The sequence below is a fragment of the Kitasatospora sp. NPDC004745 genome, from assembly GCF_042873275.1.
In the GTDB taxonomy this organism is placed as follows: Bacteria; Actinomycetota; Actinomycetes; order Streptomycetales; family Streptomycetaceae; genus Kitasatospora.
In genome coordinates, this window is the sequence record NZ_JBIALK010000004.1 from 57,672 (window position 1) to 288,357 (window position 230,686).

181 protein-coding genes and 1 riboswitch (1 of these 182 running past the window's edge) are annotated in these 230,686 nt (G+C 74.7%); of the genes, 92 read left to right on the forward strand and 89 right to left on the reverse strand.

The window, feature by feature from the left end; translation table 11 throughout:
• A protein-coding gene (locus ACFYUY_RS09405) for a hypothetical protein (protein ID WP_360211019.1) crosses the window boundary here: on the reverse strand, positions 1-920 show its 5' portion. 154 nt of this gene lie to the left of the window's left edge; only the first 920 of its 1,074 coding nucleotides appear in the window; the start codon lies at positions 918-920; its stop codon lies off the left edge, out of view.
• Positions 921-1,180: 260 nt separating this feature from the next.
• On the opposite strand from ACFYUY_RS09405, the gene ACFYUY_RS09410 reads away from it, so the two are divergent.
• Positions 1,181-4,462: a BTAD domain-containing putative transcriptional regulator gene (locus ACFYUY_RS09410; RefSeq protein ID WP_387899635.1), complete on the forward strand. Its 3,282-nt coding sequence runs from the start codon at positions 1,181-1,183 to the stop codon at positions 4,460-4,462.
• 176 nt (positions 4,463-4,638) lie between these two features.
• Here the strand turns inward: ACFYUY_RS09410 and ACFYUY_RS09415 are convergent, their stop codons facing one another.
• The 20 genes from ACFYUY_RS09415 to ACFYUY_RS09510 all read right to left on the reverse strand — a co-directional run bounded on the left by ACFYUY_RS09415 (position 4,639) and on the right by ACFYUY_RS09510 (position 44,530).
• Positions 4,639-4,878 carry a hypothetical protein gene (locus ACFYUY_RS09415; RefSeq protein ID WP_360211023.1) on the reverse strand — a complete coding sequence of 80 codons (240 nt, stop codon included), beginning with the start codon at positions 4,876-4,878 and terminating at the stop codon, positions 4,639-4,641.
• Between the two features lie 123 nt (positions 4,879-5,001).
• Positions 5,002-5,814 (reverse strand): dimethylargininase, encoded by an 813-nt coding sequence (gene ddaH / locus ACFYUY_RS09420; RefSeq protein WP_360211025.1) that lies wholly within the window; start codon positions 5,812-5,814, stop codon positions 5,002-5,004.
• Positions 5,815-5,908: 94 nt separating this feature from the next.
• The gene (locus tag ACFYUY_RS09425) at positions 5,909-7,204 is read right to left on the reverse strand and encodes an MFS transporter (RefSeq protein WP_387899639.1); all 1,296 of its coding nucleotides are present in this window, start codon (positions 7,202-7,204) and stop codon (positions 5,909-5,911) included.
• A gap of 6 nt (positions 7,205-7,210) precedes the next feature.
• On the reverse strand, positions 7,211-20,590 hold the full coding sequence (locus tag ACFYUY_RS09430; RefSeq protein WP_387899642.1) for an amino acid adenylation domain-containing protein: 13,380 nt from the start codon (positions 20,588-20,590) through the stop codon (positions 7,211-7,213).
• A gap of 44 nt (positions 20,591-20,634) precedes the next feature.
• Entirely contained in the window at positions 20,635-21,630 is a 996-nt protein-coding gene (locus ACFYUY_RS09435) for a TauD/TfdA family dioxygenase (protein WP_360211031.1), read from the reverse strand.
• A gap of 8 nt (positions 21,631-21,638) precedes the next feature.
• Entirely contained in the window at positions 21,639-21,851 is a 213-nt protein-coding gene (locus ACFYUY_RS09440) for an MbtH family protein (RefSeq protein ID WP_360211033.1), read from the reverse strand.
• Positions 21,852-22,006: 155 nt separating this feature from the next.
• Positions 22,007-23,191 (reverse strand): cytochrome P450, encoded by a 1,185-nt coding sequence (locus tag ACFYUY_RS09445; protein ID WP_387899644.1) that lies wholly within the window; start codon positions 23,189-23,191, stop codon positions 22,007-22,009.
• Positions 23,185-23,970 carry a thioesterase II family protein gene (locus ACFYUY_RS09450; protein ID WP_387899646.1) on the reverse strand — a complete coding sequence of 262 codons (786 nt, stop codon included), beginning with the start codon at positions 23,968-23,970 and terminating at the stop codon, positions 23,185-23,187. Before ACFYUY_RS09450 ends, ACFYUY_RS09445 begins: the two co-directional genes overlap by 7 nt.
• A 7-nt stretch (positions 23,971-23,977) precedes the next feature.
• A complete protein-coding gene (locus ACFYUY_RS09455; protein ID WP_387899648.1) occupies positions 23,978-25,774 on the reverse strand; it encodes a non-ribosomal peptide synthetase in 1,797 nt (598 codons plus the stop codon).
• A gap of 9 nt (positions 25,775-25,783) precedes the next feature.
• Positions 25,784-30,232 carry an amino acid adenylation domain-containing protein gene (locus ACFYUY_RS09460; protein WP_387899649.1) on the reverse strand — a complete coding sequence of 1,483 codons (4,449 nt, stop codon included), beginning with the start codon at positions 30,230-30,232 and terminating at the stop codon, positions 25,784-25,786.
• Positions 30,233-30,264: 32 nt separating this feature from the next.
• A complete protein-coding gene (locus ACFYUY_RS09465; protein WP_387899651.1) occupies positions 30,265-35,121 on the reverse strand; it encodes an amino acid adenylation domain-containing protein in 4,857 nt (1,618 codons plus the stop codon).
• Positions 35,122-35,258: 137 nt separating this feature from the next.
• On the reverse strand, positions 35,259-36,542 hold the full coding sequence (locus ACFYUY_RS09470; protein WP_387900013.1) for a glutamate synthase-related protein: 1,284 nt from the start codon (positions 36,540-36,542) through the stop codon (positions 35,259-35,261).
• An 83-nt stretch (positions 36,543-36,625) separates the two neighbouring features.
• Positions 36,626-37,618, reverse strand: a complete 993-nt coding sequence (locus tag ACFYUY_RS09475) for an asparagine synthetase A (protein WP_387899653.1) — start codon at positions 37,616-37,618, stop codon at positions 36,626-36,628.
• Positions 37,619-37,755: 137 nt separating this feature from the next.
• Entirely contained in the window at positions 37,756-39,048 is a 1,293-nt protein-coding gene (locus tag ACFYUY_RS09480; protein WP_387899655.1) for a methylaspartate mutase, read from the reverse strand.
• Complete coding sequence (locus tag ACFYUY_RS09485; protein WP_387900015.1) at positions 39,045-39,437, reverse strand: cobalamin B12-binding domain-containing protein; 393 nt, start codon at positions 39,435-39,437, stop codon at positions 39,045-39,047. The genes ACFYUY_RS09480 and ACFYUY_RS09485 overlap by 4 nt, the downstream gene beginning before the upstream one ends.
• Before the next feature lie 325 nt (positions 39,438-39,762).
• Positions 39,763-41,028 carry a helix-turn-helix domain-containing protein gene (locus ACFYUY_RS09490; RefSeq protein ID WP_387899657.1) on the reverse strand — a complete coding sequence of 422 codons (1,266 nt, stop codon included), beginning with the start codon at positions 41,026-41,028 and terminating at the stop codon, positions 39,763-39,765.
• Between the two features lie 402 nt (positions 41,029-41,430).
• On the reverse strand, positions 41,431-42,126 hold the full coding sequence (locus ACFYUY_RS09495) for a hypothetical protein (protein WP_387899659.1): 696 nt from the start codon (positions 42,124-42,126) through the stop codon (positions 41,431-41,433).
• A gap of 224 nt (positions 42,127-42,350) precedes the next feature.
• Positions 42,351-42,743 carry a nuclear transport factor 2 family protein gene (locus tag ACFYUY_RS09500; protein ID WP_360211055.1) on the reverse strand — a complete coding sequence of 131 codons (393 nt, stop codon included), beginning with the start codon at positions 42,741-42,743 and terminating at the stop codon, positions 42,351-42,353.
• Positions 42,744-42,879: 136 nt separating this feature from the next.
• Positions 42,880-43,266, reverse strand: coding sequence for an ArsR/SmtB family transcription factor (locus ACFYUY_RS09505; protein WP_387899662.1), 387 nt, complete (start codon positions 43,264-43,266; stop codon positions 42,880-42,882).
• Between the two features lie 34 nt (positions 43,267-43,300).
• Complete coding sequence (locus tag ACFYUY_RS09510) at positions 43,301-44,530, reverse strand: MFS transporter (protein WP_360211059.1); 1,230 nt, start codon at positions 44,528-44,530, stop codon at positions 43,301-43,303.
• Positions 44,531-44,798: 268 nt separating this feature from the next.
• Here ACFYUY_RS09510 and ACFYUY_RS09515 point away from each other — a divergent pair, with 268 nt between their 5' ends.
• The 15 genes from ACFYUY_RS09515 to ACFYUY_RS09585 all read left to right on the forward strand — a co-directional run bounded on the left by ACFYUY_RS09515 (position 44,799) and on the right by ACFYUY_RS09585 (position 60,810).
• Positions 44,799-45,392 carry a TetR/AcrR family transcriptional regulator gene (locus ACFYUY_RS09515; protein ID WP_387899666.1) on the forward strand — a complete coding sequence of 198 codons (594 nt, stop codon included), beginning with the start codon at positions 44,799-44,801 and terminating at the stop codon, positions 45,390-45,392.
• Between the two features lie 411 nt (positions 45,393-45,803).
• Positions 45,804-46,364 (forward strand): nuclear transport factor 2 family protein, encoded by a 561-nt coding sequence (locus ACFYUY_RS09520; protein WP_360211063.1) that lies wholly within the window; start codon positions 45,804-45,806, stop codon positions 46,362-46,364.
• A 300-nt stretch (positions 46,365-46,664) separates the two neighbouring features.
• Positions 46,665-47,639: a dTDP-glucose 4,6-dehydratase gene (rfbB, locus tag ACFYUY_RS09525; RefSeq protein WP_387899669.1), complete on the forward strand. Its 975-nt coding sequence runs from the start codon at positions 46,665-46,667 to the stop codon at positions 47,637-47,639.
• Positions 47,640-47,690: 51 nt separating this feature from the next.
• The gene (rfbA, locus tag ACFYUY_RS09530) at positions 47,691-48,560 is read left to right on the forward strand and encodes a glucose-1-phosphate thymidylyltransferase RfbA (RefSeq protein WP_360211067.1); all 870 of its coding nucleotides are present in this window, start codon (positions 47,691-47,693) and stop codon (positions 48,558-48,560) included.
• Positions 48,557-49,492: an acyltransferase gene (locus ACFYUY_RS09535; RefSeq protein ID WP_387899672.1), complete on the forward strand. Its 936-nt coding sequence runs from the start codon at positions 48,557-48,559 to the stop codon at positions 49,490-49,492. Before rfbA ends, ACFYUY_RS09535 begins: the two co-directional genes overlap by 4 nt.
• Complete coding sequence (locus tag ACFYUY_RS09540) at positions 49,489-50,721, forward strand: hypothetical protein (protein WP_360211071.1); 1,233 nt, start codon at positions 49,489-49,491, stop codon at positions 50,719-50,721. The genes ACFYUY_RS09535 and ACFYUY_RS09540 overlap by 4 nt, the downstream gene beginning before the upstream one ends.
• Positions 50,721-51,224 carry a hypothetical protein gene (locus ACFYUY_RS09545; protein WP_360211073.1) on the forward strand — a complete coding sequence of 168 codons (504 nt, stop codon included), beginning with the start codon at positions 50,721-50,723 and terminating at the stop codon, positions 51,222-51,224. The genes ACFYUY_RS09540 and ACFYUY_RS09545 overlap by 1 nt, the downstream gene beginning before the upstream one ends.
• 19 nt (positions 51,225-51,243) lie before the next feature.
• Complete coding sequence (locus ACFYUY_RS09550) at positions 51,244-53,445, forward strand: prenyltransferase/squalene oxidase repeat-containing protein (protein ID WP_360211075.1); 2,202 nt, start codon at positions 51,244-51,246, stop codon at positions 53,443-53,445.
• Between the two features lie 139 nt (positions 53,446-53,584).
• On the forward strand, positions 53,585-54,379 hold the full coding sequence (locus ACFYUY_RS09555; RefSeq protein ID WP_387899676.1) for an amidohydrolase family protein: 795 nt from the start codon (positions 53,585-53,587) through the stop codon (positions 54,377-54,379).
• A gap of 221 nt (positions 54,380-54,600) precedes the next feature.
• Positions 54,601-55,452 (forward strand): aldo/keto reductase, encoded by an 852-nt coding sequence (locus ACFYUY_RS09560; protein ID WP_360211079.1) that lies wholly within the window; start codon positions 54,601-54,603, stop codon positions 55,450-55,452.
• Positions 55,453-55,491: 39 nt separating this feature from the next.
• Complete coding sequence (locus tag ACFYUY_RS09565) at positions 55,492-56,877, forward strand: BTAD domain-containing putative transcriptional regulator (RefSeq protein WP_360211081.1); 1,386 nt, start codon at positions 55,492-55,494, stop codon at positions 56,875-56,877.
• Positions 56,878-57,272: 395 nt separating this feature from the next.
• Positions 57,273-58,133, forward strand: a complete 861-nt coding sequence (locus ACFYUY_RS09570; RefSeq protein ID WP_360211083.1) for an alpha/beta hydrolase — start codon at positions 57,273-57,275, stop codon at positions 58,131-58,133.
• Between the two features lie 181 nt (positions 58,134-58,314).
• Entirely contained in the window at positions 58,315-58,743 is a 429-nt protein-coding gene (locus ACFYUY_RS09575) for a hypothetical protein (protein WP_360211091.1), read from the forward strand.
• Positions 58,744-58,997: 254 nt separating this feature from the next.
• A complete protein-coding gene (locus ACFYUY_RS09580) occupies positions 58,998-59,465 on the forward strand; it encodes an SsgA family sporulation/cell division regulator (protein ID WP_387899678.1) in 468 nt (155 codons plus the stop codon).
• 106 nt (positions 59,466-59,571) lie between these two features.
• A complete protein-coding gene (locus ACFYUY_RS09585; protein ID WP_387899680.1) occupies positions 59,572-60,810 on the forward strand; it encodes a cytochrome P450 in 1,239 nt (412 codons plus the stop codon).
• A 165-nt stretch (positions 60,811-60,975) separates the two neighbouring features.
• Here ACFYUY_RS09585 and ACFYUY_RS09590 read toward each other — a convergent pair whose 3' ends face one another.
• Positions 60,976-62,595: a tannase/feruloyl esterase family alpha/beta hydrolase gene (locus ACFYUY_RS09590; RefSeq protein ID WP_387899682.1), complete on the reverse strand. Its 1,620-nt coding sequence runs from the start codon at positions 62,593-62,595 to the stop codon at positions 60,976-60,978.
• A 610-nt stretch (positions 62,596-63,205) separates the two neighbouring features.
• Between ACFYUY_RS09590 and ACFYUY_RS09595 the strand changes: the two genes are divergently transcribed.
• The 9 genes from ACFYUY_RS09595 (at position 63,206) to ACFYUY_RS09635 (ending at position 74,405) form a co-directional block, all read left to right on the forward strand.
• Complete coding sequence (locus tag ACFYUY_RS09595) at positions 63,206-64,927, forward strand: ABC-F family ATP-binding cassette domain-containing protein (RefSeq protein ID WP_387899684.1); 1,722 nt, start codon at positions 63,206-63,208, stop codon at positions 64,925-64,927.
• A gap of 138 nt (positions 64,928-65,065) precedes the next feature.
• On the forward strand, positions 65,066-65,629 hold the full coding sequence (locus ACFYUY_RS09600) for a CGNR zinc finger domain-containing protein (RefSeq protein ID WP_360211101.1): 564 nt from the start codon (positions 65,066-65,068) through the stop codon (positions 65,627-65,629).
• Between the two features lie 186 nt (positions 65,630-65,815).
• A complete protein-coding gene (locus ACFYUY_RS09605; RefSeq protein WP_387899686.1) occupies positions 65,816-66,289 on the forward strand; it encodes a MarR family transcriptional regulator in 474 nt (157 codons plus the stop codon).
• 203 nt (positions 66,290-66,492) lie between these two features.
• Complete coding sequence (locus tag ACFYUY_RS09610; protein WP_360211105.1) at positions 66,493-67,296, forward strand: glycerophosphodiester phosphodiesterase; 804 nt, start codon at positions 66,493-66,495, stop codon at positions 67,294-67,296.
• Positions 67,293-68,672 carry an MFS transporter gene (locus ACFYUY_RS09615; protein WP_360211107.1) on the forward strand — a complete coding sequence of 460 codons (1,380 nt, stop codon included), beginning with the start codon at positions 67,293-67,295 and terminating at the stop codon, positions 68,670-68,672. Before ACFYUY_RS09610 ends, ACFYUY_RS09615 begins: the two co-directional genes overlap by 4 nt.
• A gap of 316 nt (positions 68,673-68,988) precedes the next feature.
• Positions 68,989-70,302 (forward strand): helix-turn-helix domain-containing protein, encoded by a 1,314-nt coding sequence (locus tag ACFYUY_RS09620; protein WP_387899689.1) that lies wholly within the window; start codon positions 68,989-68,991, stop codon positions 70,300-70,302.
• Between the two features lie 97 nt (positions 70,303-70,399).
• Complete coding sequence (locus ACFYUY_RS09625; RefSeq protein ID WP_387899691.1) at positions 70,400-71,179, forward strand: toll/interleukin-1 receptor domain-containing protein; 780 nt, start codon at positions 70,400-70,402, stop codon at positions 71,177-71,179.
• 134 nt (positions 71,180-71,313) lie between these two features.
• Entirely contained in the window at positions 71,314-73,140 is a 1,827-nt protein-coding gene (locus ACFYUY_RS09630; RefSeq protein ID WP_387899692.1) for a hypothetical protein, read from the forward strand.
• A complete protein-coding gene (locus tag ACFYUY_RS09635) occupies positions 73,137-74,405 on the forward strand; it encodes a hypothetical protein (RefSeq protein WP_387899694.1) in 1,269 nt (422 codons plus the stop codon). The genes ACFYUY_RS09630 and ACFYUY_RS09635 overlap by 4 nt, the downstream gene beginning before the upstream one ends.
• Before the next feature lie 100 nt (positions 74,406-74,505).
• Here the strand turns inward: ACFYUY_RS09635 and ACFYUY_RS09640 are convergent, their stop codons facing one another.
• Genes ACFYUY_RS09640 through ACFYUY_RS09660 form a run of 5 tightly spaced genes read right to left on the reverse strand, consistent with a single transcriptional unit; the run spans position 74,506 to position 80,398 of the window.
• Positions 74,506-75,273, reverse strand: coding sequence for a 3-oxoacyl-ACP reductase (locus ACFYUY_RS09640; RefSeq protein WP_387899696.1), 768 nt, complete (start codon positions 75,271-75,273; stop codon positions 74,506-74,508).
• A gap of 5 nt (positions 75,274-75,278) precedes the next feature.
• The gene (locus ACFYUY_RS09645) at positions 75,279-76,652 is read right to left on the reverse strand and encodes an aldehyde dehydrogenase family protein (protein ID WP_387899698.1); all 1,374 of its coding nucleotides are present in this window, start codon (positions 76,650-76,652) and stop codon (positions 75,279-75,281) included.
• Positions 76,649-77,506 carry a gamma-glutamyl-gamma-aminobutyrate hydrolase family protein gene (locus tag ACFYUY_RS09650; protein WP_360211121.1) on the reverse strand — a complete coding sequence of 286 codons (858 nt, stop codon included), beginning with the start codon at positions 77,504-77,506 and terminating at the stop codon, positions 76,649-76,651. Before ACFYUY_RS09650 ends, ACFYUY_RS09645 begins: the two co-directional genes overlap by 4 nt.
• Positions 77,507-77,528: 22 nt before the next feature.
• Positions 77,529-78,890, reverse strand: a complete 1,362-nt coding sequence (locus ACFYUY_RS09655; RefSeq protein WP_387899700.1) for a glutamine synthetase family protein — start codon at positions 78,888-78,890, stop codon at positions 77,529-77,531.
• Positions 78,887-80,398, reverse strand: coding sequence for an amino acid permease (locus ACFYUY_RS09660; RefSeq protein ID WP_387900017.1), 1,512 nt, complete (start codon positions 80,396-80,398; stop codon positions 78,887-78,889). The genes ACFYUY_RS09655 and ACFYUY_RS09660 overlap by 4 nt, the downstream gene beginning before the upstream one ends.
• Before the next feature lie 470 nt (positions 80,399-80,868).
• Between ACFYUY_RS09660 and ACFYUY_RS09665 the strand changes: the two genes are divergently transcribed.
• Positions 80,869-81,618: an FCD domain-containing protein gene (locus ACFYUY_RS09665; protein WP_360208533.1), complete on the forward strand. Its 750-nt coding sequence runs from the start codon at positions 80,869-80,871 to the stop codon at positions 81,616-81,618.
• A gap of 136 nt (positions 81,619-81,754) precedes the next feature.
• Here ACFYUY_RS09665 and ACFYUY_RS09670 read toward each other — a convergent pair whose 3' ends face one another.
• Entirely contained in the window at positions 81,755-82,390 is a 636-nt protein-coding gene (locus ACFYUY_RS09670; RefSeq protein ID WP_387899702.1) for a TetR/AcrR family transcriptional regulator, read from the reverse strand.
• Positions 82,391-82,502: 112 nt separating this feature from the next.
• On the opposite strand from ACFYUY_RS09670, the gene ACFYUY_RS09675 reads away from it, so the two are divergent.
• Positions 82,503-83,288 (forward strand): SDR family oxidoreductase, encoded by a 786-nt coding sequence (locus ACFYUY_RS09675; protein ID WP_360208527.1) that lies wholly within the window; start codon positions 82,503-82,505, stop codon positions 83,286-83,288.
• Positions 83,289-83,383: 95 nt separating this feature from the next.
• On the opposite strand, the gene ACFYUY_RS09680 is transcribed toward ACFYUY_RS09675, so the two are convergent.
• Entirely contained in the window at positions 83,384-83,821 is a 438-nt protein-coding gene (locus tag ACFYUY_RS09680) for a nucleoside deaminase (protein ID WP_360208524.1), read from the reverse strand.
• On the reverse strand, positions 83,818-84,729 hold the full coding sequence (locus tag ACFYUY_RS09685) for an LLM class flavin-dependent oxidoreductase (protein WP_387899704.1): 912 nt from the start codon (positions 84,727-84,729) through the stop codon (positions 83,818-83,820). The genes ACFYUY_RS09680 and ACFYUY_RS09685 overlap by 4 nt, the downstream gene beginning before the upstream one ends.
• Positions 84,730-84,822: 93 nt before the next feature.
• Here ACFYUY_RS09685 and ACFYUY_RS09690 point away from each other — a divergent pair, with 93 nt between their 5' ends.
• Positions 84,823-85,269, forward strand: coding sequence for an Lrp/AsnC family transcriptional regulator (locus tag ACFYUY_RS09690; RefSeq protein ID WP_360208518.1), 447 nt, complete (start codon positions 84,823-84,825; stop codon positions 85,267-85,269).
• Positions 85,270-85,362: 93 nt separating this feature from the next.
• On the opposite strand, the gene ACFYUY_RS09695 is transcribed toward ACFYUY_RS09690, so the two are convergent.
• A complete protein-coding gene (locus ACFYUY_RS09695; protein ID WP_360208515.1) occupies positions 85,363-86,034 on the reverse strand; it encodes a macro domain-containing protein in 672 nt (223 codons plus the stop codon).
• A 181-nt stretch (positions 86,035-86,215) separates the two neighbouring features.
• Here ACFYUY_RS09695 and ACFYUY_RS09700 point away from each other — a divergent pair, with 181 nt between their 5' ends.
• The 3 genes from ACFYUY_RS09700 to ACFYUY_RS09710 all read left to right on the forward strand — a co-directional run bounded on the left by ACFYUY_RS09700 (position 86,216) and on the right by ACFYUY_RS09710 (position 91,951).
• Positions 86,216-87,841, forward strand: coding sequence for an ADP-ribosyltransferase domain-containing protein (locus ACFYUY_RS09700; RefSeq protein WP_387899707.1), 1,626 nt, complete (start codon positions 86,216-86,218; stop codon positions 87,839-87,841).
• Positions 87,842-88,022: 181 nt separating this feature from the next.
• Positions 88,023-89,009, forward strand: coding sequence for an N-acetylglucosamine kinase (locus ACFYUY_RS09705; protein WP_387899709.1), 987 nt, complete (start codon positions 88,023-88,025; stop codon positions 89,007-89,009).
• A 143-nt stretch (positions 89,010-89,152) separates the two neighbouring features.
• Positions 89,153-91,951, forward strand: coding sequence for a penicillin acylase family protein (locus tag ACFYUY_RS09710; protein WP_387899710.1), 2,799 nt, complete (start codon positions 89,153-89,155; stop codon positions 91,949-91,951).
• A gap of 78 nt (positions 91,952-92,029) precedes the next feature.
• On the opposite strand, the gene ACFYUY_RS09715 is transcribed toward ACFYUY_RS09710, so the two are convergent.
• Complete coding sequence (locus ACFYUY_RS09715) at positions 92,030-92,419, reverse strand: hypothetical protein (RefSeq protein WP_387899712.1); 390 nt, start codon at positions 92,417-92,419, stop codon at positions 92,030-92,032.
• Between the two features lie 160 nt (positions 92,420-92,579).
• Here ACFYUY_RS09715 and ACFYUY_RS09720 point away from each other — a divergent pair, with 160 nt between their 5' ends.
• Both ACFYUY_RS09720 and ACFYUY_RS09725 read left to right on the forward strand, forming a co-directional pair.
• Positions 92,580-93,824, forward strand: coding sequence for a pyridoxal-phosphate dependent enzyme (locus tag ACFYUY_RS09720; protein ID WP_387899714.1), 1,245 nt, complete (start codon positions 92,580-92,582; stop codon positions 93,822-93,824).
• Between the two features lie 338 nt (positions 93,825-94,162).
• Entirely contained in the window at positions 94,163-95,305 is a 1,143-nt protein-coding gene (locus ACFYUY_RS09725) for a hypothetical protein (RefSeq protein ID WP_360208503.1), read from the forward strand.
• 90 nt (positions 95,306-95,395) lie between these two features.
• On the opposite strand, the gene ACFYUY_RS09730 is transcribed toward ACFYUY_RS09725, so the two are convergent.
• The 6 genes from ACFYUY_RS09730 to ACFYUY_RS09755 form a co-directional block, all read right to left on the reverse strand.
• Positions 95,396-96,451 carry a zinc-binding dehydrogenase gene (locus ACFYUY_RS09730; RefSeq protein WP_387899716.1) on the reverse strand — a complete coding sequence of 352 codons (1,056 nt, stop codon included), beginning with the start codon at positions 96,449-96,451 and terminating at the stop codon, positions 95,396-95,398.
• Positions 96,448-98,112 carry an NAD(P)/FAD-dependent oxidoreductase gene (locus ACFYUY_RS09735; protein WP_360208559.1) on the reverse strand — a complete coding sequence of 555 codons (1,665 nt, stop codon included), beginning with the start codon at positions 98,110-98,112 and terminating at the stop codon, positions 96,448-96,450. Before ACFYUY_RS09735 ends, ACFYUY_RS09730 begins: the two co-directional genes overlap by 4 nt.
• Positions 98,113-98,129: 17 nt before the next feature.
• On the reverse strand, positions 98,130-99,809 hold the full coding sequence (locus tag ACFYUY_RS09740; protein WP_387899718.1) for a phytoene desaturase family protein: 1,680 nt from the start codon (positions 99,807-99,809) through the stop codon (positions 98,130-98,132).
• Positions 99,796-109,038 (reverse strand): amino acid adenylation domain-containing protein, encoded by a 9,243-nt coding sequence (locus ACFYUY_RS09745; protein WP_387899719.1) that lies wholly within the window; start codon positions 109,036-109,038, stop codon positions 99,796-99,798. Before ACFYUY_RS09745 ends, ACFYUY_RS09740 begins: the two co-directional genes overlap by 14 nt.
• Before the next feature lie 67 nt (positions 109,039-109,105).
• Entirely contained in the window at positions 109,106-109,963 is an 858-nt protein-coding gene (locus tag ACFYUY_RS09750; protein WP_387899721.1) for a sterol desaturase family protein, read from the reverse strand.
• 201 nt (positions 109,964-110,164) lie between these two features.
• The gene (locus ACFYUY_RS09755; RefSeq protein ID WP_387899722.1) at positions 110,165-111,658 is read right to left on the reverse strand and encodes a helix-turn-helix domain-containing protein; all 1,494 of its coding nucleotides are present in this window, start codon (positions 111,656-111,658) and stop codon (positions 110,165-110,167) included.
• 303 nt (positions 111,659-111,961) lie between these two features.
• On the opposite strand from ACFYUY_RS09755, the gene ACFYUY_RS09760 reads away from it, so the two are divergent.
• The 6 genes from ACFYUY_RS09760 to ACFYUY_RS09785 all read left to right on the forward strand — a co-directional run bounded on the left by ACFYUY_RS09760 (position 111,962) and on the right by ACFYUY_RS09785 (position 118,668).
• On the forward strand, positions 111,962-115,168 hold the full coding sequence (locus ACFYUY_RS09760; protein ID WP_387899724.1) for a M28 family peptidase: 3,207 nt from the start codon (positions 111,962-111,964) through the stop codon (positions 115,166-115,168).
• Positions 115,169-115,361: 193 nt separating this feature from the next.
• Positions 115,362-116,609, forward strand: a complete 1,248-nt coding sequence (locus tag ACFYUY_RS09765) for a cytochrome P450 (RefSeq protein ID WP_387899725.1) — start codon at positions 115,362-115,364, stop codon at positions 116,607-116,609.
• Positions 116,610-116,726: 117 nt separating this feature from the next.
• Positions 116,727-117,029: a muconolactone Delta-isomerase family protein gene (locus ACFYUY_RS09770; protein ID WP_387899727.1), complete on the forward strand. Its 303-nt coding sequence runs from the start codon at positions 116,727-116,729 to the stop codon at positions 117,027-117,029.
• On the forward strand, positions 117,026-117,385 hold the full coding sequence (locus ACFYUY_RS09775) for an SgcJ/EcaC family oxidoreductase (RefSeq protein WP_360208483.1): 360 nt from the start codon (positions 117,026-117,028) through the stop codon (positions 117,383-117,385). Before ACFYUY_RS09770 ends, ACFYUY_RS09775 begins: the two co-directional genes overlap by 4 nt.
• 99 nt (positions 117,386-117,484) lie before the next feature.
• Positions 117,485-117,991 (forward strand): carboxymuconolactone decarboxylase family protein, encoded by a 507-nt coding sequence (locus ACFYUY_RS09780; protein WP_387899729.1) that lies wholly within the window; start codon positions 117,485-117,487, stop codon positions 117,989-117,991.
• A 167-nt stretch (positions 117,992-118,158) separates the two neighbouring features.
• Positions 118,159-118,668 (forward strand): hypothetical protein, encoded by a 510-nt coding sequence (locus ACFYUY_RS09785; protein WP_387899731.1) that lies wholly within the window; start codon positions 118,159-118,161, stop codon positions 118,666-118,668.
• A 91-nt stretch (positions 118,669-118,759) separates the two neighbouring features.
• Here the strand turns inward: ACFYUY_RS09785 and ACFYUY_RS09790 are convergent, their stop codons facing one another.
• Positions 118,760-120,058 (reverse strand): FAD-dependent monooxygenase, encoded by a 1,299-nt coding sequence (locus ACFYUY_RS09790; RefSeq protein WP_387899733.1) that lies wholly within the window; start codon positions 120,056-120,058, stop codon positions 118,760-118,762.
• A 393-nt stretch (positions 120,059-120,451) separates the two neighbouring features.
• Here ACFYUY_RS09790 and ACFYUY_RS09795 point away from each other — a divergent pair, with 393 nt between their 5' ends.
• Complete coding sequence (locus ACFYUY_RS09795) at positions 120,452-120,823, forward strand: peptidase inhibitor family I36 protein (RefSeq protein WP_360208474.1); 372 nt, start codon at positions 120,452-120,454, stop codon at positions 120,821-120,823.
• Between the two features lie 7 nt (positions 120,824-120,830).
• The gene (locus tag ACFYUY_RS09800) at positions 120,831-121,727 is read left to right on the forward strand and encodes a hypothetical protein (RefSeq protein WP_387899735.1); all 897 of its coding nucleotides are present in this window, start codon (positions 120,831-120,833) and stop codon (positions 121,725-121,727) included.
• A 59-nt stretch (positions 121,728-121,786) separates the two neighbouring features.
• Here the strand turns inward: ACFYUY_RS09800 and ACFYUY_RS09805 are convergent, their stop codons facing one another.
• The 4 genes from ACFYUY_RS09805 to ACFYUY_RS09820 all read right to left on the reverse strand — a co-directional run bounded on the left by ACFYUY_RS09805 (position 121,787) and on the right by ACFYUY_RS09820 (position 130,737).
• Positions 121,787-122,503 carry a hypothetical protein gene (locus ACFYUY_RS09805; protein ID WP_360208469.1) on the reverse strand — a complete coding sequence of 239 codons (717 nt, stop codon included), beginning with the start codon at positions 122,501-122,503 and terminating at the stop codon, positions 121,787-121,789.
• Positions 122,500-126,744: an NEW3 domain-containing protein gene (locus tag ACFYUY_RS09810; protein ID WP_387899736.1), complete on the reverse strand. Its 4,245-nt coding sequence runs from the start codon at positions 126,742-126,744 to the stop codon at positions 122,500-122,502. Before ACFYUY_RS09810 ends, ACFYUY_RS09805 begins: the two co-directional genes overlap by 4 nt.
• A 48-nt stretch (positions 126,745-126,792) precedes the next feature.
• Positions 126,793-129,243 carry a discoidin domain-containing protein gene (locus ACFYUY_RS09815; RefSeq protein ID WP_387899738.1) on the reverse strand — a complete coding sequence of 817 codons (2,451 nt, stop codon included), beginning with the start codon at positions 129,241-129,243 and terminating at the stop codon, positions 126,793-126,795.
• Between the two features lie 339 nt (positions 129,244-129,582).
• Positions 129,583-130,737: a LacI family DNA-binding transcriptional regulator gene (locus ACFYUY_RS09820; RefSeq protein WP_387899739.1), complete on the reverse strand. Its 1,155-nt coding sequence runs from the start codon at positions 130,735-130,737 to the stop codon at positions 129,583-129,585.
• Positions 130,738-130,904: 167 nt separating this feature from the next.
• Here ACFYUY_RS09820 and ACFYUY_RS09825 point away from each other — a divergent pair, with 167 nt between their 5' ends.
• The 7 genes from ACFYUY_RS09825 (at position 130,905) to manA (ending at position 140,990) form a co-directional block, all read left to right on the forward strand.
• On the forward strand, positions 130,905-132,194 hold the full coding sequence (locus ACFYUY_RS09825) for a sugar ABC transporter substrate-binding protein (protein WP_360208457.1): 1,290 nt from the start codon (positions 130,905-130,907) through the stop codon (positions 132,192-132,194).
• Between the two features lie 99 nt (positions 132,195-132,293).
• Positions 132,294-133,166 (forward strand): sugar ABC transporter permease, encoded by an 873-nt coding sequence (locus tag ACFYUY_RS09830; protein WP_360208454.1) that lies wholly within the window; start codon positions 132,294-132,296, stop codon positions 133,164-133,166.
• 4 nt (positions 133,167-133,170) lie between these two features.
• Positions 133,171-134,142 (forward strand): carbohydrate ABC transporter permease, encoded by a 972-nt coding sequence (locus tag ACFYUY_RS09835; protein WP_387899741.1) that lies wholly within the window; start codon positions 133,171-133,173, stop codon positions 134,140-134,142.
• Positions 134,143-134,207: 65 nt separating this feature from the next.
• Positions 134,208-135,464 carry a glycosyl hydrolase gene (locus tag ACFYUY_RS09840; protein WP_387899743.1) on the forward strand — a complete coding sequence of 419 codons (1,257 nt, stop codon included), beginning with the start codon at positions 134,208-134,210 and terminating at the stop codon, positions 135,462-135,464.
• 36 nt (positions 135,465-135,500) lie between these two features.
• A complete protein-coding gene (locus ACFYUY_RS09845; RefSeq protein WP_387899745.1) occupies positions 135,501-138,545 on the forward strand; it encodes an alpha-mannosidase in 3,045 nt (1,014 codons plus the stop codon).
• 135 nt (positions 138,546-138,680) lie between these two features.
• Positions 138,681-139,631, forward strand: a complete 951-nt coding sequence (locus ACFYUY_RS09850) for an ROK family protein (protein ID WP_387899747.1) — start codon at positions 138,681-138,683, stop codon at positions 139,629-139,631.
• Between the two features lie 24 nt (positions 139,632-139,655).
• Positions 139,656-140,990 (forward strand): mannose-6-phosphate isomerase, class I, encoded by a 1,335-nt coding sequence (manA, locus tag ACFYUY_RS09855; RefSeq protein ID WP_387899749.1) that lies wholly within the window; start codon positions 139,656-139,658, stop codon positions 140,988-140,990.
• On the opposite strand, the gene ACFYUY_RS09860 is transcribed toward manA, so the two are convergent.
• From ACFYUY_RS09860 to ACFYUY_RS09890, 7 genes are all read right to left on the reverse strand, one after another.
• Positions 140,954-141,349: a DUF2267 domain-containing protein gene (locus ACFYUY_RS09860; RefSeq protein WP_360208441.1), complete on the reverse strand. Its 396-nt coding sequence runs from the start codon at positions 141,347-141,349 to the stop codon at positions 140,954-140,956. The genes manA and ACFYUY_RS09860 overlap by 37 nt on opposite strands.
• A 291-nt stretch (positions 141,350-141,640) precedes the next feature.
• On the reverse strand, positions 141,641-142,186 hold the full coding sequence (locus ACFYUY_RS09865; RefSeq protein WP_360208439.1) for a thioesterase family protein: 546 nt from the start codon (positions 142,184-142,186) through the stop codon (positions 141,641-141,643).
• Positions 142,183-142,494: a hypothetical protein gene (locus tag ACFYUY_RS09870; protein WP_360208437.1), complete on the reverse strand. Its 312-nt coding sequence runs from the start codon at positions 142,492-142,494 to the stop codon at positions 142,183-142,185. The genes ACFYUY_RS09865 and ACFYUY_RS09870 overlap by 4 nt, the downstream gene beginning before the upstream one ends.
• Positions 142,495-142,748: 254 nt before the next feature.
• Positions 142,749-143,720, reverse strand: a complete 972-nt coding sequence (locus ACFYUY_RS09875; protein WP_387899751.1) for a DUF6528 family protein — start codon at positions 143,718-143,720, stop codon at positions 142,749-142,751.
• A gap of 111 nt (positions 143,721-143,831) precedes the next feature.
• Positions 143,832-145,220 (reverse strand): NAD(P)/FAD-dependent oxidoreductase, encoded by a 1,389-nt coding sequence (locus ACFYUY_RS09880; protein WP_387899753.1) that lies wholly within the window; start codon positions 145,218-145,220, stop codon positions 143,832-143,834.
• Between the two features lie 105 nt (positions 145,221-145,325).
• The gene (locus ACFYUY_RS09885) at positions 145,326-145,823 is read right to left on the reverse strand and encodes a flavoprotein (protein WP_360208431.1); all 498 of its coding nucleotides are present in this window, start codon (positions 145,821-145,823) and stop codon (positions 145,326-145,328) included.
• 154 nt (positions 145,824-145,977) lie between these two features.
• Positions 145,978-146,463: a cysteine/serine endopeptidase inhibitor gene (locus tag ACFYUY_RS09890; protein ID WP_360208428.1), complete on the reverse strand. Its 486-nt coding sequence runs from the start codon at positions 146,461-146,463 to the stop codon at positions 145,978-145,980.
• A 255-nt stretch (positions 146,464-146,718) separates the two neighbouring features.
• Here ACFYUY_RS09890 and ACFYUY_RS09895 point away from each other — a divergent pair, with 255 nt between their 5' ends.
• Positions 146,719-146,916 (forward strand): hypothetical protein, encoded by a 198-nt coding sequence (locus tag ACFYUY_RS09895; protein WP_387899755.1) that lies wholly within the window; start codon positions 146,719-146,721, stop codon positions 146,914-146,916.
• 121 nt (positions 146,917-147,037) lie between these two features.
• Here the strand turns inward: ACFYUY_RS09895 and ACFYUY_RS09900 are convergent, their stop codons facing one another.
• The gene (locus ACFYUY_RS09900; protein ID WP_387899757.1) at positions 147,038-148,078 is read right to left on the reverse strand and encodes an enolase C-terminal domain-like protein; all 1,041 of its coding nucleotides are present in this window, start codon (positions 148,076-148,078) and stop codon (positions 147,038-147,040) included.
• 499 nt (positions 148,079-148,577) lie between these two features.
• On the opposite strand from ACFYUY_RS09900, the gene ACFYUY_RS09905 reads away from it, so the two are divergent.
• The 9 genes from ACFYUY_RS09905 (at position 148,578) to ACFYUY_RS09945 (ending at position 159,588) form a co-directional block, all read left to right on the forward strand.
• Entirely contained in the window at positions 148,578-149,528 is a 951-nt protein-coding gene (locus ACFYUY_RS09905; protein WP_387899759.1) for a TauD/TfdA dioxygenase family protein, read from the forward strand.
• A gap of 22 nt (positions 149,529-149,550) precedes the next feature.
• Positions 149,551-150,795: an ROK family protein gene (locus tag ACFYUY_RS09910; protein WP_387899761.1), complete on the forward strand. Its 1,245-nt coding sequence runs from the start codon at positions 149,551-149,553 to the stop codon at positions 150,793-150,795.
• Between the two features lie 119 nt (positions 150,796-150,914).
• The gene (locus ACFYUY_RS09915) at positions 150,915-152,501 is read left to right on the forward strand and encodes an ABC transporter substrate-binding protein (protein ID WP_387899763.1); all 1,587 of its coding nucleotides are present in this window, start codon (positions 150,915-150,917) and stop codon (positions 152,499-152,501) included.
• An 18-nt stretch (positions 152,502-152,519) separates the two neighbouring features.
• Positions 152,520-153,464, forward strand: a complete 945-nt coding sequence (locus ACFYUY_RS09920) for an ABC transporter permease (RefSeq protein ID WP_387899765.1) — start codon at positions 152,520-152,522, stop codon at positions 153,462-153,464.
• Between the two features lie 4 nt (positions 153,465-153,468).
• A complete protein-coding gene (locus ACFYUY_RS09925; protein ID WP_387899766.1) occupies positions 153,469-154,323 on the forward strand; it encodes an ABC transporter permease in 855 nt (284 codons plus the stop codon).
• Positions 154,320-155,906 carry an ABC transporter ATP-binding protein gene (locus ACFYUY_RS09930; RefSeq protein ID WP_360208406.1) on the forward strand — a complete coding sequence of 529 codons (1,587 nt, stop codon included), beginning with the start codon at positions 154,320-154,322 and terminating at the stop codon, positions 155,904-155,906. The genes ACFYUY_RS09925 and ACFYUY_RS09930 overlap by 4 nt, the downstream gene beginning before the upstream one ends.
• Positions 155,903-158,269 (forward strand): arylsulfatase, encoded by a 2,367-nt coding sequence (locus ACFYUY_RS09935; protein WP_360208403.1) that lies wholly within the window; start codon positions 155,903-155,905, stop codon positions 158,267-158,269. Before ACFYUY_RS09930 ends, ACFYUY_RS09935 begins: the two co-directional genes overlap by 4 nt.
• A gap of 178 nt (positions 158,270-158,447) precedes the next feature.
• Entirely contained in the window at positions 158,448-159,101 is a 654-nt protein-coding gene (locus ACFYUY_RS09940) for a 4'-phosphopantetheinyl transferase superfamily protein (RefSeq protein WP_360208401.1), read from the forward strand.
• A gap of 103 nt (positions 159,102-159,204) precedes the next feature.
• Complete coding sequence (locus ACFYUY_RS09945; protein WP_360208398.1) at positions 159,205-159,588, forward strand: barstar family protein; 384 nt, start codon at positions 159,205-159,207, stop codon at positions 159,586-159,588.
• A gap of 126 nt (positions 159,589-159,714) precedes the next feature.
• On the opposite strand, the gene ACFYUY_RS09950 is transcribed toward ACFYUY_RS09945, so the two are convergent.
• Complete coding sequence (locus ACFYUY_RS09950) at positions 159,715-160,683, reverse strand: polysaccharide deacetylase family protein (RefSeq protein ID WP_360208395.1); 969 nt, start codon at positions 160,681-160,683, stop codon at positions 159,715-159,717.
• A 347-nt stretch (positions 160,684-161,030) separates the two neighbouring features.
• Here ACFYUY_RS09950 and ACFYUY_RS09955 point away from each other — a divergent pair, with 347 nt between their 5' ends.
• Both ACFYUY_RS09955 and ACFYUY_RS09960 read left to right on the forward strand, forming a co-directional pair.
• On the forward strand, positions 161,031-162,599 hold the full coding sequence (locus ACFYUY_RS09955; RefSeq protein ID WP_360208393.1) for a CehA/McbA family metallohydrolase: 1,569 nt from the start codon (positions 161,031-161,033) through the stop codon (positions 162,597-162,599).
• A gap of 244 nt (positions 162,600-162,843) precedes the next feature.
• A complete protein-coding gene (locus ACFYUY_RS09960; protein ID WP_360208390.1) occupies positions 162,844-163,368 on the forward strand; it encodes an ATP-binding protein in 525 nt (174 codons plus the stop codon).
• Positions 163,369-163,389: 21 nt separating this feature from the next.
• Here the strand turns inward: ACFYUY_RS09960 and ACFYUY_RS09965 are convergent, their stop codons facing one another.
• On the reverse strand, positions 163,390-163,848 hold the full coding sequence (locus ACFYUY_RS09965; protein ID WP_360208550.1) for a DinB family protein: 459 nt from the start codon (positions 163,846-163,848) through the stop codon (positions 163,390-163,392).
• A 349-nt stretch (positions 163,849-164,197) separates the two neighbouring features.
• Between ACFYUY_RS09965 and ACFYUY_RS09970 the strand changes: the two genes are divergently transcribed.
• Together ACFYUY_RS09970 and ACFYUY_RS09975 are read left to right on the forward strand one after the other, a co-directional pair.
• The gene (locus tag ACFYUY_RS09970) at positions 164,198-165,010 is read left to right on the forward strand and encodes a class I SAM-dependent methyltransferase (protein WP_387899770.1); all 813 of its coding nucleotides are present in this window, start codon (positions 164,198-164,200) and stop codon (positions 165,008-165,010) included.
• A 199-nt stretch (positions 165,011-165,209) separates the two neighbouring features.
• On the forward strand, positions 165,210-165,719 hold the full coding sequence (locus ACFYUY_RS09975) for a DUF5994 family protein (RefSeq protein ID WP_387900019.1): 510 nt from the start codon (positions 165,210-165,212) through the stop codon (positions 165,717-165,719).
• A gap of 143 nt (positions 165,720-165,862) precedes the next feature.
• Here ACFYUY_RS09975 and ACFYUY_RS09980 read toward each other — a convergent pair whose 3' ends face one another.
• Positions 165,863-166,066 (reverse strand): cold-shock protein, encoded by a 204-nt coding sequence (locus ACFYUY_RS09980; protein WP_360208382.1) that lies wholly within the window; start codon positions 166,064-166,066, stop codon positions 165,863-165,865.
• Positions 166,067-166,491: 425 nt separating this feature from the next.
• On the opposite strand from ACFYUY_RS09980, the gene ACFYUY_RS09985 reads away from it, so the two are divergent.
• Positions 166,492-166,719: a hypothetical protein gene (locus ACFYUY_RS09985; protein ID WP_360208379.1), complete on the forward strand. Its 228-nt coding sequence runs from the start codon at positions 166,492-166,494 to the stop codon at positions 166,717-166,719.
• A gap of 73 nt (positions 166,720-166,792) precedes the next feature.
• Here the strand turns inward: ACFYUY_RS09985 and ACFYUY_RS09990 are convergent, their stop codons facing one another.
• Entirely contained in the window at positions 166,793-166,942 is a 150-nt protein-coding gene (locus tag ACFYUY_RS09990) for a hypothetical protein (RefSeq protein WP_387899772.1), read from the reverse strand.
• A 190-nt stretch (positions 166,943-167,132) separates the two neighbouring features.
• Here ACFYUY_RS09990 and ACFYUY_RS09995 point away from each other — a divergent pair, with 190 nt between their 5' ends.
• Positions 167,133-168,533 carry a condensation domain-containing protein gene (locus tag ACFYUY_RS09995; protein WP_387899773.1) on the forward strand — a complete coding sequence of 467 codons (1,401 nt, stop codon included), beginning with the start codon at positions 167,133-167,135 and terminating at the stop codon, positions 168,531-168,533.
• A 118-nt stretch (positions 168,534-168,651) separates the two neighbouring features.
• Positions 168,652-169,623: an NAD-dependent epimerase/dehydratase family protein gene (locus ACFYUY_RS10000; RefSeq protein WP_360208370.1), complete on the forward strand. Its 972-nt coding sequence runs from the start codon at positions 168,652-168,654 to the stop codon at positions 169,621-169,623.
• Between the two features lie 65 nt (positions 169,624-169,688).
• On the opposite strand, the gene ACFYUY_RS10005 is transcribed toward ACFYUY_RS10000, so the two are convergent.
• The 5 genes from ACFYUY_RS10005 to ACFYUY_RS10025 all read right to left on the reverse strand — a co-directional run bounded on the left by ACFYUY_RS10005 (position 169,689) and on the right by ACFYUY_RS10025 (position 175,667).
• Complete coding sequence (locus tag ACFYUY_RS10005) at positions 169,689-171,257, reverse strand: MFS transporter (protein ID WP_387899775.1); 1,569 nt, start codon at positions 171,255-171,257, stop codon at positions 169,689-169,691.
• Between the two features lie 222 nt (positions 171,258-171,479).
• Entirely contained in the window at positions 171,480-173,027 is a 1,548-nt protein-coding gene (locus ACFYUY_RS10010; RefSeq protein ID WP_387899777.1) for a M1 family metallopeptidase, read from the reverse strand.
• A 187-nt stretch (positions 173,028-173,214) separates the two neighbouring features.
• Positions 173,215-174,087, reverse strand: a complete 873-nt coding sequence (locus ACFYUY_RS10015) for a sulfurtransferase (RefSeq protein ID WP_360208362.1) — start codon at positions 174,085-174,087, stop codon at positions 173,215-173,217.
• A 252-nt stretch (positions 174,088-174,339) separates the two neighbouring features.
• Positions 174,340-174,672 carry a hypothetical protein gene (locus ACFYUY_RS10020; protein WP_360208360.1) on the reverse strand — a complete coding sequence of 111 codons (333 nt, stop codon included), beginning with the start codon at positions 174,670-174,672 and terminating at the stop codon, positions 174,340-174,342.
• A 155-nt stretch (positions 174,673-174,827) separates the two neighbouring features.
• A complete protein-coding gene (locus ACFYUY_RS10025; protein WP_360208357.1) occupies positions 174,828-175,667 on the reverse strand; it encodes a polysaccharide deacetylase family protein in 840 nt (279 codons plus the stop codon).
• Between the two features lie 231 nt (positions 175,668-175,898).
• Between ACFYUY_RS10025 and ACFYUY_RS10030 the strand changes: the two genes are divergently transcribed.
• On the forward strand, positions 175,899-176,759 hold the full coding sequence (locus ACFYUY_RS10030) for an SAM-dependent methyltransferase (RefSeq protein WP_360208354.1): 861 nt from the start codon (positions 175,899-175,901) through the stop codon (positions 176,757-176,759).
• 48 nt (positions 176,760-176,807) lie between these two features.
• On the opposite strand, the gene ACFYUY_RS10035 is transcribed toward ACFYUY_RS10030, so the two are convergent.
• The gene (locus ACFYUY_RS10035) at positions 176,808-177,677 is read right to left on the reverse strand and encodes an Fpg/Nei family DNA glycosylase (protein ID WP_387899780.1); all 870 of its coding nucleotides are present in this window, start codon (positions 177,675-177,677) and stop codon (positions 176,808-176,810) included.
• 142 nt (positions 177,678-177,819) lie between these two features.
• On the opposite strand from ACFYUY_RS10035, the gene ACFYUY_RS10040 reads away from it, so the two are divergent.
• The 4 genes from ACFYUY_RS10040 (at position 177,820) to ACFYUY_RS10055 (ending at position 180,584) form a co-directional block, all read left to right on the forward strand.
• Positions 177,820-178,272: an SRPBCC family protein gene (locus tag ACFYUY_RS10040; protein ID WP_360208348.1), complete on the forward strand. Its 453-nt coding sequence runs from the start codon at positions 177,820-177,822 to the stop codon at positions 178,270-178,272.
• Between the two features lie 98 nt (positions 178,273-178,370).
• Positions 178,371-179,030, forward strand: coding sequence for a hypothetical protein (locus ACFYUY_RS10045; protein WP_360208345.1), 660 nt, complete (start codon positions 178,371-178,373; stop codon positions 179,028-179,030).
• A gap of 142 nt (positions 179,031-179,172) precedes the next feature.
• On the forward strand, positions 179,173-179,970 hold the full coding sequence (locus tag ACFYUY_RS10050; RefSeq protein ID WP_387899782.1) for a DsbA family protein: 798 nt from the start codon (positions 179,173-179,175) through the stop codon (positions 179,968-179,970).
• A complete protein-coding gene (locus ACFYUY_RS10055) occupies positions 179,967-180,584 on the forward strand; it encodes a vitamin K epoxide reductase family protein (protein ID WP_363363110.1) in 618 nt (205 codons plus the stop codon). Before ACFYUY_RS10050 ends, ACFYUY_RS10055 begins: the two co-directional genes overlap by 4 nt.
• Positions 180,585-180,690: 106 nt before the next feature.
• Here the strand turns inward: ACFYUY_RS10055 and ACFYUY_RS10060 are convergent, their stop codons facing one another.
• Positions 180,691-181,674, reverse strand: a complete 984-nt coding sequence (locus ACFYUY_RS10060; RefSeq protein WP_360207977.1) for an adenosine deaminase — start codon at positions 181,672-181,674, stop codon at positions 180,691-180,693.
• Between the two features lie 186 nt (positions 181,675-181,860).
• On the opposite strand from ACFYUY_RS10060, the gene ACFYUY_RS10065 reads away from it, so the two are divergent.
• Together ACFYUY_RS10065 and ACFYUY_RS10070 are read left to right on the forward strand one after the other, a co-directional pair.
• Entirely contained in the window at positions 181,861-182,139 is a 279-nt protein-coding gene (locus tag ACFYUY_RS10065) for a DUF6158 family protein (protein ID WP_360207980.1), read from the forward strand.
• Between the two features lie 156 nt (positions 182,140-182,295).
• A complete protein-coding gene (locus ACFYUY_RS10070) occupies positions 182,296-183,684 on the forward strand; it encodes an NADP-dependent succinic semialdehyde dehydrogenase (RefSeq protein ID WP_360207982.1) in 1,389 nt (462 codons plus the stop codon).
• A gap of 33 nt (positions 183,685-183,717) precedes the next feature.
• Here ACFYUY_RS10070 and ACFYUY_RS10075 read toward each other — a convergent pair whose 3' ends face one another.
• Together ACFYUY_RS10075 and ACFYUY_RS10080 are read right to left on the reverse strand one after the other, a co-directional pair.
• Entirely contained in the window at positions 183,718-183,999 is a 282-nt protein-coding gene (locus ACFYUY_RS10075; protein WP_360207985.1) for a hypothetical protein, read from the reverse strand.
• A gap of 45 nt (positions 184,000-184,044) precedes the next feature.
• Complete coding sequence (locus ACFYUY_RS10080) at positions 184,045-185,127, reverse strand: Ku protein (protein ID WP_387899785.1); 1,083 nt, start codon at positions 185,125-185,127, stop codon at positions 184,045-184,047.
• Between the two features lie 132 nt (positions 185,128-185,259).
• On the opposite strand from ACFYUY_RS10080, the gene ACFYUY_RS10085 reads away from it, so the two are divergent.
• The 3 genes from ACFYUY_RS10085 (at position 185,260) to ACFYUY_RS10095 (ending at position 188,658) form a co-directional block, all read left to right on the forward strand.
• Positions 185,260-185,532 (forward strand): hypothetical protein, encoded by a 273-nt coding sequence (locus ACFYUY_RS10085; protein ID WP_387899786.1) that lies wholly within the window; start codon positions 185,260-185,262, stop codon positions 185,530-185,532.
• A gap of 244 nt (positions 185,533-185,776) precedes the next feature.
• Positions 185,777-187,219, forward strand: a complete 1,443-nt coding sequence (locus ACFYUY_RS10090; RefSeq protein WP_360207993.1) for an amino acid permease — start codon at positions 185,777-185,779, stop codon at positions 187,217-187,219.
• Positions 187,220-187,443: 224 nt separating this feature from the next.
• On the forward strand, positions 187,444-188,658 hold the full coding sequence (locus ACFYUY_RS10095) for a helix-turn-helix domain-containing protein (RefSeq protein ID WP_387899788.1): 1,215 nt from the start codon (positions 187,444-187,446) through the stop codon (positions 188,656-188,658).
• A gap of 166 nt (positions 188,659-188,824) precedes the next feature.
• On the opposite strand, the gene ACFYUY_RS10100 is transcribed toward ACFYUY_RS10095, so the two are convergent.
• Positions 188,825-189,625 carry a serine protease gene (locus ACFYUY_RS10100; protein WP_360207997.1) on the reverse strand — a complete coding sequence of 267 codons (801 nt, stop codon included), beginning with the start codon at positions 189,623-189,625 and terminating at the stop codon, positions 188,825-188,827.
• Between the two features lie 141 nt (positions 189,626-189,766).
• Here ACFYUY_RS10100 and ACFYUY_RS10105 point away from each other — a divergent pair, with 141 nt between their 5' ends.
• The 3 genes from ACFYUY_RS10105 to ACFYUY_RS10115 all read left to right on the forward strand — a co-directional run bounded on the left by ACFYUY_RS10105 (position 189,767) and on the right by ACFYUY_RS10115 (position 193,161).
• The gene (locus tag ACFYUY_RS10105; protein WP_360207999.1) at positions 189,767-190,627 is read left to right on the forward strand and encodes an EI24 domain-containing protein; all 861 of its coding nucleotides are present in this window, start codon (positions 189,767-189,769) and stop codon (positions 190,625-190,627) included.
• A 608-nt stretch (positions 190,628-191,235) separates the two neighbouring features.
• Entirely contained in the window at positions 191,236-191,919 is a 684-nt protein-coding gene (locus ACFYUY_RS10110) for a transglycosylase SLT domain-containing protein (RefSeq protein WP_387899790.1), read from the forward strand.
• A 228-nt stretch (positions 191,920-192,147) separates the two neighbouring features.
• Positions 192,148-193,161: a glycosyltransferase gene (locus ACFYUY_RS10115; RefSeq protein ID WP_360208005.1), complete on the forward strand. Its 1,014-nt coding sequence runs from the start codon at positions 192,148-192,150 to the stop codon at positions 193,159-193,161.
• A 98-nt stretch (positions 193,162-193,259) separates the two neighbouring features.
• On the opposite strand, the gene ACFYUY_RS10120 is transcribed toward ACFYUY_RS10115, so the two are convergent.
• Positions 193,260-193,883 (reverse strand): HIT family protein, encoded by a 624-nt coding sequence (locus tag ACFYUY_RS10120; protein WP_387899792.1) that lies wholly within the window; start codon positions 193,881-193,883, stop codon positions 193,260-193,262.
• Between the two features lie 120 nt (positions 193,884-194,003).
• Here ACFYUY_RS10120 and ACFYUY_RS10125 point away from each other — a divergent pair, with 120 nt between their 5' ends.
• A complete protein-coding gene (locus tag ACFYUY_RS10125; RefSeq protein WP_387899793.1) occupies positions 194,004-196,925 on the forward strand; it encodes an FAD-binding and (Fe-S)-binding domain-containing protein in 2,922 nt (973 codons plus the stop codon).
• Positions 196,926-196,979: 54 nt separating this feature from the next.
• Positions 196,980-197,390 (forward strand): PaaI family thioesterase, encoded by a 411-nt coding sequence (locus ACFYUY_RS10130; protein ID WP_387899795.1) that lies wholly within the window; start codon positions 196,980-196,982, stop codon positions 197,388-197,390.
• A 43-nt stretch (positions 197,391-197,433) separates the two neighbouring features.
• Here the strand turns inward: ACFYUY_RS10130 and ACFYUY_RS10135 are convergent, their stop codons facing one another.
• Complete coding sequence (locus ACFYUY_RS10135; protein ID WP_360208014.1) at positions 197,434-197,889, reverse strand: CBS domain-containing protein; 456 nt, start codon at positions 197,887-197,889, stop codon at positions 197,434-197,436.
• A gap of 75 nt (positions 197,890-197,964) precedes the next feature.
• On the reverse strand, positions 197,965-198,954 hold the full coding sequence (locus ACFYUY_RS10140) for a slipin family protein (RefSeq protein WP_360208017.1): 990 nt from the start codon (positions 198,952-198,954) through the stop codon (positions 197,965-197,967).
• Positions 198,955-199,102: 148 nt separating this feature from the next.
• Here ACFYUY_RS10140 and ACFYUY_RS10145 point away from each other — a divergent pair, with 148 nt between their 5' ends.
• Positions 199,103-199,888, forward strand: a complete 786-nt coding sequence (locus tag ACFYUY_RS10145) for a uracil-DNA glycosylase (protein WP_387899797.1) — start codon at positions 199,103-199,105, stop codon at positions 199,886-199,888.
• 172 nt (positions 199,889-200,060) lie between these two features.
• On the opposite strand, the gene ACFYUY_RS10150 is transcribed toward ACFYUY_RS10145, so the two are convergent.
• Positions 200,061-200,948, reverse strand: a complete 888-nt coding sequence (locus ACFYUY_RS10150; RefSeq protein ID WP_387899799.1) for a CHAD domain-containing protein — start codon at positions 200,946-200,948, stop codon at positions 200,061-200,063.
• Between the two features lie 384 nt (positions 200,949-201,332).
• On the opposite strand from ACFYUY_RS10150, the gene ACFYUY_RS10155 reads away from it, so the two are divergent.
• The 3 genes from ACFYUY_RS10155 to ACFYUY_RS10165 all read left to right on the forward strand — a co-directional run bounded on the left by ACFYUY_RS10155 (position 201,333) and on the right by ACFYUY_RS10165 (position 203,696).
• Positions 201,333-202,007 (forward strand): hypothetical protein, encoded by a 675-nt coding sequence (locus ACFYUY_RS10155; RefSeq protein ID WP_387899801.1) that lies wholly within the window; start codon positions 201,333-201,335, stop codon positions 202,005-202,007.
• Positions 202,008-202,144: 137 nt separating this feature from the next.
• Positions 202,145-202,963 carry a DsbA family protein gene (locus ACFYUY_RS10160; protein ID WP_387899803.1) on the forward strand — a complete coding sequence of 273 codons (819 nt, stop codon included), beginning with the start codon at positions 202,145-202,147 and terminating at the stop codon, positions 202,961-202,963.
• A gap of 85 nt (positions 202,964-203,048) precedes the next feature.
• Entirely contained in the window at positions 203,049-203,696 is a 648-nt protein-coding gene (locus ACFYUY_RS10165; protein WP_387899804.1) for a vitamin K epoxide reductase family protein, read from the forward strand.
• A gap of 28 nt (positions 203,697-203,724) precedes the next feature.
• On the opposite strand, the gene ACFYUY_RS10170 is transcribed toward ACFYUY_RS10165, so the two are convergent.
• The 3 genes from ACFYUY_RS10170 to ACFYUY_RS10180 are packed head-to-tail and all read right to left on the reverse strand — an operon-like array spanning position 203,725 to position 205,818.
• Positions 203,725-204,819: a serine hydrolase domain-containing protein gene (locus tag ACFYUY_RS10170; protein WP_387899806.1), complete on the reverse strand. Its 1,095-nt coding sequence runs from the start codon at positions 204,817-204,819 to the stop codon at positions 203,725-203,727.
• Between the two features lie 48 nt (positions 204,820-204,867).
• The gene (locus ACFYUY_RS10175) at positions 204,868-205,380 is read right to left on the reverse strand and encodes a GNAT family N-acetyltransferase (protein WP_360208033.1); all 513 of its coding nucleotides are present in this window, start codon (positions 205,378-205,380) and stop codon (positions 204,868-204,870) included.
• 24 nt (positions 205,381-205,404) lie between these two features.
• Positions 205,405-205,818, reverse strand: a complete 414-nt coding sequence (locus ACFYUY_RS10180) for an ankyrin repeat domain-containing protein (protein WP_360208036.1) — start codon at positions 205,816-205,818, stop codon at positions 205,405-205,407.
• A gap of 384 nt (positions 205,819-206,202) precedes the next feature.
• Between ACFYUY_RS10180 and ACFYUY_RS10185 the strand changes: the two genes are divergently transcribed.
• The 3 genes from ACFYUY_RS10185 (at position 206,203) to ACFYUY_RS10195 (ending at position 208,780) form a co-directional block, all read left to right on the forward strand.
• Positions 206,203-206,397, forward strand: coding sequence for a hypothetical protein (locus ACFYUY_RS10185; protein ID WP_360208039.1), 195 nt, complete (start codon positions 206,203-206,205; stop codon positions 206,395-206,397).
• 115 nt (positions 206,398-206,512) lie between these two features.
• Positions 206,513-208,129 carry a hypothetical protein gene (locus tag ACFYUY_RS10190; protein ID WP_387899809.1) on the forward strand — a complete coding sequence of 539 codons (1,617 nt, stop codon included), beginning with the start codon at positions 206,513-206,515 and terminating at the stop codon, positions 208,127-208,129.
• A 276-nt stretch (positions 208,130-208,405) separates the two neighbouring features.
• Entirely contained in the window at positions 208,406-208,780 is a 375-nt protein-coding gene (locus ACFYUY_RS10195) for an RNA polymerase-binding protein RbpA (RefSeq protein ID WP_355365562.1), read from the forward strand.
• A gap of 165 nt (positions 208,781-208,945) precedes the next feature.
• Here the strand turns inward: ACFYUY_RS10195 and fxsA are convergent, their stop codons facing one another.
• The 5 genes from fxsA to ACFYUY_RS10220 form a co-directional block, all read right to left on the reverse strand.
• Positions 208,946-209,524: an FxsA family membrane protein gene (gene fxsA / locus ACFYUY_RS10200; RefSeq protein WP_360208045.1), complete on the reverse strand. Its 579-nt coding sequence runs from the start codon at positions 209,522-209,524 to the stop codon at positions 208,946-208,948.
• A gap of 55 nt (positions 209,525-209,579) precedes the next feature.
• Positions 209,580-211,220 carry an apolipoprotein N-acyltransferase gene (lnt, locus tag ACFYUY_RS10205; protein WP_387899811.1) on the reverse strand — a complete coding sequence of 547 codons (1,641 nt, stop codon included), beginning with the start codon at positions 211,218-211,220 and terminating at the stop codon, positions 209,580-209,582.
• Between the two features lie 154 nt (positions 211,221-211,374).
• Complete coding sequence (locus tag ACFYUY_RS10210; protein ID WP_387899813.1) at positions 211,375-211,833, reverse strand: N-acetyltransferase; 459 nt, start codon at positions 211,831-211,833, stop codon at positions 211,375-211,377.
• A gap of 48 nt (positions 211,834-211,881) precedes the next feature.
• Entirely contained in the window at positions 211,882-213,522 is a 1,641-nt protein-coding gene (locus ACFYUY_RS10215) for an amidohydrolase family protein (protein WP_360208052.1), read from the reverse strand.
• 31 nt (positions 213,523-213,553) lie between these two features.
• The gene (locus ACFYUY_RS10220; protein ID WP_030243361.1) at positions 213,554-213,994 is read right to left on the reverse strand and encodes an Lrp/AsnC family transcriptional regulator; all 441 of its coding nucleotides are present in this window, start codon (positions 213,992-213,994) and stop codon (positions 213,554-213,556) included.
• A 297-nt stretch (positions 213,995-214,291) separates the two neighbouring features.
• Here ACFYUY_RS10220 and ACFYUY_RS10225 point away from each other — a divergent pair, with 297 nt between their 5' ends.
• Positions 214,292-214,744, forward strand: a complete 453-nt coding sequence (locus tag ACFYUY_RS10225; RefSeq protein ID WP_360208054.1) for a hypothetical protein — start codon at positions 214,292-214,294, stop codon at positions 214,742-214,744.
• A 186-nt stretch (positions 214,745-214,930) separates the two neighbouring features.
• Here ACFYUY_RS10225 and ACFYUY_RS10230 read toward each other — a convergent pair whose 3' ends face one another.
• Positions 214,931-216,094 (reverse strand): acyl-CoA dehydrogenase family protein, encoded by a 1,164-nt coding sequence (locus ACFYUY_RS10230; RefSeq protein ID WP_360208056.1) that lies wholly within the window; start codon positions 216,092-216,094, stop codon positions 214,931-214,933.
• Positions 216,095-216,305: 211 nt separating this feature from the next.
• On the opposite strand from ACFYUY_RS10230, the gene ACFYUY_RS10235 reads away from it, so the two are divergent.
• Positions 216,306-216,938 carry a uridine kinase gene (locus ACFYUY_RS10235; RefSeq protein WP_387899816.1) on the forward strand — a complete coding sequence of 211 codons (633 nt, stop codon included), beginning with the start codon at positions 216,306-216,308 and terminating at the stop codon, positions 216,936-216,938.
• Between the two features lie 408 nt (positions 216,939-217,346).
• On the forward strand, positions 217,347-219,374 hold the full coding sequence (locus ACFYUY_RS10240) for an AAA family ATPase (protein WP_387900021.1): 2,028 nt from the start codon (positions 217,347-217,349) through the stop codon (positions 219,372-219,374).
• A gap of 121 nt (positions 219,375-219,495) precedes the next feature.
• On the opposite strand, the gene ACFYUY_RS10245 is transcribed toward ACFYUY_RS10240, so the two are convergent.
• From ACFYUY_RS10245 to ACFYUY_RS10290, 10 genes are all read right to left on the reverse strand, one after another.
• Positions 219,496-220,482 (reverse strand): NAD-dependent epimerase/dehydratase family protein, encoded by a 987-nt coding sequence (locus tag ACFYUY_RS10245; protein ID WP_360208059.1) that lies wholly within the window; start codon positions 220,480-220,482, stop codon positions 219,496-219,498.
• Positions 220,483-220,579: 97 nt separating this feature from the next.
• Positions 220,580-221,626, reverse strand: a complete 1,047-nt coding sequence (locus tag ACFYUY_RS10250) for a hemolysin family protein (protein ID WP_360208062.1) — start codon at positions 221,624-221,626, stop codon at positions 220,580-220,582.
• Positions 221,623-222,966: a hemolysin family protein gene (locus ACFYUY_RS10255; protein ID WP_360208064.1), complete on the reverse strand. Its 1,344-nt coding sequence runs from the start codon at positions 222,964-222,966 to the stop codon at positions 221,623-221,625. Before ACFYUY_RS10255 ends, ACFYUY_RS10250 begins: the two co-directional genes overlap by 4 nt.
• Positions 222,967-223,292: 326 nt before the next feature.
• Positions 223,293-223,730, reverse strand: coding sequence for a PH domain-containing protein (locus ACFYUY_RS10260; protein WP_387899819.1), 438 nt, complete (start codon positions 223,728-223,730; stop codon positions 223,293-223,295).
• 144 nt (positions 223,731-223,874) lie between these two features.
• Entirely contained in the window at positions 223,875-224,723 is an 849-nt protein-coding gene (hisG, locus tag ACFYUY_RS10265; protein ID WP_360208070.1) for an ATP phosphoribosyltransferase, read from the reverse strand.
• Between the two features lie 51 nt (positions 224,724-224,774).
• Positions 224,775-225,047: a phosphoribosyl-ATP diphosphatase gene (locus tag ACFYUY_RS10270; protein ID WP_030242547.1), complete on the reverse strand. Its 273-nt coding sequence runs from the start codon at positions 225,045-225,047 to the stop codon at positions 224,775-224,777.
• Positions 225,048-225,206: 159 nt separating this feature from the next.
• The gene (ribH, locus tag ACFYUY_RS10275; RefSeq protein WP_360208072.1) at positions 225,207-225,680 is read right to left on the reverse strand and encodes a 6,7-dimethyl-8-ribityllumazine synthase; all 474 of its coding nucleotides are present in this window, start codon (positions 225,678-225,680) and stop codon (positions 225,207-225,209) included.
• Positions 225,681-225,742: 62 nt separating this feature from the next.
• Positions 225,743-227,002 carry a bifunctional 3,4-dihydroxy-2-butanone-4-phosphate synthase/GTP cyclohydrolase II gene (locus tag ACFYUY_RS10280; RefSeq protein WP_360208075.1) on the reverse strand — a complete coding sequence of 420 codons (1,260 nt, stop codon included), beginning with the start codon at positions 227,000-227,002 and terminating at the stop codon, positions 225,743-225,745.
• Entirely contained in the window at positions 226,999-227,586 is a 588-nt protein-coding gene (locus tag ACFYUY_RS10285; RefSeq protein ID WP_360208150.1) for a nicotinamide mononucleotide transporter family protein, read from the reverse strand. Before ACFYUY_RS10285 ends, ACFYUY_RS10280 begins: the two co-directional genes overlap by 4 nt.
• Before the next feature lie 56 nt (positions 227,587-227,642).
• Positions 227,643-228,305, reverse strand: coding sequence for a riboflavin synthase (locus ACFYUY_RS10290; RefSeq protein WP_360208077.1), 663 nt, complete (start codon positions 228,303-228,305; stop codon positions 227,643-227,645).
• A 209-nt stretch (positions 228,306-228,514) separates the two neighbouring features.
• A riboswitch (FMN riboswitch) is annotated at positions 228,515-228,642 on the reverse strand.
• 355 nt (positions 228,643-228,997) lie between these two features.
• Here ACFYUY_RS10290 and ACFYUY_RS10295 point away from each other — a divergent pair.
• Positions 228,998-229,246, forward strand: coding sequence for an SCO4226 family nickel-binding protein (locus ACFYUY_RS10295; RefSeq protein ID WP_360208080.1), 249 nt, complete (start codon positions 228,998-229,000; stop codon positions 229,244-229,246).
• 176 nt (positions 229,247-229,422) lie between these two features.
• Here ACFYUY_RS10295 and ACFYUY_RS10300 read toward each other — a convergent pair whose 3' ends face one another.
• On the reverse strand, positions 229,423-229,737 hold the full coding sequence (locus tag ACFYUY_RS10300) for an antibiotic biosynthesis monooxygenase family protein (RefSeq protein WP_387899823.1): 315 nt from the start codon (positions 229,735-229,737) through the stop codon (positions 229,423-229,425).
• Positions 229,738-229,903: 166 nt separating this feature from the next.
• Between ACFYUY_RS10300 and ACFYUY_RS10305 the strand changes: the two genes are divergently transcribed.
• Entirely contained in the window at positions 229,904-230,599 is a 696-nt protein-coding gene (locus tag ACFYUY_RS10305) for an MSMEG_1061 family FMN-dependent PPOX-type flavoprotein (RefSeq protein WP_360208086.1), read from the forward strand.
• Positions 230,600-230,686 lie beyond the last annotated feature (87 nt).

Consider the following 230,686-nt stretch of genomic DNA (forward strand, 5'->3'; position numbering starts at 1 on the left):
GGGGTGAGCAGCAGGGTGGCGGCGCCGGCCGGCAGCAGGAGGGCCTCGTCCCAGCGGTGCCGGATGACGGTGCGGCGCAGCAGGGTGCCGTGCCGCGGCCGGAGCGGGCGGGCCTCGGTGCGGCGGCGCCGGAGCTCGGGGCCGACCTCGGCCTCCAGGACGGTGCGCACTCCGCCCAGCGGGCCCAGCGGCACGTGCTCGGCGGCGAGGTCGAGCAGGGCGACGGCCTCCGGAGCCAGCCGGTAGGCGGCGACCACCGCGGCGGTCTCGACGGGTTCGAAGGGCTGTCCGGCCAGCTGGGCCACGTCGATGACGTCGCCCGGGCCGAAGGGGCGGCGGAGCCCGTCCTCGGCGAGGGCGATCAGGCACTCGACGTGGTCGTCGGCGGCCAGGTAGGGGCGGACCGGGACGGTGGCGAGGTCGCCGGTGAGAGCGGCGGTCGCGACCCGTACCTGGTACCAGGGGTCGAGCAGCGGGTCCTCGGCCGGCCAGCGCAGGGTGACGGCGGTGTGCCGGGGCCGCTCGCCGAGCAGGGTGACCTCGACGGACTCCACCGGGTGGTCGGTGACCAGCCGGTTGACGGCCTGCCAGAGCGTGGCCTCGGTCGGGCTGACGAGGGCGAGTTCGCCCAGCGGCCGCGGCAGGTCGGACGGGTAGTGGGCGGCCAGCGGCAGGTCCCGGATCGGCCGGACCCCGGTGGCGTCGGCGAGGTCGTCGGCGATCCCGGCGTAACAGCGGGCCCGTTCGCGGGCGCGCTGCAGCTCGGCGCGGGCGTGCTCGCCCATCCGGACGCCCTCCCGGTCCAGCGCGGCGAGCACCAGGTAGGGGAGGTTCCGGCCTGCGCGGGCCCGGTGGAGCAGTTCGACCGGGCCGGCGCCCGGGTCGAGCTCGAGCAGCCGGTAGAGCAGGTCGGTGTTCATGGGTGTCCGCCTCCGAGGGCCGTGGGTGGTCGCCGGGCGGTGGCGGGGCGACCGGGGGTGTGGCGGGTCCGGCGGTGCGTGCCGGGCCGACCGTGGACGCCACACCGGTGATTGTGGTGGGCGCCGATCAACACCGGATCACCACGGGCTCTACGATCCCTCGACATTTCGACGGGTGCCGTGGGTTGATAGGGGCTCATCAATCGGGGGCGGGCACGTGCTGGGGCGGGGGCGAGCACATGAAGCGGGCAGGTGCAGGAATGGGTGATTTCCGGTTCTCCGTGCTGGGGCTGATGCGGGCGCAGCGCGGTACCACCGTGTTGAAGGTCGGCAGCCCGCAGCAGCAGGCGATGCTGGCGGTGCTGCTGCTGCGGCCGGGGCACGGTGCGAGCGCCACGGACCTGATCGACGCCCTGTGGGGCGAGGAGCCGCCGAGCACCGCGATGACGACGGTCCGGACGTACGCCTGGCGGTGGCGCAAGGTGCTGCACGGCGAGGGGCCGGACGCGCCAAACGTGCTGACCTCGGTCGGGGACGGCTACCGGCTGGTGCTGCCGAAGCACGCCGTGGACGCGGCGCAGGCGGAGGAGCTGGCGGCGCAGGCCGAGCGGACGGCGGCGGCCGGGGGGCCGCAGCAGGCGCGTGATCTGTTGAACCAGGCGCTGGAGTTGTGGCAGGGCGAGCCGCTGGTCGGCATCCCGGGGCCGTTCGCGCAGCGGCAGCGGCAGCGGTTGCAGGAGCTGCGGCTGACGCTGCTGGAGGAGCGGATCGCCCTGGACCTCGCGCTGGGGCGGTTCTCCCGGTGCATCCCGGAGTTGACCTCGCTGACCACCGAGCACCCGTTGCACGAGCGGGCGTACGGGCTGCTGATGCGCGCGCTGTACCAGGCCGGAAGACAGGCGGACGCGCTGGCGGTGTACCGGAGCGCGCGTCAGTTGTTCCTGGCGGAGCTGGGGGTGGAGCCCGGGTCGGAGCTGGAACTGCTGCACCAGCGGATCCTGGAGGGCGACCCGTCGCTCGCCGCGCCGGCGCCGTCGGCGGTGGTCGTGTCCGGCCCGGACGGCGCGAACGGCTTGAACGGCGCGAACGGGCTGAACGGCGCGATCGGGCTGAACGGCGTGCACGGCCTGAGCGGCCCGAGCGCCCCGAACGGGTCGGCCGAGCCGCGGGTCGAGCCGCCGTACCCGCCCGCCGCGCCCGCCGTGACGGACAGGGAGTCGGCCGCCACACCCGCCGGGGCCCCGGCGACCGCCCCCCGCCCGGCCCAACTGCCTCCCGACGCGGCGGACTTCACCGGCCGCACGGTACTGGTCGAGCGGCTGGGCGAGGCGCTCGGCGCCCCGGACCGGCGGGCGCTGGTGATCGCGACCGTGGTCGGGATGGGCGGGGTCGGCAAGACCGCGCTGGCCCTGCACGTCGCCCACCGGGTCCGCGACGCCTATCCGGACGGGCAGCTCTACGCCGACCTGCGGGGCGCCGACGCCACCCCGGCCGACCCGGAGGCGGTGCTCTGCGGCTTCCTGGTGGCGCTCGGCGTGCCGGCCGACGCGGTGCCCGAGGGGCTGGACGCCCGCTCGGCGCTGTTCCGTTCGGTCGTCGACGGCCGGCGCCTGCTGCTGGTGCTCGACAACGTCCACGACACCGCTCAGATCAGACCCCTGCTGCCGGGTGCGGTCGGCTGCGCCGTGCTCACCACCAGCCGGACCCGGCTGTCCGGCCTGCCCGCGCCCGTCCAGGCCGATCTCGGGGTCTTCGAACCGGAGGAGGCCCTGGAACTGCTGGGCCGCACCATCGGCGCGGAGCGGCTGGCGGCCGAGCCGGAGGCCGCCCGGGACCTCCTGGTCGTCTGCGGCCACCTCCCGCTCGCGGTCCGGATCGTGGCGGCCCGGCTGGCGGCCCGGCCGAGCTGGACGGTGCAGACGCTGGGCCGCCGGCTGGCGGTCGAGCGCCGGCGGATCGACGAGCTGCGCATCGGCGACCTCGAGGTGGAGGCGGCCTTCGAACTGAGCTACCGCCAGTTGTCGCCCGCCCAGGCCCGGGCGTTCCGGCTGGTCGCCTCGGTGGACGGGCCGGACATCGGGCTGCCCGCCGCGGCCGCCCTGCTGGACCTGGACGAGTACGACGCCGAGGACCTGCTGGAGGCCCTGGTGGACGTGGCGATGATGGAGTCACCGTTCCCCGGCCGTTACCGCTACCACGACCTCCTCCGCGCCTTCGCCCGGCGACGACCCGACGGCCCCGGCACGACGCTGGAGGCCCGTGACCGGCTGCTGGACCACCTGCTGGCCACCGCCTGCTCGGCCTTCCAGTACGCCGTCCCCGGGGACCCGGCCGCCGGCGCGCTCGGTCCGGCGCGCGGGCCGGGCGTGGCGCTCGGCAGCCCGGACGGCGCCCGGGCCTGGGCCGAGGCGGAGGGCTCGGGGGCGATCGCGGTCGCCGCCCAGGTCGCCGCCTGGACGATGGCCGAGGTGCCGGCGGCACCGGACGGCACCGGCGCGCAGGGCGCCCTCCCGGATCCGCTGCGGGCCGCGATCGACCTGCTGATCGCGCTCACGCCCTTCGTGCTGGCCCCGCCCGGTGCCCGGCTGGCCGCCACGGCGGACGCCCTGGCGGCCGCGGCGGACCACCGCGCCGACCCCCGGGCAGCGGGCCGGGCGCACTTCCTGCGCGGCAACGTCGCCCTGGCCACCACCCGGCTGGAGGAGGCCGAGGCGGCGGGCCGCCTCGCCGTGGCCGCCTCGCGCTCGGCGGGAGACACGGTGATCCTGCGCCAGGCGCTGAACGACCTCGGTCTGGTCTGCCAGTTCCTCAGCCGCTACGACGAGGCCGTCGAGCACTACGACGAGGCGTTGCTGCTGGCCCGCGAGCTCGGCCACCGCTCGGGGGCGCTGGTGACGACGGTGAACGCGGCGCTGGCGCGGGTGCGCAGCGGCCGGGCCGCCGAGGCGGTGGAGATCTGCCACGAGGCGCTGGCCGAACTGCGTACCCGGCACGACGATCCGGGCCGGGCGTACACCCTGTACGTGCTGGGGCTGGCGCTGCACGGGCTGGAGCGGCACGAGGAGGCGGTGACCTGGTTCGGCGAGTGCCTGGCGGTGGCCACCGCGGCCGGTCTGCAGGCCCGGGCCGCGCACGCCCGCTACCGGCTGGCGGACAGTCTGCGGTCGCTGGGCCGGACGGAGGAGGCGTTCGAGCACGCCGGGCGGGCGCTGGAGCTGTGCGAGGAGCTGGGGGCGGAGCGGGACCAGGCGCAGGCGCTGGTGGTGCTGGGCCGGACGCTGGCGGACCTCGGGCGCGGGGCCGAGGCGCGGGGCCGGTGGCGGGCGGCGCACGCGATCTTCGTCCGGCTGGGGCTGCCGGACGCCCGGGAGGTGGCGGGGCTGCTGGCCCGGGGTTCCGGGGAGGGCCCGTCGGTCGCGGGCGGGGACGGGGGCCCGTCGGTCCGGGAGGGGGACGCCGTCGCGTCGGTCCGGGAGGAGCGGCGGGGGAAGGGCCGGGAGGCGGCGGTCGTGCCGCTGACGGGCTGCCGGCCGGGGCGTTGACCTGCTGCGGCGGGCGAGGCGACGCGGGGGCGGGTCACCCGCCGGGTGGCGCCGGGCCGGGTCACCGCCGGGCGGGGTGACGCGTAGGGGCCGCTGCCGGGCGGGATGATCCCCAGGGGGTCACCGCCGGGCCGGATGTCCCGGGAAGAATCGATCCTGCAGTCGGAGCCGCCCGCTCAGGAGCCGGTGCTGTTCCAGTCGCCGGTGCTGCCGTGCACGGTGGTGGAGGTCGGGGTCGGGGCGGCGGGGGTGGGAGTCGGGGTCGCGTCACCGACCACCACCGTCGCCGACCCGGTGCCGGCCGCCCCCGCCACCGCGGCCGTGGCGGTGACGCCTGCGCCGAGGGCGATGGCCACCCCGAGGCCGGCGGCGAACAGGCGGCGGCGGGCGGAGGCGGTGGCCGGACGCTTCGTCATCTCTGGTGCTCCCTTGGTCGCTTCCCTGGTGGGGAAGGGCTCCTTCGTGGTGTGGCACCAGTCTTGCGGGGGCCGTTCAACGGCCGATCTACGGCGGAGCACCGATGGTCACCGACCGCCGGATCAGGCGGCCGCGCGGATCTCCAGGGTGCAGCACTTCACGCTGCCACCGCCCTTGAGCAGCTCGCTCAGGTCCATCCCGATCGGCCGGAAGCCGCGCTCCCGCAGCCGCGCCGCCAGGCCCACCGCCGCCTCCGGCAGCACCACGTGCAGGCCGTCGCTCACCGCGTTCAGCCCGAAGACCTCGGCGTCGGCCTCGCTCACCAGCAGGGCGTCCGGGAAGAGCCGGCGCAGGACGGCCCGGCTGCCGGGCGAGAACGCCTCCGGGTAGTACATGATCTCGTCCCCGTCGAGCACCGACAGCGCGGTGTCGAGGTGGTAGAAGCGCGGGTCGACCAGCTCCAGGCCCACCACCGGCCGGCCGAAGAACTCCTGCGCCTCGGCGTGGCCCTCCGCCACGCTGCGGAAGCCCCGGCCGGCCAGCACGTAGCCCGCGGTCAGCAGGAGGTCGCCCTCGCCCTCGTTGACGTGCTCGGGGTCGTGCGTCGCGAAGCCGCGGTCGCGGAACCACTCCAGGTAGGCGGGGCCCTCGGCGGCCCGTTCGGTGTTGCGGAAGCGCGCGCCGAGCACCCTGCCGTCCACGACGGTGGCCCCGTTGGCCGCGTAGACCATGTCGGGCAGGCCGGGCAGCGGGTCGATCAGGTCGACCCGGTGGCCGAGTTCGGCGTAGAGGGCGTAGAGCCGCTCCCACTGGGCGACGGCGAGGTCGGTGTCCACCGGTTTGGCCGGGTCCATCCACGGGTTGATGGCGTAGGTGACGTCGAAGTGGGTCGGCCGGCACATCAGGTAGCGGCGCGGACGGGCGGTGCGGGTCATCGGGGTCCTCCGGATGCGGGGCGGGGAGAGGTGGGGGAGACGGCGGGAGAGGGGACGGGGAACGGCGGGTGCGGCAGGAGCGGATGACGGATGGTCAGGCCGCGGGCGTGGACGGCCGGGTCGGGAAGTCCCGCAGGCCGCGCAGCGGGCTGGCCAGCAGCAGCAGACCGGCCGAGAGCAGCACCCCGGCCATCACCCAGATGGTGGTGCGGGCGCCGAGCACCTCGCCCAGGTAGCCGCCGAGCAGGGCGCCCACCGGGATGGCGCTGTAGTTGAGGGTCGCGGAGCTGGCCCGGATCCGGCCGATCAGCTCGGGCGGGCAGTAGGCCTGGGAGAAGCTGCCGGCCAGGACGTTGCCGGCGACCACGCCGCAGACCGCGACGGCCCAGGCGAGCGCGCTCACCGCCAGCGGCAGCCGCTCGCCCGCCAGCGGCAGCAGCAGGATGAACGGCGCGGCCACCAGCTCGCAGGCCAGCAGGCCGCGCGCGGTGCCCAGCCGGCGGGCGATCCGCCCGGCCAGCATCGCCCCGGCCAGGCCGCCGACGCTCACCAGGGCGAACACCGCGCCCACCGCGCCCGGTTCGATCCCGACGCTGCGCACCAGGAAGACCGTCTGCACCGCCTGGATGCCGTTCAGCCCCAGGTTGCCGACCGCCGCGAAGCAGGCGAAGGTCCGCAGGTACGGGTCGCGCAGCAGGAACCGCACGCCCTCGCCGATCTCGCGCGGGATGCCGCGCCGCTCGGACGCCGGCGGGGGGTGCTCCTGCGTCCTGATCCGCCGCAGGCAGATCGCCGACACCAGGTAGGTCAGCGAGTCGACGAGCATCCCGCTGGCGGCACCGAAGGCCTGCGAGAGCAGACCGGCCGCGCCCGGCCCGGCGATCTCCGCCGCCGAGGCCCCGGAGCGCAGCTTGACGTTGGCCTCCAGCAGGTCGGCCTTCACCACCAGGGTGGGCAGCACCGCGCCGTACGCGGTGGAGAAGAACACCTTCACCGCTCCGGTCAGCAGGGCCACCACCACCAGCTGGGCGAGCGAGAGCGCCCCCAGCCAGGCGGCCACCGGGACGCTGCCGAAGAACAGGAGCAGCAGGAGGTCGCAGACCAGCATCACCCGCAGCCGCGGCCAGCGGTCCACCCAGGCGCCGGCCGGCAGGCCGAGGAAGAGCCAGGGCAGCCAGGCGGCGGCGTTGATCACGCCCACCGCGAGCGGGCCTGCGCCCAGGGTGACCACGGCCACCAGGGACAGCGCCACGCTCCCGACGGCGGTGCCGAGGTTGCTGGTGGTCTCACCGATCCAGAGCCGGCGGAAGTCCCCGTGGGCCCAGAGCCCCCACCGGCTGCGCGGCGGGCGCGGCGGCGCCGGTGACTCGATCGGGACGGTGGTGGTCATCGCGGATCACGCTCCAAGCTTCTCGGCGAGCACGGCGGCGATCCGTGCGAGGGGTTCCGGCCCGGCCAGCTCGCCGTGCGCGCAGTCGAGGCGGTGGGGCTCGACCGCCCCGTCCAGGTACGGGTGCCAGGCCTGCTCGTACGGCCAGTCGGCGGGCTTGCCGGTGGTGGCCCCGAAGAAGACGGCGGGGCCCCGGTAACGGTCGGGCACGTGCTCGGCCATCAGCTTGCGGTGCCGGTCGAAGACCTCCGGCAGGACGGCGACCGCCTCGCCGAGCACGGCCCGCAGGTCGGCGAGCCCCCGGCCGTCCGCCGGGTCGTAGCCGAGCGAGTGGAGCAGTTCGGCCAGGGTGTCGACGGCCTCGACGGGCGGGGCGTCGTCGGTGCGGGCCGCCGGCGCGCCGTCCAGCAGGGCGAGCAGGCCGACCTCGGCGCCCTCGGCCTGCAGGCGGACGGCCATCTCCTGCGCGACGACCGCGCCGAAGGACCAGCCCAGCAGGTGGTACGGGCCGTCGGGGCGGACCGCGCGGATCTGCCGCACGTAGTCCTCGGCGATCTCGGCGACGCTCGCCGGTGCGCCGCCGCGCAGGCCGCGGGCCTGGAGGCCGTAGACCGGCTGGTCGGGGCCGAGGTGGCGGAGCAGGCCGGAGTAGACCCAGCTGATGCCGGCCGCCGGGTGGACGCAGAACAGCGGGGGGCGGTCGCCGCCGGTGCGCAGCGGCAGCAGGACGTCCAGGGCGTCGGCGGCCGGGCCGTGGTCGAGCCGCCGGGCGAGCCCGGCCACGGTGGGCGCCTCGAACAGCGCCCGCATGCCGGGGTCCGTGCCGAGGGCGGTGCGGACGCGGGCGAGCAGCTTCATGGCGAGCAGGGAGTGGCCGCCGAGGTCGAAGAAGTCGTCGTCGATGCCGACGGTCTCCAGGCCGAGGGTCTCGGCGAACAGCTCGCAGAGGAGCTCCTCCTGCGGTGTCCGGGGGGCGCGGCCGCCGGTGAGCAGTCCGAAGTCCGGTGCGGGCAGTGCCGCCCGGTCGAGCTTGCCGCTGCCGGTGAGCGGCAGCGCGGCCAGCGGGACGACGGCGGCGGGCACCATGTAGCCGGGCAGGTGTCCGGCGGCGAAGACGCGCAGTTCGGCGGTGTCGACCGGGCCGTCGGTGACGACGTAGGCGACCAGCCGCAGGCCGTCCGGGTCGGGCAGGACGGCGGCGGCGCCCACGCCCGGGTGGAGGGTCAGCACGTGCTCGATCTCGCCGAGTTCGATGCGGAAGCCGCGGATCTTCACCTGGTGGTCGGTGCGGCCGAGGTACTCCACGCCGCCGTCGCGGGTGCGGCGGGCGAGGTCGCCGGTGCGGTACATCCTCCCTCCTTGCCCGCCACCGGGCACCAGGGGCCCGGCACCCGGCTCGAAGGGGCAGGCGACGAAGCGTTCCGCCGTCAGGCCCGGCCGGCCCAGGTAGCCGCGGGCCAGACCCGGACCGGCCAGGTACAGCTCCCCCGGCACGCCCGGGGGGACGGGGTTGAGGTGCTCGTCCAGGACGTACGCCCGCACACCGGCGATCGGGCCGCCGAGCCCGGGGCGCTCCACCGCGTCCAGCGGCTGGGCGAGGGCGTAGACGGTGGCCTCGGTCGGGCCGTACAGGTTGTGGGCGGCGGTGCCCGGTGCCGCGCGCAGGCTCGTCCACAGCTGCTGTCCGACGGCCTCGCCGCCGAGCACCAGCACCGGCGGTGCGGCGGCGTCGAGCAGGCCCTCGGCGAGGAGCTGCTCGGCGTAGGACGGGGTGACGTCCATGGCGCCGATACCGGCCGCGCGGACGTGCCGGACCAGGGCGGCCGGGTCGCGGCGGAGCTCGTCGCCGATCAGGTGCAGCTCGTGCCCGGCGAACAGCCAGAGCAGGCTCTGCAGGGATCCGTCGAAGCCGAGCGAGGCGGTGAGCGCGACGCGCAGCCGGCCGTGGGCGGCCTCGGCGGTGGCGATCAGCCCGCCGCGGTGGGCGGCCAGCAGGGCGGCGATGCCCCCGTGCGGGACGACGACGCCCTTGGGGCGGCCGGTGGATCCGGAGGTGTAGATGAGGTAGGCGGCGTTGTCGGCCGTGGCGCGCGGTGCCGGGTCGGTGTCCGGTCCGTCGGCCGCGCCGGGGTCCAGGGTGGGCCGTGCGGTCAGGGCCTCGGGCTTCGGCCAGCCCTCGTCGGTGAGGACGAGGGCGGCGCCCGCGTCGGCGAGGGTGGCGGCGGTGCGCTCGGCCGGGTGGTCCGGGTCCAGGGGCAGGTAGGCGGCGCCCGCCTTGAGCACGGCGAGGATCGCGACCACGCTCCCGGCCGAGCGCGGCAGGGCCAGGGCGACCACCGACTCGGGGCCGACGCCCGCCCCGATCAGGTGGTGGGCGAGCCGGTTGGCGCGGGCGTTCAGCTGGGCGAAGGTCAGCCGGGTGTCGCCGCAGACCAGGGCGACGGCCTCCGGGGTCTCGGCGGCCCGGGCCGCGAAGGCGGCCGGCAACAGCGGGACCTCGGCCGGCAGGGCGGGGCCGGCCGTGGGCAGGGCGGCCCGCTCCTCGGCGGAGAGCAGCTCGACCCGGCCGATCGGCAGCCCGGGCTGCGCGGCCACCGCGGCCAGCAGCCGGCCGAACCGGACGGCGATCGCCTCGACCGTCGCGCGGTCGAACAGGTCGGTGGCGTAGTCGATCGCGCACTCCAGCCCGGCGGGCGCGCCGTCCGCGTCGAAGGACTCGCCGAGGCCCACGCTCAGGTCGAACTTGGCGACCGTCCCGTCGGAGGACTCGACGGAGGCGTCGAGCCCGGCCGGGGCGAACGGCGCGGAGTCCCCCTGGCCCTCCAGCAGCAGCGCCACCTGGAAGAGCGGGTGGCGGGCCAGCGAGCGGGCCGGGTTGAGCTCCTCGACGAGCCGCTCGAAGGGCACGTCCTGGTGGGCGTGGGCGTCGAGTTGGGTCTCCCGGACCCGGGCCAGCAGCTCGGTGAAGCTCGGGTCGCCGGAGGTGTCGGTGCGCAGCACCAGGGTGTTGACGAAGAAACCGACCAGGTCGTCCAGGGCCTCGTCGGAGCGCCCGGCCACCACGGAGCCGATCGGCACGTCGGTGCCCGCGCCGAGACGGGTGAGCAGGGCGGCGAGCGCGGCCTGCAGGGTCATGAACATCGTCACCCGGTGCTCGCGGGACAACTCGCCCAGCGCACGGTGGAGTTCGGCGCCGTAGGGCACCACGACCCGGTCGCCGTGGTGGCCGGCGGTCGCCCGGCGCGGCCGGTCCACGGGCAGCGACAGCTCCTCCGGCAGACCGGCCAGCGCCTCGCGCCAGTAGCCGAGTTGGCGGGAGAGCAGGCTCTCCGGGTCGTCCTCGGCACCGAGCAGCCCGCGCTGCCAGAGCGCGTAGTCGGCGTACTGGACGGGCAGCGGCGCCCACTGCGGGGCGGCGCCGTCGGTCCGGGCCGCGTAGGCCGTGGCGAGGTCCCGCAGCAGCGGGCCCATCGACCAGCCGTCCCCGGCGATGTGGTGCAGGACCAGGGCGAGCAGGTGCTCGCCGGGCGCGGACGGGATGACGTGGGCGCGGACGGGCAGGTCGGCGGCCAGGTCGAAGGGCCGGGCGGTGCAGCTCGCCGGCGCGGTGCCGGGCGGCAGCAGCTCGACGCGGACCCGGGCCTGCTCGGCGGGCAGGATCCGCTGGTGGGGGGTGCCGTCCTCCTCGGCGATCAGGGTGCGCAGGCTCTCGTGCCGGGCCACCACGTCCCCGAGCGCCAGCTCCAGCGCGGCGGTGTCCAGCTCCCCCGCCACGCGCAGGACGAGCGGCAGGTTGTAGAGGGCGCTGGGGCCCTCCATCCGGTCGATCAGCCAGAGCCGCTGCTGGGCGAAGGACAGCGGCAGCCGCTCCGGCCGCGCACCGCCCCCGGTGAGTGCCGGGCGCCCGGAGCCCTCGCCGCCCAGGCGGGCGGCCAGCCCGGCCACCGTCGGCGCCTCGAAGACGTCCCGGATGCCCAGTTCCGCGCCCGACGTGGAGCGCACCCGGCTGAGCAGCTTGGTCGCCAGCAGCGAGTGCCCGCCCAGGTCGAAGAAGTCGTCGTCGATGCCGACGGAGTCCAGCCCGAGCACCTCCGCGAACAGCCCGCAGAGGATCTCCTCCTGCGCCGTGCGCGCCGCCCGGCCGGCCGACAGCGCACCGAAGTCCGGGGCCGGCAGGGCCCGGTGGTCGACCTTGCCGCTGCCGGTCAGGGGCAGCGAGTCGAGCAGGACGACGGCGGCGGGCACCATGTAGCCGGGCAGCGATTCGGCGGCGAACCGGCGGAGCTCGGCGGCGAGTTCGGGCGTGTCCCGGTCCACCGTGCAGTAGCCGACCAGCCGGTCGCCGGTCTCGCTCTCCCGGACGGTGACCACGCACTGCCGGACGGCGGGGTGGCGTGCCACCACCTGCTCGATCTCGCCGAGTTCGACCCGGAAGCCGCGGATCTTCACCTGGTGGTCGGTGCGGCCGAGGTACTCCACGCCGCCGTCACGGGTGCGGCGGGCGAGGTCGCCGGTGCGGTACATCCTCCCTCCTTGCCCGCCACCGGGCAGGAGGGGCCCGGCACCCGGCTCGAACGGGCAGGCGACGAACCGTTCCGCCGTCAGGCCCGGCCGGCCCAGGTAGCCCCGGGCCAGACCGGTGCCGGCCAGGTACAGCTCCCCCGGCACGCCCACCGGCACCGGGTTGAGGTGCTCGTCCAGGACGTACGCCCGCACACCGGCGATCGGGCCGCCGAGCCCGGGGCGCTCCACCGCGTCCAGCGGCTGGGTGAGCGCGTACACGGTGGCCTCGGTCGGGCCGTAGAAGTTGTGGCCCGCGGTGTCGGGGTGCTCCCGCAGCCGCTGCCACAGGGCCTGGCCGATCGCCTCGCCGCCGAGCAGCAGCAGGCGCGGGGCGGGCGCGTCCAGCAGGCCCTCCTCGATCAGCTGCTCGGTGTAGGACGGGGTGAGGTGCAGGGCGTCGATGCCGGCCGCGGCGGTGTGGCGGACCAGCGCCGCCGGGTCGCGGCGCAGCTCGTCGCCGATCAGGTGCAGCTCGTGCCCGGCGTACATCCAGAGCACGGGCTCCAGGGAGGCGTCGAAGCAGAGCGAGGCGGTGAGCGCGATCCGCTGCCGGCCGTGGGCCTGTTCGGTGCCCTGGATCAGGGCGGCCCGGTGGGCGGCCAGCAGGGCGGCGACGGCGCCGTGCGGGACGACGACGCCCTTGGGGCGGCCGGTGGAGCCGGAGGTGTAGATGACGTAGGCGGCGTCGCCCGGGTCGACGGCGCACTGCGGGTCGGCGGAGCGGGCCGGGTCGAGGGCGTGCTGCGGGTCGGCGCTGCAGCGCGGGTCGGCGGCGCCGTCCGCGGGGGGTTCGGTGACGTCCAGGGTCCGCAGCCCGGCCAGGACCTCGGGCAGCGGCCAGCGGTCGTCGGTGAGGGCGAGCGCCGGGCGGGCGTCCGCCAGCATGTGGGCGGTGCGCTCGGCCGGGTACTCGGCGTCCAGCGGCAGGTAGGCGGCGCCCGCCTTGAGCACGGCCAGCATGGCGACCACCGTCTCCGCCGAGCGCGGCAGGGCGAGGGCGACCACGGACTCCCGGCCCGCGCCGGCGGCCAGCAGGCGGTGGGCGAGCCGGTTGGCGCGGGCGTTCAGCTGGGCGAAGGTCAGCCGGGTGTCGCCGCAGACCAGGGCGACGGCCTCTGGGGTCGCGGCCGCCTGGGCCGCGAAGGCCGCCGGCAGCAGCGGAGCCTCGGCCGGCAGGGCGGGGCCGGCCGTGGGCAGGGCGGCCCGCTCCTCGGCGGAGAGCAGCTCGACCCGGCCGATCGGCAGCCCGGGCTGCGCGGCCACCGCGGCCAGCAGCCGCCCGAACCGGACGGCGATCGCCTCGACCGTCGCGCGGTCGAACAGGTCGGTGGCGTAGTCGAGGGCGCAGTCGATCCCGGTGAGCTCGCCGTCGGGGCCGAAGGACTCCTCGGCGATCAGGCTGAGGTCGAACTTGGCCGATCCGTTGCCCGCTCCGAGGGGTTCGACGCGCAGGCCCGCCGTGGCCGGCTCGGCCTGCTCGTTGCTCTGCAGCACCAGCATGATCTGGAAGAGCGGGTGACGGGCGAGCGAGCGGGCCGGGTTGAGCTCCTCGACCAGGCGCTCGAACGGGGTGTCCTGGTGGGCGTAGGCGCCCAGGGCGGTCTCCCGGGCGCGGCCGAGCAGCTCGGTGAAGCTCGGGTTGCCGGAGGTGTCGGTGCGCAGCACCAGGGTGTTGACGAAGAAGCCGACCAGGTCGTCCAGGGCCTCGTCGGAGCGCCCGGCCACCACGGAGCCGATCGGCACGTCGGTGCCCGCGCCGAGACGGGTGAGCAGGGCGGCGAGCGCGGCCTGCAGGGTCATGAACATCGTCACCCGGTGCTCGCGGGACAACTCGCCCAGCGCACGGTGGAGTTCGGCGTCGAGGCCGAGCGCCACCCGGCCCCCGCGGTGGGAGGCGACGGGCGGGCGGGGGCGGTCCGCCGGCAGCGTGGCTTCCTCCGGGAGGTCCGCCAGGGTCGCTCGCCAGTAGGCGAGTTGGCGGGCGGCCAGGCTCTCCGGGTCGTTCTCCTCGCCGAGCAGCCCGCGCTGCCAGAGCGCGTAGTCGGCGTACTGGACGGGCAGCGGCGCCCAGCCGGGGGCGGCGCCGTCGGTGCGGGCCGTGTAGGCCGAGGTGAGGTCGCGGACCAGCGGGCCGAGGGACCAGCCGTCGCTGGCGATGTGGTGCAGCGCCAGGACCAGCACGTGCTCCTCCGCGGAGACCCGCAACAGGGTGGCGCGGAGCGGGAGTTCGGTGCGCAGGTCGAAGGCGTGCCGGCACAGCCCGGCCACCGTGTCGGGCACCTCGTCGGCCGGGCACTCCCGGGTGTCGAGCCCGACGGCGGCCTCACCGACGGGCAGGATCCGCTGGTGGGGGGTGCCGTCCTCCTCGGCGATCAGGGTGCGCAGGCTCTCGTGCCGGGCCACCACGTCCCCGAGCGCCAGCTCCAGCGCGGCGGTGTCCAGCGGCCCGGTCAGGCGCAGCGCCAGCGGGGCGTTGTAGAGGGGGCTGGGGCCCTCCATCCGGTCGATCAGCCAGAGCCGCTGCTGGGCGAAGGACAGCGGCAGCCGCTCGGGCCGCGCACCGCCCGCGGTCAGCGCCGGGCGCCCGGAGCCCTCGCCCAGGCGGGCGGCCAGCCCGGCCACCGTCGGCGCCTCGAAGACGTCCCGGATGCCCGGCTCGGCGCCCAGCGCCACCCGCACCCGGCTGAGCAGCTTGGTCGCCAGCAGCGAGTGCCCGCCCAGGTCGAAGAAGTCGTCGTCGATGCCGACGGAGTCCAGCCCGAGCACCTCCGCGAACAGCCCGCAGAGGATCTCCTCCTGCGCCGTGCGCGCCGCCCGGCCGGCCGACAGCGCACCGAAGTCCGGGGCCGGCAGGGCGGAGCGGTCCAGCTTGCCGTTGGCGTTGAGCGGCAGCGCGTCCAGGGCGACGACCGCGGCCGGGAGCATGTAGCCGGGCAGCGTCCGGGCCGCGGCGGCACGCAGCCCGGCGGTGTCCAGCAGGCCGTCGGCGACCACGTAGGCGATCAGCCGCAGCCCGTCCGCGTCGGGCAGGACGGCGGCCTGGAGCACCTGCGGGTGGGCCGTCAGGGCGCGCTCGATCTCGCCGAGCTCGATCCGGAAGCCGCGGATCTTCACCTGGTCGTCGGTGCGGCCCAGGTACTCCAGCTCTCCGTCGCGGGTGCGGCGGACGAGGTCACCGGTGCGGTACATCCTGGCGCCCGGCTCGAAGGGCGAGGCGACGAAGCGCTCCGCGGTCAGGCCCGGGCGGTGCAGGTAGCCGCGGGCCAGGCCGGCGCCGGCCAGGTACAGCTCCCCCGGCACGCCGACCGGGACGGGGTTGAGGTGCCCGTCCAGGACGTGGGCGCGGGTACCGGCGACGGTGCGGCCGAGGACGGGCCGCCCGGTCGCCGCCAGCGGGTGGGTCAGGGCGTCGACGGTGCACTCGGTGGGGCCGTACAGGTTGTGGGCGGCGGTGCCGGGGGCCTCGCGCAGCCTGGTCCAGAGCGCCTGGCCGACGGCCTCGCCGCCGAGCAGCACCAGGGCGGGTGCGGGCTCCTCCAGCAGGCCCTCCTCGATCAGCTGCTCCGCGTAGGAGGGGGTCACCTCCAGCACGCCGATCCCGTGCTCGCGCACGTGGCCGACCAGGGCCCGGGGGTCGCGCCGCACGTCGCCGCCGATCAGGTGCAGCTCGTGGCCGGCGACCAGCCACAGCAGGCCGTCCCAGGAGGCGTCGAAGCAGAGCGAGGCGGTGAGCGCGACCCGCTGCCGGGCGGTGCCCGCCATCACGCCGGTGCGGTGGGCGGCGAGCAGCGCGGCGATGCTGCCGTGCTGGACCACGACGCCCTTGGGGCGGCCGGTGGAGCCGGAGGTGAAGATGACGTAGGCGGCGTCGGACGCCGCGGCCCGCGGGGCCGGGTCGGTCTCCGGGGTGGCGGCGTCGTCGCCGAGGTCCAGCACCGGGTGCCCGTGGAGGACCTCGGGCAGCGGCCAGCGCCCGTCGGTGAGGACCAGCGCCGGGCCCGCCTGCGCCAGGGTGTCGGCGGTGCGGTCGGCCGGGTACTCGGCGTCCAGCGGCAGGTAGGCGCCGCCGGCCTTGAGCACGGCGAGGACGGCGACCACCGTCTCCGCCGAGCGGGGCAGGGCCAGCGCCACCACGCGCTCGGGGCCGATGCCCGCGGCGATCAGCCGGTGGGCGAGGCCGTTGGCCCGGGCGTTGAGCTGCGCGAAGGTCAGGGAGAGCTCGCCGCAGACCAGCGCCACGGCGTCCGGGGTGGCGGCGGCCTGCGCCTCGAAGGCGGCCGGCACCAGCGGCACCTGCCCGGGCAGCGGCGTGTGGGCGTCCGCGGCCCGCTCCTGCTCCGTCAGGACGTCCAGCTCGGCGACGGAGCGGCCGGGGTCGGCGGCGACCTGGCGCAGGATGGTGTCCAGGGCGGCGGCGAGCCGTTCGGCGGTCTCGCGGTCGAACAGGTCGGTGGCGTACTCGAGGACGCCGGCCAGCCCCTCGCCGGCGCCGCCGGCGCCCTGCCGCTCGACCAGGCGCAGGGTGAGGTCGAAGGTGGCCGTGCCGAAGTCGACCGGCTCCTCCGTCACCGTCACGCCGGGCAGGTCCGGGCCGTCCTCGGCGGCGCCGGCGAAGGCCAGCATCACCTGGAACAGCGGGTGGCGGGCGGTCGACCGGGTCGGGTTCAGCTCCTCCACCAGCCGCTCGAACGGCACGTCCTGGTGGGCGTGGGCGGCGAGGTCGGTCTCCCGCACCCGGGCCAGCAGGTCCGCGAAGCTCGGCCGGCCGGACAGATCGGTGCGCAGCACCAGGGTGTTGGCGAAGAAGCCCACCAGCTCGTGCACGGCCTCGTCGAGGCGCCCGGCCAGCGGGGTGCCGACGGGCACGTCGGTGCCCGCGCCGAAGCGGTGCAGCAGGGTGGCGTACGCGGCCCGCAGGACCATGAAGAGGGTGACGCCGTGCTCGGCGGCGAGTGCGGTGAGCCGGGCGTGCAGGGCGGCGTCGAACTCCAGCGGGACGACGGCGCCGCGGTGGGTGGCGACCGGCGGCCGCGGGCGGTCCAGCGGCAGCGGCAGCTCCTCGGGGACGCCGGCCAGCGCCTCGCGCCAGTGCGCGAGCTGCCGGGAGACCGGGCTGTCCGGGTCCTCCTCCGAGCCGAGCAGTTCGTGCTGCCAGAGCGCGTAGTCGGCGTACTGGACGGGCAGCGGCGCCCACTGCGGGGCGTCGCCGTCCACGCGGGAACGGTAGGCCCGGGTGAGGTCGCGGTAGAGCGGGCCGAGCGAGGCGCCGTCCCCGGCGATGTGGTGGACGACCAGGACCAGGACGTGCTCCCCGGCTCCCTCGCTGCGCAGGTAGGCGTGGACGGGGAGGTCCGCGGCGAGGTCGAAGGTGTGGCCGGCGAGCTCGTCGGTCGGGCGGTCGGTGACGGTGAGCAGGCCGGTGGCGGGGGCGTCGAGGACCCGCTGGTACGGCGTGCCGTCCTGCTCGCCGAAGACGGTGCGCAGGGCCTCGTGCCGCCGGACGACGTCGCCGAGGGCGGCCTCCAGGGCGGCCGGGTCGAGCGGGCCGTGCAGCCGCAGGGCGAGGGTGACGTTGTAGGTGGCCGAGGGGCCGTCGGCCTGGGCGAGGAACCAGAGCCGGCGCTGGGCGAAGGAGAGCGGCACCCGCTCGGGCCGGGCGACGGGCCGCAGGGCGGGGCGGGCCGGGGCGGGGGCGTCGGCGGCGCGGTCGGCGAGCCGGTCGACGAGTCCGGCGACGGTGGGGGCCTGGAAGAGGTCCCCGATGGAGAGCTCGACGCCCAGCTCGGTGCGGGCCCGCCCGGTGAGGCGGGTGGCGAGCAGCGAGTGGCCGCCGAGCGCGAAGAAGTCGTCGTCGATGGTGATGTCGTCGATGCCGAGCAGCTCGCCGAAGAGCTCGCACAGGGCCCGTTCGCGCTCGTCGCGCGGGGCGCGGCCGGTGCCGTCGGCGGCGAGGTCGGGGGCGGGCAGGGCCCGGCGGTCGACCTTGCCGTTGTCGTTCAGCGGCAGGGCGTCGAGGACGACGACGGCGGCGGGGACCATGTAGCCGGGCAGCGAGGTGCCGGCGAAGGTCCGCAGCTCCTCGGGGGTGAGCGAGGCGTCGGCGGTGCAGTAGGCGACGAGGCGGGTGTCCCCGGGGCGGTCCTCGCGGGCGATCACGATGACCTGGCGGACGGCGGGGTGGCGGGAGAGCGCCGCCTCGATCTCGCCGAGTTCGATCCGGAAGCCGCGCAGCTTGACCTGGCCGTCGATCCGGCCGAGGAACTCCACGGCGCCGTCGGCGCGCAGCCGCACGAGGTCCCCGGTGCGGTACATGCGGGAGCCGGGTTCGTCGGACGGGTCGGCGAACGGGCAGGCGACGAAGCGTTCGGCGGTCAGGCCGGGCCGGTTGAGGTAGCCGCGGGCCAGGCCGGCCCCGGCGATGTACAGCTCGCCCGGGACGCCGGGCGGGACGGGCTGCAGCCGGGCGTCGAGGACGTGGCTGCGCATGTTGTCCAGCGGGCCGCCGATCGGCACCCGGGGGCCGTCGAGGTCGGCGTGGGTGAGCGGGTGGTGGGTGGCGAAGGTGGTGGTCTCGGTGGGTCCGTAGACGTGGGCGAGCAGCAGGTCGGGGCAGGCGTCGAGGACGCGGCGCATCAGGACGCCGGAGGCGGCCTCGCCGCCGGTGCAGACGACGCGCAGGGCGGCGAAGGTCTCCGGGGCCTGTTCGGCGACCAGGTCGAACAGGGCCTTGGTGAGGAAGGCGGCGGTGACGCCGTGGCGGCTGGTGACGGCGTGCAGGGCGGCGGCGTCGAGGGCGCCGGGCGGGGCGACCACGACGGTGCCGCCGGCCAGCAGCGGCGTCCAGATCTCGTAGGTGGCGGCGTCGAAGGCGTGCGGGGAGTGCAGCAGGACCCGCTGGTGGCGGCCGTCCTGCCAGCGGCGGTCGGCGGCCAGGTCGAGGACGTCGCGGTGGCGCACGGCGACGCCCTTGGGCCGGCCGGTGGAGCCGGAGGTGTACATCGCGTAGGCGAGCTGGTCCGGGTGGACGGGCACGCCGGGGCGGTGCGCCGGGGCGCCGCTCTCGTCGCCGGGGCGGACGACCGCGGCCCGGTGCGGGAAGCCGGGGTCGGCGCGGTCGGTGAGCAGCACGGGGGCGCCGGTGTCGGCGAGCACGTCGGCCATCCGCTCGGGCGGCAGGCCGGGGTGCATGGGCACGTAGCAGCCGCCGGCCTTGAGGACCGCCAGGGTGGCGACGACGACGTCGACGGAGCGTTCCATCAGCATCGCGACGGGGGTCTCGGTGCCGACGCCGAGGGAGATCAGGTGGTGGGCGAGCCGGTTGGCGCGGGCGTCGAGCCCGGCGTAGTCGAGGGTGCCGCCGTCGTGGGCGAGGGCCGTGGCGTGCGGGGTGAGGTCGGCCTGCTGCTCGAAGGACTCGGCCAGGGTGCCGGTGCGGCGCGGGGCGGCGGTGGCGTTCCACTCGGTGAGGATGCGGGTCCGCTCCTCGGGGGCGAGGACGTCCAGCGTGCCGATGGGGGCGTGCGGGTCGGCCGCGGCGGCGGCGAGGAGGCGGCCGAGCCGGTCGGCCAGGGCGGCGACGGTGGTGCGGTCGTAGAGGTCGGCGGCGAACTCGATGGAGCCGGTGAGCCCGGCGGGGGTGCCGTCGGGGCCGTGCTGCTCGGCGATGCCGATGTTGAGGTCGAACTTGGCGACCCGCAGGCCGATCGGTTCGGGGGCGGACTCCAGCCCCGGCAGGTCGAGTCCGGCGTCCTGCCCGTGGTTCTGCAGGACGAGCAGGGTCTGGAACAGCGGGTGGCGGCCGAGGGCGCGGGGCGGGTTGAGCTCCTCGACCAGGCGGTCGAAGGGGATGTCCTGGTGGGCGAAGGCCTCCAGCTGGGCCTCCCTGACCCGGCCGAGCAGCTCGGCGAAGCCCGGGTCACCGGACGTGTCGGCCCGCAGCACCAGCGAGTTGACGAAGAAGCCGACCAGGTCGTCCAGCGCCTCGTCGGAGCGGCCGGCGACACCGGTGCCGAGCGGGATGTCGGTGCCGGCGCCGAGCCGGGTGAACAGGGCGGCCAGGCCGGCCTGGAGGACGGTGAACAGGGTGGTGCGGTGGGTGCGGGCGAGGTCGAGCAGGGCGGTGTGCAGGTCCGCGCCCCAGGCGAGGTCCACGGCGTCGGCGGCGCCGCTGGGGGCGGGCGGTCGGGGGCGGTCCGTCGGCAGCTCCAGTTCCTCCGGCAGCGCGGCCAGGACGGTTCGCCAGTGGTCGAGTTGGCGGGCGAGCAGGCTTTCCGGGTCGTGTTCGTCGCCGAGCAGGTCGCGCTGCCAGAGCGCGTAGTCGGCGTACTGGACGGGCAGCGGCTCCCAGTCGGGGCCGCGGCCGGCGAGCCGGGCCCGGTAGGCGGTGGCGAGGTCGCGCAGCAGCGGGCCGAGCGACCAGCCGTCACCGGCGATGTGGTGCAGGACGACGAGCAGCACGTGCTCGGTCGGTGAGAGGGTGAACACCGTGATCCTGATGGGCGGTTCGCCGCTCAGGTCGAAGGTCTCGGCGGCGGCCGCGTCCCGGTGGCCGGGGTAGTCGGCCGGTGCGCAGTCCACGACCCGGAAGCGCGGCTGCGCCTCCTCGGCCGGCAGGATCTGCTGCACCGGGACTCCCCCGACCACCGGGAACACCGTGCGCAGGGACTCGTGACGGGCGACCACGTCCGCCGTCGCGGCGCGCAGCGCGGCGGTGTCGAGCTCGCCGCGCAGACGCAGGGCGAACGGCAGGTTGTACAGCGCGGTCGGCCCCTCGATCTGGTCGATCAGCCAGAGACGCTGCTGGGCGTACGAAACCGGGATCACGGTGCTTCCTCTACTCACGTCACGGCACGGGGTGTTCGGAGGGGTCAGGCGTCGGCGAGGACGGGCCGGACACTGGGCCGGCAGTCCAGGACGTCGACGGGCTGCCCCATCGAGACGGCGATCCTGCGGTCGCCGCGGTACGGGTCGCGGCCGTGGGCACAGAGCACGTTGTCGACCAGCATCACGTCGCCGACCTGCCAGCGTTCGCGCACGGTCGCCGCGTGGTAGGCCTCGTTGAGGGCGTCGACGTCGGCGCGTCCGAGCGGTTCGCCGTCACCGAAGCCGGTGTTGAACGGGAAGCCGTCCGGTCCGAACTCGTCGGTCATCGCCTCGCGGATGTCCGGGTCGAGCGACCACTCGTTCCAGAACGCGAGGTGGTTGAACCAGACCTCCTCGTCGGTGGCCGGGTGGCGGATGGTGCCGGGGCGCAGCTGCCGGGTGCGCAGGTTGCCGTCCGGCAGCCACTCGCAGGTGATGCCGTTCTCCCGGCAGTAGGCCTCGACCTCGGACCGGTCCTCGGTGGCGAAGGCGGTGCGCCAGCCGAGCGAGACGTAGTCGGAGTAGTTGCGGGTGAGCGTCCAGCCGGAGGCCCGCATCCGCTCGACGAGGTGCGCGGGCAGCTCGTCGAGCACCCGGCGGCAGTCGGCGGTCGGGGTGGCCCCGCCCTCCTCCGGGGCGACCAGGCAGGCGAAGAGCAGCCGGCCGGGGAAGGTGAGGGTGTAGCTGTTCTCGTTGTGCATCCGGATCGGCTGGGCCGGCGGCAGGTCGGTGGAGGAGAAGACGCCGTTGCCGTAGTCGCTGCGCGGGGTGGCCTTCTCCCGGTACGGGGTGCGCTCGGGGATGAGGACGTCGCGCACGGCGGCGACGTCCTCGGTGCTCGCGACCGGCAGGCCGCGCAGGAAGATCGTGCCGTGCCGGTGCAGGGCCTCGGTGAGGCCCGCCTCGTTCTCGCGCAGCCACTCGCAGGCCTCGCCGAGGTCCGCGGTGCGCGGCGCGTGGGCGAGGGCCGGGCGGCCGGGGTTCAGTTCCCAGGTCGGCATGGTGGCGCTCACTGACCGGCGAGGGAGGCGGTCAGGCTGGCGGGCCTGATGTCGGTCCAGTTGGCCTCGATGTAGTCGAGGCAGCCCTGGCGGGTGTCCTCGCCGTGGACGGTGGTCCAGCCGGCCGGGACGTCGATCCAGACGGGCCACAGGGAGTGCTGGTCCTCGTGGTTGGCCAGCACCAGGTAGCCGGCGTTGTCGTCCTCGAACGGGTTGCTCATGGTGTCCTCCTTGGGTTGCTTCGAAGGTATGGCCGGGGCGGGGGACGGAAGGGCAGGAGTCGAGGCAGGAACTGGGCAGTTCGGCCGGTGCGGGACGACCGCCCGGGCGGGACCGGCCGGCGCGGGCCGGGGTCGGGCGCGGGCGCGGGCCGGGCTCAGCGCGGGGTGAGCCGGACCGGGAAGTGGTCCAGGCCGAAGTTGATGATCGAGCGGTTGTGGGTGACCGGGCCGGTCGGCTCGATCGTGGCCACGCGGTCGAGCATCGCGGTGAACAGGGCGCCGAGTTCGGCCTTGGCCAGCGGCGCGCCGATGCAGTAGTGGGCGCCGAGGCCGAGCGCGAGGTGCTTGTTGGGGGCGCGGTCGAGCAGGATCTCCTCGGGCCGGTCGAAGGCCTCCGGGTCCCGGTTGGCGGACCACACCCAGACCGCGACGCGGTCGCCGCGGCGGATGGTGCGGCCGTCGAGTTCGGTGTCCCGGCTGGCGGTGCGTAGGGTGTGCAGCCCGACCGAGGTCCAGCGCAGCAGTTCGTCCAGGGCGGTGTCCATGCCGACCTCGCCGCGCTGCAGCCGCCGCCACAGGTCCGGGTGCTGGACGAGCGTGTGCAGCCCCATGGCGGCGGTGTGGCGGACGGTCTGCACGCCGCCGACCACGATGTTGTCCAGGTTGAGGACGACGTCCTCGATCGGCAGCAGCCGGCCGCCGACCCGGTAGGTGGCCATCTTGCTGATCAGGTCGTCGCGCGGGTCGGTGCGGCGCAGCATCACCTGGTGCAGCAGGTACGGGATGAGCTGCTGGTGGCCGGCCCGGCGCTCCTCGGGGGTGCGGCCGAGGAAGGCGACGTCGCAGACCCGTTCGACCATCTCCCGGTCGCCCTCGGGGACGTCCAGCAGGTCGCACATGACGGACAGCGGCAGGGCGGAGACGGCGTCGACGAGGTCCACCTCGCCCAGCTCGACGGCCCGGTCGACGATCGAGGCGGCGAGGTCGGTGATGCCGCGGGCCGCGCCGCGCACCGGGCCGGGGGCGAAGAACGGGTTGGCGGGGGCGCGCAGTTCGCGGTGCCGGGGCGGGTCGGTGAGGGCCATCATCCGGCCGGAGCCGACCGGCACGTTGCCCTCGCCGGCGCCGAGCAGCGAGCCCTGTTCGGAGCTGTAGAGGGCGGCGTTGCGCAGCACCTCGGCGGAGTGCTTGTACGAGAGCACCGACCAGACCGGCCCGTCGTCGACGGTGTCGGTGCGGTGGACGGCCGCCTCGCTGCGCAGCTCCGCGACCAGCTCGGGGGTGTCGGGGCGGGCCCAGAGGTCCGGGTCGGTGAGGTCGATCGCGGTGGTGGTCAGCATGAGTACTCCGTGGTGGGCTGGTGGGCGGCGCCGCGCCGCGCGATGAGGGAGGTCAGCAGGTCGACCGGGCCGGGCCCGTCGACGGTGGCGAGCAGGTGTCCGCCGGGGACGACGTGGTGGCCGGAGCCGCCGCGGGTGTGCTCCGCCCAGCCCTCCAGCCGGGCGGCTCCGAGCATCGGGTCGTCGGCGCCGATGACGGTGTGCAGGTCGGAGCCGATCGGGGGGTGCGGGCGGGGCCGGTAGGTGGCGACCACGGCGAGGTCGGTGCGGATGCCGTGCAGCGCGTGTTCCTTCAACTCCGCCTCGCTCTGGACGAGTTCGCCCATCCCGGCGAGGCGCAGCAGGTCGTCGGCGGTGTGCTGGGGGCGGTCCCGGCCGGTCCAGGTGGCGGGCGGCGAGGCGGAGGCCGCGATGACCAGTTCGGGCCGCCGCTCGGCGGGCAGCGCCCGGGCGACCTCGTAGCCGAGCAGGGCGCCGAAGCTCTGCCCGTAGAAGCCGAACCGACCGGTCAGGTGCGGGGTGAGGGCCTCCACGACCTCGTCGACCAGGAGGTCGAAGCTCGCCGGCATCGGGTGGCCGAAGCGGCCGCCGCGGGCGGGCGGGCGCAGCGCCCAGACCTCCGCGGCCGGGGCGAGGGCGCGGGCGAGCGGGGTGTAGGCGGTGGCGTCCCCCCCGGCGTGCGGGAAGCAGAACAGCCGGAACGCGGGCCGGGGCTGGGGCGCGGGGACGAACAGCCAGTCCCCCTCGACGCGGGGTCGCACCCGCGTGGCGGTGGTCATGCGCCGCTCACCGGGCCCGGGCGGTCAGGGCCGGGCGGGGCGCGGCGGTGCCGGCCTCGACGGCCCGCCCGACGGTGGCGGTGAAGGCGGCCAGGTCGGCCGAGTCGAGCAGGTGGCGCAGCTGGAGCTCGATGCCGAGCCGGCGGCGCAGCAGGTGGACGACCCGCAGCGCGGCGAGGGAGTGCCCGCCGAGGGAGAAGAAGTCGTCGGTGGGCAGGACGCCGCTCACGCCGAGCACGGTGCTCCAGACCTCGGCGACCTGCTCCGCCAGTCCCCCGGCCCCCTCGGCCCCGGCATCGGCGGCGGACGGCTCCGCGGCGGCGGCCGCGGGGGCGGGCAGCGCCACGAGGTCGACCTTGCCGTTCGGGGTGAGCGGCATGGCGTCCAGCACGGTGATCACCGAGGGCACCAGGTGGGCCGGCACGGTGGCCCGCAGCCGCTCGGTGAGCTCGGCGGCGGTGACGGCGCCGGTGACGTAGCCGGCGAGCCTGCGGTCGCCGGGGGCGGGCTCGTGCACGGTGACGGCGGCGGCCCGGACGCCGTCCAGCCCGGCCAGGGCGTGCTCGACCTCGCCGAGCTCGATCCGGTAGCCGCGCACCTTGACCTGGCGGTCCACCCGGCCGACGTACTCCAGCCGGCCGCCCTCGCCGCGCCGGGCCTGGTCCCCGGTGCGGTACATGCGGGAGCCGGGTTCGTCGGACGGGTCGGCGAACGGGCAGGCGACGAAGCGTTCGGCGGTCAGGCCGGGCCGGCCGAGGTAGCCGTGGGCGAGCCCGGGCCCGGCCAGGTAGACCTCGCCGACGACGCCGTCGGCGACCGGGGCGAGCTTCTCGTCGAGCAGGTGCAGGCGCACGCCCGGCAGCGGCTCGCCGAGGTGCGGGCCGGGGCCGCTGATCGGCGCGGTGACGGCGTCGACGGTGCACTCGGTGGGCCCGTACAGGTTGAGCGCGTCGATGCCGCCGTCGGCCAGTTCGCGCCAGGTGCGCTCGGGGACGGCCTCGCCGCCCATGAACAGCCGCGGCACCCGGGCGCCGCCGAGCGGCTCGCGCAGCAGCTCCCAGTGCGAGGGGGTGAGGTCGAGGTCGGTGACGCCGTGCTCGGCGAGCAGGGCGGCCGTCCTGGCCGGGTCGGCGCGCTGCTCGTCGCCGATGACCAGGACGGTGTCGCCGCGGCAGATCCGGGCCCACTGCTGGACGGAGGCGTCGAAGGAGACGCTGGCGTTCCAGCCGACCACGCCGGGCTCGGCGCGGTAGGCGCCGGCGGCCTCCAGCGCGGTCACCAGGGCCGCGACGGCGCCGCGGGACACCTCGACGCCCTTGGGGCGGCCGGTGGAGCCGGAGGTGTAGATGACGTACGCCGGGTCGAGCGGGTTCACCTGCCCGGGGAGGTCGTCGGCGGTCGGCTCGGGGCCGTCCTCGGCGGCGGCGTCGGGGTGCAGCACCGGCACGCCCTGGGCGGCCGGGAGGCCGTCGGCGCTGATCAGGGCGGCGAGCCGGGCGTCGGAGGCCATGAAGGCGAGGCGCTCGGCCGGGTAGGCCGGGTCGAGCGGGACGTAGGCGGCGCCGGCCCGCCAGACGGCGAGCAGCGCGACCGGCAGGTCGGCGGTGCGGCGGAGGTGGACGCCGACCCGGTCGCCGCGGCCGACGCCGAGCCCGCGCAGGGCGCGGGCCAGGGCGGCGGTGCGACGGTCGAGGGCGGCGAAGTCCAGGCTGGCGGTGCCGGTCTCCCCCGCGGGGGCGAGGACGGCGATGCGCGCGGGGTGGGCGGCGACGGCGGTGCGCAGGCGGTGCAGCAGGTCGGTCATGACGGTTCCTCAGGACTCTCGGGCCGCGGTGGCCATGGTGTGCAGGGCTGCCGTGTAGGCGTCGATGAACTGCTCGGCGGCGGTGTCGGTGACCAGGGACCGCTGGTGGTCGACGGCGAGCAGCACGCGCTGCGAGACCGGGTCCTGGATCAGCGAGGCGCCGAAGGCGAAGCTGTTGGGCTCGTGGCGCAGGGTCGGCTCGCAGCCGATCCGGCCGTCCACGATGCGGGCCGAGCTGAGCCGGCCCAGGGCGTGGAAGCGCAGGTAGCCGAACTGGCTGTCCAGCGCGGTGTCGGTCATCAGCCGGGCCAGGCGGGCGAAGGGCACCCGTCGGTGCGGCATCATGTCGAGCTCCTCCCGGTGCACCTCGCGGGCCAGGGCCAGCAGGTCGTCGGTGGGCTCGCAGCTGAGCGGGACGGTGTTGAGGAACAGCCCGTACACCTCGGTGCCGCCGAGCCGCTCCAGCCGGCCGTTGACGGCGAGGCCGGTGGTGACGCGCCGCCGACCGGTCATGGCGGCGAGGGCGTGCAGGTGGGCGGCGAGCGCGACCGACTTGATCGGCACGGCCAGCGCGTCGGCGACCTCCCGCAGCTGGTCGGGCGCCTCGGGCAGGACCCGTTCGACGGTGCGCGGCGCCTCGTGCACGTCCTCGCTGCCGGGGAACAGCTGGCCGCTGGCGCCGGCGAGCCGGTCGCGCCAGTAGGCGAGCGACTGCTCGTCCCCGGCGGCCCGCCGTTCGACGGCCACGAAGTCGCGGAAGGCGGTGCGCGGCGGCGGGGTGGGGGCGCCGAGCGGGTCGGCGGCGAGGGCGGTGTGGCGTTCCAGGATCTCGGTGAGCAGGGAGGTGAAGCTCCAGCCGTCCAGGATGGCGTGGTGCTCGGAGACGGTGAGCTGGAAGGCGTCCTCGGCGAGGCGCTGCACGGTGATCCGGAACAGCGGCGGGGCGGTGAGGTCGAAGGGGGTCCGGCGGTGGGTGTCGAAGACCTCCCGGACGGCCGCGTCCTGGTCGGGTTCGCCGCGCAGGTCGGCGAAGTCGACGGGGGCGGGCAGCCGGCCGTGGACGAGCTGCAGGGGTTCGCCGTAGCCGGACAGGTCGAGGCCGGTGCGCAGCACCGCGTGGCGTTCCATGGCCTCGGCGACGGAGCGGCGGAAGGCCTGTTCGTCGAGGTGGCCGGAGATCCGGTAGGAGTTGACGTTGTGGTAGCTGTCGGTGCCGCCGGCGATCTCCATGTGGAAGACCATGGAGAGCTGCATGGACACCATCGGGTAGGCGTCGGCGAGCCCGGGCGGCAGGTCGGCGCGGTCCTCCGGGGTGAGCAGGGCGAACGGCTCGCGGGCGTCCGCGTCCTCCTCGACGGGCTGCGCCAGGGGCAGCAGGGCGGCGACGGTGGGGGCGTTGAAGACGTCCCGCAGGGTGACCCCCCAGCCGCGCTCGTGCAGCGCGCCGGCGAGCTGGACGGCCCGGATGGAGTCGCCGCCGAGGTGGAAGAAGTCGTCGTGGACGCCGATGCCGTCCACGCCGAGGACCTCCGTCCAGACGGCGGCGAAGGCCTCCTCCTCCGGGGTGCGCGGCTCGACGTGGTGGCCGCCGGCGGCGGTGCTGCGCTGGCCGGGGGCGGGCAGCGCGCCGCGGTCCACCTTGCCGTTGACGGTGAGCGGCAGCGACTCCAGCACGGTGTAGCTCGCCGGGACCATGTACGGCGGCAGGGTGCGGCCGAGGAAGGCGCGGACGTCGGCGGGCTCGCGCCCGGTGACGTACGCGGCGAGCCGGTCCTCGTGCACGGTGACGACGCAGGCGTCGACGTCCGGGTGGGCGGCGAGCGCGTTCTCGATCTCGCCGAGCTCGATCCGGAAGCCGCGCAGCTTGACCTGGAAGTCGGCGCGCCCGATGTACTCGAGTCCGCCGTCGGGCAGTCGGCGGGCGACGTCTCCGGTGCGGTAGAGCCGGGCCCCGGGCGGGCCGTACGGGTCGGCGACGAAGCGGCCGGCGGTGAGGCCGGGGCGGCCCCAGTAGCCGTGGGCGAGGCTGCCGCCGCCGATGTACAGCTCGCCGGCGGCGCCGGGCGGCGCCGGCCGCAGCCAGTCGTCGAGGACCTGCGCGGTCAGGTGCGGCATGGGCGCGCCGATCAGGCTGCGCTCGAAGCCGGTGCTGCCGGCCAGGTCGTGGGTGGTGACGTGGACGGTGGTCTCGGTGATGCCGTACAGGTTGCAGAGCCGGGCCGGCGGGGGCGGGTCGAGTTCGAACCAGCGCTGGACGACGGCCGGGTCCAGGGCCTCCCCGCCGAGCATGATCCACTTCAGTGCGGACAGGTCGCGCGGGCTGCGGCGCAGCACGGGCTCCAGCTGGCGCAGCGCCGAGGGGGTGAGGCAGAGGAAGGAGACCCGCTCCTCCTCCAGCAGCTGGGCGAACTCCTCGGGCGAGCGGCTGGTCACGTAGGGGACGACGACCAGGCGGGCGCCGTGCAGCAGGGCGCCCCACATCTCCCAGACCGTCCAGTCGAAGGCGTAGCTGTGGAAGAGCGTCCAGGTCTCCTCCGGGCCGAACCCGAAGTGCTCCGCGCCGTCCGCCATGAGGCGGCTGACGTGCTCGTGGGCGACGGCGACGCCCTTGGGGCGGCCGGTGGAGCCGGAGGTGAAGATGATGTAGGCGACGTCGCCGGGGCGGCCGGCGGCGGGCGGGCGGGTGTCCGGCCGGGCGGCCAGGTCGGCGGCCTCGGCGGTCAGGTCGTAGGCCTGCCAGGGGCCCTCCGGCACGCGGTCCGGTCGGTCGGTGACGACGAGGGTGACGTCCGCGTCGTCGAAGACCAGCGCGGCGCGGCCGGCCGGGGCGGCCAGGTCGACGGGCACGTACGCGGCGCCGGTCTTCAGCACGCCGAGGACGGTGACCAGGACGTCGGCGGTGCGGTCCAGCAGCATGCCGATCCGGTCGCCGGGGCCGGCCCCGCGGGCGCGCAGGGCGTGCGCCAGGCGGTTGGCCCGGCGGTCGAGCTCGGCGTAGTCGAGGGTGCGGTCGGGGTCGCTGACGGCGGGCCGGTCGGGGTGGGCGTCGGCGGCCCGTTCGAACAGGTGGTGCAGGCAGTGGCCGGGGGTGTCGGTGGCCCGGGGGGCGTCGGCGCCGCGGGTGGTCAGCCGCAGCACGGTGGCGTCGGGTTCGTCCAGGGCCACGGTGAGCAGGGCGTCGAACTCGGTGGCGAGGCGCCGGACGGTCTCCGGGTCGAACAGCTCGCTGCGGTACTCGGCCTCCCCGCGCAGCTCGCCGTCACCGCCGTCGGCGTCGCCGCCGTCGAAGACGGACCAGGTGAGGTCGAACTTGCTGGTGCCGTTGGAACGCACCCGGGTCTCGGCGGTGGCCGGGCCGAGCGCGAGCGGGGTGCGGTCCTCGCTGTGGGCCCCGAACACCACCTGGACCAGCGGCGGGTGCTGTGCGCTGCGGGGGGCGCCGAGGTGGTCGACCAGCTGGTCGAAGGGCACGTCGAGGTAGCCGTAGGCCTCGAAGGCGACGTCCTGGACGTGCTCCAGCAGGCTGCGGAAGCCCATCGCCGGCGCGAGCCGCAGGCGCAGCGGCAGCAGGTTGACGAAGTAGCCGAGCAGGTGCTCCAGTTCGGGGCGGTCGCGGGTGGTGACCGGGGTGCCGATGACCAGGTCGTCGGCGCCGGTCCAGCGGTTCAGCAGCAGGGCGAAGGCGGCCAGCTGGACGGTGAACGGGGTGACGCCCTCCTCCTCGGCCAGGGCGCGCACCCGGGCCGCCGTGCCGGGGGCGAGGCCGAACGCCTCGGTCCGTCCGGCCGCGCCGCGCTCCGCCGGACGGGGCCGGTCGGTGGGCAGTTCCAGCAGCGGGGGCGCGCCGTCCAGCTGCTCCTTCCAGTGGGTCAGGTGCTCCTCGTACGAGGTGCCGAGCAGCTCCTCGGCGTGGTCGGCGCACTGCACGGTCAGCTCCGGCAGCACGGCCTCCCGGCCCGCCACGGCGGCGCCGTACAGCTCGGCCAGCTCGCGCCCGAAGACCTCCGCCGACCAGCCGTCCCAGACGATGTGGTGCACGGTGAACAGCAGCGTGGTGCGCTCGTCGGCGAGCCGGAAGGCCTCGGCGCGCAGCAGCGGGCCGGTGGCCAGGTCGAAGGGCTCGGCGCAGCGGGCCGCGAGCAGCTCCTCCAGGTGCTCGGCCTGCCGCGGGCCGGCGGCCCGCAGGTCGGTCACCGCGAGCGGGACGGCGAGGGCGGGGTGCACCTGCTGGCGCGGCCCGTCGGGGTGCAGCGCGAAGGTGGTGCGCAGCGCCTCCTGCCGGGCCACCACGGCGTCCAGCGCGCCCTGGAGCAGCGGCAGGTCGAGCGGGCCGGTGACGTCCACCGTCCAGGGGGTGCAGTAGGTGACGGCCTGCGGGTCGAGGCGGTCGAGGAACCAGAGGCCGCGCTGCAGCCCCGAGACGGGCGCGGTGCGCTCCGGGTGGTCGGACGGGCTCACGGCCTCGTTCCCTTCGTGTGCGGTCCGGCCCGTCATCGGGCGGCCAGGCGTTCGGCGATGGCGCTCACGGTCCGGGCCCGGAACACCAGTTGCGGGGGGACGCGGGTGCCGGTCTCCCGGGACAGCCGCATCGCGACCCGGACGGCGGCCAGCGAGTTGCCGCCGATCCGGAAGAAGTTGTCCTCCCGGCCCACCTCGGCGAGGTCGAGCACCTCGCGCATCGCGTCGGCGACCAGCCGTTCGGCCCCGGTCAGCGGCTCGGTGGCGGCGGCCCGGCGCCCGGCGGGGGCGGGCAGCGCCCGTCGGTCCACCTTCCCGTTGTGGTTGAGCGGCAGCGCGTCCAGGACGTCGAGGGTGGCGGGCACCATGTGCTCGGGCAGCAGGCCGGCCAGGTGGTCGAGCAGGGCGTCCGGGCCGGGCGCGTCGGCGCCGACGGTGACGTAGGCGGCGAGGCGGCGGTCGCCCGGGGCGGGCTCGTGGACGGTGACGGCGGCCTCCCGGACGGCCGGGTGGCGGGTGAGCGCGTCCTCGATCTCGCCCGGCTCGACCCGGAAGCCGCGGATCTTGACCTGGTCGTCGATCCGGCCGGTGACCTCCAGCAGGCCGTCGGCGCCGACGTGGCCGAGGTCGCCGGTGCGGTAGAGGCGTTCGCCGGGGGCGCCGAACGGGGAGGCGACGAAGCGCTCCGCGGTCAGGCCGGGCCGGCCGAGGTAGCCGTACGCGAGTCCGCCGCCAGAGGCGTACAGTTCGCCGGTCACCCCGGGCTCGACCGGGCGCAGCAGTTCGTCCAGGACGAGGACGCCCTTGCCGTTCAGCGCTCTGCCGATCGGGACGGAGGCGCCGGTGACGTCCTCCGGGCCGACCTGGTGGCAGGTGGTCAGGCCGAGGCTCTCGACCGGGCCGTAGCCGTTGGCGACCGCCAGGCCCGGGTGGTTCTCCAGGGCCTTGGCCACGTGGGTGACGGAGGCCCGCTCACCGGCCGTGATGGCGAGCCCGAGGCCGTCGTAGGTCTCCGGGAACTCCTCCAGCAGGAAGTTGAACAGGCTCGCGGAGAGCTGGAGCTGGGTGACGCCGTGGCGGCGGGTCAGTTCGGCGATGGTCTGCGGCTCCGGCCGCTGCCCGGGCTGCAGGACGCAGACGGCGCCGAAGCAGAGCGCGCCGTAGAGCTCCAGCGCGAAGGCGTCCCAGGAGACCGGCGAGCACTGCAGCCAGACCTCGTCCGGCCCGAAGCGGGCGTAGTCCTGGCCGAGGTAGGTGGTGGTGAGGGCGCGGTGCGGGACGGCCGTCGCCTTGGGGCGTCCGGTGGAGCCGGAGGTGAACATCACGCAGGCGAGGTCGGCGCCGTCCACCGGCAGGCCGAGGTCGTGCGGGGCGTACCGGGCCAGTTCGGCGGCCGAGGCGTCCAGGTCGACCCGGTTCGGCACGGCGAACGGCACCGGTCCGTTCCGGTGGGTGATCACCGTGGCGGCGCTCGTGTCGGCGACCGCGCCGGCCAGCCGCTCGGCCGGGAAGTCCGGGTCGAGCAGGGTGTAGGCGGCGCCGGTCTTGAGCGCGGCGAGCAGCCCCGTGACGAGGTCCGGTCCGCGCTCGGCCAGCACCGCGACGGTGTCGCCGCGGCCGATGCCCCGGCCCGCCAGGTGACGGGCCAGCCGGTTCGCCGAGGCGTTCAACTCGCCGTAGGTGACGGTCCGTTCGCCGCAGACCAGGGCGGTGGCCCGGGGCGCGCGGGCGGCCTGCGCCTCGAACAGGGCGTGCACCGGCACCTCGACGGCGGCGGCCAGGGTGCCCAGCCACTCCTCGCACAGGCCGGCCATGGTGGCGGCGTCGAAGAGGTCGCTGTCGTACTCGAAGCGGCCGGTGAACCCGGTGCCGCGGTCGTCCACCGAGACCGACAGGTCGAAGCGGGAGACCGGGTTGGAGTGCAGGGCGCGGGTCACGGCGTGCCCGCCGACCGTGAACGGCCGGGAGTCCAGCGGGTGCAGCTCCAGCAGCACCTGGCAGAGCGGGTTGCGGTCCTCGGGGCGCTCGTCGAGCACCGCGTTGGCGATGTCGTCGAAGGGCACCTCCTGGTGGCGGTAGCCGCCGATCGACACCTCCCGCACGTGCCGGACCAGCTCACGGAAGGAGACGCCCTCCTCGACGGTCAGCCGCAGCGGCAGCAGGTTGACGAAGTAGCCGATCAGGCCGTCGAGTTCGGCCCGGCCGCGGACGTTCACCGGCGAGCCGAGCACCAGGTCGCGCTGCCCGGAGCGGCGTTGCAGGGTGAGGGCCAGCCCGGCGAGCAGCACCATGAACGGGGTGGCGTCCTCGCTCCGGGCGAGCGCCCGGACGGACTCGGCCACCGGGCCCGGCATGGTGAACCGGTGGAAGGCGCCGCGGAAGGCCTGTTCCTCGGGCCGGGGGTGGTCCGGCACCAGCGCCGGGGCGGTCGGCGCGTCGCGCAGGGTCTCCCGCCAGTAGTCGAGCTGGCGTTCCGCGATGTCGTCCCGGTACTGCCAGGCCGCGTAGTCGCCGTACTGGACGGCGAGGTCCGGGAGCTCGGCGGGCCGGTCCTCGGCCAGGGCGGCGTACAGCTCCTGGAGTTCGGCCTCCAGGACGGGCAGCGAGCCCTCGTCCCAGACGATGTGGTGGAGGAGCAGCAGCAGGGTCGTCGCGCCGTCCGCGCGGAAGACCCGGGCCCGCAGCAGCGGGCCCCGCGCGAGGTCGAAGGGTTCCAGGGCGGCCTCGGCGACCAGGTCGTCCACCCGGTCCGCGGTGGTCTCGGTGAGCGTGAACGGCAGCTCCACCGCCGGGTGGACGACCTGGCGCGGGCCGTCCTCGGCGAGCTCGAAGGTCGTCCGCAGGCTCTCGTGCCGCGCCACCACCCCCTCCAGCGCCCGCCGCAGCAGCTCGGGATCGACCGGCCCCGAGAAGCGGAACACCCAGGGCACCACGTAGGTCGGGGCGTCCGGGTTCCACTGGTCGAGGAACCAGAGGCCGCGCTGGAACTTGGACAGCGGGGCCTCGGTGGCGCCCGAGCGCTCCAGCGCCGGGCGCTCGCCGCCGGCCGCGGAGCTCACCGCGGCGGCGAACTCGGCCAGCGTCGGAGCGTCGAAGATGGTGTACGGCGACACCATGCCGAAGACGTCGAAGACCCGGCCGACCACCCGCACGGCGGTCAGCGAATCGCCGCCCAGGTGGAAGAAGTTGTCGTCGGCGCCCACCTCGGGCACGCCGAGCACGTCCGCCCAGACCGCCGCGATCAGCTGCTCGGCGGGGGTGCGCGGCGGCCGGCCGACCGGCTTGCCCTCGGGCACGGCCTGCGGCTCCGGCAGCGCCCCGCGGTCGACCTTGCCACCGGCCGTCAGCGGGAACGCCTCCAGCGCGGTGACCGTCGCCGGGACCATGTGCTCGGGCAGCCGCTCGGCCAGCCAGGCGCGGAGCTCGGCGTACCCCGGCACCTCGCCGGTCGCGTAGGCGGCCAGCCGGCCCTCGTGCGCCACCACGACGCTGCCGGTGACGCCGGGGTGCCCGGCCAGCACCTGCTCGATCTCACCGGGCTCGACCCGGAAGCCGCGGATCTTCACCTGGTGGTCGCTGCGCCCGAGGAACTCCAGCGGCCCGTCCTCGGCGGTGCGGCGCACCAGGTCCCCGGTGCGGTACATCCGGGCGCCGGCGCGGCCGGCGGCGGCGTCGGCGGGTGCTCCGGCGGGCGGCTCCACGGGCTCCTGCGCGACGGCCGCCGCGAACGGGTCGGCGACGAAGCGCTCGGCGGTGAGGCCGGGGCGCCCCAGGTAGCCGGAGGCCAGCAGCGGCCCGCCGACGTACAGTTCGCCGGCCGTGCCGGGCGGCACGGGCCGCAGCCGCTCGTCCAGGACGTACAGCCGGCGCGCGCCGACCGCGTCACCGATCGGGACCAGGGCCTGCGGCTCCTCTCCCGCCAGCCGGTGGGTGGTGGCGGTGACGACCGTCTCGGTCGGCCCGTACGCGTTCAGCAGCGGCACCCCCGTCGCATCCCACCAGGCGGCGGCGGTCGCGGGCTCCAGCTTGTCGCTGCCCGAGATCATCAGCCGCAGGGTGCGCGGCGCCCGGCCCCCGAGGGCCGCGACCACGTCGCCGAAGTAGCCGGCGGCCAGGTTGGCGACGGTGACGCCCTCGGAGTCCAGCAGGTCGGCCAGCGCGGCCGGGGCGAGCAGCCCGTCCTCCGGGAGGACCAGGCAGGCGCCGACGGACAGCGCGCCGAGCACCTGCTCCACGGCCACGTCCACGGTCGGGCGGGCGAACTGCAGGACGACGTCGCGCTCGGTGAGCCCGAAGGTGTCGACCACGGCCGCCAGGTGGCCGGTCAGCGCGGCGAGCGGCACGTGCACGCCCTTGGGGCGGCCGGTGGTGCCGGAGGTGTAGATGACGTAGCCGGCGCCGCCCGCCGCCGGGCGCCCGGGCCCGGACGCCTCACCGGCCCCGGCGCGCCCGGTCGGCTCCTCGCCGTCGAGGACGAGCGAGGCGCCGGCGTCCTCGGCGATCCAGCGGTTGCGGTCCTCCGGGGCCTTCCGGTCCAGCGGCAGGTAGGTGCCGCCGGCCCGCAGGACCGCCAGCAGCCCGACCACGTGGTCCAGCCGGTCCCGGCCGGAGACGGCGACCGTCCGCCCGGGGGCGAGCCGGGCCGCGAGGGCGGCGATCAGGCCGTCCAGCTCCCGGTAGCTGATCGTCCGGCCGCCGGTCCGGACGGCCGGCCGCTCCGGGAAGCGCCGGACGGCGGCGGCGAAGGGCGCGAATCCGGCTTCCGCGAACCCGGTCTCCGTGAATCCGGTCTCCGTGAATCCGGTCTCCGTGAATCCGGCTTCCGCCGGTCCACCGTCCGCGAGTTCGTGTGCGGTGAATTCGGCAGGGAATCCGCGTGAGGACATCATCCACCCCAGATCGTGAGAATGTTCGGCGACGAGAACGACGATAGGGGGAATGTCGTGACCCTATCGGCAGAATGAGCGGAGGGAAATCGGCAGTTTCCTGGTGCCGCCTCCCGAACAGGCAGGACGTACGGCAGGAACTACCGGCTCGGGGTTCCCGGGAAATCCGCGGGGGACCACACGTCATCCCGGTCCAGGTCCTCCGGGGCGTATTTCCCGAGCGCACTGATCAGCAGTCGGAGTTCCAGCGCCAGGCATTCCGCGAAACGGTGGAGCCCGGATTCCCGGTCCTCCGCGACGGCGATCAGCGCCGCACGCCCGAGGCCCACCGCGCGGGCCCCCAGCGCCAGGCTCTTGACCGCCCGGGCGCCCTCCCAGATCCGCCCGGAGACCAGCAGGGAGGGCGGCGGCGCGGGGGCCAGCCGGCGCAGGCACTCCGCGAGCGGCAGCCCGACGTGCGGCAGGAACACCCCGGGCGCCCAGCCCGTGCCGCCCTCCGCACCGTCCACCACGACGGCGTCCGCCCCGGCCTCGTGCGCCACCCGGGCGGCCTCGGCCACGTCCCGGCCGGGGTAGAGCTTCACCCAGATCCGCACCCGGGGGTAGTTGTTGCGCATCAGCCGGATCTGCTGGCGCAGGATCTCCGCGGTGAAGGTGCCGGGGGTCGCCGAGCGCAGCACCCGGCCGTCGCCGAACAACGGGTCCAGCCCGAAGCGGTCGCCGAGCGCCGCGGCGGCCGCGGCGTCGAGCACGGTCATTCCGCCCAGGCCCGGCTTCGCGCCCTGGCCGACCTTCAGCTCGAAGGCCAGCCGGCCGGACTCCAGCAGCGGCAGCGCGGCCGGATCGCTGTGCACGAGGTTCCACACCTCGGCGTCGGCGTCCTCGGTGCTCTGCTGGACGGCCACGCCGCCGAGCCCGTCCGGGAGTTCCTCGGCGTAGGCGCGCAGCCGGCCGAGCAGCGTGCGGTCGGCCGCCTCGCCGAGCCGGCCGTAGCCGTTGACCGGCACCACGTTCTCGCCGATCACCATCGGGATCCCGAGCGCCCCGGCCTGCCGGCTCAGCGCCAGCCCGACGTCGCCGCCGGCGGCCCGGGTGGAGCCCGTCGCGGAGACGTAGACCGGCAGGGAGGAGGCGAACCCGCCGATGGGGGTGGCGAGTTCGACGTCCCGGTAGTCCGGCTCCCGGCCGAGGTCGATCAGCTTGGCGAGCCGCTTCGGCAGGAACAGCGGCGGGACGATCCGCAGCGCGTCCAGTGCGTCGGGCTCCGCCGCCGCCCCGTCCGCCGGCCCGGGCCGGCCGGCGCCGAACAGCACCCGGCCGTAGTCCTCGGCGGGCGGGAAGGCGGCGGCCGCCCCGGCCCGGGCCCGGCGCCGGACCTCCTGCTCCGGGAACCCCGGTGCGCTGAGGTCCCGCTCGGTGTCCACGCCGCCCGGACCGGCGGGGGTGGGCTGCCCGGCAGGGGCGGGCGTTCGCCCGCCCGGCTCGGCGAGGGCCTCGCTCGGCGCGGTCACGGCGACACCACCCCGGCGACCTTGGGGAAGGCGCTGGCCTGCCAGACGGCGTCCAGCCCGGCGACGTAGCGGGTGAACCGCTCGACGCCGATGCCGAAGCCGGCGCTGGCCGGCACGCCCTCGCGCACCAGGTCCAGGTACCAGCGGTACTTCTGCGGGTTCTCACCGGTCTCCCGCATCCGGGTGATGATCTCCGCGTAGTCGTTGGTGCGCTGGCTGCCGCTGCACAGCTCGCCGTAGCCCTCCGGCGCGAGCAGGTCGAAGTTGCGCAGCAGGCCCGGGTCGTCCGGGTGCTCCCGGTCGTAGAAGCCCCGTGAGCCCTTCGGGTAGTCGGTGACGAAGAACGGCCGGTCCCGCCGGGCCGACAGCAGGGCCTCGCCCTCCCAGTCGAGTTCGGCCTCGGCGCTCTGCGGGTGCCCGATCCCGCGCAGTTCCTCGACGGCCTCCGCGTGCCGGAGCCGGCCGAAGGAGCCCTGCAGGAGCTCGGCGAACGCCTGCGGGTCGCGGCCGAGTTCGGCGAACTCCTTGGGCAGCTCGCGCACCGCGCCGTCCACCATGTGCACCACCAGCTCCTCGGCCAGCTGGACGACCTCGTCCCGGCTCGCGCCGGCGACCTCCACGTCGAGCTGGTGGAACTCGGCCAGGTGCCGGTTCGTCCCGGCGGTCTCCAGCGGTTCCAGCCGGACGTTCGGGGCGATGCAGAAGATCTTGTCGAAGGCGAGCAGCGAGGCCTGCTTGTACAGGATCGCGCTGGTCATCAGCTTGTAGCGGTGGCCGTAGAAGTCGATGTCCACCTGCTTGGAGCCGCGCGCACCGGGGTCGGTGACCGGGCCGATGATCGGCGGCAGCAGCTCGGTGAAGCCGCGGCCGCGCAGGAACTCGCGGGCGGAGGCCAGCAGTTGCTGCTGGACGCGGAGCGCGCTCCGGGTGGTCGGCGCGGTCAGGTGCCGGCCCGGGTCGGTCGGGGGCAGGGGCGTGGCGTCGGGCATGGTCGGGGTCCTCTTCTCGCGGGGGTCGGTGGGCGTGCGGGTGCTGGGTGATGGGAGGCCCGGCACGGCGCGCCCGGGGGGTGCGGGCCGTGGACGGGCCGTGGTGAGCGGTGGACGGGGGCGCGCCGCCGGTCGGCTCAGCGCGCGGCCGGAACGCTGCGGGCGGCGGCCGGCTCGGAGGCGTCCCCGGCCCGGCCGTCGTAGCTCCGCTGGACGTGGGAGAGGGCGGTCAGGAGTCCGGCCGAGCCGAGGATCGGCGGGCGGCCGCCCTCGACGAGCCCGGCGATCGGCATCGAGCCGACGGCGGACCAGTACAACCGCCCGTCCGGGCCCAGCGAGCTGCGTGCCCGCCCGGCGTTGTCGGGGTGCAGGCAGTAGGGCACGTCCAGGTAGCCGGCGGCGAACGCCCGGACCAGGGCCCGCCCGAGGTCGGCGTCGAGGTCGAGCACCGCGCCGATCAGCGCCCTGGCCTCGGCCTCGATGCCGGTGTCCGGCAGCGCGGCGGGCCGCGGGCGGTCGCGCTCGGCGGCGGCCGCCGCCGCGGCCGTCTCCAGCGCCCGGACGTTCTCGGCGACGGTCGGGATGCGGTGTGCCTCCGCCGTGGTCTTGACGATCAGTCTGGCGGCGCCGCCGCGCACGGCGAGCCGCGCCGCGTCCTCCAGCAGCAGCCGCGCGCCGCCGGGCGAGCGCGGGTAGACGCCCATGTAGGCGTAGACCACGAGGTGCCGGTCGACGTCCGGGAGCAGCTCGCCCGAGATCCGGCCGAGGGCGGCCAGCGCCTCCTCGTCCTGGCGCGCGTCGGCCTGCTGGGCGTAGCTGAGCGAGATGCTGCGCAGGCCGTGCTGGCGGAAGAACAGTGCCTCCAGCACGCTGATGGCGATCAGCAGGGAGGGCGGGCAGAGCTGGCCCATCATGCAGCCGCCGAAGGTCTCCAGGTGCGGATCCGCACCGAACTCCCGCACCGAGGCCAGGAGTTCGCAGCTGCGCTGCCAGTTGGACACGGCCTTGTGGAGCGGGGTCCGGCCGTACGGCAGGCAGTAGGAGACGGGCCCGCCCTCGGTGGCGTCCAGGCCGACGGCCAGCAGCGCCTCGACGATCCGCTCCGGCGCGGCCGAGCCGTGCCGCACCTGCACCGGGAAGCCCGCGTCCGCCACCCCGTGCAGCACCGCCCGGGTGACCTCGACCGGATGGGTGGCGATCGGGTAGCCGTTGAGGCCCGCCCCGGCCGCCAGGGCGCGCCGCGCCGCGTCGAGGTCGCCGGTGCGGGTGTAGCTGTCCAGGGTGATGGTGCCGACGGTGACGGCGGCCGCCCCCCGGGTGGCGAGCAGGCCCACCCGCATCCGGGACGCCTCCGCCATCCCCATCCGGGGCTGGACGACCAGGGCGCCGGCCTCCGCGGCCTGCGCCACGAACCCTCCGAAGCTCGTCACAGCAGGACCCGGGAGCGCAGCCCGCCGACGAACTCGCGGAACCCGGCCACCGAGCCGCCCTCCTCGAAGACCGCGTCGAATCCGGCCTCCAGCAGGGTCCGTTCGCGGTCGGGGTCGTCGGCTCCGGCGATGCCGAGCTTGCCGCCGATGACGGTCGGGGTGGTCCGCAGCTCCGGGCAGGCCCGCAGGGCCGGGATCACCCTGAGGCCCTCCTGGTGGCCGTGGCCGTTGACGCTGCTGATGACGATCAGGTCCGGTTCGATCCGGCGGCACTCGGCGAGCAGCAGCCCGTCCGGGACGCAGGCGCCCAGGTTCGTCACCCGGTGGCCCAGTTCCTCCAGCAGCAACTGCAGGAAGACCAGGTTCCAGGTGTGCGAGTCCGAGGCCATCGTCGTCACGACGACGTCCAGCCCGGTCTGTTCGGCATTTCCGTGCTCCACAACTCAGCCCTCATCGGTAGAGATCGTCGATGGCGTGCCGCCGACGCCCCGGCCGGCGGTCCGGGAACTCCGGCGCGTGTTCCGCGGCGGCCCCGGCCCCGGGGAGAACGTTAGGAACGATCGGGCCCGGCAAGCGGCAGGTCGGGCGGCAGGTCAGGCGGCAAGAAGCGGCAGAACCGGCGCCGGCGGAAGCGCCGCCGGCACGGCCGGCCGGCCCCGGGCGGGCAGGCGGGCGCGGCCGGTGGGCACGGTCGGCCGTTCGGCCTGCCGCCGGTCAGACCGCGGCGGCCAGCAGCGGGAGCTCCCCGGACGGTGCGAGCCGGAATCCCGGTTCCTCCCGGACGAGGCGCCGGCACAGGTTGAGCACCGTGAAGCGCACGCCGTCGCGGGCGGGCACGCTGCGGATCAGGCCGCGCGAGAGCAGTTCGTGCACCGTCTCCAGGCAGGTCTGCAGCGACCAGCCGCTGCGGACCACCGCGTCCTCCCCCGACCAGTCCCCCGGCTCGTCCACCAGCACCTCCAGCAGGTCGCGCTGGCGGTCGGTCAGCCGCCGGATCGCCGGTTCCACCTCGTCCCGCACGTCACCGCGCGCCCCGAACACCACCGGCGGGGCCGCCAGCGTGAACGGGACGGCCGTCAACCGGGCCACCAGCTGGGACGTGGACTGCACCAGCGCCCACCCGGCCGCGCGCTCCAGCGCACCCGGCAGGCCGTCCAGGTGGCGGCAGAGTTCCGCGACGGCGGGCGCCTCGGAGGGCTCCAGGGTGTAGCCGGGCCGCAGCCTGCTCAGGTGCGAGAGCAGCAGTCGGACGGCGCCGACCTGCGCCAGCGCCTCCGGATCGGCGTCCAGCTCCGGCTCCGGGACGGGCAGCGGCGCGAGCGGGATGACCTGACCGCCGGGGAGCGGGCGGGCCTCCCGGGCGGTGATCAGCACCCGCAGCCCCGGGCAGTGGTGGAACAGCTCGTCCAGCCGGCCGGCGTCCACCCCGCCGTCGGCGCCGTCCAGCACCAGCAGGGCGGGCTGGTTGCCGAGGTCCCGGACGATGTCGTCCAGCAGCCCGCGCCAGGGGTGCGGGCCCCCGCCGCAGTCCACCCACCGCACCGACCAGCGGGCGGCCAGGTGGAGCCGGCCGGCCACCTCCAGGGCGAGCCGGGTCTTGCCGACGCCGCCGAGCCCGACCAGGGAGACCAGCCGGTCGCCGTGCACCGCGAAGGCGTCGGCCAGTACCTGGGCCTCCATCTCCCGCCCGACGATCGCCCCGCGTGCCACCGGCGGCGCGGCCGGTGCGGCCGGCGCGTCGTCGGCGAGCGGGTGCCGGCGGGCGGCCTCCTCGAAGTCCGTGCGGCTGCGGCCCTCCAGCCGCAGCGCGTCCGCCAGCAGCCGGACCGTCTCGTTGCGGGGCCTGCGCACCCGGCCGCTCTCCATGTCCCGGATGGCCCGCACGCTCAGGGTCGCGTGATCGGCCAGGCACTGCTGGGTCAGCCCGACCCGCTCGCGCCGTAGCCGCAGCAGCTCGCCGAAGCCCGCCGCCGTTCTCACCGCTTGCACCGACTGCCCGCCGTCCATGCCTCGTCTGCCCTTCGTGGTCCGGACTCCTACTGGGGTCGGGTCCGGTGACGGCATCAGCCCCGGGTACCCGCGCGGCCCGTGGTCCGGCCGCACGGGCACCGGTGGTCAGGCTGTGGCCTCCGAACCGGTTTCCCTCTGGTCCCCGATGCTCCAGGCTTGCCGTCTACGCACGATCAACGGCCGATCACCGGCCCCACCCACGACCTTCACGGCTGCCTCACAGCCCTCCCGGAACCCCTGCTCACGGCCCCGCCCGGAGCACCGCGCGGCCCCGCCCGGCCCGCCCCCGGCCCCATGACGAGCGCCGCCCGCTCCGCCGTCGGAGTGACGGCGGAGCGGGCGGCGCTCGTGTCCTGCGGTGAGCCTGTCGGGTCAGTACCGCTGGGCCTGGGTGACCTTGGCGACCAGTGCCTTGTCCCGGTCGATCGGGCTGAAGGCCGTCCGGGTGGCCTTGGCCCCCGCGGCGACGTCCGGGATGCCGAGGTAGGAGGTGTCCACGACCTTGCCGGTCTCGTCGAGGAACTCGACCTTGACCGCGTACGACGTCGTCGAGCCGGTGCTGTTGACCACCGTCACCAGGGCGGCGTTGAATCCCGCGGCCTGGGCCTTCGGCAGGCCGGTGAGCGTGACGTCCGAGACGGCGTTGCCCGCACCCCCGGTCTTCGACAGGACGTCCTGCGCCTTGGCCCGGTCCGCGGCCACCTGGGCCGAGACGGACGACTCGAACGCGGACGCCGCCGCCGACAGCGACTCCATCGCCTTGGAGGCGGCGGCCGAGGCCGCGGACGCGGCCGCCGAGGCCGCGGACGCGGCCGCCGAGGCCGCGGACGCGGCCGCCGAGGCCGACTCCAGCAACGAGGACTTGGCCGAGGCCACGGAGGAGGGCAGCTGGCCGGAGAAGGAGTTCACGTCCGGGGAGAAGGAGCGCGACGGTGTGGGCGAGGAGGAGCCCGAGGAGCCGCAGCCGGCGGCGACCAGCACCGTGCAGCCCAGCGCCACCGCGGCGAGTCCGGCCCTGCGGCCCGTCCGACCCGACGCCCGTGCCGGCCTGTCGTTGAAACGCGGCATGCCCCTGTCCCTGCCTCACGGCCGAACCCTCAGCGGCCCGATCCTGCTCGGCACCAGCCTCCGCCGCTCCCCGCCGTTCCCGCCACCGGGCCTGCTGCGAACAGGTCACCGCGGGCCGGCAGCCGGAGTCCCGGCCCGGGTACGCGGCAGGGCCCGTACGGTACGACCGGTCGTACCGTACGGGCCCGGTTCCGGGGGGCTCGGCCGGGAGAACCCGCGGGTTCTCAGTTGGCGGCGAGCTGGGCCGCGAAGATCGCGTGGTTGAAGTAGGCCTTGGCCTCCTGGATCAGGCCCTCGCCGTTCAGCTGGTAGACGTTGATGCCCGACCAGTTGACCGGCTTGCCGTCCTTCGCGACGGCCGCGCCGTGCCAGGAGACGGCGGTGAACTCGCCGACGTTGTGGGCCTCCAGCGGGGTCAGGCCGAGGAAGGGGTCGAAGTTGGGGATGACGGACTTGATGAAGGTCCGGATCGCCTCGCGACCCTTGATCGGCTCGGTGCCCACCGGGTCGTGGAAGAGCGCGTCCTCGGCGAAGGCGTCGGCCCAGCGGTCGGCGTCGGCCGACTGGGAGGCCTCGAAGAACTGCAGGACGGCCTTGGGCATGGCGGGGAGAGTCATCGACTCGCCTTTCTGTCGGGGTGTTCGGGATATCTCGTGATGGCTGCCGAACGGGCTCCGGGCCCGTCGGGCAGGTCTGGGGGGTGAGGGCGGCCGCCGCGGTCCGGCGGCCGGCTCAGGGGGGCGGGCTGCCCGGTCAGGCCGGGCCGGCGTCCACGGTGCGGCGCTGCCGCAGCAGGTCGACCCGGCACAACTCGTCGGCCTGGAGGCGGTAGTAGAGCCGGGTGCCCTCGCGCCGCCGGGTCAGCAGGCCCGCGTAGAGGAGCATCTTCAGGTGGTGGCTGATCGTCGGTCCGGACTGCTCGAAGGAGTCCAGGAGTTCGCCGACGAAGGCCTCGTTGGCCTCCCGGCCGAGCAGGATGGAGACGATGCGCAGCCGGATCGGGTCGCCGAGCGCCTTGAACAGACCGGCCAGTTCGTCGTGCGGGAGCGTCTCGGTCGCGGCTGCCGCCCGGGTGCCGGCGGCGGTGCCGGCGGCGGCGCTCGTGGCGCTCGGGAGGGGACGGACAGAGTGGGGAATCATTGCTCTCCTCACGGGCGAGTGGGCGGGAACCGGCTCAGCCGGCCACCGGGTGGCGGCGGTCGTGGCGGCGCATCAGCGGGACGGTCAGCAGACCGACCGCCGCGAGCACGGCCTGGACCGCGCAGACCCCGCCCCACCCGTAGGAGCCGAAGCAGGCGCTGGCGACCGCCGCGGAGACCGCCCCGCTGAGGAAGACCGCGACCATGTAGACGGTGTTGGCCCGGCTGCGGGCGTTGGGGACGTAGGCGAAGATCCGGGCCTGGTTGGCGATCTGGCTCCACTGCACCCCGACGTTGGCCAGGACGATGGCCACCACGAGGGCGACGAGCAGCGAGCCGCCGAGGGCGTAGGCGCCGGCCGAGACCAGGGTGAGCACCAGCGAGGCGATGATGATCGGCTGCGCGCCCTTGCGGTCGATGTAGCGCCCGGCCCACGGGGCGGACACCGCACCGGCCAGGCCCAGCACGCCGAACAGGCCCGCCACCGCACTGCTGTAACCGTAGTGACTGTTCGTCAGGACGAGCACGAGGGTGGTCCAGGTGGCGCTGTAGGCGCCGAACAGCGCGCCGTGCAGCACGCAGGCGTGCCGTACGGCTGGCTCGTCGCGCACCAGCCGGGGCAGCGAGGCGAGCAGGCTGCCGTAGCTCATGGCCGGGCGGGCGCCCTCCTTGGGCAGCAGCGAGACGGTGAGGGCACCGGTGGCCGCGGTCAGGACGGCGGCCAGCAGGTAGACGGCCCGCCAGCCGGCCAGTTGCCCGACCGCGCCACCGATCACCCGGGAGCCCACGATGCCGGTCATCAGGCCGATCTGGACGTTGGCCACCACGGCGGCGCGCTTCTCCGGCGGTGCGAGTTCGGAGGCGAGCGGCACCAGGACCTGCGGGATCACGGTGGCGGCGCCGATCGCCGCGGTGGCGGCGGCCAGCACCCCGAGGCCGGGGGCGGCCGCGGCCACCAGCAGCACGGCGGTGGTGACGCCCAGCATGGTGGCGAGCAGCGGCCTGCGCCGCCGGACGTCGCCCATCGGGACCAGGAAGAGGATGCCTGCCGCGTAGCCGAACTGGGCGCAGGTGACCACGATGCCGGCGGAGGAGTGGGAGATCCCCAGGCTGTCGCTGAACAGTTTCAGCAGCGGCTGGGCCAGGTAGACGTTGGCGACGGTGGCTCCGCTGCACACCGCCATCACCAGGAACAGCATGGGGCGGACGGTGGTGGGGCCGGGAGGGTCGGCCACGGCACGGGGGAGAACCGGAGTGTCTGTCATGACAGATCCTTGGTCACGCGGATGGGGTGAGCGGGCTGGTGCGCTGATCGCGCCGGGGAAGGACGGATCCCCGGGCACGGCGAGGGTGTTGAACCGGCCGTGTGGCACCGGCGGAGGAGGCAGCCGGTCGGTCGGCGGCGTCACGACGAGTTCTACACCAACCAGATGGTTTATTCAATCGGTTGGTCGGGCTTGACCCGGCCGACTAAACTAACCAGTCACTTGTTTACCCCTCCCCCCGTCCGCGAGACCCGAGGATGCCTGGCCGATGACCTCACGCTCCGAGCAAACCCGGAACCGGATCTACCAAGCCGCGCTCGACGAGTTCGCGCGCTACGGCGTCGCCGGCGCGCGCGTGGACCGGATCGCTCGGGAGGCCCAGGCCAACAAGCAGGCGATCTACCTCTACTTCGGCGACAAGGAGACGCTCTTCGCCACCGTGCTCAAGCGGTCGCTGGGCGAGCTGGCGGCCGCCGTGCCGCCGCCCACCGCCGACGGCGAGGTGGACGTCACCGACTACCTCGACCGCCTCTTCACGTACCACCAGAACCACCCCGAGGTGACCCGCCTGCTGCTCTGGGAGGCGCTGGAGTTCACCGACCAGACCGTCCCGGACGAGGAGTCCCGCCGGGCGCACTACCAGCAGAAGGCCGCCGACCTGAACAGCGTGCGGTCCGCCGAGTCCGAGCAGATCAGCGCGATCGACGCGCCGGCGCTCCTGCTGATCTTCACCGGGCTGGTGGGCTGGCCGATGGCCGTCCCGCAGGTCAGGCGCATGATCGTCGGCGACGACGAGGGCGCCCTGGAGCGGGTGAAGGCCTCCGTCATCGCCGCGGCCGTGGCCATCGCCGGCCAGAAGTGACCCGGCCCGCCCGGGGGTGCCGCACGCACCCCCGGGCGGCCTGACCGGGCGGCCCGACCGGCTCCGCACCCGGCCGGCGGACCGGCACCGGACGCCCTCCCGGCCCGCTCCGCACCCGGCCGGCGCCGGTACTTCCACCTTCATCGAAAAGCTTGTCCGGGCGCGGGGCCCGCCCTAGGTTGGGGGCTCAGCCACGGCTCACGCGTTCCCCGCGGGCCGGAGGCCCCCGAGCCGCTCCCCGGCAGTCCGCGGGTCGAGCCCCCGCCCGCCCGGATACCCCTGCGAGGTGCCCCGGCCTCGATCCCGGCGGCGCGCGACCGACCCGGCCGGGGAGCGGCGTCCCCGTGGTTCGGGGCCCACCGACCGAGAGGCGGCCGCGGGCCCACCGACCGAGAGACAGGTGAGTACCCCATGAGTACGGCAGAGCAGGCCCTGGTCGGCCGTCGCACGGCCCTCGGCTTCGGCGCGCTGCTGGGCGCCGGCGCGCTGACGGGCGGCCTGGCCGCCCCGGCCTCCGCGGCGCCCGCCCGCGACGAGGCGGCCCCCGACGCGAAGCACTACCAACCGCCGCACGGCTACGCCGGGTTCCCCGCGATGCCGGCCTCGGTGCTGCAGTTCTTCGCCGCCTCGCAGCGCGCCGACGCCCGCGCCTGGGCGGACGCCTTCGCCGAGGGCGCGGTCTTCCACGACCCGGTCGGCCGGCCCCCGATCACCGGCCGCGCGGCCATCCGGGCCCGGATCGCCTCGGTCCTGCCGAACTTCCGCCCCTTCCTGGGCATCACCCCGCTGGAGGCGCACGCCACCGCCGACTTCGTCGCCGTCACCTGGCGGGGTGCGGCGGTCACGCTGTCCAACCGGCCCGTCAACTGGTCCGGGATCAACGTCTTCCAGCTGGATTCCGCCGGTCTGATCAAGGAGTGCAGGGCCTACTTCGAGTACGCCGTCTTCCAGGCCCAGCTCGACCCGAAATAGACAACCACCTTCGACAAATCCACCACCGGATCCGCGACGGAGCTCCCGCGGACCGCACGCCGCCCCGCCCGGGCCGGCACCGCGGTCCGCGGGAGCTCTTTTGCTTCCGCCGTGTTTCGGGCCGCCATTCCGGTACCCGGAAGGTAGGTCGCCGGTAGGGCGAAAGAACGTTCGACTGTTTCGATGGGAACTGTCCTCGAGGGGCCCGTGCGGGTCTCCGACGGTGGGTCATCACCGCACCTCAGGACCGGACGGCGCCAAGTCCGTCGCCTTCTCGACAGCTACCAGAGGAGCTTTCCCATGCACATTCTGGTGACCGGCGGCGCCGGATTCATCGGTAGCAACTACGTCCGCCGTCTGCTGACCGGCGGACTGGGCACCGATGTGACCGGCGTCACCGTTCTCGACAAGCTCACCTACGCCGGGAATCTGGAGAATCTCGCCCCCGTCTCCGGCGACGGCCGACTGCGGTTCGTCCACGGCGACATCGCCGACGAGGAGCTGGTCCCCAAACTGCTCTCCGAAGTGGACGCGGTGGTGAATTTCGCCGCCGAGTCCCACGTGGACCGCTCGATCGGCAACTCCGGCGAATTCGTGCGCACCAACATCGTCGGCACGCACAACCTGCTGCGGGCCGCCCTCCAGGAGGGCCTGGCGCGCTTCGTCCACGTGTCCACCGACGAGGTGTACGGCTCGATCGACGAGGGCTCCTGGACGGAGGAGTGGCCGCTGGAGCCCAACTCCCCGTACGCCGCCGCCAAGGCGAGCGCCGACCTGCTGGTGCGCGCGTTCGCCCGCACCCACGGCCTGAACGTCAGCATCACCCGCTGCAGCAACAACTACGGCCCGTACCAGTTCCCCGAGAAGGTCATCCCGCTGTTCGCCACGACGCTGATGCGCGGCGGCACCGTCCCGCTCTACGGCGACGGGCTGAACGTGCGCGACTGGCTGCACGTGGACGACCACTGCCGCGGCATCGACCTGGTGCTGCGCGAGGGCGCCCCCGGCGAGGTCTACAACATCGGCGGCGGGCGGGAGTTGACCAACAAGGAGCTCACCGGGGTACTGCTCCACGCCCTCGGCAGGGACTGGAGCTCGGTGCGCGCGGTCGCCGACCGCAAGGGGCACGACCGCCGCTACTCCATCGACGACAGCAAGCTGCGCCGGCTCGGCTACCGCCCGCAGGTCAGCTTCGAGGACGGCATCGCGCAGACCGTGGCCTGGTACCGGGAGAACTCCGCCTGGTGGCAGCCGCTGCTGGCGAACGCCGCCTGATCCGACTCAGTTCCGGAAGACGCACACCTCCGCACCAGGAAGGAACAGCTCATGCGCGGCATCATCCTCGCCGGCGGGTCCGGCACCAGACTGCGCCCGCTGACCAGCGTGCACTCCAAGCAACTTCTGCCGGTCTACGACAAGCCGATGATCTACTACCCGCTCTCGGTGCTGATGCACGCCGGGATCCGCGAGGTCCTGATCATCTCCACCCCGCACCACCTCGACGTCTACCGCGAACTGCTGGGCGACGGCGGGGACCTGGGCATCGAGCTCAGCTACGCCGTCCAGGAGAACCCCGGCGGCCTGGCCCAGGCCCTGCTGATCGGCCGGGAGTTCGTCGGCGACGAGGACCTCTGCCTGGTGCTCGGCGACAACATCTTCTACGCCCACGAGCTGCCGACCATGCTCCGCCGCGAGGTCGAACGGCTGGACGGCTGCACCCTGTTCGGCTACCCGGTCAGCGACCCGGAGCGGTACGGCGTGGCCGAGATCGACGAGAACGGCGCGATCGTCAGCCTGGAGGAGAAGCCGGACCGGCCGAAGTCCAACCTGGCCGTCACCGGTCTGTACATGTACCACAACGAGGCCCTGGACCGGGCCGCCCGGCTCACCCCGTCGGCCCGCGGCGAGCTGGAGATCACCGACCTCAACCTGACCTACGTGCGGGAGAACCGGGCCCGGCTGGTCAACCTCGGGCGCGGCTCGGCGTGGTTCGACACCGGCACCCACGACAGCCTGCTGGAGGCCTCGACCTTCGTGCAGATCCTGGAGAAGCGCCAGGGCATCCGGATCTCCTGCGTGGAGGAGGTGGCCTACCGGATGGGCTTCATCGACCGGGAGCAGCTGACCCTGATCGGCAAGCGGCTCTCGTCCTCCTCCAGCTACGGCCAGTACGTCCTGGAGCTGGCCGGCGCATGACCCCGCCGACCGACACCGCACCGCACGACGACGCGCTGGTGGAGCCCCGCACCCGTACCCACGGTTCGACCGTGGGCCCGGGCTGCTGGGTCCGCCACGGCGTGTCCCTGGAGGACAGCACGCTGGCCGCCGGCGTCTTCATCGGCTTCCGCAGCGCGATCGCGGCCGCCGACTTCGGGCCGGGCGCGATGGTCGCCTCCCTGGCCCGGGTCGGGGAGCCGGGCGGCGCCCGAGTCACCGTCGGGGCCGGCGCCTGGATCGCCGCCCGGGCCGTGGTCGCCCCCGGCGTCCGGCTCGGCCGGGGCGCGGTGGTGGCGGCCGGCGCCCACGTCACCCGCGACGTCCCCGACGACACCATCGTGGTGGGCCGGCCGGCGCGGATCCTGCGCCACCGGACACCGGTCGAGGACGGCCTGCCGGACCCGTCGGCGATCGTCGCCCTGGTCCGCCGCCGCGCACCCCGCGCGGTCACCCTGCCGCCGAGCTGGCGGGTGGGCACCGGCGGGCTGCTGGACGCCGAGTTCGGCGGCGGCGTGGACGTCCGGATCGGCCCCGGGCCGATCGCGCTCGGACGCCCCGACGGGCCGTCGCCCCTGGGCGGCATCCGGCTCGGCACCGGCGTGCGGATCGGCGCCCGCGCCGTCCTGGAGGCCGGCGGCGGACTGTCGGTCGGCGACCGCACCGTCCTGGGCCCCGACGTCCAGGTCCTCTCCAGCGGCCACGACCTGGGCCGGCGTTCACTGCCCTGGCGGGCCGGCCCGGTCTCGATCGGCGCGGACGTGCTGATCGGCTCGGGCGTCACCGTCATCGGGCCCTGCACGATCGGCGACCGGGCCCGGGTGGCCGACGGCGCGATCGTGGTGGGCGACGTGCCGGAAGGCCGCACCACCCACGGAGTACTCACCCCTTCCGACACCAGGAGCCCGCGATGAAGATCCTGTTCGCACCCGCCGCCACCGGCTCGGGACACAACATGCGCGTCCTGTCGCTGGCCCGGGAGATCCTGGCCCAGCAGCCCGACGCCGAACTGACCGTGCTGCTCGGCTCGTTGCAGTCCACCTTCACGCCGCTGTTCACCGAGGCCGGCGTGACGGTGGTGGACCTCGCGGCCGGCCGGCCGGTGGACTACGCCACCAAGAGCAACCTGGGCCGCCGGATGGACTGGGACGGCTACATCGGCGGCTACCTCGCCCCGGCGTTCGTCAACGGCGAGCGGATCCTGCAGTACCTGGCCCTGATCCAGGAGCACCGGCCCGACCTGCTGGTCAGCGACTACAACATGTCCGCCAGCATGGCCGCCGCCATCCTCGGCACCCGGCACGCCCTGGTCACCGAGCGGTACGACTTCACCCTGTACCAGCTCGACGACCAGACCCTGGTCGACGGCGGCTTCGACATCGAGCCGGAGGACCTGCGGCGCGGCCGCCAGGCCCTGCACGCCTGCTTCGAGTGGATCGTCTCCGGCGCCGAACTGGTGCTGACCGACAAGCCGCTGGTCCCCGAGCTCGACGAGGGCACCGCGGTGGCCCGGGCCCTGCGCCCGGGCGGCAACGCGGTGTTCACCGGCCCGATGGTGCGCCGGATCCCGCCGTCCGACGCCGAGGGCAAGGCCCGCGCCGAGCTCGGCATCCCCGAGGGGCCGCTGATGGTCGGCTCGGTGGGCGGCACCACGATGTTCCTGGAGAACAAGCAGAAGGTCGTCGACCGCTACCTGGAGGCCTACGAGCTGCTCCGCGGGCAGCACCCCGACCTGCAGTTCGTGCTGCTGGGCCGGGAGCCCGTCCCGGCGCCCGAGTCGGTGATCCAGCTGCCCTACCTGCCGGAGTGGATGCCGCTGCTGCGGGAGGCCAACGTGCTGCTCTCCGCGCCCGGCTGGATCACCGTCACGGAGGTGGCGGCGATGCGCATCCCGACCGTCTTCGTGCTCGGCAGCCTCGGCGAGTACCACGAGGTCGAGGCGGCCCGCAGGCTCGACCTGCTCGGCTTCCCGACCTGCATCGACCCCACCGCGGAGCAGCTCGCCGCGACGGTCGCCCCGCTGCTGGCCGTCCGGCCCGACCACGACGCCCCGACTCCGGGCCAGCTCGCCGTCGCCCCCGAGGGCCCGGGCACCGCGCTCGCCGCCCGGCACCTGCTGGCGGCCGCCGGCCGCGCCCGCTGATGGCGGCACCCGCCACCCTCGCACTGCCCGTCGCGACCCGGATGCTGCTGGCCAGCGACGGCTCCACCACGGTGCTGCTGGAGTCGCTGCTGGGCCGCCGGCTGTCGGTGCGGGTCTCGCTCCAGCACCGGGTCGGCGCCGGCCAGGCACCGCCGCAGGCCCTCGCCTCGCTCGGGCTCGGCCCCGAGCACACCGTGGTCGAGCGCCACTCGGTGCTGGTCACCGACGACGACGAGGTCGTCAGCCGCAACCTGGTGGTCTTCACCGCACCCCCGCGCGGCTGGTCCGGCGCCGCCAACGACGCCGTCCCGCTCGGCCACCGGCTGCGCGACACCCTGACCCTGCAGCACCGCCGGCTGCTCGGGAGCGGCACCGACCGCTGGAGCCCGGACGACGAGCCGTGCGCCTACAAGGAGTACCTGATCAGCTGCGACGACGGCGCCCGCCTGTACGTCCACGAGCGCTTCGACCCGCGCTTCGTCCCGCTTCCCGAAACCGTCTGAGACCGACCGAGGAGTCCCGATGTCCCGACCGCCCTCCCTGCACGACTTCTTCACCGAGAACTTCGTGGACGCCCGGGGCCGCGTCCCGGCCGTCCTCGGCCGGGACGCCGCCGACCCGGTCACCCCGGACCGCACCCTGCGGGACGCGGCCCTGGCCGTGCTGGTGCTCGCGAAGGCCGAGGAGCCCGAGCTCACCCGCACCCTGCTGACGGCCCTGCGCGAGTTCGACGACGCACAGGCGGCCGGCTTCCACGAGCTGCTGGACGTCACCGGCACCGTGCACCCCGTCGGCGACGTGCGCACCCCCGCCACCCAGGCGCTCGCCTGGTGGGCGCTGCACCACGCGGGCACCGCCCTGGACGACCCGGCGACGGCCGCCGAGGCCCGGGCGGGGCTGCGCCCGCTGGCCGAGTCCGTGCTCGCCGGCGGCTGGCCGGCCCGCCTGCACCGCGACGGGGCGACCGTGCTGGACGGCGCGAGCCTGCTGGAGCAGGTCGCGGTGCTGGTGCTGGCCGCGCACGCGGTGGACGACGGCGACGCGTTCTGGGCCTCGTTCCTGACCGCCGCCGCCGAGCAGCTGGCCGCGTTCGACTCCGCGGACGGCGCCTGGGCGGCACTGACCGCGCGCGGCGAGCCGGACGCCTTCCACGGCTACCGGCTGCGCTCCAGCGCCCTGGCGGTGCTGGCCTGGTCCGCCCTGCACGAGCGCGCCACCGCCGCCGGATCGCCGGACCTCGGCGCCCTGGAGCACGCCCGCAAGGTGCTGCGCCACCTGGACACCCACGAGCACACCCGCGGCCGCGGCCTGTGGGACCGGGTGTCCGCCGACTCGCAGACCCGGGTCGACCCGCTGCTGGCGCAGTACGGCCGCCCCGACTCGCCGTTCCCCGCGAAGCTGATGCCCGACCACGCGCTGGCCGTGCTGGCCGCCGACCGGGTCGCCGAGCTGTCCGACGACGTGTGGGCCAAGGAGCTGTCCGCGCTGGCCGCCGCCGAGCTCTGGCGCTACACCGACACCGCGGTCGGCGGGATCTTCCAGGGCCAGGGCAGCTGGTTCTCCACCCCGGTGGACGCCACCGTCCCGCTCGCCCGGCACGTCATGGTGCCGCCGCGCTCCGCGGGAGCCTTCTCCGTCGGCAACACCGCGTACGTGCCGTTCCACGAGAAGCACGCCACCACCCAGCTGCTGGCGCTGGCCGCCCTCGGCGACCGCGAGCAGCCCGCGCCGACCGTGCCCGGCCCGGCCCCCGAGCTGAAGCCCTGGCCGCTGGAGCGCGACCTCTCCTACGTCTCCCGCGAGCCGCTGTCCGAGGGGCTGATCGACCTGCCGGCCTACCTGGCCTGGCTGCGCTCGACCGCCTCGGGCCTGGGCTACGGCCTGACCCCGTACCGGGCACCGCTGGGCCTGCGCTCGGACCGCACCGCACAGACCTTCTCGGTGCTGCACGTGGTGTCCGACCTGATGGCGCTGAACGAGCCGATCGCCAACCGCGACCAGCTGCTGGCCGGCATCTACGCGACCCAGAACCCGGACGGCGGCTTCGGCGAGCAGCCCAGCCTGCTCTCGGAGGCGTTCACCACCTACTGCGCGGTGCTGACGGCGACCGTGCTCGGCGGCACGGACTACGACACCGACCAGTGCGCCGCGTTCCTGCAGGCCTGCCAGCACGCCGAGGGCGCCTTCGGCAACGCCCCCGGCTACCCGGGCGACGCCTGGCACTGCAACCTGGCCGTCCTGGCGCTGCTGGCCCTGGGCCGGCGCCCGGAGCGGGAGGCCGACCTGGTCGCCTACTTCGCCGCCTGCCGCAACCAGGACGGCGGCTACGGCAACCAGCCCGGCCACCCCTCGGACACCTTCGCGACCTTCCGGGTGGTCGACACCCTGATCGCGCTCGGCCTGGAGCCGCCGCGCCACGAGGAGACCATCGCCTGGCTGCGCGGCCTGCAGACCGAGGCCGGCGGCTTCCGCTACCGCCCGTCGGGCCCGGAGAGCTTCGTCGGCTCCTACCACGCGATCGCCTCGCTGTACGTGCTGGGCTCGGAGCCCGCCGACCCGGCCGCCTGCCGGGCCTGGATCGCCGCGCGGCAGAGCTCGGACGGCGGCTTCGGCCGGGTGCCCGGCGGCGCCTCGGAGACCACCGACGAGGGCTTCATCGCGATCCAGGCGCTGCACATGCTGGAGGGCAAGCTGAACCCGTACTGGGCCGTCATCATGACCTGATCCCGGGTCACCCCGGGCGACCGCGCGGGGCTCCGCACGCCCCGCGCGGTCCACCACCCGCCATGCGCCGTTCCCCACGGGCCGCAGGCCGCTCGCCGCACGCCGCACGCCGTTCACCACGACCGAAGGACACCTTCCGATGATCTTTGACTGCCACCAGCACGTCGTCCTGCCGACCTCCGCCCAGATCGCCGCGATGGACGAGGCGGGCATCGACCGCGCGGTGCTGCTGTCGACCCTGCCGCACATCGAGCACTCCACCGACATCGCCTCGTTCAAGAGCGAGATGTCCGTGCTGCACCGGGTCCTGCAGGGCGAGGCGGACGGCCGCGAGCGGCCCAGCCGGGAGCTGCGGGAGGCGCTGGCCGAGGGCGGCGACCGGTTCGTGGCCTTCGGCAAGGTGCCCGTGGGCCTGTCGTACGAGGACACCGTCAAGGCGCTCCAGCAGGAGGTCCTCGAGCCCGACTACGCCGGCGTCGGCGAGCTGACCTTCGGGTCCGACGAGGCGGCCAAGCTGGAGCCGGTGTTCCGGGCCGTGCAGGAGGCCGCGGTCGGCGGTCGGGCGCTGCCGCTGCTGGTGCACGGGTTCGCCCCGCAGACCGCCGGGGACATCCGCACCACGGCCGAGCTGGCCCGCCGCTTCCCGTCCGTACCCGTGGTCATCGGCGTGCTGGGCGGCCTGAACTGGCTGGAGACCATCGAGCTGGTGAAGGAGATCCCCAACCTCTACCTGGACCTGGGCTCCTCCTTCGTCTCGCTGGCACCGCGGCTGGCCGCCGCGGAGGTGCCGGAGCGCTGCCTGTTCGGCTCCAACACCCCGTTCGCCGACATGTACACCAACCGGATCCTGGTGGAGCGGGTGATCCCGGACGCCGGCGCCCGGGCCCGGGTGATGGGTGAGAACCTCGCGGAGCTGCTGGGGATCGCGGGCTGAATCTTCACCGAATCTGACGATTCGACAGTCTGACTGAACGTCAGAATCCTTGCAGGGGGCGGACGGGAGCGATTCCCGCCCGCCCCCGCTGTCATGTAGGTCACGTTTCACCGGCCCGGGGCGGCCATGGCGCGGATTTCCGCTGGTCGCAGACCTCGTGACGCTCTGTTATTTAAACCAACCAGTTGCATGAAAAGGACTGATTGAGTCACCCTTACGTCATGCTAGTCCCCGAGATCCCCGCCAAAGCTTCACAGACCCCGGCCGCACGCCGGCTCGGCCGAACCGGCCCCCACCTGCCCTGCGTAGGACTCGGCACCTGGCGCCGCTTCGACCTCCCCGCCGGGCGCGAGCACCTGGCCCGCGAGATCGTCGCCCTCGCCCTCGCCCACGGGGTGCGGGTCTTCGACACCGCGCCCGTCTACGGACGCTCCGAGGAGGTGCTGGCCCGCGCCCTGGGCACCGCCCGGCAGGAGGCCTTCGTCGCGACCAAGATCTGGGCCGACGGCCCCGCCCGGGGGAGGCGCCAGTTCGAGAACCAACTGCGCCTGTTCGACGGCCGGGTCGACCTGCTCCAGCTGCACCACGTGATCGGCTGGCGCAACCACACCGACTGGCTCCAGCAGGAGCGCGAGCGCGGCCGGATCGGCCGGATCGGCCTGACCTACTGGCGCGACCACGCCTTCGGCGGCGGCACCGCGGCCGACCTGGAACAGGCCATGCGCACCGGCGTCTACGACACCGTCCAGATCCCGCTGAACCCGCGCGAACGCGCCGTCGAGCAACGCATCCTGCCGCTGGCCCGGGAACTGGGCATCGGCGTGCTGGTGATGCGCCCCTTCGCCGAGGGCGGCCTGCTGAACCGCACCCCCGACCCCCGCCGACTGGCGGCCGCCGCCGACTGCACCGACGCGTCCGAGGCCCTGCTCCGCTGGGGGCTGTCCGACGAGCGGGTGCACGTCACCCTGCCCGCCACCCTCGACCCCGCCCACCTGCTGGCCAACGTCGCGGCGGGCGCCGCGCCGCCCCTGACCGCCGATCAGCGCACCGCACTGGCCGAGCTGTTCGTCTGACCCTGCCCATCGCCGCCACTGACGGAAGGATCGACACCCATGAACAGTTCCACCGCAGCGCTCGCCTCCGCGGGCTTCCGGCTGCCCATCGTCCACGGGCCGTCCAACGGGGTCGGCAAGCTCGCCCCGCGGGAGGCCTTCCACGTCAGCCTGCTGGGGGCGCCCGCCATCCGGATCAACGGCGAGCCCGTCAACATCCGGGGCGACGCCACCAGACGAGTCCTGGTCCACCTGGTGCTCTCGTCCCCGCACGTGATCCCCAACCACCGGCTGATCGAGTCCACCTGGGGCGGCAACGAGCCCGACAGCGCGATCGACCAGATCCGCAAGATCATCTCCAAGCTGCGCCAGGGCCTGCCCGACGGCAAGGACCTGATCCGCACCGAGCCCGGCGGCTACCGGATCCTGCTCAACGCCCAGCAGAGCGACGTCGTCCTGTGGCGGGACGCCGTCCGCCGGGCCCGCGTCCTGCTGCAGAACGGCGAGGAGCGGGTCGGCCTGGAGCAGTTCACCGACGCCCTGGACCTGTGGCGCGGGCCAGCCCTGGACGGCCTGGAGGGCCACCCCTTCGCCAACGAGGCGGTCTCCCTGCACGAGGAGCGCAACGCCGTGCTCGAGACCTGGTGCCAACTGGCCGTCAAGCAGCTCGGCGCGCCCGCGGTGGTCGCCCGGCTGCGCCGCGAGGTCACCCAGCGGCCGCTCCAGGAGCGGCTGTGGGAGCTCCTGATGACCACCCTCGCCACGTCCGGCCGGGTCCTGGAGGCCCTGGACGAGTACAACAACCTGCGCAAGATCCTCTCCAACCTGCTCGGGGTGCTGCCCTCCCCCCACCTGCAGGCGCTCTACCGCAGCCTGGGGACCAGCGCCCACGGCCTCGCCGCCGCCCCGGCGGCCCCGACCGTGCCCAAGCCGCGCACGGCCGACCGGACCCGCCCGCAGGTACCCGACTGGATCAAGGAACTGCTGCGCGGCCAGGAGCCCAACCCCGGCTACGTGATGGACTCGCGCTGGAACATCCTGCACGGCAACCACGCCATGAAGCGCTGGTTCCCCTCGCTGGCCGGCGACGACGCCAACCTCCTGCGCTGGGCCCTGGCCGACCCGATGGCGAGGGTCACCCTGCACGACTGGGACAGCCACGTCCTGGTCTACCTCGGCATGCTGAAGCTCGCCCTGTCCAAGCACCCCGGCGACCCGGTCCTGACCGGCATCCTGAACGCCTTCAAGGCCCGGGGCGAGCGCGCCTCCACCCTGATGCGGGACGCCATCGAGGTCGAGACCCGGGAGAACCACCAGTACACCGTCAGCGTCCCGCAGATCACGCCGGCACCGGTGCAGGTGGTCTCCCACCTGCTCACCCCGATCGGGAACCCCGACCTGCGCATCGTGATGCTCACTCCGCCCCAGGGGCGGCCCGTCGTCTGACTCCCCCGCGGGAGCCGGGGGATCCGCCGGAGGTTCGGACACAGGTCGGACAGCGCCGTCCACCTGTTCTCCGACACCCGCCGGGCGGCGCCGGGCGGCCCTGCTCAGCACCGGGCAGCGCCGGTCAGCTCTGGTCCGCCCTGGTCGGCCCCGGTCGGCCCGCACATCGCGGCCGGGCCGCCATCAGCTTGCAGCCGCGAGCATCACCTGTCAATCCGGTGACTCGCAGGCGAGAACTCCCCACCAAATCCATAGGGCAGAACTCTGCCATCGCTGCGTCACCGGCTTGACTGGTGACGATCGCATCGGGCAGTCTCATCACCTGTCAGGACGGTGACGGGGCCGACGAGATCGGCCCGTCCCGTCGTCGGGAGGTCCGAAAGGTGGGGTTCGACGTGGTGGACATCAGGGGTGGGCGCAGCCGGCTGGCAGCCGGAGCGGTCTCGGCACTCGCGGCGGGCCTGGCGCTCAGCGCGTTCGCCCTCACCGGGATCGCCGACGGCGCGACCACCGGCGCCGGGGCCGACGCCTTCGGCGGCCGCGCCAGGCCGACCATCGTGCTGGAACACGGCGCCTTCGCCGACGGCTCCAGCTGGAACGACGTCATCGCCGAACTGCGCGCCGACGGCTACCCCGTGGTCGCCGCCGCAGACCCGCTGCGCGGACCCGCCTCCGACGCCGCCGCGCTGCGCACCGTCCTGGACCACGTCAAGGGCGACAAGATCCTCGTCGGCCACTCCTACGGCGGCAACGTCATCAGCCAGGCCGCCACCGACGACCCGCTGGTCAAGGGCCTGGTCTACGTGGCCGCCTTCCTGCCGGCCCCCGGGGAGAGCGCCCTGGAGCTCACCGGCAAGTACCCGGGCTCCACCCTCCCGGACGCCCTCGACCCGGTCACCTACCGGCAGGCCGACGGCAGCACCGCCACCGACCTGTACATCCGGCAGGACAGGTTCCGCCAGCAGTTCGCCGCCGACGTGCCCGCCGACCGGGCCGCGCTGATGGCCGCCGCGCAACGCCCCGTCGCCCAGTCCGCACTGACCGAGAAGGCCACCTCCGCCGCCTGGGAGACCAAGCCGAGCTGGGCCGTCGTCACCACGCGCGACCTCAACATCCCGGTGGCCGTGCAGCGCTTCATGGCCGAGCGCGCGCACGCCCGCACCACCGAGGTCGCCGCGTCCCACTCCGTGGCCGTCTCGCACCCGCGCCTCGTCGCGGACGTCATCGAGCGGGCCGCCCGCGCCACCGCCCGCTGACCGGGACGCCGGCGAGGCACCGCGCGCCGGCGAAGGCAGTCGGATGACTCAGGGGTGACGGCCCGGCGGCCGCGCCCGTGAGCCGCACCGACCCGCAAGGAACCAGCCCCACCGCCGGGTGACGCCGGCCCGGAACGCCGACGTCACCGGCCAGAACAGTCACGCATTGTGAGGACACCCCATGGCAGTCGTACGGCTCTCCCTCGTCTCCACGCTCAGCACCGAGGACGTGCTGGCGGTGCTGACCGACTTCGGCCCCTCCCGCCCGGGGGCCTGGTCCACCATCGACGCCGACCACTTCGAGGTCCACGACCTCGGCGACACCTGGGCCGAGGTCACCGAGGGCACCGCCGCCGCCTGGGAACGCGCACGCTACGACTGGCAGCCGGGCGGCGACACCGTCACCGTCACCACCCTGGACTCCAAGCTGTTCGGCGCCGGTGGCGGCTGGGTCTTCCGGATGACCCCGGAGGGCGACGGCACCCGGGTCGACGTCGAGCTGACCAGGCGGCCCACCACCCTCAAGGGCAGGATGCTCGCGGCGCTGCTGCCCGTCGCCGCGCCGCCGGCCCTGCGCAAGTCCCTCGCGGGGCCGCTGCAGGCCGCCTGACCGGACCGGACACCCGCCCGATCGCCCGACCCGCCCGATCGCCCGACGGGGTACCGCACCGCATGACGAAGGGGCCGGCAGCACGCGCTGCCGGCCCCTTCGTCATGCGCGCCCGTCGCGCGTCCTGCGGCCCCGTCACGCGTCCCGCCGCCCGCCGCGGCCCGGCAGTCGACCGTCAACTGACCGATGCCCGCGGTCCGCCCCCGGCCGAGAGTGGAGCCACACACGACGCACCCCGGAGGGGAACCCCTGCCATGCACCGAGACCGATCAACGCTGCGAGCATCCGCGGCACCCGGGCAGCTGCCCGCGCTGCTCCTCGACCTCGACCAGCTGCTCGACGAGTTCACCCGCCACCCCGTGCGGGCGGAGTTCCGCTTCGACCCGGCACTGCCCGCGGTGATCACCGTCGAGTTCCTGGCGGAACGCGGCCCGGGCCTCGTCTGGCGGTTCGGCCGTGAGCTGCTGCACGGCGGACTGACCTCGATGAGCGGCTGCGGCGACGTCCGGATGTGGCCCGCCCAACCCGGCGAGCAGCCCTCGTCCTGGCTGCTCCTCGAATCGCGGGAGGTGGAGGCCCTGTTCGAGGTGCCGACGGCACCCCTCGCGGCCTGGCTCGACGCCACCTACCGGATCACCCCCGCCGAGGCGGAGCTGACCGGACTCGACTGGGACGGCTCCCTCCGCCGGCTGCTCGACGGACCGGGAGCGCCCACCGCGTGAGTGCCGCCTCCCGCCCGCCGGGTGCACCCGCCCCCGGCCCCACCGCCGGGCCCCGGCCTTCCGCACGGCCCGCCCCCACCCCGGCCCCCGACACAGGAGACACCCCGTGAGCCTGCCCGAACCGCGACCCGGCCAGGACGGCCGAGTCGTCATCGACGCCGCCTTCAAGGCGGACGCCCCCGCACGCTACGCCCGGCTCCGGGCGCTCGGCCCCGTCCACCCCGCCGAGTTCCAGACCGGACTGGAGGGCTGGGTGGTCGTCGGCTACGACCTGGCCCGGGAGGCCCTCACCCACCCCGCCCTGCTCAAGGACGCCACGCCCGCCGCCGAGGCCCTCGCCGCCGCCGGCTTCGTCCTCCACCAGCCCTCGGTCGGGCTCGGCGCGCAGATGCTGGAGGCCGACCCGCCCGAGCACACCCGGCTGCGCACCCTCGCCGCGGCCGCGTTCACCCCCCGCCGCACCGCCGAACTGGCGCCGCGCATCGAGCGGATCGCCCACGGGCTGATCGACGCGATGCCGCCGTCGGGCGTGCTCGACCTCGTCGAGGCCTTCAACGCCCCGCTGCCCGCCGTGGTGATCGCCGAACTCCTCGGCATCCCGCCGGAGCACCACCTGGACTTGCGCCACTGGGCGGGCGAGGCGCTCCAGGTCGACTCCCCCGGGCACCGCCCGGCGCTCGCCGCCCTGCACGCGCTGCTGGCCGGCCTGATCGCGGACAAGCGCCGCCACCCGCAGGACGACCTGCTCTCCGCCCTGGTGGCCGTGCGCGACCAGGAGGACGGCCGGCTCTCCGAGCAGGAACTGGTCGGCACCGCCATGATGCTGGTCGTCGCGGGCTACGAGAGCACCGTGAACCTGCTGGGCAACGCCGTGCTGGCGCTCCTGCGGCACCCGGACCAGCTGCGGCTGCTGCGCGAACGCCCCGATCTCCTCCCCGGCGCCGTCGAGGAGTTCCTGCGCCACGACACATCCGTCGAACGCTCGACGAACCGCTACGCCGCGACCGACCTCGAACTGGGCGGTGTGCGGATCCCCCGCGGCGGGATGCTCACCGTCGCCCTCGGCTCGGCCGGCCACGACGCCCCGCAGGCCGGCGGTGATCCCGCGGTCCTCGACGTGACCCGGCCGGCGGCCCGCCACCTGGCCTTCGGGCACGGCGTCCACCACTGCCTGGGCGCCCCGCTCGCCCGTCTGGAGACGGTCGTCGCGCTGCGCACCCTGCTGTCCCGCGTCCCGGAGCTGGAACCGGCCGCCCCGGTCGACTCGCTCGACTCGCTCGACTGGATCGGCTCCGGGATCATCCGGGGCGTGCGGTCGCTCCCGGTGCGCTACCGCGTCGGCTGACCGCACCGCACCGGCGCGGACAAGCCGTTCCGACGCGGACAAGCCGTCCCGACGCCGACGCCCCGTTCCGGCCCGCAGCACGGGGCGCGGGCCGGAACGGGGCGGGGTGGACGGGCGGGACGGGGCGGGCCGACAGGGGGAAGAGTTCGGGGGCGGCCCCGGGGGTCAGTGCCGGGAGGGTAGGACGCAGCGGAAGCTCGTGGCGACGCCCGGGTCACCGTGGCCCGAGTAGCGGGAGACCGCAGGGTAGCGGCAGAGGTCACGGGCGACGCTCTGCCCGGTGGCGGTGACCAGGGTGGCCGGCAGCGTCGCGGGGGCCTCGCCCCGCTCGACCCAGGCGGTCAGCGCGGCGAGGTCGTCGACCGTGCCGGCGCCGCGGTTGAGGCCGCAGTGGACCGCCCCCGGCACGAGGAAGAGCCGGTAGAAGTCGTCGACCCGCCCGGCACCGCCCATCGTCCGCTCGACCTGCCGGCGGTAGTCGACGGTGCCCTGGGCGGGGACGTACTGGTCGGCCTGGCCGTGCCAGCTGAGCAGCTTGCCGCCGGACCTGCGGAAGGCCGACAGGTCCGGGTCGTCGCTGCCGATGATCCCGCCGTACTCGGCGCGGGACTGCTCGAACAGCCGGGTGAACTGGCCGTAGGTGATCGTCGAGACGTCGAACGACGGCTGCCTCTTCAGCCAGGTCGCGACCCAGTACTGCGGCACGGGGAACGGCGCGCCCTTGACCGCGCCGTCCGCGTCCGGCTCCGTCACCCCGGCCAGCGCCGACAGGTCCGCGCCGACCGGGACGCCGGACCACAGCCGGCGGCCCGACTCCGTGCGCGGGCCCTCCCAGATCCTGCGCACCACGTCCGCGACGGCCGCGGTGACGGTCAGCTCCCGGCCGTCGCACACCACCGTGGTGCCGATCAGCCGGCGCGGGTCGAAGTCGCACCGCGCGGCGTCGTTGACCAGGCCGTCCCGGACGCCGTCCAGCGGGTCGCAGGCCTTGACGGCGGCGTCGGTGAAGGCCTTGAACTCGCAGGCGGACGGGTAGGTCCGCTCGTTGTTCATCACCACCTGCGGCCAGAGGGTGGCCACCTCGAACGCGTCCCAGTGGACGGCGGGCGCGTTGGCGAGGATCCCGTCGAAGTCGTCCGGGTAGCGCTGGGCCTCCGTGTAGCCCTGCCGTCCCCCGGTGGAGCAGCCGTTGAAGTAGGAGTAGGAGGGACGAGCGCCGTAGACCCCGGCGACGACCTGCTTGCCGACGACCGAGGCCTCGTGCTGGGAGCGCGAGGCGAGGTTCTCCAGCAGCGCGGTGTTCACCCTCCCGGCGCCGTCCAGCCCCCAGCCGACGTCGACGGCGTCGCCGAGGCCGGCGTCGGTGGTGGTCGCCGCGTACCCGTTCTTGACCGCGGTGCCGAGTCCGACGCCGTTGTCCCCGGCCGCGTAGGCGCTGCCGCCGAGTGCCTGGAAGCGGCCGTTCCAGCCGTCCGCGGGCAGCCAGGTGCGCACCCGGGCGTGGTCGCCGTCACCGGGGTGGGTGAGGGTGACGGTCACCTCGCAGTAGGCGGGGACTCCGGTGACGGTGCCGCCCACGACCCCGGTGCCGTCGACGGTGCCGCCCTCCCGGCGCAGCGCGGTCACGGATTCCACCCTCGTCCCGGCGGGGGCGGTCACGGCGGGGGTCGAGCAGCGGGACGCCGCGGCGACGGAGCCGTCCGCGGACGCCGCGGACGCCGCCGGCAGGTTCACCGCCGCGACCAGCGGCACGCCGGCCGCGAGGACGGTCAGGAGTCGCTTCATGGGTTTCCCCTCCAGGGAAGTGCGTAGAGGTCCGCAGGTCTGCGGGTGCCCGCGGGCTCGGGGTGCGCGGGCTCGGGGTGCGCGGGTGACGGCCGGGCGTCGGAACGGCCAGCCTGACGTCACCTTTCCGAGCGGTGACTCTTCACCTCTTTCGAGGGCATTCCGGCCGGCCCCCGGCCCTTGACATGCCGATGAACGCTGGCGTACTACGGCACGGCGACCCGGCCCGGACTGCCGTTCGCCATCCGGTTTCGTCACCCTTTCAACTGGTGACGATGCTGGCATGGCGTCACCTGAGCTGTCAACGAGGCGGCCGGGAGCGCCCCTTGACCGCACGGTCGACCTCCGGAGGCCCGCCCGCCCGGAAAATGCCGAGCGGACCGGCGAGGGCGGCTGTTACGCTCGGATGGACACGAACCGTGTGATCGAGGAGTCGCAGACGTGGTGGGTGAAGACGACATCTCCGGGTGAGACCCGGTCCTGACGGCCGCCGTCCGGTGCAGCGAAGCACCGCCGAGGCGGTCCGTTTCGTCGTCCCCTCTTCCCCTCCCCCACGCCTGCCCAGGGCGGAAGGCCGCTTCCTGCCCTCCAGCACCCCCGAGGTCACCCCATGTCCGACGCCGCCGTCATCTGCTCCGACCTGTCGTTCGCCTGGCCCGACGACACCCCGGTCTTCCACGGCCTGTCCTTCACCGTCCCCGCCGGCCGCACCGGCCTGGTCGCCCCCAACGGCTCCGGCAAGAGCACGCTGCTCAAGCTGATCGCCGGTGAACTCCGGCCCACCGCAGGGTCGGTGACGGTCGGCGGGGTGCTGGGCCACCTCCGCCAGAGCCTCCCGCTGACCGGCGACCTCACGGTCGCCGAGGTGCTCGGCGTCGCCGACGTGATCCGCGCCCTGGACGCCGTCGAGTCCGGGGACGTGAGCGAGGAGCACTTCGCCACCATCGGCGACGACTGGGACGTCGAGGAGCGCACCCGCGCCCAGCTCGACCGCCTCGGCCTCGCCGACCTCACCCTCGACCGCACCCTGCACACGCTCAGCGGCGGCCAGATCGTCTCCCTCGGCCTCGCCGCCCAACTCCTCCGGCGCCCCGACGTGCTGCTGCTCGACGAGCCGACCAACAACCTCGACGCCGCGGCCCGGCACCGGCTCCACGACGCACTGGCCGACTACCCCGGCTGCCTGCTCGTGGTCAGCCACGACCGCGCGCTGCTCGACCGCATGGACGGCATCCTCGAACTCGACGGCGGGCGACTGCGCTTCTTCGGCGGCAGCTTCACCGCCTACGAGGAGGCCGTGCGGGCCGAGCAGGAGGTCGCCGAGAAGAACGTCCGCAACGCCGAACAGGAGCTGAAGCGCGAGAAGCGCGAGATGCAGCAGGCCCGCGAGCGCGCCGAGCGCCGCGCGGGCAACGCCGCCCGCAACCTCAAGAACGCCGGCCTGCCCCGGATCTTCGCCGGCACCATGAAGCGCGGCGCGCAGGAGTCCGCGGGCAAGGCCGGCCAGCTGCACGCGGCCCGGGTGGGCGAGGCCAGGGCCCGGCTCGACGAGGCCGGCCGCGCCCTGCGCGAGGAGCAGCGCATCGCCCTGGAACTGCCCGACACCCGGGTGCCCGCCGGGCGCAACCTCTTCCTGGGCGCGGGGATGCAGGTCCACCACGCCGGCCGGGCCGTGTTCGCGGACGGCGGCGTCGACCTCGCCGTCCGCGGCCCCGAGCGCATCGCGCTGACCGGGCCCAACGGCGCGGGCAAGACCACCCTGCTGCGCCTGATCACCGGCGACCTCACCCCTGAGGGCGAGCGGGGCGACGGCGGGAAGGCCGGGGGCGGGCCGGGCAACGACGAACGGGGCGACGGCGGCCGGAGCGACGGCGAGCGGGTCGAGGGCGACATCAGGCGCGGCGACGGCCGGATCGCCCATCTCTCGCAGCGACTCGACCTGCTGGACCTCGACCGCACCGTGGCGGAGAACTTCGCCGCCTTCGCCCCCGAGCGGCCCGAGGCGGAGCGGATGAACCTGCTCGCCCGCTTCCTCTTCCGCGGCGCCCGGGCGCACCTGCCGGTCGGGGTGCTCTCCGGCGGCGAACGGCTGCGCGCCACCCTGGCCTGCGTCCTGTGCGCCGAGCCGGCCCCGCAGCTGCTGCTGCTCGACGAGCCGACCAACAACCTCGACCTGGTCAGCGTGGCCCAGCTGGAGAGCGCGCTCGACTCCTACCAGGGCGCCTTCGTGGTGATCAGCCACGACGAGCGCTTCCTCGCCGGGATCGGCGTGGACCGCTGGCTCCGGCTGGCCGACGGGGCACTGACGGAGACCGCCGCCCCCGGAAGGTGAGCCGACGGGGAGGCGGGGGCCGTCCCGCTCCCGCCTCCCCGTCCCGCCCTCGGATTCCCGGGCGGCGCCCGCCCGCGCCGCTCCGGCCGGCCGGTGACGCTCCTTGCGCCCGAAACCGTCACCTGCCAGCATGGTGATGTGAACCTCGACCATGTCTTCGTCTGCGGGCACCCCGCCCTCGACTTCGCGGCCACCCTCCGCGCACGCCGCTCGACCCGGTTCGAGATGTTCGTGACGCCGGAGCGGCTGAACGCCTGGTACGTCGAGAGCGGCCTGGTGGACAGCATCGCGCCCGGCTGCGAGCAGGACGTCCGAACCGCCACCACAGTGCGCGAGGCCGTCTACCGGCTCGTCACCAACCGCGTCCACGGCGAGGAGTTCGACCGCGAGGCGCTCGCCGTACTCAACGGCGCCGCCCGCAGGGAACCGGTGACACCCCAACTCACCCTCGCCGGGCGGCACAACGAGGGCACCCCGGACCAGGCGCTGGCGACCGTCGCCCGCCAGGCCGTCGAACTGCTCAGCGGCCCGGACGTCCCGCTGCTGAAGGAGTGTGGCAACCCGGAGTGCACCCGGATCTACGTCGACCGCTCACGGGGCACCCGGCGCCAGTGGTGCGGCATGGACTCCTGCGGGAACCGGATCAAGGCCGCCGCCTACCGCGCCCGGAAGAAGACCTCCCCCGCCCTCGGCGCGCACTGAACCACGGGCCGGCACGCCGGGACCACCGGTCGAGCCGGTGACGGCCGCCGCCGCAATCTCCCCCGCCCCCACTCCCCTGCCTTCACTGCGCCTTCACTGCGCCTTCCCTGCGCTTGACCTCAAGTCGACTTGAGGTCCTACGGTGATCGACGTCCCGGAAATCACCGCACGAGGGGGAACGTGGAGATGGCACCGAAGAAGACGGCACTGAAGGAGTACCCGCGCGAGGAACTGGCCGCCCAGCCGATCGGCGCGTGGACCGGGCAGGCGTACCGGCTGGTGACGGACGCCCTGCGCGCCCAACTGGCCCAGGAGGACCTCACCCAGCCGCACTGGTGGACGCTCAACCACGTCGCCGGCTCCCCCGGGCAGTGGACCAGGGCGGCACTGGTGGAACGGCTCGCCCGCTACGACGACCTCGGGACCGACTTCGACACGGTCTTCGACGACCTCGCCGGCCGGGGCTGGCTGCACGAGGAGGCGGGGGCGCTCACCCTGACCACGGCGGGCGAGGAGGGCCGGCTGCGGGCCCGCGACCGCAACCTCCGGGTCCACCGCCGCATGCACGAGGGCGTCGACGAGGCGGACTTCGTCACCACGATCGAGGTGCTGCGCCGAATGGTCGTCAATCTGGGCGGCGACGGCGACCTTCCCGGCTGACGGGGAGTCGACGGCGGGTGGGCGGGGCACGGGCCGGGCAGGCCGATGCGGTCCCGGTACGGCCGGGGAGCGGGCCAACCGTTACTGCTTGACAGGGCGCGTAATACTGTAACGCGCGTGCCCCGGGACGCGGCCGGCACACCTCGCGCCGCCCGCGCCCGCGGGCCCGGCCGCCGCCCCTCCCCCGCAGCTCGGAGCACCACATGCATCCCTTCCTCGACCACCGGGGGCCGCTCGCGTTCGCGCACCGGGGCGGCGACCTCGGCCACCCCGAGAACTCGCTCGCCGCCTTCGAGGCCGCCGTCGCCCTCGGGTACCGCTACCTCGAGACGGACGTGCACGCGACCGCCGACGGCGTGCTGGTCGCCTTCCACGACAGCCGGCTCGACCGGGTGACCGACCGGTCCGGCGCCGTCGCCGAGCTGCCCTGGAGCGAGGTCCGGCAGGCCCGGATCGGCGGCACCGAGCCCGTCCCGCTGCTGGAGGAGCTGCTGGACGCGTTCCCCGGGGCGCGGTTCAACATCGACGTCAAGGCCGCACCGGCCGTCCTCCCGCTGATCGAGGCGGTCCGCCGGACCGGCGCGTGGGACCGGGTCTGCGTCGGCGGGTTCTCCGACACCCGGCTCGCCGCCGTCCGCGCCGCCGCCGGCCCCCGGCTGGCCACCTCGCTCGGGCCGCGCGAGGTGGCCCGGCTGCGGCTGCGCTCGCTGGCCGGGCCGCTGCTGCCCGGGCGCGGGGCGCCGTGGGCCGGCGTGTGCGCCCAGGTCCCGGAGCGGCACCGGGGCGTCCGGGTCGTCGACCGGGCCTTCGTGCGCACCGCGCACCGCCTCGGCCTGCAGGTTCACGTCTGGACTGTGGACGACCCCACACGGATCAGGGCTCTACTCGACCTGGGTGTGGATGGCATCATGGCCGATCGCATCGACGTACTGCGGGACGTCCTCGGCGAGCGCGGCTGCTGGTCAGACGGCAGCAACGGCTCCAGCACGGTGATTGGAACCCCATGAGCACCGCGACCCACCTGCCCGACCACCCGGCGACCGCCACCGATCCCCGCGCCCTGCGCCGGATGCAGTTCAGTTGGTACGTCAACGACTGGGCCAACGCCGCCTTCTCGGCCACCGTCCTGACGGTGTTCCTCGGGCCCTACCTGACCTCCGTCGCCAAGAACGCCGCCGACGCGGCCGGCGACGTCCACCCGCTCGGCCTGTCGGTCCGCGCGGGCTCGTTCTTCCCGTACACGGTGTCCTTCTCGGTGCTGATCTCCGTCGGGGCGATGCTGCTGGCCGGCACCGTCGCGGACCGCACCGGGCGGCACAAGGAGCTGATGTGCGGCTTCGCCTACGTCGGCGCGGCCGCCACCATGGGCATGTTCTTCCTCGACGGCGACCGCTACCTGCTCGGCGGCGCACTGCTGGTGGTCGCCAACATCGCGTACGCGGTGTCGGTCGCGCTCTCCTACGCCTACCTCCCGAGCCTGGCCGGCCCCGACGAGCGCGACGCGGTGTCCTCCAAGGGCTGGGCGTACGGCTACGCGGGCGGCGGGCTGCTGCTGGTCGCCAACCTCGCCCTGTTCGAGGGCCACGACGCACTCGGCCTCTCCTCCGGCACGGCCGTGCGGATCTGCCTCGCCTCGGCCGGCCTGTGGTGGGCGCTGTTCACCGTCGTCCCGATGCTCCGGCTGCCCTCCCGCGCCGGCGCCGCCCCCGCACCGACCGCACCCGCCGGGGACCGCCCGGCCGCGGGCAGCCTGCGCGAACTCGCCCGCACCCTGCGCGGCATGCGCCGCTACCCGCTCACCCTGCTCTACCTGGGCGCCTTCCTCTGCTACAACGACGGCATCCAGACCGTCGTCTCGCAGGCCTCGCTGTACGGCAGCGAGGAGCTCGGCATGGACCAGACCTCGCTGGTCGTCGCCGTCCTGCTGGTCCAGATCGTGGCGATCGGCGGCGCGCTGCTCCTCGGCCGGATAGCCCACCGCTACGGCGCCAAGCGGACCGTCCTCGGCTCGCTGGTCGGCTGGGTGGTCACCCTCGCGCTCGGCTACTTCATGCCCGCACACCAGCCCGCCTGGTTCTACGCGCTGGCCTGCATGATCGGCCTGGTCCTCGGCGGCAGCCAGGCGCTCTCCCGCTCGCTGTTCTCGCACCTCATCCCGGCCGGTCGGGAGGCCGAGTACTTCAGCGTCTACAAGGTCAGCGACCGCGGCACCAGCTGGATGGGCCCGCTGGTCTTCGGCCTCGCCTACCAGATCACCGGCAGCTACCGCTCGGCGATCATCTCGTTGCTGGTCTTCTTCGTCATCGGCTTCGCCGTCCTGGCGAAAGTCCCCGTCCGCCGCGCCATCGAAGCCGTCGGCAACCCCGTCCCCGAACGCCTCTGACCCCACCGGCCCCCGACGGCCCGGCCTCCGGCGACCCCGCCCGAGCCCGGGCCGTCCCCGTCCCCCCGCCTGGTGGAGCCCGCCCTCCGGCTCGCGCTCCCGGCCTCGGCCGACCGCGTTCGCACGGGTGGACATATCGCCAACTCGTTTTGTTCGCATGACCATTCGACCGGCAAAGAGGAAACGGGAAACCCCGCCGATACCCGTTTGACCGGCCCGTTCGCATGCCAGGATTCCAGGCGGAAGCGGCGGGAGACCGCGTCCGGCCCACACCACGGCGGATGCCTGGGCGGGTGAATCCAGAACGGGGGTTGGCATGCACGCGCCTGAAACGCCGTCCGAGGAGTTCGGCCCGGAGCTCCGCAGACGGCGGATCGCCGCCGGACTCACCCTCACCCGGCTCGCCGAACTGCTCAGCTACAGCAAGGGCCACCTCAGCAAGATCGAGCGCGGCCACAAGGCCCCGCCGCCCGAGTTCGCCCGCCGCTGCGACGTCCAGCTCGCCGCCGCCGGCGAGCTGGAGCGGCTCCTGCCGACCGGCCGCCGGCGGCCCCAGGCCGACCCGCACGCGCCCGCCGGCCCCCGCCAGGACCCACCGCTCCCCCACCAGCGCGGAGGAACCGGCGCCCCCGGAGGGCTCGGACGACGGCAACTGCTCGCCGCCGGAGCCACCTCCCTGCTCGGAGGCGGACTCGCCACCGCCCTGCCGGCCGCCGCCGCACCCGCCGGCGCAGCGGACCAGGAGTCCACCCCGGTCGAGGTCTTCCGGACCCACTTCGACCAGATCCGCAGGCTCGGCCAGAACAGCGACCCCGGCACGCTGCTCCCCCTGCTCACCGTCCAGACCCACACCCTGCGCAAACTCGCCGGCCAGGCCGACCCGGTCAACCGCGGACGGCTGCTCGTGCTCGCGGCCCGCTACGCCGAGTACGCCGGCTGGATGGCCCAGGAGGCCGGCGACGACCCCTCGGCGCTCCGGTGGACCGCCCAGGCCGTCGAACTCGCCGAGGGCGGCGGCGACCACGACCTGGCCTCGTACGCCCTGGTCCGGCGTGCCCTGATCACCTTCTACGCGGGCGACGCGGACCGGACCGTCCAGCTCGTCCGACCCGCGCAGGACGGCCGCCTGCCGCCCCGGATCCGCGGCCTCGCCGCCCAGCGCGAAGCCCAGGGGCACGCCCTCGCCGGCAACCGGGAGGCATGCCTGCGCAGCCTCGACCGCGCTCGCCGGCTCCTCGCGACCGCCGCCGACCAGGACGCCGGCGCCCCCGTCCTCGGCACCACCACCGTGGCCGACCCGGCCGCCGTGGTCACCGGGTGGTGCCTCCACGACCTCGGACACCCCCGCAGGGCGGCCGAGGTGTTCGACCAGGAGTACCCGCGGATCCCGGCCCACGCCGTCCGCAGCCGCGCCCGGTACGGACTCCGGCACGCCCTCGCCCACGCCGCCGACGGTGAACCGGAGCACGCCTGCGCACTCGCCGCGGACCTCCTGCCCCTCGTCCCCGCCCTGCGCTCGGCCACCATCCGGGCCGGCGTCCGCCAGCTCGCCCGCGAACTCCAGCGGTTCCGCTCCAGCCGGTCCGTCCAGGACCTCCAGCCCGCGCTCGCCAGGGCTCTGCACCCGTAGGGCCCGGGGAGAGCTCCGGCGCGGCCTCCGGACCGCCACCCGCACGCCACCGCCGGACCGTCACCGGAACCGACCGTCACCAGAGAGGTGCTCCGCCATGCCCGACGTCTTCGTCAACTACCGCACCGACGACGAGGAGGCCACCGCCACCCTGATCGAGCGCGAGCTCTCCCGGCGCTTCGGCGACCGGCGCGTCTTCCGCGCCAGCAAGTCCATCGGGATCGGCCAGGCCTTCCCCCGGGAACTGCTGACCGCCGTCCGGCGCAGCAGCGTCCTCCTCGCCGTCATCGGCGCCCGCTGGGCCGACGCACGCAAGGCGGACGGGCGCCGCGCCCTCGACGACCCGACGGACTGGACCCGCCGCGAGATCGTCGAGGCCTTCGAGAGCGGCGCTCTGGTCGTCCCGGTGCTCGTCGGCCGCACCACCCGGCTGGACCGGCACGCCCTGCCGCCAGAGCTCGCCGAACTCGCCGACTGCCAGTACCTCCGCTTCGACACCCGGGACGCGGACTTCGGCCTGCGGCGCATCGGCGACGAACTGGCCAGGACGATCCCCCAGCTCGCCGAGGCCGAACAGCGGATCGACGGGGAGCCCGGCGCCGTCCAGACCCGCAACGAGGTCGGCCGCGTCGACGGAAGCGCCGTGCAGGCCCGCGACTACCGGCACGACCAGAGCGGGGGCATCGGCAACGTGGGCCGCGACGTGGGGACGTTCATCAACAACGCGAGCGGACCGGTCCACACCGGGAGCGGCGCACAGCACAACACCACCCGCCACGGCGGCGTCGAGATCCACGGGGACGGCGGCTCCTACGTCGAACGCGGCACCGTCAACAACGACTTCGGCGGCCGCCGCGACCGCGAGGGCCACCGGTGATCGAGGCTGGGGACACGACCTCGATCGGCAGCACGCAGGGACCGACTCACACGGGTAACGGCAGCCAGTACATCACCAACAACAACTACTTCGGTTCATCGGAGGCACCGGGTCGTGGCGGTGCCCCTCAGCTGGTGACGCTCGCGCAACGCGAATGGCTGCGTCAGCGTTTCGTCGGACCGCCCGGGTACGGGGCCGCGGCCGCGCGGCTGGAGACACCGGGCACGGTCGTCCTGCTCACCGGCGCTCCCGGAAGCGGGCGCCGTGCGGCGGCCATCGTGTTGCTGCACGGCGCCGGTGAGGGGGGTGACGCACTCCGGGAGGTCTCGCTCGACGACTGGCTGAAGCAGAACGAGTCGGCTGAGCCGGTCGGCGGGGAGCGCATCCTGTTCGACCTCTCGGCCGTCTCGGCACCGGAGTTCATCGATGCCCAGAGCCGCCTGGGTACGTCTTGGGAGAAGCTACGCCGTCTGGATGCGCGGATGGTCATGGTGATCCCCCGGGATCACGAACGCCACCTGCGACCGGACTTCCACCAGCTGTTGGTTCCGATCGGACGCCCCGACGAGGCGGGTGTCCTGGCCCGGCACCTGAGACCCGCGGGAATCGAGCTCTCCCGCTCCGAACTGCGGCACTCGGTCTTCCGCCCGCTTCTCGGCCGTTCCCCCATGCGGGAGCTGCAGCAGCTCTCCGCACTGCTGGTCCAGGCCAGATCCGCGGGCGGCGACTTCGCCACATGGGCAGCCGAAGCGCTCGCAGCCGTCAAGGATCGGACCGTCGAGGTCGCCGAGCAGATCGCCGGTCTCGACGACGGCCGGCAGAAGGCTCTGCTGTTCACCTCCGCAATGCTTGACGAGGCTCCGGCGGATGCGGTGATCCGGCTGTCCGAACGGCTGCTGGCGAAGCTCGGCCACCCCGAGGACACACAGCCCCGCCTCGACCGTCCCGATCCGCTCCAACGCCTACAGGACGTAGGGGTCAAGGTCGAGGACGAGCGGGTCCGATTCGCCGCGCTGGCGTACGGAGCGGCGGTGCGGTCCCACTTCTGGCTCTACTACCCGGACCTTCGCCCGGCGTTCGGCGGCTGGGTCACGGACGCGGTCAGGGAGACCCCGTGGCTGGAGTCCGTCGACCGGCAGCGGCTCATCGGCCGGTACACCGAGCAGACCCTCCGCATCGGTGACGTCCGCACACTGACCGATCTGGTGGAGTCCTGGGCCCAGGACCCCCGGCTGCTCCCCGAGGCGATGCAGGTGCTGGGGCAGGGGCTGCTCAGCGAGGCCTGGGGCACGGAGTTCCGACGGAGGATCTACGACTGGTCGACGACTCCCCGGCTGCCCGGCAACCTCGCCCGGGTCCTGGCGCGGACGTGCGTCGAGGTCCTGGCGCCGCGCTTCCCCGACCAGGCGCTGGTGCGGCTGCACCAGCTGGCTCGCAGGGAGCTCGGCGCCGATCCGCCCGAGGTCCTGGACCTCCTGCTCGGGCTGGTCCGCCGGGACAGGCGGCTCTACCTCCGCCTCCTCGACCGGCTCTGCACCGGCCTGGAGAAACCGGCGCCGGAGCGGTCGGACGCCGGGATCTTCCTGGCCCTGGTGGAGTGCCTGCCCACCTGGGTGCCGCAGCGGGACGTCGCCCGCGGCTGGCGGGGAGTGCTGACCGTGGCACGGGAATCCCGGACCTGGGAGCCCGCCGTGCGGGCCTGGCTCTCGGCGGCCCGGCGGGAGCGGGACGGGGGTGCGCGGCTGATGGGGATCCTCGTCGAGGCCGCCTGCGGCCGGGTCGACGTGCTCAGCCGCTTCTACCTGCTGGCACACGGCTGGGCCGCCGGCCCGGAGGACGGGCCGGCTCCGCTGACCCGTAGCGAGGTGGCGGCCCGCTTCTGCCGGGCGATCGACCGCGCACAGGGGATCGAACCGCTGGACCCGGCCGCGGCCGGGCCGGCCGAGGGGAGCACTGCGTGAAGGGCAGCGGAAAGGCGCCGCTCGTCGGTCTGGCCGTCGGGGCCGGTCTGGTGACGGTGGTTCTCGGGGTGTCGGCCAGGTGGCCCGTGTGGCTCTGGGTCGTGCCGGCGGCGGTGGCGCTGGTGCTGGCCGTCCTGTTGGCCTCGGCGAGGTCACCGGTGCCCGAGCCGGATCCGGAACCCGGCCCCGAACCGGAGCCCTGGCCCGAGTTCGAAACCGTCACCGCCCCGGCGGAGCCGCCCTGGGAGGAGACCCGGGTGGACGGCGTGGCGCTGCCGAGCCGGGTGCCCGACTACGACTTCCACTTCTCGGCCACGGTGTGGTGGCGCCCGATCCCGAACACGACCGGGCTGGTGCACGCCGACCCGGCCGGTCTGGCGATCGAGACGGTGCTGGCCCGCGCCCGCCAGGTGACCGAACTCGAGGTGCCCGAGCGGCTGGACCTGGTGCGGCACCGCTTGAACGGTGTGCTCGGCACCCAGCGGCCGGACGCGTCGGCGCTCGTGGAGGCCATGGGCGGACGGGTCGACCTGAGGCTGTCGGAGGACGACCGGACCAGGCTCGGAAAGCTCTCCGAGGTGCGCAAGTCCGAGGAGGTCTGGGAGCACGAGCGCCGCCAGGAGCAGAGCAGGCGTGCCTATCTGGGTGACGACGTCCTGAAGTCGCCCGGTAGCGCGGTGGTGTGGTGGTTGGCCCGGCACGACGACAAGGTCCGGGAGGCCGTCGACATGATCGGTCCGCTCGCCCAGCTGTCGGCGGCGGCCAACGACGAGGACGTGGACGGCCTGTACGAGCACCTGGTGCCGTACCCCGCGCCGAGGCCGGTCCCGTTCCTGGACGCGGTGGCACCCACCCCGGGGCACCGGGAGGACGACGGGGACGACGGGGACGAGGGCGGGCCGCCCGACCGGCCCGGGCCGACGGAGCCGACCGGGCCGACGCGGGGGCCGGCCGTGGTCGGTCCGCTGACCGAGCTGCTGGACGACGTCGATCTGGTGACGGACTCCCCCGAACGGACGGTCTACCTGCACCGGGTCGCTCAGGCCACCGATGCCGCCGGCCGCTCCGAGCAGGCCAGGCTGATCCGGGAGAGCCTGCTCGGAGACGGCTCCGGGCTCCCCGCGGCCGCGCCCGACCCGAGCCGGACCGCGGGCGGTACCGGCGACGGCCCCGGCGTTCCCTGGGCGAAGGTCGGCGGAGCGGTGAACGGTTCCGCCGTGAACGGTTCCTCGCCCGGCCAAGTGCCCGGTCCCGGGGCCCCGTGACGGCGGCTCGGCCGGATGCGCCGCCACCCCCGGCCGGGGCGGTGGGGCGCCGGGCCGGGGGTGGGTGAGTGGGTGGGGTGGGGGTCGCTGCGGGCGGGGGTTACTGCGGGGTGACGTAGGCGCCGGAGATGCCGCCGTCGACGAGGAAGGTGTTGGCGGTCATGAAGGAGGAGTCGTCGGAGGCGAGGAAGGCGACCGCGGCGGCGATCTCCTCGGGCTCGGCGAAGCGGCCGAGGGGGATGTGGACGAGGCGGCGGGCGGCGCGCTCCGGGTCCTTGGCGAAGAGCTCCTGGAGCAGCGGGGTGTTGACCGGCCCCGGGCAGAGGGCGTTGACGCGGATGCCCTCGCGGGCGAACTGCACGCCGAGCTCCCGCGACATCGCGAGGACGCCGCCCTTGGAGGCGCTGTAGGAGATCTGCGAGGTGGCCGCGCCCATGACGGCGACGAAGGAGGCGGTGTTGATGATCGAGCCCTTGCCCTGCCGCTGCATGTGCGGGATCGCGTACTTGCAGCAGAGGTAGACGCTGGTCAGGTTGACCTCCTGGACGCGCTTCCAGGCGTCCAGGCCGGTGGTGAGGATGGAGTCGTCGTCGGGCGGGGAGATGCCCGCGTTGTTGAAGGCGATGTCGACCCGGCCGAACTCGTCGGCGACGCGCTGGAAGAGCGCGCTGACGGCCTGCTCGTCGGTGACGTCGGCCTGGATGAACAGGCCGTCGACCTCGTTGGCGGCCTTGGCACCGGTCTCCGCGTCGAGGTCGACGCAGACCACCTTGGCGCCCTCCTGGGCGAACCTGCGCGCGGTGGCCAGGCCGATGCCGCTGCCCGCGCCGGTGATGACGGCCACCCGGCCGTCGAGTCGCTTGGTCATGCTGCTCACTCCTCCGTGGAGATGAAGACGTTCTTGGTCTGGGTGAAGGCGTCCAGGGCGTCCGGGCCGAGCTCGCGCCCGAGGCCGGACTGCTTGAAGCCGCCGAAGGGCGTGGTGTACCGCACCGAGGAGTGCGAGTTGACGGAGAGGTTGCCGGCCTCGACGCCGCGGGCGACCCGCAGGGCGCGGCCGACGTCCCTGGTCCAGATGGAGCCGGACAGGCCGTACTCGGTGGCGTTGGCGATCCGCAGCGCGTCCTCCTCGTCGCGGAACGGGACGACGGCGACGACCGGGCCGAAGATCTCCTCGGTGAAGGCGCGGTCGTCGTGCCGCACCGGTGCGAGCACCGTCGGCGGGAACCAGAAGCCGGGCCCGTCGGGGGCGGTGCCGCGGAAGGCGACGGGCGAGTCGTCCGGGACGTAGGAGGCGACCCGGCTGCGGTGGGCGGCGGAGATCAGCGGGCCCATCTCGGTCTGCTCGTCGCCCGGGGCGCCCACCTTGACGCCCTTGACGGCGGGCTCCAGCAGCGCCATGAAGTCGTCGAGGACGGACTCCTGGACGAGGATGCGGGAGCGGGCGCAGCAGTCCTGGCCGGCGTTGTCGAAGACCGCGTACGGGGCGGTGGCGGCGGCGCGGGCGAGGTCGGCGTCGGCGAACACGATGTTGGCGCTCTTGCCGCCGAGTTCGAGGGTGACCGGTTTCACCTGCTCGGCGCAGCCGGCCATGATCTCCTTGCCGACCCGGGTGGAGCCGGTGAACACGACCTTGCGCACGTCGGGGTGGGTGACGAAGCGCCGGCCGACCACCGGGCCGCGGCCGGGCAGGATCTGCAGGACGCCCTCCGGGATGCCCGCCCGGAGGGCGAGCTCGCCGAGCCGCAGGGCGGTCAGCGGGGTGAGCTCGGCCGGTTTGACGATGACGGTGTTGCCGGCGGCGAGGGCCGGGGCGAGCGCCCAGGCGGCGATCGGCATCGGGAAGTTCCAGGGAACGATGACGCCGACGACGCCGAGCGGCTCCTGGAAGGTGACGTCGAGCCCGCCCGCGACCGGGATCTGCCGGCCGAACAGCCGCTCGGGCGCGGCGGCGTAGTACTCGATGACGTCCCGCGCGTTGCCGGCCTCCCAGCGGGCGTTGCCGATGGTGTGGCCGGCGTTGGCGACCTCCAGGGCTGCGAGGTGCTCGCGGTCGGCGTCGACGGCGGCGGCGAAGGCGCGCAGCAGTCGGGCCCGGTCGGCGGGGGCGACCCGGCGCCAGCCGTCGAAGGCCGCGCGGGCGCGGGCGACGGCGGCGTCGGTCTCGGCGAGGCCGGCCAGCTCGACGGTGGTGATCACCTCCTCGGTGGCGGGGTTGACGACCTCGTGGAGGTCCGGTTCGGTCATCGGGCGCTCTCCCTGTGGTTCGCGGACGGGCTGCCGGGGTGGCTGCCGGGGTCGGTGCTGGACGGGGTGCCGGGCCGGGTGCCGGTCCCGGCGCCGGGCTGGAGCTCGGACGGGGTGCCGGACGGGGTGCCGGACGGGCCCGCGACCGGGCCGGCGGACCGGCAGGCGGCGACCAGCGCCTGGAAGATCCGCTGGTCGTACGAGTCGGTCTCGGGGTGCCACTGGACGCCCAGCGCGAAGTGCCGGTCCGGCAGTTCGAGCGCCTCGACCGTCCCGTCGGTGCTCCGCCCGGTCACCCTCAGCCCGGCGCCGATCCGGTCGACGGCCTGGTGGTGGTAGCACGAGACCTCGGTGACCGGCCCGAGGACGGCGGCGAGCCGGCTGCCCTCGGTGAGGTCGACGCGGTGCCGGACGAAGGCGGCGGGGACGGTCTGGTGGCTGCCGTCGGGCAGGTGCTGGAGCAGGGTTCCGCCGAGTTCCACGTTGAGCAGCTGCATCCCGCGGCAGACGCCCAGCAGCGGCAGGTCGCGGCTGAGGGCGGCGTGCAGCAGGGTGCTCTCCCAGTCGTCGCGGGCGTGGTGGGGCGGGCCGGTGCGCGGGTCGGCGTCCGCCGCGTACCTGGCCGGGTCGATGTCGGGCCCCCCGGCGAGGAGCAGCCCGTCCAGGGCGTCGAGCAGGTGCTCGACGCCGCCGGGCTGGGGCGGCAGCAGCACCGGGGTGCCGCCCGCCCGGGCGACGGAGTCGACGTAGGTCTGCGGCACGAGCGAGGCGCGCTGGCGCCAGACGGACCAGGCGGCCTCGTCCTGGTAGCTGGTGATGCCGATCAGGGGCCGTCGGCGGTCGTCACGGGTCATGGTGGTTCTCCTGTGCCGTGGTTCAGAGTCGTTCGAAGCCGCGGCGGCGTTCCCAGTCGGTGACGGCCCGTTGGTGGGCGGCGAGTTCGGTGCGTCCGGCGTGGGTGTAGTGGTCGACGACGTCCTTGCCGAAGGCTTCGGTGGCGGCGGGGCTGTGGGCGAAGGCGTCGACGGCGTCGCGCAGGGTGGCGGGGACGCGGGGGGCGTCGGAGGTGTAGGCGTTGCCGGTGAACTCGGGTTCGAGTTCGAGGCGGTGTTCGATGCCGTGGAGTCCGGCGGCGATGAGGGCGGCGACGGCGAGGTAGGGGTTGACGTCGCCGCCGGGGACGCGGTTCTCGAAGCGCAGGGAGGGGCCGTGGCCGATGACGCGCAGGGCGCAGGTGCGGTTGTCGCGGCCCCAGGCGATGGCGGTGGGGGCGAAGCTGCCGGGGACGTAGCGCTTGTAGGAGTTGACGGTGGGGGCGAGGAGGAGGGCGAAGTCGGCGAGGCAGGCGAGTTGGCCGGCGAGGAAGTGTTCCATGGTGGGGGAGAAGCCGTGGGGGCCCTGGCCGGGGAAGGCGGGGGTGCCGTGTTCGTCGCGCAGGCTGAGGTGGATGTGGCAGGAGTTGCCTTCGCGTTCGTCGTACTTGGCCATGAAGGTGAGGCTGCAGCCTTCCTGGGCGGCGATCTCCTTGGCGCCGGTCTTGTAGACGGTGTGGTCGTCGCAGGTGGTGAGGGCGTCGGCGTACTTGAAGGCGATCTCGTGCTGGCCGGGGTTGCATTCGCCCTTGGCGGACTCGACGGTCAGGCCGGCGCCGGCCATGCCGTTGCGCAGGCGGCGCAGGAGGGGTTCGATGCGGCCGGTGCCGAGGATGGAGTAGTCGACGTTGTACTGGTTGGCGGGGGTGAGGTGGGTGTAGTCCTTGGTCCAGGCCTGTTCGTAGGTGTCGCGGAAGACGATGAACTCGAGTTCGGTGGCGGCGTGGGCGGTGAGGCCGTGGGCGGCGAGGCGTTCGAGTTGGCGCTGGAGGATCTGGCGGGGGGAGACGGTGACGGGCTTGCCGTCGTGGTGGGTGACGTCGCACTGGACCATCGCGGTGGCGGGGTGCCAGGGGACGGCGCGCAGGGTGGTGAGGTCGGGGCGCAGGACGAGGTCGCCGTAGCCGTTGTCCCAGGAGGAGATGCGGTAGCCGTCGACGGTGTTCATGTCGACGTCGACGGCCAGCAGGTAGCCGCAGCCCTCGGCCGAACCGGGGACGACGTCGTTCAGGAAGTACTCGGCGGCCACCCGCTTGCCCTGCAGCCGGCCCTGCATGTCCGTCATGGCCAGCACGACGGTGTCGATCTCCCCCGCCGCGACCATGGCGCGCAGCTCGTCGAGGGTGAGCCGGGGACGGCTGCTCATCGGGTCTCCAGTTCGGCGGGGTCGGAGGGGGGAACGGGGCGGGTGCCCACGACGGGGTCGAGCGCGTCGGCGGGACCGGCGGCAGCGGTGGAGGTCGCGGAAGCGGCGGAGGTGTCGTGGACGACCGGCCCGGTGAACCAGTTCCGGGCGGAGGCCAGCCACCACACACCGGCGAAGCCGACCACCACGGCCACCGCCACCGGGGTGTAGTTGAAGCTCTCGGCGGTGATCGGACTGGCCGTCGGGAGCATGAACAGCACGGTGATCACCGCCGTCCAGACCACCGCGACGATCCCGATCGGCCGGCTCCAGCGGCCCAGGTGCCAGGGGCCGCGCGGGAAGTCCTCGCCCTGGCGCAGCCGCAGGTACACCGGCAGCACGTAGGAGATGTAGAGGCCGATGACGGAGATCGAGGTGACGGCGGTGTAGGCGGTGGTGTTCCACAGCGCGGGCAGGCCGAGCAGCAGGGCGCCGCCGGTGGCCAGCCAGACCGCGTTGGTCGGCGTCTGGGTGCGCGGGTCGATGCGGTGCCAGAGGGCGGAGCCCGGCAGCGCGCCGTCGCGCGAGAAGGCGTAGATCATGCGGGAGTTGGCGGTGACCGAGGCCATCCCGCAGAAGAACTGGGCGCCGATGACGATCAGCAGCAGGACCTTGGCGCCGTCGGCGCCGATGGCGTCGATGAAGATCTGCGCGGGCGGGACGCCGGTGTCGCTGGCGAGCGCGCCGTCGTAGTCCCGGATCGCGAAGGTGATGCCGAGCAGCAGGACCCAGCCGGCCACCAGGGAGACGGTGATGGCGTTCACGATGCCGCGCGGTCCGGAGCGGGCGGCGTCGTGGGTCTCCTCGGTCATGTGCGCGGAGGCGTCGTACCCGGTGAGGGTGTACTGGGCCATCAGCAGGCCGATCATCGCCACGTAGAACTGGTTGTGGAAGCCGGTGTTGTCGACGAACTGGGTGAACACGAAGGAGGCGGAGGCGTGCTGGTCCGGCAGCAGGACGAGCGCGCCGACGATGGCGGCCACGCCGACCAGGTGCCACCAGACGGAGACGTTGTTGAGGACGGCGACCAGGCGCACGCCGCGGGTGTTGAGCAGGCCGTGGATCACCAGGATGACGGCGAAGATCTCCATGGTGTGCGCGGGGCTGGCCTCGACGCCGAACTGGAGGGTCAGGAACGCGTTGGTGAAGAAGGCCGCGCCGTAGTCGACGCCGGCGGTCACCGCGACCTGGCCGAGGAAGTTGAACCAGCCGGTGAACCAGCTCCAGGCCGGGCCGCCGCTGCGGGCCAGCTTGGCGGACCAGTAGTAGAGTCCGCCCGCCGTGGGGTAGCTGGAGCAGATCTCGGCCATCGCCAGCCCGACGCAGAGCGTCAGCAGGCCCACCACCGGCCAGGCCCAGATGATCATGGCGGGGCCGCCGGTGTTCATCCCCGTGCCGTACAGGGTCAGGCAGCCGGAGAGGATCGAGACGATGGAGAAGGAGACGGCGAAGTTGGAGAAGCCCGTCATCGAGCGGGCCAACTCCTGGGTGTAGCCCAGTTCGCGCAGCCGCTGCTCGTCGGCGGAGAGGGTGCCGGCGGCGGGAGCGGCGGTGGCGGCGGCGGGAGCGGCGGTGGCGGTGGCGGAATCGGCGCCGGAAGCGGTGGGGGAATCGGTGCCGGAAGCGGCGGGGGACGTTACGGCGCCGGCGTCGGTGCCGGTAACACTTCCGGTGTTCGACGGAAACCCGAGCGGGGCAGGGTGGTCGGGTGAGCGTGCGTCGGTCATGGGCACCCCTGGGGGTTGAGGGTGTGCCGGCGGGCGCGGCCACGACGTCGTGGCGCGACTCCCCCGGCGGGTTAGACGGTCGGACGGCTCTTCCAATGGTCCGGAACCAGACCATTGGGGTGGGTGATCAGCATCGTTCCGGCTCGGCCCGGGCCGCGTCAAGAGCGGAAAGGGGATGAGTCCCGGAACCCGACCGTAGGTACGATTCCGGCGTGGACGTCGACGAGGCACGCGAGCGGGCCCGCCAGGACTGGCAGGCCGGGGCGATCTTCCGCCCGGTGCGGACCGGCAACGCCTTCGAGGAGACCGTCGAACGGCTGCTGCAGGCCATCAAGCTGGGCGTCTTCGGCCACGGCGACCGGCTCCCCGCCGAACGGGACCTCGCCGCCCGGCTCGGCGTCAGCCGCGAGACCCTGCGCGAGGCGCTCCGCACCCTGCAGCTCGCGGGCTGCACCGAGTCCCGCCGCGGCCGCTACGGCGGCACCTTCGTCACCTACCGGATGCCCGAGCCGGACGTCGCCGAGCTGCGCCGCGCCGTCCGCGACCTCGGCGACGACCTGGAGGACGCGCTCACCTACCGCCTGGTGCTGGAGAGCGGCGCCGCCGAGGCCGCCGCCCGCCGCACCCTCACCCCGGAGCAGCGCGCCTACCTGGAGAGCCGGCTCGCCGACCTGGAGGGCGCCCCCGCCGAGCGGTACCGCCAGCTCGACTCGCGCTTCCACCTCGCCGTCGGCGAGCTCACCGGCTCCCCCACCCTGGCCGCGGGCATCGCGCAGGCCCGGATGCGCCTCAACGACCTGCTGAACGCCATCCCGGTGCTGGAGCGCAACATCGAGCACGCCGCCGAGCAGCACCGGGCGATGGTCCGGGCGATCCTCGACGGCGACGGTGAAGCGGCCCGGCGCGCCACCGAGGAACACCTCGCCGCCACGGCCGCCCTGCTCCGGGGCTTCCTGGGCTAGATCACGCCTCGTGGATCACTGCCGGGCCCGCGACGGGCGGCTCCGGCGGTGCCGGGCTTCGGCGGCGCCGGTCTTAGGTGGCGCCCGGCTTCGTGGCGCCGGGCTTCAGCAGCGCCCGACTTCGCGGGGCCGGGCTTCAGCAGGTCGGCGCCGCGGGCCCGGCCAGGGGTTCGTCCCCGGCGGCGGGCCGCAGGCCGCGCAGCAGGTGGGTGAGGAGGTCGTCGAAGACCTGGTCGAGGGCCGGCCCGGAGAGCTGTCCGGAGGCCGCCTGGGCGGCGACGCCGTGCACCGCGGTGTAGAGCACGTTGAAGATCCGGTCGGCACTACCCGCCCGCAGCTCGCCCTCGCGCTGCCCCTGGGCGATGACCGCGTGGATGTCCTCCTCCAACGGCCCCCAGGCGAGCCGGAGTTCGTCCGCGACGGCGACGTCGTGCTTGCGCGCGAAGGTGAGTTCCAGGAGGGCGGGGTGCGCGGCGGCGAAGTCGACGTACGACCGGGCGAAGGCGAACATCCGGTCCCGGAAACCCTCGCCGCTCCTGGCCAGGCGGCTGCGACCCGCGGCGGTCATCCGCTGGATGCCGGTGAGCGCGAGGGCGTCGAGGAGGGCGCGCTTGTCCTTGAAGTGGCGGCTGGGCGCGGCGTGGCTGACGTCGAGGGCGCGGGCGAGCTCGCGCAGTGAGAGCGCGTCGACGCCCTGCTCGCGCAGCGTCTGCTCGGCGCGCTCCAGCAGTGCGGCGCGGAGGTCTCCGTGGTGGTAGCGGCCCGTTCGCATGGGCATCAGCATACGGGAATGTAGTCGTTGACTACTTTGTTGGCACTGACTACATTGAGCTGCGGCGCCGACCGGGGCACCCGACCCCGCGCCTGCCGAGACGAGGAGCGTCATGGACTTCGCCCGCAAGACCACCCTGATCACCGGAGCGTCCACCGGTATCGGGGCCGCGTTCGCCCGCGAACTGGCCGCCCGTGGCTCCGACCTCGTCGTGGTCGCCCGCAGCGAGGACAAGCTGCGCGGCCTGCAGCAGGAGCTGACCGCGGCGCACGGCACCACCGTGCACGTCGTCCCGCTCGACCTCGCCCGGCCCGGCGCCGCCGCCGAACTCCAGCAGCGGGTCGAGGCACTCGGCGCGACCGTCGACATCCTCGTCAACAACGCCGGCTTCGCCACCTTCGGCGCCGTCGCCGAGACCGACCCGTCCCGGATGGCCGAGCAGGTCCAGCTCAACTGCCTCACGCTCACCGACCTGACCGCCCGGCTGCTGCCCGGCATGGTCGACCGCGGACACGGCGCCGTCGTCAACATCGCCAGCACGGCCGCCTTCCAACCGATCCCCCGGATGGCCGTCTACGGCGCCACCAAGGCGTACGTGCTCTCCTTCACCGAGGCGCTGGCGAACGAACTGCGCGGCAGCGGTGTGCGGGCGCTCGCCGTCTGCCCGGGAGCCACCGACACGCCGTTCTTCGACGTGGCGGGCGAGGAGGCCGCGGTCGGCGTCCGCCGCCGGCCCGAGCAGGTCGTCACGACCACCCTGGCCGCGCTGCGCAGGGGCCGGCCCACGGTCGTCGACGGGCTGGTCAACCGGCTCGGCACGCTGGCGCCGCGCCTGCTGCCGCGCCGCGCCACCGTCGCCGTCGCCGAACGCGTCACCCGGCCGAGCGCTGCGGCCTGAGCGGCCTGAGCGGCCGGGACTGCCTGAGCAGCCGGGGCTGCCGAGAACTGCCGGGAGCAGCCCGAGCGGACGGGCGCGCCACCCGGGCGGCCGCGTCAGGCCGAGCCGTAGTAGGCGGCGATCGGGGCGCGGGCCTCGTCGAACAGCGCCGGGCCGTCCTGCGGGACGGTCGGCCAGGCGCCCGACCCCGGGTTGAGGTCGACGAGCTGGTCGGTGGAGAGGGCGAAGACCACCCGGCCGAGGCCGGAGCGGACGATGGCGCCGGCGCACATGGAGCAGGGTTGGCAGCTGGTGTACATGGTGGTGCGGGCGGCCTCGTCGGGGGCGAGCTCACGGGCCGCCCAGCGGGCCAGCTTCAGCTCGGGGTGGGCCGTGATGTCGTCGTCGCGGCGGACGGTGTTGTGCGCCTCGACGAGGACCGTGCCGTCCGGACCGGCCAGCAGGGAGCCGTAGGGGGCGTCGCCCAGGGTCACGGCCTCGGCCGCGATCGCGACGGCGCGGCGCAGCAGGGGTTCGTCGGCGGGGGTGATCACGGTGCCCTCCAGTGGGTGGCCACGGCGGCGAGGTCCCGCCAGGCGATCTGCGGGTGGCGGGTCTCCTCCGGATCGCCGTGGTACGGGTCGAGCACCACGGTGCCCGCGCCGAGGCTGCGGAGCCCGTCGAGGTCCTCCAGGACCTGGTCGAGGGTGCCGACGCCGGCCGGGCGGTCGGGGTCGCCCACCGGCGCGGCGGTCAGCCGCAGCGCGATCCGGGGCGCGAAGCCAGGCAGCTCGTGCTGCGCCAGGACCTCCCGCATCCGGGCCATCGGGAGGCGCAGCGGGTGCCAGGCGTCGCCGAACCGGGCGGCGCGCCGGAGCGCCGCCGCACTGTGGCCGCCCACCCAGACGGGCACCGCGGATCCGGTCGGCCGGCCGTCCGTGGGCCGGTCGTCGGTGGGCGGGCCGTCCGCGGGCTGACCGCCGGTGGGCGGGCCGTCCGCGCCCGGGAGTGCCGGGGCACCGGCCGCCGGGGCCGGGTGCCAGGCCTCCCGCAGGACGCCCAGGTACTCGTCGGTCAGCCTGCCGCGCTCGGTGAACGGGACGCCCAGCGCCTCGAACTCCTGGCGCGCCCAGCCGACGCCCACCCCGAGGACGAAGCGACCGCCGCTCAGCCGGTCGAGGCCGGCGGCCATCCGGGCCACCAGCAGCGGGTGCCGGTAGGGCAGCACCAGCACCGTCGTGCCCAGCCGCAGCCGGGTGGTGAGGCCGGCCAGCCAGGACAGCGTGGTGAACGGCTCGTAGAACGGCTCCGGGTAGCGCGCGGCGACGTCCCCGGTGACGGCCACGTGGTCCGACACCATGAGGAGGTCGAGGCCCAGCCCCTCCGCCGTCCGCGCCCACTCCCGCAGCACGCCCGGATCCGTCCCGGGCCCGAAGTTCGGTACGTTGACGCCAAGTTGCATGCCCCGAGGCTATCCCGGCGATCATGGGGCAGGGAACGGAGACTTCCCGGTTGTGGCGGCCCGCTGCCGTGAATCTCCCGGTAGGGTGGCCGGATGGCCGTGAATCTTGACGACGTCGACTGGGCGATCATCGAGCAGCTGCAGCAGGAGGCCAGGATCTCCCTGAGCGAGCTGGGGCGGCGGGTGAGGCTCAGCCCCTCCGCCACCACGGAACGGGTGCGCACCCTGGAGTCGCTGGGCGTCATCAGCGGCTACCGAGCCGTGGTGGACCTGGCCAAGGTCGGCTACCCCGTGCTCGCCGTCGTCCGGCTGAAGTACCCGGGCAACCGCCACCAGCCGCTGCGCCGGCTGCTCGCCGAGCGGCGGGAGATCCTGGAGTGCCTGCGCACCACCGGGGACGACTGCTACACGCTGAAGGTGGCCGCGACCTCCATGGAGCACCTCGAGGTGCTCGTGGACGAGCTGGCCGGCTTCGGCAGCACGACCACCAGCGTCGTGTACAGCCAGACGCTGCCCGGCCGCGGCCCCGGCCGGCCGTGACGGCCCACCGGCGCTCCTGTCCGGCCCGGCCCGACGGAGCGGCCGGGCACCCCGACCCGCGGGCGGGCCCACCCGGCCCGGCACCCGCCCGGGTCAGCGCCGGCCGGTGCCGCGGGCCGGCGGGGATATCCGGACGCGCTGCGTCACGGGCGCGCTCTCGAGGTCGTCGAGCTGGGCGAGGACGGTGGCCCGCAGGTCGTCGTAGTCCTCGAAGCGGTGGTCGTTGAACAGGGTGTAGCCCGTCCACATCAGGTTGGCGCACACCCGGGCCGGCACCCGGCCCGTCCGCGCGCCCATGCCGACCAGGGCCACGGACCGGATGCTGCCCGGCGCCGCCGCGTTCTGCCGGTGGACGGCCTGGAAGGCGGCGGCGCAGGCGAGGGCCACGTTCAGCGTCTCGCTCACGTTCTGCGAGGACCCGGCCATCGTCGGCGCCGAGATCAGGAAGCGCGGGTTGGTCGCGCCGGAGGGGACGCAGACCGCGCTGCCCACCGGGAGCGCCCCCGCGGCCTCGTCCCGGATCGCCCGCTGCACGCGCAACTGGATGCCGGCGCCGAGGTGACGCCTGATCACCGCGTCGACCCCGCCGTCCATCCGGCCGCGCGCATTGGTGGGGCTGACCCAGGCGTCGACGTGCTCGTCGAGGATCGAACCCACCCGGACCTCGACCCCGGGGACGTCGGCGAACGCCGCCCTCCAGGCCTCCACCACCGACGCGTTGACGTCGGCCAGCACCACCCTCAGCGGGGACCGCGTGTCGTCCATGCTCATGCTCCACTCCCATCGGCGTACGGCCTCGACTGACCACGACGCTAGCGCCCACCTCTGACAATCCGCGGACCACGGGCTGTCACACCCCGCAGGTAGGAATGGGGGTGTCCGCCAGGGGCCCGCCCGGTGCCTGACGGGCCATCACGAACGAGCCGACGTCCCGGAGTGCCGCCCCATGAGCGAAGCCAACGCCACCACCCCGTCCGACCCGACCGACCCGCTGGCCCTCGCCGAACTCTTCGCGGGCGGCGGCGAGCCCTGGCTGCCGCTGCTGAAGCCGGTCATCGAGGCCCGGCCCGACGCCGCCGCGTTCATCGGCCCGGGGCGCGGCCCGGACGTCGTGCCCGTCCGCGAGCTGACCTTCCAGGCGCTGAAGCCCCACGCGCCGCACAAGTGGAAGGTCGTCGTCTTCGGGCAGAACCCCTACCCGCGGCCGGAGAGCGCCACCGGCATCGCCATGTTCGACAACACCTTCCACGACTGGAAGGACAGCCAGTTCGGCCGGGTCGTCAGCATCCGCTGCATCATCAAGGCGGCGGCGATGTGGAAGTACGGCATACCCAAGAAGACACCGATCGCCGACGTCCGGGCGCTGCTGAAGGAGAAGGAGACGGTCCAGCCGCCGGAGTGGTTCCAGGCGATGCTCACCCAGGGCGTGCTGCTGCTGAACGCCGCCCTGACCGCCAGCAGCGACGGCGCCCTGGGGCCGGAGCGGCACACCGCGTTCTGGCGGCCCGTCGCCGAACGGATCGTCGAGGAGATCCTGCGCGCCAAGCAGCACGCCGACGAGGAGGACCGCGGCGTCGTCTTCGCGTGGTGGGGGGCGCACGCCCGCAGCCTGAAGAACGTGGTGCTCCGGCTCCAGAAGAAGTACCCGGGCGTCGAGGTCCGGCACATCGACCACCCCAACCCCGCGGCGCAGGGCGACGTCTTCTGCGACGGCGCGCACTTCGCGACGGTCAACGAGGCCCTCGCCTCGCTGGGCGCCGAGGAGGTCGACTGGCTCCCGAGCACCGGGTGGAACCGGCACGCCGACGGGCGGGGCCCGGCCGACGGCGACGTCGCCGAGCGGATGGGCGCGTTCATCGCCTCCACCATGGAGCTGCACCAGCTGTACCTGGAGCGGCTCGCGAGCGTCAAGGACGAGGGCCTCGTCCTGCCCGCGATCACCGGCGTGTTCGACACCCCGCTGATGGACTTCCGGGAGGCCGTCGAGCCGGTCGCCCGGTTGCTGCGCGGGCTGGACCGGCACGTCACGCTCTCGCACGAGTTCGGCAAGCGCCGGGCCGACGGCGCACCGGCCGCCGCTGGCGGGCTGTCCGCCGACGCGATCGCCGCGCTCTACCTCTACACCTGCGAGTCGGCGTTCTACCGGGAGATCAACGCCGTCCTGCGCTCCCCCGACCGCTCCCGCCTGGTGCCCTACCTGCCGTACCTGCGGCTGCTGTTCGCGGCGGTGTCCCAGCTGCCCGTCCGCACCGAGCCGCTCTGGCGCGGCGTCCCGCTGGACCTCCGGGCGCAGTACCCGCTGGGGCGGACGGTGACGTGGTGGGGCGTCTCCTCCTGCACCTCCAAGCTGGGCGTGGCGCAGGCCTTCCTCGGCAGCCGCGGCAAGCGGACGCTGTTCGAGGTGCGCCCCGCCCGGGCCACCGGCATCCAGGACTTCTCCGCCTTCACCGGCGAGGAGGAGTTCATCCTGCTCCCGGGCACCCAGTTGGAGGTGACGGACGTCCGGACGGAGCGCGGCGGTCTGTGCACCGTCACGCTCACCGAGCTGGCGGAGCAGACCCTGGTGTCCTGACCGACGGACCCGGGGCGGTCGGACGGGGCGGCGGGTCGGCGCGCGTCCGGGGCGGCGGGGCGCCGGCGGGTACGCTTCCACCCGGACCGCGAACCGCGACTCCCGACCCGCGGACCCCGGCCCGCACCCCTGCCGCGCACGAGCCGCCCCGGGCGGCGGACCGCCCTCCCGGAGGCGCCCCGTGAGCACCTTCCACCTCGGACTGGACGCGGGCGGCAGCAGGACCGGCGCCGTCCTCCTCGACGCCGACGGCGCGCTGCGGGGGCGCGGCGAGGGCCCCGGCGCGAACCCGGCCGGGCAGCGCCCGGGCGACGTGCTCGCCCACCTCGGCGCGGCCGCCGCCGGCGCCCTGGACGGGCGGGAGCCCCGGCTGGTCGGCTCCTGCCTGGTCGGGCTCGCCGGGTACCGGGCCCTGCCGGATCCCGAGCGGTTCGCGGAGCGCTGCCGGGCCGCCCTGCGCCTCGGCTGCCCGGTGCGACTCGTCCCGGACACCGTGCCGGCCCTCGCCTGCGGCGGCGTCACCGACGGGCACGGCACCGTGCTGATCGCCGGCACCGGCACGGTCTGCGCCCGACTGGCGGGTACCCGCACGATCGCCCGCGCCGGCGGGCTGGGCTGGCTGCTCGGCGACGAGGGCGGCGGCTTCTGGCTCGGCCGCGAGGCGCTCCGGCACGCCCACGCGGACCCGGCCGGCCCGCTGGGTGCCGCCGTGCGCGCCCACTGCGCCGCCGACTCCCCCGACGACCTGCTGCGCTGGGCCTACCAGGGCCCGCCCCGGCGCCTCGCCGCCCTCGCCCCGCTGGTCTCCCGGCTGGCGGAAGAGGGCGACGGACCCGCCCTCGCGATCGCGCACACCGCCGCCGGCCACCTGGCCGCCCTGGCCCGTGCCACCGCCGTGCCGGAGGAGCCCCTGGTCCTCGCCGGCGCGGTCGCCACCTCCGCCGGCCCGGTCCGTGAGCGGCTCCTCGTCCTGCTCGCCGACCTGCACCCCCGGCTCCCCCGCACCGACCCGGCCACCGCCGCCGCCCGACTGTCCGCCCGCCACGCCGCCCACCGCCCGGCCGCGCACGACCCGCTCGACGACGACCCGCTCAGCCGCGACGCGGCGCCCGACGGCCCCTCGCCCGACAGCCGCTCGCCCGGCGACCCCTCGCCCGGCGACCGCTGACAGCGCCTCATCCGCCCCCAGGCCATCACCCCCGAGCCGTCAACTCCACGGCGCCCCAGCGGAAATGGCATGCACGCCACTAGCCAACCGGTCAGTAGCACCCCTACCGTCGACTCCCCGTGACTTCGACGGAGGAGCACGCCTTGCGCCCACGCCCCCACCCCCTCCGGTTCCCGGCCGCCGCCCTCGCGTCGGCCCTTCTCGTCACCGCCGCCCTGACCACCACCCCCACCGCGGCCGCCCCTGCCCCCGCGCCGGCCGCAGCGGCCGACTACTGCGGCGGCCGCTGCACCGACATCCTGCCGCCCGGCGAGAACGGCAACGCCACCCTCGCCGAGATCCTGCTCAACCGGGTGTTCGGCAGCCGCCCCGCCCACACCGACGACCAGCTCGGCCCGTACGCGGGCCTCGCCGCCGGCTACCCCGGGCTCACCGACGCCAAGCTGCGCGACTTCTTCAACGACGCCTCCTTCGGCGTCCCCGCCGACCAGGTGGCGAGCACCGCCAGCCCCCGCGGCGACGTCACCATCGTGCGCGACAAGGCGACCGGCGTCCCGCACATCAGCGGCACCACCCGCTACGGCACCGAGTTCGGGGCCGGCTACGCGGCGGCCCAGGACCGGCTCTGGGTGATGGACCTGTTCCGGCACGTCGGCCGCGGCCAGCTGTCCGGCTTCGCGGGCGGCGCCGCCGCCAACCGCCAGCTGGAGCAGAGCTTCTGGCAGGCCGCCCCGTATACCGAGGCCGAGCTCCAGCAGCAGATCGACGCGCTCGCGTCCCGCGGCGGCCGGGCCGCCCAGGCCCTCGCCGACGCCACCGCCTACCTCGACGGGATCAACCAGTACGTCCGGGAGGCCTACAACGGCCGCATCTTCCCCGGCGAGTACGACCTGACCGGGCACATCGACCCGATCACCAACGCCGGGTCCATCGAACCGTTCAAGCTGACCGACCTGGTGGCCCTCGCCTCCGTGGTGGGCGCGCTGTTCGGCTCCGGCGGCGGCGGCGAACTCGCCTCCGCGCAGGTCAAGTCGGCCGCCGAGGCCCGTTACGGCAAGGACGCCGGGGACGCCGTCTGGAAGTCGCTGCGCGAGGCCGACGACCCCGAGGCCGTCGAGACCCTGCACGACGGCCAGCGCTTCCCCTACGCCACGGTGCCCGACAGCCCGCAGGGCGAGGCGCCGCCCGACCCGGGCTCGGTGGTGCCCGAGCGGATGGTCTACGACGCCACCGGCTCGGCCGGCACCGCCGCCACCGCGGCACCGGGCCTGCTGCCCGGCAACCTGCTCAGCGCCCGGCACGGCATGTCCAACGCCCTGCTGGTCTCCGGCGCCCACACCGACGACGGCCACCCCGTCGCCGTGTTCGGACCGCAGACCGGCTACTTCGCCCCGCAGCTGCTCATGCTGGAGGAGATCCAGGGCCCCGGCATCAGCGCGCGCGGCGCCGCCTTCGCCGGCCTGAGCTTCTACGTCCAGCTCGGCCGCGGCCAGGACTACGCCTGGAGCGCCACCTCCGCCGGGCAGGACATCACCGACACCTACGCCGTGCCGCTCTGCACCACCGACGGCTCGCCCGTCACCACCGCCGCCGAGTCCTACCTCTGGCACGGCCAGTGCGTGCCCCTCGACCGGCTGGAACGCAAGAACGCCTGGAGCCCGACCACCGCGGACTCCACCGCGGCCGGCTCGTACACCCTGGTGATGTACCGCTCCAGGTACGGCCTGGTCACCGCCCGCGGCACGGTCGGCGGCGCGCCCGTCGCCTTCACGTCGCTGCGCTCCACCTACCGGCACGAGGCCGACTCGATCATCGGCTTCCAGGAGCTCAACGACCCCGGCGCCGTGCACGACGCGGCGGGCTTCCAGCGGGCCGCGCAGGACATCAACTACACCTTCAACTGGTTCTACGCCGACTCCCGCGACATCGCCTACTACAACTCCGGAACCAACCCCGTCCGCGCCCCCGGCGTCGACCCGGGCCTGCCGCTGCGCGCCGAACCGGCCTACGAGTGGACCGACTTCGACCCCGTCACCAACACCGCGCGGTACACCCCGCCCGCCGAGCACCCACAGTCCGTCGACCAGGACTACTACATCTCCTGGAACAACAAGCAGGCCGACGGCTTCACCACGGCCGGCTTCGGCAACGGCTCGGTGCACCGCGGCAACCTGCTCGACGACCGGGTCAGGGCGCTGCTGCAGGGCGGCGGCAAGGCGAGCAGGGTCTCCCTCACCCAGGCCATGGAGGGCGCCGCCCTGACCGACCTGCGTGCCGAGGACGTGCTGCCCGACCTGATCCGGGTGCTGCGCAGCGCCCCGGTCACCGACCAGACGGCCGCCACCGCGCTGCAGCAGCTGGAGACGTGGCTGGCCGACGGCGGCCGGCGCAAGGAGACCTCGGCCGGCAGCCACAGCTACGCCGACGCCACCGCGATCCGCGTCATGGACGCCTGGTGGCCGCTGCTCGCCGAGGGGACGATGCGCCCCGGCCTCGGCGACCAGCTGTTCACCGCGCTGACCGGCGCCCTGCAGATCAACGAGTCGCCCTCCGGCGGGCAGAGCGGCCCCGGCGGCGGCTCGACGAGCGCCAACGAGTCTATCCCGCACAAGGGTTCGGCCTTCCAGTACGGCTGGTGGAGCTACCTGGACAAGGACCTGCGGTCCGTCCTCGGCGACCGGGTGGCCGGCCCGCTGGCGCGCCCGTACTGCGGCGGGGGCGACCTCGCGGCCTGTCGGGGCGTCCTGCTCGACACCCTGAAGCGGGCCGCCGCCCAGACCCCGGCCCAGGTCTACCCGGGCGACGCCGACTGCTCGGCCGGTGACCAGTGGTGCGCCGACACCGTCATCCAGCGTCCGCTGGGCGGGGTGACGGACGTCAGGACGACCTGGCAGAACCGGCCGACCTACCAGCAGGTGGTGCAGTTCACCGCCCACCGCTGAGCCACCACACCGCCGAGCCGCCGAGCCCGGACGTCGCCGGTGCCCCGCCCGACCCGGGTGGGGCACCGGCGGCGGCCGTCAGGACGGCTTCGACGCCTCCGCAGCCCCGGATCCCGATCCCGATCCCGATCCCGACCCGGAACCCGATCCCGCCCCGGAACCCGCCCCGGACCCCGCCTGCGCGGTCAACCGCCGCCGGTGGCCGCGCAGGTGCTCCAGCGGATCCCGGAGCCGTCGGCCGGCCTGCAGGTACGCCGTGCGGCCGTCGGGAGTGGTCATCCGCATGTGGACGGCGTCGGCCAGCTCCGCCGCCGTGTCCACCAGGTCGATCAGCTCGGCCAGCAGCGCGGCCTGGTCGGCGGGCGCGACGGCCTCGCGGCGTGCCCGGGCCCGGGGCAGGGCGTCCTCGCGGATCTTCGCCCGGGCCTCCCGAACGGTGGTGCTCATCGCCTCGATGTCGCCGTCCACGCCGGCCCCCTGTCCGTGCTGCGCCTGCCGATTCGCGGTGATCCTTCCCCGGGCGGGGCGGCGGCACTCCCCCGGTCCGGGCGGGCGGCCGGGGTCCGCGCACCGGCCGGGGCCGGGAATCCGGCGGACCCGGCCCGGAGGGAGGACATAGGCTCCTGACATGGCGACAGACGGATCACTCGCAACCGGTCAGCGTTCCCTCGGCGACCCTTCCCTCGACTACCCCCTGTGGCCCCCGCTCACCGCCGGCTGTCCGGGCACCGGCACCGCGGACGTCGCCTACCCGGTCGAGGTCGACTACGCGTACGGGAAGGCGGACCCGGCGGCCGTGTTCGCGCCGTCGGAGGTCGCCGGCCTGGAGCGGTGGGCCCCGCTGCTGCCGCCGCTGCTCGCGCCGGGCCTGGGCGAGGGCGGCACGCCGCTGGTCGAGCTCGAACCGGGGGTGTACGTCAAGGACGAGTCCCGCAACCCGACCTGGAGCCACAAGGACCGGCTGAACCGCTGCACCACCAGCGCCGCCGTCGGTGTCGGCGCGGCCGGGATCGCGGTGGCCTCCTCGGGCAACCACGGCGCCTCCGCCGCCGCCTACGCGGCCCGGGCCGGGCTGCGCTGCGTGGTCCTCACCGGCCCGGACCTGCCGCCGAACGTCGACGCGTTCCTGAACGCCTACGGCGCGGTCGTGCTGCCGGTGCCCTGGGAGGCGCGCTGGCCGCTGCTGCGCCAGGTGGTCGACCGCCTCGGTCTGCACCCGGTCAGCAACCTCACCACCACGCACACCGGGCACGCGTACGGCCCCGAGGGCTACAAGACCGTCGCCTACGAGATCTTCCGGGACCTCGGGGTGCCGGGCGCGGTCTTCGTGCCCACCGGCTACGGCGAGCTGCTGTTCGGGGTCTGGAAGGGGTTCGCCGAACTGCACCGGCTCGGGCTGGCCGAGCGGGTGCCCAGGATCTACTCCTGCGAGTCGGCCTCGGGGGCGCCGCTGGCGAGCGCCCTCCGGCAGGGCCTGCCGGCCGCGCGCACGGCCGTGGCGCCGGGCCGGGCGTACTCGATCGCCGCGCCGGTCGGCGGCTACCGGGGCGTGCTCGCGGTGCGCGGGAGCGGCGGCCGCGCGCTGGTGCTGGACGACGCCCAGCTGACGGCCGCCCAGGGCGAGCTGGCCCGGGCCGGGCTCTGGACGGAGCTGTCCGCGGCGGCCGGGCTCGCCGGGCTGCGCAGCCTGGGCGGGGCGGCGGGCGGCTCCCGGGGAATCGAGGGAGCCGAGGGCATCGAGGGACCGGTGGTCTGCGTGTCGACGTCCAGCGGCTTCAAGGACCTCGGGGTCGGCTCCCGGAGGACCGAGCCGGTCGCCCCCGAGTGGGAGGCCGTCCACCGCCGGCTGCAGGCCGCCGGGATCTGCGGCTGACGGCCGCCCCCGCACGGGCGGCGGACATCCGGCCCCGGAACCAGGACCAGGACCAGGACCAGGCGTCCGGCACCGGGACCAGGCACCCGTCACCCGGCACCCGGCACCCGGCACCGCGGAAACCCCTTGGTCCCCGGTGCCGGGTGCCGGTACGGTCGCTGTGTGGCCGTCGTAGCGAACTCTCGCCGATTTACCGGCCCCCCGGCCCCCGTTGGGCGCCGCAGGGGTCGGACGTCGCCACGCCTCCAGGGCTGAGCCGCCGGCCCGGGGCGGCGGTCGTGCCCAGGGGCCGGGGGGTGTGCCGTCACCCCGTCACCGCTCCCGGCCAGGAGGCCGCCATGTCCGTACCCGGCACCGCCGTTCCCGCCCGTCTCTCCCCCGAGCAGCTCGCCCGCGACCTCGCCGTCCGGGACCTCACCGACCCCGCCGCCGGTCCGCACGCCGTGCAGCTCGTCCTCGCCCGTGCCGTCGAGGCGCTGGCCGCGCTCTGGGGCTGCGAGGTCCGCTGGTGGCGCGGTGAGCGCGTCGTCACGGTCGAGGACAACTACGACCACCTCGGCTACCGCGCCGACGACATCACCCGCGACACCCGGTACACCCGCTACGTCGACGACCGGCGGATGCTCCGCAGCCACTCCAGCGCCCTGGTGCCGGCGGCGCTGCGGGCCCTGGCCGCGGATCCGGCCGAGGACGTCCTGCTGGTCTGCCCCGGCCTGGTCTACCGCCGCGACAGCATCGACCGGCTGCACACCGGCACCCCGCACCAGCTGGACCTGTGGCGGCTCACCCGCCGCCCGGCCCGGCTGACCACCGCCGACCTGGACGGGATGGTCACCGCCCTGGTCGGCGGTCTGCTCCCGGGCGCCGAGCACCGCCACGAGGAGCGCGTCCACCCGTACACGCTGGCCGGCCGCCAGGTGGACGTGGCCCGCGGCGCGGAGTGGATCGAGGTCGCGGAGTGCGGCCTGGCCCACCCCGGCGTGCTGGCCCGGGCCGGGCTCGGCGCCGAGTGGAGCGGTCTGGCCCTCGGCATGGGGCTGGACCGGATGCTGATGCTGCTCAAGGGCGTGGACGACATCCGGGTGCTGCGTTCGACCGAGCCGTCGGTGGCCGCCCAGCTGACCGACCTCGCGCCCTACCGGCCGGTGTCCGCGATGCCCGCCGTCCGCCGGGACCTCTCGGTGGCGGTGGACCGCGACGACCTGGCGGAGGACCTCGGGGACCGGGTCCGCGACGCGCTCGGCCCGGACGCGGACTGCGTGGAGACCGTCGAGATCCTCGCCGAGACGCCGTGCTCGCAGCTGCCGCCACGGGCCCTGGAGCGGCTCGGCGCGCGCCCCGGGCAGAAGAACGTCCTGCTCAAGCTGGTCCTGCGGCACCTGGACCGGACGCTCACCGACCGTCAGGCCAACCTGCTGCGGGACCGCGTCTACGCCGCCGTCCACCAGGGCACCGCCCACCAGTGGGCGGCCACCGGCTGACGGCCGCCGGTGGGGGCGTGGCGGCGGCCACCACCACGCCCCCGCCACGCCCCGGCCGCGACCCGGCCGCGACCCCGCGACGACCCGGCCTCAGAGCCGGACGAGCACCTTGCCGCGGCTTGCGGCCCGGTCCTGGTAGAGGCTGCGGTAGGCGGCGGGGATGGTGTCGAAGCCGCGGTGGACGGTCTGGTGGTACTGCAGGTCGCCGCTGCGGACGAGGCCGCCGAGGTCCCGCCGCAGGGCCGTCCAGTTCTCCTCGGTGAACCACTCCAGCGAGAAGATGCCGCGGACGGTGGTGCGCGGGAACATGATCATCGGCAGCAGCCGGGGGCCCGTCCAGCGGCCGCCGACCTGGCTCCCCCACTGCCAGCAGACCGCGACCCGGCTGTCGACGTTGAGCATGGTGAAGACGACGTCGGTCAGCGTGCCGCCGAGGCTGTCGAAGTAGCGGTCGACGCCGTCCGGGGCCGCCTTGGCGAGCCGCTCGGCGAGCCGCTCGGGGTCGTCGCCGTCGCGGTAGTGCAGGACGGCGTCGAAGCCCAGGTCCCTCAGCCGGTCGGCCTTCTCCGCCGTCGCCGTGGTGCCGACGACCCGGGCGCCGCGGTGCCGCGCGAGCTGGCCGACCAGGGAGCCGACGGCCCCGGAGGCGCCGCTGACCAGCACGGTGTCGCCGGGGCGCACGGCCAGGAACTTGTCCACGGTGCCCCAGGCGGTCATCCCGGGCCCGCCGAGGACGCCCAGGGCGGTGGAGATCGGCAGGGCGTCGTCGTAGTGGTCGGGGTCGAGGCGGCGGTAGGCCGGGAAGACCATCGGGAAGGTGCCGGTCTGCCAGGGGGTCGGGGCGCCGTTGCCGATCACGTGGCTGCGCCAGCCGCCGAAGCCCTGGACGAGGTCGCCGACGGCGAAGCGGGCGCGGGGGCCGGCCTCCAGCACCTCCATGATCGAGTCGGCGCCCATGTGGTCCCCGACCGGGGTGTCGAGGGCGATCCCCTGGAGGTACGGGTCGACGGAGACGTACCGGGTGCGCAGCAGCATCTCGTCCTCGGCGAGCCGGACGTCGACCTCCTCGACCACCTTCCGGTACATCCGCTCGACGTCCGGCACGCCGTCGGCGTGCTCGTGGACGACCCACTTCTCGATCCTCACGAGGTGACTCCAAACTGGCGGTCCGCGGGGCCGACCGGCTCGACCAGCAGGGTGGGCGGCGGGGCGGTGTCGTCGACGGCGGCGGTGAACGGCTTGCGGTCGTCGCGGCAGATGAACTGCACGACGTGGCGCCCGGCGGCGGCGGCCCGGATGAGGCCGCCGGTGGTCGCCCAGACGCCGGAGAGGTAGAAGTCGCGCAGGCCCGGCAGCCCGGGGCCGTTGCGCTTGATCTCCTCCTCCAGGGTCTCGCCGCTCTCCACGAAGGGCTGCCAGCCGAGCACGGTGCCGTCGTAGTTGGCGGTGTAGCGGACCTGGGTGAGGGGGGTGGAGACGTCCTTGACCGCGACGGCCTCCTTCAGCCCCGGGTGGTGGCCGTCGAGGAAGTCGACGAGGGCGTCGCGCACCCGGCGCTTCTCCCGCTGGTACTCGCGTCCGCGGCCGACCGGCAGGGTGTGCAGCTCCTCGCCGCGCCGCAGCCGGGGCGCCTGTTCGGGGCCGGTGCTCAGGGCCCGCCAGGGGGCGATGTCGCAGAAGTAGCTGACGTAGACGACGGTCGTCCCGGCGGGGGACAGTTCGGGGTAGTGGCGGCTGCGGAACTGGACGTTGATGCTGGGGTGCCGGATGCCGGTGAGCCGGGCCGCGAACTCCTCCTCCAGCAGGTGGGTGGTGCACGGGTCCCCGGCCGGGAAGGGCCGGCGCAGGCCCAGGAAGACGGTGAGGTAGCCGGGGAAGACCATGCCGGGTTCGGTGATGGTCCGGGTGTACAGCCGGCGGTAGGTGTCGTTCAGGTAGCGGCCCTTGAGCAGGTCGAGCATGGTGGTGCGGCCGTCGCAGGCCGCGACGACGATGTCGGCGCGGACCTCCCGGCCGTCGCTGAGCCGCACCCCGACGGCCCGGTCGCGCTCGACCAGGATCTCGGTCGCCCTGGCGTTGTAGGTGATCTCCCCGCCGAGCCGCCGGTAGCGCTCCTCGACGGAGCGGGCCAGGCCCAGCGAGCCGCCCTCCGGCACCCCGGCCGACTGCCCGGCGTGCGCGGCGAGCTGGAAGTAGGTGGGCAGCACGGGGAAGTTGGGGTGCTTCTCGTAGAGTACGAAGTTGAAGGCCTCGCGCAGCAGCGGGCTGCGGAAGCGGGCCGAGTAGTCGCTCATCAGCTCGGTGATCGAGCGCCGGATCACGTTGAGGTGGGGCAGGAAGGAGGCGAGCATCCGCCAGCGTTCCCGGCGCCCCATGAGCCCGACCGGCTTGAGGAAGGGGTAGTGGACCAGCGCGCGGCGGAAGGACCGCAGTCCGGCGCAGAACCGCCGGATCTGCCGGGCGTCCTCCGGCGCGAGGTCGAGCAGGTGGGCTTCGAGGCGGTCGGGGTCGGAGTAGAAGCGGACGGCGCCGCCGTCGCGGGTGCGCACCACGTTGAAGACGTCGAAGTTGCGCATCACCTTGCCCTGGAGGGCGCCGAGTTCGAGCCAGATCTGGTGCATCTCGTTGCCGGGGCCGCTGCCGAGCAGCCAGCTGACGCAGCAGTCGAAGGTGAACTCCCCGCGGTCCCAGGCGGTGCAGCAGCCGCCGGGCAGTTCGTGCATCTCCAGGATGCGGCTGCGGTAGCCGTTCATCTGGGCGTAGCAGCCGGTGGACAGGCCGCCCAGGCCGCCGCCGACGATCACCATGGTCCGCCTGCCCGTGCTCATTCCGGTACTCCCGTGGTGACCCGGTCGAGTTGTGGCAGCCGGCCCAGCTTTCCGGCGTGCCAGGGTTCCTGGTTGTCGCTGGGCCAGGCCCGGAAGGGCCGGCCGAGTTCGCGGCAGAGGTACTGGGCGGCGTACCGGCCGCTGGTCGCGGCGCGGATCAGGCCGCCGAGGCCGGCCCACTGCCCGGCCATGGAGAAGCCGCGCAGTCCGGGCAGCCGCATGCGGTCCCGGTTGACCAGCCGGTTGGCGGCGTCCTCGGCCTCGGAGAAGGCCTGCCAGGCGAGGATGCTGCCGCGGGTGTTGCCGGTGAAGCGTTCGGTGGTGACGGGCGAGGCGACGTCGACGAGTTCGATCCGGCGGCCCAGCCCGGGGTACGTCCGGTCGAGGAACTCCCGGACGAAGGAGGCGACTTCCTGCTTACGGGCCCGGTAGGCGCGGCGGTCGCGGACGCGCAGCTCCTTCCAGCTGCGGTGGTCGCTGAAGTAGGTGCAGTGCAGCACGGACCGGCCGGCGGGCGCGAAGCCCTCCGCGTAGGCGGAGCGCAGCTGGACGACCAGGCTGTGCTGGAGCGAGCCGGGCAGCCGGGCGCCCTGCTCGGGGCCCAGCAGGTAGGTGGTGCTGTGCGGTTCGCCCTCCGGCAGCCCGCCGCGGACGCCGACGAAGGCGGAGACCACCGCCGGGTAGAGGTTGCCGGGCCGGTCGATCAGTTCGCCGTACAGCCGGTCGGTGGTGGGGCTGGACCAGCGGCCGTCCAGCAGCCGGTCGAGGACGGTCGGGCCGTCGCAGGCGGCGACGACGTGGTCGGCGTAGTGCTCGGTGCCGTCCCGGAGCCGGACGCCGACGGCTCGGCCGCCCTCGACGAGGATCCGGTCGACCCGGCAGCGGTAGCCGATCACCCCGCCGAGCGAGGTGTAGCGCTCCTCGACGGAGCGGGCCAGGCCGAGCGAACCGCCCTGTGGGAAGCCTGCGTTGCCGTTGTGCGCGGCGGCCAGGGTGTACAGGTAGGGCAGCAGCGGGAAGCCGGCCGGTTCCTGGAGGAACACGTTGGGCAGGGCCCGGCGCAGCAGTGGGTCCTGGAAGCGGTCGGCGAAGCCGCGCATCGGGGTGGTGGCGGTGCGCCAGAACAGCCGGAAGGCCGGCAGCACGGCGCGCAGGGTCCGCAGCCGTTCGGCCGGCCCGCGCAGCGGCGGTGGGGTGAGCTCCCAGGGCAGGTCGAGCGCGGCGAAGCGGCGCAGGTCCCGGCAGAAGGAGCGGATCGGCCGGGCGTCGCCGGGGGCGAGGTCGAGCAGGTGGGCTTCGAGCCGGTCGGGGTCGGCGAAGAAGGTGACGGCCCGGCCGTGTTCGTCGACGACGCGGTTGAAGACGTCGAAGCGGGTGACGGTCTTGCCGTCGAGGGCTCCGAGTTCCCGCCAGACCTGGTGGGCGCCGGTGCCCTCGGCGGTGCCGATGAGCCAGTCGATGCAGTAGTCGAACAGGTAGCCGCGCCGGGACCACGCGGTGCAGCAGCCGCCGGGCAGCACGTGCTTCTCGAAGATCCGGGTCTCCAGGCCGCTCATCTGGGCGTAGCAGCCGGTGGCGAGGCCGCCGATGCCGGCGCCGACCACGATGACCCGGGGCGGGCCGCCGCCGGCGCGCCGCCGGTCTGACCAGTCCGGTCCGCGGTCAGGGGCGGTCATCGGCGGCGCCTCCGGCCAGGATGGCGCCCGCCAGTTCGGCGTTGCGGGCGGCGTACTCGGCGTCCAGCATCTCGGCGTGGCTGCCGTGCCCGGCGTGCACGGTGGTGCCGGAGGTGGAGGAGCCCTGCCACGAGCCGGGTTCGCCGCCGGTGTGCAGGGCGAGCCGGTCGCGTTCGCAGACCACGTGCAGGTGTGCGTCGACGGTCTCCAGGTTGGGGGTCCGGCTGCAGAACTCCAGGTAGTCCCGGGCCTGTTCGAGGGTCTCCCGGGCGACGATCCGGGAGCCGGTGTGGCGGTGCAGGTGCTCGTGCAGCTCGCGTTCGAAGGCGGCCACGTGGTCCTCGCCGAGGGTGAAGGGTTCGGGGATCCGGTAGGAGTCCACCATCAGGACGGACCGGACGGTCCGGCCGCGGCGTTCGAGCTCGGCGGCAACCTCGAAGGCGAGGTTGCCGCCGAGCGAGTAGCCGAGCAGGACGTACGGGCCGGCCGGGTGCAGGGCCTCGGCCAGGTCGGCGTAGCGGGCGGTCTTGTCGTCGCCGGTGAGGTAGTTGAAGGCGGCGAGGCGGTGGCCGGGCAGGTGGCCGGCGAGCTGGCGGTAGACCAGTCCGTGGCCGCCTGCGGGCGGGAAGCAGAGGACCGTGCGGTCCTCGGGTGCCTGCGGGTTGAACCACAGGTGGGGCTGGCCGCCTTCGAGTTCGCCGGTGATGATCTGTTCCAGGGTGCGGGCCATGCCGTGCAGCGTGGTGACCTTGAAGAGCTGGCCGACCGGGATGCCGACGTTGAACTCGGTCTGCAGGTGGTGGATCAGTTCGATCAGCCGGATGGAGCTGCCGCCGAGTTCGAAGAAGTCGTGCTGGAGGCCGACTTCGTCGAGCCCGAGCAGCGCCTTCCAGTGTTCGGCGGTGCGGATCTCGTAGAGGGTGACCGGCGGTTCGTCCCGGGCGTCGCCGGTGTCGACCACCGGTTCGGGCAGGGCGGCGAGGTCGACCTTGCCGTTGGGGGTGAGCGGCAGGGCGGGCAGTTCGGTGAGGTGGGCGGGGATCATCACGGTGGGGAGGTGTTCGGCGAGGTGGCGGCGGAGTTCCCGGCGGTCCAGCACGGCCCCTTCGGCCGGGACGAGGTAGGCGGACAGCACGCTCTCCCCCGCACCGTCCTGACGGACCGTCACACAGGCCTGGGCGAGCTCGGGGCGGGCGGTGAGGTGGGCCTCGATCTCGCCGATCTCGATCCGGTGGCCGCGCACCTTGACCTGGTTGTCGATCCGCCCGAGCAGGTGCGCGGTGCCGTGCGCGTCCCAGTGGCCGAGGTCGCCGGTGCGGTAGAGCCGGGTGGGCGTGCCGTCGAGGTCCAGGGCGGTGAACCGCCGGGCGGTCTGCCCGGGGTCGTTGGGGTAGCCGGCCGCCACCCCGGCGCCGCCGACCCACAGTTCGCCGGCCACGCCGGGCGGCACCGGTTCGCCGTAGCGGTCGAGGATGTAGAGCTCGCTGTTGGGGAACGGCCGGCCGATCGGCACCATCCGGCCGGGTTCGAGGCCCTCGGCCGTGCCCTCGTAGTAGCTGGTGTCGATGGTGGCCTCGGTCAGGCCGTAGGAGTTGACGAGCCGGGTGTCCGGCCCGCACAGGGCGCGCAGCCGCCGGTGTTCCGCGGCCTTCCAGGAGTCCGAGCCGACGGCCAGCAGGCGCAGGAAGTCCAGCCGCAGGCCCTCGCGCTCGCAGTGGGCCAGCAGGGCGCGGGCGACGGCGGGCACGAACTCGGCGCAGTCGACGGCCTCCTCGCGCATGGTGCGGTGCAGCCGGGCGGTGTCGAAGAGCAGGTCGCGGTCGACCAGGACGAGGGTGCCGCCGGTGCTCAGCGCCCGGGCGAGGTCGCCGGAGAACACGTCGAAGGCCGTCCCGGCCATCTGGAGGTGCACCCGGGCCTCGGTGTCCAGCCGGTACTCGGCGCGCCAGCCCGCGGTGACCGCGGCGAGGTTGCGGTGGTCGACCCGGACGGCCTTCGGGCGGCCGGTGGAGCCGGAGGTGTGGATGACGTAGGCGGCCCGGTCCGGGTCGGCGGCGGGCAGCGGCGGGCCCTCGGCCGCGGGCCGGTCGAGTTCCTCCAGGGTGACCGGCCGGGCGGGCAGGTCGGCGCCGGGCGGGCGCCGCTCGTCGACGACGACCAGGACGGCTCCGGCGTCGGCCACCTGGTGGGCGAGCCGGTCGGCCGGGTGTCCGGGGTCGAGCGGCAGGTAGGCGGCGCCGGCCCGCCAGACCGCCAGCAGCGCGGTGATCAGCTCGGGCGACTTGTCCAGGCAGACGGCGACCACCGAGCCCTCGACGACCCCGAGTTCGCGTAGCCGCAGGGCCGCCCGGTGCGCCCTGCGGTCGAGTTCGCCGTAGCCGAGCCGCCGGGTGCCGGACGGCCCGGGGGCGGCGACGGCGAGCGCCTCGGGGTGCCCGGCGGCGGCCTTGGCGATCAGCTCGGGCACCGGGGTGTCGTGCTCCAGGCGCCGGCCGGCGCCGCTGAACCCGTCGAGGATGCGCCGGCGTTCGGTGTCCTCGAGCATCCGCAGCCGGCCGACGGGGCGGTCGTCGCCGGCCCGGGTCATGGCGTCCAGCAGGGTGCGGTAGTGCGCGGCGAGCCGCTGGACGGTGGCGGCGTCGAAGAGGTCGGAGTTGTACTTGAACACGCAGTGGAAGCTGTGGTCCGCGCGGTCCTCGTAGGCCGACAGGGTCAGGTCGAACTGCCCCTCCTCCTCGGGGAGTTCGATGTACTCCAGGCGGTACCCGAAGCGCTCCACGGCGACTTTGTGGGTGAGCAGGATGAACATCGCCTGGAACACCGCGGAGCGGCTGGGGTCGTGCTGCAGCCCGAGCTGCTCGACCAGCAGCGGGAAGGGGTACTCCTGGTTGTCCAGCCCGCCGAGCACGCTCCGCCGCACCCGGGCGAGCAGCTCGGCCACCCCGGGCTCCCCGGCCAGGCTGACGTGCAGCGGCAGCGGGTTGACGAAGTAGCCGTAGACGGAGCCGAACTCCTCCTGGGTGCGCCCGGTGACGGGGCTGCCGACCACGATGTCGGACTGGCCCGACCAGCGGTGCAGCAGCAGGTAGTAGGCGCTGAGCAGCACCATGAACGGGGTCGCGTGGTGGGCCCGGGCCAGGTCGTGGACGCGGGCGGTGAGCTCGGCGTCGAGCCGGAAGAACTCCGAGGCGCCGTTGTGGGTCTGCACCGCGGGCCGGGGCCGGTCGGTGGGCAGGGCGAGCACCGGCACCGGGGACGGCAGGTGGCCGCGCCAGTAGTCGAGCATCCGCTGCGCCTCGGGACCGGCCAGGAAGCGGTTCTGGTGGTTGAGGAAGTCGAGGTAGCGGGCGGCGACCGGGGGCAGTTCGGGGGTGCGTCCGCGGCGCAGCGCCTCGTAGACCTCGAACAGCTCCTCGATGAAGGTGAAGGTGGAGATCGCGTCGGAGACGATGTGGTGGACGGCCTTCATCAGCACCCAGCGCTCCGGGCCGCGCCGGAACAGCCGCAGCCGCACCAGGGGGTCCTCCGCGAGGTCGTACGGCCGGCGGTACTCGGCGACGATCAGTGCGTGGACCTCCTCCCAGGGCCGGCCCTCGACGTCGAACAGCCCGGTGTCGGCGACGGCCTCGGGGCGGATCCGCTGGACGGGGCGGCCCTGCTCGGCGGTGACGGCGGCCCGGAGCCCGGGGTGCCGGTCGACGAGGGTGCGGAATGCGGCGAAGACCAGCTCCGGGTCGAGCTCGGCGTGCACCTCGACGGCCCCGCCGATGTTGTAGGCGTAGCCGTCCGGGTGGAGCTGGCGCAGGAACCAGAGCGCCTGCTGGTTGTGGGTGAGCGGGTAGCGGGACTCGTCGGTGTGCAGCTCGACCTCGGCGTGCTCCGGGCCGCCCCCGGCGGCGAGCTGCTCGGCCAGCCCCTCGCCGAGCAGCTCGACCAGGTCGCCGACGGTGCCGTTGCTGAGCAGCGCCACCACGGGCAGGGCGACGCCGAGTTCACCGTGCACCCGGGCGCGCAGCTCCATCGCGAGCAGCGAGTCCAGGCCGTGCGCGCCGAGCCTGGTGCCCTGGTCGATCCGTTCGGCGCCGATCCGCAGCACGCCGGCGGCGGCGGCCGTGAACCGCTCGGCCAGCAGCTGCCGGCGGGCGGGCGGGTCGGCGGAGCGGTAGGCGTCCAGGAAGCCGTCCGTTCCGGCCGGGGCCCGCTCGGCGGCGCTCGCCGCGAGCTCGGCGACCAGCGGCGGCGGCGCCGGGTACCAGGCGAGGAAGGTCGGCCAGTCGACGACGGTGGCCACCAGCAGCTGGGCGCGGTCCTGGCCGAGGACCCGCTCCAGCACGGCGGCGCCGGCCTCCGGCGGGAGCGAGCTCATGCCGCGGGCGTCGCGGTAGTGGGCGACGAGGCCGAGCTCCTCGATCATGCCGGTGGCCCACGGGCCCCAGTCGAGGCTGAGCGCGGGCAGGCCGGCGGCCCGGCGGTGGTGGGCGAGGGCGTCCAGGAAGGCGTTGCCGGCGGCGTAGTTGGTCTGCCCGGCGGTGGTGAGCAGCGCGGCGACGGAGGAGAACAGCACGAAGTGGTCGAGCGGTTCGTCGCGCAGCAGCCGGTGCAGCAGGTGGCCGCCGACCACCTTCGGGCGGTAGCCGGCGTCGAAGGCCGGCCGGTCCATCTGCGGGACGAGCACGTCCTTGACCTGACCGGCGAGGTGGAAGACGCCGCGCACGGGCGGCAGCCCGCGCTCTCGGTGGTCGGCCAGCCAGTCGGCGAGGGCGGTCCCGTCGGTGACGTCGACGGCGGCGAGCAGGGGTTCGGCACCGAGCGCCTCCAGCTCGCGCAGGAAGGCGATCCGCCGGCCGGCCGGGCTGTCCGGGTCGGTGTGCCGCCACTGCCGCCGGTCGGGCAGCGCGGTGCGGCCGAGCAGCACCAGCCGGCGGGCGCCGCGGCGCACCAGGGTGCGGCAGAGCAGTCGGCCGAGCGCCCCGAAGGCGCCGGTGACGAGGTAGCAGCCGTCCGCCCGGAGCACCGGGGGCAGCGGGCGGGTGAGGCCCTCGGCCGGGCGCAGCCGGCAGGTGCGGCGGCGGCCGGCCCGCAGGGCGATCTCCTGCTCGTCCCGGGCGCCGAGTTCGTCGAGCAGCGCCTCGACCTGGTCGGCATGGTCCGCGCCGGGGTCGAGGTCGATCAGGGTGCCGCGCTGGGCGGTGAGCTCCTGCTGCCAGAGCACCCGGCCGACGCCCCAGGCGGGGGCGGCGAGCGGTTCGGCCCGTTCGCCGGGGGCGGTGGCCTGGGCGCCCCGGGTGACGACGTGCAGCCGGGCGTCGGGGCGGGCGGCGGGCAGCGCCCGGGCGAGGGCGATCAGCGAGTACGCGCCGAGGGTGGCGAGGCCGTCCAGCTGCCCGGTCTCCGCGGCGTCCAGCGCGGGCTGGTCGAGGTTCCACAGGTGGACGACGGTGCGGTAGCCGGGGTCGAGCCCTTCGAGCAGCCGGGTGAGGTCCTCGGTGGAGTCCGGGCGGACGGTCGACCCGGTGTCGCCGCGGTGGTGGGCGGCGCCGGGCCGGACGAGGTGGCAGCGGGAGCCGCGTTCGGCGGCGAGCGCGGCGAGCCGCTCGGCGAGGCCGCCGGCGTCGGCGAACAGCAGCAGGTCGCCGGGGTGTTCGGGGTCGGCGGCGGCGGGGGCGTCCAGCCAGACGGGTTCGGTGAGCCAGCCGTCGATGGTGGCGAGGCCGACCGATCCCGGGGCCCGGGCGACGTCGGCGGCCCGGAAGCCGGTGATCCGGCCGAGCGGGGTGCCGTCCTCGGCGTAGAGGGCGAGGTCGCCGACGACGTCGCGGCCGTCGTCGCGGGTGACGGTGGCGTGCGCCCAGAGCGGGCGGTCGCCGAACGCGTCGAGGCGGACCTCCTCGATGGCGACGGGCAGCCGTACGCCGCCGTCGTCGGGCGCGGCCGTCCGGGCGGCGAGCAGGGTCTGGAAGCAGGCGTCGAGCAGCACCGGGTGCGCGTGGTGCTCGCCCGCCGCGGGCCCGAGCCCATCGGCCGGGCCGATCCGGGCCAGGGCCTCGCCCGGGCCGACCCAGACCTCCTGGACGGCCCGGAAGGCGGGCCCGTAGTCGTAGCCGCGGGCGGCCAGCAGCCGGTAGCAGTCCGGGCCGTCGAGCCGGCTGGTCCGGGCCCGGACCGCTTCGGCGTCCAGCACCGGGCCGTGGGCGAGGCGCTGGCCCGTGCGGATCCGGCCGCTCGCGTGCACCGCGGGCTCGCCGCCGGCGGGGGTGGAGGTGACGGTGAAGCGGGCGTCCTCCGGGGCGTAGCCGAACTGGACGGGGGTGGGCTCGGCCTCGGAGAGGAACAGGGCCCGGTTCAGCTCGACCTCGGCGAGCACCACCTCGGTGCCGCCGGTCAGGGCGCGGACGGCCTGCGCCGCCATCTCCAGGTACCCCGCGGCGGGGAAGACCACCCGGCCCTCGATCCGGTGGTCGGCCAGGTAGGGCAGGTGCTCCGGGTCGAGCGCGGTGGTCCAGGTGGGCTGGGCGTTCGCGGTGCGGCGGCCGAGCAGCGGGTGGTCGACCTCGCCGAGGCGGACCTTCCGGACGGCGTCCGGCTCGGCCCAGTACCGGTCGCGCCGCCAGGGGTAGGCGGGCAGCGGCACCGGGCGGCCGGCCGGGTGCAGCGCGTCCCAGGCCGGTTCGACGCCCAGGGTGTGCAGTTCGGCGAGGGTGCGGGTGACGCACGCGTCCTCGTCCGCGCGGCGCCGGAGGGAGGCCAGGGTGTGCGCGCCGTCGACGCACTCGCGGATCGCGTGGCCGAGCACCGGGTGCGGGCCGACCTCCAGGAAGAGGCCGATCCCGTCCCCGGCCATCCGCTCGACGGCGGCACGGAAGCGCACCGGGTTGCGGACGTTGTGCCACCAGTACCCGGCGTCCAGCTCCGGGCCGCGGGCGAGGCCGTCGCGGGCGGTGAGGTAGAGCGGCAGCCGGGCCTCGCCGGGCGCGAGCGCGGCCAGCGCGGCGGTCAGCTCCTCCCGGATCGGCTCCATCCGCACGCTGTGGTACGGGACCTCGACGTCCAGGAGGCGGGCGAAGACGTCCTCCGCGCGCAGCTCGTCGGCGAGTTCGCGCAGCGCCTCGGTGTCACCGGCGAGGGTCACGGCGGAGGGGCTGTTGACGGCCGCGAGCGAGACCCGGGTGCGGTGCGGGCGGATCCGTCGCTGCGCCTGCTCCTCCGGCAGGCCGACGGCGAGCATCGTGCCGGTGCCGGCCAGCCGCTGCTGCAGCCGGCTGCGGGCCAGCACCACCCGCACGGCGTCGGCGAGGTCGTAGACGCCGGCCTCGTGGAAGGCGGCGACCTCGCCGGTGCTGTGCCCGACGACGGCGTCGGGGTGCAGCCCGCGACTGCGCCAGAGCGCGGAGAGACCCAGCTGGACGGCGAGGTTGGCGGGCTGGGCGAGCCAGGTCTCGGCCATCCGGGAGTCGGCCTCGTCGCGTTCCAGTTCCGCCAGGAGCGACCAGCCGGCCTGTTCCCGGATCTCCCGGTCGCAGGCCCGGACGGCCTCCCGGTAGGCCGGCTCGCTCGCGTACAGGCCGCGGCCCATGCCCCACCACTGGGGGCCCATGCCGGTGAACACCCAGGCGAGCCGGCGCTGTTCGCGCGCTCTGGCGCGGCCCCGGGCGACCTGCGGGTGGGCCTCGCCGCGTTCGCAGGCGGCCAGTGCCGCGTCCAGGTCCTGCCGGGTGGCGTAGCCGACCGCGAGCCGTTCGGGCAGGTGCTGGCGGCGGTGGGCGAGGGTGTGGCCGAGGTCGGCGAGCGACACCCCGGCGGCGAGCTCCCGCCGTACGCCGGCGGCGAGTTCGGGCAGCGCGGCGGCGTCCCTGGCGCTGAGCGGCAGCACCGTGCGGGCGGGGTGCGGCACGGGCGCGGCGGGCGTGGGCCGGGGCGGCTCCTCCAGCAGGACGTGCGCGTTGGTCCCGCCGAAGCCGAAGGAGTTGACGCCGGCCCGGGCCGGTCCGTCGTGCTCGGGCCAGTCGACGGCGGTGGTCGGGACGTCGAAGGGGAGCGCGGCCAGGTCGATGCCCGGGTTGGGGCGTTCCAGGTTGAGGTGCGGCGGGATCCGCCGGTGTTCGAGGGCGAGGGCGGTCTTGATCAGTCCGGCGACCCCGGCCGCGGCCTCGGCGTGCCCGATGTTGGTCTTCACCGAGCCCACGTAGCAGCGGGCGCCGGGGCGGCGGCCGACGCCGAGCACCCGGCCCAGGGCGGCCGCCTCGATCGGGTCGCCGACCGGGGTCGAGGTGCCGTGCGCCTCGACGTACTGCAGGCTGCCGGGGAGCACGCCCGCCTCCGCGCAGACCCGTTCGATCAGGGCGACCTGGGCGTCGGCGCTGGGGACGGTGATGCCGTTGGTGCGACCGTCCTGGTTGACGCCGCTGCCGAGGACGACGGCGTGCACCGGGTCGCCGTCGCGCAGCGCGTCCGCGAGTCGTTTGAGGACGACCACGCCGACGCCCTCGGCGCGGACGTAGCCGTCGGCGGAGGCGTCGAAGGCGCGCGAGCGGCCGTCCCGGGAGAGGAAGCCGCCCTTCGTCTCGGCGATCGTGTACTGCGGCGCCATGTGCAGCAACACGCCGCCGGCCAGCGCGAGTTCGGTCTCGCCACGGAGCAGGCCCTGGCAGGCGAGGTGGACGGCGACCAGGGAGGAGCTGCAGGCGGTGTCGATCGAGACGCTGGGGCCGCGGAAGTCGAGGCAGTGCGAGATCCGGTTGGACACCATCGTCATCATGGTGCCGGTGGCGGTGTGCGCGGCGAGGGTGCCGAAGTCGAGGTCGGCGAACTGGAGGATCTTGTAGTCCAGGGTGAAGGCGCCCATGTAGACGCCGACGTCGCGGCCGGCCAGGTCGCCGGGGCGCAGGCCGCCGTCCTCCAGGGCCTCCCAGCTGACCTCCAGGAGCTTGCGCTGCTGCGGGTCCATGTGGGCGGCCTCGCGCGGGCTGATCCCGAAGAAGTCCGGGTCGAAGGTGTCGAAGCCGTCGACGTAGCCGCCGCGGCCGCCGGTCAGCCGCCCGGGTTTGGACCTGTCCCGGCTGCCCAGGGTGGCGGTGTCGTAGCGGTCGGCGGGTGTCGCGGTGAGGCAGTCCCGGCCCTCGACGAGGTTGCGCCAGTAGGCCCGGTGGTCGTTGGCGTGTCCGGGCAGGCGGCAGCCGATGCCGGTGATCGCGATCCGGTCGCGGGGCACGGCGAGGGGCGAGGTGGTCATGGTCCAATCCGGGGGTGAGGGCGTGGCGGCGCGGACACGGGCGGAGGAGGTGGCCTCGCGGGCCGGGTCAGACGGTCGGTTCGGTGGGGTTCACCCGGCGCCAGGGGTGCAGCAGGGTGGCGCCCAGCTCGCCGGTGGCCGGGAAGGCGGCCGGGTCGGCGAGACCGACGGCGGTGGGCACCCGGCCGGGGCGCCAGGTGAAACTGCCGAACACGTGGTCCCACAGCGAGAGGTCGGAGGCGAAGTGCCCGGCCTCGCCGAGCTCGGTGCTGTGGTGCAGGCGGTGGAGTTCGGGGCCGGCGAGCAGGTGGCCGAGCGGGCCGAGGCGGACGTCGATGTTGGCGTGGACGAAATACCCCTGGGCGATGATGAATATTCCGACCACGAACACAGATTCCGCGGAGAATCCGATCAGCGCCAGCGAGAGCTGGACCACGGACTGCGCGACGAACACGTCGAGGAAATGGTTCACCCCGTTGTTCGCGACGTTCACCTTGTCCGGCACGTGGTGCACGCCGTGCAGCCGCCAGAGCCAGCGGTTGCGGTGGGACCACCGGTGGACCAGGTAGTCGCCGAGCGAGCCGACCAGCAGTGCCAGCGGGATCTCCGCCGCGAACGGGAGCGCCGGGCGGGCCGGCCCGAGCAGCTCCACCAGCGCGGTGACCAGCCCCTGGGCGAGCCCGCCGCCGACCATGCTCAGCGCGAAGTAGGCCACGTACCAGCCGAGTTCACGCCGGCTCGGGTGCCAGTCGGCCCGGTACGGAATGACGCGTTCCAGCACCGCCAGGTACCCGATGACGCCGACCAGCACGAGCGGGGACACCCGGTCGGGTTCCCAGTGGAAGTGCAGCGTGGCGACGGCCGTGCACAGCACCCCCAGGAGCAGAAGCGGATGAGCGAGCCGGCGTGCGATGGCGGACAGCACGCGCCCCCTTGGTTCTTCGCGGACTAACGACTGGAATCGTCAGAGACTCTAGCGGGAGCCGCCAGCAGGGTCAGTCATTCGACGTGCTAACGCCATGAATGACCCGATCGGCGGAAGATCCGTGCACAGAGTTGACATCGCTCCGGCGTGAAGGGGGCGCATTCCCCGGCAGGCGACGGAGATTCCGGAGCGCGGCGCGGGTCAGGGGCGCCCGGAGGCGAGGGGGGTGAACGCCTCCAGCCGCCAGGCGGCGCCGGGGCGCTGCGCCGCCAGCCGGTCGCGCAGCCCCCGCAGCTCGTGGCCGACCAGGGCCGGGAGGGCCTCGATCGGGGCGGCCTCCAGCGCCGGACCGAGCAGCTCCACGGCCGTCTGCGGGTCGTGCGCGCAGGCGTGGCAGTCCGCCATCCGGACCGTGAACAGCAGGCGGCTGGACGGCAGCTGGTCCGGCCCGAGCAGGCCGAGCGCGGTCTCGGCGGCGGCCAGTGCGCGCCGGGCCAGCCGGGGATCGTCCACCACCGCGGCGAGGTCGCGCAGGGCGGCCGAGGCGGCGGCCTCCACCCGCAGCCGCATCGAGGCGATGGAGAGCCAGGGCGCGTCGTCCTCGTCCCGGTCGCCGATGTGGTCCAGGTGCAGCCGCGCACGGCCGATGGCCCGGACGGTGTCCCGGACCTCGCCCGCGAGGGCGTGCGCGCGGGCCTGGCCGATCTGGCCCATCGCCCCCGACCAGTGCCGGCCGGGGGCGGCCCGGCCGATCTCCCGGGCGTAGCCGAGGGCGCTGGCCGGATCGCCGTCGAGCCGGGCGAGGGTGCTCATGTCGCTGAGCGCGGCGACCTGGGTGGCCTGGTCCCCGGCGAGTTCGGCCCAGCCCAGTGCCCGGTCGAAGCAGGCCATCGCGGTCGCGTTGCGGCCGTCCTGCATCCGCAACGCGCCTGCGGCGTGGGCGTGTTCGGCGGCCAGCCGGGCCAGTGGGCCACGCTGCGCGGGAGGCGCCGCGGCGAGCCGGGCGAGCACCGCGTGCAGGGTGCGCTCGACGGCGGCCGCCAGGCCCGGCAGACCGCCGGCCTCCCCGGAGCGCAGGTGGGCGGCGAGCAGTCCGGTCAGGGCGTGCGCGGTGTCGGCGTCCAGCGACGGCGCGACGGTGGACGGGGCGGCACAGAACTCCGCGTGCAGGGCGGCGAGTTCGACGGGCTCGGGGACGGCACAGCCGTCCGCCCCGTGCAGCGGGCAGAGCAGGCCGTAGTCCGGCAGCCGCCGCGGCGGGCCGATCGGCGCCGGCCAGCGCGCCGGACCGGCGGGTCCGGTGCCGGCGGCGGGCAGCGGGGGGCGCAGCAGTCCGGGGGCGAGCGGCGCGGGCACGGCCAGTTCGGCGGTCTCGGCGCGCAGACAGGCTGCGCGCAGCTCACCGCCCGCGCCGAGGAGTTCGTCGATCCGGTCGGCGATCCGGGGGGTGACCCGGCGGGAGCCGTGCTCGATCTTGCTGACGGCGGTGTGGTCGTAGCCGATGTGGGCGCCGAGCTGGGCCTGGGTGAGGCCGGTCCGGCGCCGCCAGTGGCGCATCCGGGCCCCGAACTCGCGCCAGGCGCCCGGGTCCTGGACGGTGGCCGGGGAGGCGGCCGACGGGCTCGGGAGGGCCGGCGGCGGGGGTGCGGACGGGGGTGCGGACGCCCGCGCCGCGGCCACGCGGTTCCGATGCACGGCTGCCTCCCCAGGTCGCGTCCCCCGGCCCTGCACTCGCCTTCCGACGAGGAGGACGGTACTCGATGGCACCCGTTCCGTACATGACGTGGTCTCAACCACTGGGGGAAAACCGCAGCTTGACGGAATTTGCCAACCCTATTCACCGCTTGCACCAGCCATTGACCCGAGCATGACGCCATGTGAGGGTTCCGGCACCCGAGCGCGGACGGCCCGCACGGCCGTCCCCCCAGAAACGGCCCTGCGGTGCGCCACCAGCCATTGCCGTCCGCGGTCGAGGACCCCCACATGCGAGGAGCCTCGATGCAACGCAGAGTTTCCACAGGACGGTTGCTGACCACGGCGACCACCCTGACCGTGCTGGCCGGAATGATCGCCGCCACGGCCGGGCCGGCCACCGCCGCGCCCACCCCCTCCCCCGCACCCCCGAGCGCCCTGGCCGCCGCCGTGAACGCCGCCGACGCGGCCGCCGCGGCCGGCCTGGACGCCCTCGCCAAGGGCCCGGACGAGACCTACGAGCGCCGCTCCGTCACCCCCTGGCTCGGCGGCCTGTACTCCGTCGCGTACGAGCGCAGCTACCGCGGTCTGCCCGTCGTCGGCGGCGACGCCGTGGTGCTCGCCGACGGCCAGGGCAAGGTCCGCGGCCTCCAGTCGGCGGCCTCCGGCCCGGTCGGCGGCTCGGTCACCCCGCAGGTCAGCGCGGCGAAGGCGGAGAAGACCGCCCGCACCAGGCTGGCCGCCGTGGACAAGGTCGACTCCCGCCGCCTGGTCGTCCGGGTCAAGGACGGCTCCGGCGGTCGGCTCGCCTGGGAGACCGTGCTGACCGGCCGCACCGAGAGCGCCCCGAGCCGGCTGCACGTCTTCGTCGACGCCGCGAGCGGTGAGGTGATCGACTCCTACGACGACGTCCGCGCCGGCACCGTGAACAGCAAGTGGAACGGCCCCTCCCCGGTCACCATCAGCACCACCGGCTCGGGCGGCTCCTACTCGCTGCGCGACCCGAACCGGCCCGGCCTGACCTGCTCCGACTACAGCACCGGCCAGGTCTTCAGCAAGTCCTCCGACTCCTGGGGCACCGGCAACCCCACCAGCAAGGAGACCGGCTGCGGCGACGCGATGTTCGCGGCCCAGAAGGAATGGGACATGCTCCGCGACTGGCTCGGTCGCAACGGACACGACGGCAACGGCGGCAGCTGGCCGGTCAAGGTCGGCCTGAACGACGTCAACGCCTACTGGGACGGCAGCTCCATATCGATCGGCCACAGCCAGGCCAACGAGTGGATCGCCGCCATCGACGTGGTCGGGCACGAGTTCGGCCACGGCATCGACCAGTACACCCCGGGCGGCGCCAACAACGAGAACGGCCTCGGCGAGGGCACCGGCGACATCTTCGGCGCGCTCACCGAGGCGTACGCCAACGAGCCCTCCCCGTACGACAACCCGGACTACACCGTCGGCGAGATGATCAACCTCGTCGGCAACGGGCCGATCCGGAACATGTACAACCCCTCGCTGGTGAGCAACAACCCCAACTGCTACTCCTCCTCCATCCCGAGCACCGAGGTGCACGCGGCGGCCGGCCCGCTCAACCACTGGTTCTACCTGCTCGCCGAGGGCTCCAACCCGGGCGGCGGCAAGCCCACCAGCCCCACCTGCAACAACTCCTCCGTCACCGGCGTCGGCATCAAGGACGCCGGCCGGATCTTCTACGGCGGCATGCTGCTCAAGACCAGCGGCATGACCTACAAGCGCTACCGCACCGCCACCCTGACCGCGGCCAAGAACCTGGACCCGTCCTGCACGACCTTCAACCGGGCCAAGGCCGCCTGGGACGCCGTCAGCGTCCCCGCCCAGAGCGGTGACCCGACCTGCACGCCGTCCGGCAACAACGACTTCTCGCTCGCGCTCGGCCCGGCCTCCGGCTCGGTCCAGCCCGGCTCGTCGGCCACCGCGACGATCAGCACCGCCGTCACCTCCGGCACCGCGCAGACCGTCAACCTGACCGCCTCGGGCGCCCCCGCCGGAGTCACCGCGACGGTCAACCCCTCGTCGGTGCAGGCCGGTTCCTCCGCCACGCTGACCCTCTCGGCCTCCTCCTCGGCGGCCCCGGGCACGTACGTGATCACCGTCACCGGCACCGCCGGCGCGGCCACCCACACCGCCCAGTACACCCTGACGGTCGGCGGCGGCACCCCCGGCGGGCCCGCACCCGACATCGACGTCGCCAAGGTGCAGGCCCACCTGACCCAGCTGAACACCGTCGCCAACCAGAACGGCGGCAACCGCCGGGCCGGCACCGCCGGGCACAGCCAGTCCCTGGCCTACATCAAGGGCAAGCTGCAGGCGGCCGGTTACACCGTCACCGAGCAGACCTGCACCTCCTGCACCTACCAGTCCAACAACCTGATCGCCGACTGGCCCGGAGGCCCGACCGACCAGGTCACCATGTTCGGCGCCCACCTGGACAGCGTCTCGGCCGGCCCCGGCATCAACGACAACGGCTCCGGCTCCGCCACCCTGCTGGAGAACGCCCTCGTCCTCGCCCAGCAGAACCCCGGCCTGACCCGGCACGTCCGGTTCGCCTGGTGGACGGGTGAGGAGCAGGGCCTGCAGGGCTCGCAGTCCTACGTCGGCCAGCTGAGCTCCACCCAGCGCTCCGCGATCAAGGCCTACTACAACTTCGACATGATCGGCTCGCCCAACGCCGGGTACTTCATCAACAACATCGGCTCCGCCGCGTCCGCCCCGATGAAGGCCTACTGGGACTCCCTCAACCTCCAGCCGGAGGAGAACGTCGAGGGCCAGGGCCGCTCGGACGACTACTCCTTCCAGCAGGCCGGCATCCCCACGTCGGGGTACGCCGCCGGCGCCAGCGACACCAAGAGCTCGGCCCAGGCGGCCAAGTGGGGCGGCACCGCGGGCCGTTCCTACGACTCCTGCTACCACCAGTCCTGCGACACCACGGGCAACGTCGACGCGACCGTCCTCAACCGCAGCGCCGACGGCGTCGCCTACACCATCTGGAAGACCTCCGTCAGCGGCACCACGCCGACCAACGACTTCTCCCTCGCGGTGAACCCGTCCGGCGCCACCGTCACCCCCGGCGGCAGCGCCACCGCGACCGTCTCCACCGCCACCACCTCCGGCTCGGCGCAGACGGTCAACCTGACCGCCGCGGGCGCCCCGGCGGGCGTCACGGTCTCCTTCAACCCGTCCTCCGTGCAGTCCGGCGGCTCCGCGACGCTCACCGTCTCCACCGCCTCCTCCACCGCGGCCGGCACCTACACCATCACCGTCACCGGCACCGGATCGGCCACCCACACCAGCACCTTCTCGCTGGTCGTCGGCACCGACCCGGGCAACCCGGGCGGCACCTGGAAGGCCGGCACCACCTACCAGGCGGGCGACGTCGTGACCTACAACGGGATCAGCTACCGCTGCATCCAGGGCCACACCGCCCAGGTCGGCTGGGAGCCGCCGATCGTCCCCGCCCTGTGGCAGCAGCTGTGACCCGCGCGGTCCGCAGCTGACGCCACCACCGACGCTGCGCCGCGGTCCGTCGAGGGGGACGGACCGCGGCGCAGCCGCATGCCCGGGTGGCGGAAGCGCACGCCCGGGCGCCCCCGGCGGGCCGGCCCGGCCGGCCGCGGCCTGGCATAGAGTCGGCACGGACGCCCCGTCAGCACGTCGGAGGAGAACACCCGTGACCACGGCCCCTCGCCCCGTCCCGGAGCTGGCACCCGAGGCCGTCGAGGAGTGGCGCGCCGAGGAGGCCGAACTCGTCGACCTGCTCGCCCGCGCCCGGCACCGCGTCGGCGGCGTCGCCGCCTTCCGACTCGGACCGACACCGACCGTCCTGGTCACCGACCCGGCGGCCGTGCAGCACGTCCTCGGCCGCCACCCGGAGCGCTACGTCAAGCGCTCGCACCGCGCCCGGATGCTGGTCGGCGACGGCGTGCTCTCCGCCACCGGGGACGCCTGGAAGCGCCAACGACGGCTGCTGCAGTCCCAGTTCACCGGCACCGGGATGCGCCGCTACGAGCGGCGGATCGCCGCCGCCGCCCGCCGCACGGCCGACCGCTGGGAGGGGTACCGCCGCAGCGGCGCGACCTTCGACCTCGCCGAGGAGATGCGCGGCTTCGCCCTGGACACCGTCTGGCGGGCCCTCACCGGGCTGCCGCTGGACGACCACACCGACCGCGAACTCCGCGCGGTGGAGCGGGTGGTGGCGGTGATGCCGACCCTGCCGAGCAACGCCGCCGACGCCCGCGACGCCGTCGCCGGGGAGCTCGCCCGGATCGACGCCGTCGCCCAGGCCGCCATCGACACCGCCCGCGCGGCCGTCGACACCGAGGAACCCGGCGTGCTGCGCGTCCTGCTCGACGCCGCCGACCGGCACCCCGAGTACACCGACCGGCTGATCCGCGACGAGCTGGTCACCCTGCTCGTCGCCGGCCACGAGACCACCGCCACCACCCTGACGTGGCTCTACCTCCTGCTCGACCGCAACCCCGCCGCCCACCGGGCCCACCGGGACGACCCGCAGGCCCTGGTCAGCGAGACCCTGCGGCTCTACCCCTCCGCCTGGCTGCTGCCGCGCCACGCGGTCGAGGACGACGTGCTCGCCGGGCACCGCATCGCCGCCGGCACCGACGTCCTGGTCTGCCCCTTCCTCACCCACCGCGACCCGGCCCTGTGGCCCGACCCGGAGCGCTTCGACCCGGCCCGCTTCACCGCGGCCGGCACCCGCCCCGGCCCGCTCGGCGCCTACCTCCCGTTCGGCCTCGGCGCCCGCGCCTGCCTGGGCACCCAGTTCGCCCTCCGCGAGACCACCGCCCTGCTGGAGCTGCTGCTCCCGCTCGGCCTGCCCACGTTCCACTCCATCCCCACCGGCGCCTCCTACAGCATCACCGTCCGCCCCGACGGCCCCACCCCCGCGGTGCTGCGGTAGCGCCCGGCGGCCCGCGCCCCGCCTCCGACGCCCGACACGCACCCCCGACGGCGTGGCACCGCCCCTCGCCACGGGCCGCCCCCCGATACTCCGGGTGACCCGTACGAGAGGACACCGATGGAATTCCTGGTCGACATGGTGACCACCGTCCCCGAGGGCACCTCCGCGGAGGCGGTCGCCGACATCCGCACCCGCGAGGCCGAGCGGGCCCGCGAACTCGCCGCCCAGGGGAACCTGTTGCGGCTCTGGCGGCCTCCGCTGTCCCCGGGCGAGTGGCGCACCTGGGGGCTGTTCTCCGCCCCGGACGCCGAACGGCTGGAGCAGCTCCTCGCCTCGATGCCGCTGCGGGTGTGGCGGCGGGACACCGTCACCCCGCTCACCCCGCACCCCAACGACCCCGGATCCGCAGGTGCCCGATGAACGACGAAGCCGTCCTGCACGAGGTCCTCGACCGCTGGAAGGGCGCCGTCGACGCCCACGATCCCGACCGGGCCGCCGCCTGCTTCACCGAGGACGCGATCTTCCAGGGCCTGCACCCCTACTCCGTCGGACGGGCGGGCGTCGCCGGGTACTACGCCTCCCAGCCGCTCGGCATGACCGCCGCCTACCGCGTCCAGGAGACCCGCCGCCTCGCCGACGACCTCCTCCTCGGCTACCTCGCCGTCGACTTCTCCTTCACCGACCGCCCCACCCTGACCGTCAACCTCGGCGTCCTGCTCCGGCGGACCGCCGACGGCTGGTCCATCGCCCACTACCAGGTCTCGCTGCTCCCCTGACCACCCGCCGTCACAGAACTCCCGACCGGCCCCCGTCACAATCCCCCGCCGTGATCCGTCGGACCTCCGGAAGCACCGACCGCCCCGAGAGGAACCGCCGTGGAAACCCGATCGATCACCACCGAGATCCCGCTCCGCCCCCGCATGACCCAGGACCCGGTCGAGCTCGTCCCCGAGCTCGCCGAGGTCTCGGCCGCGCTGTTCAAGGCCACCGGCAACCGCACCGTACCCCGCACCACCATCAGCCTCGTCCAGCTGCGGGCCGGCCAGCTCGCCGGAAGCACCTACCTGACCGTGCTGCACACCGGCTTCCTCCGCAAGGCCGGCGAGTCCGAGGAACGCATCACCTCGGTCTCCTCCTGGCAGGACTCGCCGTACTTCAGCGCCCCCGAGCGCGCCGCCCTCGCCCTCGTCGAGGCCGTCCTGCAGCCCAACCCCCACGGCGAGCGCGTCACCGACGCGCTCTACGCCGAGGTCGCCGCGCACTACGACGAGCGGGCGCTCACCACGCTGACCGCGGCCATCGGCCAGGTCAACTTCTTCACCGCCATCGCCCTGATCGCCAAGCCCGTCCCCGGCCGCTCCTTCACCGATCCCTGGGCCTGACGCCCGGGCGGGCCGGGGTGGGGCGGGGCCCGGTGGACCGTACCGGTCACCGTCCGCAGCCGTTCGGGGGACAGCTCGGCACCCGCCGTGCGCCGCCCGCCCCACCCGGGCATCCGTGACCCCGCCCGGCCCTGCGAACACCCGGAGGGCGGCAGCGAGGAGACACCATGGACGACGAGCAGGTCGTGCCCGCCCAGGACGCCGCATTCATCTCACTGAGGGAGTACGCCACACCCGAAGCCGCCCCCGCCCTGCACCGACTGCTCGCCGGGATCGACGCCTCCGACCACCCGCTGGCGCTCCCGCTGTCCTTCTCCGGAGTGAAGGTGCTCGGCGACGTCGTCACCGGCGACGCCACCGTCAACCTCTCCCTCGGCGAGGAGCCCACCGGATCGTTCTGGGTGCTGTTCTTCACCCCCCAGGACGACACCGGAATCCCCCTGCCCCCTCCCCACGGCGACCGCACCGGCGGCACCGCCATCCTCTTCCCCGGCGCCACCAGCGTCCTCTCCCCCGCCGCGCCGGCCGCCGACCGCCGCCGCGGCTACTGCGTCGAGGCCCCCCAGGTCATCACCTCACCGACCGGCGTGCTCGTCGCCGGCCGGTGCGACCTCTTCGGCGATCACACCCTGCTGGGCGGGCTCGGCTTCCAGGTCACCCTGGGGCTGCTGCCGTAGTACGGCCCGGGCCCGGGTGCCGGTGGCGCACCCGGGCCCGGACCACAAGGGGCCCGCCGCACCGCGGCCGACGCGCGGCGGGCCCCGGCCCTCAGTAGTCCACCAGGTCGAACACGGTGGCCGCCCGGAACGCCTCCTCCATCTCCGGACCGGGCCGCTCGAACCCCGCGAGGCCCACCGGCCCGCCCTCCTCCGCGGGCTCGGCGTCCCCGCCGAAGACGTCGCCGGTCAGTTCCAGGATCGCCTGGTTGGCCGCCACGTGGTCGCGCAGCCGCCGCTCGTAGGCCGGGAACGCGGACAGGTGGTCGCCGTCCGCCGCGGACAGCTCCCCGGCCAGGACGTAGGCGGCCGTCAGCGCCACGCTGGTGCCCTGACCGGTCAACGGCGAGCAGCAGAAGCCCGCGTCACCGACCAGCGCCACCCGCTCCTTCCACCAGCGCTCCATCCGGACCTGGGCGACGACGTCGTAGTGGAAGGCCTCCGTCTCCCACATCTCCCGGAGGAACCGCGGCACCTCCCAGCCCAGGTGGGCGCAGCGCTCGGCGACCAGCCGGCGCTGGTCGCCGCGGTCGCGGGGCAGCATCCGGTCGAGCGGCTCGTCGCTGCGGAAGCCGACGAAGACCCGCAGCTCGGTGTTCTCCCGGGCCGTCATCACCAGGCAGTTCCACCCGGTGTCGCCGCCGTTCTGGTGGAGCACCTCCCAACGGTCGAGGCCGAGGTGGTTGGGGACGCTCCAGCCCGCGATGAAGGTGTCGAGGGGGTGGAGGAAGTCGCCCTCCGGGCCGAAGACCAGGCGGCGGGTGTTCGAGTGCAGGCCGTCGGCTCCCACCACCAGGTCGAAGGCCTCCTCGGCGCCGCCGCGGAACCGGACCTGCACGCCGTCCCGGTGCTGCACCAGGGTCTCGATCGAGTCGCCGAACCGGTACTCGACGCCCGGGCCGGTGGCGCCCGCGATCAGGCCCGCGAGCTCGTCGCGCAGGATCTCCACGTCGGGCCCGCCGACCGGGCCGCCGCTGGCCGTCCACTCCGTGGTGCGGCCCAGCTCGCGGCCCTCGCCGTCGACCAGGGACATCCCGCGCAGGCCGGTCCGGCGCGCCCGGACCTCCTCCAGCAGGCCCATCCGTTCGACGACCTCCAGCGCGTTGCCGCGGATGTCCACGGCCTGGCCGCCGCCGCGCAACGACGGCGCGCGCTCGACGACGGTGACGCGGAAGCCGTAGCGCTCCAGCCAGTAGGCCAGCGCGGTGCCGGCGATCCCGGCGCCGGAGACCAGGACCGAGGTCGTCCGGGCGCCGCGCGGCGGAGTGGTCCCGTCGGGCAGGGCGGTGACGTCAGGCGGGGTGGTTCCGTCGGGCGGGGTGGTTCCGTCGGGCGGGGTGGTGTTCGACATGCTGGGTCTCCCGTGGGTCGGTGCTGCATCCGTCGACCACCCTCGCCCTGCCCGCTCACAGCACACGAACAAACCGCTGACACCACCGGCAGCCCGCTGACAGCATCCTGACGTTACGTCATGTCGCGCCTGGCGCGGCACCGTCGAGCGCTCGGCCGGACCCCTCGATCGGCGCACCACCGCCCCGGGGACGTCCCTCCTTCGGCCGGGACGGCCGGGGGACGCGCTGCTCAGGCGCGTGGGACGGAATCCCGCCGTCCCGGGACGCAGCCGGTGGATGGCGATCTTTCCGACCCCTGCCACAGGCTGGGCGTCGCCGACGGGGCGTCACACCCGTCGGTGCAAGGCACCTTCACTGAACGGCACCTTCACTCGATCACGGGGAGCCACCACATGTTCAAGAAGACCGTCGCCTCACTAGCCGTCGCCGCGAGCCTCGCCCTCGGCGCGGGCGTCGCCCTCGCCCCCGCGGCCCAGGCGGCCCCGTCGGGCTGCAACTCCGGCGGCCTGTGCGTCTACTGGAACTCCAACTACGGCGGCGCGGTCCAGACCGTCTACCAGGACAACAACGACCTGAGCCAGTACAACAACTTCGCACACAGCTACGGGGGTTCGGCGTACAACAACGGCAACAGCTGCAGCGTCGTCGTCTACGCCCAGAAGAACGCCCAGGGCCAGGGCTGGATCCTCTACCGCGGCCAGGGCTGGACCTTCATCGGGGACAACCTGCCGAGCATCCTCTCCAACCGCTGGTGCACGGTCTGACCCGGTCGTGAACACCAGGATCGCTCTCGCCCTCGCGGCGTCGCTCCTGGGCCTCGGTGCCGCCGGATGCTCCTCGTCCGGCGGCACCACCACGCCCGGGGCCCAACCACGTCCCTTCGACGGCGTCACCCACTACGACGAGCAGCAGCGCCTCGCCCTGCACGGCGCCGAGGAGAGCCTCGTCGCCTCCTGCATGCGCGGGCGCGGCTTCGACTACCGCCCCGCGGGCCTCACCACCGGGGACCACCGGGTCGACGCCAACCCGTACGGCCTCCTCACCGGCGCCCAGGCCGCCGCCGACGGCTTCGGCGTCATCAGCACGGCGCTGGACCTGAAGCCGGCCGCCGACCCCAACCAGGCGCACGCCGGGGAGGAGCCCTGGCAGGCCGCACTGCTGGGGACGGAGGCGCACCGGGTCACCGTCGACCTGCCCGACCGGCAGCAGTTCTTCTACAACGACGACTCCTGCCTCGCCTCGGCCCGCGACTCCCTCTACGGCCCGGACTACTTCCGCCTGTTCAACACCTTCCAGGTGCTCGGCGGCAAGGTCGTCGCCGGCGTCCGGGCCGACGGCCGGTTCACCGCCGCCGAGGCGCGCTGGCGCGACTGCATGAGCGCCGCCCACCGGCCGGCCACCCACCTGGGCGACCCGGTGGCCGCGATCGACCAGCAGGTCGAACAGGACGGCACCGACCCGGCGAAGACCCGCGAACTGATCGGCGGCGAACTCGCCCTCGCCGGGGCGAGTGCCCGCTGCCAGCAGCAGGCCGGCCTCGCGGACGCCGTCGCCCGGGCCCAGGCCGACGTCGAGCGGACCGTCCTCGGCGCGGACCAGTCGCTGCTCGACCAGCTGCGCACCCTGCGCGGGCGGGCCCTCGCCCGGGCGAGCCACCCGACGTCCTGACCCGCGAGCCCCCGCACCGGTCTGCCGCCCCCACGCGGCGGTCCGGTGCGGGGGCGTTCTCAGTGGCGGTGGTGGTTGTCGGGCTGGTCCGGGTCGCCGGGGTGTTCGAGGCCCTCGACGAGGGTGAGGCGGCGGGCGCGCTGGTGGTCGAGCCAGCGGACGAAGGCTGCGCGGCGGGCGGCGTCCCGCAGGGCGGGGGCGGGGTCGGGCGGCCGGGGAGGGGCGGAGGTGGCGAGCAGGGCGGCGGTCCACGGGCCCGCGGTGACCCACCGGCCCGCCGGGGCCGCGCGGAGGGCGTCGGCGAGGGCCAGCGGGAGGGTGTCGGGGTCGGCCTCGATCTCGCCGTCGGGGAGGGCGAGGCGCCAGGTCCGGGCGGGTGGGCGGGCGGTGAGTTCGCGGTAGCGGGCGACGTCCGCGGGCGCGGCCTCGACCTCGGCGGTCACGGCGTCGTGGACGGCGCGGACGGCCGCGCTGCCCTCGTAGGCGGCCGCCGTGATGGAGCCGAGCTCGACGGCGGCCCGCTGGTCGAGCCGGGCGGGGCCGGAGGCGTCGACCGGCAGCCCGCGCTCGGCGGCGACGGCCTCGCAGAGCGCCTCGGTCAGCAGCACCTGGGCGACCCACCGGGTGAGCTGCCGGTCCTCCGGGCTCCCCGGCTGCGGCAGGGCGGTGGCGCGCGGTCCGGCCCGCAGGGCGGCCAGCCGCCGGTCGAGCGCGGTGCGCGGCAGGGGGCGGCCGTCGAGCAGGCCGAGGGCCCGGTCGGCCGCTCGGCCGGTCATGCCCGCACCTCCAGGGCGACGGTCGGGGCGTACTGGCAGCGGCCGAACCACATCACCTTGGCCAGGGCCCAGGAGGAGCCGGGGGCGAGCGATTCGGGGGCGGAGATCGTGTAGTCCACGGTGACGGAGGAGCCGGCCGGGACGGTGAAGCCGCGCACCGGCTCGGCGATCGCCTCCCACGTGCCCCACGGCGAGACGAGCTGGAGCTCGCCGCGGATCTCTCCGCACGTCCGGTTGGTGAGTGTGACGCCGAGCGTGGCGCGGCCGCCGGGGGCGACCCGTACCGTCCGGTTCGGGGCGTCGACGTCCAGGCCGGTGTCCCGGCCGGTGAGGGCCTTGGTGCCCTGGGCGGCCGTCCAGTCCTCGGGTGATTCCCCGGCCGCGGGGAGCAGGGCGGGGAGCTCGCCGACGGCGATCGTCACCACGTCCTCGATCTGCTGCCCGTCGTGGTCGATCCGGACGGCCGCGAAGTGCAGTCCGGGCCGGGCGCCGGCCGGCGGGGTCAGGGTGACCGGGAAGCGCAGGTGCCCTCCGGGCTCCAGCCGGTAGGGGCGGCTGCCGGGGGCGGCGGTCCAGCCCTCGGGCGGCAGCACCACGGCCGTGCCCTCGACGGCGGTGTCGCGCAGCTGCGAGGCGAGGGCAACGGAGAGGGTGACGGGCTCCCCGGCCGTCCGCAGCAGGCCGGGCGAGGCGCCGACGGAGACGGGCAGGTAGCCGAGGGGTGCGGGGCCGCGGTTGTGCAGCCAGTAGCGGGCGTGCACGGGCTGGGCGGCTTCGGCGGCCGGGCCGAGCAGCGGGCCGTCCGGCGGCGCCGCGACGCCGGGGGTGGCCAGCAGGGTGGCGATCCGGGAGCCGGTGAGGTGCACGGTCCCGGTGGCTGCGCCGGATTCGCCGGTGGCCCGTTCGAGCAGGTCGGCGTGGTGCAGCGGGCCGAGGCCGAGCGCGCCGGTGAGCCGTGCGGTCCGGCCGAGGCCGGTCGATTCGAGCAGCCGGAGGGCGAGTTCGGGCCCGGTGGGTGCGGCCGAGCCGTGGGCGATCGGGTTCCCGGCGGGTTTGAGGGTGCCGAGCAGGACCTCCCGCTGCGGCTCGACCCGCAGCCAGGACAGCGTGGCGGGGAGCGGGCCGTCGTGGGCGGGGGCGAGCCGGGCGTGCAGGGGGTGGTTGAACTCCTGGCCCTGGGCGGGCAGGGCCTGGTCCCGCCAGTCGCCCGGGCCGCCGACCAGCGCGTAGTGGAACTCGTGCGTCCAGTGCTGGAGTTGGAAGGAGGCGCCGTCGGGCAGGGTGCGCCGGGGCGGGTCGATCCAGACGCCGGAGGGCCAGCCGGTGCAGGAGCGCATCAGGGAGAGGTGGAGGGCTCCGGTGGGGTCGACGGCGAATCCGGGGAGTCCGAAGCTCAGCAGGGCGACGGTGTGGTCGACGAGGCGGTCCGCGACGGGGACGGGGCAGACGGCGGTGATCCGGGCGTCGGCGAGGTCGGCGACGAGGGTGTCCGGGTCGGCGACCACGAGGGCGGGCAGCGCCCGCAGGTCGCGCAGGTCGGCGTCGGGCCGCCAGACGTCGGCGAGCGGGGTGAGGGCGGGGATCCAGACGGCACCGTGGGCCTTGAGCACCGTCGCGTACTCCTCGCCGGCGCGTTCGATCAGCTCCCGGGCCGCGGCGTTGCGCTCCGGACCGCCGAGGACGATCCGGACGTCGGGCAGATTGGAGTCGACCTCGAGCCAGCCGTAGCGCGCCCAGTCGGCGCCGGAGGTGGTGGCGGTGACGCCGGCCCGGGCGAGGGCGACGACCAGGGGCCGGGCGTCGGCGGCGTCGTCCAGGGCGGGGACGACGACCTCGGCCACGCCGAGGGCCCGGGTGCCGGTCGAGGTGCCCGCCGGGTCGGTCAGTTCGGCCCGTGCGGTGGCGCCGAGCCCGAACCAGGTGTTCGCCGGGTTGTCGAGGGTCCAGGGCGCCTCCGCCGAATCGACGTCCGGCAGGGCGAAGCCGCGGCCGATGACCGCACCGGCGACCTCGCTGACGGGGAGCGCGCCGGGCAGGTCGACGGGGAAGCGCAGCCGCAGCAGGCGGTCGGCTCCGGAGTGGTCGACGACCCGGGTGCGGCAGTCGACCCGGTCGAGGCCGTGCCAGAGCGTCACGGTCTGCTCGTAGCGGATCCCGTCGACCGACCCAGCGATCAGCAGCCGTTCGCCGAGCGGGCCGGTCTCCCGGCGGACCGTCGCCGCGGCGTCGCCGGAGCCGAGCACCGGGCCGCTGGGCACCAGGTGCCAGGGGCCCTCGCCGAAGTCGGGGTGCTGCGGGTACTCCTGGTACACGCGCAGCTCGTTGCCGATCCGGCCGTCCCGGATCAGCTCGCGGTCGTGGGCGAGGTCCTGGACGGAGCTGAGCCCGCCGCCCCGGGCGGGTTCGGCGGTGACCCGGTACCGGCCGTTGGCGATGGTGCTGCCGGGGGCGGCCGTCCAGGCCGGGGGCGGCGTGCCGTCCACCAGCCGCCAGGTGCGCCAGCCGAGGGCGGGGACGTCGGTGGCGAGGAAGTGCAGGGTGCCGTGGTCGACGGCGCTGGGCACGGGTTCGCCGCGGTCGTCGAGCACCCGGACCGACCGCCCGTCCGGGGGCAGCGGGACGGCCACCAGGTCGGTGCGGTCGAAGGAGAGGGTGTTGGTCACCACGACGGCCCGGCCGGCTCCGGTGGTGCGGATCCGCGAGGCGAGCGCGTCCAGGGCCGTGTCGCGCACGGCGGTGGCGAGGTCGTGCGCCTCGCGCCAGCCGCCGAGCAGGTCGAGGTAGACCTGGTCGGACTCGGAGCCGGTGATGGCGTCGTGGTGGGCGCCGTAGGCGAGGTGGCGCCAGACCTTGTCGAGCGCGGCGGACGGGTAGCGGCCGAGTCCGTGGACGGCGGCGAGGGTGGCGAGCTTCTCGGCGTCGACCGCCGCGACCTCACCGGCCCGCTGGGCCTGTTTGGTGTCGATGTACGAGACGTCCTTGCCGGTGTAGACCGGGTTCATGTCGCGGGTCTGCGGGCTGGGCCGGCGGCCGGTGGCGGCGAGTTCGGCCCGGACGGCGTCGAGGAAGTCGCGGGGGACGGCGCAGACGAAGCGCGGCCAGAGGTACTTGGCGGCCCAGGAGCGGTGGATCGCGGTGACCCACTTGTTGGGCGGGGTGTAGTCGGTGCCGACGGGCAGCAGCAGGTTCTTCGTCGCCCCGACGGGCTTGAGCTTGCGGTACAGCTCGTAGACGGCCTGTTCGGCGGTGGCGAGGTCGGGTGCGGAGTCCATCCACCAGCCGGCCGAGTAGTGGTGCGGCATGTAGTGGGTGAGCACGCCCTCCCCGGAGGGCGCGATCCACTCGAACTCGCTCGGGAACTGCATCACCCGGGCGTCGTCCTTGGCCTCGCGGAAGTTCTTCTGGATCGGTCCCCACTGGTGGAAGGGGCCGCGGGCCCAGGCGCTGCCGGTGAGGCCGGCCGCGGCGAGGTGGCCGGGGAACTGCGGGTCGTGCCCGAACACGTCGAGCTGCCAGGCGGTTCGCGGGTCGCCGCCGAGCACGTCGCGCTGGTAGCCGATGCCGTGGACGATGTTGCGGATGGTGGTCTCGGCGCCGGTCAGGTTGGTGTTGGGCTCGTTGTAGGTGCCGCCGACGAGTTCCACCTGGCCGCGTTCCAGCAGCCGCCGCAGGGTCTCGCGGCGCTCCGGGTGCTGGTCGAAGTACGGTTTCAGGTAGTCGACTTCGGCGAGGACGAACTTGTAGACCGGGTCCCGCAGGGCGAGGTCGAGGTGGGCGTCGACGAGGGCGAAGCCGTTGCGCTCCCAGAGCGGCCGGGTGGTGGCGTCGGCGGAGAGCAGCTCCCAGGGGGAGGTGTAGGCGGCCTGGGTGTTCCACCAGACCGGGTCGTAGTGGAAGTGCGAGACCAGGAACATCGTCCAGCCGGGCTCGGCGACCTCGACGACGCCCTGCGCGGACGCCTCCTCGGCGGCGACCCGCCCGGACGCGTCCCCGGCGCCCCGCGCGGCCGGGTGCCCGGCCGTCACGGTGACGGCACGGTGCTCGCCGGGGCGGGCACCGGTGATCTCCAGGGGGACGTCGACCGTCCCCGTGCCGGTCGCCGCGCCGCGCACGCCCGGGCCGCCGACGGTGATCCGGGCGGGCTCCGGGCCTTCGAGCGTGACCCGCAGCACTTGGCGCGGGGCGTCCTCCGGCCCGACGAACAGGTCCGTACTCTCGACGGCGGTGATGGTGACCGGCACGGGGTGGTCCTTTCCGACGGAGGGGCTGGGGGCTGTCCGGTGGACTCCCTAGACTCCCCAGGCCTCGAACTCGTAGATGCGGGCGGCCGGGTCGGTGGTCTGGGTGGGTTTGGTGACGACCAGCCGGACGTAGCGGGCGGTGGTGGCCACGGGGTGGGTGGTGGTGGCGGCGGTGTTGCCGGTGACGGTGGCGACGGTCGTCCAGGGGTCGGTGCTGGTCGAGCGGACCTGGATCGAGAAGTCGCGCGTGTTGTAGGACGCGCTCTCGCCGCCCGCCGACGCGTGCTTGACCACGAACCGGGACAGCTGCTTCGCCGAGCCGAGGTCCACCTCCAACCACTTTCCGCTGGTCAGTGTGCACCACTTGTCGCCGTTGCCGCCGTTGACACTGCCGTTGACGGCCTTGGCCGGGCCCTCCGCGGCGTTGCACTGGCCGGAGGCGGTGGCGGGGCGGTTCAGCGCGAGGTTGCTGCCGGTGGAGGGGGTGCCGTTCCAGCCGACCGTGGTGGAGGCGGCCGTGGAGCGGCCGTAGGTGGTGGAGACGGCCTCGACGTCCAGCGTGGTGGTGTCCTCGGTGCCGGCCCGGTCGAGCCTGCCGACGAAGTAGGCGTCGTTGGGCGTCGCGCCGAGGAAGGTCCGACTGCCGTCGGCGTTGCGGCGGTACACCTCGTAGTGGTGGACGTCGCCGCCCGGGGCGGCCGTCCAGGAGAGCCGCAGGGACTGGCTGCTGCCGGCGGTCACGTCGCTCGCGCCGAGGACGGTCAGGCCGGTGGGTGCGGCGGGGGCGGTGGCGGCGCCGTCGTGCACGGCGAGCTGGCCGATCCGCACGTCGTACGCCGGGTCGGCGCCCTCAGCCCGGAGCCCGATCTGGGCGATCGTGCGGCCGGCGTACGGGGAGAGGTCGAGGCTGTGCTTCTCCCATCCCGTACCGGAGTTCGCGCCGAGGTCGAGGGTGGTGAAGGTGCTCGGCGCGTCGGTGAAGGAGACCGCGGCCTTGAGCTTGGTCGGCCCGGCGGCCGGGGTCCTGACCACCACGTCCAGCCGGGTGTCCGCCGCGACGGGCAGCCGGGTCTCGTACAGCCGTACGGTGTTGGCGGCGTCCAGGGTGCCGGTGAGGCGCAGCGAGGAGCCGCCCTGGTAGGCGTCGGTGAAGTCGACGGAGGGGGTGAGCCGGCTGCCGGCCGAGTCGACCGTCCAGCGGTAGGTGGGCGGGACGTCCTGGAGGGACAGGTTGTTCCAGCCGCCGGTGGCCACCCGGGTGCCGGCCGCGTTGTAGAAGTCGCCCTGCCCGGTGTTGAAGTTGGTGACGAAGGGCTTGCTCGTGACGGGCGAGGACTCGGCGACGTAGCCGGCCAGGCCGGGCCAGGCCGCGGCGGGGTCGGCGCGGGACGGGTCGCCGTTCGGGCCGACCCAGTAGCGGGCGTCCTTGGCGTAGAAGTCGGCGCGGTCGGTGGCGGACTTCCAGGTCCACTCGGGCCGGTAGAGGCCGAGCGAGGTGGTGTGCGGCTGCCCGGCGGGGAAGAGGGTGTTCCAGTCGACGCCGGTGTTGTAGCCGTTGGCCTCGGTGTCGATGCCGGAGTAGAGGTCGTACTCGCTGCGGCCGAGTTGCCGGGCCAGCGCGCGCGAGGAGTCCAGGCCGGACCGGCTCCAGTCGAAGTTCAGGAACATCGAGTCCGCGGTGCGTTTCGAACCGTCCTGGAGGAAGGGCGAGTTGGCGGAGGTGAGGGCGTTCTGCCAGTTGACCGCGCCGGAGGTGGTCATGGCGTCGTACCACATGAACTCGGTGCCGCTCCGGGCCTTGGTGTACTGCATGAGGTTGCGCACTTCGGTGGCGAGTGAGGAGTCGCCGCCGCCGGTCTCCTGGTTGATGAACCAGCCGTCGAAGCCGTAGTACTGGGCGGCCTGGGCGAGCTTGTCGGCGACGGGGTAGCGGCTGCCGGACTTCTGGACGAAGTCGCGCACCCACTGGGTCTGGCCGCCGTAGGCGGCGGGCGGGAAGAACACGGTGCCGTAGACCTTGACGCCGTTGCGGTGGGCGGCGTCGATGACGGTCGGGTTGGGGGCGAGGATCAGGCCCTCGCCGGCCGAGCCGCCCCAGAACACCAGTTTGTCGACGTACTGCCAGTAGCCGAAGGCGTAGTAGTTGGGGTCGGCGGAGCCCTGCGAGGGGTTGTTGGAGGTGGGGCCGAAGGAGACCAGCGAGGCGATCCTGCCCTCGCCGGCCCGGGCGTTGGGGTTGGCCCTGAGCGCCGGGTCGCTGGTGCGCGGCTGGAGCGGGACGCGGGAGCGGTTGAACCGGGCGTCCGGGTCGGTGGCCGGGTCCCAGGTGAGGATGGTGTCGGGGTACCAGTACGAGGCGTAGGGCTGGTTGCCCGCGGCGGCGGCGGCCGCCGGCCCGGGCGCGGCGACCGCTGCCGGGTCGGCCCGGGCCGCGGGGGTGGCGGTCAGGGCGGCCGTCGCGAGGGCGGCGCTGAGCAGCAGGGGGAGGCGTCGTGACATGCGGTGGCTCCGATCGGGCGGAGGGGGTGGGGGCGGGCCCGCCGTGGTGTGCGGGGCCCGGCTGCATGTGGGCGTGCCGGTGCTGGGAGCTGGTCGGTGCCGGTCCGGGCGGCACCGGGGCGCGTGGCGCCGGAGTACGGGGCACCGGAGTGCGTGGCGCCGACGGGCGTGGTGCCGGAGTACGGGGCGCCGTTGCGCGCGTGGTGCGGGAGGTACCGGGGTGGCGGCACGGGTGGGGGTCCTCGCCGCTGCGGTGGTTCCCCGGGCGTACGGGGCGCAGCGGGAGCCGGACGGAGTGCGGCGGAGCGCGCCGAGCGGCTCCCGCTCGGCGCTGCGAGGCTAAACCGGTTCAGAACCGCTGTCAACGACTCGCGCAGGAACCACCCCGGGGAGCGAACCGGCCCCGGAACGGGCCGCCGCCCCGGCGGCCGGCCCGGCCGTGGAGGGGGTCGCCGGAGCGGCGGGGGCACCGCCGGGGGCGCCCGGCGGCGAGGTGGACTCCCGGACGGTCAGCCGCGGCGTGGGCATCTGCAGGTCCCGGCCTGGCCCGGCCCCGTCGAGGGCCTCCAGCAGGCTGCGGGCCACCTGCTCGCCGAGCGCGAAGGTGTCCCGGCTGAGCGCGGTCAGCGGCGGGTGGACGATCCGGGCGAGCACCGAGTCGTCGAAGGACACGATGGACAGCTCGCCGGGCACCGCGACGCCCATCTCCCCCGCCACGCCGAGCCCGGCGACGGCCATCACGTCGCTGTCGTAGACGATCGCGGTGGGCCGCCGGGCGCGGGAGAGCAGCGTGCGGGTGGCGGCCGCACCCTCGGCGTCGCTGAAGTCGGTGGGCACCGAGACGGCTTCCTCCAGGCCGAGCCGGCGGGAGGCGTCGCGCAGCGCGCGGATCCGGCGCTGGGTGTGCTGGAAGTGCGGCAGCCCGGCCAGGTGGGCGATCCGGCGGTGCCCGACGGCGGCCAGGTAGTCGACGATCGAGAGCATCGCCTCCCGGTCGTCGGCCCAGATCCGGAGCTGGTTGCCGCCCTTGCCGGGGCCACCGAGGACGACGGCGGGCAGCCCCAGTTCGTCCAGCACGGGCAGTCGCGGGTCCCTGACCTGCAGGTCGACCACGATGAAGCCGTCGACCCGGTGCTCGGAGGCCCAGCGGCGGTAGACCCCGATCTCGGCGGCGGTGTCCTCGACCACCATCAGGTGCAGCGCGACCGAGCTGGCCGAGAGCACCGCCTGGAGTCCGGAGAGCAGCTGGCTGAAGAACGGCTCGACGCCGATGGTGCGGGCCGGGCGGGCGATCACCAGGCCGACGGCGTCGGACCGGGCGCCGCCGAGGGCCCGGGCGGCGCTGTGCGGGCGCCAGTTCATCTCCTCCGCGACCCGCAGGATCCGGGCCCTGGTCGCCTCGCTGACGCCCGGGCGGCCGTTGAGCGCGAAGGACACCGCGCCCTTGGAGACACCGGCCTGGCGGGCGATGTCGGCGATCGTCGGTCTGCCCAAGGGACCCGACTCCTCTCTTGACATCCAAGTTTAGGCGGGAGCATAGTCCCTGCCATAGCTAGACCGGTTTAGTTGGTTGGACAGTACGTGAGTCAGGTGCCGGAATCCGGCACGACCCCCGAGCTCGGCACGATCCCCCACCCACCCCCCAGGACCGGGAGACCCTCATGCGAAGAATCTGGGCGGCACTGACGACGACGGCCCTCACCGCGGCGGCGCTCACCGGCTGCGGACTCGGCTCCGGCGACACCAAGAACGGCGACAGCGTGGCGAGTGCGGCCGCCACCGGCGAGGTCAAGGGCAAGGTCTCGCTGCAGACCTGGGCGCTCAAGCCGAAGTTCACCGACTACGTGCAGGGCGTGATCGACGGCTTCAAGAAGAAGTACCCCGGCGTCGAGGTCGAGTGGCTCGACCAGCCCGGGGAGGGCTACTCGGACAAGGTGCTCAGCCAGGCCGCCGCCGGCACCCTGCCCGACGTGGTCAACCTCCCGCCGGACTTCGCCCTCCCGCTGAGCAGGAAGGACCTCCTGCTGGACGTCGCCAAGGCCGACCCGAAGCTCGCCGACGAGTACGTCGCCGGCGGCGTGGACGCCTACCGCTTCGCCGGCCGGCAGGGCGTCTTCGGCTACCCCTGGTACCTCAACACCGATGTGAACTACTGGAGTTCCGAACTCCTCACGAAGAACGGACTGGACCCGAAGAAGCCCCCGACCAGCCTGGACGAGCTCATCGCCCAGGCCCGGGTGATGAAGGAGAAGTCCGGCGGCCAGACCTACCTGATGAGCCGCAAGCCGGGCCTCGGGGACCTCTACAACGCCGGCGTGAAGATCATGTCCGACGACGGCACGGCCTTCACCTTCAACACCCCCGAGGCCGCCGCGCTGCTCGACAAGTACCGGGACGCCTTCAAGGAGGGCCTGCTGCCCAAGGACGTCCTGACCAACACCTACGCCGGGAACACCAAGCTGTTCAACGCGGGCACCGTAGCCTGGACGACCGCGGGCGCCAACTACATCACCAGCCTCGCCACCGACAACCCGACCCTCGCCCCGAAGGTCGTCTCCTCACCCGCGTTCGCCACCCCGCCGCTGTACGTCCAGGGCCTGTCCATCCCCAAGAACACCAGGAACCCGGCCGCCGCGGTCGCCCTCGCCCGCTGGGTCACCAACGCCGAGAACCAGGCCGCCTTCGCCCACCTGACCAGCATCTTCCCGTCCACCAAGGCCTCCGCGAACGACCCGTTCTTCAGCAAGGGCGACGGCACCAACGCGGGCGACGCCAAGGTGGTCGCCTTCACCTCGCTGGCCAAGGCCAAGCTGATCCAGCCCGTCCAGGTCGACGACGCGATGAGCACCGTCATCAACCAGCAGATCGCCCTCGCCATCAGCGGCGACGCGAGCTCCAAGCAGGCGCTGGACACCGCCGTGGAGCAGTGCGACAAGCTGCTCAAGGGCTGACCCCGGCACGCTCCGTCCGACCACCGGCGACGCGGCGGGCCCCCACCCGCCGCTCCCGGGCACGACCCGCACCACCCCAGGCCCCAGGAAGGCAGGCGCATGACCCACCGGCGTTGGTTCACCCCCTGGCTGCTCGCCGGGCCCGCGATCGTCTGGCTGGCCGTCTTCAACCTCTGGCCGGCCGTCAACACGGTGATCCTGTCCTTCACCAACGCCAAGCCCCTGGGCGGCGGCCGCTTCACCGGCCTGGAGAACTACGGCCGCCTGCTGGACGACGCGCAGCTCGCCGACGCCCTGCTCAACAGCATCGTCTTCATGCTGGTCTGCCTGCCCCTGCTGACCGTCCTGCCGCTGCTGCTCGCCCTGCTCGTCCAGCGGAGGATCCCCGGCATCACCTTCTTCCGCACCGCCTTCTACACCCCGGTGATCGCCTCGGCCGTCGTGGTGGCGCTGATCTGGGGCTGGGTCCTGGACGACCGGGGCCTGGTCAACGGACTGCTCCGGCAGACCGGGCTGGCCGACTCCCCGGTCTCCTTCCTCACCGACCGCTGGCTGCTGCTGTTCAGCGCGATCGCCCTGACCGTCTGGAAGGGCCTCGGCTACTACATGGTCATCTACCTGTCCGCCCTCGCCAACGTCCCGCGCGAGCTGCACGAGGCGTCGGCCGTGGACGGCGCCGGGCCGGTCCGCCGGTTCTGGCACGTCACCCTGCCCGGGGTCCGGCCGACCATGGTCCTGGTCTCCGCGCTGATCTCGGTGAGCTCGCTGCGCGTCTTCTCCGAGCTGTACGTGCTCTCCAACGGCCAGGGCGGCCCCGGCGGGCGGGACATGTCGGTGGTGATGCTCATCCAGATGTACAGCCGCGGCTTCAACGGCCACCTCGGCTACGCCTCGGCGCTCAGCCTGCTGCTGTTCGTCGTCACGCTCGGCCCGATGCTGTTCCTGATGCGCCTGAACCGGAAGGCGGCCTGATCCCGTGACCACCGTCCGCCCGAACACCGCGGGGGCCCCCGGAGCGGCCCCGGCCCCCGCGGAGCCGGCCGCCGCCGGGACCGCCGGGTCCCGCGGGGGCTCCCACACCTCCCGCGCCCCCCGCACCTCCCGGGGCTCCCGGAGCTTCAACACCGCCTCCCCCGCCCAGACCGCCGTGCGCTACCTGCTCCTGCTGCTCGTCCTGCTGCTGGTCGTCGGCCCCTTCCTGTGGCAGCTCTCCACCTCGCTCAAGGGCCCCGCCGAGGACGTCTTCACCCGCACCCCCGTCTTCGTGCCCGAGCAGCCCACCCTCGGCAACTACGGCAAGGTCGCCGAGACCATCCCGGTGTGGACGTACGCGCTGAACTCGGTGATCGTCGCCGCGGTCTGCATCACCGGCAACGTGGTCGGCTGCACCCTGGCCGGCTATGCGCTCGCCCGGCTGCGCTTCCGCGGCGCCAGGCTCGTCCTCGGGCTCTTCCTCGCCACGCTCGTCCTGCCCGGCGAGGTCACCATCGTCTCCCAGTACGTGCTGGTGCGCGGTCTCGGCCTGGCCGACACCCTGGCCGGCGTCGCCCTGCCGGGCTCGATCGCCATGCTCAACGTGCTGCTGATGCGCACCGCCTTCGCCGCCGTGCCGGTCGAGCTCGACCAGGCCGCGCTGGTGGACGGCGCCACCGTCTGGCAGCGGCTGTGGCACATCGGCCTGCCGAACGTGCGCGGCATGATCAGCGTGATCGTGATCTTCACCTTCATCGGCGCCTGGGACGACTTCCTCTGGCCGCTGATCGTGCTCAACGACCCGCAGAAGTACACCCTCACCGTCGGGCTCCAGTACCTCAACGGCACCTTCTCCGCCAACCCCCGGCTGATCGCGGCCGGCACGATGATCGCCTTCCTGCCGATCGTCGTGGTGTTCGGCGTCTGCCAGCGCTTCTTCTTCAAGGGCGTCGAGGAGGGAGCCGTCAAGGGGTAGGTCCACTCCGGACCGGCCCCGGCGCCACCGTCCGCACGCCCCCACCACGTCGAGGAAGCCATCCGATGACCACCGCTCCCCGCTTCGGCGTCAACTACACCCCCAGCGTCGGCTGGTTCCACCACTGGCTCGACTTCGACCTCGACGCCGTGCGCGCCGACTTCGACTCCATCGCCGACCTCGGCCTGGACCACGTCCGGGTCTTCCCGCTCTGGCCGCTGTTCCAGCCCAACCGCAGCCTGATCCGCCCGCGCGCCGTCGACCAGCTGGCGGACCTGGTGGTCGCGGCCGGTGAACGCGGGCTGGACGTCGCGGTGGACGGCCTGCAGGGCCACCTGTCGAGCTTCGACTTCCTGCCCTCGTGGACGCAGACCTGGCACCGGCGCAACCTCTTCACCGACCCCGAGGTCGTCGAGGGCCAGGCCGCCTACCTGCACACCCTCGCCGGAGCGCTGCGCGGGCGGCCCAACTTCCTCGGCATGACGCTCGGCAACGAGATCAACCAGTTCTCCGGCGGGCCGCACCCCGACCCCGACCGGGCCACCCCCGCCGAGGTCGAGGCCTGGCTGCGCCGGATGCTCGACGCCTGCGAGTCGGCCGCCCCCGGCCGGCTGCACCTGCACGCCTCCTACGACGCCGCCTGGTACCTGGACGAGCACCCGTTCACCCCCTGGCACTCGGCCCGGCTCGGCGCCGCCACCGCCGTGCACTCCTGGGTGTTCAACGGCACCGCCCAGCGCTACGGCGCCCACTCCACCGCCACCGCGCAGCACGCCGCGTACCTGGTCGAGCTCTCCAAGGCCTGGGCGGACGACCCGGCCCGCCCGGTCTGGCTGCAGGAGGTCGGCGCGCCGGCCCCGCACATCACGCCGGAGGACGCCGCCCGGTTCACCGGCGCCACCGTCGAGGCCGTGCTGGACTGCCCGGACCTCTGGGGCGTCACCTGGTGGTGCTCCCACGACGTCGACCGGTCCCTCGCCGACTTCCCCGAACTCGAGTACAGCCTGGGCCTGCTGACCACCGGGCGGAAGGTCAAGCCGGCCGGCACCCGGCTCGCCGAGGCCGCCGCCGAGGCCCGCCGCTCCTGGCGGCCGCCCCGGCCGCGCAGCACCGCCCTGGTGGTCGCCACCGGCGACGAGGTGACCTCCCCGAAGCGCTCGGTCTGCGGCCCCGGCGGCCCGGTGTACGAGGCGTTCATGCGCCTCGCCGAGGACGGCGCCCGCCCGACCACCGTCCTCGCCGAACGCGCCGAGGACCGCGCCCACCTCGCGGCGCGCGGAATCACCGAGGTGGTCCACCCCGACGACGTACCTTGCCCGTAGTCCGACCCCCTCAGTCACCCAACGGAGCCCGCTGACATGCACGATGACCGCACCCTGGTGGAATCCCGTCTCAAGCGCGTCCTGGACGAGCGCATCCGCCCCGCCGTCTACCCCGAGTCCGTCCCGCTGGAGGTCGGCATCTGGACGGCCCCCGGCGAGCCCGTCCCGGTCGCCGAGGGCCTGGCCGCTCCGCGCGCCCCGATCGCGGTCGGTGACGCGTGGGGCGCCCCCTGGGGCACCAGCTGGATCACCGTGACCGGCACGGTGCCGGCGGCCTGGGCCGGGCGGACGGTCGAGGCGCTGATCGACCTCGGCTTCGACGCCAACATGCCCGGCTTCCAGTGCGAGGGTCTGGTCTACCGCCCGGACGGCACCCCGGTGAAGGGCCTCAACCCGCAGAACCAGTGGGTGCGGATCGCCGCCCCCGCGGCCGGCGGCGAGCAGGTGCTGCTGCACGTCGAGGCGGCCTCCAACCCCGTCATCCTGGACTACCACCCCTTCCTCCCCACCGAGTTGGGCGACCGGGAGACGGCCGGCGACCAGCCGCAGTACAAGCTGGCCCGGATGGACCTCGCCGTCTTCGACGAGACGGTCTGGCAGCTGGTGATGGACCTGGAGGTGCTCGGCGAGCTGATGGCCGAGCTGCCGGTGGAGGGCGCCCGCCGCTGGGAGCTGCTGCGCGCGATCGAGCGGGCGCTGGACGCCGTCGACCTTCAGGACGTCAACGGCACTGCGGCCGCCGCGCGTTCGGAGCTCGCCGGGGTGCTGGCCGCGCCCGCCGCGCCGTCCGCGCACCGGATCGGCGCGATCGGCCACGCGCACATCGACTCGGCCTGGCTGTGGCCGCTGCGCGAGACCGTGCGCAAGGTCGCCCGCACCACCGCGAACATGACCGCGCTGCTGGAGGACGAGCCGGACTTCCTCTACACGATGTCCCAGGCGCAGCAGTACGCCTGGATCAAGGAGCACCGCCCCGAGGTGTACGCCAGGGTCCGGAAGGCCGTCGCCGAGGGCCGGTTCGTCCCGGCGGGCGGCATGTGGGTCGAGTCCGACACCAACATGCCGAGCTCGGAGGCGATGGCCCGGCAGTTCGTGCACGGCAAGCGGTTCTTCCTGGACGAGTTCGGGGTGGAGAACCAGGAGGCCTGGCTTCCGGACACCTTCGGGTTCACCGGCGGCCTGCCGCAGATCATCCGCAACGCGGGCTCGAAGTGGCTGCTGACGCAGAAGATCTCGTGGAGCCAGGTGAACCGGTTCCCGCACCACACCTTCCTCTGGGAGGGCATCGACGGGACCAGGATCTTCACCCACTTCCCGCCCGTGGACACCTACAACTGCTCCATGAAGGGCAGCGAGATCGCCCACGCGGCACGGAACTTCAAGGACAAGGGGGTGGCCCGGCACTCCCTCGCCCCGACCGGCTGGGGCGACGGCGGCGGCGGCACCACCCGCGAGATGGTCGCCAAGGCGGCCCGGCTGAAGGACCTGGAGGGCTCGGCCACCGTCCGCTGGCAGAAGCCCGCCGAGTTCTTCGCCGAGGCCGAGGCCGAGTACCCGGACCCGCCGGTCTGGGTCGGCGAGCTCTACCTGGAGCTGCACCGGGCCACCCTGACCAGCCAGGCCAAGACCAAGCAGGGCAACCGGCGCAGCGAGAACCTGCTGCGCGAGGCCGAACTCTGGTGCGCCACCGCCAGCTTGCGCACCGGCGCGGAGTACCCCTACGAGCAACTCGACCGGATCTGGAAGACGGTGTTGCTGCACCAGTTCCACGACATCCTGCCCGGTTCCTCCATCGCCTGGGTGCACCGCGAGGCCGTGGCGACCTACGCGGCGCTGGCCGAGGAGCTGGGGGAGCTGATCGCGTCGGCGCAGCGGGCCCTCGCCGGGGATCACCGGGGCGAGCACGAGCTGGTGTTCAACGCGGCGCCGCACCAGCGTTCCACCGTCCCGGCCGGGGGCGCCGCCGTGGTGGCCCCGCCGGCGGAGGGCTGCACGCTGGCCGAGCGCCCCGAGGGCGGCTACCTGCTGCGCAACGGCCTGCTGGAGGTCGTGGTCGACGCGGAGGGCCTGGTGTCCTCGGTGGTCGAGGTCGCGAGCGGACGGGAGAGCGTCGCCCCGGGCACCCGCGCCAACCTGCTGCAGCTGCACCCCGACTTCCCCAACATGTGGGACGCCTGGGACGTCGACCGGTTCTACCGCAACACCGTCACCGACCTGACCGGGGTGGACTCGCTGACCGTCTTCGCGGAGACGGCGGAGACGGTCTCCGTCCGGGTCGTGCGCTCCTTCGGCTCGTCCACCGCCGTCCAGACGCTCACCCTGCGGGCGGGCGAGCAACGGCTGGACGTCGAGACCCTGGTGGACTGGCACGAGACCGAGAAGTTCCTCAAGGCCGCCTTCCCGCTGGACGTCCACACCGAGCGGTACGCCGCCGAGACCCAGTTCGGCCACCTCTACCGGCCCACCCACACCAACACCAGTTGGGACGCCGCCAAGTTCGAGGCCTGCAACCACCGCTTCGTCCACCTCGACGAGCCCGGCTGGGGCGTCGCCCTGGTCACCGCCTCCACCTACGGCCACGACGTCACCCGCACCGTGCGCGAGACCGACGGCGGCACCACCACCACCGTCCGCTTCTCGCTGCTGCGCGCGCCCCGCTTCCCCGACCCGAGGACGGACCAGGGCGTGCACCGCTTCCGGCACGCCCTCGTGCCGGGCGCGGCGATCGGCGACGCCGTCCGCGAGGGCTACCGGATCGGCCTGCCCGAGCGGCGGATGACCGGCAGCGTCGAGCGGGTCGCGCCGCTGGTGGCGGTGGACCACGACGCGCTCGTGGTGAGCGCGGTCAAGCTCGCCGACGACCGCAGCGGGGACCTGGTCGTCCGGGTCTACGAGGCCGGCGGCGGCCGCGCCCGGGGCCGGCTGAGCACCTCCTTCCCGCTCGCCGGCGCCGTCCCCTGCGACCTGCTGGAGCGGCCCTGGGACGGCACCCGTGGCGAGGTGTCGGTGGTGGACGGCGCGGTCCACCTCGCGCTGCGCCCGTTCGAGCTGGTCACGCTCCGGCTGACCGCCGCCGGCTGAGCGACGGCGCTGTTCTACGCTGAGCGGCGCCCCGGCCCTCCCGGCCGGGGCGCCGGGCACCGCCGGCCCCATCGGCCCGCCCCGCCCGCCAGCCCACCCAGTCCGCCCGTCCGCACCCGCCTGGAGCCCGCCGCGATGACCCGCACCCCGCCGCCCGCCGCCGCCCCGCTGTTCGCCGCCGTCGACATCGGCGGCACCAAGATCGCCGGGGCGCTGGTCGACGGCGGGGGCCGGCTGCGGCACCGGCTGCAGCTGCCCACCCCCGCGCAGGAGCCGGGCCCGGCCGTGCTCGCCGTCGTGCACCGGGTGCTGGACCGGCTCGCCGACACCGCGGACTGGGCCGGTGTGACGGCCGTCGGGGTCGGCAGCGCCGGACCGGTCGACCTCGCCGACGGCACCGTCAGCCCGGTCAACATCCCCGGCTGGCGCGGCTTCCCGCTGGTCGCCGAGGTCGCCGCGCACCCGGCGGTGGCCGCCCGCGGGCTGCCCGTACGGCTCGCCGGCGACGGCGTCGCGATGGCCGCCGCCGAACACTGGCAGGGCGCGGCCCGCGGTGCCGCCAACGCGCTCTGCCTGGTGGTGTCCACCGGCGTCGGTGCCGGCCTGGTGCTCGACGGCGCGGTGCGGCCCGGCCCCAGCGGCAACGCCGGCCACCTCGGGCACATCAGCGTCGACCTGGACGGCGAGCCCTGCCCGTGCGGCTCGCGCGGCTGTCTGGAGGGCCTGGCCAGCGGCACCGCGATCGCGCGGCGCGCCCTCGCCGGGGGCTGGCGCCCGAGCGGGGAGGACCGCTCGGCGCGCGCCGTCGCCGCCGACGCCGCCGCGGGCGACGGGATCGCACTCGCCGCCTTCGACCGCGCCGCCCAGGCCCTGGCCGCCGGGATCGCGGCCACCGCCGCCCTGGTCGACCTCCAGCGGGTGGTGGTCGGCGGCGGCGTCGCGACCGCCGGCGACGTCCTGTTCACGCCGCTCGCCCGCCACCTCGACCACTACGCCACGCTGTCCTACGTCCGCGGCCTGGACGTGCGCCGCGCCGAACTCGGCACCGACGCCGGGCTGATCGGCGCGGCCGCGCTCTGCCGCTGACCCGCCCCACCGGAGGCCCGCGCCATGCCGCTCCCGCCGTTCGCCCTGCTGCACAACCCGGTCCGCGCCTACGCGTGGGGCTCGACCACCGCGATCCCCGAGCTGACCGGCACCCCGGGCACCGGCGCCCCGCAGGCCGAGCTGTGGATGGGCGCGCACCCGTCCGCGCCGTCCGCCCTCGGCCCCGCGGACGGGGCCGGCGGTCCGCGGCCGCTGGACGGGCTGATCGCGGCGGACCCGGACGGGCTGCTCGGGCCGGAGACGGTGCGACGGTTCGGCCCCGGGCTGCCGTTCCTGTTCAAGGTGCTGGCCGCCGACCGGGCGCTCTCCCTCCAGGTCCATCCGACCCGGGCCCAGGCGGTGGCCGGCCACGCCGCCGAGGACGCCCGGGGCGTTCCGCGCGACGCACCCGGCCGGGTCTTCCGGGACCGCGGCCACAAGCCCGAACTCATCTGCGCCCTGGGTGACTTCGATGCACTGTGCGGCTTCCGTCCGGCCGCCGGGACGGCCGGGCTGCTGGAGGCGCTGGACGTCCCGCTGCTCGCCCCCTGGGCCACCGCGCTGCGGACCCGGCCGGCCGCCCAGGCGCTGCCCGCGCTGCTGCGCGGCGCGCTGGCCACCGACCGGCCCACCGGTTCGCAACTCGCCCCGGTGGAAGCGGCCTTGCGGCGTCTCGCGGGCTCGGGCGGCCGGTACGCCCGGGCCTGCGCGGCCTACGCCCGGGTCGCCGCGCAGTACCCCGGGGACCCGGGGCTGCTCGCCGCACTGCTGCTCAACCACGTGCCGCTCGCCGCCGGCCAGGCGCTGTACCTGGACGCCGGTGTCCCGCACGCCTATCTCCGCGGCGTGGGCGTGGAGTTGATGGCCAACTCGGACAACGTGCTGCGCTGCGGGCTGACCGCCAAGCACGTCGACGTCGACGGCCTGCTGGCGGTCACGTCCTTCCGCACCGGCGGGCCCCGGGTGCTCGAACCTCAGCCGTGGGGCCCGGTCGAGGCCGGCTTCCGCTCCCCCGCCGAGGAGTTCCGGCTCTCCCGGCTGCGGCCGGGCGCGACGGCCGTCCGGGTCGAGCTGCCCGCCCCGCAGATCCTGCTCTGCGTCGCGGGCCGGGCCCGGCTGCGCGCGCCCGGGCACCCCGACCTGGCGCTGCCGCCGGGTGCCTCGGCCTACCTGCGGCCGGGGGCCGGGCCGGTCGAGCTGACCGGCCCGGGCTCGGAACTGTTCCGGGCCACCACGGGGGAACCGCCCACCCGGGCCACCACCGGCGCCCCGGCCCGGTCCGGCGCCGGCGCGCCCGCGCGGGCCGGCAGGGCTTCGCCTGCTCAGGCCGGCAGCGGGTGGCCGAACAGCAGGTCGTAGCCGTCCGGAAGCTGCTGGAGCACCCGGTCGATCAGCCCGTCCGGGGCGAGGTCGGCGACGGTGCTGAGGACCGCCCCGACGTCCCACTGCGCGGTCGTCCCGGTCGCCCCGTCGATCCAGCCGCCGACCGCCTGCACGAAGCGCTCGGCGGTCAGCGGCTCACGGGCGGGGGCGGCGTCGCGCAGTAGGGCGGCACAGGTCTCGGGCAGGGCGTCGGCGAGCTCGATCCGCTCCGCGCCCACCAGGTGCTCGCCCAGCAGCCCGAGGACGACCCGGACGGCGTGTTCCGCCTCGGCGTCGCCCCGGTACTCCCCGCGTTCGACGACACGGGCGCGGAACTCCTCCCAGGCGATGGTCATCGCGTCCTCCTTCCGGGTCGGCGGAGTCTGCGGGACCGGTGCCGGTCGGGCCGGACGCCGGTGGCGGCGGGGTCCGGTCGGCGGCTCCGTCGCTGCCCGTGACCGGCCGTGGGCCGCACCGGTGCCCGTGCTGCTCAGCGTAGTCCTGCGCCGGGGCCGCGGGGAGCCCGGCCGGGCGGATCGACGCCGTTGTCGATCACGCCGCCGGCCCGGGCCGCCGTGGGGGTGGGCCCGGGAGCCGGGGCCCGGAGCGGGGCCGCGCGGCAGTCCGCCGGGGTGGCCGGTCCGCCCTCAGGCCGCCGAGGCGCGACAGTGCCGCCGGGTGCGGCGCGTCGAGGAGAACCCGGGCCGGGCCGCTACGCGCTGTTGCGGCGCCACCGGAGGCGCGGTCGGCGGTGCCGCGACCGCCCGCACGGCCTCCGGCATAAACGCGGCGAGAAATCTCCGCTCGTTCGAGCTGAGTTTCCTCGACCGGCCGGATTCGCGGTCCCGGGCGACCACCACGGTTCTCGCCCGCATAAACGTGAGCGGATCCCGGCAGACATTCACCACGACGTGCGCGGAACTCCGCCCGAGGCGTTCCACGGTCAGCCGCACCGACAATGGCTCGGGCCGGTGGTGCAACTGCTCCAGGTAATCGATCTCGTGCCGCGCGATGATGAATCCGGACGAGAACAGGGATTCCCGGACGGCGGTCGCGTGGTGGCAGAACAGGTCGTAAATCCCCTCCTGGACGTAACCGATCAGCCGGACGTTGTTGATGTGCCCGTTCTCGTCGACGTCGCTCCACCGGGTGGGGCAGGACAGCACGTGCACGCCCGGGTGCAGCGCGCTCACTGCTGCATCGACCCGGCGCCGCCCGCCACGGGCAGCAAGGCGCGCCGCAGCCTCGCGTAGTAGCCCGAGTGCTCGGCCGCCATCCGGGCCGCCGTCCAGCCCTCCTCGGCGGCCTCCGCGGCGGCCTGGACGACCAGGCTGTCGAGCACCGCGTCCACCGAGCGGCAGAGCTCGGCGACCGCCGCGAGGCGCTCGGTGACGGCGGCGCCGCCGGCCGGATTCCGCGCCGGGAATGCCGCCAGCGAGTCCACCGCGAGCTGCAGATCGTCGATCGCGCCCGGCAGGTCTTCCGAAAGGCAATTCTGCATGTTTTTCTCCAGGACTTATCACGGCCATTACGGCCCGGTAACCAGCGTTCGAATGCACCGGATCGGTGTCGGCCCCCCGACGCCTTCGACGCTATCCCAGTCGGAGCGGGTCGGCGGATGGTTTGCGGACGGTACCGGGAAACTCACTTCCATTGGAGTAGTTTGCCGGGGTACACAATATGCCCCATCAGCCGAATGCCGTCGGCAGATCGGGTGGTTTCACCGACCCGACCGGCAGAATCCGCTACCGTGCGTCACGGATCTGCTACCGCCCTCCCCCACCAGCGTGCCTTGTAGAGGTGCGTCCCGCGCAGGGCCCGCACCCCGTCCGGACGGTGCAGGGTGATCACCGAGGTGCACCAGTCGCACGGCCCCGTGTGGTCCGGGGCGGCGGTGAGGATCCGCCCGGTGCCGGGCTCGTCGCCGATGCTCTTCACGTCCCGTTCGGCCGCGGGAGTGCCCAGGTGGACGGGGGTGAAGCGGTCGGCCGACGGGTCGTAGCTCCACAGGTGCTCCAGCGTGCTCACCCAGTACCGGCCGGGCGCGGACAGCACCGGGGCGAGGTCGTGACCGCCGCGGTCCGGCAGCGGGGTCGTCCGCACGACGGTCAGGGTGGGCGCGGCCGGCGTCCCGCCCACCCGCAGCGCGAGCAGCACGTCGTCGCCGAGCGCGAGGAGCAGACCCGTCCGGGCGTCCCGGTGCACGCCGTGGGCCCCGGGCAGCGGGACGGCGGCGTGCGCGGTGGCCCGGGGGCCCTGGGAGGCCGCGTACAGCCGGATCCACCCGCCGCCGCTCGCCACCACCGCGACGTTGCCGTCCGGCAGCAGCTCGGCGCTGTGCGGGTTGGCGGCGCCGCCCACGTCGACGGCCCACCGGGTGCGGCCGGTCGCGGTGTCGACCACCGCGACCAGTCCGCCGGAGGCCGTGGCCAGCAGGTGGCGCCGGCCCTGCCGGATCCGGATCCTCGCCTCGTCCGGGTTGCTCCAGCTCCGTTCGGGCGCGAGGTCCGCCAGGCCGGGCGCCCGGTCGGCGCTCCAGCTCCAGACCACCGGCAGCCGGTCGGGGCCCTGGTAGGCCATCAACTCCTCGGCGCTCTGCAGCACCAGGACCCGGCGCGACGCCTGGTCCACGGCGACGACCGCCCAGCCGGGCGAGCGGGCGCGCGCGCCGGTCGCGGGCACGCAGAGCAGCAGGGCGCACAGGCCCACCAGGATTCTCCTCAGCACGCCCCCACCGTGCGGGCCGCCGGGCGGCTCCGCACGGCGGGGCGTCCGAACGGCCGCGCCCGCCGCCCGGGCCCGGCGGGCCGCGGGGGCCGGGCGCGGGCCGCTCGCGGGTCAGTGCCGCCCGGCGACGACGTCCGCGACCCGGGCGATCGGCGAGGTGGTCGCCCGCCCGGCCGCCTCCTGCCGGTCGGCCGCGTGGTAGGCCGCGTACATCGCGTGCACCCCGATCCAGCGCAGCGGCTCCGGCTCCCAGCGCCGCACGGTGTGGCCCACCCAGGGCAGCCCGGTCAGTCCGGTGTCCCGGCCCAGGACGAGGTCCCGCAGCGTGCGGCCGGCCAGGTTGGTGGTGGTGACCCCGCTGCCGACGTAGCCGCCGGCCCAGCCGAGCCCGCTCGCCCGGTCCAGCTCGACCGTCGCGCACCAGTCCCGGGGGACGCCCAGCACGCCGGCCCAGGCGTGGTCGATCCGGGCCCGGGCCGCGCCGGGGAAGAAGCGGTCGAGGATCGCGCGCAGCTGGCGCACCGTCTCCACCTGGGTGCCGCCGTCCGCGTCGGTGCGGGAGCCGAACCGGTAGGGCACGCCCCGGCCGCCGAGCGCGATCCGGTCGTCGGCGGTGCGCTGCGCGTACATGTAGGCGTGCGCGAAGTCGCCCAGCACCTCGCGGCCCCGCCAGCCCGCCTCCGCCCAGAACGCGGCGGGCAGCGGTTCGGTGGCGATCATCGCCGAGTTCATCGGCAGCCAGGTCCGGCGCTCGCCGCGCAGCCCGGCGGTGAAGCCCTCGGTCGCGCGCAGCACGTACTCGGCGGTCACCGTGCCGTGCGGCGTCACCGCCCGGGGGCGGCCGTACGCGGTGCCCGGCAGGATCGCGGTGACCTCCGTCCCCTCGTGCACCGCCACCCCGAGGTCCGTGACCACCCGGGCCAGCCCGCGGGCCAGCTTGGCCGGCTGGATCCGCGCGCCGTACGGGGACCAGGTGCCGCCGAGGGCGCCCGCGACGGCGATCCGGTCGGCCGTCTCCTTGGCGCCGAGCAGCTCGACCCGGCCCTCGCCGTACCCGCGCTCCGCCTCGGCGAACTCCCGCAGCCGGGCCAACTGGGCCGGGTTCCTGGCCACTTCGAGCACCCCGCCGCGCACCACGTCGGCATCGATCCGCTCGGCGGCCGCGACGTCGACGACCTCGCCGACCGACTCGTCCATCGCCCGCTGCAGCGCGGCGGCGGCGCCCCGGCCGTACCGTCTGGCGAAGGCGCCGCGCCCGGCGAAGCCGTTGTAGAGCCAGCCGCCGTTACGGCCGGAGGCGCCGTAGCCGCAGAAGCGGCGCTCCAGCACCGCGATCCGCAGGGAGGGGTCGGCCTTCTTGAGGTAGTACGCCGTCCAGAGCCCGGTGTAGCCGCCGCCGACGATGCACACGTCCACGTCGGCCCCGCCGGGCAGCGGCGGCCCGGGCTCCGGGAGCCCGCTCGCCGCGTACCAGAACGACACCTCGCCGTTGACCGCCACCGGATCCTCCTGCACCGTCGCTGACCTGCCCGGACGCTACTCCCTCCGGTTCGTCCCCGAACACCGGCACAGTGCCAGGATCCGCGATCCCGGCCAGTCACCCTGTCAGTCGGCGACGACGTCCAGCAGGTGCGTCGTCCAGCCGTGCTCGCCGGGCTCGGGGTCCACGAACCGCACGCCCATCCTGCGCAACCGGTCCAGGCTCTCCTCGTACGCCGGGTGCGCCGCCTGCGCCGAGCTCACGCACGGCTGGACCACCACCGGCATGCCCAGGCCGTAGGACTCGCAGAGGATGCCGAGCGCGAGGGTGTCCGAGATCCCCGCCGCCCACTTGTTGATCGTGTTGAACGTGGCGGGGGCGACGATGATCGCGTCCGGGTCCGGCAGCGGGCGGGGGTCGCCGGGCCTGCGCCAGGCGGAGCGGATCGGGTATCCCGTCCGCGCCACGATCGCCTCCTGGTCGATGAAGCCCATGGCCTGCGGGGTCGCGACCACGCCGACCTCCCAGCCGCGCTCCTGGGCGGCCCCGATCAGCTCCTCCACCCCGCCGGCGCCGGCGGTCCCGGCCGCGCACACCACGACGTACAGCACCGGCTTGGTCATCTCCTGGGCTCCCCTCGCGTCACCGACCCGCCACGATACGAGGTCCGGTGGCGGCGCCGGGCCCCGGGCGCCCGCCCCCGCACGCGGCCGGGCCGGGCGGGGGCGGGCCGGAGCGGTCCCGAGGGCGGGGCCGGGCGGTCCGGGGCGGGGCCGGTCAGCCGAGGGTGGAGCCGGTGACGGGCTCGGAGAGCGCCACGGTCGTGCCGTTCAGGCCGGCCTTGACGAACTGCCAGGTGAGTCCGGTGATGACGCCCTTGCCGAGGGGCGCGAGCCGGGCGAAGGCGGGCTGGCTGAGGTCGATGTGGGTGGCGTCGCAGGACGGACACTGGTCCCTGACGGGCACGGTGACGGTCTTGCCCTGGTAGGTCACCTTGACCGAGATGCCCTTGCAGACCGGGTCGTTGTTGGGGTTGGCGGTGGTCCACCAGGTGTGCGAGACGGCGACGAGCATCTGGGTGGCGGCGTTGATCTGGGTGCCGCAGGCGCCGAAGCCGGCGTCGTTGTAGTAGGTGGCCTTGCCGCTCATGGGCTTGTTGATCGGTATCGCGGCGCTGGCGGTGCCGGCGGTGAGGGCGATCAGGGCGGCTGCGGCGAGCGGGGCGCCGGCGAGGATCCTGAGGTTCTTGGCGATGGCGCGCATGGTTCCCTCCAGGCTTTGATCATGTTCATGACATGCATACGGCGATGGAACTTCCCGCGGCCGCGCTCGAGTTCACGGCGACGGGCAAGGCGACGGTACGCGTCGGCGATCTACGTGGTCCAGACCTCCGCACTGTTGTCATGAACACAAGGCAGGGATCTTTACGAATGCGGCCGAAGGGGCGAAGATGCGTGACCGCCCAGCGACGCAGGGTGTTGACAGGCCACCACGCCCGTCCCCCGGAGGCCCCGCCCCATGCGCACCGCACTCGCCGCCCTGCTCCTCGGCGCCGTCCTGATCCCGGCCGCGGCCACACCCGCCGCGGCCGCCACCACCGCGCCCCGCGCGGTCAACCAGGGCTACAGCATCCCGGTCGGCGGGGTCACCGACCTGGGCGCCCTGCCCGTGCTCGGTAGCCTCGGACTGGACTTCGCCCGGTTGCTGGGCCAGTAGCCACCCACCCCCGGAGCCCGCCCGGCGTCACCACGACGGCCGGGCGTCACCACGACGGCCGGACGTCACCACGGCGCCCGGACGTCACCACGGCGCCCGCCGCCCACGCGGCCGTCCCGCGTCACCACGCCCGCTCCAGCGTCCACCGCCGCCGGTCCAGCTCCAGGCCCAGCCCCGGCCCGGCGGCGGGCCGCAGCCACGCGCCGGCGCCGGCCTCGGCCGGGCGCACCGCGTCCGCCCGCCAGGCGGTCTCGCCGTACGCGAACTCCGTCTCCACCGACGGCCCGAGCGCCACCGCCAGGTGCACCCCCGCCGCCGTGGCCACCGGCCCGGCCGGGTTGTGCAGCGAGACGCCCGCCCCCGCCCCCAGGGCCGCGGACACCAGCGACGTCGCCGCCCGGAAGCCGCCCGCGTGCTTGAGGTCGGGCAGCACCCAGGCCAGCAGGCCCTCCTGCAGCGCGGGTTGGAGCTCCGAGAGGTCGGCGGCGAGCTCCCCGCCGGCCAGCGGCGCGATCCCGGCGACCGCCCGCAGGGACGCCACCGGCGCCGCGTCCTCCAGCCACCGCAGCCCCAGCGCCCCCAGTTCGCGGGCCGACGCGAGAACGTCATCCACCCGCAACAGCCCGTGCACGTCGACCATCAGTCCGGCCTGCGGCACCGCCCGCCGCACCGCGACCGCCCGGGCCAGACCCACCCGCAGCCGCACCTCCGCCGGCAAGCCGTCGAACGGCGCGCACTTGACCGCCCGGTAGCCGTCCGCCACCGCCGCCCGCGCCACCTCGGCGAACTCCTCCGGCGTGCGCAGCCGCAGCGCCCGGTCGATGCTGGCGTGCCGCGCGACGGGCCGGGGCTCCGTACCGCCCAGCCAGCGCCAGAGCGGCTGACCGGTGCGGCGCGCCGCGAGGTCGGCCGCGGCCAGCTCCAGCGCGCCGCGCACCGTCCGTACGGCCAGCGGGCCCCGGCGGTTCAGTCCGGCCACCACCGCCGAGACCGACCCGCCCTCGGCGAGCCCGGCCGCGACCGCCGCCCAGACCTCGTCGGCCCCGGGCCCGGCGTCCGAGTACTCGCCCAGCCCGTACGCTCCGTCACCATCGGTCAGCTGCACCACCCGCCAGGTGGTCCCCGCGGACACCCGGGCCTGCAGCAGCTCCAGCACGGGCACCCGCCCGCCCCCCTTTCGCGAACCACCGACCCCGGGAGGGCTGCCCCCCGGCGTCCGGACTTACTTCCGCTCGGCAAGTTAGTAACCGACATGTGCCCGTCACAAGGCCGAACATCCGCGCGACGTGCGCCCGTCACCCTCGCGACACCGGCCGTCATCTGCCGCAATGCACCGGCAACACCCGTTCCCAGCAGCCAAGATGCCGATTGACAGCCCCCCGTGCCCTTCAGCACGATGGGCGCCGAGCCCACTCGCAGCGAACCGGAAGGAGGGGCGATGAACCGCGTTGTCCGCCCCGTCCCGGCCTGCCGCCCGCGCCGCAGCTGTCCCGGCGCGCTCGCCTCCTGACCGTCCGGCACCCCCGGCCGGCCGCTCTGCGCCACCCCCGCCACACGGCCCCGCCGGGCCGCTCCGGCTGCCCCGGCACCGGCTGTCAGGGCGGGCGAAGGCCTCCCCTCTCATCACTCACCGTCACCATCTCCCCTGAAAGGGATCCGTCATGACCACTGCCCTGACCGAACTCCGCCTCACCCCCGCCGCCGGCCGCATCGGCGCGGTCGTCCACGACGTCCGCCTCGACGGCGACCTGCCCGCCGAGACCGTGGCCGCCCTCGAGAACGCGCTGTACGAGCACAAGGTGCTGTTCTTCCGCGGCCAGCAGCACCTCGACGACGCCGGGCACGAGGCCTTCGCCCGCCTGCTCGGCCACCCGGTCGGCCACCCGACGGTGCCCAGCGCCGACGGCCGCTACGTCTTCGAGCTCGACGCGACCAAGGGCGTGCGCGCCAACAACTGGCACACCGACGTGACCTTCGTGCCCTCCTACCCCAAGGCGTCCATCCTGCGTTCGCTCGAACTGCCCCCGGCCGGCGGCAGCACCGTCTGGGCCAACACCGCCGCCGCCTACCAGGACCTGCCCGCACCGCTGAAGACCCTGGCCGAGAGCCTGCGGGCGGTGCACACCAACGACTACGACTACGCGGCCCGGCTGGCCCTGCGCCCGGAGCTCGCGGACGACGCCGAGATCGCCCGGCTGTTCCGCGACGTGTTCGTCTCCACCGCCTTCAAGACGGAGCACCCGGTGGTCCGGGTGCACCCGGTGACCGGCGAGAAGTCGCTGCTGCTCGGCGCCTTCGCGCAGCGGATCCAGGGCGTCTCCGGGGCCGACAGCCGGGCCCTGATCGACCTCTTCCAGCGCTACGTCGAGCGGCTGGAGAACACCGTCCGCTGGGACTGGCAGGTCGGCGACGTGGCGATCTGGGACAACCGCGCCACCCAGCACTACGCCGTCAACGACTACGGCGACGAGCCGCGCCTGGTCCGCCGGATCACCCTGGACGGGGACCTGCCGCACGGCGTCGACGGCGTCCCGAGCCGCCTGCTGGAGCCGGCCGACCCGCCGCGGGTGGCCGGTCTGGTGCCCGCCGAGGAGCTCGCAGCCGCCAACTGACCGGAAGCCGGGTGCCACCGCCATGTCCACCACCCTGCTCCCCCGCCCGGCCGCCCGCACCGGGGACGACCGCCGGGACGCCAACGCCGCCGCCGTGCTGCGGACGGTGCTCGACCACGGGCCGGTCGCCCGCAGCCGGGTCTCCGCCCTGACCGGGCTCAGCGCCTCGGCGGTGTCCCGGCAGGTGGTGGACCTGGTCCGGCTCGGCGTGCTGCGCGAGCGGCCGGAGCTGGCGGCCGCCCGCGCCGGCGGCGCACTCGGCCGCCCGCAGCTGCCGGTGGCCGTGGACACCGACCGGCTCGCCGTCGCCGGGCTGCACCTCGGCGTCCCGTACACCACCTTCGCCCTGCTCGACCTGCGCGGGCGGGTGCTGCACCGGCAGGAGATCTCCAACCGCGGCCGCACCGGGTTCGCCGTCCTGCGGCCGCTGCTGGAGCGGCTGCCCCGGCTGCTCACCGCGGTGCGCGGCGGCCGGACGGTGGTCGGCCTCGGGGCCGTCACGGGCGGCACCGTCGACCCGGAGCGCGGCCTGACGCTCCGGCACGGGCCCCTGGGCTGGACGGACCTGCCGCTCCGGGACCTGCTGGCGGACGCCACCGGCCTGCCCGTCCAGGTGGACAACCACGCCCGGGCGCTCACCCTGGCAGAGATCCTCTTCGGCCACCCGGCGGCCCGCCGGAGCATGGTCCACCTCTTCGTCGGCCACGTGGTGGACGCGGCGCTGGCCGTCGCCGGGACGGTCCACCTGGGCCCGCCCTCGGCCGCCGGCGACCTCGGCCACCTCCCGGTCGCCGGGCCGCCCGGGCAGCCCGTCCCCGGGGGAGACGCCCGCTGCCACTGCGGCCGCCCGGGCTGTCTCTCGACCGCCGCCTCGGACACCACCCTGTTCGAGGCCGCGGCCGCCGAGGGGATCACCCCCGGGCCGGACCGCGCCCGGCTGGTCGACGCCGTCCGGCGGGGCGATCCGCGGGCCGACCGGCTGGTCCGCGCCCGGGCCGGGACGATCGGCCGCGCCCTGGCCCTGCTCGCCGACGTGGTCAACCCCGACCTGCTGGTCCTCACCGAGACCTTCGCCGTCCTCGATCCCCGCTACCTCGACGTGGTCCGCGCCGAGTTCGCCCGCCACTCCCACCTGCACCGCAGCGCCGACCTGCTGATCGCCCAGACCCGCGGCGCCGACGCGCTCGCCGTGGCGGCCGGCGCCCCGGTGCTCGGCGAGCTGTACGCCCGCCCGTTCCGCACCCTGGCCGCCGCGCCCGCGCCCTGACCGTGCCGCGTCCGTCCGTCCGTCCATCCATCCATCCGTCCGTCCGTCCGTCCGTCCGTCCGTCCGTCCGCACCCGATCGCCCGCCCGCACGCCGCCCGCCCGTCTCCGAAGGACCGCCATGACCGCGTTCACCCGCCCCTCCGCTCCCGGCCTGTCCCGCCGCGCCCTGCTGCGCGGCGGCCTCGCCGGCGCCGGCCTGCTGACGCTGGCGGCCTGCCGCTCCGCCGCCGACACCGCGGCCTCCGCCGCGGGCGCTCCGAGCGGCCCGCGCCGCGGCGGCGTCCTGTCCGTGGCCACCGGCGTCGACTTCACCCCGAGCCTGCTCTTCGCGCAGAGCGCCAACACGCTCGTCCAGCGGCTCGTCTTCAACACCCTGACCAGGTACGACGACCAGCTCCGGCCGCAGCCCGAGCTGGCCACCTCCTGGCAGGTCGCGGCGGACGGCCTGAGCGTCACCCTGAAGCTGCGCGAGGACGTCACCTTCCACTCCGGGCGCAGGTTCACCGCCGACGACGTGGTGTTCGCCGTCAGGAACCTGCAGGACCCCTCCCGGGCGGCCCAGTTGCGCTCCACCGCCGCCGCCGTCACCGACTTCCGCAAGAACGGCGACTTCGAGCTGACCCTGGTGCTCGCCCACCCGGTCAGCAACCTCTTCGACCTCTTCGAGTTCATGATCGTCCCGGACTCGGCCAGCGTCGCCGACGCCCTCGCCGGGAACAGGCTGATCGGCACCGGCCCGTTCACCCTCACCGACCGCAAGCCCGGCTCCTCGCTCACCCTCGCCCGCAACGAGAAGTACTGGAACCCCGGCCGCCCCTACCTCGACGGCGTGGAGATCCGGGTCGTCCCGCAGGCCGAGTCGCTGCTCTCCTCGCTCCGGACCGGCCAGACCCACCTCTCCTACGCCGTCCGCGGCAAGGACGTCGCCACGCTCAGGAACGACCCGCGGTTCCGGATCAGGCAGTACGACACCGGCTCCGGCGCCTACTACATCGGCGTCAACCTCACCGCCGAGCACGTCGGCGACAAGCGCGTCCGGCAGGCCATCGCCTGGGCCGTGGACCGCGAGCGCTTCGTCCAGCAGGCGCTCGGCGGGTACGGCACCGTCTCCTCGGTGCCGTGGCCCAAGTCCTCCCCCGCCTACAGCGAGGCCGGCGCCGCCCACTACCGCCACGACCCGGAGAAGGCGAAGGCGCTGCTCAGGGAGGCCGGCGCGGAGTCCCTCACCCTCCCGTTCGCGCACTCCAACGACCCGGGGTCGACCGCCGTCGCGCAGATCCTGCAGTACGACCTCCAGCAGGTCGGCATCGAGGTGGTGCTGCAGCCCACCGACTCGCCCACCATGCAGAAGCAGCTCATCGCGCAGAGCATGCCCGCGCTGTGGACGCTCAGCCACGGCTTCGCCCAGCTCCACCCCGCCACCCTCGCGGTGAGCGCCTACCCCTTCAACGAGGCCAAGAACAGCTCGCGGTTCAGCTCCCCCGCCTACACCGACGTGGTCCAGCGGGCGTGGAACCGCAGCGACAGCGAGAGCCCCGAGGCCAGGGCCCTCTACCAGCAGATCACCGACGTGCTGCTGGACGAGGAGTTCGTCATCGACCTGGCCATCGCCGGGCTGGTCGAGGTGGCCGGCGCCGGGGTGCAGGGCGTGACGCTCAACAAGTTCAGCTACCTCAACCTCGACGACGCCTACCTGACGGCCTGAGCGGGAGCCCCGACCCCCATGCGCACCTTCCTCCTCAAACGACTGCCCAGCGGGCTGCTCGTCCTCGTCCTCGCCTCCTTCCTGATCTTCCTCATCCTGCGGCTCATCCCCGGCGACCCCGCCACCGCCCTGGCCGGACCGGACGCCTCCCCGGCGACCCTCGCCGCCGTCCGCGACCGGCTCGGGCTCGACCAGCCGCTGCCCGGCCAGTACCTGCACTGGCTCGGCGGCGTGCTCGGCGGCGACCTCGGGCCGAGCTACGCGATCGGCGGCCGGGTCGCCGACCTGATCGGCAACGGCATCGCCGCCACCGTCCAGCTCACCCTCGGCGCCCTGCTCCTGGTCGTGCTGCTGGCCCTGCCGCTGGCGGTGGCCGGCGCGACCACCCGGCGCCGGCCGGTCGCCGCGGGCGTCCGGGCCCTCACCACCGCCGTGCTCGCCGTACCGCCCTTCGTCACCGGCGTCCTGCTGGTCCTGGTCCTCGCCGTCACGCTCGGGCTGCTCCCCGCCGGCGGGCACGAGTCCCTGCTGGACGCCCCCGACCTGGCCGTCCAGTACCTGGCCATGCCCGCGCTCTGCCTGGCCCTGCCCAGCGCCGCCGTCGTCGCCCGCCACCTCGAGGACGGCCTCCGGCGCGCCCTCGCCGAGGACTACGTCCGCACCGCGACCGCCCTCGGCGTCTCCCGGCGGCGGATCGTCTGGCAGCACGCGCTGCCCATCGCGCTGCCCTCCGCGGTCACCGTACTGGGCCTGCAGGTCGGCCAGCTCATCGCCGGTGCCGTGGTGGTGGAGCGGATCTTCGCCTGGCCGGGCCTCGGCCAGCTGATCGAACAGGGTGTGGTCCGCCGGGACTACCCCGTCGTGCAGGACCTGCTCCTGCTGGTCGTCGCCTGCTACGTCGCCGTCCAGCTGCTCACCGACCTCGCCTACACCTGGCTCGACCCCCGCGTCCGGTGGGAGTGACCCGATGACCATCACCGCCCCGGCCCTGCGCACCGCCCGTCCGCGCGGCCGCCACCGCCACCTGTCCGCCCTGCTGACCTGGCGCGGCCTCACCGGCCTCGCCCTGGTCGGCGTGACCGGCCTCGCCGGACTGCTCGCACCGCTGCTCACCGGCCTCGACCCGAACGCCCAGAGCGCCCTCGCCCTGGCCGGCCCGAGCGCCCGGCACCCGTTCGGCACCGACGACCTGGGCCGCGACGTGCTCAGCCGGGTGCTGCACGGCGTCGGCACCGACCTGACGACCATCCTCACCGCCGTGCCGATCGGCGCCGCGCTCGGCTGCGCGGCCGCCCTGCTCGCCGCCACCTCCCGGTGGGCCGACCTCGCCGTCCAGCGCGGCTTCGACCTGCTGCTCGCCTTCCCCGGGCTGATCCTCGGCCTGGCCGTCACCGCCGTCCTCGGCCCCGGGCGCTGGCCGGTCGTGATCGTCATCGCGCTCGTCGAGATCCCGGGCTTCGGGCGGCAGCTGCGGGCCGGCATCCTGGTCCAGCGGGAGCGGGAGTACGCCCTGGCGGCCCGCGTCGGCGGCTCCTCCCGGGCCCGCGTGCTGCTGCGCCACGTCGTCCCCAACGCCGTGGACCCGCTGATCGTGCAGACCGCCCTCGCGCTCTCGCTGGGCGTGTTCATCGAGGGCGCGCTCAGCTTCCTCGGCCTGGGCGTCCGCCCGCCGGAGCCCACCCTCGGCAGCATCCTCAGCCAGTCCGTGGCCTACCTGTCGACCGACCCGACCTTCGCGGCGGCCCCGTTGGCCGCCACCACCGCCCTGGTGCTCGGCTTCACGCTGATCGCCGAGGCCCTGAACCGGGGGATCCGCCGATGAACACCGTCCTGCGGGTCGACGACCTCACCGTGGCCTTCGACGGCTCCACCGCCGTCGACGGCGTGGGCTTCGAGCTCGCGGCCGGGGACACGCTCGGGATCGTCGGCGAGTCCGGCTCCGGGAAGTCCACCACCGCGCTCGCCCTGCTGCGGATGCTGCCGCCCGGCGGCCGGATCACCGCCGGCTCCGTCGAGCTCGCCGGCCGGGACCTCGCCGCCCTCCCGGAGGAGGAGCTGCGCGCGGTGCGCGGCCGGCGGATCGCGATGATCTTCCAGGACCCGATGTCCTCGCTCAACCCCGTCCTCACCGTCGGCCGCCAGCTCGACGAGGCGCTGCGCGCCCACGGCAGCCGCCCCCGCGCCGAACGGGCCGCCCGGGCAGCCGAGTTGCTCGACCTGGTCGGGATCCCGGACGCCGCCGGACGGCTGCGCGACCACCCCCACCAGTTCTCCGGCGGGCAACGCCAGCGCATCATGATCGCGCTCGCCCTCGCCCACGACGCCGAGGTGCTGGTCGCCGACGAACCGACCACCGCCCTCGACCCGACCGTCCAGCGGCAGATCCTGCGACTGCTCACCCGGATCAACCGGGAGACCGGCACGGCCCTGGTGGTGATCAGCCACGACCTCGGGGTGATCGCCCACACCTGCCGCCGGCTGCTGGTGATGCGCGGCGGCCGGGTCGTCGAGCGGGGCGACACCGCGGACGTCCTCGGCACCCCCCGGCACCCCTACACCCGAGAGCTCCTCGCGGCCGTCCCCCGGCTGGACGAGCCCTCGGCGGCCGCCGCCAACAGCACGCCGGGGGCCACCCCGCTGCTCACCGTCAGCGGGCTGGGCAAGACCTACGGCTCACGACGGCGCAGCGTCACCGCCCTGCACGGCGTCGACCTCACCCTGCACCCCGGCGAGACCCTCGGGCTGGTCGGCGAGTCCGGCTCCGGCAAGTCCACCCTGGCCCGGGCCCTGGTGGGCGCGCACCAGCCGTCCGCGGGCCGGATCCGCTTCCGCGGCGAGGAGGCGGGCCGCGCGCCGCACCGGGAGATCCAGATGGTCTTCCAGGACCCGTACTCCTCGCTCAACCCGCGGATGACCGTCGGACGGATCATCGCCGAGCCGCTGATCGCGCACCGCCTCGGCGACCGCGAACGGCGGGCCGCCCGGGTCGCCGAACTGCTCACCCAGGTCGGCCTGGATCCGTCGGCCGCCGACCGCCACCCCCGCGCCTTCTCCGGCGGCCAGCGCCAGCGCATCGGCATCGCCCGGGCGCTGGCCCCCGAGCCGAGCGTGCTGATCTGCGACGAGCCGGTCTCGGCGCTGGACGTCTCGGTCCAGGCCCAGGTGATCGAGCTGCTCGCCCGGCTGCAGCGCGAACTCGGCCTCGCCGTCCTCTTCATCGCCCACGACCTGGCCGTCGTCCGCCGGGTCAGCCACCGGATCGCCGTGATGCACCGGGGCCGGATCGTCGAGACCGGGCCGGCCGACCGCGTCGTCACCGCACCCGAACACCCCTACACCGCCGAACTCCTGGCCGCCGTACCGGCCCTGGACGCCGCCCGACCCACCACCCGGAGCACCGCATGACCGCCACCCCGACCACCGAGCCGCCCACCGGCCCGCACGGCGCCGACCCGCACCGGCGCGACCCCTACGCCGGCTTCCCCGGCACCGTCGGCCGCACCTTCCGCGAGTCCACCCCGGCCTGGCCCCGGCGCGTCCGCCCCCGCGAGGGCGCCCCCAACATCGTCGTCGTCCTGATCGACGACATGGGGTACAGCGACATCGGCCCGTTCGGCGCCGAGATCCCCACCCCGACCCTCGACCGCCTGGCCGCCACCGGCGTCAGGCTCGCCAACTACCACACCATGCCGCTCTGCTCCCCCGCCCGGGCGGCGCTGCTCACCGGTCTCAACCCGCACCGGGTCGGCTACTCCTTCGTCGCCAACGCCGACCCGGGCTTCCCCGGCTACGGCATGGAGGTCGCCGGGGACATCCCCACCCTCGCCGAGCTGCTGCACGACGCCGGCTACGCCACCTACGCCGTCGGCAAGTGGCACCTGACCCGCGACTCCGCCTCCAACGCCGCCGACGACCGCGCCAACTGGCCCCTGCAGAAGGGGTTCGACCAGTACTACGGTGTCCTGGAGGGCCTCACCAGCCTCTTCCACCCCCACCAACTCGTCCGCGACAACAGCCCGTTGGACATCGACGAGTTCCCCGACGACTACTACTACACCGACGACATCACCGACCAGGCCGTCAAGATGGTCAAGTCGCTGCGCGCCCACGACGCCGAGAAGCCGTTCTTCCTCTACCTCGCCCACAACGCCGTCCACGGCCCGCTCCAGGCCAAGCCCGCCGACCTCGAACGCCACCGCGGCCGCTACGACGGCGGCTGGGACGAGCTGCGCCGCAGCCGCTTCGCCCGCCAGCTCGCCGCCGGGCACTTCCCGCCCGGCACCGAACTGCCCGAGCGCAACTCCGAGGCCGGCCACGAGGTCGGCCCCTGGGACGAACTGACCGACGTCCAGAAGAAGTTGTACGCCCGCTACATGGAGGTCTACGCCGCGATGGTCGACAACGTCGACCAGAACCTCGGCCGCCTCACCGACACCCTCGAAGCCCTCGGCGAACTCGACGACACCATCATCGTCTTCACCTCCGACAACGGCGGCACCGGCGAGGGCGGTGCCGAGGGCACCCGCAGCTACTTCAGCCGCTTCGTCCACCACCCGGGCCTGCCCGAGGACTGGAACCCGGACGTCGAGCGCGAGATCTCCCTGATCGGCGGCCCGCAGAGCCTGGTGCACTACCCGCGCGGCTGGGGCATGGCCTCCAACACCCCGTTCCGCCTCTACAAGGGCCAGACCTACGCGGGCGGTGTCCGCGTCCCGTTCGTCCTCTCCTGGCCGGCCGGCCTGCCCCGCGCCGAGGGCGACACCGGAGTCCGCGCGCAGTACCAGTACGTCACGGACGTGCTGCCGACCCTGCTCGAACTCGCCGGCGTGGAACGGCCCTCCCGGCGGTCGGAGCACCCCGTGCAGGAGCTGGACGGGATCGCCTTCGGCTCCGTCCTGCGCGACGGCGCGGCCCCCAGCACCCACCCCGAGCAGTACTGCGAGATGACCGGCAACCGCAGCTACTACCGCGACGGCTGGAAGCTCGTCACCCTGCACCGCTTCGGCGCGCCCTACGACGACGAGGAGTGGGCGCTGTACGACCTGCGCACCGACCCCACCGAGATCCACGACGTCGCAGCCGAACACCCCGACCTGGTCAAGGAGTTGTCCGCCGCCTGGGAGGCCTCCGCCTGGCGCGACGGAGTCTTCCCGCTCGCCGACGGCAGCGGCGCCCTCGCCCTGCGCGGCCCCGAGGACGAGCGCCTGCGACGCCCCGTCACCCTGCTGGCCGGCACCCCCGAGCTGGAGCGCTACCGCTCCTCCCGGCTGATCTCCTTCCGCTCCTTCGTCGTCGAGGTCGCCCTCGACCGGCACCGCGACGGCGACCAGGGCGTGCTGGTCTCGCACGGCGACCAGGGCGGCGGCTACAGCCTGTACGTCGAGGACGGCCGGCTGCGGTTCGCCTACAACCAGTACGGCGAGCTGCTGGAGGCCGACGCGGGGCCCGTGCCGGCCGGTACCCGGCTGGTCGTCGTCGAGGCGACGGCCGTCGCCGACCTCAAATGGGAGTTCCGGCTGCTCGTCGACGGCGTCGAGGGCGGCCGGCTCGGCCCGGTCCACCAGCTGATCGGCATGGCGCCGTTCCAGGGCGTCAGCGTCGGCGTGGACCGCAAGTCCCCGGTGTCCTGGCCGGTGTACGAGCGGCACCGCTCGTTCCGCTACACCGGCGCCCTGCACTCCGTCACCTACCTGCCGGGCGAACCGGCCCCGTACGACCCGGAGACGGTCGCCCGGGCGCTGCGCGAGGCGGCGGCCGCCTTCGAGTGACGGCCGCGGCACCTCCGGGTGACGACGGCGGCCGCGGGCCCCGGGTGCCGACCCGGGGCCCGCTCCCTCCTGCCCCAGGCCTCCCACCAGCCACAAGTGCCCCCTCCCGAACGGCCGCCACCCGCGTTAGGCTCGGTCGGCGCGGTGCCCGGCCGCGCGTTCGACCGAGGGGGAGAGAGTGATCGGGGACCTGCTGCCGGACACCGTGGTGACCGAAGTGGCCTACGGCGACCCGCCGGAGGCCCGACTGGAGCCCGAGGAGGCCGAGGCCGTCGCCCGGGCGGTGGAGAAGCGCCGCCGCGAGTTCACCACCGTCCGCCACTGCGCCCGGACCGCCCTCACCCGGCTCGGTGTCCCCTACCGCCCGCTGGTCCCCGGCCTGCGCGGGGCCCCGACCTGGCCGGACGGCGTGGTCGGCAGCCTCACCCACTGCGACGGCCTGCGCGCCGCGGCCGTCGCCCGTTCCGGCGACCTCCTCTCGATCGGCATCGACGCCGAGCCCGCACTGCCGCTGCCGGACGACGTCCTGGAGGCCGTCGCCCTGCCCTCCGAGCAGCGCCGGATCGCCGACCTGCTCGCCACCCACCCGGACACCCCGTGGGACCGCCTGCTGTTCAGCGCCAAGGAGTCGGTCTACAAGGCCTGGTTCCCGCTGACCGAGCTGTTCCTGGACTTCAACGAGGCCGAGCTGGCCCTCTCCCCCGACGGCACCTTCACGGCCCGGCTGCTCGTCCCGGGCCCGGTGGTCGGCGGCCGGCTCGTCCAGGGCTTCCACGGCCGCTGGGCCGTGCGCGACGGCCTGCTGGCCACGGCCATCGCGGTACCGGCCTGAGCGCCGCCGCCCGGCCCGCCTGAGCTCCGCCGCCCCGGTCCGGCCGGGGGCCGCCCCCGGTCCGACCGGAGCGATCCCCGGAGGGCGGCATATCCTCGACCCCGTGACCGTGACCTATGTGATCGATGGCACCCGGATCGACACCCTGGACGACTTCTGGGACGTCGTCGGCGAGACCATCGGCGCCGACGGCTACTTCGGCCGCAACCTCGACGCCTTCGCCGACTGCCTGCGGGGCGGCTACGGCACCCCCGAGGACGGCGACTACGTGATCGAGTGGCGCGACCACGAGACCTCCCGGCGCCACCTCGGCCACCCGGAGACGGTCCGTCAGCTGGAGCTGCGGCTCGGCCGCTGCCACCCCGCCAACCGCGAGCACGTGCGCGCCGAGCTCGCCGCCGCCCGGGCCGGGCGGGGGCCGACGGTCTTCGACTGGCTGGTGCGGATCATCGAGGAGGAGCACCCGGGGGGCCTGCGCCTGCGCTGAGGCCGGCCCGGTCGGAGCGCGGCCGGCGCGAGGGCGGCCGTTCCGAGGGCGGCCGGCGCGCCGCCCGGCCCGGGGCGGGCCCTGGTCCACCCGGGTGACGCCCGCCCGCGCCGGGGCGCCCGGCCCTCATCCGAGGACGTCGGAGAGCCGGACGAACCGCCGCCCCGCCGCCAGCAGGCCCGGCACCGCCGCCGCCACGCCGGGGGCGGTGCCGCCGCCCGGGTGGTTCAGGTGCCCGATCACGATGGACCCCGGCGGGGCGGCGGCGACCTCCTGCCGGACCTGGGCGGCGCCGAGCGTCGCCCCGCCGTCCCCGTTCACGGTGAACCCCGCGACCCGTTCGCCCAGGTCGGCGACGATCCGGGTGGCGACGTCGTCGTAGTGCGCGGTGCCGGAGCGGAAGAACCGCACCGGGTGGCCGAGCAGCCCGGCCAGCTTCTGCGCGTTGCCCGCCACCTCGTCGTGCACCGCGCCGACGCCGTCGGTGCCGGCGATGCCGTAGGCGGAGCGACCGGTGACGGAGAGCGGCCGGTGCGCGGTCCCGTGGTTGCCGATCTCGAACAGCGGGTCCCCGGCGAGCTGCTCGAACACGTCCGGGTTGGCGTCGATCCAGCGGGCGTTCAGGAACAGGGTCGCCGGGACGGCGTTCGCGCGCAGGAAGTCGATCAGGTCGGCGTCGTAGCCGTTCCCGCCGGGGCCTCCGCAGGCGTCGAAGGTGAGCGCCGTCGCGCGCTCTCCGTCGGGCAGTTCGGTGATCACCCCGGAGACCTCCAGCCCCCATTCCGCGGGGGCGGTGCCGCCGTAGCGCTCCACCAGTTCAGCCCTGGTCGGCAGCCGGCCCGCGGTGGGCGGGGTGGCCGACGGGGTGGCCGGCCCCGCCTCGGTGGCGGACGGGGCCGCGGACGGTATCGCGGTCCGGACGCCGGAGGCCGCTCCGGTCGCGGCGGAGGCCTGCTCGACCGCGGCGGCCGTCCCGGCCGCTCCCGTCACCGGTGCCGGGGCCGTCGCGGCGGGTCCGCCCCGCCCGGCGGCCGCGCACCCGGTCAGCGCGCTCCCGGCCATCGCTATCAGCAGTGTCCGTCGGTTCAGTGTCACACCCGCCTCCTCCACGACGATCCGATGTCAGGGCGATCCGGCGTCAGACCGGCCCGGCTCCGCGACGGTCCGACTCCGCGACGGTCCGGTCCCGCTCCGGCCCGTCGGACGCGACGCGGCACCGCACGGTGCAGGGCCGTGCGGCAGGACGCAGCCCTCACCGCGAGGCCGTCACCGCCTTCACCCATGAATATGAACCGACGATTCATCACGCCCCGCAACTCGCTGCCCCGCCCCCGGCCCCTCCTTCACCGACCCGCCCCACCCCCGTGGGCCCCGGCTCACCCCCGGTTCACCGCCCCGGGTAGGAACGCCGGCGGACCCGATCCCCAGCCCGGAGGCCACCCATGCCCACCGACCCAGGCTCCCCCCGCCCCGCCCGCCGCGACCTGCTGCGCACCGGCCTCGCCACCGGTGCCACCACCGCCCTCGGCCTCGCCGCGGGCGGCGGCCGGGCCGCCGCCGCACCGGGCGCCGCCACCCCCGCCGACCGCACCCTCGTGCTCACCGGCCATCTCCCCACCGGCGCGCCCGACTTCGTCCACCTCCCGGTCGAAGTCCCGGACGGCGTGCGCGAGCTGGCCGTCTCCTACGGCTACGACAAGCCGACCGTCCCGGCCGGCACCCCCGGGAACTCCTGCGACATCGGCGTCTTCGACGAGCGCGGCACCGACCTCGGCGGCCCCGGCTTCCGCGGCTGGTCGGGCGGCTTCCGCACCGAGTTCAGCATCGCCCGCGACTCCGCCACCCCCGGCTACCTCCCCGGCCCGATCAACCCGGGCACCTGGCACATCGTCCTCGGCCCCTACCAGATCGCCCCGCAGGGGCTCGACTACCGCGTCCAGGTCACCCTCCGGTTCGGCGCCCCCGGGCCGGAGTTCACCCCGCACTACCCGCCCGAGCGGGCCCGAGGCCGCGGCCGGGCCTGGTACCGGGGGGACTGCCACCTGCACACCGTGCACTCCGACGGGCGACGCCTGCCGGAGGAGGTCGCGGCCGGCGCCCGCGCCGCCGGCCTCGACTTCATCGTCTCCACCGACCACAACACCAGTTCCTCGCACGCCGTCTGGGGCCCGCTGGCCGGGCCGGACCTGCTGATCCTGCCGGGCGAGGAGGTCACCACCCGCAACGGCCACTGGCTGGCCCTCGGACTGGAGGCCGGCCAGTTCGTCGACTGGCGCTACCGCTCCCGCGACGAGGAGTACCCGCGCTTCGTCCGCCAGGTGCACCGCTCCGGCGGCCTGGTCGTCCCCGCGCACCCGTACTGCCCGTACGTCGCCTGCCAGTGGAAGTTCGGCTACGAGCAGGCCGACGCCGTCGAGGTCTGGAACGGACCGTGGACCTACGACGACGAGTCCGCGGTCGACACCTGGGACGCCGGGCTCGCCGTCGCCCTGCGCGAGGGCCGCTCCTGGCTGCCCGCGATGGGCAACAGCGACGCGCACAGCGCCCCGCAGGTGATCGGCTCCCCGCACACCGTGGTGCTGGCCGAGGACCTCACCCGCGACGCCGTCCTCGACGGGATCCGCGCCGGGCGCAGCTGGCTGGCCGAGTCCTCCGCGGTGCGGCTGGAGTTCACCGTCACCGGGCACGGCCGCCGGGCCGGCATCGGCGAGGAGCTGACCGTCCCGGCCGACGCCCCGCTGGACGTGCGGCTCACCGTCTCCGGCGTCCCGGGCGGGACGGTCCGGCTGCTCACCGACGAGGGCCAGCTGCACCAGGAGTCGCTGCCCGCCGACGGCGCCGGCACGGTGGTCTGGCGCACCACCGCCTCGCTCGCCGCCTACGTCCGCGCCGAGGTGCGCCACCCGCGGCCCGACGGGACGCCCGGCCGGGGAAACGCGATGGGACCGGACCTCCCCTGGGGCCCGATGGCCGCCCTCACCAACCCGGTCGTGCTGCGCGCCGAGGAGTGAGCCGGAACGGCCCGGACGGCTCCGGGCCGGGCCGTGCGGCGGGCCCGGCCGCCCCGGGGAACCGGTCCGGCCAGGAGGGGGGACGACTCGGGGCACCGGCGTGGACTAGGTTGATCCCCGAAAGCATCAGTCGTAGGGACGAGGCGGTCGGCTGTCCGCATCCGGGTCCGACCGGCCCTTTCGCACTCCGACCGCCTCGCCCCGGCTACCCGTCCGTCCCCGGCCCGCGAAGGGATCAGCAGCTGTGAACCGTACGACCGTAGGTGGGCCGGAGCTCGGGGGCGGCCGGGGTGCCGGGGGCGTCCTCGTCCTCGTCGACCCGTCCGGGGCCGGGAGGAGCGCGGTCGCGGGGCTGCTCGCTGCCGAGCTGCGACCGAGCGTCCACCTGCGCGCGCACGACTTCGTGCGGGTCATCCGCAACGGTCAGCTGCCGCCCCACCTGCCGGAGGCCGGGCGGCAGAACGCCACCGCCCTCGCCGCGGCCGCCCAGGCCGCCTTCGCGTACGCCACCGGCGGGTACCAGGTCGTCGTCGAGTGCCCGGCCGTCCCGCCCGCCCTCGACACCTTCCGCCGCGAGAGCCGCACCACCGGCGCCGCCCTCCACTACGTCGTCCTGCGCTCCGGTGCCGCCGCCGACGATCCGCAGGCCCCGGACGCAGGGGAGGCCCGGGACGCCCACGTGCTGGACACCGCCGGGCTCACCCCCGAGACCACCGCCAAGTCCGTGCTGGACGCGCTGACCCACCGCACCCACCTGCTCGGCTGGTAGCCCGCCCCGCCGCCCCGGGCGCTACGCGCCGACCGTGCCGTCGATGGCCTCGCGCAGGAAGTCGGCGTGGCCGTTGTGCCGGGCGTACTCGTGGATCAGGTGCAGCATCACCAGGCGCAGCGAGACCTCCGCCTGCCAGCGCGGCTGGTAGCCGGTGACGTCCAGCGAGGCGGCGGCGAGCTCGATCCGGCGGGAGTGCTCGACCTCGTCCTGCCAGGCGGCGAAGGCCTCGGCCCGGGTGGCGCCGGAGGCGTCGTAGGCCACCTGGTAGTCACCGTCCGGGGACCAGACCAGCGGGACGTCCTCGGCGTCGATGACCCGACGGAACCAGGTGCGCTCCACCTCCGCCATGTGCCGCACCAGCCCGAGCAGAGTCAGCGTGGACGGCGGGCTGGAGCGCCGGCGCAGCTGCTCGTCCGTCAGCCCCTCGCACTTCATCGCGAGCGTCGCCCGGTGGAAGTCCAGGAAGGCCCGCAGCATCTCGCGCTCGCCGCCGGTCAGCGGCGGGGCGGGGCGTTCGTCGGTGTTCACGGTGTCGGCTCTCCCTGCTCCGCGCCCGGCCCCCGCGGGCCGGGCTCCCCGGCCCGGACGACCGCCGGACCCTCGGGCCTGTCGCCGCCCCGCAGACGCGGGTTCGAGGACGGGCCTCAGCGGACTGTAGCGAAACGGCCACCGCACCCCCACCGGTTTTCCCTCCGGCAGCACCCCGCCCCGGAACTCCACTCCGCTCACTCACCGTGTTCACGATCTCACCGGTTTGGGTACGTACCTCGGCGCGCCCGAGGGCCGGGCGCGGCGACCAGGCGAGCAGCAGGAGACCGGACGACCCATGGACCAGAACCGCATCCCCCCGACCGTCCGCCGGACGTACGGCGCGGACGACCTCAGCACCGCCCCGTCATTCGGCGGCGGCTTCATCAACTTCGGCTACTGGCAGGGCATGGACCTCACCGCCCCGACCCCCGAGGACCGGGTGCACAGCCAGGAGCAGCTGTACCGCCGGGTGCTGCGGGAGTTCCCCGAACCGCGCGAGCACCGGCGGCTGGCCGAGGTCGGCTGCGGCCGCGGCCTCGGCGCCGCCCTCGCGCTGCGCGAGTTCCGCTTCGCCACCGTCACCGGGGTCGACATCCACCCCGACCAGGTCGAACGCGCCCGCGCGGTCAACGCCAAGGCCCTCGCCACCTACCCCGACCGCCTCGCCTACACCCTCGGCCCGGCCGACGACCTCCCCTTCGCCGACGGCTCCCTGGACGGCGTCTACTCCGTCGAGGCCGCCCAGCACTTCCGCGAGCTCACCGGCTTCGCCCACGAGGCCGTCCGGGTGCTGCGCCCCGGCGGCCGCCTGGTCGTCACCACCTTCTTCACCGCCGACGGGCCCGACGTCGCGGAACGCCTCAGCATCCTGCTCGGCAGCTTCGCCGACGGCCTCGACGTCCCCCACCCGCTCTCGGCCTTCACCGCCGACCTCGGCAAGGCCGGCTTCGGCGACGTGACCGCCACGTCCATCGGCGCCGACGTCTGGCCCGGCCTCGACCGCTACCTCGCCGACACCGTCCCGCCCGGCCACTGGAGCCGCAACTTCCACCACGCCTGGCGCACCGGCCTGCTCGACTACCACGTCGTCACCGCCGATCTCGCCTGAGCCCGTCCGCCGCTGCCCACCACCACCCACCGGTGCCCGCCCCGGACGGCCTCACAAACGGTTCCGTGGCGGCGGCCCGGCGGCGACCGCGACGGAGTAGCGTGGAAGGCAACCGAGGACATTCCGCACACCGGCATCAGCGTCGGCGTCGCCCTGGGTCTGACGGGTCCCTCGCGGACCGGACGGGCGGCTTCGCATGATGCCGGTTCCTCTCCCCTATCCCTCACCCTCCGGACCGTGGCCGCCGCAGGGCTCCCCGCTGCTGCCGCGCCTGCTGCTGGAGCCTACGATGACGCGGGGCGGCGTCTTCGACGGGGCCTGGTGGCCCCGCTCCAACCGCGTCGCCGCCGAGCTGCCCGACCTGATCACCGCGCTCGGTGCCCACTTCGGGCGCATCGTCCGGGTCGGTCTCGACACGGCGACCTGGGCGGGGGTGCCGAGGTCCGTCGTGGTCAACGGCCTGATGATCAAGATCAACTGGTTCGCCGGGAGCGACGCGACGATCAGCGTCACCCGGGGCTTCCAGGACCACATCCTCCTGCTGGTGGTGCCACCCGGCACCGACGCGCTGACGGCCGCCTCCGCGATGGCCGGCGCCTCGGCGACCGGGAACCACACGCCGGCGGCCGAACTGCTGCTCGCCCGCGCAATGCGGAGCGGCCCGGGCCCGGACGCACCGGACGGACCCCCGACACGGCTCCCGATCTGAGCACGCCCCGGACCCGCGCGGGCCCCGGAACGTCACAGGCCGTCCCCACCTCACGGTGGGAACGGCCTGTGACCTTCAAGAACGCCGGTTCGGACGACGCGGGCCCGGGCCCGCGCCCCGCCCCCCGGCCGGGGGCGGTGGTCCTACAGCGGGCGGATGTTCTCGGCCTGCGGGCCCTTCTGGCCCTGCGTGACGTCGAACTCGACCTTCTGGCCCTCGAGCAGCTCGCGGAAGCCGCTGGCGTTGATGTTCGAGTAGTGGGCGAAGACGTCGGGGCCGCCACCCTCCTGCTCGATGAAGCCGAAGCCCTTTTCCGCGTTGAACCACTTCACGGTACCGGTCGCCATGGGAGATCTCCTTCGAGAGACTTTTCGAAGCCTGCACGGTGCAGACTTTCGCGTCGCCGCGATGAGAACCCACCGGGAAAGATCCGGAAAAACAGAAAATGCGCCCGCAGCGATCAGCAGGCGCACACAAAGTCCATGGGAACCACAACTGCAACTACCTCGACTGTAGCAGGATCCGGTCCCGACCGGCGGAAAATCCGGGGGAATTTTCCGGCCCGGCCACCGGATGGCGGTACCTCCGGCCCCGCCGCACCCGGAACGCCCTTGGTCCGGGAGGAACTTGCCGCCACGCCCCGCCACGCCGCCCGGTCCGGAATCTTTCTCCGGGCTGCCACCCCGCCCCCCGACCGGAGGATTCCCGGCGACGGGAAATCCGCTGCTCCCCACCGGCCCGGCGGGCGGGTTTTCGGAGCATACTGGCCACGATGAGTAAAACACCGGCAGTCCGACGCCCCCTTCCCACCAGCCCTTTCAAAGCCAAGCCCGACAAACCGCCCAAGCACTTCGCGGTGGGTGACCGCGTCACCCACGACAGGTACGGTCTCGGCCGCGTCATCGAGGTGGAGGACGGAGCCAGCGCCGCGGTGCTGGTCGACTTCGGCTCGCGACAGGAGCGGATAACGCCGCCGTACGCGGCGATGTTCGTCCTCTGACCGGCGCTCCGACGACGGCACCGGCCCCTCCCCGGGAGCCGGTGAACCGAAGCGCGGGGCAGCGCCGTTGGAGTCAGTGGTGGGCGGTCGGCGTGTTGTGGGGCACGCCGCCGCACACCACGAGCACTCTGCGCACCGCACCGCCGCCGCACACCACGAGAACGCCGCGCGGCAGGACGGCGGCCCGGGCCACGGGCCAGGCCGCCGACGAGGAAGCCCCCACCGGAGCACGGTACTGCCGTGCTCCGGTGGGGGCTTCGTCGTTCCCCGGACGCCCCGGACCACCCCGACGGGCCCACCCGGCCCACCCTCGACGGCGGGCGGGCGGTGCGCCACACTCTCCCCAGCAGCACCCGCGCTCCCAACGCACCGGTACGACGTCGCGACCCACCGCCACAACGGAGAGCCACACGGTGACCACTCGTCAACTGCTGGAGATCCCCTTCTCGTCCGGCCGGTCCGGGGCCGGCCCGGCCACCTGGGGGCAACGCGCCATCTGGGACGCCGTGAGCCGGCTGCCCGCGGCCGACGCACCGCGGTACAACATCGGCACGGCGGCGCCGATCGACCCGGGGCTGCCGCTCCCCGTCGTGCTGGGCGGCCTGGAGCAGCTGCTGCACCTGCACGACTCCCTGCACACCAGGCTGCTGCCGGACGGCGCCGGCGGTCTGCGCCAGGTCGTCGACCCGGACGGACGGCTGGCGGTGGAGGTCCGCACCTGCCCGGGCAGCACCGGCCCGGGCAGCACCGGCGTGGCGGAGGCCGGCGCGCGGCTGCACGAGGAGCTGTCCGCCCGGCCGTTCGACACCGCCGAGCAGTGGCCGCTCCGGGTCGGCGTGGTGGAGGCCGACGGGCTGGCCCGTTACGTCAGCCTGGTGCTCTCGCACACGGCGGTCGACGGCTCCGGGATGAACCGCCTGGTGGCAGACCTCACCGCGCTCTGCCTCGGCAGCTCACCGGCGGACCTGGCCGAGCTGCGCGAGCCGGCCCGGCAGCCGCTGGAGGAGGCGGCGTTCCAGGACTCCGAACGCGGCCGGAAGCGCGACGCGGGAGCCCGCAAGCAGTTCCTGCGCAAGCTGCGCCTGGGCCCGGCCCGGCTGTTCCCGCCGCCCGCCCCGCCGGCACCGGACGCCCCCGCCGCGCCGTTCCCGAACGCCGTCCTGCGCTCCCCCGCCCTGCCCGCGGCGGTGGAGCGGGTGGCCGCCGCGCACCGGGTGAGCTCCTCCTCGGTGCTGCTGGCGGCGACGGCCGCGATGACGGCCCGGCTGTCCGGCACTCCGGAGGCGGTGCTCAACGTCGTGGTGAACAACCGCTTCCTGCCCGAGCTGACCAACGCGGTGAGCGTCGTCGCGGGCGACGGCCTGTTCCACCTCCCGGACGCCACGGCCGAGTTCGGCGACGTCGTCCGGCGCACCCACGCCGCCGCGATCGGCTCCTACCGGCACGCCTACTACGACAAGCTCCGGTTGAGCACCGAGATCGAGCGGCTCGCCGCCGAGGGCGTTCCGCTGGCCGACCGGTCGTGCGTCTTCAACGACACCCGCGAGCTGGTCCCGGCGGCGCCGGAGCCCGACGGGGGCCCTCGGCAGGAGACCACCCTCAGCTGGCCGGTGGAGTTCGAGCCGCGCCCCGGCCTGACCTACGCCCTGGACGCGCTGCAGTCCCCCGAGGCCCTGAGCCTGGCCATGACCGCCGACCCGGCGGTGCTCCCGCGCCCGGCGATGGAGCGCTTCCTCTACGGGATCGAGGAGTTGATCCTCACCGAGGCCCGCACCGTCGGGGCCGACCACTCCGGGTCGGACCCGCAGGCCTGACCGTCCGGCCCGGCAAGTGCGGCCGCGGGCGCGGTGGTTGACCATCCCTCGTGTTCAACCACCGCACCCCGCAGTCGAATCACGGCAGCGCCGCCCGTCCCGACCGTAGGCTGAGCCCATGCGGATCCTCATTCTCGGCGGCACCTCCTTCGTCGGCCGCGCGATCGCGGACGACGCCCTGCGCAGCGGTGCCGAGGTCACCCTGTTCACCCGGGGCCGGACCAACCCCGGCCTCTTCCCGGACGCCGTCCACCTGATCGGCGACCGCGACACCGGCGACTACGACGCCCTGCGCGGCGGTTCCTGGGACGCCGTCGTGGACGTCACCGGCTACCGCCCGCACCAGGTCGACCAGGCGATGGACGCACTCGGCGACCGGGTCGGCCGCTACCTCTTCGTCTCCAGCCACTCGGTCTACGAGCAGGAGGGCCTCGCGCCCGGCTCGGACGAGTCCGCCCCGCTCCGGGCGCCGCTGCGCGAGGCGGCGCAGCTGACCGACGCGACGTACGGCCGGCTCAAGGTGGCCTGCGAGGACGACGTGAGGGCCCGCTACGGCGATCGGGCGACGATCGTGCGGCCCGGAAAGGTGGCGGGCCCGCACGACGACCAGCGCGGGCTCACCTACTGGGCCCGCCGGGCCGCCCAGGGCGGGCGGATCGCACTGCCGGGGCGCCCGGAGCAGCCCGTCCAGCTGGTCGACGTGCGCGATCTGGCCCGGCTGGTGGTCCGGCTGGTCCGGGACGACCGGGCGGGCGCCTTCCACGCCGTCGGTCCGGCCGAGCCGACCACCCTGGGCGCCCTGATCGCCACCTGTGCCGAGGCGGCGGGCACCGAGGCGGAGGTCGTCCCGGTGCCGCCGGAGAGCTCACCGCAGATGTTCTTCCCGCTGGTGCGGCCGGAGCCGACCTGGTCCGGCCAGCAGCGCAGCGCGGCGCGGGCGCGCGCGGCCGGCCTGCCGGCGACCCCGCTCGCGGTGACGGCCGCCGACGTCCTCGCCTGGGACCGGGAGCGCGGCGAGCCGCCGCTCGGCCACGGCTTCACCCCCGAGCAGGAGGCCCTCGCCCTGGCGAGCGTCGCGCGGTCGCGCTGACCGGTCCCGGTGCCGCGGTCCCGCTGAAGGGGCGCTCACCCGGCCGGATCCGCGCCGGGCGTGCCTCAGACCTGGCCCGGTCCGCCGCCGGCCGACAGGGACTCCTCCTCCTCGGCCGGGGCCTCGGCCTGCACGCCCGGACGCAGACCGACCATCGCCACCACCGCGGCGGCGGCCATGAAGGCCGCCATCCAGTAGAGGACCGTCTGGGTGGCGTGGGCGAAGTCGACCCGGAAGAAGTCCGGGATCGCCGAGGTGCTCCCGCCACCGCTCTGGGCCTGGACCTGGGAGAGGTGCGCGGCCGTGGACTCCGCCTGGTCCTGCGGCAGGCCCTGGGCGACCAGGGAGTCGGTCAGCCCGGACCGCAGGTCGGTGACCAGGACGGTGCCGAGCACGGCCAGTCCCAGGCTCGCGGCGTAGTTGCGGACGGTCTGGGTGATGCCGGTCGCCTCGCCGTAGGACAGCCGGGAGGCGCGGTTGACGGCGTCCGTGCTGGCCGGGCTGAGCATGAAGCCCATACCGGCGCCGGCCAGCACGATGTCCCACTGCTGCTCGCTGAAGCTCAGCGTGGTGGCATCGCCCGCCCACAGGTAGAACCCGACGGCGGCCAGCACGCACCCGAGCACCACCGGCCGCTTCGCGCCGCCCCGGTCGAGCATCCGGCCGCCGAGCTGCGAGGCGATCACGAACCCGATGAAGAAGTAGAGCAGGAAGATGCCGGCCTCGGAGGAGGAGTCGCCGAGCGCGATCTGCGCGTACTCGCTGGAGAAGAAGAACACCGGGACGAACGCCAGCATCGAGATGCCGAGCACCACGTTCTGCACGGAGAACGCGCGGATGCGGAAGATGTCCACCTGGATCAGCGGCGAGGCCGTGCGCTTCTCGACGACCGCGAAGACGACCAGCAGCAGCACCCCCGCCGCGATGCAGAGCCCGATCGCCGGGTTGGACCAGCCCCAGACCTGCGACTGCTGGAACCCGAAGACGCTCAGCCCGACGCCGCCGGCGATCAGGACCAGGCCCCGGTAGTCCATGGGCGCGGGCCGGCTCTGCGTCACCGGCTTGGAGATCGCGATCAGCACCAGCGCGATCGCGGCCACCGGCAGGTTCACCCAGAAGATGGCCCGCCAGGTCCATTCGGTCAGGTAGCCGCCGAGGACCGGGCCGATCGCGGTCAGACCGCCCGCGATGCCGAAGAACAGGGCCAGGGCCCGCCCCCGCTCGCGCAGGGCGAAGTTCTGCACGACGATCGCCAGCGCCGCCGGGAACATGATGGCGCCGCCGACGCCCTGGACGGCGCGGAAGGCGATCAGCCAGGCCTCGGCCAGGCTCCCGGTGGGGGTGAAGCCGCAGCAGGCCGAGGCGCCGGCGAAGACCAGCACGCCGAGCACCACCATCTTGCGGTGCCCGACGGTGTCGGCGAGCCGCCCGCCGAAGGCGAAGAACGCCGCCAGGGTGAGCAGGTAGGCGTTGACCACCCACTGCACGCCCGTGCTGGTGAGGTCCAGCTCGTGCTGGATGTTCGGTACGGCGATCGACACGATGGTCTGGTCGATGAAGGTCATCGAGACGGCGAAGATCATCGCCGCCAGCACCAGGTAGCGCGGGGATCCGCCGGCGGGAGCAGTGCTCACGGTTCGCTCTTCCCTCCGGGGTGCGTCCGCGCGTCGACTGCCGGCGGATCACCTGTGGGACGGGCCCGTACCCCGGCGGGGCGGGCCCGGCTGCTGCCGTTGGTTCGGCGGATCTCATGCTAGGGCCGGGCCCGACGGGCCGCCCGACGGAGCGGTGCGGACGGGTCACCCGGCGCGGGGGCCCCGCGCCGGGTGACCGGGCGCCTCGGGCCCGGGCCCCCGTCAGTGCCCTTCGTCGTGCACCGAGTTGGTCTCCTGGATCTTCTTCCAGGACTTGGGCTCCACCGGCACCCCGCCGCCGGACTGCCCGTCGGCCCGCCCCGCGTCCGCGCCCGGTGCGAGCGAGGTCTTCGCCGGCGCCCCCGCGGGCGCCGGGCCGAGGGCCGGCTTGGAGGCGGTGAACAGCCAGGTGTTCAGGAGGTCGCCGAGCTTCTTCCCGGAGACCTTCTCCGCGTACGCCCGGAAGTCCGCGATGGTGGCGTTGCCGTAGCGCCGCTCGGTGGGCCAGCCCTTGAGGATCCGGAAGAACGCGTCGTCCCCGACGGTGTTGCGCAGCGCCTGGACGGCCACCGCACCGCGGTCGTAGACGGCGCCGTCGAACTGGTTGTCCGGGCCCGGGTCACCCGGCTTGACGGTCCAGAACCTGTCGTCGGCCGGGTGCGAGGCGTAGACGTAGTCGGCGAGCTCCTGCGCGGTGCCCTCGTTCTCGTGCTCGGACCAGAGGAACTGCGCGTACCGGGCGAAGCCCTCGTTCAGCCAGATGTCGCTCCAGCCCGAGAGCGAGACGCTGTCGCCGTACCACTGGTGGGCCAGCTCGTGGACGACCACCGAGGTGTTGGAGCCCTTCGCGAACTGCCGGGGGCTGTAGTAGACGCGGGTCTGGGTCTCCAGGGCGAAGCCGGTCCTGGTGTTGGGCACGTAGCCGCCGACGGAGCTGAACGGGTACTCGCCGAAGTAGCCGCTCAGCCAGTCGACGAGTTCCCCGGTGCGCTCGACGCTGGCGCGGGCGGCGTCCGCGTTGTCGCCGAGGTCCTTGCTGTAGGCGTTGTAGACGGGCAGCCCGCCCGGGGTCGTGTCGGTGGTGACGTCGAACTTCCCGACCGCGAGGGTGGCCAGGTACGTCGCCTGGGGCTTGTTCTCGCGCCAGCTGAAGCGGGTCCACCCGGCCTGCGAGCTCTTCCCGGCGAGGACGCCGTTGCTGATCACCTCGTTGCCGTCCGGCACCAGGACGGAGACGTCGAAGGTGGCCTTGTCGCTCGGGTGGTCGTTGCTGGGGAACCACCACCAGGCCGATTCGGGCTCCCCGGCCGCGACGGCACCGTCGGGCGTGCGCTGCCAGGCGGTGAAGCCGTACTTCTTCACGGTGGACGGGACGCCCTTGTAGCGGACGACCACGGTGGCCTGGGCGCCCTTGGCGAGCGGCCGGGCGGGCGTGACCTCCAGCTCCTGCTCCCCGCTGGCGGCGAAGGCGGCGGGCCGCCCGTTGACGCGGACCTCCTGGACGTCCAGCGCGAAGTCCAGGTTGAAGCGGGAGAGGTTGTCGGTGGCCGTGGCGAGGATGGTGGTGGTGCCCTCCAGCTCGTCGGTGGCGGGCTGGTACTTCAGCCGGATGTCGTAGTGCGAGATGCGGTAGCCGCCGTTGCCGTAGGTCGGGTAGTAGGCGTCGCCGGCCCCGGCCGCGCCGGGTTTGAAGTCGGCGGCCGCGGCGGGGACGGTCAGGAGCAGGCTCAGGGCGCCGGCGGCGGCGGAGACGATCAGCCTCTTGCGCACGTGGTCCTCCAGGATCACTGGGACGAAGGGTCGGATCGATCCTTGTCCCGGTGCGCCCCGCTCCACTCCCGGATTGTGAGATGTTCATGATAAGAAACAGGCCGAAATCACGCCGCCGCGCCCCGGACACCCGCCTCAACACTCCCGGGGGCCGCACCGGCCCCACACGCCGCTCCCCGCAGGGCCCTCACCCCCCGAGCGCCACCGGCGCCCGCACCAGCGAGCCGTACTCCGTCCACGAGCCGTCGTAGTTCTTCACGTGCTCGTACCCGAGCAGCTCGGTCAGCGCGAACCAGGTGTGCGCGGAGCGCTCCCCGATCCGGCAGTAGGCGATCACCTCGCGCTCCGGCTCCACCCCGTTGGCCGCGTACAGCGCCCGCAGCTCCTCCGCCGAGCGGAACGACCCGTCGTCGTTGGCCGTCTGCGACCAGGGGACGTTGACCGCGCCCGGGATGTGCCCGGGCACCTGCGCCTGTTCCTGCGGCAGGTGCGGCGGGGCGATCAGCTCGCCCCGGAACTCGGCCGGTGAGCGGACGTCGACCAGCACCGCGTCCGAGCCGGGCTTGGCGAACACCTCGGCCTTGCCGAGCACCTCGTCGCGCAGCGCGCGCAGCTCAGGCCGTTCCGGCCCGGCCAGTCGGTAGGAGGTGTGCTGGTAGTCCATCACCTCCTGGGTGAGCGCCCGCCCCTCCAGCTCCCACTTCTTGCGCCCGCCGTCCAGCAGCCGCACCGGGCCGAAGCCGCGCAGCCGCAGCAGCCAGTAGGCGTAGGCGGCGAACCAGTTGTTGTTGCCGCCGTAGAGCACCACGCCGGTGTCGTCCTCCACCCCGGCCGCCCGCAGCAGGTGCTGGACGCCCTCCCGGTCGACGTAGTCGCGTCCGATCCGGCTGTGCAGGTCGGTGGTCCAGTTCCAGCCGACGGCGCCGGGGATGTGGTCCCGGTCGTAGGCGGTGCTGTCCTCGTCCACCTCGACGACCCGGACCGTCCCGTCGTCCAGGTGGTCGGCCAGCCACTCGGTGCGGACCAGCGTCTCGGGGTGCGCGTAGCCGTTGCCGGTCATCCGGGGGCCTCCTTCGCTCTGCCCGGGGCCGCCGGGCGGAGCGCCCGGGACCGCACTGGACCGGGCCCGCGGGCGCGCACGCACCGGTGCACCGCGGACGGACCGGCCACTATCGAACGTACGTCGGACGCGGCACCCGGGCCACCCCGGGAGTGGGCCCGCGATCGGGGACGCCCACGAACGCCGGACGGCCCGGGGCCCGGCCGCTGCCGGTCACCGGGCCGTCCCGTGGGTCGGCGGGTTCCGTCCGCCTCAGGAGAAGATCACCGAGCGGAGCCTCAGGCGGTCGCCGAGCTTCTTGCCCGGGTTCATCACGTAGTAGGTGTCGCCGTCGCAGTGCGCGTCGAGGAAGACGGTGGCCGTCGAGGTGGTGAAGTTCTCCGGCGCGAAGGCCGGCAGGTTCCCGATGTCCGGCAGGTCGATGCACACGCGGCTCTCCGGGTCGGCCAGTCCGGTCGGGATCCCGATCGGCGGGACCCCGACCCTGTAGAGGAAGTCACCGGTGGCCGCGGTGGCGGAGGTGGGGACGGCGAGGACGAGGGTGGCGGCGCTGGCGAGGGCCAGAACGGTGTTGCGCAGACGCATGGGTGAGGGCCTTTCAGGTGGTACGCGGCGGTACCGGGTTCATTGGTGCGAGATCACCCTAGAGGCCGAAAATCCGCAGAAACGGTTCATCTAGTGCACCCTTTCGAGTGGTTTAAGCGGAAAGGCCGCGACCTTTCGGCTCACCCATGGCCCCCTCAGTTCGGCGGAGCCGTGAAGTAGTAGCCCGAGTCGACCAGCACCGGCAGGTACGCCTTCAGCGCGGCGACGGTCTGCGAGCGGTCCCCGCCACCGTCGTGGTTGAGCACGATCGCCCCGGGCCGGACGTCCTTGAGGATCCGGTCGGTGATCGCCGAGGTGCCGGGCCGGGCCCAGTCCCGCGGGTCCACCGACCAGGCCATGTTCCGCATCCCGAGGTCCGCGGCCACCTTGAGCGACTCCGTCGACCAGTCGCCGCCGGGCGCCCGGAACCAGGTGGGCAGCCGGCCGGTGGTCCGGTGCAGCAGGTCCGAGGTGCGCTCCAGCTCGTCCCGGACCTTGCCCTCGGACAGGTTCCGCAGGTCCGGGTGGGTCCAGGTGTGGTTGGCGATGTGGTGGCCCCGGTCGGCGATCTCCCGCACCAGCTCCGGGTACTGGACGGCGTTCTCCCCGATCAGGAAGAAGGTCGCCCGGATCCCGTGCTGCTGGAGCAGGGACAGCACGGTCGGCGTGTACCGCGGGTCCGGGCCGTCGTCGATGGTGAGGGCCACCACCCGCCGTTCCGCGTCGAGCTCGTACACCGGCTTGCTCTCCGCCGTGGAGATCGTGTGGCGGACGGTCTCGACGCTCGGCCCGGCCGGGGCGGCGGCGGCCGGTGGCGCCGAGGGCGCGGCGGACGGCGTGACCGGGGCCGCGCCCGGTGTCGCCTCGGGGCCGGCCAGGGACTCGTTGAACCCCTCGGGCGCCGCCGCCGCGGTGGGGCCGCCCCCACCGCCCCAGGGGCTCCGGCAGCCGGCGGCGGCTCCGAGCAGGGACATCCCGGCGGCGACCAGCAGCAATCTTCGCGAAGTAATCTGACGATCTGACGACATGTCGAATGCTTCCCCCGGCGGACATCGCCGCTCCCCGCGCGTGACCCCGACGGACCCGATCACCACTCCGACGGCCCAAGGCGGCCGCACCCCCGGCCGTCCGTACGCCACACTTCCCGGACCGGGCACCCGGCGCCCCCGGGGGGCCGCTACGCTGAGCCTCCCCAGTATGATGATCTGCCATCAGAGGACGTGGCCATGACGACAAGTCAGGACTTCCCCGACCAGGGCACCCGCGACGAGGACGCCGCCGAGCCGAGCCAGTGGGAACGTTTCGGCGTCGACACCACCGCCCCGCACTCCGCACGCGTGTACGACTACTGGCTGGGCGGAAAGACCAACTTCCCGCCGGACCGCGCCATGGGGCAGGCCATCGAGGAGGCCGTGCCGAGCGTCAAGGAGATGGCCAAGGCCAACCGCGCCTTCCAGGGCCGGGCCGTCCGCCACCTCGCCCGGGAGCACGGCATCCGGCAGTTCCTCGACCTCGGCACCGGCATCCCCACCTCGCCCAACACCCACGAGATCGCCGAGGCCGTCAGCCCCGGCACCCGGGTGGTCTACGTCGACAACGACCCGATCGTGCTCGCGCACGCCCGCGCCCTGATGGTGTCCAGCCCGGCCAGCCGCACCACCTACATCCACGCCGACCTGCGCAAGCCCGAGGAGCTGTTCGCCGACCCGGCGCTCACCGCCACCCTCGACCTCACCCAGCCGGTCGGGCTGCTGATGATCGCCGTACTGATGCTGATCGCCGACGAGGACGACCCCTGGGGCCGGGTCGCCGCCCTGCGCGACGCCCTGCCCGCCGGCAGCTGCCTCGCCCTCACCACGCCGACCCAGGACTTCGACCCGGTGGCCGTCGGCAAGGTCACCGAGGCCGCCCGGGCCGGTGGGATGACCCTCGTCCCGCGCACCCACGACGACGTCCTGCGCTTCTTCGACGGCTGGGACCTGGTCGAGCCCGGGCTCGCCCCCGTCCTCGGCTGGCGCCCGGACGGCGAGCCGCCGGCGGACCCGAAGGCCGCCTACTACTGGGGCGGCGTCGCCGTGAAGCGCTGACCGGACGGGCCCGGTGGGAGGCCGCGACTCCCACCGGGCCCGTTCCGCTCACTTCAGCAGCCGCGACAGCCGCCGGTCCGCCAGCGGCTTGCCCCCGGTCTGGCAGGTCGGGCAGTACTGCAGCGAGGAGTCCGCGAAGGAGACCTCGCGCACGGTGTCCCCGCAGACCGGGCAGGGCAGACCGGTGCGGCCGTGCACCCGCAGCCCGAGCTTCTTCTCCGCCTTCAGCTCCCCCGCCGCCAGCCCGCGCGAGCGCTCCACCGCGTCCCGCAGGGTGGTCCCGAGGGCCTCGTACAGCCGTGCCGTCTCCTCGTCGGTCAGGCTGGACGCCAGTTTGAAGGGCGACATCCGGGCCGCGTGCAGCACCTCGTCCGAGTAGGCGTTGCCCACCCCGGCCAGCACGGTCTGGTCCCGCAGCACGCCCTTGAGCCGGCGCCGTTCGCCGTGCAGCAGGGCCGCGAAGTCGGCCGCGGTGAACGCCGGGTCCAGCGGGTCCGGACCGAGCCGGGCCACCCCGGGCACCTCGGCCGGGTCCGCCACCACGTAGACCGCCAGGCCCTTCTTGGTGCCGGCCTCGGTCAGGTCGAAGCCGTCCCCCGCCTCCCCCGCCAGGCGCAGCCGCAGCGCCAGCGGGTTGCGCGGGCTCGGGCGGGGCGGCTCGGCGGGCAGCGCGTCCTTCCAGCGCAGCCAGCCGGCCCGGGCCAGGTGGACCACCAGGTGCAGCCCGCCGGCCTCGACGTCCAGGAACTTGCCGTGCCGGCTCACCCCGCCGACCGTCCGCCCCTCCAGCGCCGTCACCGGCGGGTCGTAGGTCTTCAGCGCGCTGATCGCCACCGGCTGCACGCGGGCGATCTCGCGCCCGGTCAGCCGCTCGGCCAGGAAGGCGCTCAGCGCCTCGACCTCCGGCAGCTCCGGCATGCGCCCAGTCTCCCGCAGCCCCGCGCCGGGCGCCCGCCGGTGCCCGACCGCCGGCCGGTGCGGGCCCGGGACCGGCGGCCGGGCCGCACCCGCTTTGCCCGGGCACCGTCCGCGGGCGCAGGCTGGTACCTGAGGAGGGCGCATGAACACCCTTGAGGAACAGATCGACGTCGCCGCCCCCGTCCTCGCCGCCTGGGAGCAGCTGCACCGGGTCCACGAGTACCCGCGGTTCGTCGACGGCGTGCACAGCGCCCACCCGCACGGCCGGAACCTGGCACACCTCGGGGTGGCGATCGGCGGCGCCGAGCGGGCCGTGGACACCGAGATCACCGACCGCGGCCGGGGCCGGGTGATGTCCTGGCGCACGCTCGACGGGATCCCGCTGAGCGGCGCCTTCGCCCTGCTGCCGCTGGACGCCCGGCGGACCAGGGTGCAGATCCGGGTGGAGTACGACCCGGCGGCGCTGCGCGAGGCGATCGGCGGGCCCGGCGGGTTCGCCCTGGCCGGGGCGATCGAGCGGGCGGTCCGGGGGGACCTGGAGCACTTCCGCGAGCTGGTCGAGGCCCGGGTGAGTCCGCCGGGGCCGGACCGGTAAGGACGACATAAGGCCAGCTCAGAGCGGGCGGTGAGGCTGTTCACAGCGAGCCCTCGGGCCGCCGGGTCCGCCGTCGACCTGTGGCAGACTCGATGGCGATGGACATCGGCCCGGTCACCAGGACGCTTCGCGCGGCGGTCTTCGCCGCGCTCGTCGTGCTGCTCGCCGGGCTCGGCCAGGTGGTGGTCACCGGCCGCGCGCTGCCGGTCGGCACGCTGGCCCTCGCCTCCGTCGCCGTGTTCGCGGCGGCCTTCGCCGTGGCCGGCCGCGAACGCGGCTACCCGGCGGTCGCGGCGGTGTTCCTGCCGCTGGAGCTCGGCGTCAGCGCCCTGTTCGACCTCGCGCAGACCTCCTGCCCGTCCCTGCCGCCCGGCTCCGCGCACGGCTTCCAGCCGCTGCTCTGCGGCGGCGGCTCGCTGGGCGGCTTCCTGCTCGGCCACGGCGTCTCCCAGCAGACCGGCGTCCTGCTGCTCCTGCTGCTGCACACCGTGATCGCGCTGTCCGCGGCCTTCTGGCTGCGCCGGGCGGACGCCGCGCTGGCCCGTCTCGCCCGCGCCGTCCGGATGCTGGGCGATTTCCTGCACCGGCACGTCCCGGCGGCCGCCCGCTGGCTGCGGCTGCTCGCCGCACCCGTCCCGGCCCGGCCGGTGGCGCGGGTGCCGTTCCCCCGGGCCAGCCGGGCCCTGGTGCCCGCCGAGGACGTCGTCGTCCGCCCGGCCGTCCGGCGCGGTCCGCCGGCGTTCGCCCCGGCCGGCTGAGCCCCGGCGCGTCCCGCGGTCCCCACGGACCGCTCCCGACGCGTCCCCGCCTCGACCGGTCCTCTCGCCCGCGCGCAGCCCCGCCCCCGAGCCGGCGCGCGCCGCCCCTCCGCACGCCCGAGAGCACAGGACGACGACACCCATGAGCAACACCCGCAAGACCGCCGCCAAGACCAACGCCACCGAGCGGATGCGCGCCGCCCGCGCCCAGGCCGAGCGCTCCGACCGGATCCGCCGCCGGGTGGTGGTCGGCGCCGCCTCCGCCGCCGTGCTGGCCCTCGCCGCGGGCGTGGCCCTCGCCGTCGGCGGCTCCTCCGGCTCCGGCTCCGGCGACGCGGCCGCGAACGGCCCGCTGGTCGTCCCGGCGAACGCGGGCGGCCCGAACGGCACCGTGATCACCTACGGCAAGGCCGACGCCCCGCACACCCTGGAGGTCTACGAGGACTTCCGCTGCCCGTTCTGCGAGCAGCTGGAGACCACCACCGGTGCGACCATGCAGCAGCTCGCCGACGCGGGCACCTACAAGATCGAGTACCACCTGGCGACGTTCCTGGACAAGAACCTGGGCGGCAAGGGCTCGCGCACCGCGCTGGCCGCGGCCGGGGCCGCGCTGAACGAGGGCGTGGACAAGTTCAAGCAGTTCCACGACGTGCTCTACGCCAACCAGCCCGACGAGCGCAGCGACGCCTTCGGCGACGTCAACCACGTCCTCGACCTGGCCGGCAAGGTCCCCGGCCTGAAGACCGACGGCTTCGTCAAGGCCGTCCAGGACGGCACCTACGCGCCGTGGGCGGCCAAGGTGAACGAGGAGTTCAACAACAGCGACGTCACCGGCACCCCGACCGTCAAGCTGGACGGGAAGAAGCTGGACGTCCTCACCGGCGGCAAGGCCGTCAGCCCCGAGCAGTTCACCGCGCTGGTCAAGCAGGTGGCCGGATGACGACCGCCGCCCCCGCCGCGCGGACGTACGGTGCGAGCCGCCCGTTCGCCTGGCTGCTGCTGATCGGCGGCGCGGTCGGGCTGTTCGCCTCGGCGGTCCTCACCCTGGACAAGATCCGGCTGCTGAAGGACCCGTCGTACGTCCCGAGCTGCAACATCAACCCGATCATCAGCTGCGGCTCGATCATGCGCAGCGACCAGGCGGAGGCCTTCGGCTTCCCCAACTCGCTGCTCGGCCTGGTCGGCTTCGCCGTGGTCGTCGCGGTCGGCGCCGGGCTGCTCGCCGGGGCCTCGTACCGGCGCTGGTTCTGGCTCGGGCTGCAGGCCGGGACGGTCTTCGGCATCGGCTTCGTGACCTGGCTCATGTACCAGGCGCTGTACTCGATCGGGGCGCTCTGCCCGTACTGCATGGTGGTCTGGGCCGCGATGATCCCGCTGTTCTGGTACACCACGCTGCACAACCTGCGCTCCGGGGTCATCCCGACCGGCCGCGCCCTGCGCCCGGTGGTCCGCGAGGCCGCCCGCTACCACTGGGTCGTCCCGGCGCTCTGGTACGCGGTGATCGCGCTGCTGGTCCTCAACCGGTTCTGGTACTACTGGTCGACCCTGCTCTGAGCACCGCCGGAGCACCCCGCCGGGCCCGCGCCCGCCACCTCCCTTCCCGGGGGTGGCGGGCGCACTGCCGGTGGGCGCACTGCCCGCGGGCTCGGAAGCGGTCGGCTCAGAACCGGTGGGCCGCGACCTCGGCGAGCAGCTCGGCCCGGCGCTCCTCGGAGAGGAAGGAGGCGCGGAAGGAGTTCGCGGCGAGCAGCCGGAGGGTCTCCTGGTCCAGGGCGAGGGCCTGCTGCACGGCCCGGAGGTTGTCCTCGACGTAGCCGCCGAAGTACGCCGGGTCGTCGGAGTTGACGGTGACCAGCAGGCCGGCCTCCAGCATCTCGCGCAGCGGGTGGTCGGCGAGGGTGTCGATGCAGCGCAGCCGGACGTTGGAGAGCGGGCAGAGGGTGAGCGGGATCCGCTCGCGCACCAGCCGGGCGACCAGCTCGCCGTCCTCCAGGCAGCGCAGGCCGTGGTCGATCCGCTCGACGCCGAGGACGTCCAGCGCCTCGGTGATGTACGAGGCCGGGCCCTCCTCCCCCGCGTGCGCGACCCGGTGCAGGCCGGCCTCCGCGGCGCGCCGGTACACCTCGCGGAACTTGGCCGGCGGGTGGCCGACCTCGGCCGAGTCGAGGCCGATGCCGGCGATCCGGTCGAAGTACGGGCGGGCGGCCTCGAAGGTCTCCAGCGCGGACTCGGCGGACTCGTCCCGCAGGAAGCACATGATCAGCCGGGTGCTGATCCCGTACCGCTCCTCGCTGCGCTCCAGCGCCGCGGTCAGCCCGTCGACCACGGTGCCGAGCGGCACGCCGCGCGCGGTGTGCGCCTGCGGGTCGAAGAAGATCTCCGCGTGCCGGACGCCCTGCTCGGCGGCCCGGGCGAGGTAGGCGTCGGCGAGGTCGGTGAAGTCCTGCCCGGTGCGCAGGACGGCCATCAGCGCGTAGTACAGGTCGAGGAAGGACTGCAGGTCGCTGAAGGAGTACGCCTTCCGCAGCTCCTCGGTGTCGGCGTAGGGCAGCGTGACGGCGTTGCGGGCGGCGAGGGCGAAGGCGAGTTCGGGCTCCAGGGTGCCTTCGATGTGAAGGTGGAGTTCGGCCTTGGGAAGCGGCATGGGAGATCTGTCCGAGCTGTAGGGGACGAAACGGATGATCCGGAAGGATTCATCCTACGTTCCGCTCCCTCCCGGCCGGCGCCCTCCGGAGGTGCTCGCGGCGCATCGGGCGTCACCCCCGCGGGTGTACCGGGGGCGGCCAGCGGGCACCCGGTAGGAGGGGGCTTCCGCCGAGGAGGTACCGAGATGCGGCACGTCGACCCGCACGTCCGGCCCGAGGGCATCTCCCCGCACGCCCTGGGCAACGACACGCTCCTGCACGAGCTGGAACAGCTGCACCGCACCCGTCACGAGACCTTCCTGCACGGCTCGGAGGACGCGCTCCGGCGGCACACCCTGCGCACCGGACAGCTGGAGGCCGAGTACCTGCACCGCTTTCCCGACCGACTGGTGACGGCCGGCCGGACCAGGGCCGGCGCGCGGGCCCGCGAGGCCGCGGCCCGGGTGGAGTCGCTGCCCGAGTAGCGGCCTGCCCCGGCGGCCGACCGGGGCGTCCGGACCGGCCGCGCGGCGGCGCCCGGCGGGGACACGCCGGGCGCCGGTGGCGTGCCCGCGGGCGGGCCGTCGGGGAGGGTGAGAGGCGCAGCCGCACCGGACCCCGACCCCCCCTGGGAGCCCCGCATGCCCATCGCCAGCGTCAACCCCGCGACCGGCGAGATCCTGGAGACCTTCGAGCCGCTCGACGCGGCCGGCGTCGAACGCAGACTGGCCCGCGCCGAGGCCGCGTTCCACAGCTACCGCACCACCCCCTTCGCCGCCCGCGCCGACCTGCTGCGCCGGGCCGCCGACCTGTTGGACCAGGACCAGGAGACGGTCGCCCGCACGATGACCGAGGAGATGGGCAAGCCGCTCACCGCCTCCCGGGCCGAGGCCGCCAAGTGCGCGAAGGCGATGCGCTGGTACGCCGACCACGCCGAGGCACTACTGGCCGACGAGCACCCGGACCCGGCCGACGTCGCCGACTCCGGCGCCGCCCGGGCCTACGTCCGCTACCGCCCGATCGGCGCGGTGCTGGCCGTGATGCCGTGGAACTTCCCGTTCTGGCAGGTGATCCGGTTCGCCGCGCCGGCCCTGATGGCGGGCAACGTCGGCCTGCTCAAGCACGCCTCCAACGTCCCGCGCACCGCGGTGGCGCTGGAGGAGCTCTTCCGGCGGGCCGGCTTCCCGGAGGGCTGCTTCCAGACCCTGCTGATCGGTTCGGGCGCGGTCGAGGGCGTCATCCGGGACCGCAGGGTGGCCGCGGTGACCCTCACCGGCAGCGAGCCGGCCGGCCGGGCGGTCGCCGCCACGGCGGCCGACGAGGTGAAGAAGGCGGTGCTGGAGCTCGGCGGCAGCGACCCGTTCGTCGTCATGCCCAGCGCCGACGTCGACGCGGCGGTGCGCACCGCCGTCCGCGCCCGGGCGCAGAACAACGGCCAGTCCTGCATCGCCGCCAAGCGCTTCATCGTGCACACCGACGTCTACGACCGCTTCACCGCTGGCTTCACCGAGGGGATGCGGTCGCTGCGCGTCGGGGACCCGATGGACGAGGCGACCGACGTCGGCCCGCTGGCCAGCCGCCAGGGCCGGGACGACCTGGAGGAGCTGGTCGAGGACGCCCGGACGCACGGCGCCCGGGTCGAGTGCGGCGGCGGGCGCCCGGAGGGCTGGGACACCGGGTACTTCTACGAGCCGACGGTGCTGACCGGCATCACCCCGGCGATGCGGATCCACCTGGAGGAGACCTTCGGCCCGGTGGCCACCGTCTACCGGGTCGCCGACCTGGACGAGGCCGTGGCGCTGGCCAACGACACGCCGTTCGGCCTGAGTTCCAACGTCTGGACCCGGGACGAGGGCGAGCAGGAGCGCTTCGTGCGCGACGTCCAGGCCGGCGGGGTGTTCTTCAACGGGATGACCGCCTCCCACCCCGCCCTGCCGTTCGGCGGCGTCAAGCGCTCCGGGTTCGGGCGGGAGCTGTCCGGGCACGGGATCCGGGAGTTCTGCAACGTCACCACGGTGTGGCTCGGCTGAGCGCTCCCGGACCGCACCGGTGCCCGGCCCGGGTCAGGAGGCCACGCGGTGCCTGCCCGGGCCGGGCGTCATCCACCGGGCGAGCACGCCGACCATGGCGACGGCCGTCAGGCCCCAGAAGATCGCCAGGACGACCATCACCCAGGTCTGGCTGATCTGGACGGCGACCATGCACAGACCGATCGAGAGCGCGATCATGACGGTCACCACGGTCGGGCTGAGGCTGAGCAGCCAGTGCCAGGCCCGGTGCATCCGGCTGGGGTTCGCCGGGGCGTCGGGGCCGGTTTCGGTTTCCTTGTAGGTCAGCAGGTCCATCGGGATCGCCTCCGGGTCTCGGGGGGCTGGCCGGATCCGCGGGGCTCAGGAGGCCTTGCGCGGAGCCGTGGACTTTCCGGTCGTGGTCCTTCCGGTCGTGGACTTGGCCGTCGCCGTCTTGGCCGTCGTGCTCTTGGCCTTCGTGCTCCTGCCCGTCGTGCTCTTGCCCGTCGACGGTCCGCCGGCCGCGGTGCCGCCGGCCGTCGTCTTCCGGGTCGTGGTCCGCTTCGCCGCGGCGGCCTTCGCGTCGGGCTCCGCCTTCTTCTTCGCCGGGGCGCGCCGGCGGGGCTCGGGCTTCCCCTCCTCCTCCGGGGCCTCCTCCGGCGCGTCCTCCGCCGGGCCCTGGCCCCGCCCGCTCCTGGCCTGCTTGAGGCTGGTGCGCAGCGCCTCCATCAGGTCGATCACGTTGTCGGGCGCCTCGCCGGGCTCCTCCTCGTGCGGGACCTCCACGCCCTCCAGACGGGCCGTGATCACCTGCTGGAGCGCCTGCTGGTAGTCGTCGTGCAGCTGGGAGAGGTCGAAGTCCTCGGAGAGGGTGTCCATCAGCGAGCGCGCCATCTTGAGCTCCTGCGGCCGCACGGCGACGTCCTCCTCGGGCGCGATGCCGGCCGCCGGGCGGACCTCGTCGGGCCAGATGCAGGTCTGCAGCACCAAGGTGCCGTCGTGCACCCGCAGCACCGCGGGCGACTCCCGGGTGCGCAGGGCGATCTTGGTGACGGCGATCTGCCCGGACTCGGTGAGCGCGTCGCGCAGCAGCGCGTAGGGCTTGGCGGCGGCCTTGTCGGCGACGCCCACGTAGTAGGCCTTGGAGAACATCAGCGGGTCGATCTCGCCGGCGTCGACGAAGGCCAGCACATCGATGATCTTCTTGCTGGGCAGCGGCAGGTCGGCGAGGTCGTCGTCGCTCAGGGTGACGGTCCGACCGTCGGGGGACTCGTAGCCCTTGGCGATCTCCGCGTACGGGACCTCCTTCTCCTCCTGCTCGCAGTACCGCTTCATCCGGACCCGTCCGCCGTCCTTGGCGTGCACCTGGTGCAGCGGGACGTCGTGTTCCTGGGTGGCCGAGTACAGGTGGACGGGGATGCTGACCAGCCCGAAGCTGATCGTCCCCTTCCAGGTGGTCTGCATGGGGTCGCTCCTTCCCGGAGGTTCCCGTCCGACGGAGCTTCCGGGCTCCGGAGTCTCCACTCTGCCCGCGTTTCCCCCGATCCGCACGGGAAGCACACAATGGGCTCGCGGGGGCCGAGGAGGTGGACGCGGATGACGGCCGGACGACGGCCCGGGCAGGCCCCGCCGCCGGACCGCACCAGGTACCGGGTGACGTACGCCGTGGCCGGGGAGCCCGGGACGCGCCGGGACGAGGTCGAGGTGGTGCCGGGGTACTCCGGGGAGGGCGACGTCCCGCGGATCCTGGCCGCGCGCCTGGCCGCGCACCCCGGTGAGCGACCGGGTGGACGGCCGGGTGATCGACCGGGCGGACGTTCGCAGCCGAATGATCTTCGGATCACCGTGCTGGAATTGCGCGAGATCTGAGCTCCAGCAGAGCTTCGGAGCCGCCCCGACCGATGACGATGCGTCAGATTTGAGCTTTTCGGGACCCCTTTCCACCCCCTCTGACCTGCTCTTTCGTTTCCGCTGAGCGAACAGTTACCAAACCATTGTTCCGATACTCGTGCGTAGTCGTTAGGTTGCACCGCAATGCGCGGGTCAATCCCCCCACCCTCCGGCGCGACGAGCCGAGGGTCAGCCGCGCGGGAAAGGCACAGGGCACCCTTTGATGAGTGCGGACACCACCAAGTCGACGGCGGCTCCCCACGTCCCCCACCAGTCGGGGCCGGCCGGGCACGGCGGCGGCGACGGCCACCTGAAGGCCGGGCTCAAGAACCGCCACCTGTCGATGATCGCCATCGGCGGCGTGATCGGCGCCGGCCTGTTCGTCGGCTCCGGCGCGGGCATCGCCTCCACCGGCCCGGGCATCCTGCTCTCCTACACGCTGGCCGGTGTGCTGGTCGTGCTGGTGATGCGGATGCTCGGCGAGATGGCGGCCGCGGACCCGCAGAGCGGCTCCTTCTCGGCGTACGCGGACCGCGCGCTCGGCCGCTGGGCCGGGTTCAGCATCGGCTGGCTGTACTGGTTCTTCTGGGTCGTGGTCCTCGCGGTGGAGGCCACCGCCGGCGCCAAGATCCTCAACAACTGGGTGCCGGGCGTGCCGCAGTGGGGCTGGGCACTGATCGTGATGGCGGTGCTGACCGCCACCAACCTGTTCTCGGTGGCCTCGTACGGCGAGTTCGAGTTCTGGTTCGCCGGCATCAAGGTGGTCGCGATCGCCGCGTTCCTGGTGATCGGCACCCTCGCCGCCTTCGGCCTGCTGCCCGGCACCCACGCCGTCGGCACCGAGAACCTGACCGGCCACGGCGGCTTCCTGCCGCACGGCGTGGGCGCGGTGTTCACCGGCATGCTCACCGTGGTGTTCGCCTTCATGGGCAGCGAGATCGTCACCCTGGCCGCGGGCGAGTCGGAGGACCCGGAGCGCGCCGTCAGCAAGGCCACCAACAGCGTGATCTGGCGCATCGGGATCTTCTACCTGGGCTCGATCCTGCTCGTGGTCACCCTGCTCCCGTGGGACTCCGCCGCCGTCAAGGGCAGCCCGTACGTGGCGGTGCTCGAGCACGTGGGCATCCCCGGCGCCGGCCAGGTGATGGACGTGATCGTGCTAACCGCCGTGCTGTCCTGCCTCAACTCCGGGATGTACACGGCCTCCCGGATGGCGTTCTCGCTGGGGCAGCGCGGCGACGCGCCGAAGGCCTTCGCGACCGTGACCGACCGGGGCGTGCCCCGGGTGGCCATCCTCTCCTCGGTGGTCTTCGGCTTCGTCGCGGTCTTCTTCAACTACACCTCGCCCGACACGGTGTTCGCCTTCCTGCTCAACTCCTCCGGCGCGGTTGCGCTCTTCGTCTGGCTGGTGATCTGCTTCTCCCAGCTGCGGATGCGCCGGATCATCGAGCGGGAGACCCCCGAGCGACTGACCGTCCGGATGTGGCTGTACCCGTACCTGACCTGGGCGGCCATCGGCATGATCGGGTTCGTGATGGCGTACATGTTCACCGACTCCGACGGGCGCAAGCAGATGTACCTGTCGCTGGTCGCCGCGGCGATCGTGCTCGTGGCCTCGGCCGTGGTGGGCCGACGGCGGCGGGCCGCGGTGGCGGCGGAGTCCTGACCCGTCCGCACCGCGCGTGGAACGCCGGGCCCGGGAGCCGTTGCGGAGGCTCCCGGGCCCGGCGCCGTTGTCCGGGGCCCGTCCGGCGCTCACCGCCGGGCGCGCCCGGCGGACACGCCCGAGCGGCTCCGGCGCGGGCCAGTTTGACGATGGCACGTCAAGGGGGATATCTGGGCCATGGCGCTCCCCCACGAGCGCTCCCCCACCCCCTCCCGGGAGACCCCGTGCCCCTCCCCCCTGCCCCCACGCCGCACGCCTCGGCGCGCCAACGCTTCGGCCACCGGCTGCGCCACTGGCGCGAGGCCCGCGGGCTCAGCCAGGCCGAACTCGGCCGCCGGCTCGGCTACCACAACTCGCTGATCAGCCGGGTCGAGAACGCCCGCCGCTGGCCACCACCCGGACTTCCCGCCCGGGCTGACGAACTCCTGCTCACCGGAGGGGAGTTGGCCGCCCTCTGGCAGCCCGTCCGACAGGAGCGGGAACGCCTCGGCGAGCTCGTCGCCCCCGCCAGACCGCCCCTCGGCGCCACCCTGCGCGGCGCCACCCCACCGGACGCCGCCACCTTCGAGGTGCTCCGCCAGCTGCTCGGCGTCTACCGCGCCGCCGCCGCCCGCACCGGCGGCGAACCCCTGGCCGCCGTCCTCGAACACCACGCCCGCACCCTGGCCGGCTGGCAGCACTCCACCCCGCGCGGCGACGTCACCGCCGTCCGGTCGCTCGCCGCCCAGTACGCCGAACTCGCCGGCTGGGCGCACTTCGAAGGGGACCGCCGGACCCGTGCGCTCGGCTGGTTCACGGCCGGACTGGAATGGGCCCGCGCGGCCGGGGACCAGCCCACCACGGCGGCCCTGCTGACCCGGCAGAGCACCCTGCACTGGTGGAACGGCGACCCGGCCGGCGCGCTCGCCCACGCCGAGGCCGCCCGCGCCGCCGCGCGACGGGTACCCGGCCTGCAGTCCTGGGCCGCCCTCGCCGAGGCGCACGCCCACGCCCTGAACGGCGCCGCGCCCGAGGCCTGGCGCGCGCTCGTCGAGGCCGAGCGGCTGACCGAGGCGGACCGGCGGGCCGGGCGGACGGAGCCCCGGCCGACCCGCGCCGCGCTGGTGCTCGGCGTCGCGCACGGCACCTGCCACCGGGACCTCGCCGTCCGCACCGGCCGCGCCGCGCACGCCCACGCGGCGGTGGCCCACCTGGACGCCGCGCTCGGACACCTGGACCCGGCCGAGCATCCGCACGACCACGCCCTGATCACCGGCCGCCTGGCCGGCGCCTACGCCCGGGCGGGGCGCCGCGAGGCCGCCGCCGCGACGCTCTCCCGCCTGCCGCCCGAGCCCACCGGGCGCGTCGCCCACGAGCAGCGCCGGGCCCGCGGCTGGCTGGGCGGCGCGCCGACCCACCAGGGCCCGCCCGGGGCCGAGCAGCCCGCACCGGAGGGCTGAGCCTGCGGTCCGCCCCGCGACGGCGCGGCGGGCGACGGCGCGGCGGGCGACGGCGCGGCGGGCGACGGCGCGGCGGGCGCGGACGGAGAGCGGCCGCCCGCCGGCGCGCGGAACGGCCGGGTGCCCGGGGGTGGCGAACCGCCCCCGGGCACCCGGCCGCGCGCCGTCAGAGCGAGGCCGCCGCCGCGGCGATGTCCGCCGCGTAGGTGCTCACCTGGGTGTAGATCCCCGGGTAGCCCGCCCGGGCGCAGCCGTTGCCCCAGCTGACGATGCCGACCTGGACCCAGCGCCCGGCAGCGTCCCGGCGCACCATCGGGCCGCCGGAGTCGCCCTGGCAGGTGTCCACGCCGCCCTTGGCGACGTACCCGGCGCACAGCGAGGCCCCGGTGTTCAGACCCGGGTAGGCCTGGGCGCAGGTGGCGTCGTCGACGAACGGCACGGTGGCCTTGAGCAGGTACCGCTGCTGCGACCCGCCCTCGGTCGCCGCGCCCCAGCCCATGATGGTGAAGGTGCCGTTGTCGTAGGCGGTCGAGGTGGCGATCGGCAGCGTGCTCACCGAACCGCCGGTGACGGGCGAGGCCAGCTTGATCAGCGCCCAGTCGTCGCCGTTCTCGGCGCCGGTGAAGGCGGGCGACTGGTAGACGTACGTGGAGCGCACCTTGACGGCGCCGCTGCCGCGCAGGTCGACCACGCCGGCCGTCGCGGTGATGCTCGAGTCGCTGCCGGTGCCGTCGACGCAGTGGGCGGCGGTGAGCACGATCTGCGGGGTGTAGAGCGCGCCGCCGCAGCCCATCGAGAGCCGCACCACGAACGGGAACTCGCCCTGCGACGCCCGGGTGCCGCCGACGACGCTCGGCGAGGGCGTAGGGGAGGGCGCGGGCGCGGCCGCGGCGGGCAGCACCGATGCGCCGACCCCGAGTATCGCGGCCGTGAACAGGGTTAGGATTCTGCCGAACTGACGCTTCATCAGGCTCCTCCAAGACAGGTCGGGGAGCACGAGGGTCGCCCGGCCGGCGGCGCGGCAGGAGGGGGTGGAGCCTGCCGGTCCGATCTGGCAGGAACACGGCAATGCGGGGTTCCGGGCCGGGAAGCCCTAAGGTGATCGCCCATGCGAGATCTTGCAGCGGGGATGACGTACCTGGTCGGGGGCCAGAAGTGGGTCGGCCGGCACGGCCGGTGGTGGGGGATCGGGATGATTCCCGCCCTGCTCGCACTGGTCGGGTACGCCGTCGCGCTCGTCCTCCTCGGCGCCTGGTCCACCGACCTGGCCGCCTGGGCCACCCCGTTCGCCGACCACTGGGGATCCCCCTGGCAGGCGCTGCTGCGCGACGCGCTGGCGGCCGTCGTCTTCGGCGGCGGGCTGCTGCTCTCCCTGCTGACCTTCACCGCCGTCACCCTGCTGGTCGGCCAGCCCTTCTACGAGGCGCTCTGCGCCGCGGTCGACGAGTCCGAGGGCGGCGCACCCACCCCGCCCGAGGTCCCGCTCTGGCGCGAGCTGGTCACCGCGGTGGCGGACAGCGTGACCGTGCTGCTCCGGGTCGCGGCGTTCGGCGTGGTGCTGTTCGCCTGCGGGTTCATCCCGGTGGTGGGCCAGACGGTGGTGCCCGCCCTCGGCTTCCTGGTGTCGGGCTTCTTCCTGACCGTCGAGCTGACGGCCGTCGCCCTGCAGCGGCGCGGCGTCCCGCAGCGCGAGCGGATCCGGCTGCTGCGCGCCCGGCTCGGGCTGGCGCTGGGCTTCGGCACCCCGCTGATCCTGGCCTTCCTGGTCCCGCTGGTGACGGTGCTCGCCATGCCGGGGGCGGTCGCGGGCGCCACCCTGCTGGCGCGGGACCTCGTCCCGGCGGAGCCGGCCCCGGCGGACGGGGAGGGCGAGGAGCACGGCCCGGCCGCCCAGGCCGCACCGCCCGTACCGCCCGCCCCGGCCGAGCGGCCGCAGCCCGTCCCCGGGAACCCGTACGCGGGTTCCTGAACCGGCGACCGCCCGGGCGCCGGGGGCGGGCTCCCGAACCGGTGACGGTGGTCGCGGGGGCGGGCTCCCGAACCGGTGACCGCCCGGTCACCCTGTGCCCACCTCGGCCCGCCGCCCGTGTGAAGCCGCCCACAGGCGTTCCGCCCTCTACTGCCCCCGATAGTGGACACCCCCGGACGCGACGGTGCGTGACCGCCCGGACCGGGGCGGCACCCCGTCCTCCGGGGTCCGGGTGACCCCGAAGAACGCAGGCCACCGCCCCTGCCGCCCTCGCGATCCGTCGCCGGGGGCCACCCCGGGCAACGAATTTCACAAATCGGGCAAATCACCTAAATGCCTCGGCCGCTCACCGTCACGGCCGCCCGGCGGCCACGATCCACCGTAGTAGCCCACGGCTTTGCCACCCACCGTCGACCCTGCCAAGAATGGCCCGTCGCCAGGCAGCGCGGCCGGCCCGACCGCCGCGCAGCCCGCCCGCCCCGCCAGTTCCGCCGGGGCGCCACGGCCGTCCCGGACGGCCGCGCGGGCCCCGCTCATCCGGGCGCCCGTGCGATGCCCCGCGCCCAGTGCCACCGGCACGGCCCCCGACGGAAGAGGATCTCGTCCGCATGCAGCTCAGCCATGCCCGCCGCAACTCGCTGATCACCGGTGTCGCCACCCTCGTCGTGGCGAGCGCCGCCACCGCCTCACTCGCCATCCCGCAGGTCGGCGACAAGGCCGAGGCCGCCGCCCCGGTGGCCGCAGTCTCGGTGGACGGCAAGCCGGTCACCGACCAGGCCGAGGCCGGCACCGCTGCCGCCGCCCAGACCGCCCAGACCCAGCAGGCCGCCCAGACGCAGGCCGACGCGGACGCCGCCGCGGCCGCCCAGGCCCAGGCCCAGGCCCAGGCCGCCGCCCGGGCGCAGGCCGAGGCCGAGGCGAAGGCCCAGGCGGACGCCAAGGCCAAGGCCGACGCCGACGCGGCCGCCTCCCGCTCCCAGCAGCGCCAGAGCCTCTCCGGCTACTCCGGCACCCCGCAGCAGATCGCCGCGCAGATCGTCCCGGCCGGCCAGCTGCAGTGCTTCAGCAACATCGTGTTCCGCGAGAGCAGCTGGAACCCGCTCGCCGTCAACGCCTCCTCCGGCGCCTACGGCCTGGTCCAGGCCCTGCCCGGCTCCAAGATGGCCTCGACCGGCTCCGACTGGCGCACCAACCCGGCCACCCAGATCAAGTGGGGCCTGGACTACATGAACTCCCGCTACGGCAGCCCCTGCGGCGCCTGGTCGTTCTGGCAGAAGCACCACTGGTACTGATCGCCCCCCGGCGCCGGGCACCCACGGCACCGAGCACCCCCGGGCCCGCGTCGCGGGCCCGTGGGTGCTCCCGGCCTGACGTGGACGCACCCGGACGCCTGACGTGGACGCGTCCGGAAGGCCACGTGAAGATATGGCGCACGGGCGTACGTTTTGCCATGCAATGCGGTGAATCACGGACCGTCAGGGCTTTGCCACGGTTCGCCTGCCCTCTTACGCTCCGGCGTCATGCCCTCACCCTTGATCAGCGTCGTGGTGCCCGCCTACGACCAGCACAAACAGCTCGCCGACTGCCTGGACTCGCTGCTCGCGCAGTCCCTGCGCGACCTGGAGGTGATCGTCGTCGCCGACCGCTCGCCCGACAGCGCGGTCGAGCTCGCCGACGCGTACGCGGCCCGGCACCCGCGGCTCTCGGTGCTGCACCTCAACGCGGCGGTCGGGGTCGGGGTGAGCCGGAACGCGGGGGCGGCGCGGGCGGCCGGCGACTACCTGCTGTTCCTCGACGCCGACCACCTGCTGCCCAGGGACGCGCTGCAGACCCTCGCCGACCGGCTCCAGCAGACCGGCCCCGTCGACCTCCTGCTGTTCGGCCACTCCCGCCGGCACAAGGACCGCGACTGGCCCGGCGGCGCCGAGGCCCTGCTGGCCGAGGCCGGCCCGGACGTGTTCGCGCCCTTCGACCAGCCGGCGCTGTTCGGTGCGCCGCCGCTGGTCTGGGACCGGCTGATCCGCCGCAGCCACTGGGAGGACCTCCGGCTGGCCTTCCCCGACGGCCGCTACGAGGAGATCCCGGTCGTGCACGCCGCACTGCTCGGTGCCCGCAAGGTCGCCGTGCTGCCGCGCGAGTGCGTCCAGCTGCGCCGCCGCGAGACCGTCCACCCCACCGGCTCCCCCGGCAGCAGCGTCTTCGACCTCTTCGACCAGTACGAGCACAGCTTCGCGCTGCTGGAGGACCAGCCGCACCTGTACGCGGTGCGGGACGCCCTGTTCGTCCGGATGATCCGGCACTACCTGTTCGTCTTCGACCTCGCCGGCTGCGTCACCCGCGCCGAGCGGCCGCAGTTCTTCCACCGGGCCGCCGAGCACCACCGCCGCTTCCAGCCGCCCGGCCACCGCCGCCCGGGCGGCCGCGAGGGCATCAAGTTCTCGCTGCTGGCCGGCGGCGCCTACCCGGCGTTCGAGGTGGCCAAGCTCTCCCACATCGCCCGCGGCACGCTCACCGGCTCCGGCCGCCGCTCCTGACCCGGCCACCGGGACCGGCGCCGGGGCGGCCGGGCCCGGGAGGGGCAGGCCCGGACGCGGCCGGGCCCTTACGCCGGCGGGCTCAGACGTGGCCGGGCTCAGACGTGGGCGGTGCCGCCGTCCGCGGCCATCACGGCGGCGATCCGGTGGGCGTTCGCCGCCCACATCCGCTCCGGGAGCGGCGGCAGCACGTCCATCCAGAGCGAGAGCGTCGAGCCGCGCAGCTGCAGCAGTCCCTCGGGGCGGGCGATCAGCCACAGGTGCAGGTGCGCGGCGCCGTCGCCCCAGCGGTTGACGTGCACCCGGGCGACCCCGTCCAGCGTGCGCAGGGCCCGTTCGACCCGCTGGAGCAGCGGGCCCAGCTGCGCCGCCTGCTCGGCGGGCAGGTCGAACAGGTCGTGGTGGGCGCGCGGCCACAGCAGCACCACGGCGGGCAGCCCGGAGGGCGACTCGGTGGTCCCCAGCCGCCAGTGCTCGTCCGTCCAGAGGAACTCCGAGTCCGGGCGGGCGCACTCGCGGCAGGTCTCCGGCCCCTCCTCGCCGTGCCGGGGCGGCTCGGGCCGTTCCGGCGCCGCCAGGGTGCGGACCTGCAGCTCGCCCTCGAACGGGAAGATGTCCCAGGTCTGCGCGCCGTCCACCGGCAGCGGCGGGCGCTCGCCGATCGGCAGCCGGGCGAGGTACTCGTCGGCGCCGGAGCCGCCGTCCGCGGGTTCGGTGATCATGGCCGCCGAGCCTGCCACATGACACCCCGTCGGCGGAAGGCCGGGGTGGCCGGTGTCCCTGCGGCCGCGCGGCTGCCATGATCGGCGGAGCCGTCGCCGCACCCGCCCGGGAGGTCCCTGGTGAGCCGTCCGTCCACCGCCCCCGGGGCGGAGCTGGCCCGCGAGCTGGCCGCCGTCCTGCGCGGCGAGGTCCGCTTCGGCGCCGCCGAACGGACCGTCTACAGCCACGACGCCTCGAACTACCGGCACCTGCCGCTCGGCGTGGTCAAACCCGCCGATCTCGACGACGTCCGCACCGCCCTCGCGCTCTGCCGCCGCCACGGCGTGCCGGTGGTGCCGCGCGGCGCGGGCACCAGCATCGGCGGGCAGGCGATCGGGCCGGGCGCGGTCGTGCTGGACTTCCGCCGCCACCTCGGCGCGGTGCTCGACGTCGACCCGGACGCCCGCACCGCCCGCGTCCAGCCGGGCACCGTCCTGGACGACCTGCAGCGCGCCGCCCGGCCGCACGGGCTGCGCTTCGGCCCCGACCCGTCCACGCACAGCCGCTGCACCCTCGGCGGCATGATCGGCAACGACTCCTGCGGCGCGCACTCGCTCGCCTGGGGACGCACCGCGGACAACGTCGAACGGCTGGACCTGCTCCTCGCGGACGGCACCGAGCTGAGCGTCGGCGGCCCGCTCGGCCCACGGGAGCGCGCCGCACTGCGCGAGCTGCCCGGGCGGGCCGGCGAACTCCACCGGGAGCTCCAGGACTTCACCGACGCCAACCTCGCCACCATCCGCCGGGGGATGCCCGAGCTGCCCCGCCGCACCTCCGGGTACCCGCTCGACGCCCTGCTGCCCGAACGCGGCCACGACCTGGCCCGCGCGCTCACCGGCACCGAGGGCACCTGCGCACTGCTGCTCGGCGCCACCGTCAGGCTGGTCGAGGAGCCGCCCGCCCGTGCCCTCGTGGTGGCCGGCTACCCCGACGAGGGGGCCGCCGCCGACGCCGTCCCCGCACTGCTGCCGCTCGGCCCGCTGACCGCCGAGGGCATGTCCGCCGACCTGATCGCCGCACTGCTCGCCGCCGGCCCCCGGCCGCCCGCCCTGGACCGGCTGCCCGCCGGCGAGTGCTGGCTGTTCCTGGAGACCGGCGGCGGCACCCCGGTCGAGGCCTACCGGGCCGCCCGCCGGCTCGCCGACGCGGTGCGCCGCGAACGCACCGCCGCCGTCGCCCTGGTCACCGACCCCGTCGAACAGCGCCAGCTCTGGGCCGTCCGGGAGGCCGGCGCCGGCATCGTCACCCGGCTGCCCGGCGGCGGCGAGGCCTGGCCCGGCTGGGAGGACTCCGCCGTCCCGCCCGAGCGGCTCGGCGACTACCTGCGCGGGCTGCGCGCCCTGCTCCGCCGGCACGGCCTGCGCGGCGTCCCGTACGGGCACTTCGGCGACGGCTGCGTGCACCTGCGGATCGACTTCCCGCTCACCGAACCGACCGGCGTCCTGGTCTTCCGCGAGTTCCTGGAGCAGGCCGCCGACCTCGCGGTGTCCTTCGGCGGCTCGCTCTCCGGCGAGCACGGCGACGGCCAGGCCCGCGCCGAACTGCTGCCCCGGATGTACCCGCCCGGGATCATCGACCTGTTCCGCGCGTTCAAACGGATCTGGGACCCGGAGAACCTGCTCAACCCGGGCGCCCTGGTCGACCCGCGGCCGCTCGACGCCGACCTGCGCTTCGTCGCCGCCCCGCACCGCCCGCTCCCCCTCGCCCTCCCGTACGAGCAGGACGGCGGCAGCCTCACCACCGCCGTGCACCGCTGCGTCGGCGTCGCCAAGTGCGTGGACCCGACCACCGGCGTCATGTGCCCCAGCTACATGGCCACCGGCGAGGAGCGGCACTCCACCCGCGGCCGGGCCCGGCTGCTCGCCGAACTCCTGCGCGGCACCGAGCGGGCGGACGCGGCGATCCGCGACGGCTGGCGCTCCGCCGAGGTCCGCGAGGCGCTCGACCTCTGCCTCGGCTGCAAGGGCTGCGCGAGCGACTGCCCGGTCCACGTCGACATGGCGACCTACCGGACGGAGTTCCTGTACCAGCACTACCGGCACCGGCCGCGCCCGCTCGCCCACTACTCCATGGGGTGGCTGCCGCTCTGGCTGCGGGCCGCCGCCCTCGCCCCCGGCGCCGCCAACACCCTCGCCCGCTCCCCCGCCGCCGGAGCGCTCAAGCGGCTCGCCGGGATCGACCGGCGCCGGGTGCTGCCCGTCCTCCCGCCGGAGACCTTCACCCGCTGGTACCGCCGCCACCGCGCCGCCCACCCGGCCCCGGCCGGCGCCCGGCCCGTGCTGCTCTGGCCCGACACCTTCTCCGACCACCTGCAGCCGGGCGTGGCGCGCTCCGCCGTCGAGGTGCTGGAGCACCTCGGCTTCGACGTCCGGCTGCCCGCCGGCCCGGTCTGCTGCGGGCTCACCTGGTACTCCACCGGCCAGCTCAGCACCGCCCGCCGGGTGCTGCGGCGCAGCCTGCGGGCCCTCGACGCCGCCGGGCTGCCCGCCGACACCCCGGTGGTCGGCCTGGACCCGAGCTGCACCGCCACCCTGCGCGAGGACCTGCCCCGACTGCTCGGCCCGGACGGCCGGCCGCTCGCCGGACGCACCCGCACCTTCGCCGAGTTCCTCGACGAACACGCCCCCGACGCCCCGCTCCCCCGCGTCCCGCTGGAGGCCGTCACCCAGACCCACTGCCACCAGCACGCCGTCCTCGGCAGCGCCGCCGACCGCCGGGTCGAGGCCCGGCTCGGCCTGCACAACCGCGTGCTGGACTCCGGCTGCTGCGGCCTGGCCGGCAACTTCGGCTTCGAACAGGGCCACTTCGAGGTGTCCGAGGCGATCGCCGAACGCGTCCTGCTCCCCGAGCTGCGGGCCGCCGGCCCCGACACGGTGGTACTGGCGGACGGCTTCAGCTGCCGCACCCAGATCGCCCAGCTCGCCCAGGGCCGGCAGGCCCTGCACCTGGCCGAGCTGATCGCCCGGGCCCTGCGGGAGCAGGCCGGCGGGGCGCCGCGCTGACCGCCCACGCGCAGAGGCCTGACACGGCGCCACCGGGCTTGCCACAATGGCGGGATGACCCTCACCACCGCCGAGGCGGACAAGATCCTGGCCGACAACTTCGCCCCCTGGGTCCAGGCCCTCGGGCTGTCGGTCGCCGGCGCCGGGGAACGGCACGCCGTGCTGCGGCTGCCCTGGTCCGAGCAGCTCGCGCGGGAGGGCGGCGGGATGTCCGGTCAGGCGCTGATGGCCGCCGCGGACACGGCGAGCGTGATCGCGGTGTCGGCGGCCCGCGGCGGTTTCGGTCCGATGACCACCGTCCAGCAGTCCACCACCTTCCAGCGCGCCGTCACCGGGCAGGACGTCCTGGTCCACGCCCGGGTGACCAAGCTCGGCCGGCGGATCGCCTTCCTCGACGTCACCCTCACCGCCGAGGGCGCCGAGGAGCCGGCCGCGCACGCCACCGCGGTGTACGCCCTGGCCTGAGCGGCGCGGCCCCGGTCACGGGCCGGGCCGCGCCCTGGCCGGCTCAGCCCTGGGACAGCTGCGCCACCACCGGCGGCTCCTCCGAGCAGACCGCCGACACGAACTCCGCCACCCGGGCCTGCGGCATCCCCCGGGCGATGTCGGCCTCACTGATCATGCCGACCAGCTTGTGCTCCGGGTGGTTGATCACCGGCAGCCGGCGCACCCGGTACTGCTCCATCACCCGCAGCACCTGCTCGGTGTCCTCGTCCGCCTCCACCGTCATCGGCCGGCCCATGGCCAGCTCGCCGGCCGTCACCTGCTCCGGGTCGCGGCCCTCCGCGATGCAGCGCAGCACGATGTCGCGGTCGGTCACGATCCCCAGCAGCTTGTCCTTCTCCCCGCAGATGGGCAGGGCACCGACGTCCCGTTCCCGCATGATCCGGGCGGCGGCGGCGAGGGTCTCGTGCTCGCGGATGCACTCCGCGCCCGGGTGCATGATGTCGCTGGCTCTGGTCATGGTCCGCCTCCTGGCTGGCTTCCAGCCCCTCGTCCATCGTGGTCCCGGCCCGCGACGGACGCCACCGGGCACCGGTCAGACCCGCGCGTCCGGATCCCCGTGCCCGTCCGGGGACTCCGCGTCCTCCAGCGGCGAGTGCTCCAACAGCTCCTCCAGCGGCGGCAGTTCGTGACGCTCGGGCTCCGGTTCGAGCTTTCCGCCGAGGCCCGCGTCCGGCCCCAGGTCGCGCTCCTCGGCGACCTCCTCCGCCGCCTTCGCCCCGGCCGCGGCCGCGGCGGCCGACAGCACCGCCAGCTGCTGGCTCTCCGCGGCGCTGTCCAGGAAGCGCAGCAGCTCCACCGGGAACGGCAGCACAAGCGTCGAGTTCTTCTCCGCCGCCACCTCCACCACGGTCTGCAGCAGACGCAGTTGCAGCGCCGCCGGGGTCTGGCTCATCACCGCCGCCGCCTCCGACAGCCTGGCCGAGGCCTGGAACTCGCCGTCGGCGGTGATGATCCGGGCCCGCCGCTCGCGCTCGGCCTCCGCCTGCCGGGCGATCGAGCGCTTCATCGACTCCGGCAGGGCGACGTCCTTGATCTCCACCCGGTCGATCTGGATGCCCCACCCGAGCGCGGGGCTGTCGATCATCAACTCCAGCCCCTGGTTGATCGGCTCGCGGTTGGCCAGCAGGTCGTCCAGCTCGCTCTTGCCGATGATCGACCGCAGCGAGGTCTGCGCGACCTGGGAGATCGCGAAGTTGTAGTCCTGCACGTTGACCGTCGCCTTCACCGGGTCCTCGACCCGGAAGTAGACCACCGCGTCCACCCGGACGGTCACGTTGTCCCGGGTGATGCCCTCCTGCGCCGGGATCGGCATCGTCACGATCTGCACGTTCACCTTGCGCAGCCGGTCCGCGATCGGCATCAGCGCCACCAGCCCGGGCTCCCGGACCTCCCGGCGCACCTTGCCGAACCGGAACACCACACCCTTCTGGAACTGCTGGACGACGCGGATGCTGAACGCAGCCCAGATCGCCCCCAGCCCCACCAGCCCCCCGATCGCCCCCAGCACCGCATCGACGATCATCGCGGCCTCCTCGCGGCTCCGCGGCCTCCTCGCGCCGGCCCGCCCGGCCCGGCCGGAGGCCGCCGGAGCAGCTGCTTCCACGCTACGCCTGCCCGGTCAAAGCCGGAACGAACCTCCGCCCCCGGCCCCACTCCCTAGGATCCTGTCCATGCCGCAGTCCCCCGCCGACGACCCCGGCCACCCCCGGCACCCCGCCGAGGCGGCCGCCCGCGCCGCCGACCTCACCGTGCTGGACCGCGTCGTCACCGACTGCCGGGCCTGCCCGCGCCTGGTCGCCTGGCGCGAGGAGACCGCCCGCACCAAACGCCGCGCCTACCAGGACTGGGACTACTGGGCCCGCCCGATCCCCGGCTTCGGACCGCCCGACGCCCCGCTCCTCCTGGTCGGCCTCGCCCCCGCCGCCCACGGCGCCAACCGCACCGGCCGGATCTTCACCGGAGACCCCTCCGGCGACCTCCTCTACGCCGCCCTCCACGACCTCGGGCTCGCCAACCGCGCCGAGTCCGTCCGGCACGGCGACGGGCTGCGCCTGCACGGCGTCCGGATCACCGACCCGGTCCGCTGCGCCCCGCCCGACAACAAGCCCAGCACCGGCGAGCGCGACACCTGCCGGCCCTGGATCACCCGCGAACTCGAACTGCTGCGCCCCACCGTACGGACGGTCGTCGCCCTCGGCGGCTTCGCCTGGCAGGCCCTGCTGCCCGCCCTCGCCGCGGCCGGCTGGCTCGTCCCCCGCCCCCGGCCGGTCTTCGGCCACGCCTCCCACGTCACCCTGCCCGCCGCCGACGGCGGCCCCGCCCTCCAGCTGTTCGGCTGCTACCACGTCAGCCCGCGCAACACCAACACCGGCCGGCTCACCACCCCGATGCTCCGCGCCCTGCTCCGCACGGCCGCCGAGTCCGCCGGGCTCGACCCGCAAGCCCGGGAGCCCTGAGCCCCCGCGGTGCCGACCCCCGTGCGGCACCGCGGGGGCGGCCCTGAGTCGAACCGCCGGGTGGCCGTGGTGCCGCCGTCCACCGGGAGCGTCACGCCGGCGACGTACGAGGCGCGGCCGCTCAGCAGCCAGGCCGCCGAAGCGGGCCGGTGTCAGCCCGAGCGCGGCGCCGTCAGCCGAAGCGGGCCAGCCGCCGGCGCGAGGCCCTCGCCCACGCCTGCGGCAGCCGGCCCCGGGCGCTCGCCTCCGCCGACAGCTGCCGCCCGTAGAGCGCCCCGTACCCGAAGGGCTCGGTGCTGCTCCCGGCCTGCCGAGCCAGGGCCGCGGCGGCCACCACCGCGTCCTGGTGCTCGCCGAGGACCTCCTGGACGGCCTTCATCCGCTCCGTGTACCGCTCGGCCGCCGCCCCGACGGCCGGGGCGGCGGTCTCCCCGGCGTAGCGGGCACGCTTGGCGGCCTTGCGGGCCTCGTGCAGGGCCCGGTCGCGCTCCTCGGCGGGCGCCGACCCGGCGGCGAGGGCCGCCTCGACCCGCCGGCCGGTGCGCCGCTGCTCGCGCCCGGCGATCCGGGCGAGTTCGGGCACCGCCGCGCGTGCGGCCCGGCCGCGCAGCGGGGGGTCGGCGAGGAAGGCGTCGAGGGCGTCGGCGAGGCCCCGGCGGCGCGGGTCGTCGAGCGCGGCGACCACCTCCGGCCGGATCCGCCGGTACTCGGCCCGCCCCCACCGTTCCAGCTCGGCCGCGACCCGCTCGGGCCGGCACTCGGCGGGCAGTTCGCGGGCCTGGGCGGCCAGCCGCTCGACGAGCACCTCGTGGTCCCGCGCCCGGCCGAGGGCGGCCGCCAGCCAGCGCAGTTCGGCGACCAGGTGGTCGGCGGAGCCGGGTGCGAGGAGCCGGCGGAAGGTCCGCAGGGCGCTGCGCAGCCGCCGGCAGGCGACCCGCATCCGGTGCACGGCGTCGGGCCGGTCCGCCCGGACGGCGCCGTCGAGGCCGGCCAGCACCGCCGCCTGGGCCTCGACGCGGGCCAGCAGGACCTGGCCCGCGGTGGCCTGGGAACGGGCCATGCGCGCTCACCCCCTCGCCGGACTCGGGAACGCCTTCCAGGCTACTGAACGCGACGGCGCGGTGCCGGGCCGCACGGGCCGGGCGGGGCTGCCGGGGCCGCCGGGGCGCGGCGGCCCGGGCGGGGTCTCGGGAACGGTCTGGGAACCCCGTACCGCGAGAACGTGCGAGCGGGGCGGGCGGAACCGGTCCCGACCCCGGAAGGTCAGTTCGTTCACGCGGCGGGGCACTACGCCCCGCCCCCCCGCGCACGCCGAGAGCGCCCCCGGTACCTGCGCTGAAGGGCCCTCAGGGCGGTGAACGGGCGGCCTCCGAGGGGCAACGGGCGCCCGCCGACCGGGTACGCGCCCTCGTGCCGGGTGTAAGCGCCGTGACATACTCCGGGCGTGACGACCTCCACCCGTGCGACCAGGGCCCTGCGGGCCGCGGTGTTCACCGCGCTCGCCGTGCCGCTGTCCGCGCTGGGCCAGGTCGTCATCACCGGTCGCCCGCTGCCGCTCACCCTGGTGGCCGCCGCGACCGCCGTCGTCTTCCTGGTCGCGGCCGCACTGGCCGGCGGGGAGCGGCGGCTGCTGCACATCACCGTCGTGATGGTGCCGGTCGAGCTGCTGCTGAACACGACCTTCAACCTCGGGCAGACCGGCTGTGGGCCGATCCTGTCCGAGCACGTGCCCGCGCGCGGCGTGAACCTGATCGTCTGTGGCGGCGGGTCGGTGGACGGCTCGCTGCTGGGCGGCCCGCTGGGCCACGCCGGGCAGTTGGCGCCGGCGGCGACCCAACTGCTGCTCCTGCTGGCGCACCTGGTGATCGCCCTGGCGGCCGCGGCCTGGCTGCGGCTGGGCGACGCGGCCCTGTCCGGGCTGGTCCGGGCGCTGCGTGCGCTGCGCCAGTCGCTGGGCCGCCCGCTGCGCGCCCTGGTCCTGCTGCTGGTCCCGGCCCCGGCCCGGCCGGTGCTGCGGGTGCCGCTGCCGGCGTCGGACCGCCCGCGGCCGCGCCGCGAGGACGTGGTCCTGAGCCCGGCTCCCCGGCGTGGCCCGCCGGTCCTCGCGCCTGCCTGCTGATCCTCCGTCACCCCGGCCGGTCCCCGGCCCCGGTACGCCCGCAGGCAGTGCGCACGACTCCCGCGTCCATCGATCACGCCGCACCAGGTGCGGCTTCCCGCGCGCCCTCGCGCGCCGCGTACAGGAGTTGACTTCCCATGGCTCAGGCCCCCAGCAAGCAGCAGGCCAAGCGCATCAGTGCCCGTGAGCGCATCCAGGAGGCGCAGCGCGTCGAGCAGCTGGCCGCGAAGCGCCGCCAGCGGATCGTGGTGGCCGTCTCGGCCGTCGTCGTGCTGGCCCTCGCGGGCGGTACCGCGCTGGCGATCGGCTCGGCGTCCGGCAAGGACGGGAAGCCGGCCGCGGCCGGTGCGCCCGCGCCGACCGAGCTGGTCGTGCCGGCGAACGCCTCCGGCCCGGACGGCACGGTGATCACCTACGGCAAGGCCGACGCCCCGCACACCATGGCGGTGTACGAGGACTTCCGCTGCCCGGTGTGCAAGCACTTCGAGGCGGCGAACGGCGAGACGGTCAAGAAGCTGACCGAGGACGGCTCGGTCAAGGTGGAGTTCCACCTGGCGGCCTTCCTGGACAAGAACCTCGGCGGCAAGGGCTCGCGCACGGCGCTGGCCGCGGCCGGGGCCGCGCTGAACGAGGGCGTGGACAAGTTCAAGCAGTTCCACGACGTGCTCTACGCAAACCAGCCCGACGAGCGCGAGGACGGCTTCGGTGACGTCGACCGCATCCTCGACCTGGCCGGCAGGGTGCCCGGCCTGAAGACGGACGCCTTCGTGAAGGCGGTCACCGACCGCACCTACGCGCCGTGGGCGGCGAAGGTCGCGGACGCGTTCAACGACAGCGGGGTCACCGGCACCCCCACGGTGACGGTGGACGGCAAGCCGATCAGCCTGTTCAGCGGCAAGGCCACCGTCACGCCGGAGCAGTTCACCGCGCAGGTGCGGCAGGCCGCCGGCCTCTGAGGCACGTCTGCCACGCAGGGCACCACCGGCCCGGCCGAACCCCGGCCGGGCCGGCTCCTCCCAGCCACCGGAGTGTGCTGCCACCATGACCGCCGCGACCCCCGTGCACCCGCCCCGCCCCGCCCCCGCCGCCGACCGGGCCCCGGTCGGCGCGGGCCGGGCGTTCTCCCTGCTGCTGTTCCTCGGTTCCCTGGTCGGGCTGGCCGCCTCGGCCGTCCTGACCTTCGACAAGCTCCGCATCCTCGAGAACCCCTCCTACGTCCCCAGTTGCAACCTCAATCCGGTGATCAGCTGCGGCTCGGTGATGCGCACCGAACAGGCGGAGGTCCTCGGCTTCCCCAATCCGCTGCTCGGGCTGGCCGCCTTCGGCGCGCTGGCGGCGATCGGAGCGGGGCTGCTGGCCGGTGCCGCGTACCGGCGGTGGTTCTGGCTGGGCCTGCACGCCGGCACCCTGCTGGGCGTGGTGTTCGTGCACTGGCTGGTGGACCAGGCGCTGTACGAGATCGGCGCGCTGTGCCCGTACTGCATGGTGGTGTGGGCGACGGTGGTGACGCTGTTCTGGTACACGACGCTGCACAACCTGCGGACCGGTGTGATCCCGGTCGGCCCCCGGCTGCGGCCGGTGGTGCGGGAGGCCGCGCGCTACCACTGGGCGCTGCCGGTGCTGTGGGCGGCGGTGATCGCGCTGCTGGTCCTCAACCGCTTCTGGTACTACTGGAGCACGCTCCTCTGACGGTGCGCCGCCCGGCGGCGGTGCCCGGTCAGGGCGTGCTCGGGGAACCCTGGCCGAACACCGCCCGGCGGTAGGCGTTGCGCAGGTCGGTGAGCGGCTGGATCCCGCGGTCGTAGTGCACCTTGTTGGTGAGCAGCAGCGCCCAGCGGCCGAGCCGCCGGGAGACCCAGAAGCCGGTGCCGGTGAAGCCGTAGTGGACGAAGGTGCCCTCGGCCGGCTCCGTGCCGGGGGCGTACAGCCAGGACAGGCCGCGGGCGGGCGCGAGGCCCCCGGTCTGCTCGCGCAGCGACTCGGCGATCCAGGGTTCGCCCCAGGGCGGCCCGGCCGGCGGGGCGAGCACCGCGGTGAGGAAGCGGGCGAGGTCGCGGGCGGTGGAGAAGGCCCCGGCGTTTCCGGAGACCCCGCCGAGCAGTCGCGCGGAGGGGTCGTGGACGACGCCGCACAGGTGGGCCCCGGTCCGCTCGTCGTACTCGGTGGGTGCGGTGCGGTCGGCCTCGGCGGGGTCGAGCGGCCCGTACCGGGTGTCGGTCATGCCGAGCGGCCGCCAGACCTGGCGGTCGGCGAGCCGGTCGAGCGGGGCGCCGCCGAGGTCCTCGACGAGGTGGCCGAGCAGCACGGCGGCGCGGTCGGTGTACTCGACGGCCGTCCCGGGCGGGCGGTGCAGCGGGGCGGCGACCACCCCGGCCCGGATCGCCGCGAGGTCGCGTCCGTAGCGCTGCTCGAAGCCGGTGTACGGGAGCATTCCCGCGGTGTGGGCGAGGAGTTGACGTACCGTCACCACGCCGACGGGGTGCCCGGCGGCAGGCGGCCACCACCGGCCGAGGGGCTCGTCGAGCGGGAGCCGGCCGGCCTGCCACAGCGCCCCGGCACAGGGCCAGAGCGCGACGACCTTGGTGAGGCTGGCGAGGTCGTACCGGGTGTCCGGGCCGGCCGCGAGCCGGGCGTGCCGGCCCCGGCCGAGCACGCCGTGGGCGCCGCCGCCGATCCGGCCTCGGGCGTCGCCGACGGCCCACACGGCGCCGGCGCCGACGGTGCGGGCGCCGTCGGCGACCAGCCGGTCGAGCTCCCCGCCGGGCGCGGCCAGGGCGGGGAGCCGCTCGGCTCCGGGTGCTCGGTGGCTCATCCGTCCCCCTCGGAGGTGTCGGGGGAGCCTACCCGGCGGGCGGGCGGATCAGGCCGTCGCGGACAGTTCCTTGCCGAGGCAGATGCTCATCGGGTGTTCGCGGTAGATGCCGAACTTCCGGATCGCCGCGTACCCCTCGGACTCGTACAGCGCCACGGCCTCCGGCTGCTCGGTGCCGGTCTCCAGGATGGCCCGGGTGAGCCCGGCCTCGACGGCGGTCCGCTCCAGGTGGCGCAGCACCGCCCGGGCCAGGCCGCGGCCGCGGGCGGCCGGGATCACGAACATCCGCTTGATCTCTGCGTCACCGTCGCGCACCCCGTCCGGCCCGGCCTGCTTGGCCCGCCAGCCGCCGCAGGCGACCGGCCGGCCCCCCAGGTAGGCGATCAGGAACAGTCCGGACGGCGCCTCGAAGTCCTCGGCGTGCATCACGGTCTCGTCGGGGTCGCCGTAGCGGCGGACGTACTCCTGCTGGACCTCCGCCGAGAGGGCCTGGGCATCGGGGTGGGCGTAGCCGGTGACGCGGAACTCGACGGTGTCCGCCGCCGCGGTGGTGCTCTTCATGAGGAAAGAGCCTACGGCGGGGAGTCAGCGGGCCTCGAACCGGGCGACCAGGTCGTCCTTGCCGAACATCCGGGCGGTGTCGAGCGCGTTCGGAGTGCCGGCGGCCGGGTCGGCACCGCCGGCGAGCAGGACGGTCAGCACGTCCTCGGCGCCCTTGAAGACGGCGCCGGCGAGCGGGGTCTGACCGCGGTCGTTGGCGAGGTTCGGGTCGGCGCCGCGCTGCAGCAGGGCTTCCACGGTGGCGGCGTGGCCGTGGTAGGCGGCGAGCATCAGCAGGGTGTCGCCGCGGTCGTTGGTGAGGTCGGCGGGCGCGCCGGCGTCGACGTAGGCGGCCAGGGTGTCGGTCTCGCCGGCCCGGGCCGCGTCGAAGAGCTTCCCGGCGAGCGCGATCACCTCGGCGTCGGGGGCGTCGGCGGGCTGCTGGTGGGCGTCGGTCATGGCGGCGGCCTTTCCGGTCTGCGGGTGGAGGGTGCTGCGCGTACCGCACCGTAGCGGCCGGGCGGCGGCGCGGGCCAGCGTGCGTCCGGATTCCGGACGACGCCCGGCCGGTGCGACACGTGTGCCGGAACGCTCCGGGGCCGTTCGGGCGAACTTCCCCGACCGCCGGGAAACCCCCGCCCCCCGCGGCGGGAATGCCTCGCCGCGCCGAAACGGCGCGGATACGGCCCCACCCGGGCCGGTTCGCATACCTCCGTCCGGACTCCAGGACGGTATCGGGGCGGGAAACCACCCATTTGCCCCGTTCCATCATCTATTACTTTTTGTCACGATTAAGGCACTTTCCGTGACACCGTCCCTGTCCCCCTCCCCGAGGAGCAGAGCGTGATCCTCTCGATTTCCGGCATCGTCCTGTTCGGCACCATCGCCTTCCTGTTCTTCCGCAGGGACGGACTAAAGGTCTCCCACGCCATCGTCTGCGCCCTCCTCGGCTTCTACATCGCCGGCTCCTCGATCGCCCCGAGCATCACCGCGGGCGGCGCCAGCCTGGCGAGCCTGCTCGGCGGCCTGAGGTTCTAGGGCGCGTCACTCCCCCGTACGGGCCCGGGCGCGGATCCCACCGCCCCGGGCCCCGTCGTACCACCGGCCCCGCCCCCGCCACCCCACCCGTCCCACCCGCCCGGGGAGTCAAGGAATGCCGCTCAACCGCCACCTCAGCAAGGGTCGCGAGATCGCCCGGACCGCCGGGGACCACGCCTCCGACATGTTCGCCCCGCTCTCCGTGATCGGCCGCGGACTGCGCCACCACGCCGGCTGGACCAAGGACCGCTGGCAGACCACCCCCAAGGAGCGCCGCGGCCCGACGCTGTTCCTGGTCGCCGCCATGGCGGTCGGCGTCTACCTGCTGCCGCACGGCCTGCTGTTCGCGCTGATCGCCCTGATGGCCAGCGCCGCCTGGGCCGGCCGGGCCCCCAAGGCGGCCCCGGCACCGGCCGCCCCGGACGTCGCCGACGTCAAGCTCGGCGCGCTCTACGCGGCGCTCACCCCCTACCTGTGCGGCCCCGAGGACGCCAACCCGCTGTACCACTTCGAGGGCAGCTACAAGGACGCCTTCGGCTCCTGGGAGTTCGACGCCGAGGGCCGGCTCTCCCGGCTGGAGCTGGGCTACCCGGCGTACTTCACCGACACCGAGCCCACCGCCCGGGCCCGGATCGAGCAGGTCGTCCAGGGCAAGGCCGGCCGGGCCCGGGAGTACCGCTTCGACTGGGACGAGGAGTCCAACCGGCTGCGGATCGCCGCGCTCACCCCGCTGCCCACCGACATCGTCGCCCAGCGCTTCGTGGCCGCCCCCGGCGAGATCGTGCTCGGCTTCACCGACGAGGACGGCACCGCCCGCACCATCCCGGTCTCCCGGGGCGGCGCGATCGCCCAGCAGCCGCCGGTGGTCTGGCGCACCGGCCCCCGTTCGGCCGAGCCGCACCTGCTGGCGCTCGGCGTCACCGGCTACGGCACCTCCAGCCTGATCCGCTCCGTCGCGCTCCAGGCCCTGCCGTACGCCGACCTGGTGGTCATCGACGGCGCGGGCACCGGCGAGCACGCCTGCCTGGTCAACCGGCCCGGCGTGCACACGGTGGAGACCAGCCTGCACGGCGCACTCGCCGCCCTGGAGTGGGCCGTGCAGGAGACCGACCGCCGGCTCGCCGCGCTGAACGCCTCCCGGCACGCCGGCACCGCCCCGCCCGAGGACGTCACCCGGCCGCTCTGGCTGCTGCTGGACCACCCGACCGAGCTGAGCGAGCTCGCCCACGCCGAGGGCCGGCCGGACCCGCAGGACCTGCTCGAACTGCCGCTGCGGCACGGCCGCGCCGCCCGGGTCACCGTGGTCATCGCCGACGACCTCGAGGCCCGGGACCGGATCACCCCGACCGTGCGGGCCACCACCCGGGCCCGGGTGGTGCTCGGCCCCGCCGGCCCCGAGGAGGGCCACGCCGCGCTCGGCGCCCCGCTCGACATCGTGCCCGCCGCGCACGCCCCGGTCGGCCGCGGCTACGCCCGGATCGGCAACGGCGCGCCCGTCCGGCTCCAGGTGCCCACCACCGTCGACCCGCTCGACGACGAGGCCCCGGCCCCGCTGCGGGACGCGGTGATCGCCCTGCTGCCGCACCGCGACACCCGGACCGAGGCCGCCGCCGACCTGCCGCCCCGGCCGGAGCACCCGCCGACGGCCCTGCGGGCCGACGGATCGCCGCTCACCCTGCCGGTCGCCCTCGGCAAGGACGAACCGATGATCCGTTCCCGTCCGATCTCGTAACCGCCCGGGGACGGGGGCGGCGACGGGCGTCGAATCCCGTCCCGGTACGCTCGTGGTGGAAAGGCCGACCGATCACCAGATGTGAAATAGGTGACACCTGGGGTGATATCCGCGGCCAGATGTGACAAATCGGGCGCCGGTGGGTACAAACAGGGGCGGCACGACAGACGACGCATGTCCCGGGACGGGAATCTTCGTCGGAAGCCGAGCGTTGACCGAACGACGAAGAACAGCGACCACTAGTCCTGTGGGCCATAAGCCCGGGAGGCACGATTCATGAGCGAGCGAGCTCTCCGCGGCACGCGACTCGGGGCCACTAGCTACGAGACCGACCGCGGTATCGATCTGGCTCCCCGCCAGACCGTCGAGTACGCATGTCAGAACGGACACCGATTCGAGGTTCCTTTCTCGGTCGAGGCGGAGATCCCCGCGACCTGGGAATGTCGCTTCTGTGGCCAGGAGGCAGCACTTCTCGACGGCGACGAGCCGGAGGAGAAGAAGGTCAAACCCACGCGCACCCATTGGGACATGCTGATGGAGCGCCGGACGCGCGAGGAGTTGGAGGAGGTGCTGGCCGAACGGCTGGCCGTGCTCCGCTCCGGCGGGATGAACCTCGCGGTGCATCCGCGGGACACCCGCAAGAGCGCCTGATCTCTCTCCCGCCACGGCGGGAGGACGCGAAAAGGGACCCTGGTCACCAGGGTCCCTTTCGCGTCCTCCGGCCCCGCCCGGGGCGGGCCGCCCGGCCGCCGGACGGCCCGCCGGGCGCGGCCGTTCGGGCTGGAGGAGCGGAGGGGGCGGAGGGGGAGGATCGGATCAGCCGGCGATCGGCGGCCGGTAGGTGGTGTCCGGGCCCTGCTGGTCCCGCGGAGCGGCGCCCGGCTCCACCACCTCGCCCTGGATCACCTTGCCGTCCGGGCGGTGGATGCGCAGCTGCTCCTGCAGCCGCATCGCGTCCGCGAACGGGGCGGACCCGGCGGCGGCGGTGCTGCGCAGGGCCTTGTCGGCCACCCGGCGGCCGGCCGCCCGCCACAGCGCCCTGGTCGGCGGGAAGAGCAGGGTCAGCGCCAGCGCGTCCGACAGGAAGCCCGGGACGATCAGCAGCACGCCGGCCAGCACCGTCATGCTCGTCCCGGTCTGCGGCTGCTGGGACTTCGGGTCCTTGCTCTGCTCGATCGCCGCGGACAGCGCCTTCAGCCCGGCCCGCTTGATCAGCGAGCCGCCGATCAGCGCGCCCGCGACGAGCAGCAGCAGCACGACGAATCCGCCCAGCCACGAGCCCACTTGGACCAGCAGCCAGATCTCCAGCACCAGCCAGGCGGTGATCAGCAACGGCAGCAGCCGGCGGAGCCTTCCGCGCGGGGCCGGACGGGTGGGGGCGGCTTGCTCGGTCACGGTACGGATCCACTCCAGGCGGTGCTCTGCGCGCCGCACGGGAGGTCCGGGCCGGCTACGGCACCACCTGGTCCAACGAATCCGTCGCGGCCGGTGTTCCGGCGGCGGCCCTGCGGCGGCGCCCGACCAGTACGCCCGCGCCGCAGGCCAGCAGGCCCGCGACGGCCAGCGTCCACTCCGGCGCGGCACCGACCCGGTCCGCCACCGTGGTGCCGTCGCGCAGCGGGACCGTCGCCGACAGCTCGGCCGGCGTCAGCTCCTCGGTGCGCTGCTGCACCGTGCCGTCCGGGGAGATCACCGCGCTGATGCCGCTGGTCGCGGCGATCAGCACGGCCCGCCCGTGCTCGACGGCGCGCAGCCGGCTCATCGCGAGCTGCTGCTCCGGCTGGCCGGTCCTGGCGTAGGTCGCGTTGTTGGTCTGGACGACCAGGACGCGGGCGCCGCTGTCCACGGTGTCCCGGACGATCTCGTCGTAGGCGACCTCGAAGCAGATCACGTCGCCGATCCGGGCCGGGCCGAGCTGCATCACGCCGTTGTGGTCGCCGGGGTAGAAGTCCCGGGCGACCCGCTGGAGGCGGGTGATCACCTTCATCAGCTGGGCGCGGAACGGCACGTACTCGCCGAACGGGACGGGGTGCTGCTTGGTGTAGGAGGCGCCCGGGCCGGTCTTCGGGTCCCACACGATGCCCTCGTTCTGGACGTGCTGGGCGTCCGGGCCGTCCACCAGGGTGCCGACCAGGGTGGGCACGCCGACGGTCTTCACCGCCTGGTCGATCCGCTGGTAGGCGAGCGGGTCGCTGAACGGGTCCAGGTCGGAGGAGTTCTCCGGCCAGATCACGATGTCCGGGCGCTCGACCCTGCCGGCCCTGATGTCCGCGGCGAGGCGCTCGGTGGCCACCGCGTGGTTGTTCAGGACCATCATCGGTCGGCCGAGGAAGTCCATGCCCGGGTTGGGCACGTTGCCCTGCACGATGGCGACCTTCACGGTGTCGGCCGCCGCGGTCGGCACCGGCACCAGGTAGCCGGCCAGCAGCGCGGCCACCGCGCCCAGCGCCGCCAGCGCGGCCGCCTTCGGGGCCCGGCCCGGCCCGCGCAGGCGCAGCGCCGCCCAGGCCAGGAGGGCGCCGGAGAGGGCGACCGCGAAGGTCACCAGCGGGGCGCCGCCGAGCGCGGCCAGCGGGGTGTACGGGGTCGCCGTGTTCGCGAAGGCCAGCCGCCCCCACGGGAAGCCGCCGAGCGGCAGCCGGTCCCGGGCCCACTCCTGGGTGATCCACAGGCAGGCCGCCCACAGCGGCCAGGCCGGCAGCCGGGAGGTCAGTGCCAGCCCGCTGCCGAGCACGGCGAGGAACAGCGCCTCCACGACCGACAGGCCGACCGTCGCGTCCCAGCCGACCACCCGCAGCCAGCTGAGCAGCATCAGGAAGAACGGCAGGCCGAAGGCGAAGCCCGTCCAGGCCGCCTGGCGGGCGGTGCGGCCGCGGGTGAGCAGCGAGAGCGCGGCGACGCCCAGCAGCGAGAGCGGCCACAGGTCGAAGGGCGGGAAGGCGAGCGCCAGCAGCAGTCCGGCCAGCGCGGCCAGGCCGGTGCGGGGCAGCCCGGCGCGGACCCGGGCGAGCGCGCGGGTGACCCGGCCGGGCGCGGGCGCCGGCTCGGCCGGCTCGGGTGCGGCCCCGGACCGCTCCTGGGTGACGGGCATGGCCACCGGCGCACCATCTTCCTGCGTGTTGCTGTTCGGACGCTGTCCGAAGAAGGTACCCCGGAACGCCAGGGAAGCGTGAGGTCAGGGTGATGGGCGACCGGCGGCCCGGGGGCGGCCCCGCGCCCCCTGCCCCGGGGGCCGGGCCCGCTGGTCAGCGGGCGGCGTAGCGGATCGGGCCGAGCGGCCACCGGCCGGCGAGCCAGGCGGACACGGCGCGGTGCAGCGGGGCGTCCAGGTGGGCCCGGTCGGCCCGGACCCAGGAACTGACGTTCACGACCGCCGGGTCCTCGTGGTCCCGGCAGACGTAGACGCAGCCGATCACCTCGTCCCGGTCCGGCTCCAGGACGGTGTAGGCGAAGCCGGTCCGGGCGGCGAAGTCGGCCGCGTGCCGGCGCAGGTCGGCGAGGTTCCGTTCGAGGGTCATCCCGGTGACGGGCGGCCAACGGCGGCCGGCGAAGCCGGGGGTGGCCCGGATGTGCGCGATGCTGCCCGTCCAGGCGGCGTGGTCGGAGGCGTTGTGCTGCTCGCCCAGGGGCTCCAGGCGGAACTCCGGGGCGAGCAGCTCGCGCGGGACGGTGAAGTCGGCGGGCACCAGTGGGTCGGTCGTCATACCGGCCAACCTAGGGGCCGGCTTCCGAACCACCGGCCCGGGGGGATTTCAGGCCCGGTGGACGGTGCGGCCGCGGACGACGGTGCGCAGGCAGGCCGGCAGCGGGCGCCCGGGGGTGAGGTCGGGCAGGCCGGGGGTGCCGGAGCGCGGATCGGTGGACCAGCCGGCCACCCGGGAGTCCGGGGCCTGCACGACCAGCTCGTCGGCGGCCCAGATCGCGTAGCTGGCGACGGCCCCGGGCACGAGCACGCCGTCCTGGTCGCGGCCGATCGCGCGCCAGCCGCCGCGGGTGTGCGCCGTGAAGGCGGCGCGGACGGAGATCCGGTGCTCCGGGGTGCGGTGGAAGGCCGCGGCGCGGACGGTGCCCCAGGGGTCGAGCGGGGTGACCGGCGCGTCCGAGCCGAACGCCAGCGGGACGCCGGCCCGCAGCAGGGCGGCGAAGGGGTTGAGCGCGGCGGCCCGCTCGGCGCCGAGGCGCCGGACGTACATGCCCTCCGGGCCGCCCCAGGCGGCGTCGAAGGCGGGCTGGACGGAGGCGGTCAGGCCGAGCTCGGCGAAGGCCGCGATGCTCTTGTCGTCCAGCGCCTCGGCGTGCTCGACCCGGTGGCGCAGGGCCCTGACCCGGGCCGCGCCGACCCGCTCGCCGGCCGCCCGGACGCCGTCGACGACGGCGGCCACGGCCGCGTCGCCGATGGCGTGGAAGCCGGCCTGGATCCCCGCCTCGGTGCAGGCCGCCACGTGGTCGGCGACCTGCTCGGCGGTCAGGTAGGCGGTGCCGGTGTGCTCGGCGTCCGCGTACGGGGTGTGCAGGCAGGCGGTGTGCGAGCCGAGCGCGCCGTCCACGAAGAGGTCGCCGCCGGCACCCACCGCGCCGAGCCGAGCGGCCGTCTCGACGCCGCCCAACTCTCCCCAGTAGCCGAACACTTCGGGACCGTCGCCCTCGGCGGCCAGGGCCAGCAGGGCGCTCAGGTCCGCCTCCGAGGAGATCTGCGGGCCGGCGCACTCGTGCAGCGCGCCGATGCCGAGTTCGGCGGCCCTGGCGAGGGTGGCCCGCTGGGCCCGGCGCCGCTGCGAGGGCGTCAGGCGGGCCAGCGCGGTCTGCCGCACGGCGTGGTGGGCGTCCTTGGTGAGCGGGCCCTCCGCCGCGTACCCGGCGCACTCGGCCAGGCCGGTGGTGAGCGCGCGCAGCGCGGTGGTGGCGAGCGCGGAGTGCACGTCGGTGCGGGAGAGGTAGAGCGCGGCGCCGCGGGCGGCCGCGTCGAGTTCGGCGAGCGTGGGCGGGCGGCCCTCGGGCCAGCCGGTCTCGTCCCAGCCGTGGCCGAGCAGCACCCCGTCGGCTTCGCCCCGCTCCTCGACGAAGGCGGTGACGGCGGCGAGGGCGGCGGCCAGCGAGGGGCTGCCGGTGAGGTCGAGGCCGGTGAGCGCCAGGCCGGTGGCGGTGGCGTGCACGTGGGCGTCGACGAAGGCGGGGGTGACCAGGGCGCCGTCCAGCTCGACGATCTCGTCGGCCGTCGCGGCGTACGCCTCGGCGGCGCCGTCGCTGCCGACCCAGGCGACGTGCTCGCCCTCGACGAGCATCGCGGTGGCGAAGGGGTCGGCGGGGCTGTAGACGGCGCCGCCGCGCAGCAGGACGGTTCGTGGGCCGCTCCGGCCCGAGGACGGGCGCGGGGGGAGGGTGCGTTCGGTCATGCCGCCAAGTCTGCACCCGCGGGGTTCGCCCTCAGAGCTTCGGGGGTCGGGCCTCGTAGGGGGTGGAGAGCACGACGGTGGTGCGGGTGGAGACGCCGGCCGCGCTGCGGATGCGGGCGAGCAGGTCCTCCAGGTCGCCGGGGGCGCCGACGCGGACCTTGAGGATGTAGTTCTCGTCACCGGCGACGCTGTGGCAGGCCTCGATCTCCGGGAGGCCGGCCAGCCGTTCGGGGGTGTCGTCCGGGGCGCTCGGGTCGAAGGGCTTGACCGAGATGAACGCGGTCAGCGCGAGGTCGACGGAGTCCGGGTCGATGATCGCGGTGTACCCGCGGATCACCCCGCGCTGTTCCAGGCGGCGCACCCGCTGGTGCACCGCCGAGGTGGACAGGCCGGTGGCCTTGCCCAGGTCCGTGTAGCTCATCCGGCCGTCCTCGAGGAGCAGCTGGACGATGCGTTGGTCGAGGTCTTCCACAGTGCGCAAACCTACCCGGTCGGGGCACGGGGGGCGCACGCGGCGTCACGCAACGCCCCGGCCCAGGGCGCGCCCCCGGCTTCCGGTCAAGGGCGCACGGGGGCGATCCGGTGGGCGGCCGGGGCGACGGCGGGTGTCCGCACGGCACATGCCGGGTGAATGTGGCGTCCGATGTGGCCAAGGACACACCCGGTGCATCACGGTGCACCTGACCGCAGGGTTATGAGCCCGGATCACAGGGAAGTGCTGGTTGTGGCCCCGGGCGACCACGCCGGGCCCGATCCGAGGGGGATCCTCATGCCGACTGACCAGCGTGCCCTGGGCGCCGACGAGACCGACGATACGACCGGCCGCGACGACCTCGCGGTCGATCACGACCTCGCGCCGGGCGTCGACCCGGGCGAGGCCGACACCTGGGACATCTTCCGGGTGCACTGCCCCGAGTGCCGCCGCCCGATCGCCCTGGTGGCCGACGAGGAGCGGCTGCCGCAGCACGCGCTGCTGCCGACGGCCTGGAACCCCTTCGCCCCCGCGCTCTGCCCGGGTTCGGGCACGCCGACCGACGACCTGGCCGAGGTGGAGACCCCGGACGACGCCCAACCGACCGGCCTGGCCGCACTGTTCGCGCTCCCCACCGAACTCGACTGGCGCACCCAGCCGTTCTCGCACGCGGTGGCGCACCGGCCGGTGCGCACCGCCGCCGTCACCCCGGTGATCCCCGAGCAGCGCCGCCGCCTCGTCCGCCGCTGACCCGCCGGGGCCCGGCCCCGGCCCGGACACGCCTCCGGCCGTCACTCCGCACCCTGGAGTGACGGCCGGAGGCCGTTCGGGAGGTCAGCCCTCGGTCCCGCCGGGCCGGCCCCGGTTCGGCGGGCCGGCCGTCGGTTCGGGGGGCGGGCCCGCGACTCGGGAGGCAGGCCCGCGGTTCGCGGGAGGTCAGCCCTTGGTGAGGTGGCGGCCGATCACCAGGCGCTGGATCTGGTTGGTGCCCTCGACGATCTGCAGCACCTTCGCCTCGCGCATGTAGCGCTCGGCCGGGAAGTCCTGGGTGTAGCCGTAGCCGCCGAGGACCTGGACGGCGTCGGTGGTCACCCGCATCGCGGCGTCGGTGCAGAACAGCTTCGCCATCGCCGCCTCCTTGGAGAACGGCCGGCCCGCGTCCCGCAGTCGGGCGGCGGACAGGTAGAGCGCGCGCCCGGCCTCGATCTGGGTGGCCATGTCGGCGAGCATGAAGGACAGGCCCTGGAAGTCCGCGATCGGGCGGCCGAACTGGCGGCGGGTGCGCGCGTAGTCCACCGCGAGGTCGAGCGCGGCCTGCGCGACGCCGACCGCACAGGCGGCGATGCCGAGGCGGCCGGAGTCGAGCGCGGCGAGGGCGATCTGGAAGCCCTGCCCCTCCTCGCCGATCAGCCGCTCCCGCGGCACCCGGGCGCCGTCGAAGTGCAGCTGCGCGGTGGGCGAGGACTTCATGCCCATCTTGTGCTCCGGCGGCGCGGCCGACAGGCCCTGCACGTCGCCGGGGAGCAGCAGGCAGCTGATGCCCTTGGGGCCCTCGCCGCCGGTGCGCACCAGGGCGCTGTAGAAGTCAGCCTGACCGCCGTGCGTGATCCACGCCTTGGTGCCGTTGACCACGTAGGCGTCGCCGTCGAGGTCGGCGCGGGTGCGCAGCGCGGCGGCGTCCGAGCCGGACTGCGGCTCGGAGAGGCAGTAGGCCCCGAGCTGTTCGCCGGAGAGTATCCCGGGCAGCCACTGCGCGCGCTGCTCCTCGGTGCCGAAGCCGGCCAGCGCGTGGCAGGAGAGGGTGTGCACGCTCACGCCGAGGCCGACGGCGAGCCAGCCGGCCGCGAGCTCCTCCAGCACCTGCAGGTACACCTCGTAGGGCTGCTCGCCGCCGCCGTACTTCTCGTCGTACGGGAGGGAGAGCAGGCCGGCCTCGCCGAGGGTGCGGAAGACCTCCCGCGGGAAGCGCCCGGCGGCCTCGTCCTCGGCAGCGCGGGGCTGCAGCTCCCGCTGGACCAGGTCCCGGGTGAGGCTCAGCAGCTCGCGGGCCTCCTCGCTGGGCAGCTGGCGCTCCACGGCTTTCGCGGGGGACGGGGTCATGGCGGCGGTCGCCTCCTCGATCGGGCGCCGGGACCGTGGTGTGGCGGGTCCGGCGCGGGTGTGGCAGGTCGGCCCGACCGGCACCGGATTGCGGTGAACGGCCGTTCACAGGCGGGGCGCTGCGAAGTATGCCGGAAACCGGCAGCTCCGTCACGATCGGTCTGGTGGAACTGGCCGGAGTGGTTGGCTACGGCACCGTAGGGTTGCCGTTGTGGCTGCTTCCGGAACCCCCGCCTCCGCCGTCCCGCCCGAGTACGGCCCCGCGCTGGGCGCCCTCGCGGCGGAGCTGCGCGCACTGCCGCCGTCCTGCGGCCCGGTGCGGCTGGTCGCGGTGGACGGGCACGCGGGCTCCGGCAAGACCACCTTCGCCGGGCGGCTGTCCGCGGCGCTCGACGGGGCGCCGGTGGTCCACCTCGACGACCTGGCCACCCACGCCGAGCCGTTCGGCTGGACGGAGCGGCTGCGCGAGCAGGTCCTGGAACCGCTGGCGGCTGGCCGGGGCGCCGCGTACCGGGTGTACGACTGGACGCTGCGCCGCTTCGACGGGACGGCCCCGGTGCCGGCCGCCCCGGTGGTGCTGGTGGAGGGCGTCGGGGCCGGACGGCGGGCGGTGCGGCCGTGGCTGGCCCGGGTGATCTGGATGGAGCTGGACGCCGGTGCGGCCCGCCTCCGGGGCGAGCGGCGGGACGGTCCGGAACTGGCCGATTTCTGGGCGGACTGGGCCCGGGCCGAATCGGCGCATTTCGCCGCGGACCCGAGCCGCCCGCACGCGGCGACGAGGGTCGACGGGGTGACCGGACGAATCACGCCGGGCACCGTCGGTGAACCTTCAACAAGCCCTTGACCTGCGGTATCGCCAGGACTTAGGTTCTCCTCAGCTGTCGGAACGGGATGTTCCGGCCGCCTCGGACCCGGCGCCCCCGGCTTGTTCCCCCGTGAGTCGGGGGCGCCGTCCGGTCCCCTTCCGAATCCCGCTCCCCCACCGCCGGAACGAGCCCGCACCCGCTCAACGGCCGCGCGCGCGATCGCATTTGACCCCGTGCGGCACCCTTCCGGATCAGCTCCGCCCCGGTACGATTCCTGGCAGGCGCATATGCGCCCGGGGGCATCCGACCACCGGCCCGGCAGCGCGAAGGCGACCGCCACCGAGCCCCGGGCCACACCGCGGGGGGCGTGAGTGACGACGGTGGACAGTTCCGACAGCAACGCGGGCGGCCCGGACCTGCTCGCCGACCGCGCCTGGCTGCGTGCCATGGACGCCTACACGGCCGGCGCGTACGCGCGCGCCGAGGAGGAGTTCCGTGCGGCCGTCCGGCTGGATCCGGGGATGGCCGACGCCTGGCTCGGCCTGCACGCGCTGCGCAGCGACACCTCGGCCGCACTGCTGGCCATGTACCGCAACCAGAAACGGTTCGGCGAACAGCGCCGCCGGCACCGACGCTCACTGAGCTCCTGGTACTGGCTCGGCTGGTGGGTGCAGCCCGTCCTGGAGGACGCCCGCGACCTGGCCCTGGCCCACGCCTCGCACTGGCTGGACGGCCGGCACCTGGCCGAGCTGGACCGCGCGCTGGAGCAGTGCCCGGCCCCCAGCGAGGACCCGTCCGCCCAGTTCCTCTACGCCTGCCGCTCCTACCTGCTGAAGGACTGGGAACAGCTGATCCGGGACACCGACCGGCTGCTGGACGACCCGCTGCTCGGCATCGAGGCCGGCCTGTTCGCCGGCATGGCCCGCGTCCGGCTGGACATGTGCGCCCAGGCCCAGGCCCCGCTGGCCGCCTCGCTGGCCCGCTGCCGCTCGGAGCAGCCGCAGCGCAAGGAGCTGCGGTACTGGCTGGCCCGGGCCTACGAGGGGGCCGGGCGCAGTGCCGCCGCACTGCCGCTCTACCGGGCGGTGCACCGGGCCGACCCGGTGTTCATGGACACCGCGGCCCGGCTGGCCGCGATCGCGGCGGAGGACGGCCTCGCGGACGGACTCACCGACGGCCTCGCGGACGGCCTGCTGACCGGCGGCCCGCCGGCCGGCGGCAGATCCGCCGGGATCGAGGAACTCGGGCCGGAGGGGGCGGAGTTCCAGGACGGCACGGGGTACGCCGGGGCCGGCGGCTTCGACGACGGCGCCACCGGTTTCACGGGCTTCGCCGACCCGGCCGACCTCGCCGGGGAGTCCGGGGAGTCCGGGTACCCCGACCCGGCCGGGTACCCCGAGGGGGCCACCGCGTACACCGAGGGGCCGGCCTTCACCGGCGGGACGGGCTTCGGGGACGGCCCGCCCCGGAGCGACGGCCCGCCGACGGGCGCCGCACCGCAGGCGGCCGGCGAGCGGTCCGGGGCGCCGGCCGGCTCCGCCGCCCAGGCGCCGCTCCCGGTCCACGCCGAGGCCCAGCCCCGGGCGGCCTCCCCGACGGCCGCCCAACCGGTCGACGACGAACACGAGTTGGACGCCGCACTGGCCGAACTCGCGCTGATGGTGGGCCTGGAGCCGGTCAAGCGCCAGGTCCGGGCGCTGTCCGCGCAGCTGCGGATGTCCCGGCTCCGGGCCGCGCAGGGCCTGCCCGTCCAGCCGCCCAAGCGCCACTTCGTCTTCTCCGGGCCCTCCGGCACCGGCAAGACCACCGTGGCCCGGATCCTCGGCCGGGTCTTCCACGCCCTCGGGCTGCTCTCCGGCGACCACCTGGTCGAGGCCCAACGGGCCGACCTGGTGGGCGAGTTCCTCGGGCAGACCGCGGTCAAGGCGAACGAGCTGATCGACTCCGCCCTGGACGGCGTGCTGTTCATCGACGAGGCCTACAGCCTCTCCAACTCCGGCTACACCAAGGGCGACGCCTACGGCGACGAGGCGCTCCAGGTGCTGCTGAAGCGCGCCGAGGACAACCGCGACCGGCTGGTGGTGATCCTGGCCGGCTACCCCGAGGGCATGAACCGGCTGCTGGCCACCAACCCCGGCCTCAACTCCCGGTTCACCACCCGGGTGGACTTCCCCAGCTACCGCCCGAGCGAACTGACCGCGATCGGCGCGGCCCTGGCCGGCCGGGACGGCGACGGCTGGGACGAGGACGCGGCCGAGGAGCTCGCCAGCATCTGCACCCACGTGGTCCGCGAGGGCTGGATCGACGAACTGGGCAACGGCCGGTTCATCCGCACCCTGTACGAGAAGTCCTGCGCCTACCGCGACCTGCGGCTCTCGCTGCTGCGCGAGCCGCCGGGCCGCGAGGACCTGGCGACCCTGCGGCTGCCCGACCTCGTCCAGGCCTACGGGGAGCTGATCGACGGCCGCGGCTGAGACCTGCTCCGCGTTGCCGGGCCCCGGCTCCGCGCGGCCGGTCCACGGCTCCCGGGGGTGCTATCGGCCCCGGGGCCGAGAGGGGTTCCCCGCGGCCGGACCCGGCTCCCGGGGCCGGGGCTCAGCCCTGCAGCAGCGCCGCCTCGCGCTCCGGGTCCAGCCCGACCTTCGGGCGGTCGGCGCGCTGCGGGGCACCGCCGCCGAGCGACCGCAGCCAGGCCCAGGTGTCCTCGACCGTCTCGGCCACCGGGCGGCAGCGCAGCCCGGCCGCCACCGCCCGCTCCACCGACGCGCCGTGCAGGAAGTCGTACAGCTCCCCGGGCGCCAGCCAGACCGGCAGCTCCGTCCACGGCTCCACCCCGGCCGCCAGGATGCGCTCGGGGTCGGTCCAGCGCAGCCGCGCGTCCGAGCCGGTGGCCCGCACGCAGGCCTCCAGCAGCCCGCCCATCGTGGTGTGCCCGGCCGGGCTGACCACGTTGTAGGCCCCGCCGAGCCGGGCCGCCGCGGCGTCCAGGGTCCAGCTCGCCAGGTCGCGGGCGTCGACGTACTGCAGGGCGAGGTCACGCGGACCGGGGGCGAGCACCGGGCCGCCGCGGGCGATCCGGTTCAGCCACCAGGGCAGCCGGCCGACGTCCTCGTACGGGCCGAGGATCAGCCCGGCCCGGGCGAGCAGGGCGCTCCCGCCGAACTCCGCCTCCAGGGCCAGCTCGGCGCCGCGTTTGGCCTCGGCGTACGGCGCCCCCTCCCCGGCGTCCGGGGAGGCCTCGACGACCCCCGCCGACTCGTCCGCCCCGGCCCCCGACGGGTAGGCGTACACGGAGCGGCTGGAGACGTAGGCGTAGTGCCCCACCCGGCCGTTCAGCAGGCGGGCGCTGTCGCGCACCGCCGCCGGGGCCCAGGACCAGGTGTCCACCACCGCGTCCCACTCCCCCGCGGCCAGCGCCGCGAGCCCGCCCTCGGCGGTGCGGTCGCCCCGCACCACCCGCACGCCCTCGGGCGCGGGCCGCGTGCCGCGGTTGAGGGCCGTCACCTCCCAGCCCCTGGCCAGCGCCTCCTCGGCGACGGCCCGTCCGACGAACTTCGTTCCACCCAGCAGCAGAAGCCTCATGCCGACCACCCTGCCCCGGGGTGGCCGGCATGGGAACGGCTCCCTGCTCTGGGCAGAATCGCCGACGGCGGACACGCCGTCGGCGGAACCGGGAACCTCAGGCGGCGGAGCGGTGGTCGGGGTCGTGCATCTCGCCCACCAGCTCCTCCAGCACGTCCTCCAGCGTGACCACGCCGAGCGTGCGCCCGTCCTGGTCCAGCACGGCGGCCAGGTGGCAGGTCGCCCTGCGCATCGCGCCCAGCGCGTCGTCCAGCGGGAGGCTGCCGCGCAGCACCGTGATCGGGCGCCACAGGCGGGCCGGGACCGGCGCGGACGGGTCGTCCACGTCGAGGATGTCCTTGAGGTGCAGGTAGCCCAGGTAGCCGTGGCCGGCCGGGTCGCCGTCGGTGACCGGGAAGCGCGAGAAGCCGGTGCGCAGCGCCAGCTCCTCGACCTCGGCGGCGGTCACCTTGGTGTCCACCGTGACCAGCTGCTCGGGCTTGAGCAGTACCTCGGTGACCGGGCGGTGGCCCAGCTCCAGGGCGTCCTCCAGGCGCTCCTGGCGGCCCTCGTCGAGCAGGCCCGCGTCCCGGGAGTCGACCAGCAGGTACATCAGCTGCTCGGTGGTGAACACCGACTCGACCTCGTCCCTGGCCTCGACCCGGAACAGCTTCAGCACGCCGTTGGCCAGCGAGTTCAGCATCCGGATGACCGGGGCGAGCCAGCGCGCCAGCCGGTCCAGCGGCGGGCCGAGCCAGAGCGCGGCCTTCTCCGGGCCGGCCATCGCCATGTTCTTCGGCACCATCTCGCCCATCACCATGTGGAGGAAGACCACGACGGCGAGCGAGATCCCGTAGGAGAGCGGGTGCATCAGGCCGGAGGGGACGCCGATCGCGTGGAACGGACCCTCCAGCAGGCTCGCGATGGTCGGCTCGGCGAGCGCACCGAGGCCCAGCGAGCAGACGGTGATGCCGAGCTGGGCCGCGGCCAGCATCGCGGACACGTTGGACAGGGCGTGCAGCACCGTGCGGGCGCGCTTGTGGCCCGCCTCGGCGAGCGGTTCGATCTGGCTGCGGCGCACCGACACCACGGCGAACTCGGCGCCGACGAAGAAGGCGTTGCCCAGCAGCAGCAGGACGGCGACGGCCAGTTGGAGCGCGGTCATCGGTCGTCCCCGTCGTTGTCGTCGAACACGGACGGAGCGCTGGTGCGCTCCACCCGGACCTGGCTGGTGCGGTGCCGGTCGACACCCGTCACGGTGAAGCGCCAGCCCGGCAGCACCGCCTGCTCACCCACCGCGGGCAGCTTGCCGAGCAGGTCGGCGACCAGGCCGGCCAGGGTCTCGTACGGGCCGTCGGGGGCGTTCAGGCCGATGGCCTCCAGCTGGTCGATCCGGGCGCGGCCGTCGGCCTCCCAGACCGGCAGGCCGTCCACCGGGGGCAGCGGGAACAGCTCGGGGCGGTCCGCGGGGTCGTGCTCGTCCTGCACCTCGCCGACGATCTCCTCGACGATGTCCTCGACGGTGACGACACCGGCGGTGCCGCCGTACTCGTCGACCACGATGGCCATCGGCTGGAGGCGGCGCAGCCGGTCGAGCAGCCGCTCGGCGGGCAGCGTCTCGGGCACCAGCAGCGGCGCCGAGGCCAGCTCGGCCACCCGGACCAGGCCGCGCCGGGCGGCCGGGACGGCCAGCGCGTCCTTGAGCGTCACGATGCCGGTGACCTCGTCCAGGCTGTCGGCGTAGACCGGGAAGCGGGACAGGCCGGTGGCGCGGGTCAGGTTGACCACGTCGGAGGCGGTGGCGTCGCGCTGCAGGGCGGCGACGTCGACCCGCGGGGTCATCACGGACTCCGCGGTGAGCTCGCCCAGGCCGAGGGTGCGGACGAACAGGGTCGCCGACTCCTCGTCTATCGCGCCGGCCTTGGCCGAGTGGCGGGCCAGCGAGACCAGTTCGGCCGGGGTGCGGGCGTGGTCCAGCTCCTCCTGCGGCTCGACGCCGAAGGCGCGCACCGTCCGGTCGGCCGCCCCGTTGAGGAAGCTGATCAGCGGGCGGCAGACGAAGGAGAAGGCCATGTGCGGGGCGGCGACCGCGCGGGCCACCTGGAGCGGGCGGGAGATCGCCCAGTTCTTCGGGACCAGCTCGCCGATCACCATCTGCACGACGGTGGCCAGCACCATGCCGACGATCACGGCGGTGCCGCGGGCGGCCGACTCGGGCACGCCGATGCCGGTCATGACCGGGCCGAGCAGGGTCGACAGCGCCGGCTCGGCGAGCATGCCGACCACCAGCGAGGTGACGGTGATGCCGAGCTGGGCGCCGGAGAGCTCGAAGGAGAGGTGCCGCAGGGCCCGGGAGACGCGGGCGGACTTGGCGTCGCCGCTCCCGGCGGAACGTTCCACCGCACCGCGTTCGACGGTCACGAAGGCGAACTCGGCCGCCACGAAGAGGCCGTTGGCGAGGATCAGCAGGAGGGCTGCGAGCAACAGCAGCCAGGCGGTGATCACAGTGCCGCCTGCCTTCCGCTCGGGGGAAGGTCGACGGCGTGGGTACTACCGGACGGATCGTCCATCGAGGGGGGGTGTCACTCCTCAGGTCGGGTCGGAAAGGGCGGGGACTTTGCCCCGCTTTTACCAGCGTAGACCATACCCGGGCGACGGTAGGAAGGGTGTTCGGACGCACCTGCCCCGGAATCCCAGGCCGGGTGGCGCTCCGGTCGAGGGCCGGACGGGGGCGGACGGGAGCCGGCCGGGAGCCGGCCGGGACGGGAGCCGATCGGGGTGGAGGGACCGCGGGATGGAGGGCCGGACGGACCCCCATCCCCTCGCGTCGCTCAGGCGGCGTGCTGCTCGACCAGGTCGCGCAGGGCGCGGGCGTCCGCGATGGCCTGGGCCTTGCCGACCCCGGACTGGATGCCGACCACGGCCAGCGAGGTGCCGTCGGCGAGGTCGAGGGTGGCCCACGGGTCGCCCTGGCGGAAGTTGACCCGGACGATCTCCGCCCAGGCGAGCCGGCGACTGCGGACGAAGTTGACCACCGTCACGCCCTGCGCGTCGGCGCGGACCCGCGGGCGGGCCAGCATCAGGCCGACGGCCGCGAACAGCACGCCGCTGGACACCATCATGATCCGGTCGTTGAGCTGCCAGTTCGCCGGCAGCAGCACGGCCATCGCGGCGAACAGCACCACCAGCAGGACGCAGACCGGCAGCAGCACGGCGCGGGTGCGGCGCGGCGCCCAGGTGACGGGGAACTCGACGGGCGGCGTGGACACGGGGGATCTCCGGTGGGTGCTTCGGGCGGTTCGACTGCGGCGGGCCGTCCGGCCGTTCCGGGGTGCTCGCAGCGATGGGGCGGGGGCGCCGCTCGGCGCCCCCGCCCCATTCAACCGTGTCTTACCCCGGTGACGACCGGCAGGTCAGAGGCGGCAGGCGTGGATGTTGGTGACCAGGATGGCGCGGGCGCCGATGCCCCAGAGGTCGTCCATGATCTGCTGCGCCTCCTTGCGGAGCACCATCGACCGCACCGCGACCCAGCCCTCGGTGTGCAGCGGGGAGACGGTCGGCGACTCCAGGCCCGGGGTGAGCGCCACGGCGGCGCCGACCTTCTCGGCACGGATGTCGTAGTCCATCAGCACGTAGCGGCGGGCCACCAGCACGCCCTGGAGGCGGCGCAGGAACTGCTCCACCGCCGGGTCGTCGCCCGCGCCCTTGGGCCGGATCACCACGGCGTCCGAGATCAGGATCGGCTCGCCGAAGACCTCCAGGCCGGCGTTGCGCAGGCTGGTGCCGGTCTCCACGACGTCGGCGATCACGTCGGCGACGCCGAGCTGCACCGCGGTCTCCACCGCGCCGTCCAGCTTGGTGACGGTCGCCTTCACGCCGTGGTCGGCCAGGTGCTGCTCGACCAGGCCGGTGTAGGAGGTGGCGATCCGCAGGCCCTCCAGGCCCTTCACGTCCTCGACGTCGACGCCCTCGGGGCGGGCGAAGCGGAAGGTCGACCCGGCGAAGCCGAGGGCGAGCACCTCCTCGGCGTTGGAGTGCGAGTCGAGCAGCAGGTCGCGGCCGGTGATGCCGACGTCCAGCCGGCCGGAGCCGACGTAGACGGCGATGTCGCGCGGGCGCAGGAAGAAGAACTCCACCTCGTTGTTCGGGTCGACGAGGACGAGCTCCTTGGGGTCCTTCCGCTGGCGGTAGCCGGCCTCATGGAGCATCTCCGCCGCGGGACCCGAGAGAGAACCCTTGTTGGGGACGGCGATGCGCAGCATGGGAGGTTGGTTCCTTACCTGTTGGGAGGGGTGTGCGGTTCCGGGCCGGTCTCAGAGGTACTTGTAGACGTCGTCGAGCGTCAGCCCACGGGCGATCATCATCACCTGAAGGTGGTAGAGCAGCTGGGAGACCTCCTCGGCCGTCTGCTCGTCCGACTGGAACTCGGCGGCCATCCAGACCTCGGCGGCCTCCTCGACGACCTTCTTGCCGATCGCATGGACGCCCTGCTGGACGAGCTGCGCGGTGCGGGAGGACGAGGGGTCGCCGGTGGCGGCCTTCTGCTGGAGCTCGGCGAAGAGCTCCTCGAATGTCTTCGAAGCCATGATGGACTCACCATACGGCGTGCGGGCTGACGGGCGGTAAACAGTCCCGGACCGTGGACAGTCCGGTGGACGTCCACGGTCCGGGGGGTCGGCGCGCAGGTCGTGCGGGGGCGCCGGAGGTGGCGCGGTCGCTCCGGCGCGGCCGCCGGAGCGCGGCGGTCAGAGCGCGGCGCGCAGCACCGCGGCGGTGGCGACGGCCGCGGTGACGGCCTCGTGCCCCTTGTCCTCGGCGGAGCCCGGCAGGCCCGCGCGGTCGAGCGCCTGCTCCTCGTTGTCGCAGGTCAGCACGCCGAACCCGACCGGGACACCGGTGTCGACGCTGACCTGGGTGAGGCCGGCGGTGGCTGCCTGGCAGACGTAGTCGAAGTGCGGGGTGCCGCCGCGGATCACGACGCCGAGCGCGATCACGGCGTCGTAGCCGCGGTCGGCGAGGCGCTTGGCGGCGACCGGCAGTTCGAAGGTGCCGGGGACGCGCAGCACGGTCGGCTCGGCGATGCCCAGCTCCTTGAGCGCCCGGTGGGCGCCGTCCAGCAGGCCGTTCATCACCTGGTCGTGCCACTGCGCGGCGATGACCGCGACCTTGAGGTCGGCGACGCCGTCGATGGTCAGCTCGGGGGCTCCGTGGCCGCTCATGGGGGTACTTCCTGTCCGTCGTGGTTCGTGGTGTCGTGGTGTCGCTGTGGGGCGGGGGGAGTTCAGGAGCCGAGGCCGGGCAGGTCGTGGCCCATCCGGTCGCGCTTGGTGCGCAGGTAGCGCAGGTTGTGCTCACCCGGCGCGATCTCGACCGCCTCGCGCCCCTTGACCTTCAGGCCGTGCTCGGTGAGCGCGGTCAGCTTGTCCGGGTTGTTGGTGAGCAGGGTGAGCGAGCGGACCCCGAGGTCCACCAGCATCTGCGCCGCGATGCTGTAGTCCCGGGCGTCGGCCGGCAGTCCGAGGTCGAGGTTGGCGTCGACGGTGTCGCGCCCCTGCTCCTGGAGCTCGTAGGCGCGCAGCTTGTGCGCCAGACCGATGCCGCGGCCCTCGTGGCCGCGCAGGTAGAGCACCACGCCGCGGCCGGCCTCGGCGACCCGCTCCAGGGAGGCCTCCAGCTGGGGGCCGCAGTCGCAGCGCAGCGAGCCGAAGACGTCACCCGTCAGGCACTCGGAGTGGACCCGGACCAGGACGTCCTCGTCCTCGGGCAGCCGGCCGTCGGCGCCCAGGCCGCCGGCCACCAGCGCGATGTGCTCGACGCCGTCGATGGTGCCCCGGTACCCGACCGCGGTGAACTCGCCGTGGACGGTGGGCAGGGCGGTGGTGGCGGCCCGGTCGACGTGCAGCTCGGTGCGGCGCCGGTAGGCGATCAGGTCCTCGATGGAGATGATCGCGAGGCCGTGCTCGCGGGCGAAGGCGACCAGTTCGGGCAGCCGGGCCATCGTGCCGTCGTCGTTGACCACCTCGGCGATCGCGCCGGCCGGCGCCAGCCCGGCGAGCCGGGCCAGGTCGACGGCGGCCTCGGTGTGGCCCGGCCGCACCAGCACGCCGCCCTCGACCGCGCGCAGCGGGAAGACGTGCCCGGGGCGGGTCAGGTCGCCCGGCTCGGTGCCGGAGGAGGCCAGCAGCCGGACGGTGCGGGCGCGGTCGGCGGCGGAGATGCCGGTGTCCACCCCGTCCCGGGCGTCCACCGAGACGGCGTAGGCGGTGCCCTTGCGGTCCTCGTTGACCTGCGTCATCGGCGGGAGCTTGAGGCGGTCCAGCTCCTCCCCCGTCATCGGGGTGCAGATCACGCCGGAGCTGTAGCGGATGGTGAAGGCCATCAGCTCGGGGGTGGCCGCGGAGGCGGCGAAGACGATGTCGCCCTCGTTCTCGCGGTCCTCGTCGTCGACCACGATCACGGCGCGGCCGAGCGCGATGTCGGCGATCGCCCGCTCGACCGGGTCGAGGACGAGTTCGAGGCCGTCGGTCTGGTTCTCGGTCATGCCGTGACTCCCTGCGGGACGGTGGCGGACTGGACGCGCGGCTCACGGGTGCTCAGCCACCAGGAGCGCAGGCCGAGCAGCACCAGGACGAAGTAGATCGAGTAGGTGAGTCCGGAGAAGGAGTAGCCGCTGTTGAAGGCGAGCGGGACGCCGACCACGTCGACGGCGATCCAGGCGAACCAGAACTCCAGCCAGCCGCGGGCCTGGGCCACCATCGCGGCCAGCGTGCCGACGAAGATGTAGGCGTCCGACCACGGGCTCCAGGACAGGCTGGGGTAGGACTGGAACAGCAGGGCCAGACCGACGGTGCCGGCCGCCGTGCCGGCCACCAGGGCGGCCCGCTCGGGCCAGGTGGCGAACCGGACGGCGATCGTGCCGGTGTCCCGGCGCCCCCGCCGCCACTGGGTCCAGCCCCAGGCGGCGGTGACGACCACGATCAGCTGCTTGCCGATCAGACCGGGGACGTGGCCGCCGAGGTAGGCGGTGATCAGCACGGCGCCGGACAGGAGCTGGACCGGCCAGCTCCACACCGAACGGCGCCAGCCGAGCGCGAGCGCGGACAGCCCGAGCAGGTTGCCGAACATGTCGGCCCACTTCACGTGCTCGCCGAGGACGGTGAACGCTTCTCCGCTGAGCCAGCTCACTCGGACTCCCCGGCGATGGTCGGGGGGAGGGTGCGGGAGTCGAGCAGCCGCTCCACGTACTTGGCGAGGACGTCCACCTCGAGGTTGACGCTCTCGCCGACGGCCTTGGCGCCCAGCGTGGTCAGCGCGAGGGTGGCGGGGATCAGGCTGACGGTGAAGCTGTCCCGGGCCGCCTCGACCACGGTGAGGCTGACGCCGTCGACCGTGATCGAGCCCTTCTCGACCAGGTAGCGGGAGATGCTGTCGGGGAGCGAGAAGCGCAGCACCTCCCAGCGCAGCTCGCCCGCGGCGTCGCGCTCACCGGGCTCGCGGGACAGCAGCCGCCCGGTCGCGTCGACGTGGCCCTGGACGAGGTGTCCGCCGAGCCGGGCGCCGAGCGCCATGGCGCGCTCCAGGTTCACCCGGGACCCGGGCTTCAGCTCGCCGAGGCTGGAGCGGTGCAGCGTCTCGGCCATCACGTCGGCGCTGAACTCGCCGCCGGCGGCCGCCAGTTCCTCGGGGCTGTCGACGACGGTCAGGCAGACGCCGTTGACCGCGATGGAGTCGCCGTGGTGCGCGTCCGAACAGACCACCGGGCCGCGCAGGCGGATCCGCGAGGAGTCGCCGATCTCCTCGATCGACACGACCTCGCCGAGCTCTTCGATGATGCCGGTGAACACCCGGGTTCTCCTCGCGCTTGGGGCGCGGACTCCGGGGCGGCAGAGGGAGATGACACGGACGGGCAGCGGCGCACGGGCCGACGGCACGACCCGTCGCCGGGGGTGCCGGTACCGCCGGGAGATCGCTCGCCCGGCACGGGAGACACCGCTCCCGCCGTCCACCTGACCGCGGTCCACCGGGGGACCACGGGTACCGCTCTACGTCCGCCCGCGCACGCCTCCCATCCGGACTTTAACCGTCGGTCCAGGAATTTCACCTGGTCAACCGGCCGCTGGCTGCGGACGGGTCGCGGACTGTAACCGCCGGTTCGGATTTTCACCGACCCCGGAGTGCGCTGAACGTCACTGCTTGATGCCGTCATTGTGCCACGCCGTACGCAAGGCCAGGGAGAGCCGTCCGCTGTGGTCTGTTTCACGCGGGTGCGGGGAATGTGCGCCGGGGTGCTACGCGGTGGCGGCGGGGGGGTGGGGTGGGGCGGGGCGACGGGCGGCGGCGGGCTGGCAGGGCTGCCGGCGGCCGGCTGCTTCGGGCGGGGCGACGGGCTGCGGCGGGTGGGGCCGTCTGGTGGCGGAGCCGGGCGGCCGGGGCCAGGCTGGTGGTAGGGCCCGGCCGCCCGCCGACGGGAACGTCCTGCACGCGAACGCCGCGGACGGGCACGCGCCCGTGAAGCGAAGGTACGGAGGCGAGGGCGATGGCGAAGTTCATGGACGTCCACCACGGGATGTCCGGGATCACCGCGGACATGCTCAGGCAGGCGCACGCGGCCGACCTGGCGATCCAGGGCGAGGAGGGCGTGCAGTTCGAGCAGGCGTGGGCCGATCCCGAATCGGGCACGGTGTACTGCCTCTCCGAGGCCCCGTCCCGGGAAGCCGTGCAGCGGATCCACACCCGCACGGGGCACCCGGCGGACGAGATCCACCCGGTGCCGCTCGAGGTGTGACGGCTGCGCCGCCCGGGGTGGCCTCCGGGGCTTGAGCCCTGGTGGCTCCCGGGGGCTCGGGGGACTCACGGGGTCCGCGCAGGGCCTGGCCTGGCGGGTGCGGCGATCGCGCAGGGCCTGGCCTGGCGGGTGCGCTTTGCGCTTGCGGTGATCCGGGGCGTGGCGGGTGCGGCGGTTCAGGGCGCGGCGGGTGCGGCGATCGGCGTGAAGTGGCTGACCACCGGCGGGTGCGCGAGGTAGCGCAGCTCGCCCTCCGCCCACACCGGCCGGATCCGCCACATCGGCCCGGCGTAGCCTCGCAAGGCCTCCTCGTCGCGCCAGCGGCTCACCACGAGCACCCGGTGCCCGTCCTCGGTGACCGAGCGCAACAGCTCGCCGCCCAGGCAGCCGTCGGTCCGCCCGAGCTGCGGGATCACCTGCGAGGTCAGCAGCGCGCAGAACTCCTCGACGTGGCCGGCCACGACCTGCCCGGCCCAGATCCTGACGATCACGACCACCACCTCCGAGCGGCAGCCCCGGCGCCCCGGGAGCGGGCGCCCCTGGCCCCCATTATCCGGGTGGAACCGCTGGTGGGGAGGGGTGGACAGCCGGTATTTGCGAAAGCCGGCACCAGGACCGGCCCGAGGTGACCGTTCGGGCCTGGACTAGATTCGCGGTATGACCACCACACCGGAAGCTGCCAGTCCGTCAACCGCCGCCCCGGGCACGCCGGGCAGCCTGTTCGCCGCGCTGAGCGCCACGGCCCTGACCGACCCGGACCAGTTGCGGGAGGTCTACGAGCAGCCCGGCGACCACGCCCGGCGCAAGCAGGTGGACCGGCTGCACGACGTCGCGCGGCAGCTGATCGCCTGCTCCTCGCTGGTGTTCGTGGCCAGCTCCGACGCCGCCGGGCGCTGCGACGTCTCACCGCGCGGCGGGCCGGCCGGCCTGGTCTCCGTCCTCGACGAGTACACCCTGGCCATTCCGGACGCCACCGGCAACAAGCGCTTGGACACCCTGCACAACATCCTCGAGAACGGCCGGGTCGGGCTGCTCTTCGTCGTGCCCGGCCGGGAGACCACGCTGCGCGTCAACGGGCGGGCCTGCGTCTCCACCGACCCGGAGCTGCTGAGCCGGCTGGTCGCCGTCGGCAAGCCCCCGCGCAGCGCGATCGTGGTCGCCGTCGAGGAGGTGTACGCGCACTGCCCGAAGGCCCTCCTGCGCGGCTCGGCCTGGAAGCCGGAGAACTGGCTGGCCAAGGACGCCCAGCCGACCTCGGCCGAGGTCACGCTCTCGCACCTGCGGGACGACTCGCTGACCATCGAGATGATCGAGCAGAACGAGCGGGAGGCGCTGCTCTACCGCTACGAGTGAGCGCCCGCTGCCGGTGGGCTCCCGCTCGGCGCCCGCTGGACGTGAGTGCCCGACCACCCGCGCCGGGTGTTACGAGTGGCGCCCGGG

Bases quoted from the DNA above. Each gene is read 5' to 3' on its own strand.
- ACFYUY_RS09410 (WP_387899635.1), top strand. From the start codon at position 1,181: ATGGGTGATTTCCGGTTCTCCGTGCTGGGGCTGATGCGGGCGCAGCGC.
- ACFYUY_RS09415 (WP_360211023.1), bottom strand. From the start codon at position 4,878: ATGACGAAGCGTCCGGCCACCGCCTCCGCCCGCCGCCGCCTGTTCGCC.
- ddaH (WP_360211025.1), bottom strand. From the start codon at position 5,814: ATGACCCGCACCGCCCGTCCGCGCCGCTACCTGATGTGCCGGCCGACC.
- ACFYUY_RS09425 (WP_387899639.1), bottom strand. From the start codon at position 7,204: ATGACCACCACCGTCCCGATCGAGTCACCGGCGCCGCCGCGCCCGCCG.
- ACFYUY_RS09435 (WP_360211031.1), bottom strand. From the start codon at position 21,630: ATGCCGACCTGGGAACTGAACCCCGGCCGCCCGGCCCTCGCCCACGCG.
- ACFYUY_RS09440 (WP_360211033.1), bottom strand. From the start codon at position 21,851: ATGAGCAACCCGTTCGAGGACGACAACGCCGGCTACCTGGTGCTGGCC.
- ACFYUY_RS09445 (WP_387899644.1), bottom strand. From the start codon at position 23,191: ATGCTGACCACCACCGCGATCGACCTCACCGACCCGGACCTCTGGGCC.
- ACFYUY_RS09450 (WP_387899646.1), bottom strand. From the start codon at position 23,970: ATGACCACCGCCACGCGGGTGCGACCCCGCGTCGAGGGGGACTGGCTG.
- ACFYUY_RS09455 (WP_387899648.1), bottom strand. From the start codon at position 25,774: ATGACCGACCTGCTGCACCGCCTGCGCACCGCCGTCGCCGCCCACCCC.
- ACFYUY_RS09465 (WP_387899651.1), bottom strand. From the start codon at position 35,121: ATGATGTCCTCACGCGGATTCCCTGCCGAATTCACCGCACACGAACTC.
- ACFYUY_RS09475 (WP_387899653.1), bottom strand. From the start codon at position 37,618: ATGCCCGACGCCACGCCCCTGCCCCCGACCGACCCGGGCCGGCACCTG.
- ACFYUY_RS09485 (WP_387900015.1), bottom strand. From the start codon at position 39,437: ATGGCCTCGGACTCGCACACCTGGAACCTGGTCTTCCTGCAGTTGCTG.
- ACFYUY_RS09495 (WP_387899659.1), bottom strand. From the start codon at position 42,126: ATGCCGCGTTTCAACGACAGGCCGGCACGGGCGTCGGGTCGGACGGGC.
- ACFYUY_RS09500 (WP_360211055.1), bottom strand. From the start codon at position 42,743: ATGACTCTCCCCGCCATGCCCAAGGCCGTCCTGCAGTTCTTCGAGGCC.
- ACFYUY_RS09505 (WP_387899662.1), bottom strand. From the start codon at position 43,266: ATGATTCCCCACTCTGTCCGTCCCCTCCCGAGCGCCACGAGCGCCGCC.
- ACFYUY_RS09510 (WP_360211059.1), bottom strand. From the start codon at position 44,530: ATGACAGACACTCCGGTTCTCCCCCGTGCCGTGGCCGACCCTCCCGGC.
- ACFYUY_RS09515 (WP_387899666.1), top strand. From the start codon at position 44,799: ATGACCTCACGCTCCGAGCAAACCCGGAACCGGATCTACCAAGCCGCG.
- ACFYUY_RS09520 (WP_360211063.1), top strand. From the start codon at position 45,804: ATGAGTACGGCAGAGCAGGCCCTGGTCGGCCGTCGCACGGCCCTCGGC.
- rfbB (WP_387899669.1), top strand. From the start codon at position 46,665: ATGCACATTCTGGTGACCGGCGGCGCCGGATTCATCGGTAGCAACTAC.
- rfbA (WP_360211067.1), top strand. From the start codon at position 47,691: ATGCGCGGCATCATCCTCGCCGGCGGGTCCGGCACCAGACTGCGCCCG.
- ACFYUY_RS09535 (WP_387899672.1), top strand. From the start codon at position 48,557: ATGACCCCGCCGACCGACACCGCACCGCACGACGACGCGCTGGTGGAG.
- ACFYUY_RS09540 (WP_360211071.1), top strand. From the start codon at position 49,489: ATGAAGATCCTGTTCGCACCCGCCGCCACCGGCTCGGGACACAACATG.
- ACFYUY_RS09545 (WP_360211073.1), top strand. From the start codon at position 50,721: ATGGCGGCACCCGCCACCCTCGCACTGCCCGTCGCGACCCGGATGCTG.
- ACFYUY_RS09550 (WP_360211075.1), top strand. From the start codon at position 51,244: ATGTCCCGACCGCCCTCCCTGCACGACTTCTTCACCGAGAACTTCGTG.
- ACFYUY_RS09555 (WP_387899676.1), top strand. From the start codon at position 53,585: ATGATCTTTGACTGCCACCAGCACGTCGTCCTGCCGACCTCCGCCCAG.
- ACFYUY_RS09560 (WP_360211079.1), top strand. From the start codon at position 54,601: ATGCTAGTCCCCGAGATCCCCGCCAAAGCTTCACAGACCCCGGCCGCA.
- ACFYUY_RS09565 (WP_360211081.1), top strand. From the start codon at position 55,492: ATGAACAGTTCCACCGCAGCGCTCGCCTCCGCGGGCTTCCGGCTGCCC.
- ACFYUY_RS09575 (WP_360211091.1), top strand. From the start codon at position 58,315: ATGGCAGTCGTACGGCTCTCCCTCGTCTCCACGCTCAGCACCGAGGAC.
- ACFYUY_RS09580 (WP_387899678.1), top strand. From the start codon at position 58,998: ATGCACCGAGACCGATCAACGCTGCGAGCATCCGCGGCACCCGGGCAG.
- ACFYUY_RS09590 (WP_387899682.1), bottom strand. From the start codon at position 62,595: ATGAAGCGACTCCTGACCGTCCTCGCGGCCGGCGTGCCGCTGGTCGCG.
- ACFYUY_RS09595 (WP_387899684.1), top strand. From the start codon at position 63,206: ATGTCCGACGCCGCCGTCATCTGCTCCGACCTGTCGTTCGCCTGGCCC.
- ACFYUY_RS09605 (WP_387899686.1), top strand. From the start codon at position 65,816: ATGGCACCGAAGAAGACGGCACTGAAGGAGTACCCGCGCGAGGAACTG.
- ACFYUY_RS09610 (WP_360211105.1), top strand. From the start codon at position 66,493: ATGCATCCCTTCCTCGACCACCGGGGGCCGCTCGCGTTCGCGCACCGG.
- ACFYUY_RS09615 (WP_360211107.1), top strand. From the start codon at position 67,293: ATGAGCACCGCGACCCACCTGCCCGACCACCCGGCGACCGCCACCGAT.
- ACFYUY_RS09620 (WP_387899689.1), top strand. From the start codon at position 68,989: ATGCACGCGCCTGAAACGCCGTCCGAGGAGTTCGGCCCGGAGCTCCGC.
- ACFYUY_RS09625 (WP_387899691.1), top strand. From the start codon at position 70,400: ATGCCCGACGTCTTCGTCAACTACCGCACCGACGACGAGGAGGCCACC.
- ACFYUY_RS09640 (WP_387899696.1), bottom strand. From the start codon at position 75,273: ATGACCAAGCGACTCGACGGCCGGGTGGCCGTCATCACCGGCGCGGGC.
- ACFYUY_RS09645 (WP_387899698.1), bottom strand. From the start codon at position 76,652: ATGACCGAACCGGACCTCCACGAGGTCGTCAACCCCGCCACCGAGGAG.
- ACFYUY_RS09650 (WP_360211121.1), bottom strand. From the start codon at position 77,506: ATGACCCGTGACGACCGCCGACGGCCCCTGATCGGCATCACCAGCTAC.
- ACFYUY_RS09655 (WP_387899700.1), bottom strand. From the start codon at position 78,890: ATGAGCAGCCGTCCCCGGCTCACCCTCGACGAGCTGCGCGCCATGGTC.
- ACFYUY_RS09660 (WP_387900017.1), bottom strand. From the start codon at position 80,398: ATGACGGGCTTCTCCAACTTCGCCGTCTCCTTCTCCATCGTCTCGATC.
- ACFYUY_RS09670 (WP_387899702.1), bottom strand. From the start codon at position 82,390: ATGCGAACGGGCCGCTACCACCACGGAGACCTCCGCGCCGCACTGCTG.
- ACFYUY_RS09675 (WP_360208527.1), top strand. From the start codon at position 82,503: ATGGACTTCGCCCGCAAGACCACCCTGATCACCGGAGCGTCCACCGGT.
- ACFYUY_RS09685 (WP_387899704.1), bottom strand. From the start codon at position 84,729: ATGCAACTTGGCGTCAACGTACCGAACTTCGGGCCCGGGACGGATCCG.
- ACFYUY_RS09690 (WP_360208518.1), top strand. From the start codon at position 84,823: ATGGCCGTGAATCTTGACGACGTCGACTGGGCGATCATCGAGCAGCTG.
- ACFYUY_RS09695 (WP_360208515.1), bottom strand. From the start codon at position 86,034: ATGGACGACACGCGGTCCCCGCTGAGGGTGGTGCTGGCCGACGTCAAC.
- ACFYUY_RS09700 (WP_387899707.1), top strand. From the start codon at position 86,216: ATGAGCGAAGCCAACGCCACCACCCCGTCCGACCCGACCGACCCGCTG.
- ACFYUY_RS09720 (WP_387899714.1), top strand. From the start codon at position 92,580: ATGGCGACAGACGGATCACTCGCAACCGGTCAGCGTTCCCTCGGCGAC.
- ACFYUY_RS09725 (WP_360208503.1), top strand. From the start codon at position 94,163: ATGTCCGTACCCGGCACCGCCGTTCCCGCCCGTCTCTCCCCCGAGCAG.
- ACFYUY_RS09735 (WP_360208559.1), bottom strand. From the start codon at position 98,112: ATGGTGATCGTCGGCGGCGGCCTGGGCGGCCTGTCCACCGGCTGCTAC.
- ACFYUY_RS09740 (WP_387899718.1), bottom strand. From the start codon at position 99,809: ATGACCGCCCCTGACCGCGGACCGGACTGGTCAGACCGGCGGCGCGCC.
- ACFYUY_RS09745 (WP_387899719.1), bottom strand. From the start codon at position 109,038: ATGACCACCTCGCCCCTCGCCGTGCCCCGCGACCGGATCGCGATCACC.
- ACFYUY_RS09760 (WP_387899724.1), top strand. From the start codon at position 111,962: ATGCAACGCAGAGTTTCCACAGGACGGTTGCTGACCACGGCGACCACC.
- ACFYUY_RS09770 (WP_387899727.1), top strand. From the start codon at position 116,727: ATGGAATTCCTGGTCGACATGGTGACCACCGTCCCCGAGGGCACCTCC.
- ACFYUY_RS09775 (WP_360208483.1), top strand. From the start codon at position 117,026: ATGAACGACGAAGCCGTCCTGCACGAGGTCCTCGACCGCTGGAAGGGC.
- ACFYUY_RS09785 (WP_387899731.1), top strand. From the start codon at position 118,159: ATGGACGACGAGCAGGTCGTGCCCGCCCAGGACGCCGCATTCATCTCA.
- ACFYUY_RS09790 (WP_387899733.1), bottom strand. From the start codon at position 120,058: ATGTCGAACACCACCCCGCCCGACGGAACCACCCCGCCCGACGGAACC.
- ACFYUY_RS09795 (WP_360208474.1), top strand. From the start codon at position 120,452: ATGTTCAAGAAGACCGTCGCCTCACTAGCCGTCGCCGCGAGCCTCGCC.
- ACFYUY_RS09805 (WP_360208469.1), bottom strand. From the start codon at position 122,503: ATGACCGGCCGAGCGGCCGACCGGGCCCTCGGCCTGCTCGACGGCCGC.
- ACFYUY_RS09815 (WP_387899738.1), bottom strand. From the start codon at position 129,243: ATGTCACGACGCCTCCCCCTGCTGCTCAGCGCCGCCCTCGCGACGGCC.
- ACFYUY_RS09825 (WP_360208457.1), top strand. From the start codon at position 130,905: ATGCGAAGAATCTGGGCGGCACTGACGACGACGGCCCTCACCGCGGCG.
- ACFYUY_RS09830 (WP_360208454.1), top strand. From the start codon at position 132,294: ATGACCCACCGGCGTTGGTTCACCCCCTGGCTGCTCGCCGGGCCCGCG.
- ACFYUY_RS09840 (WP_387899743.1), top strand. From the start codon at position 134,208: ATGACCACCGCTCCCCGCTTCGGCGTCAACTACACCCCCAGCGTCGGC.
- ACFYUY_RS09845 (WP_387899745.1), top strand. From the start codon at position 135,501: ATGCACGATGACCGCACCCTGGTGGAATCCCGTCTCAAGCGCGTCCTG.
- ACFYUY_RS09850 (WP_387899747.1), top strand. From the start codon at position 138,681: ATGACCCGCACCCCGCCGCCCGCCGCCGCCCCGCTGTTCGCCGCCGTC.
- manA (WP_387899749.1), top strand. From the start codon at position 139,656: ATGCCGCTCCCGCCGTTCGCCCTGCTGCACAACCCGGTCCGCGCCTAC.
- ACFYUY_RS09860 (WP_360208441.1), bottom strand. From the start codon at position 141,349: ATGACCATCGCCTGGGAGGAGTTCCGCGCCCGTGTCGTCGAACGCGGG.
- ACFYUY_RS09870 (WP_360208437.1), bottom strand. From the start codon at position 142,494: ATGCAGAATTGCCTTTCGGAAGACCTGCCGGGCGCGATCGACGATCTG.
- ACFYUY_RS09885 (WP_360208431.1), bottom strand. From the start codon at position 145,823: ATGACCAAGCCGGTGCTGTACGTCGTGGTGTGCGCGGCCGGGACCGCC.
- ACFYUY_RS09890 (WP_360208428.1), bottom strand. From the start codon at position 146,463: ATGCGCGCCATCGCCAAGAACCTCAGGATCCTCGCCGGCGCCCCGCTC.
- ACFYUY_RS09895 (WP_387899755.1), top strand. From the start codon at position 146,719: ATGCGCACCGCACTCGCCGCCCTGCTCCTCGGCGCCGTCCTGATCCCG.
- ACFYUY_RS09905 (WP_387899759.1), top strand. From the start codon at position 148,578: ATGACCACTGCCCTGACCGAACTCCGCCTCACCCCCGCCGCCGGCCGC.
- ACFYUY_RS09910 (WP_387899761.1), top strand. From the start codon at position 149,551: ATGTCCACCACCCTGCTCCCCCGCCCGGCCGCCCGCACCGGGGACGAC.
- ACFYUY_RS09915 (WP_387899763.1), top strand. From the start codon at position 150,915: ATGACCGCGTTCACCCGCCCCTCCGCTCCCGGCCTGTCCCGCCGCGCC.
- ACFYUY_RS09920 (WP_387899765.1), top strand. From the start codon at position 152,520: ATGCGCACCTTCCTCCTCAAACGACTGCCCAGCGGGCTGCTCGTCCTC.
- ACFYUY_RS09925 (WP_387899766.1), top strand. From the start codon at position 153,469: ATGACCATCACCGCCCCGGCCCTGCGCACCGCCCGTCCGCGCGGCCGC.
- ACFYUY_RS09930 (WP_360208406.1), top strand. From the start codon at position 154,320: ATGAACACCGTCCTGCGGGTCGACGACCTCACCGTGGCCTTCGACGGC.
- ACFYUY_RS09935 (WP_360208403.1), top strand. From the start codon at position 155,903: ATGACCGCCACCCCGACCACCGAGCCGCCCACCGGCCCGCACGGCGCC.
- ACFYUY_RS09955 (WP_360208393.1), top strand. From the start codon at position 161,031: ATGCCCACCGACCCAGGCTCCCCCCGCCCCGCCCGCCGCGACCTGCTG.
- ACFYUY_RS09965 (WP_360208550.1), bottom strand. From the start codon at position 163,848: ATGCTGCGGGCCTTCCTGGACTTCCACCGGGCGACGCTCGCGATGAAG.
- ACFYUY_RS09970 (WP_387899770.1), top strand. From the start codon at position 164,198: ATGGACCAGAACCGCATCCCCCCGACCGTCCGCCGGACGTACGGCGCG.
- ACFYUY_RS09975 (WP_387900019.1), top strand. From the start codon at position 165,210: ATGCCGGTTCCTCTCCCCTATCCCTCACCCTCCGGACCGTGGCCGCCG.
- ACFYUY_RS09980 (WP_360208382.1), bottom strand. From the start codon at position 166,066: ATGGCGACCGGTACCGTGAAGTGGTTCAACGCGGAAAAGGGCTTCGGC.
- ACFYUY_RS09985 (WP_360208379.1), top strand. From the start codon at position 166,492: ATGAGTAAAACACCGGCAGTCCGACGCCCCCTTCCCACCAGCCCTTTC.
- ACFYUY_RS10000 (WP_360208370.1), top strand. From the start codon at position 168,652: ATGCGGATCCTCATTCTCGGCGGCACCTCCTTCGTCGGCCGCGCGATC.
- ACFYUY_RS10015 (WP_360208362.1), bottom strand. From the start codon at position 174,087: ATGACCGGCAACGGCTACGCGCACCCCGAGACGCTGGTCCGCACCGAG.
- ACFYUY_RS10020 (WP_360208360.1), bottom strand. From the start codon at position 174,672: ATGCGTCTGCGCAACACCGTTCTGGCCCTCGCCAGCGCCGCCACCCTC.
- ACFYUY_RS10030 (WP_360208354.1), top strand. From the start codon at position 175,899: ATGACGACAAGTCAGGACTTCCCCGACCAGGGCACCCGCGACGAGGAC.
- ACFYUY_RS10035 (WP_387899780.1), bottom strand. From the start codon at position 177,677: ATGCCGGAGCTGCCGGAGGTCGAGGCGCTGAGCGCCTTCCTGGCCGAG.
- ACFYUY_RS10040 (WP_360208348.1), top strand. From the start codon at position 177,820: ATGAACACCCTTGAGGAACAGATCGACGTCGCCGCCCCCGTCCTCGCC.
- ACFYUY_RS10045 (WP_360208345.1), top strand. From the start codon at position 178,371: ATGGACATCGGCCCGGTCACCAGGACGCTTCGCGCGGCGGTCTTCGCC.
- ACFYUY_RS10050 (WP_387899782.1), top strand. From the start codon at position 179,173: ATGAGCAACACCCGCAAGACCGCCGCCAAGACCAACGCCACCGAGCGG.
- ACFYUY_RS10055 (WP_363363110.1), top strand. From the start codon at position 179,967: ATGACGACCGCCGCCCCCGCCGCGCGGACGTACGGTGCGAGCCGCCCG.
- ACFYUY_RS10060 (WP_360207977.1), bottom strand. From the start codon at position 181,674: ATGCCGCTTCCCAAGGCCGAACTCCACCTTCACATCGAAGGCACCCTG.
- ACFYUY_RS10065 (WP_360207980.1), top strand. From the start codon at position 181,861: ATGCGGCACGTCGACCCGCACGTCCGGCCCGAGGGCATCTCCCCGCAC.
- ACFYUY_RS10070 (WP_360207982.1), top strand. From the start codon at position 182,296: ATGCCCATCGCCAGCGTCAACCCCGCGACCGGCGAGATCCTGGAGACC.
- ACFYUY_RS10075 (WP_360207985.1), bottom strand. From the start codon at position 183,999: ATGGACCTGCTGACCTACAAGGAAACCGAAACCGGCCCCGACGCCCCG.
- ACFYUY_RS10080 (WP_387899785.1), bottom strand. From the start codon at position 185,127: ATGCAGACCACCTGGAAGGGGACGATCAGCTTCGGGCTGGTCAGCATC.
- ACFYUY_RS10085 (WP_387899786.1), top strand. From the start codon at position 185,260: ATGACGGCCGGACGACGGCCCGGGCAGGCCCCGCCGCCGGACCGCACC.
- ACFYUY_RS10090 (WP_360207993.1), top strand. From the start codon at position 185,777: ATGAGTGCGGACACCACCAAGTCGACGGCGGCTCCCCACGTCCCCCAC.
- ACFYUY_RS10100 (WP_360207997.1), bottom strand. From the start codon at position 189,625: ATGAAGCGTCAGTTCGGCAGAATCCTAACCCTGTTCACGGCCGCGATA.
- ACFYUY_RS10105 (WP_360207999.1), top strand. From the start codon at position 189,767: ATGCGAGATCTTGCAGCGGGGATGACGTACCTGGTCGGGGGCCAGAAG.
- ACFYUY_RS10110 (WP_387899790.1), top strand. From the start codon at position 191,236: ATGCAGCTCAGCCATGCCCGCCGCAACTCGCTGATCACCGGTGTCGCC.
- ACFYUY_RS10115 (WP_360208005.1), top strand. From the start codon at position 192,148: ATGCCCTCACCCTTGATCAGCGTCGTGGTGCCCGCCTACGACCAGCAC.
- ACFYUY_RS10120 (WP_387899792.1), bottom strand. From the start codon at position 193,883: ATGATCACCGAACCCGCGGACGGCGGCTCCGGCGCCGACGAGTACCTC.
- ACFYUY_RS10130 (WP_387899795.1), top strand. From the start codon at position 196,980: ATGACCCTCACCACCGCCGAGGCGGACAAGATCCTGGCCGACAACTTC.
- ACFYUY_RS10135 (WP_360208014.1), bottom strand. From the start codon at position 197,889: ATGACCAGAGCCAGCGACATCATGCACCCGGGCGCGGAGTGCATCCGC.
- ACFYUY_RS10140 (WP_360208017.1), bottom strand. From the start codon at position 198,954: ATGATCGTCGATGCGGTGCTGGGGGCGATCGGGGGGCTGGTGGGGCTG.
- ACFYUY_RS10145 (WP_387899797.1), top strand. From the start codon at position 199,103: ATGCCGCAGTCCCCCGCCGACGACCCCGGCCACCCCCGGCACCCCGCC.
- ACFYUY_RS10150 (WP_387899799.1), bottom strand. From the start codon at position 200,948: ATGGCCCGTTCCCAGGCCACCGCGGGCCAGGTCCTGCTGGCCCGCGTC.
- ACFYUY_RS10160 (WP_387899803.1), top strand. From the start codon at position 202,145: ATGGCTCAGGCCCCCAGCAAGCAGCAGGCCAAGCGCATCAGTGCCCGT.
- ACFYUY_RS10165 (WP_387899804.1), top strand. From the start codon at position 203,049: ATGACCGCCGCGACCCCCGTGCACCCGCCCCGCCCCGCCCCCGCCGCC.
- ACFYUY_RS10170 (WP_387899806.1), bottom strand. From the start codon at position 204,819: ATGAGCCACCGAGCACCCGGAGCCGAGCGGCTCCCCGCCCTGGCCGCG.
- ACFYUY_RS10175 (WP_360208033.1), bottom strand. From the start codon at position 205,380: ATGAAGAGCACCACCGCGGCGGCGGACACCGTCGAGTTCCGCGTCACC.
- ACFYUY_RS10180 (WP_360208036.1), bottom strand. From the start codon at position 205,818: ATGACCGACGCCCACCAGCAGCCCGCCGACGCCCCCGACGCCGAGGTG.
- ACFYUY_RS10190 (WP_387899809.1), top strand. From the start codon at position 206,513: ATGCCGCTCAACCGCCACCTCAGCAAGGGTCGCGAGATCGCCCGGACC.
- ACFYUY_RS10195 (WP_355365562.1), top strand. From the start codon at position 208,406: ATGAGCGAGCGAGCTCTCCGCGGCACGCGACTCGGGGCCACTAGCTAC.
- lnt (WP_387899811.1), bottom strand. From the start codon at position 211,220: ATGCCCGTCACCCAGGAGCGGTCCGGGGCCGCACCCGAGCCGGCCGAG.
- ACFYUY_RS10210 (WP_387899813.1), bottom strand. From the start codon at position 211,833: ATGACGACCGACCCACTGGTGCCCGCCGACTTCACCGTCCCGCGCGAG.
- ACFYUY_RS10215 (WP_360208052.1), bottom strand. From the start codon at position 213,522: ATGACCGAACGCACCCTCCCCCCGCGCCCGTCCTCGGGCCGGAGCGGC.
- ACFYUY_RS10225 (WP_360208054.1), top strand. From the start codon at position 214,292: ATGCCGACTGACCAGCGTGCCCTGGGCGCCGACGAGACCGACGATACG.
- ACFYUY_RS10230 (WP_360208056.1), bottom strand. From the start codon at position 216,094: ATGACCCCGTCCCCCGCGAAAGCCGTGGAGCGCCAGCTGCCCAGCGAG.
- ACFYUY_RS10240 (WP_387900021.1), top strand. From the start codon at position 217,347: ATGGACGCCTACACGGCCGGCGCGTACGCGCGCGCCGAGGAGGAGTTC.
- ACFYUY_RS10245 (WP_360208059.1), bottom strand. From the start codon at position 220,482: ATGAGGCTTCTGCTGCTGGGTGGAACGAAGTTCGTCGGACGGGCCGTC.
- ACFYUY_RS10250 (WP_360208062.1), bottom strand. From the start codon at position 221,626: ATGACCGCGCTCCAACTGGCCGTCGCCGTCCTGCTGCTGCTGGGCAAC.
- hisG (WP_360208070.1), bottom strand. From the start codon at position 224,723: ATGCTGCGCATCGCCGTCCCCAACAAGGGTTCTCTCTCGGGTCCCGCG.
- ACFYUY_RS10270 (WP_030242547.1), bottom strand. From the start codon at position 225,047: ATGGCTTCGAAGACATTCGAGGAGCTCTTCGCCGAGCTCCAGCAGAAG.
- ribH (WP_360208072.1), bottom strand. From the start codon at position 225,680: ATGAGCGGCCACGGAGCCCCCGAGCTGACCATCGACGGCGTCGCCGAC.
- ACFYUY_RS10280 (WP_360208075.1), bottom strand. From the start codon at position 227,002: ATGACCGAGAACCAGACCGACGGCCTCGAACTCGTCCTCGACCCGGTC.
- ACFYUY_RS10285 (WP_360208150.1), bottom strand. From the start codon at position 227,586: ATGTTCGGCAACCTGCTCGGGCTGTCCGCGCTCGCGCTCGGCTGGCGC.
- ACFYUY_RS10295 (WP_360208080.1), top strand. From the start codon at position 228,998: ATGGCGAAGTTCATGGACGTCCACCACGGGATGTCCGGGATCACCGCG.
- ACFYUY_RS10305 (WP_360208086.1), top strand. From the start codon at position 229,904: ATGACCACCACACCGGAAGCTGCCAGTCCGTCAACCGCCGCCCCGGGC.